Origin of the sequence: Methylocystis sp. ATCC 49242 (assembly GCF_000188155.2) — a bacterium.
GTDB lineage: Bacteria > Pseudomonadota > Alphaproteobacteria > Rhizobiales > Beijerinckiaceae > Methylocystis.
In genome coordinates, this window is record NZ_KE124774.1 from 3,920,156 (window position 1) to 4,150,841 (window position 230,686).

At 60.6% G+C, this 230,686-nt stretch carries 198 protein-coding genes and 2 pseudogenes (1 of these 200 only partly in view); 94 read left to right on the forward strand and 106 right to left on the reverse strand.

Features of this window, described 5'->3' with window-relative positions:
• Positions 1-50: 50 nt before the first annotated feature.
• Together MET49242_RS21250 and MET49242_RS25930 are read right to left on the reverse strand one after the other, a co-directional pair.
• Positions 51-413 carry a hypothetical protein gene (locus MET49242_RS21250; RefSeq protein WP_144259740.1) on the reverse strand — a complete coding sequence of 121 codons (363 nt, stop codon included), beginning with the start codon at positions 411-413 and terminating at the stop codon, positions 51-53.
• 269 nt (positions 414-682) lie between these two features.
• A complete protein-coding gene (locus MET49242_RS25930) occupies positions 683-868 on the reverse strand; it encodes a hypothetical protein (protein WP_036285905.1) in 186 nt (61 codons plus the stop codon).
• Between the two features lie 196 nt (positions 869-1,064).
• On the opposite strand from MET49242_RS25930, the gene MET49242_RS25325 reads away from it, so the two are divergent.
• The 3 genes from MET49242_RS25325 (at position 1,065) to MET49242_RS21270 (ending at position 4,430) form a co-directional block, all read left to right on the forward strand.
• The gene (locus tag MET49242_RS25325) at positions 1,065-1,406 is read left to right on the forward strand and encodes a hypothetical protein (RefSeq protein WP_144259741.1); all 342 of its coding nucleotides are present in this window, start codon (positions 1,065-1,067) and stop codon (positions 1,404-1,406) included.
• 198 nt (positions 1,407-1,604) lie between these two features.
• Complete coding sequence (locus MET49242_RS23635) at positions 1,605-3,182, forward strand: hypothetical protein (protein ID WP_051134382.1); 1,578 nt, start codon at positions 1,605-1,607, stop codon at positions 3,180-3,182.
• Positions 3,183-3,224: 42 nt separating this feature from the next.
• The gene (locus MET49242_RS21270; RefSeq protein ID WP_036285909.1) at positions 3,225-4,430 is read left to right on the forward strand and encodes a sugar-transfer associated ATP-grasp domain-containing protein; all 1,206 of its coding nucleotides are present in this window, start codon (positions 3,225-3,227) and stop codon (positions 4,428-4,430) included.
• On the opposite strand, the gene MET49242_RS21275 is transcribed toward MET49242_RS21270, so the two are convergent.
• The 3 genes from MET49242_RS21275 to MET49242_RS21285 all read right to left on the reverse strand — a co-directional run bounded on the left by MET49242_RS21275 (position 4,405) and on the right by MET49242_RS21285 (position 6,769).
• A complete protein-coding gene (locus tag MET49242_RS21275) occupies positions 4,405-5,826 on the reverse strand; it encodes an amino acid permease (RefSeq protein WP_036285911.1) in 1,422 nt (473 codons plus the stop codon). The genes MET49242_RS21270 and MET49242_RS21275 overlap by 26 nt on opposite strands.
• 120 nt (positions 5,827-5,946) lie before the next feature.
• Positions 5,947-6,285, reverse strand: a complete 339-nt coding sequence (smbP, locus tag MET49242_RS21280; protein WP_036285913.1) for a small metal-binding protein SmbP — start codon at positions 6,283-6,285, stop codon at positions 5,947-5,949.
• An 82-nt stretch (positions 6,286-6,367) separates the two neighbouring features.
• Entirely contained in the window at positions 6,368-6,769 is a 402-nt protein-coding gene (locus tag MET49242_RS21285) for a DUF3775 domain-containing protein (protein ID WP_036285915.1), read from the reverse strand.
• 150 nt (positions 6,770-6,919) lie between these two features.
• Between MET49242_RS21285 and ald the strand changes: the two genes are divergently transcribed.
• Together ald and MET49242_RS21295 are read left to right on the forward strand one after the other, a co-directional pair.
• Positions 6,920-8,038, forward strand: coding sequence for an alanine dehydrogenase (gene ald, locus MET49242_RS21290; RefSeq protein WP_036285916.1), 1,119 nt, complete (start codon positions 6,920-6,922; stop codon positions 8,036-8,038).
• 179 nt (positions 8,039-8,217) lie between these two features.
• Positions 8,218-8,931, forward strand: coding sequence for a response regulator transcription factor (locus MET49242_RS21295; RefSeq protein WP_051134383.1), 714 nt, complete (start codon positions 8,218-8,220; stop codon positions 8,929-8,931).
• A 565-nt stretch (positions 8,932-9,496) separates the two neighbouring features.
• On the opposite strand, the gene MET49242_RS25330 is transcribed toward MET49242_RS21295, so the two are convergent.
• Complete coding sequence (locus MET49242_RS25330; RefSeq protein ID WP_144259742.1) at positions 9,497-9,892, reverse strand: hypothetical protein; 396 nt, start codon at positions 9,890-9,892, stop codon at positions 9,497-9,499.
• 196 nt (positions 9,893-10,088) lie between these two features.
• Here MET49242_RS25330 and MET49242_RS21305 point away from each other — a divergent pair, with 196 nt between their 5' ends.
• Positions 10,089-10,391, forward strand: coding sequence for a hypothetical protein (locus tag MET49242_RS21305; RefSeq protein ID WP_144259743.1), 303 nt, complete (start codon positions 10,089-10,091; stop codon positions 10,389-10,391).
• A 49-nt stretch (positions 10,392-10,440) separates the two neighbouring features.
• On the opposite strand, the gene MET49242_RS21310 is transcribed toward MET49242_RS21305, so the two are convergent.
• The 13 genes from MET49242_RS21310 to MET49242_RS21370 all read right to left on the reverse strand — a co-directional run bounded on the left by MET49242_RS21310 (position 10,441) and on the right by MET49242_RS21370 (position 20,457).
• Positions 10,441-10,890: a hypothetical protein gene (locus MET49242_RS21310; protein WP_036285919.1), complete on the reverse strand. Its 450-nt coding sequence runs from the start codon at positions 10,888-10,890 to the stop codon at positions 10,441-10,443.
• A gap of 15 nt (positions 10,891-10,905) precedes the next feature.
• Positions 10,906-11,325: a hypothetical protein gene (locus MET49242_RS21315; protein WP_051134385.1), complete on the reverse strand. Its 420-nt coding sequence runs from the start codon at positions 11,323-11,325 to the stop codon at positions 10,906-10,908.
• Positions 11,326-11,366: 41 nt separating this feature from the next.
• A complete protein-coding gene (locus MET49242_RS21320) occupies positions 11,367-11,858 on the reverse strand; it encodes a rod-binding protein (RefSeq protein ID WP_051134386.1) in 492 nt (163 codons plus the stop codon).
• 43 nt (positions 11,859-11,901) lie between these two features.
• Positions 11,902-12,207, reverse strand: coding sequence for a hypothetical protein (locus MET49242_RS21325; RefSeq protein ID WP_144259744.1), 306 nt, complete (start codon positions 12,205-12,207; stop codon positions 11,902-11,904).
• A gap of 71 nt (positions 12,208-12,278) precedes the next feature.
• On the reverse strand, positions 12,279-13,031 hold the full coding sequence (locus MET49242_RS21330) for a flagellar biosynthetic protein FliR (protein ID WP_036285921.1): 753 nt from the start codon (positions 13,029-13,031) through the stop codon (positions 12,279-12,281).
• The gene (flhA, locus tag MET49242_RS21335; protein WP_036285923.1) at positions 13,028-15,115 is read right to left on the reverse strand and encodes a flagellar biosynthesis protein FlhA; all 2,088 of its coding nucleotides are present in this window, start codon (positions 15,113-15,115) and stop codon (positions 13,028-13,030) included. The genes MET49242_RS21330 and flhA overlap by 4 nt, the downstream gene beginning before the upstream one ends.
• A 48-nt stretch (positions 15,116-15,163) precedes the next feature.
• Entirely contained in the window at positions 15,164-15,430 is a 267-nt protein-coding gene (locus MET49242_RS21340; protein ID WP_036285925.1) for a flagellar biosynthetic protein FliQ, read from the reverse strand.
• A 2-nt stretch (positions 15,431-15,432) separates the two neighbouring features.
• Entirely contained in the window at positions 15,433-15,843 is a 411-nt protein-coding gene (gene flgD / locus MET49242_RS21345) for a flagellar hook assembly protein FlgD (RefSeq protein WP_036285926.1), read from the reverse strand.
• Positions 15,844-15,856: 13 nt separating this feature from the next.
• Positions 15,857-16,267, reverse strand: a complete 411-nt coding sequence (flbT, locus tag MET49242_RS21350; protein ID WP_036285928.1) for a flagellar biosynthesis repressor FlbT — start codon at positions 16,265-16,267, stop codon at positions 15,857-15,859.
• Position 16,268: 1 nt separating this feature from the next.
• Positions 16,269-16,616, reverse strand: a complete 348-nt coding sequence (gene flaF / locus MET49242_RS21355; protein WP_036285930.1) for a flagellar biosynthesis regulator FlaF — start codon at positions 16,614-16,616, stop codon at positions 16,269-16,271.
• A gap of 25 nt (positions 16,617-16,641) precedes the next feature.
• Positions 16,642-17,688 (reverse strand): flagellar hook-associated family protein, encoded by a 1,047-nt coding sequence (locus tag MET49242_RS21360; RefSeq protein WP_036285932.1) that lies wholly within the window; start codon positions 17,686-17,688, stop codon positions 16,642-16,644.
• Between the two features lie 12 nt (positions 17,689-17,700).
• Positions 17,701-19,173 carry a flagellar hook-associated protein FlgK gene (flgK, locus tag MET49242_RS21365; RefSeq protein WP_036289069.1) on the reverse strand — a complete coding sequence of 491 codons (1,473 nt, stop codon included), beginning with the start codon at positions 19,171-19,173 and terminating at the stop codon, positions 17,701-17,703.
• Positions 19,174-19,203: 30 nt separating this feature from the next.
• Positions 19,204-20,457 (reverse strand): flagellar hook protein FlgE, encoded by a 1,254-nt coding sequence (locus MET49242_RS21370; protein WP_036285934.1) that lies wholly within the window; start codon positions 20,455-20,457, stop codon positions 19,204-19,206.
• 154 nt (positions 20,458-20,611) lie between these two features.
• Between MET49242_RS21370 and MET49242_RS21375 the strand changes: the two genes are divergently transcribed.
• Positions 20,612-21,034, forward strand: a complete 423-nt coding sequence (locus MET49242_RS21375) for a hypothetical protein (RefSeq protein WP_036285936.1) — start codon at positions 20,612-20,614, stop codon at positions 21,032-21,034.
• 24 nt (positions 21,035-21,058) lie between these two features.
• Here the strand turns inward: MET49242_RS21375 and MET49242_RS21380 are convergent, their stop codons facing one another.
• On the reverse strand, positions 21,059-21,397 hold the full coding sequence (locus MET49242_RS21380) for a hypothetical protein (RefSeq protein WP_144259746.1): 339 nt from the start codon (positions 21,395-21,397) through the stop codon (positions 21,059-21,061).
• A gap of 150 nt (positions 21,398-21,547) precedes the next feature.
• Positions 21,548-21,898, reverse strand: coding sequence for a hypothetical protein (locus MET49242_RS21385; RefSeq protein ID WP_036285940.1), 351 nt, complete (start codon positions 21,896-21,898; stop codon positions 21,548-21,550).
• A gap of 322 nt (positions 21,899-22,220) precedes the next feature.
• Between MET49242_RS21385 and MET49242_RS21390 the strand changes: the two genes are divergently transcribed.
• Entirely contained in the window at positions 22,221-24,254 is a 2,034-nt protein-coding gene (locus tag MET49242_RS21390) for an alpha/beta hydrolase (protein WP_036285942.1), read from the forward strand.
• 64 nt (positions 24,255-24,318) lie between these two features.
• Here the strand turns inward: MET49242_RS21390 and MET49242_RS21395 are convergent, their stop codons facing one another.
• Positions 24,319-25,434 carry a HupE/UreJ family protein gene (locus tag MET49242_RS21395; RefSeq protein WP_051134567.1) on the reverse strand — a complete coding sequence of 372 codons (1,116 nt, stop codon included), beginning with the start codon at positions 25,432-25,434 and terminating at the stop codon, positions 24,319-24,321.
• Between the two features lie 148 nt (positions 25,435-25,582).
• Between MET49242_RS21395 and nikR the strand changes: the two genes are divergently transcribed.
• From nikR to rpoD, 3 genes are all read left to right on the forward strand, one after another.
• Positions 25,583-26,050 (forward strand): nickel-responsive transcriptional regulator NikR, encoded by a 468-nt coding sequence (nikR, locus tag MET49242_RS21400; RefSeq protein ID WP_036285944.1) that lies wholly within the window; start codon positions 25,583-25,585, stop codon positions 26,048-26,050.
• 275 nt (positions 26,051-26,325) lie between these two features.
• On the forward strand, positions 26,326-28,251 hold the full coding sequence (gene dnaG, locus MET49242_RS21405; RefSeq protein ID WP_036285945.1) for a DNA primase: 1,926 nt from the start codon (positions 26,326-26,328) through the stop codon (positions 28,249-28,251).
• Positions 28,252-28,462: 211 nt separating this feature from the next.
• Positions 28,463-30,475 (forward strand): RNA polymerase sigma factor RpoD, encoded by a 2,013-nt coding sequence (rpoD, locus tag MET49242_RS21410; protein ID WP_036289071.1) that lies wholly within the window; start codon positions 28,463-28,465, stop codon positions 30,473-30,475.
• Between the two features lie 166 nt (positions 30,476-30,641).
• Here rpoD and MET49242_RS21415 read toward each other — a convergent pair whose 3' ends face one another.
• From MET49242_RS21415 to MET49242_RS21425, 3 genes are read right to left on the reverse strand one after another with little or no spacing between them, the layout of a single operon-like run.
• Entirely contained in the window at positions 30,642-31,967 is a 1,326-nt protein-coding gene (locus MET49242_RS21415) for an MFS transporter (protein WP_244430866.1), read from the reverse strand.
• The gene (locus tag MET49242_RS21420; RefSeq protein WP_036285947.1) at positions 31,960-32,718 is read right to left on the reverse strand and encodes a DUF1345 domain-containing protein; all 759 of its coding nucleotides are present in this window, start codon (positions 32,716-32,718) and stop codon (positions 31,960-31,962) included. The genes MET49242_RS21415 and MET49242_RS21420 overlap by 8 nt, the downstream gene beginning before the upstream one ends.
• A gap of 10 nt (positions 32,719-32,728) precedes the next feature.
• Positions 32,729-33,661 carry a polyprenyl synthetase family protein gene (locus tag MET49242_RS21425; RefSeq protein ID WP_036285949.1) on the reverse strand — a complete coding sequence of 311 codons (933 nt, stop codon included), beginning with the start codon at positions 33,659-33,661 and terminating at the stop codon, positions 32,729-32,731.
• Between the two features lie 407 nt (positions 33,662-34,068).
• Here MET49242_RS21425 and MET49242_RS21430 point away from each other — a divergent pair, with 407 nt between their 5' ends.
• Positions 34,069-34,359 (forward strand): hypothetical protein, encoded by a 291-nt coding sequence (locus tag MET49242_RS21430; protein WP_036289073.1) that lies wholly within the window; start codon positions 34,069-34,071, stop codon positions 34,357-34,359.
• Positions 34,360-34,424: 65 nt separating this feature from the next.
• On the opposite strand, the gene MET49242_RS21435 is transcribed toward MET49242_RS21430, so the two are convergent.
• The 4 genes from MET49242_RS21435 to MET49242_RS21450 all read right to left on the reverse strand — a co-directional run bounded on the left by MET49242_RS21435 (position 34,425) and on the right by MET49242_RS21450 (position 38,092).
• Entirely contained in the window at positions 34,425-34,844 is a 420-nt protein-coding gene (locus MET49242_RS21435) for a hypothetical protein (RefSeq protein ID WP_036285951.1), read from the reverse strand.
• A 158-nt stretch (positions 34,845-35,002) separates the two neighbouring features.
• On the reverse strand, positions 35,003-36,523 hold the full coding sequence (locus tag MET49242_RS21440) for a ribose-phosphate pyrophosphokinase (protein ID WP_084679257.1): 1,521 nt from the start codon (positions 36,521-36,523) through the stop codon (positions 35,003-35,005).
• A gap of 144 nt (positions 36,524-36,667) precedes the next feature.
• Entirely contained in the window at positions 36,668-37,207 is a 540-nt protein-coding gene (locus tag MET49242_RS23640; RefSeq protein ID WP_051134389.1) for a BLUF domain-containing protein, read from the reverse strand.
• A gap of 207 nt (positions 37,208-37,414) precedes the next feature.
• The gene (locus MET49242_RS21450; RefSeq protein WP_036289075.1) at positions 37,415-38,092 is read right to left on the reverse strand and encodes a dienelactone hydrolase family protein; all 678 of its coding nucleotides are present in this window, start codon (positions 38,090-38,092) and stop codon (positions 37,415-37,417) included.
• 144 nt (positions 38,093-38,236) lie between these two features.
• Between MET49242_RS21450 and MET49242_RS21455 the strand changes: the two genes are divergently transcribed.
• The 14 genes from MET49242_RS21455 (at position 38,237) to MET49242_RS21520 (ending at position 53,291) form a co-directional block, all read left to right on the forward strand.
• On the forward strand, positions 38,237-38,797 hold the full coding sequence (locus tag MET49242_RS21455) for an HPF/RaiA family ribosome-associated protein (protein WP_036285953.1): 561 nt from the start codon (positions 38,237-38,239) through the stop codon (positions 38,795-38,797).
• A complete protein-coding gene (locus MET49242_RS21460; protein ID WP_051134390.1) occupies positions 38,797-39,264 on the forward strand; it encodes an archease in 468 nt (155 codons plus the stop codon). The genes MET49242_RS21455 and MET49242_RS21460 overlap by 1 nt, the downstream gene beginning before the upstream one ends.
• A gap of 33 nt (positions 39,265-39,297) precedes the next feature.
• Positions 39,298-40,728, forward strand: coding sequence for an RtcB family protein (locus MET49242_RS21465; protein WP_036285954.1), 1,431 nt, complete (start codon positions 39,298-39,300; stop codon positions 40,726-40,728).
• Positions 40,729-40,791: 63 nt separating this feature from the next.
• Entirely contained in the window at positions 40,792-41,850 is a 1,059-nt protein-coding gene (locus tag MET49242_RS21470; protein WP_036285956.1) for a hypothetical protein, read from the forward strand.
• A gap of 16 nt (positions 41,851-41,866) precedes the next feature.
• Complete coding sequence (locus MET49242_RS24560; protein WP_084679260.1) at positions 41,867-42,553, forward strand: phosphoribosyltransferase; 687 nt, start codon at positions 41,867-41,869, stop codon at positions 42,551-42,553.
• A 16-nt stretch (positions 42,554-42,569) separates the two neighbouring features.
• On the forward strand, positions 42,570-45,425 hold the full coding sequence (locus MET49242_RS21480; protein WP_036285960.1) for an AMP-binding protein: 2,856 nt from the start codon (positions 42,570-42,572) through the stop codon (positions 45,423-45,425).
• An 853-nt stretch (positions 45,426-46,278) separates the two neighbouring features.
• Positions 46,279-47,463: a methyl-accepting chemotaxis protein gene (locus MET49242_RS21485; protein ID WP_244430867.1), complete on the forward strand. Its 1,185-nt coding sequence runs from the start codon at positions 46,279-46,281 to the stop codon at positions 47,461-47,463.
• 3 nt (positions 47,464-47,466) lie between these two features.
• Entirely contained in the window at positions 47,467-47,937 is a 471-nt protein-coding gene (locus MET49242_RS21490) for a chemotaxis protein CheW (protein WP_036285962.1), read from the forward strand.
• 81 nt (positions 47,938-48,018) lie between these two features.
• Complete coding sequence (locus tag MET49242_RS21495; RefSeq protein ID WP_036285964.1) at positions 48,019-48,321, forward strand: STAS domain-containing protein; 303 nt, start codon at positions 48,019-48,021, stop codon at positions 48,319-48,321.
• Positions 48,318-48,683, forward strand: a complete 366-nt coding sequence (locus MET49242_RS21500; protein WP_036285965.1) for a response regulator — start codon at positions 48,318-48,320, stop codon at positions 48,681-48,683. The genes MET49242_RS21495 and MET49242_RS21500 overlap by 4 nt, the downstream gene beginning before the upstream one ends.
• A 15-nt stretch (positions 48,684-48,698) precedes the next feature.
• Positions 48,699-50,870 (forward strand): chemotaxis protein CheA, encoded by a 2,172-nt coding sequence (locus MET49242_RS21505; protein ID WP_036285966.1) that lies wholly within the window; start codon positions 48,699-48,701, stop codon positions 50,868-50,870.
• 113 nt (positions 50,871-50,983) lie between these two features.
• Entirely contained in the window at positions 50,984-51,865 is an 882-nt protein-coding gene (locus tag MET49242_RS21510) for a protein-glutamate O-methyltransferase CheR (RefSeq protein ID WP_036285968.1), read from the forward strand.
• Entirely contained in the window at positions 51,862-52,914 is a 1,053-nt protein-coding gene (locus tag MET49242_RS21515) for a chemotaxis response regulator protein-glutamate methylesterase (protein ID WP_036285969.1), read from the forward strand. The genes MET49242_RS21510 and MET49242_RS21515 overlap by 4 nt, the downstream gene beginning before the upstream one ends.
• Entirely contained in the window at positions 52,905-53,291 is a 387-nt protein-coding gene (locus tag MET49242_RS21520; RefSeq protein ID WP_036285970.1) for a response regulator, read from the forward strand. The genes MET49242_RS21515 and MET49242_RS21520 overlap by 10 nt, the downstream gene beginning before the upstream one ends.
• Positions 53,292-53,302: 11 nt before the next feature.
• Here MET49242_RS21520 and MET49242_RS26425 read toward each other — a convergent pair whose 3' ends face one another.
• On the reverse strand, positions 53,303-53,437 hold the full coding sequence (locus tag MET49242_RS26425) for a hypothetical protein (protein ID WP_256378625.1): 135 nt from the start codon (positions 53,435-53,437) through the stop codon (positions 53,303-53,305).
• On the opposite strand from MET49242_RS26425, the gene MET49242_RS21525 reads away from it, so the two are divergent.
• The 3 genes from MET49242_RS21525 (at position 53,399) to MET49242_RS21540 (ending at position 57,881) form a co-directional block, all read left to right on the forward strand.
• Positions 53,399-53,827 carry a chemotaxis protein CheD gene (locus MET49242_RS21525; protein ID WP_244452955.1) on the forward strand — a complete coding sequence of 143 codons (429 nt, stop codon included), beginning with the start codon at positions 53,399-53,401 and terminating at the stop codon, positions 53,825-53,827. The genes MET49242_RS26425 and MET49242_RS21525 overlap by 39 nt on opposite strands.
• 132 nt (positions 53,828-53,959) lie before the next feature.
• On the forward strand, positions 53,960-54,328 hold the full coding sequence (locus tag MET49242_RS21530; protein WP_144259748.1) for a hypothetical protein: 369 nt from the start codon (positions 53,960-53,962) through the stop codon (positions 54,326-54,328).
• 1,366 nt (positions 54,329-55,694) lie between these two features.
• The gene (locus MET49242_RS21540; protein ID WP_036285975.1) at positions 55,695-57,881 is read left to right on the forward strand and encodes a glycosyltransferase; all 2,187 of its coding nucleotides are present in this window, start codon (positions 55,695-55,697) and stop codon (positions 57,879-57,881) included.
• 6 nt (positions 57,882-57,887) lie between these two features.
• Here the strand turns inward: MET49242_RS21540 and MET49242_RS21545 are convergent, their stop codons facing one another.
• Genes MET49242_RS21545 through MET49242_RS21565 form a run of 5 tightly spaced genes read right to left on the reverse strand, consistent with a single transcriptional unit; the run spans position 57,888 to position 64,900 of the window.
• Positions 57,888-61,412: a hypothetical protein gene (locus MET49242_RS21545; RefSeq protein ID WP_144259749.1), complete on the reverse strand. Its 3,525-nt coding sequence runs from the start codon at positions 61,410-61,412 to the stop codon at positions 57,888-57,890.
• Positions 61,409-62,671, reverse strand: coding sequence for a glycosyltransferase (locus tag MET49242_RS21550; protein ID WP_158497349.1), 1,263 nt, complete (start codon positions 62,669-62,671; stop codon positions 61,409-61,411). Before MET49242_RS21550 ends, MET49242_RS21545 begins: the two co-directional genes overlap by 4 nt.
• A 17-nt stretch (positions 62,672-62,688) precedes the next feature.
• Positions 62,689-63,150: a hypothetical protein gene (locus tag MET49242_RS21555; RefSeq protein WP_036285981.1), complete on the reverse strand. Its 462-nt coding sequence runs from the start codon at positions 63,148-63,150 to the stop codon at positions 62,689-62,691.
• On the reverse strand, positions 63,147-63,971 hold the full coding sequence (locus tag MET49242_RS21560) for a sugar phosphate nucleotidyltransferase (RefSeq protein WP_202804176.1): 825 nt from the start codon (positions 63,969-63,971) through the stop codon (positions 63,147-63,149). The genes MET49242_RS21555 and MET49242_RS21560 overlap by 4 nt, the downstream gene beginning before the upstream one ends.
• Positions 63,923-64,900: an SDR family NAD(P)-dependent oxidoreductase gene (locus MET49242_RS21565; protein ID WP_051134393.1), complete on the reverse strand. Its 978-nt coding sequence runs from the start codon at positions 64,898-64,900 to the stop codon at positions 63,923-63,925. The genes MET49242_RS21560 and MET49242_RS21565 overlap by 49 nt, the downstream gene beginning before the upstream one ends.
• Before the next feature lie 184 nt (positions 64,901-65,084).
• Between MET49242_RS21565 and MET49242_RS23645 the strand changes: the two genes are divergently transcribed.
• From MET49242_RS23645 to MET49242_RS21610, 8 genes are all read left to right on the forward strand, one after another.
• Positions 65,085-68,252 carry an NAD-dependent epimerase/dehydratase family protein gene (locus MET49242_RS23645; protein ID WP_084679262.1) on the forward strand — a complete coding sequence of 1,056 codons (3,168 nt, stop codon included), beginning with the start codon at positions 65,085-65,087 and terminating at the stop codon, positions 68,250-68,252.
• Positions 68,253-68,261: 9 nt separating this feature from the next.
• A complete protein-coding gene (locus tag MET49242_RS21575; RefSeq protein WP_036285983.1) occupies positions 68,262-68,810 on the forward strand; it encodes a hypothetical protein in 549 nt (182 codons plus the stop codon).
• 38 nt (positions 68,811-68,848) lie between these two features.
• Positions 68,849-69,910, forward strand: coding sequence for a polysaccharide biosynthesis protein (locus MET49242_RS21580; RefSeq protein WP_036285985.1), 1,062 nt, complete (start codon positions 68,849-68,851; stop codon positions 69,908-69,910).
• Between the two features lie 23 nt (positions 69,911-69,933).
• Positions 69,934-71,046: a non-hydrolyzing UDP-N-acetylglucosamine 2-epimerase gene (gene wecB, locus MET49242_RS21585; RefSeq protein ID WP_051134395.1), complete on the forward strand. Its 1,113-nt coding sequence runs from the start codon at positions 69,934-69,936 to the stop codon at positions 71,044-71,046.
• A gap of 13 nt (positions 71,047-71,059) precedes the next feature.
• A complete protein-coding gene (locus MET49242_RS21590; RefSeq protein ID WP_036285987.1) occupies positions 71,060-71,926 on the forward strand; it encodes an SDR family oxidoreductase in 867 nt (288 codons plus the stop codon).
• Between the two features lie 95 nt (positions 71,927-72,021).
• Complete coding sequence (locus tag MET49242_RS21595) at positions 72,022-72,687, forward strand: DUF1796 family putative cysteine peptidase (protein WP_036289113.1); 666 nt, start codon at positions 72,022-72,024, stop codon at positions 72,685-72,687.
• 608 nt (positions 72,688-73,295) lie between these two features.
• Positions 73,296-74,482 (forward strand): IS3 family transposase gene (locus MET49242_RS21605; RefSeq protein WP_371212560.1). Its coding sequence is split into 2 segments (ribosomal slippage): positions 73,296-73,548 and positions 73,548-74,482, totalling 1,188 coding nucleotides; the frame shifts between segments, so codons are not numbered across the junction.
• Between the two features lie 194 nt (positions 74,483-74,676).
• Positions 74,677-75,633: an IS110 family transposase gene (locus MET49242_RS21610; RefSeq protein ID WP_051134568.1), complete on the forward strand. Its 957-nt coding sequence runs from the start codon at positions 74,677-74,679 to the stop codon at positions 75,631-75,633.
• 125 nt (positions 75,634-75,758) lie between these two features.
• Here the strand turns inward: MET49242_RS21610 and istB (MET49242_RS21615) are convergent, their stop codons facing one another.
• Together istB (MET49242_RS21615) and istA (MET49242_RS21620) are read right to left on the reverse strand one after the other, a co-directional pair.
• Positions 75,759-76,601 (reverse strand): IS21-like element helper ATPase IstB, encoded by an 843-nt coding sequence (gene istB / locus MET49242_RS21615; protein ID WP_036282401.1) that lies wholly within the window; start codon positions 76,599-76,601, stop codon positions 75,759-75,761.
• Complete coding sequence (gene istA, locus MET49242_RS21620) at positions 76,598-78,136, reverse strand: IS21 family transposase (RefSeq protein WP_051133996.1); 1,539 nt, start codon at positions 78,134-78,136, stop codon at positions 76,598-76,600. The genes istB (MET49242_RS21615) and istA (MET49242_RS21620) overlap by 4 nt, the downstream gene beginning before the upstream one ends.
• Positions 78,137-78,786: 650 nt before the next feature.
• Here istA (MET49242_RS21620) and MET49242_RS21625 point away from each other — a divergent pair.
• Positions 78,787-79,599 carry an IS5 family transposase gene (locus MET49242_RS21625; RefSeq protein ID WP_036279258.1) on the forward strand — a complete coding sequence of 271 codons (813 nt, stop codon included), beginning with the start codon at positions 78,787-78,789 and terminating at the stop codon, positions 79,597-79,599.
• A 231-nt stretch (positions 79,600-79,830) separates the two neighbouring features.
• On the opposite strand, the gene MET49242_RS21630 is transcribed toward MET49242_RS21625, so the two are convergent.
• The 3 genes from MET49242_RS21630 to MET49242_RS21645 all read right to left on the reverse strand — a co-directional run bounded on the left by MET49242_RS21630 (position 79,831) and on the right by MET49242_RS21645 (position 82,423).
• Positions 79,831-80,397, reverse strand: coding sequence for a hypothetical protein (locus MET49242_RS21630; protein WP_144259751.1), 567 nt, complete (start codon positions 80,395-80,397; stop codon positions 79,831-79,833).
• 60 nt (positions 80,398-80,457) lie between these two features.
• Complete coding sequence (locus MET49242_RS21635; RefSeq protein ID WP_036285993.1) at positions 80,458-80,679, reverse strand: hypothetical protein; 222 nt, start codon at positions 80,677-80,679, stop codon at positions 80,458-80,460.
• 1,327 nt (positions 80,680-82,006) lie between these two features.
• A complete protein-coding gene (locus MET49242_RS21645; RefSeq protein ID WP_036285997.1) occupies positions 82,007-82,423 on the reverse strand; it encodes an Lrp/AsnC family transcriptional regulator in 417 nt (138 codons plus the stop codon).
• Between the two features lie 129 nt (positions 82,424-82,552).
• On the opposite strand from MET49242_RS21645, the gene MET49242_RS21650 reads away from it, so the two are divergent.
• Together MET49242_RS21650 and MET49242_RS21655 are read left to right on the forward strand one after the other, a co-directional pair.
• Positions 82,553-83,617 carry an ornithine cyclodeaminase gene (locus MET49242_RS21650; RefSeq protein ID WP_051134397.1) on the forward strand — a complete coding sequence of 355 codons (1,065 nt, stop codon included), beginning with the start codon at positions 82,553-82,555 and terminating at the stop codon, positions 83,615-83,617.
• Between the two features lie 261 nt (positions 83,618-83,878).
• On the forward strand, positions 83,879-84,574 hold the full coding sequence (locus tag MET49242_RS21655; protein WP_256378623.1) for a dimethylarginine dimethylaminohydrolase family protein: 696 nt from the start codon (positions 83,879-83,881) through the stop codon (positions 84,572-84,574).
• Between the two features lie 191 nt (positions 84,575-84,765).
• Here the strand turns inward: MET49242_RS21655 and mmsB are convergent, their stop codons facing one another.
• Positions 84,766-85,653, reverse strand: a complete 888-nt coding sequence (gene mmsB, locus MET49242_RS21660) for a 3-hydroxyisobutyrate dehydrogenase (RefSeq protein WP_036289118.1) — start codon at positions 85,651-85,653, stop codon at positions 84,766-84,768.
• A gap of 43 nt (positions 85,654-85,696) precedes the next feature.
• Positions 85,697-87,193: a CoA-acylating methylmalonate-semialdehyde dehydrogenase gene (locus MET49242_RS21665; RefSeq protein WP_036286001.1), complete on the reverse strand. Its 1,497-nt coding sequence runs from the start codon at positions 87,191-87,193 to the stop codon at positions 85,697-85,699.
• Positions 87,194-87,384: 191 nt separating this feature from the next.
• On the opposite strand from MET49242_RS21665, the gene phhA reads away from it, so the two are divergent.
• Positions 87,385-88,278 carry a phenylalanine 4-monooxygenase gene (gene phhA, locus MET49242_RS21670; RefSeq protein WP_202804177.1) on the forward strand — a complete coding sequence of 298 codons (894 nt, stop codon included), beginning with the start codon at positions 87,385-87,387 and terminating at the stop codon, positions 88,276-88,278.
• Here the strand turns inward: phhA and MET49242_RS21675 are convergent.
• Genes MET49242_RS21675 through hppD form a run of 3 tightly spaced genes read right to left on the reverse strand, consistent with a single transcriptional unit; the run spans position 88,248 to position 91,736 of the window.
• On the reverse strand, positions 88,248-89,300 hold the full coding sequence (locus tag MET49242_RS21675; protein ID WP_051134398.1) for a fumarylacetoacetate hydrolase family protein: 1,053 nt from the start codon (positions 89,298-89,300) through the stop codon (positions 88,248-88,250). The genes phhA and MET49242_RS21675 overlap by 31 nt on opposite strands.
• Before the next feature lie 13 nt (positions 89,301-89,313).
• Positions 89,314-90,612, reverse strand: coding sequence for a homogentisate 1,2-dioxygenase (hmgA, locus tag MET49242_RS21680; protein ID WP_036286003.1), 1,299 nt, complete (start codon positions 90,610-90,612; stop codon positions 89,314-89,316).
• Between the two features lie 5 nt (positions 90,613-90,617).
• Entirely contained in the window at positions 90,618-91,736 is a 1,119-nt protein-coding gene (gene hppD, locus MET49242_RS21685; protein ID WP_036286006.1) for a 4-hydroxyphenylpyruvate dioxygenase, read from the reverse strand.
• Between the two features lie 152 nt (positions 91,737-91,888).
• Here hppD and maiA point away from each other — a divergent pair, with 152 nt between their 5' ends.
• From maiA to MET49242_RS21730, 9 genes are all read left to right on the forward strand, one after another.
• The gene (gene maiA, locus MET49242_RS21690; RefSeq protein ID WP_036289125.1) at positions 91,889-92,527 is read left to right on the forward strand and encodes a maleylacetoacetate isomerase; all 639 of its coding nucleotides are present in this window, start codon (positions 91,889-91,891) and stop codon (positions 92,525-92,527) included.
• Positions 92,528-92,614: 87 nt separating this feature from the next.
• Positions 92,615-93,784 (forward strand): isovaleryl-CoA dehydrogenase, encoded by a 1,170-nt coding sequence (locus tag MET49242_RS21695; RefSeq protein ID WP_036289126.1) that lies wholly within the window; start codon positions 92,615-92,617, stop codon positions 93,782-93,784.
• A 104-nt stretch (positions 93,785-93,888) separates the two neighbouring features.
• Positions 93,889-95,433: a carboxyl transferase domain-containing protein gene (locus MET49242_RS21700; protein WP_305809096.1), complete on the forward strand. Its 1,545-nt coding sequence runs from the start codon at positions 93,889-93,891 to the stop codon at positions 95,431-95,433.
• 6 nt (positions 95,434-95,439) lie between these two features.
• Entirely contained in the window at positions 95,440-96,246 is an 807-nt protein-coding gene (locus tag MET49242_RS21705; protein WP_036286008.1) for an enoyl-CoA hydratase-related protein, read from the forward strand.
• Complete coding sequence (locus tag MET49242_RS21710) at positions 96,236-98,248, forward strand: biotin carboxylase N-terminal domain-containing protein (protein WP_036286010.1); 2,013 nt, start codon at positions 96,236-96,238, stop codon at positions 98,246-98,248. Before MET49242_RS21705 ends, MET49242_RS21710 begins: the two co-directional genes overlap by 11 nt.
• Positions 98,245-99,150, forward strand: coding sequence for a hydroxymethylglutaryl-CoA lyase (locus tag MET49242_RS21715; RefSeq protein WP_036286012.1), 906 nt, complete (start codon positions 98,245-98,247; stop codon positions 99,148-99,150). The genes MET49242_RS21710 and MET49242_RS21715 overlap by 4 nt, the downstream gene beginning before the upstream one ends.
• Before the next feature lie 102 nt (positions 99,151-99,252).
• Positions 99,253-100,407, forward strand: coding sequence for an acyl-CoA dehydrogenase family protein (locus tag MET49242_RS21720; protein ID WP_036289131.1), 1,155 nt, complete (start codon positions 99,253-99,255; stop codon positions 100,405-100,407).
• 7 nt (positions 100,408-100,414) lie between these two features.
• Complete coding sequence (locus MET49242_RS21725) at positions 100,415-101,479, forward strand: enoyl-CoA hydratase/isomerase family protein (protein ID WP_036286014.1); 1,065 nt, start codon at positions 100,415-100,417, stop codon at positions 101,477-101,479.
• A 45-nt stretch (positions 101,480-101,524) separates the two neighbouring features.
• Positions 101,525-102,715, forward strand: a complete 1,191-nt coding sequence (locus MET49242_RS21730) for an acetyl-CoA C-acyltransferase (RefSeq protein ID WP_036286016.1) — start codon at positions 101,525-101,527, stop codon at positions 102,713-102,715.
• A 6-nt stretch (positions 102,716-102,721) separates the two neighbouring features.
• On the opposite strand, the gene MET49242_RS21735 is transcribed toward MET49242_RS21730, so the two are convergent.
• Together MET49242_RS21735 and MET49242_RS21740 are read right to left on the reverse strand one after the other, a co-directional pair.
• Entirely contained in the window at positions 102,722-103,534 is an 813-nt protein-coding gene (locus tag MET49242_RS21735) for an IS5 family transposase (protein WP_036279258.1), read from the reverse strand.
• Between the two features lie 44 nt (positions 103,535-103,578).
• Entirely contained in the window at positions 103,579-104,700 is a 1,122-nt protein-coding gene (locus MET49242_RS21740; RefSeq protein ID WP_036286018.1) for a Glu/Leu/Phe/Val dehydrogenase, read from the reverse strand.
• Between the two features lie 197 nt (positions 104,701-104,897).
• Between MET49242_RS21740 and pdhA (MET49242_RS21745) the strand changes: the two genes are divergently transcribed.
• The 6 genes from pdhA (MET49242_RS21745) (at position 104,898) to MET49242_RS21775 (ending at position 114,009) form a co-directional block, all read left to right on the forward strand.
• Positions 104,898-105,953, forward strand: a complete 1,056-nt coding sequence (pdhA, locus tag MET49242_RS21745) for a pyruvate dehydrogenase (acetyl-transferring) E1 component subunit alpha (RefSeq protein WP_244430868.1) — start codon at positions 104,898-104,900, stop codon at positions 105,951-105,953.
• Positions 105,937-106,938, forward strand: coding sequence for an alpha-ketoacid dehydrogenase subunit beta (locus MET49242_RS21750; protein WP_305809092.1), 1,002 nt, complete (start codon positions 105,937-105,939; stop codon positions 106,936-106,938). Before pdhA (MET49242_RS21745) ends, MET49242_RS21750 begins: the two co-directional genes overlap by 17 nt.
• On the forward strand, positions 106,938-108,044 hold the full coding sequence (locus MET49242_RS21755) for a dihydrolipoamide acetyltransferase family protein (protein WP_036286022.1): 1,107 nt from the start codon (positions 106,938-106,940) through the stop codon (positions 108,042-108,044). Before MET49242_RS21750 ends, MET49242_RS21755 begins: the two co-directional genes overlap by 1 nt.
• Before the next feature lie 130 nt (positions 108,045-108,174).
• Positions 108,175-109,560, forward strand: coding sequence for a cytochrome P450 (locus MET49242_RS21760; protein ID WP_084679265.1), 1,386 nt, complete (start codon positions 108,175-108,177; stop codon positions 109,558-109,560).
• 240 nt (positions 109,561-109,800) lie between these two features.
• Positions 109,801-112,617, forward strand: a complete 2,817-nt coding sequence (locus tag MET49242_RS21765; RefSeq protein WP_036286024.1) for a S8 family serine peptidase — start codon at positions 109,801-109,803, stop codon at positions 112,615-112,617.
• A 411-nt stretch (positions 112,618-113,028) separates the two neighbouring features.
• Positions 113,029-114,009, forward strand: coding sequence for a DNA/RNA non-specific endonuclease (locus MET49242_RS21775; RefSeq protein WP_036286028.1), 981 nt, complete (start codon positions 113,029-113,031; stop codon positions 114,007-114,009).
• A gap of 59 nt (positions 114,010-114,068) precedes the next feature.
• Here MET49242_RS21775 and MET49242_RS21780 read toward each other — a convergent pair whose 3' ends face one another.
• The 4 genes from MET49242_RS21780 to MET49242_RS21795 form a co-directional block, all read right to left on the reverse strand.
• On the reverse strand, positions 114,069-115,910 hold the full coding sequence (locus MET49242_RS21780; RefSeq protein ID WP_036289138.1) for an alpha/beta hydrolase: 1,842 nt from the start codon (positions 115,908-115,910) through the stop codon (positions 114,069-114,071).
• Between the two features lie 453 nt (positions 115,911-116,363).
• A complete protein-coding gene (locus MET49242_RS21785) occupies positions 116,364-117,737 on the reverse strand; it encodes an IS5 family transposase (RefSeq protein WP_036289140.1) in 1,374 nt (457 codons plus the stop codon).
• A 249-nt stretch (positions 117,738-117,986) separates the two neighbouring features.
• Entirely contained in the window at positions 117,987-118,772 is a 786-nt protein-coding gene (locus tag MET49242_RS21790) for a hypothetical protein (RefSeq protein WP_036286030.1), read from the reverse strand.
• Positions 118,773-118,838: 66 nt separating this feature from the next.
• Positions 118,839-119,273, reverse strand: coding sequence for a cupin domain-containing protein (locus MET49242_RS21795; protein ID WP_144259752.1), 435 nt, complete (start codon positions 119,271-119,273; stop codon positions 118,839-118,841).
• Positions 119,274-119,619: 346 nt separating this feature from the next.
• On the opposite strand from MET49242_RS21795, the gene MET49242_RS21800 reads away from it, so the two are divergent.
• On the forward strand, positions 119,620-120,051 hold the full coding sequence (locus tag MET49242_RS21800) for a YbaY family lipoprotein (protein ID WP_051134399.1): 432 nt from the start codon (positions 119,620-119,622) through the stop codon (positions 120,049-120,051).
• Positions 120,052-120,066: 15 nt separating this feature from the next.
• On the opposite strand, the pseudogene MET49242_RS21805 reads toward MET49242_RS21800, so the two are convergent.
• The 6 genes and pseudogenes from MET49242_RS21805 to rph form a co-directional block, all read right to left on the reverse strand.
• Positions 120,067-120,570: pseudogene (locus tag MET49242_RS21805) on the reverse strand (methylated-DNA--[protein]-cysteine S-methyltransferase); the annotation flags it as partial.
• Between the two features lie 203 nt (positions 120,571-120,773).
• Positions 120,774-121,193 carry a large conductance mechanosensitive channel protein MscL gene (gene mscL / locus MET49242_RS21810; protein ID WP_036286032.1) on the reverse strand — a complete coding sequence of 140 codons (420 nt, stop codon included), beginning with the start codon at positions 121,191-121,193 and terminating at the stop codon, positions 120,774-120,776.
• Between the two features lie 146 nt (positions 121,194-121,339).
• On the reverse strand, positions 121,340-121,714 hold the full coding sequence (locus MET49242_RS21815) for a DUF779 domain-containing protein (RefSeq protein ID WP_036286035.1): 375 nt from the start codon (positions 121,712-121,714) through the stop codon (positions 121,340-121,342).
• The gene (gene adh / locus MET49242_RS21820) at positions 121,714-123,231 is read right to left on the reverse strand and encodes an aldehyde dehydrogenase (RefSeq protein WP_036286037.1); all 1,518 of its coding nucleotides are present in this window, start codon (positions 123,229-123,231) and stop codon (positions 121,714-121,716) included. Before adh ends, MET49242_RS21815 begins: the two co-directional genes overlap by 1 nt.
• Positions 123,232-123,349: 118 nt before the next feature.
• A complete protein-coding gene (rdgB, locus tag MET49242_RS21825; protein ID WP_036286039.1) occupies positions 123,350-123,979 on the reverse strand; it encodes an RdgB/HAM1 family non-canonical purine NTP pyrophosphatase in 630 nt (209 codons plus the stop codon).
• The gene (gene rph, locus MET49242_RS21830) at positions 123,976-124,692 is read right to left on the reverse strand and encodes a ribonuclease PH (protein ID WP_036286040.1); all 717 of its coding nucleotides are present in this window, start codon (positions 124,690-124,692) and stop codon (positions 123,976-123,978) included. Before rph ends, rdgB begins: the two co-directional genes overlap by 4 nt.
• Before the next feature lie 155 nt (positions 124,693-124,847).
• Between rph and MET49242_RS21835 the strand changes: the two genes are divergently transcribed.
• Entirely contained in the window at positions 124,848-126,920 is a 2,073-nt protein-coding gene (locus tag MET49242_RS21835; protein WP_036286048.1) for an elongation factor G, read from the forward strand.
• 6 nt (positions 126,921-126,926) lie between these two features.
• Here MET49242_RS21835 and MET49242_RS21840 read toward each other — a convergent pair whose 3' ends face one another.
• Both MET49242_RS21840 and MET49242_RS21845 read right to left on the reverse strand, forming a co-directional pair.
• Complete coding sequence (locus tag MET49242_RS21840) at positions 126,927-128,216, reverse strand: SCP2 sterol-binding domain-containing protein (RefSeq protein ID WP_036286050.1); 1,290 nt, start codon at positions 128,214-128,216, stop codon at positions 126,927-126,929.
• A gap of 52 nt (positions 128,217-128,268) precedes the next feature.
• Positions 128,269-128,721: a MarR family winged helix-turn-helix transcriptional regulator gene (locus MET49242_RS21845; RefSeq protein WP_051134400.1), complete on the reverse strand. Its 453-nt coding sequence runs from the start codon at positions 128,719-128,721 to the stop codon at positions 128,269-128,271.
• 125 nt (positions 128,722-128,846) lie between these two features.
• Between MET49242_RS21845 and MET49242_RS21850 the strand changes: the two genes are divergently transcribed.
• On the forward strand, positions 128,847-129,059 hold the full coding sequence (locus MET49242_RS21850) for a hypothetical protein (RefSeq protein ID WP_144259753.1): 213 nt from the start codon (positions 128,847-128,849) through the stop codon (positions 129,057-129,059).
• 6 nt (positions 129,060-129,065) lie between these two features.
• On the opposite strand, the gene MET49242_RS21855 is transcribed toward MET49242_RS21850, so the two are convergent.
• From MET49242_RS21855 to MET49242_RS21865, 3 genes are all read right to left on the reverse strand, one after another.
• Complete coding sequence (locus tag MET49242_RS21855; protein ID WP_036286054.1) at positions 129,066-129,716, reverse strand: hypothetical protein; 651 nt, start codon at positions 129,714-129,716, stop codon at positions 129,066-129,068.
• 143 nt (positions 129,717-129,859) lie between these two features.
• A complete protein-coding gene (gene phbB, locus MET49242_RS21860) occupies positions 129,860-130,585 on the reverse strand; it encodes an acetoacetyl-CoA reductase (RefSeq protein WP_036286056.1) in 726 nt (241 codons plus the stop codon).
• A gap of 106 nt (positions 130,586-130,691) precedes the next feature.
• The gene (locus MET49242_RS21865; protein WP_036289156.1) at positions 130,692-131,867 is read right to left on the reverse strand and encodes an acetyl-CoA C-acetyltransferase; all 1,176 of its coding nucleotides are present in this window, start codon (positions 131,865-131,867) and stop codon (positions 130,692-130,694) included.
• A 250-nt stretch (positions 131,868-132,117) separates the two neighbouring features.
• Between MET49242_RS21865 and phaR the strand changes: the two genes are divergently transcribed.
• Positions 132,118-132,741, forward strand: a complete 624-nt coding sequence (gene phaR / locus MET49242_RS21870) for a polyhydroxyalkanoate synthesis repressor PhaR (protein WP_036286058.1) — start codon at positions 132,118-132,120, stop codon at positions 132,739-132,741.
• A gap of 179 nt (positions 132,742-132,920) precedes the next feature.
• Positions 132,921-133,952 carry a GGDEF domain-containing protein gene (locus MET49242_RS21875; protein ID WP_036286060.1) on the forward strand — a complete coding sequence of 344 codons (1,032 nt, stop codon included), beginning with the start codon at positions 132,921-132,923 and terminating at the stop codon, positions 133,950-133,952.
• A gap of 12 nt (positions 133,953-133,964) precedes the next feature.
• Here the strand turns inward: MET49242_RS21875 and ychF are convergent, their stop codons facing one another.
• Together ychF and MET49242_RS21885 are read right to left on the reverse strand one after the other, a co-directional pair.
• Positions 133,965-135,062 (reverse strand): redox-regulated ATPase YchF, encoded by a 1,098-nt coding sequence (gene ychF, locus MET49242_RS21880; protein ID WP_036286062.1) that lies wholly within the window; start codon positions 135,060-135,062, stop codon positions 133,965-133,967.
• 137 nt (positions 135,063-135,199) lie between these two features.
• Complete coding sequence (locus MET49242_RS21885; RefSeq protein ID WP_244430869.1) at positions 135,200-137,014, reverse strand: di-heme-cytochrome C peroxidase; 1,815 nt, start codon at positions 137,012-137,014, stop codon at positions 135,200-135,202.
• 253 nt (positions 137,015-137,267) lie between these two features.
• Between MET49242_RS21885 and MET49242_RS21890 the strand changes: the two genes are divergently transcribed.
• The gene (locus tag MET49242_RS21890) at positions 137,268-138,584 is read left to right on the forward strand and encodes a murein L,D-transpeptidase (RefSeq protein ID WP_227965860.1); all 1,317 of its coding nucleotides are present in this window, start codon (positions 137,268-137,270) and stop codon (positions 138,582-138,584) included.
• A 5-nt stretch (positions 138,585-138,589) separates the two neighbouring features.
• On the opposite strand, the gene MET49242_RS21895 is transcribed toward MET49242_RS21890, so the two are convergent.
• The 8 genes from MET49242_RS21895 to MET49242_RS21930 all read right to left on the reverse strand — a co-directional run bounded on the left by MET49242_RS21895 (position 138,590) and on the right by MET49242_RS21930 (position 146,840).
• The gene (locus MET49242_RS21895) at positions 138,590-139,396 is read right to left on the reverse strand and encodes an ABC transporter permease (protein WP_036286064.1); all 807 of its coding nucleotides are present in this window, start codon (positions 139,394-139,396) and stop codon (positions 138,590-138,592) included.
• Positions 139,393-140,157, reverse strand: coding sequence for an ABC transporter ATP-binding protein (locus tag MET49242_RS21900; protein WP_036286066.1), 765 nt, complete (start codon positions 140,155-140,157; stop codon positions 139,393-139,395). Before MET49242_RS21900 ends, MET49242_RS21895 begins: the two co-directional genes overlap by 4 nt.
• Complete coding sequence (locus tag MET49242_RS21905; protein ID WP_036286068.1) at positions 140,154-141,152, reverse strand: ABC transporter substrate-binding protein; 999 nt, start codon at positions 141,150-141,152, stop codon at positions 140,154-140,156. The genes MET49242_RS21900 and MET49242_RS21905 overlap by 4 nt, the downstream gene beginning before the upstream one ends.
• Before the next feature lie 50 nt (positions 141,153-141,202).
• On the reverse strand, positions 141,203-142,537 hold the full coding sequence (locus MET49242_RS21910) for a TldD/PmbA family protein (RefSeq protein ID WP_036286070.1): 1,335 nt from the start codon (positions 142,535-142,537) through the stop codon (positions 141,203-141,205).
• A 3-nt stretch (positions 142,538-142,540) separates the two neighbouring features.
• Positions 142,541-144,085: a TldD/PmbA family protein gene (locus MET49242_RS21915; protein WP_244430870.1), complete on the reverse strand. Its 1,545-nt coding sequence runs from the start codon at positions 144,083-144,085 to the stop codon at positions 142,541-142,543.
• Positions 144,086-144,103: 18 nt separating this feature from the next.
• The gene (locus MET49242_RS21920; RefSeq protein WP_036286074.1) at positions 144,104-144,820 is read right to left on the reverse strand and encodes an RluA family pseudouridine synthase; all 717 of its coding nucleotides are present in this window, start codon (positions 144,818-144,820) and stop codon (positions 144,104-144,106) included.
• A 23-nt stretch (positions 144,821-144,843) separates the two neighbouring features.
• Complete coding sequence (locus MET49242_RS21925; protein WP_244430871.1) at positions 144,844-145,689, reverse strand: SGNH/GDSL hydrolase family protein; 846 nt, start codon at positions 145,687-145,689, stop codon at positions 144,844-144,846.
• 119 nt (positions 145,690-145,808) lie between these two features.
• Positions 145,809-146,840 carry an acyltransferase gene (locus tag MET49242_RS21930; RefSeq protein ID WP_036286076.1) on the reverse strand — a complete coding sequence of 344 codons (1,032 nt, stop codon included), beginning with the start codon at positions 146,838-146,840 and terminating at the stop codon, positions 145,809-145,811.
• A gap of 281 nt (positions 146,841-147,121) precedes the next feature.
• On the opposite strand from MET49242_RS21930, the gene MET49242_RS23650 reads away from it, so the two are divergent.
• Both MET49242_RS23650 and MET49242_RS21940 read left to right on the forward strand, forming a co-directional pair.
• The gene (locus MET49242_RS23650) at positions 147,122-147,466 is read left to right on the forward strand and encodes a hypothetical protein (protein ID WP_084679344.1); all 345 of its coding nucleotides are present in this window, start codon (positions 147,122-147,124) and stop codon (positions 147,464-147,466) included.
• A 68-nt stretch (positions 147,467-147,534) separates the two neighbouring features.
• Positions 147,535-148,335: an enoyl-CoA hydratase gene (locus MET49242_RS21940; RefSeq protein WP_036286078.1), complete on the forward strand. Its 801-nt coding sequence runs from the start codon at positions 147,535-147,537 to the stop codon at positions 148,333-148,335.
• 50 nt (positions 148,336-148,385) lie between these two features.
• Here MET49242_RS21940 and MET49242_RS21945 read toward each other — a convergent pair whose 3' ends face one another.
• The 5 genes from MET49242_RS21945 to MET49242_RS21960 all read right to left on the reverse strand — a co-directional run bounded on the left by MET49242_RS21945 (position 148,386) and on the right by MET49242_RS21960 (position 151,248).
• Complete coding sequence (locus MET49242_RS21945; protein WP_036289171.1) at positions 148,386-149,300, reverse strand: universal stress protein; 915 nt, start codon at positions 149,298-149,300, stop codon at positions 148,386-148,388.
• Positions 149,301-149,443: 143 nt separating this feature from the next.
• Positions 149,444-149,623, reverse strand: a complete 180-nt coding sequence (locus MET49242_RS21950; protein ID WP_036286081.1) for a hypothetical protein — start codon at positions 149,621-149,623, stop codon at positions 149,444-149,446.
• Positions 149,620-149,754, reverse strand: a complete 135-nt coding sequence (locus MET49242_RS26430) for a hypothetical protein (RefSeq protein WP_256378607.1) — start codon at positions 149,752-149,754, stop codon at positions 149,620-149,622. Before MET49242_RS26430 ends, MET49242_RS21950 begins: the two co-directional genes overlap by 4 nt.
• A gap of 40 nt (positions 149,755-149,794) precedes the next feature.
• The gene (gene cysE, locus MET49242_RS21955) at positions 149,795-150,649 is read right to left on the reverse strand and encodes a serine O-acetyltransferase (RefSeq protein ID WP_036286084.1); all 855 of its coding nucleotides are present in this window, start codon (positions 150,647-150,649) and stop codon (positions 149,795-149,797) included.
• A 2-nt stretch (positions 150,650-150,651) separates the two neighbouring features.
• The gene (locus tag MET49242_RS21960; protein WP_036289173.1) at positions 150,652-151,248 is read right to left on the reverse strand and encodes a LemA family protein; all 597 of its coding nucleotides are present in this window, start codon (positions 151,246-151,248) and stop codon (positions 150,652-150,654) included.
• Positions 151,249-151,431: 183 nt separating this feature from the next.
• On the opposite strand from MET49242_RS21960, the gene MET49242_RS21965 reads away from it, so the two are divergent.
• Positions 151,432-151,854: a SufE family protein gene (locus MET49242_RS21965; RefSeq protein ID WP_036286086.1), complete on the forward strand. Its 423-nt coding sequence runs from the start codon at positions 151,432-151,434 to the stop codon at positions 151,852-151,854.
• 53 nt (positions 151,855-151,907) lie between these two features.
• On the opposite strand, the gene MET49242_RS21970 is transcribed toward MET49242_RS21965, so the two are convergent.
• Complete coding sequence (locus MET49242_RS21970) at positions 151,908-152,774, reverse strand: DUF6456 domain-containing protein (protein WP_036286089.1); 867 nt, start codon at positions 152,772-152,774, stop codon at positions 151,908-151,910.
• Positions 152,771-153,136, reverse strand: a complete 366-nt coding sequence (locus MET49242_RS21975) for a helix-turn-helix domain-containing protein (protein ID WP_051134403.1) — start codon at positions 153,134-153,136, stop codon at positions 152,771-152,773. The genes MET49242_RS21970 and MET49242_RS21975 overlap by 4 nt, the downstream gene beginning before the upstream one ends.
• 126 nt (positions 153,137-153,262) lie before the next feature.
• Here MET49242_RS21975 and MET49242_RS21980 point away from each other — a divergent pair, with 126 nt between their 5' ends.
• A complete protein-coding gene (locus MET49242_RS21980; protein WP_244430872.1) occupies positions 153,263-153,688 on the forward strand; it encodes a DUF6477 family protein in 426 nt (141 codons plus the stop codon).
• Positions 153,688-154,503: a hypothetical protein gene (locus MET49242_RS21985; protein ID WP_036289179.1), complete on the forward strand. Its 816-nt coding sequence runs from the start codon at positions 153,688-153,690 to the stop codon at positions 154,501-154,503. The genes MET49242_RS21980 and MET49242_RS21985 overlap by 1 nt, the downstream gene beginning before the upstream one ends.
• A gap of 260 nt (positions 154,504-154,763) precedes the next feature.
• Here MET49242_RS21985 and MET49242_RS21990 read toward each other — a convergent pair whose 3' ends face one another.
• From MET49242_RS21990 to MET49242_RS22005, 4 genes are all read right to left on the reverse strand, one after another.
• Positions 154,764-155,774: a hypothetical protein gene (locus tag MET49242_RS21990; RefSeq protein ID WP_036286091.1), complete on the reverse strand. Its 1,011-nt coding sequence runs from the start codon at positions 155,772-155,774 to the stop codon at positions 154,764-154,766.
• Entirely contained in the window at positions 155,671-157,758 is a 2,088-nt protein-coding gene (locus MET49242_RS21995) for a rhamnan synthesis F family protein (RefSeq protein ID WP_036286093.1), read from the reverse strand. The genes MET49242_RS21990 and MET49242_RS21995 overlap by 104 nt, the downstream gene beginning before the upstream one ends.
• 490 nt (positions 157,759-158,248) lie before the next feature.
• Complete coding sequence (locus tag MET49242_RS22000) at positions 158,249-159,475, reverse strand: DUF1501 domain-containing protein (RefSeq protein ID WP_036286095.1); 1,227 nt, start codon at positions 159,473-159,475, stop codon at positions 158,249-158,251.
• Entirely contained in the window at positions 159,456-161,039 is a 1,584-nt protein-coding gene (locus MET49242_RS22005; protein WP_051134404.1) for a DUF1800 domain-containing protein, read from the reverse strand. The genes MET49242_RS22000 and MET49242_RS22005 overlap by 20 nt, the downstream gene beginning before the upstream one ends.
• 474 nt (positions 161,040-161,513) lie before the next feature.
• Here MET49242_RS22005 and MET49242_RS25340 point away from each other — a divergent pair, with 474 nt between their 5' ends.
• The gene (locus MET49242_RS25340) at positions 161,514-162,521 is read left to right on the forward strand and encodes a hypothetical protein (protein ID WP_144259755.1); all 1,008 of its coding nucleotides are present in this window, start codon (positions 161,514-161,516) and stop codon (positions 162,519-162,521) included.
• A 473-nt stretch (positions 162,522-162,994) separates the two neighbouring features.
• On the opposite strand, the gene MET49242_RS22015 is transcribed toward MET49242_RS25340, so the two are convergent.
• The 3 genes from MET49242_RS22015 to MET49242_RS22025 all read right to left on the reverse strand — a co-directional run bounded on the left by MET49242_RS22015 (position 162,995) and on the right by MET49242_RS22025 (position 165,700).
• On the reverse strand, positions 162,995-163,789 hold the full coding sequence (locus MET49242_RS22015) for a hypothetical protein (RefSeq protein ID WP_036286101.1): 795 nt from the start codon (positions 163,787-163,789) through the stop codon (positions 162,995-162,997).
• Between the two features lie 47 nt (positions 163,790-163,836).
• Complete coding sequence (locus tag MET49242_RS22020) at positions 163,837-164,709, reverse strand: hypothetical protein (RefSeq protein ID WP_144259756.1); 873 nt, start codon at positions 164,707-164,709, stop codon at positions 163,837-163,839.
• Between the two features lie 256 nt (positions 164,710-164,965).
• The gene (locus MET49242_RS22025) at positions 164,966-165,700 is read right to left on the reverse strand and encodes a class I SAM-dependent methyltransferase (RefSeq protein ID WP_036286107.1); all 735 of its coding nucleotides are present in this window, start codon (positions 165,698-165,700) and stop codon (positions 164,966-164,968) included.
• Between the two features lie 274 nt (positions 165,701-165,974).
• Between MET49242_RS22025 and MET49242_RS22030 the strand changes: the two genes are divergently transcribed.
• Positions 165,975-166,919 carry a methyltransferase domain-containing protein gene (locus MET49242_RS22030; RefSeq protein WP_051134405.1) on the forward strand — a complete coding sequence of 315 codons (945 nt, stop codon included), beginning with the start codon at positions 165,975-165,977 and terminating at the stop codon, positions 166,917-166,919.
• 133 nt (positions 166,920-167,052) lie between these two features.
• On the opposite strand, the gene MET49242_RS23655 is transcribed toward MET49242_RS22030, so the two are convergent.
• Both MET49242_RS23655 and MET49242_RS22045 read right to left on the reverse strand, forming a co-directional pair.
• Positions 167,053-170,076: a glycosyltransferase gene (locus tag MET49242_RS23655; protein WP_158497351.1), complete on the reverse strand. Its 3,024-nt coding sequence runs from the start codon at positions 170,074-170,076 to the stop codon at positions 167,053-167,055.
• Between the two features lie 2,136 nt (positions 170,077-172,212).
• Positions 172,213-172,809 (reverse strand): hypothetical protein, encoded by a 597-nt coding sequence (locus MET49242_RS22045; protein WP_036286113.1) that lies wholly within the window; start codon positions 172,807-172,809, stop codon positions 172,213-172,215.
• Between the two features lie 388 nt (positions 172,810-173,197).
• Between MET49242_RS22045 and MET49242_RS23660 the strand changes: the two genes are divergently transcribed.
• Both MET49242_RS23660 and MET49242_RS22055 read left to right on the forward strand, forming a co-directional pair.
• Entirely contained in the window at positions 173,198-173,383 is a 186-nt protein-coding gene (locus MET49242_RS23660; RefSeq protein WP_051134407.1) for a hypothetical protein, read from the forward strand.
• A gap of 686 nt (positions 173,384-174,069) precedes the next feature.
• Positions 174,070-174,480: a hypothetical protein gene (locus tag MET49242_RS22055; RefSeq protein WP_036286116.1), complete on the forward strand. Its 411-nt coding sequence runs from the start codon at positions 174,070-174,072 to the stop codon at positions 174,478-174,480.
• A 401-nt stretch (positions 174,481-174,881) separates the two neighbouring features.
• Here MET49242_RS22055 and MET49242_RS22060 read toward each other — a convergent pair whose 3' ends face one another.
• The 5 genes from MET49242_RS22060 to MET49242_RS22085 form a co-directional block, all read right to left on the reverse strand.
• The gene (locus MET49242_RS22060; protein WP_244430874.1) at positions 174,882-176,180 is read right to left on the reverse strand and encodes a polysaccharide biosynthesis/export family protein; all 1,299 of its coding nucleotides are present in this window, start codon (positions 176,178-176,180) and stop codon (positions 174,882-174,884) included.
• A 558-nt stretch (positions 176,181-176,738) separates the two neighbouring features.
• Positions 176,739-177,056 (reverse strand): hypothetical protein, encoded by a 318-nt coding sequence (locus MET49242_RS22065; protein WP_144259757.1) that lies wholly within the window; start codon positions 177,054-177,056, stop codon positions 176,739-176,741.
• A 41-nt stretch (positions 177,057-177,097) separates the two neighbouring features.
• Positions 177,098-177,976: a quinoprotein dehydrogenase-associated putative ABC transporter substrate-binding protein gene (locus tag MET49242_RS22070; protein ID WP_051134408.1), complete on the reverse strand. Its 879-nt coding sequence runs from the start codon at positions 177,974-177,976 to the stop codon at positions 177,098-177,100.
• A gap of 50 nt (positions 177,977-178,026) precedes the next feature.
• Positions 178,027-180,024, reverse strand: a complete 1,998-nt coding sequence (locus MET49242_RS22075) for a PQQ-dependent dehydrogenase, methanol/ethanol family (protein WP_084679272.1) — start codon at positions 180,022-180,024, stop codon at positions 178,027-178,029.
• 255 nt (positions 180,025-180,279) lie between these two features.
• Positions 180,280-181,515 carry an amidohydrolase family protein gene (locus MET49242_RS22085; protein ID WP_051134410.1) on the reverse strand — a complete coding sequence of 412 codons (1,236 nt, stop codon included), beginning with the start codon at positions 181,513-181,515 and terminating at the stop codon, positions 180,280-180,282.
• A gap of 1,330 nt (positions 181,516-182,845) precedes the next feature.
• On the opposite strand from MET49242_RS22085, the gene MET49242_RS26715 reads away from it, so the two are divergent.
• From MET49242_RS26715 to MET49242_RS22105, 4 genes are all read left to right on the forward strand, one after another.
• The gene (locus tag MET49242_RS26715) at positions 182,846-183,202 is read left to right on the forward strand and encodes a DUF2946 family protein (protein ID WP_371212561.1); all 357 of its coding nucleotides are present in this window, start codon (positions 182,846-182,848) and stop codon (positions 183,200-183,202) included.
• Positions 183,203-183,267: 65 nt separating this feature from the next.
• Complete coding sequence (locus MET49242_RS22095; RefSeq protein ID WP_244430875.1) at positions 183,268-184,071, forward strand: energy transducer TonB; 804 nt, start codon at positions 183,268-183,270, stop codon at positions 184,069-184,071.
• A gap of 43 nt (positions 184,072-184,114) precedes the next feature.
• The gene (locus tag MET49242_RS22100; RefSeq protein WP_051134411.1) at positions 184,115-184,774 is read left to right on the forward strand and encodes a MotA/TolQ/ExbB proton channel family protein; all 660 of its coding nucleotides are present in this window, start codon (positions 184,115-184,117) and stop codon (positions 184,772-184,774) included.
• A gap of 843 nt (positions 184,775-185,617) precedes the next feature.
• Positions 185,618-185,854 (forward strand): hypothetical protein, encoded by a 237-nt coding sequence (locus MET49242_RS22105; protein WP_144259759.1) that lies wholly within the window; start codon positions 185,618-185,620, stop codon positions 185,852-185,854.
• Between the two features lie 182 nt (positions 185,855-186,036).
• Here the strand turns inward: MET49242_RS22105 and MET49242_RS22110 are convergent, their stop codons facing one another.
• Entirely contained in the window at positions 186,037-187,434 is a 1,398-nt protein-coding gene (locus MET49242_RS22110) for a hypothetical protein (protein WP_144259760.1), read from the reverse strand.
• Positions 187,435-188,169: 735 nt separating this feature from the next.
• Here MET49242_RS22110 and MET49242_RS22115 point away from each other — a divergent pair.
• Positions 188,170-189,258, forward strand: a complete 1,089-nt coding sequence (locus tag MET49242_RS22115; RefSeq protein ID WP_036286133.1) for a sulfotransferase family 2 domain-containing protein — start codon at positions 188,170-188,172, stop codon at positions 189,256-189,258.
• Positions 189,259-190,272, forward strand: coding sequence for a methyltransferase domain-containing protein (locus tag MET49242_RS22120; RefSeq protein WP_036286135.1), 1,014 nt, complete (start codon positions 189,259-189,261; stop codon positions 190,270-190,272). It begins immediately after the preceding gene.
• A gap of 108 nt (positions 190,273-190,380) precedes the next feature.
• Here MET49242_RS22120 and yidD read toward each other — a convergent pair whose 3' ends face one another.
• Together yidD and MET49242_RS22130 are read right to left on the reverse strand one after the other, a co-directional pair.
• Positions 190,381-190,698 (reverse strand): membrane protein insertion efficiency factor YidD, encoded by a 318-nt coding sequence (yidD, locus tag MET49242_RS22125; RefSeq protein WP_144259761.1) that lies wholly within the window; start codon positions 190,696-190,698, stop codon positions 190,381-190,383.
• 73 nt (positions 190,699-190,771) lie between these two features.
• A pseudogene (locus MET49242_RS22130) lies at positions 190,772-192,148 on the reverse strand (DNA-directed RNA polymerase subunit beta'); the annotation flags it as partial.
• On the opposite strand from MET49242_RS22130, the gene MET49242_RS22135 reads away from it, so the two are divergent.
• The 3 genes from MET49242_RS22135 (at position 192,114) to MET49242_RS22145 (ending at position 195,239) form a co-directional block, all read left to right on the forward strand.
• Complete coding sequence (locus MET49242_RS22135) at positions 192,114-193,394, forward strand: HAD-IC family P-type ATPase (RefSeq protein ID WP_051134412.1); 1,281 nt, start codon at positions 192,114-192,116, stop codon at positions 193,392-193,394. The pseudogene MET49242_RS22130 and the gene MET49242_RS22135 overlap by 35 nt on opposite strands.
• Positions 193,395-193,412: 18 nt before the next feature.
• The gene (locus MET49242_RS22140) at positions 193,413-194,225 is read left to right on the forward strand and encodes an IS5 family transposase (RefSeq protein ID WP_036279258.1); all 813 of its coding nucleotides are present in this window, start codon (positions 193,413-193,415) and stop codon (positions 194,223-194,225) included.
• A 270-nt stretch (positions 194,226-194,495) separates the two neighbouring features.
• Positions 194,496-195,239, forward strand: coding sequence for an efflux RND transporter periplasmic adaptor subunit (locus MET49242_RS22145; RefSeq protein ID WP_144259763.1), 744 nt, complete (start codon positions 194,496-194,498; stop codon positions 195,237-195,239).
• 128 nt (positions 195,240-195,367) lie between these two features.
• Here MET49242_RS22145 and MET49242_RS22150 read toward each other — a convergent pair whose 3' ends face one another.
• From MET49242_RS22150 to MET49242_RS22165, 4 genes are all read right to left on the reverse strand, one after another.
• Complete coding sequence (locus tag MET49242_RS22150; protein WP_144259764.1) at positions 195,368-195,805, reverse strand: hypothetical protein; 438 nt, start codon at positions 195,803-195,805, stop codon at positions 195,368-195,370.
• 96 nt (positions 195,806-195,901) lie between these two features.
• Positions 195,902-198,190, reverse strand: coding sequence for a trehalose-6-phosphate synthase (locus MET49242_RS22155; RefSeq protein WP_084679275.1), 2,289 nt, complete (start codon positions 198,188-198,190; stop codon positions 195,902-195,904).
• A 186-nt stretch (positions 198,191-198,376) separates the two neighbouring features.
• On the reverse strand, positions 198,377-199,174 hold the full coding sequence (otsB, locus tag MET49242_RS22160) for a trehalose-phosphatase (RefSeq protein ID WP_051134413.1): 798 nt from the start codon (positions 199,172-199,174) through the stop codon (positions 198,377-198,379).
• Positions 199,175-199,250: 76 nt separating this feature from the next.
• Positions 199,251-199,877: a copper chaperone PCu(A)C gene (locus tag MET49242_RS22165; RefSeq protein ID WP_158497353.1), complete on the reverse strand. Its 627-nt coding sequence runs from the start codon at positions 199,875-199,877 to the stop codon at positions 199,251-199,253.
• 462 nt (positions 199,878-200,339) lie between these two features.
• Between MET49242_RS22165 and MET49242_RS22170 the strand changes: the two genes are divergently transcribed.
• The 7 genes from MET49242_RS22170 to MET49242_RS24565 all read left to right on the forward strand — a co-directional run bounded on the left by MET49242_RS22170 (position 200,340) and on the right by MET49242_RS24565 (position 207,293).
• Complete coding sequence (locus MET49242_RS22170; protein WP_244430876.1) at positions 200,340-200,786, forward strand: MarR family winged helix-turn-helix transcriptional regulator; 447 nt, start codon at positions 200,340-200,342, stop codon at positions 200,784-200,786.
• Between the two features lie 631 nt (positions 200,787-201,417).
• Complete coding sequence (gene acsA / locus MET49242_RS22175) at positions 201,418-203,196, forward strand: acetate--CoA ligase (RefSeq protein WP_036286142.1); 1,779 nt, start codon at positions 201,418-201,420, stop codon at positions 203,194-203,196.
• Positions 203,193-204,179 (forward strand): pyruvate dehydrogenase (acetyl-transferring) E1 component subunit alpha, encoded by a 987-nt coding sequence (gene pdhA / locus MET49242_RS25815; protein ID WP_036286144.1) that lies wholly within the window; start codon positions 203,193-203,195, stop codon positions 204,177-204,179. Before acsA ends, pdhA (MET49242_RS25815) begins: the two co-directional genes overlap by 4 nt.
• Positions 204,176-205,171 carry an alpha-ketoacid dehydrogenase subunit beta gene (locus tag MET49242_RS22185; RefSeq protein WP_036286146.1) on the forward strand — a complete coding sequence of 332 codons (996 nt, stop codon included), beginning with the start codon at positions 204,176-204,178 and terminating at the stop codon, positions 205,169-205,171. The genes pdhA (MET49242_RS25815) and MET49242_RS22185 overlap by 4 nt, the downstream gene beginning before the upstream one ends.
• Positions 205,168-206,334 carry a dihydrolipoamide acetyltransferase family protein gene (locus tag MET49242_RS22190; protein WP_036286148.1) on the forward strand — a complete coding sequence of 389 codons (1,167 nt, stop codon included), beginning with the start codon at positions 205,168-205,170 and terminating at the stop codon, positions 206,332-206,334. Before MET49242_RS22185 ends, MET49242_RS22190 begins: the two co-directional genes overlap by 4 nt.
• Positions 206,331-206,597, forward strand: coding sequence for an acyl carrier protein (locus MET49242_RS22195; RefSeq protein ID WP_036286150.1), 267 nt, complete (start codon positions 206,331-206,333; stop codon positions 206,595-206,597). The genes MET49242_RS22190 and MET49242_RS22195 overlap by 4 nt, the downstream gene beginning before the upstream one ends.
• A 288-nt stretch (positions 206,598-206,885) precedes the next feature.
• Entirely contained in the window at positions 206,886-207,293 is a 408-nt protein-coding gene (locus MET49242_RS24565; protein WP_244452958.1) for a hypothetical protein, read from the forward strand.
• Here the strand turns inward: MET49242_RS24565 and MET49242_RS22200 are convergent.
• Genes MET49242_RS22200 through MET49242_RS22210 form a run of 3 tightly spaced genes read right to left on the reverse strand, consistent with a single transcriptional unit; the run spans position 207,232 to position 213,918 of the window.
• Positions 207,232-208,116 (reverse strand): transglutaminase family protein, encoded by an 885-nt coding sequence (locus tag MET49242_RS22200; RefSeq protein ID WP_036286154.1) that lies wholly within the window; start codon positions 208,114-208,116, stop codon positions 207,232-207,234. The two genes, MET49242_RS24565 and MET49242_RS22200, sit on opposite strands and share 62 nt — an antisense overlap.
• Positions 208,113-210,611: a circularly permuted type 2 ATP-grasp protein gene (locus MET49242_RS22205; protein ID WP_036286155.1), complete on the reverse strand. Its 2,499-nt coding sequence runs from the start codon at positions 210,609-210,611 to the stop codon at positions 208,113-208,115. The genes MET49242_RS22200 and MET49242_RS22205 overlap by 4 nt, the downstream gene beginning before the upstream one ends.
• Before the next feature lie 10 nt (positions 210,612-210,621).
• Positions 210,622-213,918 (reverse strand): DUF2126 domain-containing protein, encoded by a 3,297-nt coding sequence (locus MET49242_RS22210; RefSeq protein WP_036289226.1) that lies wholly within the window; start codon positions 213,916-213,918, stop codon positions 210,622-210,624.
• A gap of 241 nt (positions 213,919-214,159) precedes the next feature.
• Between MET49242_RS22210 and MET49242_RS25665 the strand changes: the two genes are divergently transcribed.
• Positions 214,160-214,324, forward strand: a complete 165-nt coding sequence (locus tag MET49242_RS25665; RefSeq protein ID WP_158497354.1) for a hypothetical protein — start codon at positions 214,160-214,162, stop codon at positions 214,322-214,324.
• A gap of 894 nt (positions 214,325-215,218) precedes the next feature.
• The gene (locus tag MET49242_RS22215; protein WP_144259766.1) at positions 215,219-215,452 is read left to right on the forward strand and encodes a hypothetical protein; all 234 of its coding nucleotides are present in this window, start codon (positions 215,219-215,221) and stop codon (positions 215,450-215,452) included.
• Here MET49242_RS22215 and MET49242_RS22220 read toward each other — a convergent pair.
• Complete coding sequence (locus tag MET49242_RS22220; RefSeq protein WP_036279258.1) at positions 215,433-216,245, reverse strand: IS5 family transposase; 813 nt, start codon at positions 216,243-216,245, stop codon at positions 215,433-215,435. The two genes, MET49242_RS22215 and MET49242_RS22220, sit on opposite strands and share 20 nt — an antisense overlap.
• Positions 216,246-216,798: 553 nt before the next feature.
• Here MET49242_RS22220 and MET49242_RS23665 point away from each other — a divergent pair.
• Together MET49242_RS23665 and MET49242_RS22235 are read left to right on the forward strand one after the other, a co-directional pair.
• A complete protein-coding gene (locus MET49242_RS23665) occupies positions 216,799-219,660 on the forward strand; it encodes a glycoside hydrolase family 99-like domain-containing protein (protein WP_144259767.1) in 2,862 nt (953 codons plus the stop codon).
• Between the two features lie 94 nt (positions 219,661-219,754).
• On the forward strand, positions 219,755-220,882 hold the full coding sequence (locus tag MET49242_RS22235) for a glycosyltransferase family 4 protein (protein WP_051134416.1): 1,128 nt from the start codon (positions 219,755-219,757) through the stop codon (positions 220,880-220,882).
• An 852-nt stretch (positions 220,883-221,734) separates the two neighbouring features.
• Here the strand turns inward: MET49242_RS22235 and istB (MET49242_RS22240) are convergent.
• A complete protein-coding gene (gene istB / locus MET49242_RS22240; protein WP_036286161.1) occupies positions 221,735-222,577 on the reverse strand; it encodes an IS21-like element helper ATPase IstB in 843 nt (280 codons plus the stop codon).
• Complete coding sequence (gene istA / locus MET49242_RS22245; RefSeq protein ID WP_051134237.1) at positions 222,574-224,112, reverse strand: IS21 family transposase; 1,539 nt, start codon at positions 224,110-224,112, stop codon at positions 222,574-222,576. Before istA (MET49242_RS22245) ends, istB (MET49242_RS22240) begins: the two co-directional genes overlap by 4 nt.
• A 1,301-nt stretch (positions 224,113-225,413) precedes the next feature.
• Here istA (MET49242_RS22245) and MET49242_RS22250 point away from each other — a divergent pair.
• The 3 genes from MET49242_RS22250 to MET49242_RS22260 all read left to right on the forward strand — a co-directional run.
• Entirely contained in the window at positions 225,414-226,244 is an 831-nt protein-coding gene (locus MET49242_RS22250; RefSeq protein WP_256378624.1) for a nuclear transport factor 2 family protein, read from the forward strand.
• Positions 226,245-227,031: 787 nt separating this feature from the next.
• A complete protein-coding gene (locus MET49242_RS22255) occupies positions 227,032-228,864 on the forward strand; it encodes a cytochrome c (protein WP_144259768.1) in 1,833 nt (610 codons plus the stop codon).
• 191 nt (positions 228,865-229,055) lie between these two features.
• Positions 229,056-230,686 carry the 5' portion of an alpha-keto acid decarboxylase family protein gene (locus MET49242_RS22260; protein ID WP_144259769.1) on the forward strand. It continues 7 nt past the right edge of the window, so 1,631 of the gene's 1,638 nt are visible here — the first part of the coding sequence; the start codon lies at positions 229,056-229,058; its stop codon lies off the right edge, out of view.

Genomic DNA, 230,686 nt, shown 5'->3' on the forward strand with positions numbered 1-230,686 from the left:
GGCGGAGACGGTCGCGATTCCCCGATTATGACTTCTTCAAGCAAATCGCCTTAATCGCCGCATGGCTCAAATCTGCGTCCGTCGACCCGATACTCGACAAATTCATCTTCGACGCATGTGACGATGACGATCGTGAGCGCCTCCAGATAATAGGGACTGGCGGCCGACAGGTCGCTTTGGTCGAAAACGGGCGTGGTCAATACAGCCGTCACGATCGCGGGTTCGCCATAGTTAGGGTAATGCCTGTTCTTGAGGCCGGCTTTCCATTGGACGAATTGGCCCTTCACGAATTCGTGAGGCCGATCCAGCCGATCGGAGAGTTCTCTGAGCTTGTCTTGCAGCTGGCGTGCGCCATGACCCTGCAATTTACTGACCGCTCGAATTGCAGGGGAGCTTCTCTCAACTTCAGCCATGACGCCGTCGCCCTTTCTGTGACTATATCACCCAGCCAGCCCGATTACACACGAAATATAATAATTACACGCGTACATTTCTCTAACTCAACTGGCAAACATGTCCGAATACTGTCTTCAAACCATGGAAATCTCAAGCGTTAATTTGTTCGCAGACGGTCCCGCGCGTTGATTTCAATCCTATTCTCTACGCCGAAGCTTGCGGCAAGGTGACGTCGTCAGCGGCCGTGCTGCCGAAGCGCCCAGGAGGGCTCTTTAAAACCAGATACTTATGCTTCTGCGCCGCTGTAACGGAACGGGTAATGCGCGATCATAAATCGCGGCCGCGCCCGGGCGCCGATGTCGCGAACGGTCTTGCGCTGTTGCGGATAGTTCAATTGCGGCGAGGCAGGCGAATTGAAATAAACAAGTGTAATCCAATCAAGTTCCTGAAGCAGCTTTTCCGAGAATATCATGACGCTTCGCAAATCGAGGTGATCGCTTGCCGTGTAGACACCGGCGTCGGCGCCATATGATTTTCATGCTGTGGTCCCTTGGGACCCCACATACGCCGTCATATTTCGATGAAAACCGGTTTCCGAAACGCTGAGGTGCGTCAGGAAATCCATCGATACATCAATAACCGGGCCGTTCGACGCAGGATGGCCTGGCTTGGCGGAGTTAATGATGCGGAATAATCGTAATACGCTCCTGATCATATCGGCTGTCGCTGCTCTTTCAGGATTTACTGCGCTGGCTGACAGTCCGAATGCGCTGGCGGGCGAGCGCCAGCAGTTAGCGTTTCTTCATGAGCAGCATCATGGACGTTCAGATGAGCACGCCCATCACAGCAAGGGCTGCTTCGTCACGACATCGCCCCAGCATCATGCGAGAGGCATACGCCATTGGCGCAATCCCTGTCCGCATCATGATCCCAAACACCTGAATCCCTATCATCCGGGCCATCGTCGCCATAGCCCGCATTCGCAGCATCATTCGGAACACCATCAGTGATCCGGCCGGCCTTGCGGGCGGCGCGCCCCGCCGCTCGCGCCGACGTGGGTCGAACTCGGCCGCGCGCGCTTCGTCTCCGTCACGACGCCGTTTCGTCGCAAGGCTCGAAGCGTCACCTTCACCGTTAATTATTGCTTAGCTTTCGCCGACAAGAGTGGTCGCGCGCGATGAACGCGCGTGATTCGGCGACGAGCGGTGATGACGGACGCAGCGAAGCGATATTCGGACGATGTTGATGGCGCCGTGGCGCCGACGCCGGATCAAACCACGAACCGTCAGGCCGGGCCGGCGCGGGCGCGTCTCGATCTCATGCTGACCTCCGGCGGCGACGAGCGCATCTGGCCGGATCCGGTGACGCGCCGAAACCGCTATGGCGCGCCGACGCAGCCGGCGACCGACGAAATCTGGTTCTCCTCCTCCACCGCCGCGGCCATCACAGAGCGAGGCTACGCCGCCGCCCGCGACGCCCTGGCGGCGCTGTCGCAGGACGGCGCCGATCTCCCCGGCTGGTTCGATGCGTTACGGGCGCGGATTCGCGCGCAGCTCGGCGCGCCCGGCGTGGAGGTCGTCCTCACGGCCTCCGGCACCGAAGCTGAATTCGCCGCGCTCGCCGTCGCCAGGGCGCTTCTGCGACGGCCCATCGCCAATATCGTCGTCGCGCCGGAGGAAACCGGCAGCGGCGTCGCGCTGGCCGCGACGGGCGCGCATTTCGCCGCGACGGCGGCTTTCGAGCCGCAGGTCGAAAAAGGCGCGCCGCTTGCCGGCTGGGCAAGGGACGACGCCGTCATGCGCGCGATAAACATACGCGACGCAAACGGCCGTCCGCGATCCGCGCAGGAGCTCGACCGCGCCGCCTGTCTCGCCGTCGCCGACGCGCTGCGCGTGGGACGCGGGGCGCTGTTGCACGTGCTCGACTGCTCAAAGACCGGCCGCAGCGGGCCGAGCCGCGCCGTGGCGCGCGAGATGGCGGCGAGCGCGGGCGAGCGCGCGCTGATCCTCGTCGACGCCTGCCAGCTGCGATGCTCCTTCGACGAGATAAGAGCCGATCTCGACGCCGGCTTTCTCGTCATGGTGACGGGCTCGAAATTCGCGGGTGGGCCGCCCTTTTGCGGCGCGCTGCTGATCCCCCCGGACAAGGCCGCGCGGCTTGGCGATCTGCGCCTGCCCGAGGGCTTCGCGGCGTATGCCGCGCGCTTCGACTGGCCGCGGCGTTTCGAGAGCGCTTTCGAGGCGGCGAGTTTTGCGCCGGCCAATCTCGGGATGGGGCTGCGCTGGGAGGCGGCGCTCGCCGAGATCGAGGCTTACGCCGCGATTCCCGCTGCGCTGCGTGAAAATATCATCGCGCTCTTTACGGAATCGGCGCGCCGCTGCGTCGCCGGCAACCCCGATCTTGATTTTCTCGACGCGGAGAATTGGCGTCTCGGCGGCAAGCCGGCGACGATTTTTCCGATCATCACGCATCACGGCGACGTTGCGCAGGCGCGGTTGATCTATGAATCATTACGCGCGCCCGACGGCGATTTCGAAAAGCCGGAGCTTTCGCGCGTGTGTCATGTCGGTCAGCCGGTCCTGCTCGGCGGCCGCGCCGCGCTGCGCCTGTGCTTCGGCATGCCGCAGGCCAATGCGGTTGCGGAGCGCGTCGCGCAGGGCATGGATCCCGAGACCGCCTTCCGCCCGCTGCGCGAGGACATGGAACTGCTGTTCCGCAAATGGGGGGCGCTCGCCAGGCGCATCGGCGCCAATGGCGCTCTCTCACTCGCCGCATCCAGCAATTAACGCCGCGCACAACGCGCTGCGCAACAGGACCGGAGGATTGCCGTGGCGTTTTCCTTTTTGAGTCGCAAACCAAAGACCGAGCAGCCCGCGCCGGCCGCGAGTTTCGACACCGCGCATGAGGGTGGACAGGCGTCCATGGCAGAGAGCATGCAGCGCGCGGCGGCGCAGACCGGGGCGCCGCCAATGCAATTGATGCGGGAATATTCGCGTCTCGCCTTTGGACCCGGCAAGCTCTCCTTCGAGGATTATATAAAATACCGTCTCTTCGACGACGCATGGCTTGCCGGCGCCGATAAGGGCGACTTCGTCGGCGCCCGTCGCAATCGAGATCTCGTGGTCGAGATCAATTATCGCCACGATTGGCATGGTCTGCTGACAAACAAACTCGCCTCGCAGAGCTATTTGGCGACCTATGGCCTGCCAACGATTCCACCGCTGGCGATCTATGCGCCGGGCCTGAGCGTCGCGTCGGACAGGCTGCTGCGCTCACGCGAGGAGCTTCGCGCCTTTCTGATGATTGAAGAAAATTACCCGCTCTTCGGCAAGCCGGTCGAAAGCTTCCAGAGCCTCGGCGCGCTGGCGCTGCTGGGTTGCGACGCGGCGACCGGCGAGCTGATCGCCGTCGGCGGCAAACGTCTCGATGTCGATGCGACGATCGACGACATCGAGAAACATTACGCCGCCGGCTATCTGTTCCAGCGGATGCTGCGGCCGCATCGCGATCTCGTCGCGGCGATCGGCGAGCGGCTCGCGACCGTGCGCATTCTCACCATCGCGACGCCCGATGGTCCGAAAGCGTTTCGCGCAGGATGGAAGCTCCCCGCCGCCGGCAATATCGCCGACAATTTCTGGCGCGCTGGAAACATGCTTGCCGGTCTCGATTTCGCGACCGGCCGTATCCAGCGCGTCACGAGCGGCGTCGGCTTCGAGATGAAGGACGTGACGCATCATCCCGACACCGGCGCCCAACTGATCGGCCTTGCGGTTCCCGACTGGGAAAGGATGAAGGCGGTCGCGGTCGAAGGCGCGAAAGTGCTGCGCCACTTCGGCGTCATTGGCTGGGACATGGCGGCGACAGACGACGGCCCCGTTATCGTCGAAGCCAATGAGACACCGGATTTCGGCCTTGTTCAGATCGCGGATCGTCGAGGCGTGCTGTGCAGGGAGTTCGACGAACTTCTCTCTGCCCAGCAGGCGGCCGGAGCGGCGCATGTGAAGAGAATCAAGGAGTCGGTGGCGCGCCTTTGATCTCTGCGGCGAGACGGCTGTGTCGTCGCCCGTAGAGAAAATAGATCGCGAGGCCGAGCAACATCCAGATGAGAAAGCGCTCCCAGGCGATGGCCGGGAGCCGAGACAGCAGCCATAATGAAAAGGCGACGCCGACAAGCGGAATGAAGGGAACGAGCGGCGTGCGGAATGTCCGCGGCGCGTCCGGCCGCGTGTGGCGCAGCACGATCACCGCAAGGCAGATCACCACGAAAGCGGAGAGCGTGCCGATATTCACGAGCTCCGCCACCTCCTTGATCGGATAGAGGGCCGCGACGACAGCCGTCAGCCCGCCGGCGATAAGCGTCGGGCGATGCGGCGTGCGAAAGCGCGGGTGAACCTGGGCGAACCAGCCCGGAAGCAAACCGTCCCGGCTCATTGCGAACCATATACGCGCGCAGGCGAGGAGAAACGCCAGCATGACGCTGGCGATGCCGGCGACGGCCGCGAGCGAAATAATCAGCGTAACCCAGGGCAGGCCAATGGCGGCGAAGGCGGTGGCGACAGGCGCGGAATTGTTCAGCGTGTCGTAATGCACGACGCCCGTCAGCACGAGGGACATCACGACATAAAGGGTCAGCGACACGGCGAGCGACAGCAGCACCGCGCGCGGCAAGTCACGCTGAGGCTCTCGCGCTTCCTCGGCGGCGGTCGTCAGCGTGTCGTATCCGAAGACCGCGAAAAATACGACCGCTGCGCCTTCGGCTACGCCCGAGAAGCCATAGGGCATGAAGGGCCGCCAGTTCTCGGGTCGTACATAAGGCAGGCCCGCCGCGATGACGAGCAGCACGGCGGCGATCTTGATGATAACCATCGTCACATTGAAACGCGCGCCCCATTCGATGCGCAACGTCAGAAGCCCGGCGACGCCAAGCGCGCCGAGCGCCGCGAAGAGATCGATCACATGGCCCGGGCCAGTTCCTGCGGCGCCAGCCGCCCATGTCGGGACCGGCAAGCCGAGTTGCGTGAGCAGCGCCTGCAGATAGGCCGACCAGCCAATGGAGACGACGGCGACGACCAGCGCATATTCGAGGAGCAAATCCCAGCCGATGATCCAGGCCACAAGTTCGCCAAGGACCGCATAGGCATAGGTATAGGCGCTGCCGGCGACGGGAATGAGCCCGGCGAATTCGGCGTAGGACAGGGCCGCCGCGCCGCTCGCAACGCCGGCGATGAGAAAGGAGAGAGCGACCGCCGGACCGGCCTGCGTCGCCGCGACAACGCCGGTGAGAACGAAAATGCCGACGCCAATGAGCCCGCCGAGTCCGATGCCGGTGAGCTGCCACACGCCCAAAACGCGACGGAACTCGCCACGCCTCCCGGCTTCGGCCTGCAAACGCTCGATCGATTTTGCGCGCGTCAGCTCCCGCAAATTCATGTCTCGCCCCTCTGATCTCGGGCGATGACATAAGCTATTGCTCGCAGCCTGTCATGAGCGGGCCGGCCGCAAAAAGAGAGCGACCCCGAAGGGCCGCCCTCGCCGCAAGAGCGGTCGGCCTTACTTGGTCGCGGCTTCCAGATGCGTCAGCGCCTCTTCGGCGTGCTTCGTCGCAACGTCGGCGTGCTTCTGCTTGCCGTGGTCGATCGCCGCATCCAGATGAGTGATCCCTTCCTTCGTGTGAGGATTGGCTTTCTCCGCCTCGGCGGCCTTGGCGTGCGTCAGCGCCGCTTCGGCATGAGTCACGAGCACATCGGCATGGCCCATCTTTCCATGTTCGATCGCTTCCTTGGTGTGGGAGATGGCTTCGGCGAGATGGTTTTCCGCCAAGGCGAGTCGCGGCGCGAAGAATGTCGCGACGCCGAGGGCGAGAGCGATGGCGAAAATTCTGCGATTCATGTGCGTCTCCTCAAAAGTTAGCCGCCGGCTGTATATGGGGAGGCGGTGGGACAAGTTCGAGTCCTCCCCTTCCCGCCGCCGCCTACTGCCGATCGGCCGCAAAGCCTGTGCAGGTCTCCCCGAATTCGCCAAGGCCGTTTTCTAGGTATGAGGCAAGCAATGGGATGCCGAGAAGATAGGCCGAGGTCGAACCCTCGCGCCGGCTGCGCGCCTCGGCGACCGCCGCCGCCAATTCCTCGGCGGAGAAATCGCCGCGGCCAATCCAGGCCAGCGCAACCAGTTCGGCCTGCTCGTCGATGTCCATGGCGTCGATGAAAGAGGCGATCTCATTGCGCACGGTTTCATAGGCCTCTTCCGTCAGCACACTGGTGAATTTGTCATCCGTTTCATTAGAGGCGTCGGCCTCCATGCCCTCGTCTTCGCTTTCGATTTCCCGCGCCTTGACGATGACGAAACAAACCTTGTCAGTATTGATTGTCAGCATTGATTTCGTCCTTTGCTCTTCCCGACGCTCGTTGCGCCCGGATCTTCAATTCAGCTTCAGCTTTGTCCTTGCCGCGCGGCGTCACCCTTCGCATATATGCAGCGCAGACGCCTTTTTGATCGGCGGCGTCAGCGATTTTTGGAGAGTCAGATGTGGATCGGCGCGCCTCGGGAAATCAAGGACAATGAATATCGCGTTGGCCTGACGCCTTCATCGGTCGCCGAGCTCAAGCAGGCTGGACATGAGGTCCTGGTCGAACGCGGAGCCGGGGACGGAGCGGGCCTGTCAGATGACGATTACGCGGCTGCGGGAGCCCGACTCGTCAACGACGCGAATGAAATCTTCTCGACAGCCGAGCTTATTGTAAAGGTCAAGGAGCCGCAGCCGGGAGAAGTCGCGCAGCTTCATCCCGATCAGGTCCTCTTCACATATTTTCATCTTGCCGCCGATGCGCATCTGACGCGCGAACTCGCCGCGAGCGGCGCGCATTGTATCGCGTATGAAACCGTGACAGCGCCGGCTGGCGGCCTGCCGCTGCTTGCGCCGATGTCGGAAATCGCGGGACGTCTCGCGCCGCAGATCGGCGCGCGCTACCTGGAGAAACCGGCTGGCGGTCGGGGCGTGTTGCTTGCCGGCGCGCCGGGCGTGCCCTCCGCTGAAGTGCTCGTTCTCGGCGCGGGCAGCGTCGGCGTGCAGGCGACGACGATTGCGCTCGGCATGGGCGCCAGCGTGCTGGTGGCCGATCGCAATCCCGATGCGCTCAGACGTCTCGAAATCAGATTCGGATCCGCGGTACGAAGCATTTACTCGACAGGCAAAGCGATAGCGGAATCGGTGAAGCGCGCCGATCTCGTCGTCTGCGCCGCCTTGTCGCCCGGCGCAAGGGCGCCAATTCTTATCACTCGCGACATGCTGAAAACGATGAAACGCGGCGCGGTCATCGTCGACGTCGCCATCGATCAGGGCGGCTGCTGCGAAACCTCGCGGCCGACGAGTCATTCCGATCCGACCTATGTCGTCGATGGCGTCGTGCATTATTGCGTTACGAACATGCCGGGAGTCGTGCCGCGCACTTCGACATTCGCATTGAACAATGCGACGCTGCCATTCGTTCTCGCAATCGCCAACAAAGGTTGGCGCGCCGCGCTGCGGGACGACCCACATCTTCGCGCCGGCCTCGCGATCACGGGCGGAAAAATCGTATCAATGCCCGTTGCGGCTGCGCATAATCTGACCTTTACTCGCTTCGAGGATGTTTATGATGGTTAACGCCTAATTAACTGTTGACAATCGCTCGTATCAATCTCGCCCCAATTAAGTAACGCCTGCTTCACGCAACACGTGTTTACAAATAGTATTTGGTTGACCCAAAGGATTCACAGACTTTACCTTGACCATAAGCCGATTCGCAGCGGCACTTCCCTAATTGCGGAATTTGGAGGCAAAGCATGTTCATCATCGTCGACGAGCGCGATCTCGTAACGAATGGATACGCGTGTCGATTTGGTCAGGAAGGAATCGCCTCGGCGGGCTTTAGGCCTGGACAGTTTCGCGATTGGGTTGACTCGGCCGTCGAGGGCGACGTTCAGGCGATCGAGGCGTTTCTCATCGGCGAATGTCCGGAGCGTGAAGAAATTCCAAGACTGATCCGCCGTCGTTCGCAGGCGCCGGTCATCGCCATGAACGAGGCGCCCTCCTTGGAGCAGACTCTTGGCCTGTTCAGCGCCGGCGTCGACGATGTTGTCCGCAAACCGGTTCATGTTCGCGAAATTCTGGCGCGCGTGCACGCCATTCGCCGGCGTGCGGAAGCCCGCCAGGATTGTGCGGCCGTTGGCGGCATACAGGTGTTCTTCAACGGCAGCGATCCGGTCGTCAACGGCGAGGTTCTCGCCTTGCCGCGTCGTGAACGTCGCATCCTCGAATATCTCGTCGTAAATCGCGGCCGTCGGTTGACGAAGTCACAGATCTTCAACGCCGTCTATGGCTTGTTCGACGATGACGTCGAGGAGAACGTCATCGAAAGCCACATCAGCAAGCTGCGCAAGAAGTTGCGCGCCCGTCTGGGATATGACCCGATCGAGTCCCAGCGTTTCCTCGGCTATCTGCTCGTCGCTTCCCCCACGGACGCCGTTGATCGCGAGTCTTTGCTCGCGGCGGGCTGATGTCCGCCGCCTCATGCTATTCATTTCACGTCATGATTTAATTTACGTGATAATCGGTTCTTAGCTTTCCCTCCCTACACTAATCGCGTTCAATGCGTGCGCGAGTAGTTGTATGCCGGTGTTCGCGGATATTCTTGCCGATGTGGAGTCCGTGCGACGCGTGGACTCTACGAAGGCGGCGCCTTCAATTCATTTCGAGCTTGCTTCAGTTGCGAGGAACGCCGACGTCGGCGCGGACGATGAAAGACTGCGGCGCGTCTTCGCCGTTTACCGGGCGACAATCGATGCCCTTGAGTCGTCAACCTCGATCATTCGAAATCGCGACGCCGAAATTGCGGAAAAGCGCTCTCCGAACGCAGAGTTTGCGGCTCTTCTCTCCCAGCAGATCGCCAAGGCGCGCCATTCACCGGAAAAACTGAAGTCATTGCGTCGGAGGATGGCGTGGATGCTCCATCCCGATCGCACACCGAGCGACGTCGCAGCGGCGTCGCAAGCGATGGCGCATTTCAATGCGTCGATTGACGCCGCGTTAGCCGAATGTTCGAAGCGTTGAATAGTGGCGCGCTCAACGCTCGCATATCAGGCCGCCCTGGGTGACGACGACCCATTTATTGTCACGTCGCCGTATTGAGACCACTTCTCCCACGCCAGGAAGCTTGACGCCAGGAGACACGCGCGCAATTCGCCCTTGCGGCGTGCGGATCGTTGCAGCGGTCGCCGACGCCTTGATCAGCTCGAAGTCGCCCAGAACTGTTTCAGGCAAATTCCTCCGTGTTGAGCCCACTGGCGTATAGTCGATTTCTCCCGAACCAAGGGGCCGATACCGTGAGGGCGCCGATGACGTTGGTCTGGCGTAGATCGCCAGATGTTCCAGCCCGACGAATTGAGGATCGCGATCGGCGTTGCCCAGCATATGGGCAGCAAATGCGACGCTGGCGCCTGCGAGGGCGACGCCCGTCACCCGTAACATCGCCTCCGTTCGATCAATGCCGCCACGCCATTGAAATCTCATGAATAGCCTCCGCCATGAGCATCTCGCCAATGCGCTTGAATTTTAGGACTCGATGCCGATGCGAGGCTTGTCGCGCCGCCAGACGAAAAGGTGAAGAATCCGTTAAGTCCCGCAAGGTTCGAGACAGCTATAGGAAATAACGTAAATGAGCAGTCACCAAGAGGCTTCCCACATGCACCCCATGACGCAACTGGACATCCTTCGCAGACAAATGGTCGAGGAACTGACCCAGATTCCGCAATATCGCGCATTGAAGACGATGGAGCGCTTCATCGCGGAGATGTCCGCTATCTATGAATCGACACCTTCCGCCGAAGAAGAAGAGGAGGAAGAAATCGACAGCGCGCAGCAAAAGATTGCGCAGGCGATCGAGAACCATGTGAGAGGGGATTCGGGGCCGGCGATTGTCAAGAACGCCACCTATGCGCCGGTGCAGCGGGTCGCGTAAGGCATACAAGAATCATGCGCGGCGCTCAATCGGGTGCCGCGCCCAATAATCAACGAGGCATATCCTCGCGCGGGACGAACGTAAAGTTCCTGACCAGCGTTTCCTTTACGACGTTCTTCCCCATCCGCTGGTTCACATTCGCAGTAATCTGAGACGTCAACGTACTGAGATCGGCCTTCTGTATGTCGGAAAAGTCGATTTTCGATTCGGAGTAAATAACGCGAAAGGCCTCATCCAAAAAGAAGCTCTCCGGATCAAGCGTATGCTCGTGTTTGTCGGCCTGCGGACCGACCATTGAGAACTCTGCGGAAACGTATCCTCTCAGAACGCCGTCGGCGATAACCGGAACCGTGATCGGTTTCAATTTTCGCACATCCAGTTTTTCCGCGTGCTCGGCGGCCGGCGCAGTGTTTTGATGCATCCGCCAGTATGCGCCGCCATAGGTTGCTCCCAGTGTCGCAACACAGGCCCAAAGCCCAATGAAAAGAGTGCGAAACATCTTATTCCCGTTGCATTATCGACGCGGCGCGCCCTTCCTCGAATAGGTTCCGTCCGATTCATCGCTGCGGATGCTTTCGACAATAAGGCATGTTATCTCCTGCATCGCATGCAGATGCAACTGCAGCGCTTCAGTATTGGATCCAAGTTTCTCGACGAGACGGTTCAATCGTTGCTGGGCAAGGCTGGAAGCTCGGGGAGGGAGGTTGCGCGCGACGCGCGTGAACTCGAGCAAGGCGTGTGTCTTGCGTAGATTGAGCGCCTCGAAATCAATGCGCGCGCAAGACCTCAACACTTGCGTCTCGGCATCGATCAAATCTTCGAGCCTTTCAACGCATCGTATGAAGGCGATTTCGGCCAACGACGGCGGCGCTTCGTTCCCGGTGAAGCCTTCCACGTCTTCCTGAACTGAACTTGGCGCAAGAAACTCGTTCATCGACTTGCAACCCCCGATATAATCAACTTATTCGCGAACGCTCAGGCGCGAGGCATAGAGGGCGGGGTAAGCGGCCGCAACTCGGTGGGCGAATAATCGCCTTTGTCGATAATCCTCTGAATTCCGATGACTCCCGATTTCGCCAATTGAGTCCCCAGTTGCTCCGCCATCATGGAACGCCATATGTTGCCCGCGCCACCAGATCCGAAAGTTCCGCCTTCAACTTTCGGCAAAAGAAGCTCGAGCCAGCTTTGGAGTATGTAGGCTTCAAATTTCTGCGCGGCGACCGCGGCGGGGGTCTTAGCGGGTTGTGGCCGTGTCGCCAGTCCTGTGGATTTCGCGCTTGGCAGCGTCAGCAGGGAGCGGGCGGGATCTGCGTTCCGCGGGCCGTCGAGGATGGCCGAGAACGCGGTCGCAGGCGCGCCATGCGCGACGCTGATTTCGCTGAGACGTTTCATGGCAGCTTCGCGCTTGTGCGGATCAGCCGCGCGCGCGACGTCCGAGATGATGTCGGTTGAAGGGAAAATCGACATTGCGAGTCCCGGTTCGAGGTCAAATAAAAATAATACAGCTGACTTACGGCGCCCTGACGTAATCGCGCTCGGACAGGCGGCGAAGTTCCTCGGCGGCCTGATCGCGACGCCAAAGATTGTTGACCCGTTCAAAAAGGCGCTCTGTCTGCTTGGCGCGCCGCCCTTGTTCGCGGACACGAGCCAACTGCGCGCAACGGGCGTCCTCGGCCTCAACGCGTCGCTGTGTCAGGATCTGCAGGCGTTTCAAGATTAGAATTGGATCCGCAAAATTCCGTTCGAGGGCCTCGAGCGCCGTCCGTTCCTGATCTCGCAAATCCGCGAGAATGGTTTCAATTTGCGCCAGTCGCATCGTCTGCAGCCGCCAAAGCTTGTTGCTGAGCGAAAGGGCGCGAGCCAGGCGTTCGCGTCGCGCTTTCATGCCTATCCCCGTATGAGCCAGGAGCCAAACTGCCCAGAAAAAGCGGTGAAGAAATCCTGGGCTACGATCGAGAAGCCATAAATCCCGAGGACGATGACGAATGGCCCGGAGATGAAATACACCGGAACCTGGGGCGTAAGTCGCGCAAGGAAGCCAAAGGCGAGATTGACGATGAGCCCGAACAGGAGAAACGGACTACTGATGCGAAGCGCCAGGAGATATGATTGTGTCAATACGCGCGTCAATTCGTTGAGGTACGATTCCGGCGCCGCGGGCGAGAAGACCGGCGTCGTCTGATAGGATAGATAAAGCCCGCGTATCATTTCGAGATGCTGGTCGGTCACGAAGACCAGCATGATCGCGCAAATGACGACGAAAGTGGATAGGGCCGGGGCCGGCTCCGCTTCGATGAGAGCAGAGCCAAAAATATTGCCCAGGCCGATCGTCATTGCGACTGCAGTTGCGAGCGTCTCAAGAGCAAGAAAGTAAAGTCGAGCAAGGAGGCCGATGAACACGCCGATCGTCAGTTCTCCCATGATTATTGCGCCGAGTTTTAGAGGATCAGCGCCCCGTAGGCCCGGTTGAAGGGTATCGATGAGCGCCGGCGCGAGCGCCAGCGTGACTCCGATCGCGATGTACAGTCGAATGCGCACCGGAACGCGCTCGCTCGAGAAGCCCGGGGCAACCATGAGACAACCGCCGATGCGGCAGAAAATAATGAAGGTCGGCGCGATGGCGCTTTCGAGCGGCGTCAAGATATCGTTCCAAGGGATTTGATCTGAACGCCGCCGGCGATTTCGAGATGGGAGAGGACTGCTTGAGACGGAAACAATCGGCCGATGATAAGACGGACATAGGGCCGCGCCTCGGGGGTCGTGAGGAGGATGAAGACCTCGCCGCGATCCATTCGCTCACGAATTGCCGAACCGCCATCTATCGAGAATTTCTCGACCAAAGTGGGATCGGCGTCGAAGCCGATGAGTTCGCCTTTGGCGTCCCGTTTGAGATGCTCGTGAAAAAACAGATCCCAGCGGTTACCAAGTCGCAAAATATTCAGTGCCCCGTCAACAGAGAGATCGCTGCAGATTTGTGAGGCGAGGCGCGTGCGGACATGTTCGACGATCGGTTCTGCGCGGCGCGCGAAGGGCGCAATTTCTGCAATCGATTCGAGAATGAGCTCGAAATTGCGGATTGACACTCGTTCGGCGAGGAGAAGTTTCAGAACACCCTGCAACGTGGAATTGGTGATGAGGTTTGGAATCATATCGTCGACGAGGCGCCGATATTCCGGCTCGAGCCGCTCGATCATGGCGCGCATATCCTTGTAGGTAAGAAGCTGCGCGAGATTATTACGTAGTGTTTCCGAAACGTGGGTTAGGAGAACAGATACCGGGTCGACCGGTGTAAATCCCTGCCGCCTCGCTTCATCGACCATGGCGTCGGGAATCCACATGGCTCGCATTCCGAAAGCGGGATCGACGGTTTCCTCACCAGCGAGGTCTGGCGCAGCGCCACGACCAACGATGACGAGGTGATGACGAAGGCGCAGTTCATGTGCGGCGACAAGGGCGCCCTGGATGCGGATTTGATAATTCTTCGGGCGCACGTCGAGATCGTCGGTAAGCTTGATTTCAGGAAAGACAAAACCATATGTTCGGGCGAAGTTTCTGCGCATCTTGAAGACGCGTTGCCCGAGTTCGGTCTGTGCCGGCAGCAGCCCGGCCCAAAGTTGTTTCCCGAGACAAATCTCGACACTTGTCGTTTTTAGAATCTCCTTCGTCGATTCTTTTGCTTCCTGTTGCGCTTGCCGCTCGAGTGCAAGCTGACTTTCGCTTTCCAGTTGGCGCGCCTTCTCGGCCTGCTTCGGGATGAGGTAGGCGACAAACGCCATGACGCCACCCAGCGCGACGAAGGGCGTCAGCGGCAGACCCGGGATTAAGGCGAGAACGAACATCAAGGAAGCTGCGACAAAAAGCGCCCGCGGATACATACCCAGCTGACGCAAGATGTTTTGCTCGGCGGAGCCGCGCGTGCCGCCTTTCGAAACGAGCAGGCCCGCCGATAGCGAGACGATCAGTGCTGGAATTTGCGATACGAGACCGTCGCCGACGGAGAGCTTTGTATATACGTCTGCGGCCGCGGCGAGCGTCATACCATGGCGCGTGACGCCAATGATTATGCCACCGAAGATATTCACGGCGAGAATGATGAGGCCAGCGATGGCGTCGCCGCGCACAAATTTGGAAGCGCCGTCCATAGAGCCGAAAAACGCGCTTTCTTCCTCAAGCTCACGGCGCCGGACCTGCGCCTGTCGTTCGTCGATCAGGCCGGCGGACAGATCGGCGTCGATCGCCATTTGCTTGCCAGGGATGGCGTCGAGTGTAAAGCGTGCGCCGACTTCCGCGATACGCGTCGCGCCCTTGGTGATAACAAGAAAATTTACAGTTACGATGATAGCGAAGACTGTAAGACCGATGACGAAGTCGCCGCTCATCACGAGTCGCGAAAAGCCGCTGATGATGTACCCGGCCGCAGTCGAGCCTTCCGCCCCATTCGAGAGAATGAGGCGTGTGGTGGCGATATTGAGTGAAAGACGCAGGATGGTGGCGACCAGCAGGACTGTCGGGAAAGAAGAAAAGTCGAGCGGCTTTTGAATCCACAACGCGACCATCAGGATCAGCACGGAAAGCCCGATGGAAAATGCTAGCCCTGCGTCGAGAAGAAATGGCGGAATGGGCAGAAAGAAAATGCAGAGAATGAAGACGATCGACATCGCGAAACCGATGTCTTTCGAACTGCCTTCCGAAGGCCCCGGCCTCATGCCGACGGCGTCAGACATTTATTCGCTCCATTGCGCGGCGGCGCAAGCAGCCGCGGTCGTTTGCTTTCAGAAACCCGTTTCGATACGCGAATACACGAATTGCGCTAGGGCATAGATTTTCGAGCCGATGAATGGCGCCGATAGGCTCAAAACCGCGAGCATGGCGACGATTTTCGGCACGAAAGTCAGGGTCATTTCCTGCACCTGCGTGAGCGCCTGAACAAGCGCTACGATGACGCCGACGACCATCGCGGCGCCGACAAGTGGCCCGGAAACGAGTAGAATCGTGACGATCGTGCGATGCACGATCTCCAGAGCGTCGGCCTCGTTCATTCTCAGCTGATTGTCACGCCGGGGCCGAGCAGCACCTTGCGGCCGTCGGCGAGGACTGCAATCATTCCGCCGTCATCGATCATCACGGATTTGACGACGCCGCTCGTCTTTCCATCCGCAGATGAAACTGTGCGGCCAATGAGAGAGCTGGCCTGCGACAATGCGGAATTTTCATTGAGGGACGCGAGCAGCGAATTTGTCTGGATGGCCTGTTCGACAGACGCGAATGTCGCCAGTTGTGTGACCGTTTGCGTCGGGTCCATCGGCTTCATTGGATCCTGATGCCGGAGTTCGGTTACGAGAAGCTGAAGAAAAGCATTGTAGTTTCCGGCGTCGGCTGCTGCGTTCGCGACGGACGCCGCTCTTGTGCTGTTGCTTGTCGCGAAAGGCGTTATTGGCACTGTGACGGGCATGATGATTTTCTCCTTAGGCGACGTCGCGAGCGTGGACCTCGCTCGCGCGGTTTTTCAATTCTGCTTCGATGGGAAATAGCGCGCGCACAGCCTTGAGCGCCTCGAACATTCGCTTGTTGTCGATCTGGCGAACAGCAACGCCGAGGCCATCGAGTATGCGACGGTCGCATGCGCCCTCGTTCAGCGAGACCAGCAGATTCCGGGCCAGCTCCATCGCCGCGTCGCAATCATTGGGCGAAATCAATATCGTCTGTATGGCGAAATAGAGCTGCTTGAGGGGCGTCGTGGCCTCCTCTGCCTGCATGACGTGATTTTCCAGCAGGAAGGTGACGTCGTTGAGAAGTTCGAGGCAGACCTTTCGATCGACCCGCAGAACAGCTCCGTTGATGAAGATTCGTTCGCCGCGTCTTAGAGAGATATTCATATCAGACAAGTCCGTCTGCGATGAGCTGGTTGACTTCGATAAGGCCGTCGAAATTTACCGAACCGCCGGTGTCGATCAGATCAGCCTCGCGCCGAATCCAGAGGCCAATGGAGATCAGCGAGGCGCGCAGGCTTTCGGGCAGTCCGTTTTCGTCGTTGCTGAGATCTTCCATGAATATCGCCCACAATCGCCTCAGATAATTCGTCGCCTCGAAAGCTTCGGGAGTCAGCGGGCCACGCGTCTTGGCGACGGCGAGTTTCTTGATGGCGATCTCGAGCGCTTCTCGCTCCTTCGCGCGGGCGTTTTTTCCAGATTCGCTGGCGATCTCGGCGTAGCGTTGCTGATACATCGCGCTCCTGCTTCCAATTCGACTGTCAGAGATATTTCGCGAGGCTTAGCTGCGTGATTTTCGCAGTGAGCGTGTATGCGGTTTCGATCTGTGTCATCAGACCGTTTACGCGAGCCGCCGCTTCGGTTAAGTCAACAGTTTCGAGGCTGTTCAGGTTCATTTCAATGGCGTTGGACTGGATCGTCATCGTTTGATTTGCATTTACGACATTGCGCTGCATGACGCCGACCTGAGCCTGGGTCTTGAGAAGCGCGCTGATCGAATCGTCGATCACCTCGGTCGCCGATTTCAACAAGGCTTTGTAGGCCGCGGAATTCATCCCGCTGGCGCCGAGATCGGTCATCATAGTGTATGCCATTGCGAGCTTTTGCAGGGCTGGAGCATTGGCCGTCACCGAAGTGTCGATAGTAACCGACATGGAAATTTGGCTCCGCAACGGCTGGTCCGACGCGTTCGACCAGTCCGTCTTCCACGCTTCAGGGGCGAAGAGAGCGGTCATGGGGCCTGAGAGGAACGCCTCCATTTGGTCGCCGGTGATGTCTGCGACGCGAGGGTCTGTTTGCGCAAATCCGAAGTTCGCGATAAAGGCGGCGTCGAGCGCGACTTTGTTCGGAGAGGGAGGATCGGCGAAGTAATTATTGATCGGCGCAACTTCGCTGTTTACGCCGGCGAACAGGAAGGAGTCGCCATCGCCGCTGTTCAACGTCGATATGAAATTTGAGAGCGATACGCGGGCCTGTGTTTCGATTGCGCCGACATCGCCGCCGTCGTCCAAGGAAGACATGAGCGTTGCGCGCATGGCTTGCGCATTGGAGAGAAGATTTGCGATCGCCGTCTGCGTTGTGTCGAGCCTTGTCGATACGAGGTCATTTGTGGCGAGGATCGACTGCGCAGTGTCATAGGTGTCGCCGAGCGAGTAGCTCAGTCCGGCCCGCATGCCAAGGGCGAGGCCGAGATCGGCGTGACGGCCCGTCGCCAGCTCCTTCTGGCTGCGGTCGAGATCGCGCTGCAATTCCACGAGCGTACGCCGGAGCGAGGTTGTGATGGAATATGTCGATGTAAGGTAGAACATTTCGGGCACTCACTAACGAACCGCAGCGAACAGCGTGTCGAACATTGCGTTTATCGTCTCGAGAAGCTTGGCGGACGCCTGATAGGAGTTTTCAAGCGCGAGCATTTGCGACATCTGATCGTCGAGGTTTACGCCTGTCGCATTGGAAAGAGCCTGCGTCGTTTGCGCCACCATGGCGTCCTGATAGGTGACGTTCTTCTCCGCCTGCGCGCGTTGCGCGCCGAGCCAACCAATCGAACCGGCGGCGATGGCGTTCAACGATCCGCTCGCGCCGAGTCCGGCCCCCGGATCGAAACCTTGCTGCGTGGACGGCGCATTCACGAGTTGCAGGAGGCGTTCTGAATAGGCGGCGCCGCCGCTCTTATTGTAGACGTAATCAGGATTGCCGGAAATGCCGCCGTCGCGCAGGCGGCTGACGACGCCGCCCTTGTCGGGGTCAACATTGGCGTTGATTGTGATCTGGCCGGCAAGCCCGGGAATAAGCATCGATCCGGGCGCACCGGGTGCTCCGGGATAAGTGAAAAGACCGGGCAGGGGCGCGCCGCCACCACCGGTTTGATCCGTTTCAGCAAATGCGGCGACGAGTCCGCGCGCGATTTCGTCGAGCTGCTTTTGAAACTGCGGCGCCGTTACGTCCCGCACCTGAGCGAATCCATTTATTGCGCCGGACTTCAGCGCCAATGGCGAATCCGCCCCGGTGACCTGCACTCCGTCGATATAAACAGCGGCGCCCTCGACGCCGGCGGTCAGCGTGGGGGTCGGCTGGAAAGTGACTGATCTGGGCGTCGTCTCGAAAAGCGTGACGCCGCTGTCGGTGTAAATCACCATGTCGTTGTTCGGCCGCGTGACGGTCGTGACGCCGATCTCGTTCGAGAGTTGCGTCAGTAGCGCGTCGCGCTGATCGAGCTGGTCAGTGATATCTGCGCCGGCGGCGGTTCCCTCGACGATTTCCCGGTTGAGCGCCGAGAATTTCGCGAGGATGTCGTTGACGTCTTTGACCGATGACGCGATGTCTTCATCTGCCTGGCGTCGAATGCCCTGATTGGTTTTTGTCGCATCGTTGAGCGAGGCGACGACGTCCCTCGCAGCGGCGAGCGCGAGTTCCGCCGCCGTTTCATTGTCGGGCGCTGCGCTATAGTTTTGCAATGCGGTCGTGAGCCTCGTGATCATCGAGGCTGGCGATCGACTTTGCGCGGGGTTGGAAAGATTGAGCGCCCGGTCGATCTGGTCCAGCGCATCGGAGATTTGCGCGGCGGAGCCTTGCGCGGCGGTCGCCGACAGCATGCTGCGAAAGAGCGCCACATTCGCCATGCGGCCGACGCCGAGGAATTCCGCGGAGCCATTGGGAGCCGTGGCGATTTGCGAATATTTCGCGTTCACGCCGGGACGACCGGCGTTCGATATGTTGCGCGAGACGACGCTGATCTGGCTCGATATGGTTCCGAGCGACTGCCCGGCAATTATGCTCGCGTTGGTCAGGGTCATGCTCACTGAACTCCGGCTTCTGTCACGCGCTTACTTTAGATTGTTGAGAACCTGCAGAATTTCCGACGCGACTTGGAACGACTGCGTATTCGCGGTGTAGGAGCGCTGCGCGATGATCATTGTTGACAGCTCCGTCGCGAGATCGACGTTCGAGGCTTCGAGAGTCGCTGACGCAATGTCGCCGAAACCGCCCTTCCCGGGCGCGCCGACAGAGATGGGGCCGGAGGCGCCCGTCGCGGTATAGACGTTGCCGGTGTAGCTCGCGAGCTCCGTTGGCGCGGCGACATTGGCGATGCCGATCAGGTAGGCGGGCACCATCTGTCCGTTGTCGAGCTGGTAGCTCAGCGTGCCGTCCGACGAGATCTGCACCTGGCGGATAGCGCCGGCGGCGTTGCCGTTGACGGTGGCGTTGTTCACGACGAATGGCGCGCCAAGTTGCGTCGTATTGCTCATGTCGAGCGTTACCGACGCGCCACCCGGGACGGTGAAGTTTAGCGTGCCGCCGCTGGCGATGGATCCGTTGGCGGGGTTGAAGGTGAGCGTTTGCGTCGCGATCGGCCCCGAGGCATAGGGAAAGCCGCCCGATGTGGCGCCGGAAGCGTCATACATCGTCATTTCCCATGTGTTGTCCGCCGTCTTCGCATAATAGACGTCGAGAACGACAGGCTTGCCGAGATTGTCGTAGACGGTGAGCGACGTCTTCGCGCTGAATTGCGCGCCGGCGGTGTTGGTCGACGGCAGATTCGCTGCGGGAACGACCGTCGCCGACACGGGAAGGTTGGCGGACAGCACGCCCGACGTCGTCGGATTTGCGTAGAGTCGATCGTTGCGGATCTGCACGATGCTCATGCTGGAGAGCGCGTTTGTGGCAGAGGTCGTCGGCGCCGCGGGGCCGGCGGGAAAGCCCATCAGATAATAGCCGGCGGCGTTGACGAGCCGGCCCGAAGAGTCCGGCACGAAGGAGCCCGCGCGCGTGAGAAAGGTTCCGCCCGCGCCATCGGAGACGACGAAGAATCCGTTGCCGCGAATAGCCATGTCTGTCGACGAGCCCGTATGCATGAGGGCGCCCTGGCCCGTGATGTCGTAACGGCTGCGCGTCGACACGCCGCCGCCGAACTGGTTGGAGCCTTGAAAACCCGATAGCACGGTGAGGAAATGCGTCGTGGCGCGCTTGTAGCCGACGGTGCCCGAGTTCGCGATATTTTCTGAAATATTGGCGAGCGCGTCGGACTGCGCGGACATGCCCATAATGGAAGTGTTGAATAAACCAAAAGTACTGCTCATGGCGCGCTCCGGATATGCTGGCCCGTCGTGAGTAAAGTCCCGCGAGCTTGTCCGAAGCTTTCATCGGCGTTGTGTGGCTTATTGCTTGGCAACCCTTCATTCGCTTAACAAAACATTACTCGGTTCCGCGAGAAGCGTTCGGAGAACGTGCTTAATGGAAAAGCCTGTCCTGGATGGCGTGCGTCTCTATCGTGGAATGTCGATGCTCGCGCGCTGGCGCGCGCAGCGCAGCGGCGAGGCGACCTTCATGCGTCTCGAAGATGCGCCGCGCGACAGACGCGGCGAAAAGCGGCGCATTGCGCATTTGAAATGGGGCAAGGCGCTCGATTGCGCAGACCGGTTTCTGTGCGAATGTGTGTTGAGCAATCGCACGCGTGGGGGCGCCTGCTTGAGGCTCGCGCGAAACATCACATTGCCGCAAAAATTTCAGCTCTATGATGATGATAGCGACGAAATTTTTGACGCGCAGGTGATCTGGCGCCGTGGCGGCGAGATCGGCTGTCGTCTGTCACTCACGCCGAGGACGGACAAGGCGCGCGTCGCCCGTCGCATGCGGGAGCGCTACTATGCCCTCTGAGGCGGTAGTGAAGCAGGCGAAGTTTCAAGCCTCGCCTGCGACAAAATATCTCATCCGTCTGGTCTGAGCCCATTGCGCGGCGCTGTCGGCGCTAGCGACGAAGGACGTCGCGTCGAATGGCGCACGCTTGTCCTCGGCCGCGCGGGCGACTAGGCCAGCTGCGATCGACAGCAGCACGGTCGTCGAGGCCTTTACGAAGAGCATTTCGTCCGCGCCGGCGTCCTTGGCCTCGGCGCGCATGCGCGCGATGAGGCTGCGGACTTCATAGTCGAGCACTTCGAGGTCGCGTCGCAGGGGCTGTTCGAGCCGCTGGCATTCTTCAATCGACATGACGGCGATTTCGTCTCCGTCCATAACGCTCATCTTACGCCTCCGGTTTACACAACGCTTCGCGACCTTCGTTCTGACGATGAAAGCCGCGTGTGAATAAAGAATTGTCGTTCGACCATCGAGACCGCGGTTTGACGCTTTTCCCCGCGAGGCGGCAAGCCTCGCGCATAATTTGCAAAGGGCTCAGCCCGGCCAGGCGACACAGCCCGATTGCTGAAGTTGAGTCTTGAGCGCAATGGTCTCGCCCTTGAGTCGTGCGACATCCTCTAGGCGGCCGCCCTCGAAGAATGTTCCCATCAGGGTCGGCACGCCGAAGGCTCGGATATCGTCCTGGGCCGCGATGTGGTCTTGCGCCATCTCGGTATAGACCAGCGTGCGTTGCGCCTTGTCGAGCATGAGTCCGAGCTGCCGGCAGGTGGCGCCGTCATAGTCGGCCGGATCGATTGGCAGGGGCATGATTTCATTATGGCGGGCGGCGCAGGCGGAAAGGCTGATGAGCATCGTCAATAGTCCCGCTCGCGCCAGTCGCCACATCCGTCGTCTCCGCCCGCCGCCGGTCCCAGCGCCGACGCTGACACATTCTTGCAGGGAGAGGCTGGCGCGAAGCCTTCGGCGCTCATTCGGGGGTGCGGCGTCATGGCCGGCTCCGCCGCGTTTTGACCGATATTGGATTGTAATTATTCGGACTTATCTCAGGAAGGCTGTTTGCGGGACAGGACGGGCGGCAAGGCGGGAGCTTTTTTCGCGTCCGCACGAAGGATAGATCAAGACGCGCCGGGGCATTGTAGGCATACTGCCTTGCGGGACTCATTTGTCCCGACCGGCGAGCGCGTCGGCTGAATGGACAGGGAAGAGCATGAGCGTTGATCGCGAGCAGGAGCCGGGGGCCCTGCGGCGGAAGAAATCCGGCCGGGCCAAGCCGGCCCCGGATGTTGAAGGCGGCAAGGTCGAAAGCGGCAAGAAAGCGAGCGCGAAAGCGGCCAGGCCGAAGCCATCGGCGAAGGCCAGGTCTGCTCAATCCGCGGGGGCCGGGAAGGCCGCCGCAAAAGCCGGCCCCAGGCGAGGCGAGAAGCCAGCTCCGGCCGCGCCCGCCCAATCAGTCAGGACCGAGACCCCGCTCGCCGGCGTAGAGTTCGGCCTCATGGCCGAGAACATGGCTCAGCTCGTCGATCAGGGCCGAAAGGCGCTCGCCGCCGCCATCGGCAGCGCGGACGGCGGGGGCGCGCGCAGCGAGCTTGCCGCGAGCGTCGCCGACGCCACGAAGACGCTTGGCGTCGTGGCGGAATACTGGCTGGCGAAGCCCGACCGCGCTGCGGCGGCGCAGGCGGAACTCTACAGCGGCCTGACCGACATCTGGCGCCAGACCCTGCGGCGATACACCGGCGAGGAGGTCGAGCCCGTGGTCGAGCCGGAGCCGGGCGACAAGCGGTTTTCCGCGCCGGAGTGGCGGGAAATCCCGTTCTTCGACTGGTTGCGCCAGTCCTATCTGCTCGCCTCCCGATGGGCCGGCGAGATGGTCGACAAAACCGAGGGGCTCGATCCACAGACCCGCGCCAAGGCCGCCTTTTATACGCGGCTCATCTCCAGCGCGGTTTCGCCGTCGAATTTCGTGCCGACGAATCCGGAATTGCTGCGCGCCACGGTCGAGGCGCGGGGCGAAAATCTCGTGCGCGGGCTGAAAATGCTCGCCGAGGACATTTCCGCCGGCGGCGGCGTGCTGAAAATCCGTCAGAGCGACGACAAGAAATTCGAACTCGGCGTCGATCTTGCGACTACGCCCGGCAAGGTCGTCTGGCGCAACGACGTGATGGAGTTGATCCAATATGCGCCGACGACCAACGAGGTCTATGCGCGGCCGCTGCTGATTACGCCGCCCTGGATCAACAAATTCTACGTGCTCGATCTCAATCCGGAAAAGAGCTTCGTGCGCTGGGCGGTGGAGCAGGGCTTCACGGTCTTCATCATCTCCTGGATCAACCCCGACGAAAGCAAGGCCGAGAAGGGCTTCGAAGCCTATATGCACGAGGGCGTGCTCACCGCGCTCGACGTCATCGAGAAGGCGACCGGCGAACGCAAGGTGGCGGCGGCCGGCTATTGTGTCGGCGGCACGCTGCTCGCGCTCACGCTCGCCTATATGGCGGCGAAGGGCGACGACCGCATCGACAGCGTCACTTTCTTCGCGACGCAGGTCGATTTCTCCGCCGCCGGGGATCTGCAGGTTTTCGTGGACGAGGCGCGGCTTGCGGCGCTCGACGAGAGCATGGCCAAGACCGGCTATCTCGAGGGCGTGAAGATGGCCAACGCCTTCAACATGCTGCGGCCGAACGAACTCATCTGGACCTATGTGGTCAATAATTACATGAAAGGCGTCGAGCCCGCGGCTTTCGACCTGCTTTACTGGAATTCCGACAGCACGCGCATCCCGCGCGCCAACCACTCATTCTATATGCGCAGCTGCTATCTCGAGAACCGCATCACCCGCGGCGAGATGGTCATGGACGGCGTGACGATCAATCTGCGTCTGGTGAAAATCCCTGTCTATGAGATCGCCACAAAGGAAGACCACATCGCGCCGGCGCAGTCGGTCTACCGGGGCGCGAAATTCTTCGGCGGCGACGTGACCTTCGTTCTCGGCGGCTCGGGGCATATCGCCGGCATTATCAATCCGCCGTCCAAGGGCAAATATAATTATCTGACCGGCGGGCCAGTGAAGGGGACGCTGGAGGACTGGGTCGCCAAAGCCAAGGAGACCAAGGGCTCCTGGTGGCCGCACTGGCTCAAATGGGTGACGGCGCAGGCGCCGCGCAAGGTTCCGGCGCGGCAGCCGGGCGGCGGCAAGCTCGAGATCATCTGCGACGCGCCCGGCGAATATGTGCGGGTGAAGGCGTAAGCCACCGGAGGAAGCGACCCGGAGCCTTTATGAGCTCCGGATCGCGTCACCGCATTTTTCGGCGTCACCCCCGCATCGCCTTGACCATCTCCAGCACGGCGGGCAGACGGTCCCAAAGCCAGTAGACGCCCGCGAGGCCGATCAGGAGCGAGACACCATAGACGAGCTTGTCGTGGCGTTTTCCGTCCGTGTGGCGGTCGATGTAGAGCAATATCGGAAGCACGACCATCACGATCGCGATCTGTCCCGCTTCGACGCCGATGTTGAAGGCGGCCAGCGCCGGCACAACGGCGCCTTGGGCCACCCCCATTTCGGTCAGCGCCGAGGCGAAGCCGAAGCCATGGATGAAGCCGAAGAGGAAAGTGTTGCGCCAGCGGCTGTCGACGTCCTTCGACCAGAAATTCTCGGCCGCGACGAAGATGATCGAGGCGGCGATCAGCGCCTCGGTCAGCGCGGAGGGCAGGGTGAAGATGTTGAGCGCCGCGAGCGACAGCGTGATCGAATGCGAGACGGTGAAGGCGGTGACGATCTTCACCACCGGCATGATCCGGTGCGCCCAGAGGATCAGGGCGAAGAGGAAGCAGAGGTGGTCGTATCCGGTGACGATATGTTCGACGCCGGCCTTGAAGAACTTCCACATCAGCTGGCCGGTCGTCTCCATCGGCCTGGAGAGGTCGAGCGCCGGGTCTGTCGGATAGAGCATGGTCTCGCCGGCGTTCTCGGCTCCCGTGAGCGTGACGAGGTGTTTGCCCTTGGGGCCCTGCGCCTGCAGCAGCCGGGTCGCGTCGTAGAAAACCTTGCCCGTCGTGCCCTCGCAGTCGAAACGCATAACGACGAGCGCGCTGTCCTGGTTCGTGGGGTCTTCGCCCGACTTTTCGACCTTGCCGACGCAGGCGCGGCCGGACTCGTCGCGCATGGCGACGCGCTTGGCGACGAATTTGCCGATTTCCGCTTCCAAGACGCCGGGCGGCGAGAGGTCGACATCCGAGCGTTCAGCCATGGTTTCCTGAAACATGCGTTCGAGGTCCGTGGCGAGGAAGCCGACGTCTACGACATAGACCCGGTTGGCCTGCGGCGCGATCTTGCCGGTCGAAATGTCCGGCGTATGCGCGAGCGCGGGCGCGGCGAGGCCGACGCAAAACAAGATTAAGGCGGCCAGTCTCGTCCACATCCCGGTCATTACGCGCTCCCCCTGATTTTTGTTGGCGCGCACCATGCCAAAGGAGCCCGCAGCCGACAAGACCGGGAGCCTGCGTCGTTGCGGCGGCTGCGCGACGCCGTTAAAGAGAGAGGGGATGCGGCCAGCGACGGCCCGGCGGAGAGTTGCGATGCAGCGCGTGACGGTGACGATCGACGACGATCTGATGAGCGCCCTCGACGATTACATGGAAGCGGGCGGTCATCAGAACCGGTCCGAGGCGGTGCGCGACCTCGTGCGCGCCGGTCTGCTGAAGCAGCCCAAGGCCGACGACGCGGCGCGCCACTGCGTCGCGGCGCTCGTCTATGTCTATGACCACGAGACGCGCCAGCTCGCCAAGCGGCTGACGCACGACCACCACAGCCACACCGACATGTCGATCGCCACGCTCCATGTGCACATGGACGCGGCGACCTGCCTCGAGGTGTCTCTGCTCAAGGGCCAGAAGTCGGAAGTGGAGCATTTCGCCGGCCACATCATCGGCGAGCGCGGCGTGCGCTATGGCCAGCTCGTGGTTGTTCCCGCAGAGGCCGAGCGCTCCGACGACGTGGACGCGCAAGCCCATCGGGGTCACGCTCACGCCCATTATTCCGGGTGATCGGTTCTTGAGCTTTTAACGACCGGGGCCGCCCTTCTGCACGGCGCCCGTTCTGGAAATCACGGCGCTTGCGCCTGCCAGGCTGGCGTAATGAGCCGCCTCATCGACCGAGGGGAGCAGACGGCTTTCCGCTTAAACCGGAGCGCCTGATCGTCAGGCTCGCGGTTATGTCGGAGGCTTTATCGATGTTGTCGGAATGACGGGAGGTGGTCGCCCGCCGCTAACATTGCCCCCAAAGGGATGCTAGAACGGCGGTCCAAGACCGCAGGACGACCATGCGCTTCTCTCCCTCCTTCCTCGACGAAATCCGGGCTCGCGTGCCCGTTTCCGAGGTGGTGCGCCGAAAGGTGAAGCTCACCCGGCAGGGCAGGGAGTGGCGCGGGCTCTCACCCTTCAACGCCGAGAAGACGCCCTCTTTCTACGTCAACGACCAGAAGGGCTTCTTCCACGATTTCTCCTCCGGCAAGCATGGCGACGGCTTTACCTTTCTGATGGAGACGGAAGGGCTTTCCTTCCCCGAGGCCGTCGAGCGCCTTGCCGGTCTCGCCGGACTGCCCATGCCGGTTGAAACACCGGAGCAGCGCGAGCAAGACGAGCGCCGCGCCACGCTCGGCGACGCGCTGGAATGGGCGGCCGGGTTTTTCGAGAAGCAGCTCGCCGGCCCCGCCGGACGGGAGGCGCGCGCCTATCTCGACAGACGGCAGATTTCCGCCCGGTCGCGGGCGCAGTTCCGGCTCGGCTTCGCGCCGGCCGAGCGCCATGCGCTGCGCGACCATCTCGCCGCAAGGGGCGCCACCGTCGAAACCATGATCGAGGCGGGGCTCCTCATTCATGGCGAGGACATTGCCGTTCCCTACGACCGTTTCCGCAACCGCGTGATGTTTCCGATCTGTGACCGCTCGGGGCGGGTCATCGCCTTCGGCGGGCGGGCCATGGAGGCTGACGCTCAGGCGAAATATCTCAACTCCCCCGAAACGCCGCTCTTTCACAAGGGCGCGACGCTCTACAATCTCCACAACGCCCGCAAGGCGGCGCATGAGTCTGGAACCGTCGTCGCGGTCGAGGGTTATATCGACGTCATCGCGCTGACGGCCGCGGGCTTCCCCCACGTCGTCGCCCCGCTCGGCACGGCGCTGACCCCCGAGCAATGCGGGCTGCTGTGGCGCATGGCGGAGGAGCCGATTCTCTGCTTCGACGGCGACAAGGCGGGGTTGAAGGCGGCTTTCCGCGCCGTAGACACGGCCCTGCCCCTGGTCGGCCCCGGCCGCACGCTCCGCTTCGTCCTGCTGCCCGACGGACAGGACCCTGACGAGCTTCTGCGGGCCGGCGGGCCGAGCGCGGTGGCGCAGGCTCTCGGCCAGCCCTTGCCGCTCGTCGATCTCCTGTGGATGCGGGAAACCGAGGGCGTCGCGCTCGACACCCCGGAACGGCGCGCAGGGCTCGAGCGGCGCCTGCGCGAGGTCGCCGGCCAGATCACGGATGAGACGCTTCGCCGCCACTACCAGCAGGAGCTGAGCGAGCGGCTGGACCGACTTTTTGGCCGGGGCGCGGCGCGCTTCACGGGACGCCGCCCGGACGCTTCGCCCCGCGATTTTTCCGCCCGTCGTCGCCAATGGGGCGGGCGGGGAGAGCCCGCCGGCGGCTCGGTGCGGATTGGCCAGTCGCTGGCCAATTCGCCGTTGTTTCGCGGCGTCAAGGCGACGATCACGCCCCGTGAAGGCCTGATTTTACTGATACTTATGAACCATCCCGAGGTGCTGGCGGCGCAGGTCGACGACATCGCCGCGCTCGATTTCGCCTCGCCCGAGGCGGCGGCCATGCGGGACGCTCTGGTGCATTGGGCGGAGGCGGGCGGCGGCGACAGGCTCGAGCTTAGGCGGTCGCTGGAGGAGAGCGGCTTCGCCAATCTGGCCGCCCGCATCGCGGGAATGGTCGCCCATGCGACGATCTGGAGCGTCCGTCCCGACGCCGCCCCCGCGGACGCCGCAGAGAGCCTGCGTCAGGCTTTAGTCTTGCATCGTCGCTCCTGCGCGTTAAATAAGGAGTTGCGCGCGGTAGAAGCCCGGCTCGCAGAGAATCCGAACGATCAAGATTCCGCGCGGCTGAGGGATATTCAAACCCAATTGACCGCGCTAGATGGCGCAGAGGCGGCGTTGGAAGGGTTCGGGACCCTTTCCGGACGCAACTCTCGCACGTTATAATCTTTAGTCTTGCCGTGCGATCTCGGTTTGGTTAGCGGGACGTTAAGGTCGCGCGGGGATGTTGGGGCGAATCGGGAGCGGGACGCTACGCGTCGGCCCTGACGCGGATGCACGGGGCCGGAGGCGGCGGTCCCGGTTAGAAAATTCGGAATATGCGAGCCCTGGCCGGCATTCGGAAGCCGGACGGTCAGGGACCCGTGTGGAGCTGTTCATGGCGAAGAAAGACGAAGAAAAGGTCGAAAACGAGGCTGGGGCGGCGGTGGACACCGCCGACGGGCCGCTTCTCGATCTCAACGACGCCGCCGTAAAGCGGATGATCAAGCTCGCGAAAAAACGCGGCTTCGTCACTTATGCGGAACTGAACGCGGTCCTGCCCTCCGAGGAAGTGTCCTCGGATCAGATCGAAGACGTGTACGCCATGCTCTCCGAGATGGGCATCACCGTATCCGAGGGCGACGACCCCGATGACGTGGAGGCCGAGGAGCAGGCCGAGGAGGAAGAGGGGGAGGGCGGCGATCTCGTCGAAAGCCCGCGCTCGACCGCCGTCGCGACGCGCACGTCCGAGCCCGCCGACCGCACCGACGACCCCGTGCGCATGTATCTGCGCGAGATGGGTTCGGTGGAGCTTCTCTCGCGCGAGGGTGAAATCGCCATCGCCAAGCGCATCGAGGCAGGGCGCGAGGCGATGATCGCGGGGCTTTGCGAGAGCCCGCTGACCTTCCAGGCCATCATCATCTGGCGCGAGGAGCTCGAGGCCGGCAAGGTCCTGCTGCGCGACATCATCGATCTCGAGGCGACCTACGCCGGGCCGGACGGCAAGGCCGCCGGCAAGACGTCGGGAGAGACGGAGGGCGAGATGGCGCCCGCCACCGCGCCGCGCACGCCGCCCGCCGGCCTTTCCGAAGAGGCCGCGCCGCCGGAGGAAGCCTTCGAGGAAGAGGAGGACATGGAGAATTCCGTGTCGCTCTCCGCCATGGAGGCCGAGCTGAAGCCGAAGGTTCTCGAAACCTTCGCGCGCGTCGCGGACGCCTACAAGAAACTGCGCCGTCTGCAGGATCAGAACGTCGAGAACAAGCTCAAGAACGAGACGCTGACGCCGGCGCAGGAACGCAAATACAAGACAATCAAGAAAGAGATCGTCACCGATGTGAAGTCGCTGTCGCTGAACCAGAATCGCATCGAGGCGCTGGTCGAGCAGCTTTACGACATCAACAAGCGTCTCATCGGCTATGAAACCAAGCTTCTGCGTCTCGCCGACAGCCATGGCGTCGCGCGCGAGGATTTCATCGACAAGTTCCACGGCTCGGAGCTCGACCCGAAATGGGTGATGCGCGTGGCGCAGCTTCGCTCCAGGGGCTGGAAGGAATTCGTCGCGGAAGAGAAGGACCGCATCAAGGATCTGCGCGCGGAAATTCATGCGCTGGCGACCGAGACGGGACTCGAGATCTCCGAGTTCCGCAAGATCGTGCATATGGTGCAGAAGGGCGAGCGCGAAGCCCGTCAGGCGAAGAAGGAAATGGTCGAGGCGAATCTGCGTCTCGTCATCTCCATCGCCAAGAAATACACCAATCGCGGCCTGCAGTTCCTCGATCTCATTCAGGAAGGCAACATCGGCCTGATGAAGGCGGTCGACAAGTTCGAATACCGCCGCGGCTACAAGTTCTCGACCTATGCGACCTGGTGGATCCGGCAGGCGATCACGCGTTCGATCGCCGATCAGGCGCGCACGATCCGCATTCCGGTGCACATGATCGAGACGATCAACAAGATCGTGCGCACCTCGCGCCAGATGCTGCATGAGATCGGCCGCGAGCCGACGCCGGAGGAGCTGTCGGAAAAGCTCGCCATGCCGCTCGAGAAGGTGCGCAAGGTGCTGAAGATCGCCAAGGAGCCGATCTCGCTCGAAACGCCGATCGGCGACGAGGAGGATTCGCATCTCGGCGATTTCATCGAGGACAAGAACGCCGTGCTGCCGATCGAGGCGGCGATCCAGTCGAATCTGCGCGAGACGACGACGCGCGTGCTGGCCTCGCTCACGCCGCGCGAGGAACGCGTGCTGCGCATGCGCTTCGGTATCGGCATGAACACCGACCACACGCTGGAGGAAGTCGGTCAGCAGTTTTCGGTGACGCGTGAACGCATCCGCCAGATCGAGGCGAAGGCGCTGCGCAAGCTGAAGCATCCGTCACGTAGCCGGAAGCTACGGAGCTTCCTGGATAACTGATAAGGATTGGGCTGACGCCCCTCGTGCATCGAGACGCCTGCTTCGCAGGCTCCTCAGCATGAGGGGCTTCTGAAAGACTTGCACAGGCCTCATCCTGAGGAGCGAGCGAAGCTCGCGTCTCGAAGGATGAGGCCGCCTCAATAGTTTGTGAGGGTCTAAGGGACGTTCACGCCTCCCTTTTTGTTCCGGCGTCCATGCGCGAATTTTCCTTCGTATCGCGCATCGTCGCATAAACAACCAGCGACACGAAGATTGCAGCGCTCGCATACCAGTAAAACCAGCTCTCGCGCCCCTGCGCCTTGAACCACAGCGCCAAATATTCCGCGGAGCCGCCGAAGACCGACACCGTCGCCGCATAGGGCAGGGCGACGCCGGTGACGCGGATGGCGGCGGGGAAAAGCTCCGCCTTCACGACGGCGTTGATCGACGTATAGAGCGCGACGATCAGCCAGGCGCAGCAGATCAGCGCGAAGGCGCTCCATGCGTCGCGCACATTTGATATCGCCGTTAGCAGCGGAACGGTGAAGAGCGTTCCAAGCGCGCCGAACGCGATCAGCATCGGCCGCCGCCCGACGCGGTCCGACATTGCGCCATACACGGGTTGCAGCATCAGCGCGAAGAGAAGCGAGCCGGCGGAAATCCATGTCGTCTCCGTGGCGCCTAGTCCCGCCGAGAGCTTCAGGAATTTCTGCATGTAAGTCGTATAGACATAAAAGGCGATGGTGCCGCCAAGCGTAAGACCCACGACCGTCATGGTCTCGCGCTTGTGCGCAAGCAGGGCGCGTAGCGAGCTGACCGAAGGGTCCCCGCGCGACGCCTCGAAGGCGGGGGTTTCGGCGAGATCGCGACGCATCAGGAGCGCGACGATTGCAAGAAGGGCGCCGATCGCAAAGGGAATGCGCCAGCCCCAGTCGCGCAGCGCCGCATCGTCGAGCGCGAAATTCTGCAGGATCAGCAGCACGAGGAGCGCGAGTAACTGGCCGGCGATCATCGTCACATATTGGAAGCTCGAGTAGAAGCCGCGTCGCTCGGGCGTCGCCGTCTCGGCGAGATAGGTCGCGCTCGATCCATATTCGCCTCCGAGGCTCGCCCCCTGCAGCAGTCTTGCAAAGAGCAACAGCGCCGGAGCCGCGGCCCCTATCGACGCATATGTCGGAACAAGCGCGATGATGAGCGAACCCGCGCACATCAGGAGCACGGAAAGCATCAGCGCCGCGCGCCGGCCCCGATTGTCGCCGATGCGGCCGAATATATACGCGCCGATCGGGCGCATGAAAAAACCGAGCGCGAAGACGCCGGAAGCCGAGAGCATTTGCGCGACCGGATCGTCGCCGGGAAAGAAGGCGTCCGCGAAATAAAGCGAGAAGGCGGAGTAGACATAGAAATCGTACCATTCGACGAGATTGCCGATGGAGCCGACCAGGATCGCGCGCAAACGCGCCGACACGGCTGCGGCGTTCGCGTCCTGCCTGTCGGGTCCGCGCTCAGACAAAACCGCTCGCAATATTGACAGCCAGCGCCAAAATCGTCGTGTTGTAGAAGAAAGCCAGCACGCCATGCAGGAGCGCGATCATGCGCATGGTTGGCGAAGAGGTCGCTACGTCACCCGTCTGGCAGGCGACGCCGATCACATATGAAAAATACAGGAAATCCAGATAGAGCGGCGCATTCTCGCCGGGGAAAATCAGCCCGCCGCGTTCCTTGCGTTTCCTTTCCGGCGAGGCGGCCTGCTCGAAGTAATATTCATGGGCATAGTGGAATGCGAAAATGAGATGCATGAAGAGCCATGAGTTCACGACGGTGACGACGGCCAGCAGGATATGCGGCGCCTTTTCGATGGCCGGGGACGATTTCACCAGACCGAGCTCTTCGATGATCGCGCCGATCGCCACGCAGGCGGCGGCTGTCGCAAGAAAGAGGACGGCGCCGCGTCCTTCGTCGGCGAGCTGCGCGCGATCGCGAATGGCTTCACGCGTCGCGCCGGCGACGATCCGGGCGGCGGCCACGAGATAGAGAATTACGGCGACATTCCAGCCTACGAGGCTTCGCGTCACTGTGCTCAATTCGATCGGAGGATGGCTGAGCCACATCGGCGGCTCGAGGATCATTTCCGGCAACGTCAGGCCAACCACGGCGCCGACTGCGGCGCAAACAATCAGACGGAAATGCGCGCGCGCGCCCTGGAGCGGCGACGGCAGGCGAAACGGGATTCTGACGGTCGCCGGGTCGCGCCCCTCCGACATGTCACTACCCTCAATTGCGTCGCGCGGCGACGAAACGCGCGGCCTCGGCGAGAATTTCCGTCGCGTTGCCAAGCCCCAGCTCGGCAAGCGCGGTGGTCGCCTCGTTGACGAGCTGGTCGCATCGCGTCCGCGCCGCGTCGAGTCCGAGCAGGCTGACCAGCGTCGCCTTGCCGCGTTCAGCGTCCTTGCCCGCGCGCTTGCCGAGCGCGGCGGTGTCGCCTTCCGCGTCGAGAATGTCATCCGCGATCTGGAAGGCGGCGCCGAGCGCCTCTCCGTAACGGCGAAGCGCCTTCTTCTGCGCGGGCGCCGCGCCGCCGAGGATGCCGCCGGCGTCGACGGCGAAGCGCAGCAGCGCGCCGGTCTTCATCGCCTGCATCTGCATGGTTTCAGCCTGCGACAGCGGTGTCGCAGCCGTTTCCGCCGCAAGGTCGAGCGCCTGTCCTCCCACCATGCCGCCGAGACCCGCTGCGCGGGCGAGCGCGAGAACGAGGGAAACGCGCAGCGAGGCGTCAGGATGCGTCGCCGGGTCGGCCACCACGTCGAAGGCGTAGGTCAGAAGGCCGTCGCCGGCGAGAATGGCGGTCGCTTCGTCGAAGGCCTTGTGCGCGGTCGGGCGGCCGCGGCGCAAATCGTCGTCGTCCATCGCGGGCAGGTCGTCGTGCGCCAGCGAATAGCAGTGGATCATTTCCAGCGCGCAGGCCGTGCGAAGCGCGCTCGCGCCCTCGACGCCGAAGAGCCGCGCGCTCTCGATCACCAGAAACGGCCGAAGCCTTTTTCCGCCGCCCAACGAAACGTAGCGCATGGCCTCGAGCAGCCGCGCGGGACGCGTTATTTCATCTGCTAGCGGCGCGGGCGCGAGCAGCGAGTCCAGCGCTGCTTCGGTCGCTTCTGCGGCCTGGTCGAGACGGCGGCGAAATTCCTCGGCGCGGGCGGCGGCGTCCATCGGCGATCATGTCCTTCATATGTGGTCGCGCGTCCATGCTGCGATGGGGAGGCGCTTGCTCTGGCTGCTTTGCTGCTAGCAAATTTGCCGCGAAAGCCCAAGACTCGGAGCTGGGGAAGTTCCCAAGCGTCGCCGTGATGGCGGCCAAGATGCGGCATTTTCGCGGCTTTCATTTCCATGCAAACTTCGACGGTGTTGCATATTTGCGACAGCTATCGCCGTTCGCATTTCCTAATCTTCGCGCGGCGCCTGAATCGATGAACGGCTGGCGGCAGGTTTTCCGTCTGCTGGAGCGTCTTGGCGTTTACATAGGCTGCGCGGCGGATTCCGGGTGTTGCGTCACGAGACGTTGCGGAGTCGCTCTGTGGAACGAGAGTTCGAGCGTCATCCCTAAAAGGAGAATACGCATGAAGAAGATTTTGCTGCTGACGACGGTTCTCGCGACCGCCGCGCCGTTGATGGCGTGCAACTCTCCCGGCGAGCGGGCCGCGGGCGGCGCGGTCATCGGCGGTCTTGGCGGCGCGGGCATTGGCGCGCTGGCGTCCGGCGGACGCGCGGGCGGCACGCTGGCCGGCGCTGCGATTGGCGCCGCCGGCGGCGCCCTGGTCGGCGCGGCGACCGCTCCGCCGCAGCGCTGCGCGCGCTGGGGATGGGACTATTACGGCCAGCGCGTCTGCGTGGCGTATTACAATTACTGAGCGCGACTGACGCATCGAGCATAGACCGCGGACGACTTTCGTCTGCGGTCTTCAAGTGTAGACTGCTAGCCGCGGGGCCACAGAAATCCCGACAGGCCGGGAATCGGGTCGGTCATCACCCGCAGCTTTTCGCGGCCGATGACCAGTTCGGCGCCGCCGAAGATTTCATGCGCGAGCCGTTTCAGCTGGTCGGCCGAAAGCCCGAGACTGGTGAGGCTGGACGTCAGCGCAAGCATGTCGCCCTTTGCGCCGCCCATCATGCCGCTGACCCCCGTGAGCACGCCGCTGAGCAGGCTGCGGCGACGGGGGGCCTTTGCAGCGTCGGCGACGGCTTCCCGCGCGCCGGGAATCTTGTCGATCAACTCGTCCGCCGGCCCATCCGGATTCTGCTTCAGCAGAAAGCCGAAGACATGGCCGATCGCGAGACGCGCAACGGCGGGTTCGATCCCAACGGAAGCGGCGATATGCCCAACCCATTGATCCATCGCACGACCTTTCCTCGTAGGCATTCAAAAGGCGGCAGGCTTGCGACCGGCGCCGATACAATGGCTGCGGGCATAATCAATCCAGCGGAAAGCCGCAACCGCGGCTTGGCCGGCCGAGCTTGCCCTTCGCCGACAGCAAGGCGTATTTCGCGACGAGCTCAGGGGCCTTCTTCGAGCAATTCCGTGATCGAACCATTCGTGTGACGGCGCCGGATCGCCTCGGCGAAGAGTTTCGCCGCGCCGACAATGATCAGGCGATCCTTCAACGCCGCCGCGGTCTTGTCGGTCGCGGCCAACGGAACCGTGTCCGCTATCGCCAGCCTGTCGATCGGCGCGTCACGAAGTATATCCGGCGCCGCGCTTGCAAACACGCCGTGCGTCGCGACCGCCCAGACCTGCGTCGCGCCATGCGCGCGACAGGCCGTCGCCGTGCGCGCCATCGTGCCGCCGCCGGCGATGAGATCATCGAGAATGATGGCGATGCGATTATTGACGTCGCCCGCGAAAATTTCCCCGACGACACGGCCCTCGCTGCGATATTTGTCCATGAAGGCCTTGGCGACGGGCCGCTTCAACATGCGCTCCAACCGCTGGCGAAAAAGCTCCGCGCGCTTCTCACCGCCAAGATCGGGCGAGACCACGGCGACCGGCGCGTCGCCGATCTCCGTGATCAATTGTTGCGCAAAAATCGCCTGCGCGTCGAGGTGGATGGTTTCACAACGAAAGGCGTTCTGGAACGCGGCGATATTGTGGACATCGACGCAAATGACGCAATCCGTCGCCATCGATTCAAAAAGCTGCGCAACGTAACGCGTAGTGACGGGATCGCGCGGCTTGGTGCGGCGATCCTTGCGCGCGAAACAGAGATAGGGCGTCACCGCCGTGACGCGCGTCGCGCCCGCGTCCTTCAGGGCGCTGATGAAGAACAGCATTTTGCAAAGCTTGTCTGCGCTGCTTGCGAAAGCGTCGCCATGCAGGCTCGAAACGACGTAAACATCGCGTCCGCGCACGCTCTCCAGCGGCCGAACTTTATATTCGCGGTCTTCAAAAGCGCGATCTTCGAGTTGCGAAAGCGAAACCCCGAGGGTCCGGGCAATCTCTTCGCCAAAATGCACAGCCGAGTCGAGCGCGAATAGCGCAAGCGCGCTTTCCGCGCGTTCCTGCAGCGGCCAGGCGGGCGCGCTGACGTCCAGCGCTTTGATGGCGACAGCCGCAAGCACAGAGTCGATCGTTTGTCCGTTTTGCGAGAGGGGGGCGGCGAGGACTTCGACGATCGCGCGGTCGCGCCCATATGAAACGGAAGTGAATTGCGCCAGCACCGGTTGGCCTGCGCGCCGCACCTCCTCGAACAAGCGACGCAAACGAACAGCGCCACGCCTGTCTTGAGCCTCGTTCAGACGGTCGCCCTTGCGGCAGGCGCCTAGCAGACGCTGCGCGGCGATCTCTCCATCGATGAGCGCAAGGTCTGCGTCGTCGAAACGATGAACGAATATCGATTGCGCGGCTTCCTGTTCCTGTGAAGAGAAGCGGATGGTCTCGCGGCGTGGCGCAATGACGCCAGCGCGCGCCACTTCCCAGCGTTCCAGCACAACGCCGAGCGCCGCCGTCGGTCGCGGCGCGAAATCCAGACGTTCAAAAAGCCGTTTGACCGGCTGTTCGGTCAGCGCCATGGTTGTCATCGAAAGCCTCTATGCACATCACTCCGAATTACAATCGCCCCATCGACATGCCGTTCGTGACATTTGCTCATCCGAGAGCGAACGCGTGTTTCTACTAGTGATCCCTTGCGCCTGTTGTTTCGCAGTTCCGATTTTCGTCACGCGCTATTCGGGTTCACCTTCGCGCAAATGATATTTCATCATGTCGACGATCGCCGTCCCATGCTCGCTTCTGCTTGCGAGTATTTCGCCGAGGCGCGGGCTCGAAACCAACATTTCTTCCTCGTCCCGCGCGTCAAAATAGGCCATGGCCCATGCCGCGAATTCACGCTCTTCGACCCAGCCTTCCTCTACGACGGCGACTTCGGTGTGGCGAGTGTCATTGGCAATTTTCCGGAAGAGATCAGCGACCGCAGCTCTGCTTCCCTCCAAAATTTGCGCAAAGTGACGGTCATTGAACGTTAGAGCGCCGGTAATTCCAGCGGCGCGGTTGTTTCGGCGCGAGACTGCAAGAATATCGCGGATCGCATCCGTCCAGCACGACTGTCCAGCCACGAAAGCGCTCCGGCTGAAATAGACGATCCGATAAATCTCGAAACTTTTGAGGAGCGGTTTGCTGTCGGGCGCATGGATCGAAGCCGGCGCGGCTTTCGCCGGGATCACAAGGGATTGCGCGCCTTGTTCAGCTTTTGCGCCGTCTGTCATGACTCCGCCCTTGACTATCGAGCCGCGAAATAGGCCTAGGAATGCATTCCAGCGTGCAGATCGCTCGAGCATTCTTAAGTTCAACGCAAATCAACGCCCACAAAACGATAGTTCGATCATTCGCCGCGCACAATGGACAATGCCGGTCTGGTGCATGGGTGCGCCCCTCAAGGACGCGTCCGCAACATCGCATACGCGCTCCCGGGGTCACTCTCTCCCGGCGCCATCGCGACCGAAGGCGGGACCATGGATGTGCTCCAGGAACCAAGCGGCCGCGCGTTCGACAACGTGCTCCAGCGTTCCCGGTTCCTCGAACAAATGAGTGGCGCCGGGTACGATCTCCAATTGCGCGACGCAATTCAGCTTTCCTAACGCCTCCTTGTTGAGCTCGATTACTTCGTGGTCGAGACCGCCGACGATCAACAATGTCGGGGCCTGCACTTGGCCAAGCGCCGTTCCTGCGAGGTCCGGACGTCCGCCACGGGAAACGACAGCCGATATGCGCAGGGCCGCCTGCGCGGCGGCGACCAGCGCTGCGGCGGCGCCGGTGCTCGCGCCGAAAAGCCCCACTGGCGCGCCACTAACAATCGGATTCGCCAAAGCCCAGCTTACGGCCTCCGCGACGCGGGCGCCGAGCAGAGGAATATCGAAGACGTTGCGCCGATCGCGCGCCTCGTCCGAGGTGAGCAGATCGAAAAGCAGGCAAGCGAAGCCGCATTTGACCAGTTGCTTGGCGACGAAAATGTTCCGCGGGCTGAAGCGTGACGATCCGCTTCCATGCGCGAAAATGATAATTCCGACCGGATCAGAGGGCAGATATAGCGACCCCTCCAGCCCATACTGGCCCACTGCGACACTGATTACCTTGAAATCTTTCGTGGTCATGCGAATCTCGAAAGCATCATCGGGTTTTTCCACCAAGGGCGTTTCATCTGGATTACGTGAGAAACATCGCCGCGCCGTTCAAGCTGAGCGGTTGATTTCGCGCTATATTTTTCATGACATCCGGCGAATGAGGGAGCGTTGAGCATGCAAACACAGCCGAAGATCGATTTTCAGGGTTTGGAAGCGTCAGCTGAGCGACGCGAAAAAATCATCCACCAGATCGAACGGCTCGAAGAGCGATATGGTCGCGCAACCTCCTGTCGGGTCGTCGTGAAAGGACCGGGCGGCCATCATCAGACCGGCGGCCTCTACGAAATAAACGTGCAACTATCGCTGCCCGACAATCGGGAAGTCGCGATCGAGCGCACGCCTCATCTCGACGAAAGGTTCCAGGATTTCGACTTCGCGCTCAACGATGCGTTCAAGCGCGCGCGGCGCCAGCTCCAGGACCAGGTAGGCTTGATGCGCGGCAAAGTGAAGCAGCATGAAGCGGCGCCATCCGCCGTCATCAAAAAGATCATGACGGCCGACGGCTATGGATTTCTGGAGAGCGCGGACGGTCGCGAAATCTATTTCCATCGCAACAGCGTGCAGGATGCGGATTTCGATGATCTGAAACCGGGCATGCGCGTCAGCTTCAAGGAGGAAGAGGGCAAGGACGGTCCTCAAGCGAGCCGCCTTTCGCCGATCGGTCGTGAAATCTAATGAGCGAAGCCGCCGGCGCCGACGCCGCGTCGGGGTCATTGCCGCGGTGGGAGCACTTCCCTCATGACGCAGACATCGGCGTGCGCGGCTTTGGCGCTACCGTTAGCGACGCGTGTGAACAGGCCGCGCTGGCGATGATTGCCGCAATCTGCGATCCCGCAGATGTCCGGCTCAAACGCAGCGTCGAGATCCGCGTGCAGGCGCCTAGTCTGGATTTCCTGCTCGTCGACTGGCTCAACGCGATCGTCTACGAAATGGCGGAACGTCGGATGATCTTCGGCGCCTTTGCCGTGGTCATCGATAGAAATGCGCAAGGCTACCACCTGAAAGGACGCGCTTTGGGCGAAACAGTATCCCGGGAGCGCCATTCTCCTGCTGTCGAGGTGAAAGGCGCCACTTTTACTGAACTGGCATTTGTAGAAGATCGACCGCGACTGTGGCGCGCGCAATGCGTGATCGACGTGTAGCGCGAACGGACTGATCGCGAAGGGGAGCGCGCGATGGATCTTTCACGTTTCGAGAAGCTTGGCGACACGGCGTGGAAAGTGTCGCCTTTCGGAGCGATGCGCGTGCCGGCCATTATCTATGCGAGCGAAGAGCTCATCGCGGAAATGGACGATAAAGTCTATGACCAGGTAACGAATGTTGCGAAGCTCCCGGGAATTGTGCGCGCATCCTACGCCATGCCGGACGCCCATTGGGGATATGGGTTCCCAATAGGCGGCGTCGCGGCGTTCGACGCTGACCAGGGCGGCGTGATCTCGGCTGGCGGCGTCGGCTTCGATGTTTCCTGTGGCGTTCGCACGCATCTCACCCATCTGACGCGCGAACAAGTAATTGCCGTTCAGCAGGACCTGGCCGACGCGCTTTTCGAACATGTGCCCGCCGGCGTGGGTTCCGAAGGCGAGATCGGACTCGATGTCGCGGAAATGAACGCAATGCTGCTCGGCGGCGCGCAATGGGCTGTCGCACGAGGGCTGGGGCGGGCTGACGACCTTGATCGCATAGAGGAATCTGGCCGCTCAGCAGGAGCGGCGCCAGATGCCGTATCCGAACACGCCAGGAAGCGACAGCGACACGAAATGGGCACGCTTGGCTCGGGCAATCATTACCTGGAAGTGCAGGAGATTGATCAAATTTTCGATCCGGAAATCGCTGCCGGCTATGGTCTCGTCAAGGGTGAATGCGTCGTGACGATCCATTGCGGTTCGCGTGGCCTGGGGCATCAGATTGGAACCGAGTTCCTGCGCGAAATGGCGCTCGCGGCGGAAAGCCATGGAATTGTGCTTCCCGACCGGGAATTGGCCTGTGCGCCAATCAAATCTGAACTCGGGCAGCGCTATCTTGGAGCGATGCGATCGGCAATCAACTGCGCGCTCGCCAATCGCGAGATCATCGGACATCTTGCGCGCGAGACATTCGCGAGATTCTTTCCACACTCGGAATTGCCGTTGATGTTCGACGTTTCGCACAATACCTGCAAGATCGAAAACCATAACGTCGACGGTGAGACGCGCAAGCTCTTCGTTCATCGAAAAGGCGCAACACGCGCTTTCGGTCCAGGGCATGCCAGTCTTCCGGAAGCATTGAAGCGATTCGGTCAGCCTGTGCTGATCGGCGGCAGCATGGGCGCCGGGTCCTATGTGCTTGCCGGCGTCGCGACGAGCGAAGAGCAGGCATTTTCTTCAGCCTGCCATGGCGCCGGGCGACGGATGAGCCGTCACGCCGCGACGCGCGCTTGGGGTGGCCGCAAGGTTGTCGACGATCTGCGATCCCTGGGCATTATCGTGAAAAGTCCTTCGCTGCGCGGGGTCGCGGAAGAAGCGCCGGGCGCCTACAAGGACGTTCGCGCTGTCGTCGATTCGGCGGAGGTCGCCGGGCTGGCGAAAAAGGTCGCCTTTTTGAAGCCGCTGATCTGCGTGAAGGGATGAACCAGCTAGATTTTGCGATGCGAAATGCGGAGAAGGGATAGAACTGCATATGGGGCGTCGGCGATGATCTTAACAGGTATAGGGGCCGCTGCGGATGCGGAGTCCAGCGCGCCTTCCGTCCAAGATAAGCTTCGCTTTCTCAGCGACGTTTCAGCCTACGCGTATCATCCTGCGAGCGTCAGTGTTGTCGAAACGCACATGTCTTATGTGTTTCTCGCCGGCGGGAGAGTTTATAAACTCAAGAAACCCGTACGGTATCCTTTTCTCGATTTCTCGACGATACGCGCACGTGAGCATAATTGTCGCGAAGAAGCGCGGCTCAACGACAGACTTGCTGCAGGCGTTTATCTCGGCGTGGTTCCGCTGACTTTCGATGAAGCGCAGGGACTCGCCATCGGCGGCGACGCGCCTCCTGTCGACTGGCTCGTGGTTATGCGCAGGCTGCCGCAAGAATACATGATGGACCGCCTGATCCGCGACGGAAGGCTCACCGAGGCGCAGATCGATGCGATAAGCGAGAAATTGTCCAAATTCTATCGTAGCGTCGAGTCTTCGTCGATAACAGCAAAAGACTATTCAGCACGATTCTTTTCAGAGCAGGAAAAAAATCGCGATATATTGATGCGAAGAAATTTCGCGCTAGACCATGGCCGAATTCCCATCCTCCTCGACCTTCTTGACGCGACCCTGACGACAAACCGATCCCTATTGGAAAGGCGTGTTCACGATGGCGCTGTTATCGAGGGTCATGGCGATCTGCGACCCGAACATATCTGCTTGTGCGAACCAGTTGCGATCTTCGATTGTCTCGAGTTCAACAAAGAGCTGCGACAAGTCGATCCCTTCGATGAATTGGCCTTTCTTGGCGTCGAATGCGCGCAGCTCGGCGCGGGAGAGCTTGGACAGATCCTGATCGATAAATGTGGGCGTCTGCTCGGGGAAAAGCCGCCGCGCCAACTGATCGCGCTTTATTCTGCGTCGCGCGCAATGCTTCGTGCGCGCCTCTCGGTCGCGCATCTTCTCGACCCGACGCCGCGACAGCCAGAGAAATGGGAGCCGCTCGCGAACCGCTATATCGACTTAGCGCAGCGTGCGCTGGGCGTCAAACCTTTGAACTTATAGCTAGCGGGAAGATGCGATGCCCTTCCATGACCGCTTAGAAGCAGGACGCCGTCTCGCGACAAAGCTCGCGAAATTCAAGGGAGACGATGTTGTCATCTTCGCCCTGCCGCGCGGGGGCGTTCCCGTGGCAGCCCCCGTCGCGCAGGCGCTCCATGCGCCGCTCGATCTTGCCCTCGTGCGCAAGATCGGCGTTCCATTCCAGCCGGAGCTCGCAATGGGCGCGGTTGCAGATGGCGGCGAGCCAATAATTGTTCGCAACGAGGACGTCATCGCCATGGCGGGGGTAAGCGACGCTCAGTTCGACGAGGTTCGTCAGCGCGAGATTGGCGAGCTCGACCGTCGCCGGCGTCTCTATCTCGGGGCGCGCGTAAGACCGGGGGTAAACGGTCGAGTGGCGATCGTCATTGACGACGGCGTCGCGACCGGCGCAACTACGCGCGCCGCACTGCGCGCCGTTCGAGCGCGGAACCCAAGAAAACTCGTGCTCGCCGTCCCCGTGGCGCCAACTGATACACTCGACGCGTTGCGATCCGATGCGGATGAAATCATCTGCCTCGAGTCCTATCGGAATTTCGGTGCGATCGGATTTTTTTACACTGATTTTCGTCAGATAAGCGACGAGGAGGTTATCGCCGGTCTCGACAGGTTCGATACCGGCAGCAAGAAGTCTGCCGACGCAGGCGCGCCGTCGCAAACCACATGAAGGGCGCATAAAGATCATGAGCGACTCCGAGAATAGCGAAAGCCGGGCGCATCCGTCGCCTCAATCGATTGACGCAATCGGAGAAGTCGTGTTGCAGGTCGTGCGCGACCTCGTCTCTGAATTACATCCGACAATGGTGGATGCCCGCCTGGTGCGCTTGGATAGCGATCTTGATCGCGATCTGGCGCTGGACAGTCTCTCTCGTGCAGAACTGCTTTTACGGATAGACCGAAAATTCAGGGTGCAACTTCCAGAGCAATTGATTGGAGAGGCCGACAGCCCGAACGATCTCGTTCGAGCAATTTTGGCGGCCGGTCCGGCAATGGCGGGAACGCCCCGTATCTCTCGCCTGGATTTGTCGGGCGCCGAAGAAGTCGAAGAGCCAATCGAGGCCGCCACATTGATCGATACTTTGACAACTCATGCACAAAATCACGGCGTGCGTGAACATGTTTTCCTGTGGGGCGGCGCCAGGGGGCCGGAGCGATTGACCTATAGGGATCTGTATCATGAGGCGCTCGCTGCGGCCGGCGGTTTGATCGAGCGTAGGATAAGTCCCGGAGATCGCGTTGCCATCATGTTACCGACCAGTCGCGACTTCTTTGTCGCCTTTTTCGCCGTCCTTTTCGTCGGCGCCATTCCCGTGCCGATCTATCCGCCTTTCCGCCTGTCGCAAATCGAGGATCACCTGCGTCGGCAGGCCGGAATTCTAATCAACGCTGAAAGCGTCGCGCTAATTACAAACGCAGAGATTAGAGTCATCGGGGAGTTGTTGTATGGCTTGGTCCGCCCGCTCCAGCATATCGAGACGATCGCAGATCTTTCCAAGGCGCCGCGCTTACAGGCTCCGTTGCCGGCGAAAGCAGAAACACTCGCGCTCATTCAATATACTTCCGGGAGCACGGGTGATCCGAAGGGCGTCGTGCTTTCTCACGGAAATCTCCTTGCCAATATACGCGCCATGGGTACAGTGCTGAAGGCATCGTCCGCCGACAGAGTCGTGAGCTGGTTGCCGCTCTATCACGACATGGGCCTGATTGGATGCTGGCTAGGCGCGCTTTACTATGGCGCGCCAGTGATGATCATGTCGCCGCTCGCATTTCTCGCAGATCCTGCGAGATGGCTTTGGGCGATTAGTGACCACAAGGCGACAATTTCTGCGGCCCCAAATTTCGCCTTTGAATTCTGTCTCAAATCGATCGAGGAATCGCGGATTGTGGGAATCGATCTCGCCTCGCTGCGCGCGGTCATGAATGGAGCGGAGCCGGTCAGTCCAATCACTATCAATCGTTTCATCGACAAATTCGGCCCCTTTGGTTTTCGTCGGGAGATGATGGCGCCAGTGTACGGTCTGGCGGAGAATTCTGTGGGGCTTGCATTTCCGCCTCTTGGGCGCGGACCGTTGATCGACAGAGTCGATCGACAACTACTCGATCGCGATGGCTTGGCGCGCCCGGCGGCAGTGGATGTCGATGACGTCGCGATGCTCGTCGCCTGCGGACAGCCGCTTCCACATCACGAAATTCGTGTCGTCGACGATGCTGGACGGGAGCTTCCGGAACGGCGCGTGGGGCGGTTGCAATTCAGGGGACCATCAGCAACAAGAGGGTACTTTCAAAATCCGGAAAAGACGCGTGCGCTGTTCGACGGCGACTGGCTGGAGACGGGCGATCGGGGTTACATCGCCGGTGGGGATGTTTTTGTTACAGGAAGAATAAAGGATCTCATTAAACGCGCAGGGCGCAATATCTATCCGCAGGAATTGGAAGAGGCGATCGGCGCGATCGAAGGCGTAAGGCGAGGATGCGTCGCCGTGTTCCCGTCGCTCGATCCCCACGCAGGAACGGAACGATTGATCATTATGGCGGAGACGCGCGTCGCCGATCCGGTCGCGCGCGAGAGTCTACGTAAAACAGTATTCGAGACCTCTCAGACCCTGCTCGACCTCGCGCCCGACGAAATCGTGCTCGCGCCGCCGCATTCCGTGCCAAAGACGTCGAGCGGAAAGCTGAGGCGGTCCGCCGCGCGCGCGATGTTTGAAGCTGGCCTGTGGGAACCAGGGCGTTCCAGCCCACGTTGGCAACTTTTCCGTGTCGCCGCCGCCGGAATTGGCCCCCGTTTACGGCGCGGCGTTTCGAATATTGTCACGATTGCCTACGGAGCTTTTGTCTGGAGCGTGCTGATATTGATAGCCTCCTGGGTGTGGCCTTGTGTTGTATTATCACCCGTGCAGTCGTTCCGACACAGCGCGCTACACACAGGCGCGCGGCTGTTCTTCCGTCTGAGTGGAATTAGATTGAACACAGAATATGATTCCACGCTGCTGCCGAGGAATGCGATTATCGTCGCAAACCATTCGAGTTATTTAGATGCTGCGGTCTTGGCGGCGGTTCTTCCGGGCGAAATTTGCTTTGTAGCGAAAGAGGAACTCGCGCATCAATTTTTCGCCGGCGTCTTTCTCCGTCGTCTCGGTGCGGTATTTGTTCGCCGACTGGACCCCGCTGAGGGCGTGAAGGACGCGAAAGCCGCGCTCGAAGCCGCGCGCGCCGGCGCATGTATCGTATGGTTTCCGGAGGGAACCTTCTCGCGTATGCCGGGTTTGCTGGAATTTCATGTCGGCGCCTTCATCACCGCCTCCGAACTCGGGCTCCCTGTCATTCCGAGCACGATCCGCGGTACGCGCTCAGTCTTGCGATCCGATTCCTGGCTCCCGCGACGTGGGGAAATTATTGTTCATATCGGCAGGAAGATCATGCCATCGGGGACTGATTTCGCAGCGGGCTTACATCTTCGTGACCTCGTTCGCGCGGAAATCCTGAAACATTGTGGCGAGCCTGACCTAGCCCATGAACGCGCATTACCGCCGACCTGATATAATGTTGCTTGATGCATCAATTTGATTCGTTGTGGATCTGCGGCTGACGGTAGGTCCAAGCTACGATGAATTGTGAGGATCATTCAGCAAGAGACATTGATCCATAGTTCCGAGTGGCCAAGTTCGTGATGCGAATCCGGTGTATGCAATTACCGACTTGAATGACAACGCCCCGGGCTTCTGTAGATGATTATAGTCGACAGGGGATCATTCAAACGTTTGCGCCTAGGAACATTCCGCTAAGGACCGCTTAACCTCCTTCGATTACAGTCTTCGAATATCGGATTGATACGCGGGCGAGATAGCGCGTGATCAAGGGCATGAAGCCGATTCCGATACGCCGGTGAGATCCGGCATGTCCCCCGAGGGATCCGTCCTCCAATGTCGATGTATGCAAGAAGCCCGGCTCGAGTCGGGTTAGGAATCTTCGCGTCTCGGGATGTCGGAACTCGGAGACACAATGCGTGTGGCCATCAATCGCACGCCGGCATGACGTAGATATTGGCAGACGAATCGTGACAGGAATTCCTGTGAATCGAGGGACAAAATGCGAATCATGACCAGATTACTCGCGCCGATATCGGGTCTATCCCTTACGCCCTGGTTGCTGATTGGAGCCGGTTCGACGACGAGCGTGCTCCGAGAGCATCCCTGGTTCGCGCTTATCGTTGCATTCACAACTGTGGTTTCCACAATAGTTCTCTTTTACATACTTCATTCGGAATCAACGGCTCCGGCCAATGCGCTTGAGGGGGCAATTGCTCGGTCAAGACAGAATGGGTTCAACATTTCATTGAATGCCGGTGACCGAGACCAGCCGTATTCGTCTGTCTTGAGACTCGCAGACGATATGCGCCAGGCTCTGAAGGCTCGAGAAGAGGATATTCGAGGAGAGTTCGAAAGGCAGAAGACCATTGAAAGCGAGAAGAAAGCCGCGTCGGAGGCCGAGGCGCAGGGATATATTGACGCGCACAACTTCTTTATGAAATCATTTTGTGCGGCTCTTCAGGAATTGGCTGACGGCAATCTCGCGGTCAGACTGAACCAACCATATTCAAAAGACTATGAACAGCTTCGTCATTGTTACAATCAAACGCTTGACCATCTGAACAATGCATTCGGGAAAACGATATCGGGCGTGCACAATCTGACCACATCGACAGAGAAGATTTCCGTAGCGGCCGAATCTCTTTCCAATCGGACATGTCAGCAGGCGGCCAGTCTCGAAGAAACTGCAGCCACATTAAAGCAAGTCACGTCGACCGTAGGTAAGACTGCTGATGGGGCGCAAAATGCACGCGCCTTAGTGTCCGAGGTCCGCGTAGACGCGGAAAGCAGTAGTGACGTCGTGCGGAAGGCAATCGACGCCATGGGCCGTATTGAGAAATCGTCAGAGGAAATTGAGCAGATTATCGGGGTAATCGACGAAATTGCATTTCAAACAAACCTTCTTGCGCTGAATGCCGGCGTCGAGGCGGCGCGGGCCGGTGAGGCAGGAAGGGGTTTCGCCGTCGTCGCTTCCGAAGTCCGCGCGTTGGCGCAGCGTTCTGCGGAAGCAGCTAAAGGCATCAAGGGCCTGATCGCAGCCTCGACTTTGCAGGTGCGCGAAGGCGTGCAGCTTGTTGCTCAAACCGGAAACGCGCTGAATCGCATCGTGTCCCAGGTTTCAGACGCCAATTCAGCCGTTGCGGAGATCGCCGACGGAGCGAAAGAGCAATCGACTGCCTTACTGGAGATAAATACAGCGGTCGCCCAGATGGATCAGTTTACGCAGCAAAATGCGGCAATGGTCGAGGAAACGACAGCGGCGACGCAGCGCCTGCAAGGCGATATTGCGGCTATAGTAAGCGCTGTGTCGGTCTTTACTCTTCAAGACGATGGTAAGGCTGACGCTCAAAAGACGCGCTTGCAAAGCGTATCACAGGGGACGACGCCAGTTCGCCGTAGCTCCGTTTCGTATGCGCGGCAAAATAGCGCCGCTACAGCGGCAAAGATGAAAAGTGAGCCTGATGAGCAGGACTGGGCGGAGTTTTGAGACATGAGAGCTGCTACAGCACAAACGCAAGGAAGCGATCCTCAAGAGTTCATTGCCTTCCATGTTGGCAGTCAGACCTATTGCATAGATATCATGGCTGTGCGTGAGATTCGCGGGTGGACCCCAGCCACGCCTCTTCCGCATGCGCCCGGCTATGTCCGAGGCGTGATCAATTTGCGTGGCGCAGTTTTGCCCGTAATTGATCTGGCTGCCCGGTTGGCGCTTCCTATCAAGGAGCCGACAGCTCGACACGCAGTAATCGTCGTTCAAAACGAAAGCCAGGTTGTCGGATTGCTGGTGGAAGCCGTTTCGAACATAATGATGGTTTCTCCAGACGCGATCCAGCCCACGCCAGAGGTAGCTTCGGAGCTGTCGCGTTCCTTCATCAAAGGAATCGTCGCTGCGGAGAGCGAGGTTATCAGCGTTCTTGTAATCAAGAATCTTCTTCCTGAGACACTTGCGGGGATACAATAGGGGCTTTGGGAAAGTAAGGTGAAAAATAACTCAAGGCAAGCGCTAATCGCGTCACGATAACGAAGTCGGGAAATACATCTCATGGACGGGTCGAATATTTGCTCCGGTGATGCGCTGGTGCTGCCGGAAGCATTAGATCTACGTGAAGCGGCCCCTCTCGCCGCGCGGCTCCTTTCCTGCCGAGGCGAACAGCTAAGGATCGATGCATCGAACGTCAAGAAGATTGGCGTACTGTGCATCCAAGTGATCGTTTCGGCCTATTTGACGTGGGAGAGAGACGGGGTAACTCTTTCATTGGTCGAGCCGTCGAGGGAGTTTCGTGAAGCTTTCGCAACCGTAGGTCTGGACATCTCCAAATTCACTGAAAAGGAAATCACGAAATGAGCAAGACAATATTGACTGTCGATGACTCGCGAACCATGCGCCAAATGCTCGAACTAGCGTTGAGTGATGCGGGTTTCATCGTCGTTCAGGCGGAAGACGGTGTTGATGGTCTTGAGGCTCTGGAGCGAACGAAGCCCGATGCGATCGTTACAGACATCAACATGCCCAGGTTGGATGGATTCGGATTCATTGAGGGTGTCAGGAAGCATGAAACCTGTCGCGTCGTTCCCATCCTAGTGCTTACTACAGAGAGTGATAACGAAAAGAAGGAACGCGCCCGGCGAGCTGGCGCAACTGGTTGGATCGTAAAGCCATTCGATCCTGCGAAGCTCGTAAACGCAATTCGACGCGTGACCGCTTAATGTCGGGAGCATGCAATGGATCATCTAGCGGCAATCAAGCAGACCTTCTTTCAGGAGTGTGAAGAGCAGCTGTCAGAGTTGGAAAGCGGCCTTCTAAAAATTGAAGATGGGAACCACGATTCGGAGACGGTTAACGCTGTCTTTCGCGCCGTTCATTCGATAAAAGGTGGCGCTGCAGCGTTCGGCTTCGATGATCTGGGCGAGTTTGTTCATGTGTTCGAGTCGACGCTCGATTTGCTGCGGTCAGATGCGCTGAAGCCGACGCCAGGCGTTACGAAGGTGCTATTGCACTCATCCGATATTCTTTCGGATCTCGTGAGGGCTGTTCGAGACGACATCTCCTGGGATCGACAAGAAGTCGACACAACGAAGGCTAGCCTCGAACAACTTTGCTGCGACCAATCGAGTGACGGTGAACAAGCGTCTCAACGCCAAGATGCATCGGAATCTGGCTTAGAATTTAGTCCTATTGCAATTTCCCTTGATTCGATTTTTGCTCCCGACGGGGAAGCAACGGTAGATGAGGACGCGCACTTTCGCATCTATTTCAGGCCGAAGCCTTCATTGTACACAAGAGCTAATGAAGCGCTTTTGATCCTTCGAGAGATCAACGCGCTTGGTTCGTGCGTGACCGAGTGTAATTCGGACGAACTTCCATTCCTCGCCGAACTCGACCCGGAAGGAGCCTATTTATCGTGGACAATTGAGCTGAGTGGAAGGGCTTGCGAGAGCGAGGTTCGTCAAATATTCGAGTTTGTCGAGTCTGATTGTGACTTCGACGTAACGGTCATTAATCCGGACAATAAAGCCGAAGGCGCGATGGGGAAGCGTGAAGACGCGGCCGAAGTCGAAAAAGGCACGAACTTTGAAAGCTTTACAGTCGAGGTTGACGAGGCGAGAGCCAAGGAACCGGGGAACTCTTCAATAGATGAAGTTGTCGGTGAAAGTAAGCAAGCGTCTCCCGTGCATGGATCACCACCTACGCAGGCAACCATCCGGGTAGATCTCGACAAGGTTGATCGGCTGATAAATCTGGTTGGCGAGCTAGTAATCAATCAAGCGGTACTATCCCAACGGGTTTCAGAGGCCGGGTTGTCGCGGGCGTCGTCGGTCGCAATTGGGCTCGAAGAGCTGGAGCAGTTGACGCGCGATATACAGGATAGTGTGATGGCTATCCGAGCCCAACCTGTTAAGCCGATTTTTCAGCGTATGTCGCGAACAGTTCGAGAGGCTGCGGCGATCACGAAGAAGTCAGTTCGTTTGATCGTTGACGGCGAGGGCACCGAAGTCGACAAGACGGTCATCGAGCGACTTACCGATCCGCTGACCCATATGGTTCGGAATGCGGTAGATCACGGAATCGAGTCGCCAGAGGCGCGCATTGCCGCTGGAAAACCCGAGGAAGGGACCTTGCGACTCTCGGCTATGCATCGGTCTGGGCGGATTGTAATAGAGGTTTCGGACGATGGCTCCGGCATTAATCGTAAGCGCGTTCGAGAGATCGCGGTCGCAAAGGGTCTCATTCCGGAGAATGCGGCGTTATCGGAGGAGGAAGTCGACGGGCTCATCTTTTTGCCCGGCTTTTCGACGAATACAACGGCTTCGTGTATCTCGGGTCGAGGGGTCGGTATGGACGTCGTTAAGCGAGCCATCCAGGCTCTGGGAGGACGGATCTCAATTTCGTCCCGCGAAGGATATGGTTCGACCTTCTCGATGAGTTTGCCACTTACCTTGGCGGTTCTGGATGGGATGGTCGTAACCGTCGCAAATCAAACATTGATTATTCCACTAACGGCGATGGTTGAGACTCTTCAACCGAAAATCGAGAATGTGCATTCTCTTGGGGCGGGAGTGCGGGTCATTGGGAACCGAAATAGCTTCCTGCCGCTGATCGACGTCGGTTTCGTGCTTCGCTACCGATGCGACGAAATCGATCCGACAACGCAGGTTGCCTTGGTTGTTGAGTCCGAGAGTGGAGAGAAATGTGCATTGCTCGTGGATGCAATTCAGGGCCAACGACAAGTCGTCATCAAGAGTCTCGAAGCGAATTACGGTAGGGTACACGGGATCGCCGCAGCCACCATTCTTGGTGATGGGCGGGTGGCCTTGATCGTTGACGTTGACGCGATCGTAAATCGATTGCGCGCGGATACCGATATCGAGGCCGGCCTTCAGGCTGCTGAATGAGTCGGGCCAGGCGGGGCTCGGATGCCTGGATTTCTGCAATTATCTTCGGGCCGCCGATCGATCGATGAGATCGGGAGTGGAAGATCAGGCCGGATGTTTCGGATCGACGAGTGATGACGCAATTTCTCCAGAAAAATGGCGAGTCGGGGTGGGGACCGTTTCCCTTCACCGACGAGGATTTTCGTAAAATCTCGAAAATCCTGCATGAGGACGCGGGCATATATCTTTCGAGCGCGAAGGCGACGTTGGTTTATTCGCGATTGACAAAACGCTTGCGTGCGCTCGGTCTGGAGAACTTCCGAGATTATTGCTCGCTTATCGCGAGCGACGGAGGGGTAGACGAACGACAAAAGATGATCGCTGCTTTGACGACAAATGTAACGCGGTTTTTTCGTGAGCCCCACCATTTCGAGCACCTGAAGACGCATGTGGTGGCGAGGAAGGCGGAGCATGTTCGCAAGGGCGGCCGTCTGCGGATATGGTCGGCGGCATGTTCGGATGGACAGGAGCCATATTCGATTGCAATGACGATATTGTCGGTGATCCCGGAGGCGGCGACGCTCGATGTTCGCGTGCTGGCGACGGATATCGATCAGAATATGATCGCGCATGGGCGCGCCGGCGTATATGGCCAGGATGCGATGAGCGCGGTGCCGACCGAAATGCGCGAGCGTTGGTTCTCCCCGGTCGGAGGCGCTTCGGTTCGCATGTGGGAGGTGAGCGAGAAACTTGCATCATTGGTTTCCTTCAGAGAACTCAATCTTGTCGGACCTTGGCCGATGAAAGGACGATTTGATGCCATATTTTGTAGGAATGTGGTTATTTATTTCGAGGAAAAGACTCAGCAGGAGATCTGGAGACGGTTTCCGCCGGCTCTGACGCTGGATGGTAGGCTATATATCGGGCATTCCGAGAGAATTGCTGGTCAGGCTGCAGAGAGATTTGTCAGCGACGGCTTTACTACCTATCGGTTGCGAGAAGGCGCCGCGCGATGAAAAAATGCAATGTCTTGATCGTCGACGATTCCCGTACCATGCGTGCGCTTATTGCATCGTCACTTTCGTCGGATCCGGGGATCGAGGTTGTCGGCGAGGCTGGTGATCCATTCGAGGCGCGGGAAGCGATGAAGCAGCTCAATCCTGACGTCGTTACGCTCGATATCGAGATGCCGCGGATGAACGGACTTGATTTCCTCGCCCGGATTATGGCGCTTCGCCCGACGCCGGTGATCATTATCTCCAGCCTGACGGAGAAGGGCGCAGAGGCTACGATTAGGGCGTTGGAGATTGGCGCGGTTGACGTGATCGTCAAGCCGTCTGCACGTAACGCCAACTCGCTAAAGGATCTTGCGTCGCGCGTGAAGGAGGCCGCCGGGGTCAGGGTATCCGCTCGTGCACCGGGGCATCCTGTGACAGCGCACAAAGCGCATGCTGACGAAAACTTCCGTTCGGATGGCCGGATCGTCGCGATCGGGTCTTCTATGGGCGGCGTTGAAGCATTGTGCACGGTGTTGGCGTCGTTTCCGGAGAATTGTCCGCCTACTGTGATTACGCAGCATATGCCGGCACAGTTTACCCAGAGCTTCGCATCGCGGCTCGATCGTATTTGCAGGCCGCAAGTGAGGGAAGCGTTTCATGGCGCCCCTCTCCAGTCGGGGCAGGTATTTGTGGCGCCCGGCGGGTTGGCGCATCTGGAGATCGGCGGGACAAACAGGCTTGAATGCCGCCTTCGCGAGGGCGACCTGGTAAGCGGCCATAGACCTTCGATCGACGCCATGTTCGCTTCGGTTGCGCGTGTGGCGGGAGACCGTGCCGTTGGGGTCATTCTCACCGGCATGGGGCGCGATGGCGCACAGGGACTGTTGACAATGCGTTCGGCCGGGGCGGAAACGCTCGGACAGGACGAAGCGACTTCGCTGGTTTACGGGATGCCGCGAGCCGCGTTCGAAGCGGGCGCGGTCGGAGTGCAACTGCCGCTTGGTGAGATTGGCAGGCACATTCTGAAGGCCACAAATATGCGTAATGCGAGGGAAGTATGTCGATAGCAAACCAACTCAGAGTGCTTGTGGTCGACGACACCAGCACCAGTCGTATGTTGATCCGTGATGGCCTAGAGCAAATCGGTCTGAGGAACATCTTTCTTGCGCATGACGGCGAGAAGGCGTTGGAGTTCATGTTGAGCACGCCTGCACATTTGATCATCTCCGACGTCAATATGCCGAAGCTCGATGGTCTGGGTCTTCTGAAGGCGGTTCGTGAATATACGCCGACGCGGCGTGTTCCTTTCATAATGCTCACCGGGCGAGCGGACACGGCAGTGCTTGAGGCGGCGAAAAAACTGGGCGTCAACAATTACCTGATGAAGCCGTTCACGACTGCAACGCTGAAGACCGCAATCGAAGCAATTGTTGGAAGGTTGTGATGACTGATCAGCTAACGAAAATTCATGTGATCCAGGGTGAATATCGGGTAGTTGATCGTCCTAATGTCGTGCTTGCGACGATTCTTGGATCGTGTGTCGCCGCCTGTCTGCGTGATCCAGAAGCGCACGTAGGGGGAATGAATCATTTTCTTCTTCCTGGAGATCTTGACGGGACGAAAGCGGCTGACGCCGAAAGGTATGGCGTTCACCTGATGGAATTGCTGGTGAACGGCCTGTTGAAACGTGGCGCGCGACGGGAGCGACTCGAGGGGAAGTTATTTGGCGGCGCGCGCATGCTGGATGGTCTCCCGGACATTGGCTCCAAGAACGCGAGTTTTGCGAGGAGGTTCCTCAACAACGAGGGCATAAGGATCGTGGCGGAGGATCTTGGAGGCGCGCGGGGGCGGCGGCTCGAATATTATCCGCTGTCGGGGCGCGCGCGACAGATTTTCCTTTCCGGCTATGTTCACAAGTCGCAGCCGGCGGAAGCGGCTACCGTCAAGCCGATCCTTGAAGGAACGCTTGAATTCTTTTGAGCCTGGCTCCGTGCGGTATTCTTAGAAAATAAAGATTGGGTGAAAGACATTGTTATCGTGCTGGATGAGATAAATACAATCAATGTTTGTAAAAGTGCGTGAAATCAACGATGCGACAAAGGCGTGCTGAAAATGATCAAGGCGCAGGATTCTCAGCCGATCATCGAAATTCTCAAGCGGGTGGCGCGTGAGTTGGACGACGCTGCGGTTTCGGTCAATGATCTGAGTGGAATGGTCGAAACGTCCGTTCGAAACGGGATCGCCCGAAACGAAGTATTCTTGCGCTCAGCCCAGACGGTCGACATTCTGCACCAGAGGCTGGAAGGTCTGTCGCATTTCGTGACGGAGCTTGCTGAACTCATGCCCTCCCATTGGGAGGTTGAAAGTCATGAGGCTGCGCGAAAGCTCAAACTTTCCAGGCTGAAAAATCGTCTCGGACATTCATATGACGGACCCGAGTCAGGAATTCATCATTCTTCTGGAGATTTTGAACTTTTGTAGACAATCGCGTGAAAAAAAGTCATGGCGGGTCAGTTGCTGCGGGCTTTACAATCGTGAGTGATGCTTTGGGGACTCGATCGGTTTCACGCGCGACCGATCGGTCGTTACTGATCGGGGTTTGGCGAGGGTGAAAATCAACGCGCAATGACCTTTCGGTGATCGCGGCATGGCGCGTCTTTTGGGATGGCTTTCCCAAAAAGGAAAAGCCCGGCCATGGAGGCCGGGCTCCCCTCTGGATCCTCCGGCGCCGGCGGTTGACCGTAAAACCCGCCGACGAGGAAGCGACCAGACCGGCGCCGATCTTAATGAGATCACGGCCGGAACGGTTGTAACAAGTCCTATAACATCATAGATGTTTAAGCAACACTAAACGTGAAATTTGTGGATTCAAGGTTGCCCGATTGTAAACTTTCCGCTGCCCGAAATTTCTGCGTGAGGCGAACGGAGTTCGGTTTCAAAAATCTGTTAGTGGTGGGAGCCGTCGAGGAAGGCGCTCGATCGTATTTATTGGGATCGTGGGACGGCCAACCAGCCAGGGAGGTTTGTCGCCGCGGGCTTGGCCGCTATCCTCATTCGAACCACACGGCGGATGGCGCGGGCGCGGACCTCAATTTCTGCTATTGGAGGAATCTCGGATTTCGTGAAGAGGCGTTGCGTTAAGCTTGGTGTGACGCTATTGGGGCTATTTCGTTTTCCAACTGTCGATATGGGGCCGCTGCAATGCTGACGCCGTGAAATTGCAATGGCGGCATAAGTGGTGAATCGGGCATGTCGGTCCAGCGACAACGACCGCAGCACAGGTTTTGCTTGGCTCGGCCGTTATGGAAAGGCAAAGATTCCGCTCGTCGGCGAGGGGCGTCGGTTCTATGGGGGCGACGCGTCAATGCCGGCGGAAATGCCTTACGTTTTGGCGGCCTTCGTCGACCGATGTCGGAGGACATCCGACGGAACCTTCGATCATTTACAATAAGGGCGAGGGGCGAATGTTTATTGCCTCCGGCGCAACCAACGCATAGGTTTTTGTGCGTCGGATTCAGGCAATGATAGCGGCTTGAGCAATTGCCGACAAGCGCGCCGGACGGGGGTCTTTGTGGGTCGTTTCACGTTTTGTAATCTCGCTTCCCCCTGATTCTGAAAGACCGGGTCGGTCGGTCATGTCAATCCGGTAGATGATCGACGAAGTGGTGGCGAGCGGCGGAAGCGCCATCGACGCGCATCTTGCCGACATCAGCGAATTTCAGCCTTGCGGAACACTACGCTGTAGGCTTTCAGAAAGCATGGTGAACTTTGAGACCGCCGCTTCTCGGGATTGCGTCGCGCCGCGCGCCGGGAGGAACAGATTGGGCGTTACACGAGGACAGCCCGAATGAAAGTACTCATCGCCGACTTCGATTTCTTTACGGCCATCGGCGGCGGTCAAGTCTTCTACCGGCGCGTCGTCGAACGAAATCCGTCGATGACCTTCCATTATCCATCGCGCGGTCCCGACGTGCTCATGAAGCGCGCCAATTTGCTGCCGCCGAACGCACAGCCCTTCGCCTTCGATCATGCTTCGGTTGCGATCCAGCCCTTCGCCTTGCCTGCGGAAATGCATTGGTCCTCGCGGCATTTCATCCAGCAATTCGCGAGCGTCGCGGCGGCGGTTCAAGGCGAGAATTTCGACGTTCTCGACATCCCGTCTTTTTTCCCGGTAGGTTCGGTCGCGCGATCCGTCCTGTCGGCCTATGGAGTCCTTGTCGAGCGCGTCGCCATATCGATGCTGGGCTGGGCGAGCGTGAGCTCTCGCGCGGCCTATGCGCACGAAAGTTCGAACGGCGTCGTCGAAGCTCTCGAGATCGTTGAAAAGCTGTCGATGGAGACAGCCGATATCCGGTACGCCATTTCGGATATTCAGCTTCACCAGCAATGGCGCACAGACATGCCGGTCGCCCAGGTCGACATGCACGACACTATAGAACTCATACCTGTTCCCGACCATGCGCCGCCCGGCGATGGTCCGCCGGACCTTTGGTATGTCGGCAGACTCGACGGAGCCAAGGGGCCGGATATTTTCATCGAAGCCGTCAGCCGTTTGCCCCGGAACCTTTATCGCGGCTGTCATCTGACAGGTCCCGACAGTGACTGGGCGTCGGCGGGCGAACGCTGGTCAGACCATTTGCTCGCCCTCGCGAGGGAGCGGGGTGTCGATGCGACATATGTCGGCAAATTGGACGACGCAGAATTGCGGGAGAATGTATTTCGGGGTCGGACGGTCGTCGTCATCCCGTCGCGCACCGATACTTTCAATTACGTTGCGGTTGAGACGACGCTCAATGGCTGCCCGATTCTGCTGTCGCGGCGCGCGGGCGCGAGCGTATTCCTGACCGAGCGGCACCCCCATGTCGCGCCCCCCGTCATCGATCCCGACGACTTTGACGGCCTCGTCGAACTACTGAAGGATCTGCTGGAAAACTATTCTGAGCGCGCGGCCGCGCTACGACAAGCTCTGCGTGAAAAGCCCTTCCCGGCGCCCCGCGAGGGCTTCATGGAAGCCATTTATCGCTTGGCGCCTATCAATCGTCCCGAGGCGCGTGCGAGCGCGGCTAAACTCACAGAAACGATCTGCAGGGAAATACCGCTGGACCGCCCGATGGCGCGGTCCTGGCGGCCGGTGCGACGGCAAACGCGACCGGTGGTCAGCATTGTCATCCCCACCTTCGATCGACCTGAGCTTCTCGCGCCGACGCTTGCCGCCCTCACGCGACAGACTTTCGAGGATTTCGAGGTCGTCGTCGTGGATGACGGATCGAGGCAGGCGACGACCATTCGGCGCGTGGTTGACGGCTTCGCGCCGCTCGTGCGGCTCGTGCGTCACGGCAACAGCGGCGAAGCGGGCGCAGTCAATTTCGGCCTCGAGGAGTCGCGGGGCGAGATTATTGGCGTCCTGTCCGACGACGACTTTTATCATCCCGACATGATCGGCGAGAGCGTTCGCGCCCTCGCCGCCCGGCCAAAGGCGATCGGGACATATTGCGACTGGGACATCGTGGACCCCTCCGGCTATTTCGTCGAGGCGCACCGGCTCCCGGCGTTCGACCGGCGTCTGATGCTTGGCGCGCATTGGTGTCTGCCGGGTGTCGGGGCTTTCCTGCGCCGGCGGATTTTCCACGAGATCGGCGGGCGCGACCAGACCTTCCGTTGGGTCTCCGATTTCGACCTCTGGCTTCGCGCGACCGCCCATGGAGACCTCGTGCACCTGCCGCGCAAGCTCGCCTATTGGCGCCTCCATGGCGCGAACCTCACCACCTCCGACCGGCGCATCCTGATGGCGGACGAACGCATTCACCTGATGGACCGACTGTTCGCGGATCCGGTCGAACCTGCGACGGCGGCCGAAAGGCGCGCGGCCTATGCCGCGGCGCATCTCGCCGCGGCGGCGATCATCGGACGATCTGACGCTCCAGCCGCATTAGGCCATATCGCGCGGGCGAAAAAATTCGACCCCGGCGTGATGAAACGGCTGCCGCCCAATATGGCGGGCTATCCGGCGGTCTGGCCCGAAGGAGCGCTCTGAACCGGATCAGGTGGCCGGTTCGACTTCGCGCGCGCCGATTCTGGTAAGGAACGCCGCATAGGCCTCCTCCGACTCCGCTCCCTCGAAGCGCAGGGCATGGCCATTTTCCGCGCCATCGACCGAAAGCGTTACGACGCCGGCGCCACGGTCGACGCGCAGTATGGCGGCGGAAGGCTCGATGATCATCGTCAAAGCATCGCTTTTGCCGATCGCGTAAGGCGTCGCACGCGGCGGCAGGGACCAGAGCAGAACGGTCCGCCAGAGCTCGGCCTCAGCCGGCCTCATAGTTACAGTGGTGGTTTCGAACACCTTGCGCGCCCCGTGCAGACGACGGATCTCATCACCCCGCTCGCGCACGGGCTTCTCCATCAGATGCGTCTTCACTGCCGGATGCTCGAAAAGCGCGCTCGGCGCGCGTCCACGGCGCCAGCCGGTCGTCACATAGTCCAATAACGCGGCGTCGGGCGCTGCGGATTTGAGGTTGTAGCGGCGCGCGTACCACTCGCGGTCGAAGATTTCGTCGGGCCGCCGGCCGTCCCGCGCGCCGCCGATGACATAGTCCTCGAGTGGGCAGACGCCCGCAGCCGCGACTTCCGGATAATTATCCAGATACCAGATTGTCGAAAACGCCGGAGAAGGATCACGTCCGATTCGCCACCCGGATTCGAGATAGTCCGCCGCGGGCGTCGCGCCACTCGCCTCGACGTCGGGATAATGCGCGTGATACCAATCGGTGTCGACAAATGCCACGAACGGCGAAGCCTCCCCCACGGCGACTTCGGCCGGAGCTGCGAGGGGATGCGTGAGCCGCATCAGCCGAATGATCTGCGCCCGGCGCGCAACCGGACCGAGATCGGCGAGGAAAGCGGCGACGAAGGGGTGGTCGAGTTCAGGAAATATCCAAAAGGCCGGGTCTGACCAGTTCTTCACCAGATGCGCGAGCGCCCTGGCGCTTGCAGGCTCACCAAAATGGATTTGGGCGTAGCGCGCGAGGTCGAGATCTGGATGGGGAGACAGGCCGCGCGCGGCGCCCACTCGGACGAAATGCGACAGTTCGGGAGCCTCGCATAGCGGCTCGATCCCGTTCGCCTTGCGATACCAGGCGGCGGCGAACCAGGGATTGGGATCGCGTCCTTCTCGCCATCCGGTGACCATGTAATGATCAAAAGCATCGACGTCGGCGGCTGCTATGTCCGGATAGGCGGTGCGATACCAGTCCGCAGCGACGAGTCTTCTAAGACTGCGTTCTTCGGTGAGCGTCAGCGGCCGGGGATTGCAGTCGGGCGACAGCTGCGCATCTTCAGTTCGCCAGGAGTCCAGCAAATGCTGATAAGCCGCTATGCTGGGACTGTCCTGCCCAAGATAGCGCGCAGCGTAGAAACAGAGATCAACGGCGGGATGCGGCGGGACGCCGGCCGCGGCGCCCGACCTCACAAAATGGGCGAGCGCAGGCGTGTCGCCAGAAAGGCCTGCCTTTTCGCAATAGAAATCGGGCAGGAACCAGGGATTTGGCGCGCGCCCCTCAAATTGGCCAGCCTCGAGGTAATGCGCAACGGGATCGCACCCCGCCGCAGCCACGTCCGCGTGGGTTTCGAGATACCAGGAACGGTCCACCAGTCGCGCAAGCACTGCCGGGGAGGCCGGATCGATATCGGCTACAGCGCCTGAGGCGCGAGATTGCTCCAGAAGATAGAGGAGGGCCTCCGCTCTCGGCCAACGCTCGTTGAGGTGAGCCAACGAAAAATGAACGAGATTCACGTCCGGATGTGGGGCCAGACCCATCGCCGCGCCGACCTGCACGAAGTGTTCGAGGGGGCAGACGTCCTGCGGAACGCCCGGCAAAGCGCGATACCAACCCGTGCAAAACAGGCGATTGGGATCGCGCTCCTCGCGCCAGCCGCTTCCCCGGTAATGCTCGACCGGATCCGCTCCCGCTGCGGCGACGTCCGGATATTTCCCGAGATAGAATTCCGGATCGATGAGGCGGTCGACGAGGCTCTGGCCGGAATCGGCGTCGCCGAAGCGCCTGCGCAGCGCCTCGGCTCTCGCCTTGTAGGCGCCCACCCGCTGCGCCGCGTCGCGTGCAATATCCGCATCAGGATGCGGGGCCAGTCCGGCAGCGGCCCCGACCCGCACGAAATGTTCCAGTGGGCGCGCGTCCTCTGGAATATTCGAATGGCTCAAATACCATTGCGTGGAAAACCATCCGTTGGGATCGCGCCCTTCACGCCAGCCATTCTCCCGGTAATGCTCGACCGGGTCTACGCCGGCGCCAGCGACGTCAAGATTTTTCGCGAGATAGAACGCCGGATCGACCAGGCGGTCCGCCAGACTTCGCTCCAATTCTCCATAGCAATCGAAAGGCGGCGCCCACCAGGGCGCGCCAGTGTGACGCCCGCTCCGCGGCGAAGCATAGGCCACGGCGCCTATCGTCGAGCGCGCAGCGAAGACGCGCCAGAAGCAAGCATCCGTTGACTCGACGCTAGGCTCCTGCCCGTCGATCAACCGGAACGCTTCCAGAACAGCGGCTTTTCGAAAACGCGTTCCGACGATCGCGCCGGCTCCGGTCGTTTCGGCGAAGAGACCATTGTCGATCGTCGGCAGGCAGGCGTCGAGCCCCTCCACCTCCATCCGGACGCTTTGCGCCGCGACAAGCGCCGGGCTCGGCGAGATGACAGACACGATGACGAAGTCGGTCGCGCCGCCAGAACAGGCGAGGCGAAGCGCATCCAGCGGATTGGCGCCGTCGGCGCCGAGCAGGCGCACGTCGGTCGATTCTCCGGAGGCGCACAGGAGATGGCGCACGAACGCCATTCGGGCGAGCAGCCATGAGCCCGCGGAGAGCGATTCTCCCAACGCGAGAGTGATCGCGGGCGCAAGCGCCCGCGCCTCGCCAATGCGCGCGGCGACGCGGTCGTCCATCTCCAGGCTAGAGGGCGCGTAGCTCCCCGCAATCAGCTCGGGGCTTCGTTCGACTGCGAGCATTTCGCGCAATGCAAGTCGGAGCGCGAGGTCGAACAAGGCGAGATCGCCAGCGCTGGCGTCCACGCCGCCGACCGCTGCAAGCGCGTTCTTCTCGACGATGAGGCTCGTTGTATCCGCATCGCCTGCGATGATGTCGGCGACTGTAACTGAGGCCGCCGAATTCGGACGACCGGCCGGCCAATCCCGTCGCGCAGGCGCAGCGACGCAGAGCGCCGGCGCGGCTAATTCCGCAAGCCGCGCGATATCTCGGTCGAGGCGGCGAAAATCGCGGCGATCCGCTGGTCCGACAAAGGCCAGCACGTCGCCATCGGCCTCTTCCGCTCCCGCCGCGAAAGCTTCAGCCGCAGAGCGGAAGCTTCCCGTCAAAAAAGCGATTCGGCCGGCAAGCGGCTGCGGTATCCGCTCCGCCGCTTCCATTCCGGCGTTCCCCGCCGCCAGCACCCTGAAATTGTCGTCGGTCGACGCTAAAATTGCGACGAGCTTGTCCCGCGCAGAAGCGACATCGTCCACGACGGCGAGAATGACCGTGACTCGAGGTGAACTCACTTTCTGACCACTCCGGCGTTGGTCCTCGCGGAACCGGCGACCAGCCCGCGATATTGCCCGATCATCGCGCGGCCGTTTCGAGTCGCGTCCCAACGCGCTTCGGCTGTTGATCGATTGTAGATAGCGGCCGCATCCACCAGCGCGTCGTCGCTTGCGGCTCTGGCGATGGCGTCGGCGAGGCTGGCGATGTCGTGCGGCGAGACCATGAAGCCGGTTTCGCCATTTTTGACCCATTCGCAGCCGCAAGACGTGTTCGCCTGGATCGGGAAGCTCCCCATCGCCATCGCTTCGAGCAACGTGGTGGATATGCCGTCCGAGACGCCGAGGCCGATCGTGATACGCGCCTCAGAGATGCGCTCGAGCGCGTCGGCGTGGCTATCCAGATACGAGTCACAGACAATGTCTAGACCGGTCGCTGACGTCAGTTCGGCGGCCATCTCGCGAACCGCTGGTCCGGCGAGCGCGATACGGATGCGTCGCCCCTGCAGGACGGGGGCAACGAGTTGAAGTGCGGCGAGGATGTGAAGCGCGCGCCCGGCCCAGTTATGATAGCCCTTCACGAGAATCTCGCTGCGCTGCGATGGCGGCGCGAGATCCTGCAGCCGCGGCGCCTCTTCGAACGCCATGCCGCCGGACGCCGGCGTCGGCGGCAGAACGGCGCCTCTGAATCCCATCTGCCGCACGATCGCGACGTCCCGCCTGCATTCGGCGAGATAGGCGTCGATCGATTGGGCGATCGTTGCGAGACGCGCGCGGTGATCCGGGAGCTTGCGGTAGAGGTAAATGTCGCTTCCCCAGTTCGACAGCAACCATGGCGGAAATTGCGCGGGCGAATGTTGGCGGACGGCGAGACAAAGATAGCCCGCCATCTGGATTTCCATTGAGTGGACGAGGGCAGGGCGCAATAGCCGAATTGCTTCGAGAAGGTGAAGCGGCTGCGCGAAGACGACGCCTGCGCTGAAGAACGGCGGTCGCCACGTCTCGTAGGCCAGGGCGACGTTCATCGATTCGACCGCGTGGTGAGGCACGACGCTCGTGTCGAAGACGCCGATCTCGTCTGCGTCGAGGGCCGCGACATCATCGAGGGTGCGAACGACCCGTGATTTGGCCAACGATGCGCTGAGGGTCTCCTCATACACCGGCAGGAGGACGAAGCGAAGATCCGGCGCGCGAACCATGTTGAGCCAGCGCGCGGTATGAACGCTGTTGGGCATGGCGACGACAAGGATGGTGTGGCGTCCATCTTCCGGCGCGCGCATTTTCCCGCCTCGCCGAATCATCTAGCGAGACCCATAGCCACCGCGGCGAGATGCTGAGCGAAGATTCCCGGGTCGAACGCCGCGCGCGCATGCACTATAGTAGATGGCGTCGTCCAGCGTCGCTCCGGATATTGGATCGCGATCAGGACGGGAACTCTTGCGGCTGCGGCGGCGTCAATCCGCATATGCGCCGCTGACCTGAACGCGACGCCTGCATAGAGGGTCACATCTCGAAAATCCTCGTCCGAAATCGTTTGCAAGGTCTCGACAGGCTCGCCCGTGTCGTAAGTAAACGCGTCCAATGCAATGGCGACGTTCGGATCCGTAACGTTCGCGAACACGATCCGGTAAGCGCTGATCCATTGCACAGTGTGATAAAGCGCGGAAATCACCATCATGGCGCGCCCGTTGGTCGACTCTGCGCCGTCGAACAACAGAGTTCCTTGGCTGACGCCATTCGTGAGCGTGGTTACTGTCATATCGTCTCCGCAGGCCGCAGTTCATAGAGCCGCTGCGCCTCCGCAAGATCATCGGGGCGCCCGATGTCAATCCATTTCCCATCGTGGTCATAAACTGCGACAGTCTCTCCCGCCTCGACGAGCTGCATGATGAGATCGGGCATATCCAGCGGGACATTGGGGCGTATCAATGCGCGCGCGCGAGCTTCAAGCGCGTATATCCCGATGCAGATCCTGTGATGAGCCACCGGCTTTTCCCGGAAACCGACAACTTGCCCCTGGTCGTTGGCGTCGACGACGCCGGAGTCGATCTCGAAACGACGCAGCATTGTCGCGACAGAAAGCGCAGCCCCTTTACGTCGATGCTCAGCCACCATGCGTCGAAAGTCGAGATCGGTAAGAATGTCTCCATTCATCACCAGCAGTGTTCCACTGACTTCTGCAAGCCCGCCTATCGGCCCTGCAGTGCCGAGCGGTCGATCCTCGTAAATGTAATCCAGGTCGAGCGAGACGCGCGTGCAGTCTGTGAAATAGGCGCGGATAAGCGGCGCAAGGTGATTGACTGCCAAAGTCACCCGCTCGACGCCATGTTCGCTCAACCGTTCCAATATGACTTCAAGTATGGTTCTGTCGCCGATTGGCATCAACGGCTTGGGAAAATTCGCCGTGAATGGCCGCAGCCGCCGTCCCTTGCCGCCTGCCAACACGAGTGCGCTCACATTTTGCAAATCTTCCACGGATCCGTGGTTTGAATTTTGCATCGACACGTCGTCAGGCTCCTGCAGTCGTCTTGTCAAATTGCGTAACCGGACCAGCCGAAAGCGCCAGTATTCGCTTTCCACCAGTCGATCGTCTGACGCAGACCATCCTCCAGAGAAGTCTCAGGGCGCCAGCCTAGAATTTCGGCCGCGCGACGATTGTCGGAAAGGAGGCGCCCGACTTCGCTTGCGGCCGGACGTTCGCGCGCGTCTTCTGCGACGATTGGTCGGTCGACTTCAAGTATGCGAAGGATCATTATGGCGAGTTCACCCACGCTGATGTCATGGCCAGTGCCGAGATTGCAGACAGCGCCCTCCGCGCCGGTGGCCTCGGCCGCACGAACGAAGCCGGAGACGGTGTCGGCCACGAAGGTGAAGTCGCGCCGCGGCCACAACGCCCCTAGGCGCACGCAATCACTTGTCAACGCCTGCTGGATGATCGTGGAGATCACGGCGCGCGGCGACTGTCGCGGACCATAAGTATTGAACGGCCGGATAACAATTGCAGGCGCGCCGAAGCTGCATACATAACTCTCGACCAGCTTGTCCGCCGCGATCTTCGATGCGGAGTAAGGGGACTGCCCCTTCAACGGATGCGTCTCATCCATGGGAACGCGCTCTGCGGTTCCAAAGACTTCGCTGGTCGATGTGTGAATGACGCGGCGCACGCCATGGCGCCTTGCGCCCTCCAATATGTTCAGGACGCCCGTAACATTCACATCGAAACAGTCGCGCGGCGCCTCATATGAGTAAGGGATCGAAATCCGCGCGGCGAGGTGGAAGATGGTGTCGACGCCTTCGCAGCACTTCGAAACGAAGTCCCTGTCAATAATGTCTCCACGACGAATCTCTAGCTGGTCTGGCGAACGCGTAAGCACGTCGTCGAGGAAACCGACGCTTCCAGACGAACCATAGCGCAAGAGGCAGCGGACCCGCCACCCGCGCGCGATCAACCGTTCGACGAGATGGCTGCCAATGAACCCTCCGGCTCCTGTAACTAGCGCTAATTGCAAACGAAGCCTCCTGAAGTAATGTGAACAATTGACAACGCGTAGCGTCTAGTTATCTGTAACACAGATTTTTAGAAAATATATCTCGGGAATCGGCTTATCCTATAGTTTTAACGCATTGACCGTAGACAATTAGCTCATCTAGTTTGCGATTGTGCCTCTCGGACGACCGCGGTTCATAATACGGATGACAAGCCCTCAACCCTTCGCTTTAGTTACTGGAGCAACCGGATTTATCGGGCGTCGTCTCGTTGCGCTTCTTACGGACAAGGGCTGGCGGTTGCATTTGTTTACGAGAGTTGGGTCGAATCCATCAGTCTTAGCGCCAGACGCAAGGGTGTTTGTCGGAGATATTTTTTCGTCCGGCGCCATCGCTTCCGTCGCATGTGGCGCTCAGGCTATTTTTCATCTCGCAGGAATTGCTTCGGTTCGGCTCTCGAACGAGAATCCCGTGGCAGCGAGGCGACTCGCGGCGGAAGGAACGCGCGCCGTAGTCGAGGCCGCGCGGAAGGCTGGCGTTCCGCGCGTTGTAATGCTTTCGTCCGCTCACGTTTACGGTGAGCCGCAATATCTTCCGATCGACGAAAAGCATCCGCTTGCGCCACGAACAGAATATGCAAAAGCCAAGCTTGCGGCGGAAGTGGCGGCGCGCGATTTTGGGAGCGCGCAGGGAATTTCCGTTCGCATCTTGCGACTGTTCAATGTGTACGGACCCGGGCAGTCGAGCGAAGTCGTGACAGCGGAAATCATCCAGCAGGCGCTGTCGGACGGAGCTATTCGCCTTCGTGATGCATCAGTGCGCCGGGACTTCGTTTATGTCGACGATGTCGCTGAAGCGCTGCTGGCGGCGAGCTCGGATGGAGTCGCTGACGGAGTTTATAATATCGGCAGCGGAGCAGCAATTTCGATTGGCAACATCGCCGCGCGCGTCGAATGCCTGTTAGGTCGCGAGCCGACACGCTGGAGCGAGGGGGGCGAAGACGAGCTTCGCTGCAATATCAGTAAGGCCGTGACATATTTGGGTTGGGCGCCGAGGACGGATCTGGACGCAGGGCTGAGGCGCACCATCGACGCTGCGCGTTTACCCGATAGTCATGACAGCGCTCGGGCCAATGCGAGTGCATATCGCGATCTGCCAAAGGTTTCCATTGTAATTCCGGTTTATAATGGCGCGAACTATCTCGCTGAGGCGATCGACAGCGCTCTTGCGCAAACCTATGCGAACATCGAAGTTATTGTGGTCAATGACGGCTCCGATGACGGGGGAGCCACGGCAAGAATCGCGCAGGACTACGGTAACCGGGTTCGCTATTTCGAAAAGTCGAATGGAGGCGTCGCCAGCGCGCTGAACCTTGGCATCGCCGCCATGCGTGGCGAATTCTTCAGCTGGCTGAGTCACGATGATCTCTATCATCCTGAAAAAGTCGCCTGTTCCATCGACGCCTTGCGGGCGGCGGGGCGGCCCTCGTTGGTTTTTTGTGATTTTGCCTATTTCGACGAAGGAGGGGACACCATTCACGAGGTTCGTTACGATGGTGGGAAAGAATGTGAACGACCGATCGATGCTCTGCTGGGCGGCAGGTTTAATGGTTGCACCTTTCTGATACCGCGGCGGACCCTTGAGGATCTTGACGGCTTTCGTGAAGGATTGCCGACGACCCAGGATTATGAATTGTGGTTGCGGATTACTGACCGTCTCCCTTTCATCCACGTTCCGCGCCTGCTTGTTCGCCAGAGACTGCATCCGCTGCAGGGGTCGCGGACGAGCAGTCATCTCGATGAAGCCGACAGGCTCATGGTTCATATCGTGGATCGCGCTTCGTTCAACTCGATGCGGCGCCATGAAGGTTCGGTCGAAGCCTTTTTGGTTCGGCAAGCGCGCCGCTTCACATCGCTACCGTATTCGGGCGCGGCGGCCTATCTCGGCTTCCGGTCCAGGCAAGAGTTGCTTCACGTTCCACATTTGATGGCGCTGCTGCCGAGCGCTGCTCCCGAACATAAACAAAGAACCCGGTTCACACACCGTTTTATCGCTGACAATCGAGGCTACGATCTGGCGACGATGATCGAACAGGCTGAAACCGACTTCGTCTTTCTCACATCTCTCCCGCCATCCGATGAAACTGTCCTGAATGCGCTTGAGAGCTTGTACCTGTCGGATATTGCGGCAGCGGCGAAGCTCGAGTGCGCCCAACCCGATTCTCTCGACGGTGTGATGATCCGACGTTCATTGCTACCGGAAGGATTTGAGCCGGGAAGATTTCATGTGTCAGGCTGGACCGATGCGCTAGGGCCGCGACGGGTGGTGACATATCAGAGCGCTGTCGCAAGCGAGGATTCGCCGCCCAATATGGGTTGCGTGTCGACCAGAGCAGTGCTCTCGCTCGGTAGCTTGGCGCGCGTCGTCGATTGCGACTGGTACCGCAAGCGCTACGACATGGCGGGCGCAAGCGATGCGGAAGTGTGGAGCGACGCCTTTGGCGAAGGCGCGCGCGGCGGACGCAATTCGAGCCCGTGGTTCAGCGCAAAATATTATGGGCGACAGGTTCTGGATCTCGTCGATTCCGATCTTCCGCCGCTTCTGCATTTCTTGCAAAAGGGCGCAGCGGCCGGCCTCTCGCCGAGCGCCCGTCTGGTCGCGATTCAAGATCGGCCGGAGACTGTCCGGACCATTGGCGTCGAGATTCCGCTGAACGCCACGTTGCAAGGAGATGGTAAAGGTGCATCGCTGACGCGCGCGCATCGCGCGGAACTGCCCACGGTGCTCTTGATTGGACACAACTGGGGCGGCGGCATGCTCACACATATGAATTCGCTGGCGAATGCATTGCGCGGAAGCGCAAACACGTTGTTTCTCCTAGGGGCGCCTGGTTCAGCGACTCTGGCGGCCGAGCCGGAAGCCATGGACAAACGTCTCCACTTTCAAATTCCTGCTGAAATCGACGGGCTTATCAGTCTCCTGCGACACATCGGCGTCGATCATGTGGACGTTCATCATGTTGTGGGGTTTGAGGCCGAGGCCGATTTAATACTCGATGCGCTCGGCCTTCCTTACGACCTGACGCTTGTCGACTATCATTGTGTGGCCCGCAACTATCATCTGGCGGACCGCAGAGGCCATTTCGTCGGCGAGGCTCGGCTCTCTGCACGGGATCCGGAGATCGTCCGGACTCAGCCGCTACGGGTCTATCGCGAGGCCGGTCGACGGATCGGGATCTCCCGCGATGTGACGGCCCGACACCGTCGTCTGGCGCCCGATTTTCCCATAATCTGTACGATCGTCGACTGGACGCGGCCGAATGCGGATACGCGCGATCTCTATGTGCCGAGGGTCTGGCCAGACGAAAATCTTTGAGTCCTGTTGTTGGGATACCTGCATGAGGGCAAGGGCCGAGATCTCGTCATGGAGGCGGCGACGCTTGCGGCGGAACGCGACCTCCCTATCGAGTTCCACATCCTTGGCGATCTGGACGGCGCTGCTCTTCCGCCTAAGCTCGGAACACTCAAGCTCCATGGTTCTTTCGAGGCTGGAGACCTGTCTCGGCGGATCGGCGGGATCGCGCCGCATGTTGCTTGGTTCCCGAGTCAGACACCGGAGACTTGGTGCTACGCGCTCTCGGACGCGATGCTTGCATCGTTGCCCGTCGTCGCGCCTGCTTTCGGCGCCTTCGTCGAACGCTGCCATTGTCGTGACGCAACATGGCTCCTTCCACCCAGTCTTGGTGTCGAGGGCGTCGTCGACTTCTTCGTCGAGCTTCATGCACGGGAACTCGATGTCGCGCCGCTTTGGGCGCCAATCGACCATTTGCCGCCGGTTCAGCGGTTTTATTTCGATGACTATTTACGACCGGCCCTCGCCGCGCATGCGAAACGCCGAGAACGCGAAGCGGTCGACGCGCTCGAACAGGTCTAGCAGGACTTCCCGAAAACTCTCAAGTCAGGAACGATATCGTGAGTAAGCTCTTTGAAGGTAAGCGGATCCTCATCACCGGCGGCACCGGATCGCTCGGAAAGACTCTTGTCCGTCGCCTTCTGGGCGGCAGCGAAGGGCGTCCGGCGAGAATCGTGGTGCTCTCGCGCGACGAGGCCAAACAGCATCAAATGCGGGTCGATTATCACAATTTGCGTTCTCCCACGGACGAAGTGATCTACGACAACTTCCATCGGTTGCTGCAATTCCAGGTCGGAGATGTGCGTGACTACGCGACAGTCGAAATGGCGCTGCGCGACATCGATATCGTGATAGGCGCCGCGGCGCTGAAGCAAGTCCCGACCTGCGAATATTTTCCCTTCGAGGCCATCCAGACAAATGTGCTGGCGGCGGTTAACATCGTAACCGCCATCGCCCGCCAACAGTTGCCGGTCGAAACTATCGTCGGCGTCTCGACCGACAAAGCCGTGCTCCCGGTAAATGTCATGGGGATGACCAAGGCCCTGCAGGAGCGGACGCTCATCAGCGCGCAAATGAAACTGCCGCACACTCGAGTGGTCGTCGTGCGCTACGGCAATGTGCTCGCGTCAAGGGGCTCGGTGATACCTCTGTTCCAGCAGCAGATCGCGGCCGGCGGCCCGGTCACCATCACCGACGAACGTATGACGCGGTTCCTGCTCGGTCTCCCCGAAGCCGTCGATGCGATCTTCAAGGCGGTGCGCGAAGGTCGTCGCGGTGAAATCTATGTGCCGAAAATCGGCGCCGCAAGGATTGTCGATATTGCGAGCGCAATGATCGGGGATCGCGGAATTCCGATCACGACGACCGGGATTCGCCCAGGCGAGAAACTTCATGAGGTTCTCATTTCCGGCGCGGAAGCTGCGCGAACAGAGGACTGCGGCGCCTACTATGCTGTAAAATCGATTCTCCCTGAGGTAGACTCCGATCCGATTGTTTGTCCTGTGGAGTTCTCCGAATATTCGTCCGATATTTCCCCGATGAGCAAGGAGCAAGTGTCGGAGCTTCTTGAGAGTCGCGGATTGATGGCGTCGCCGCCGTCCCATGGCGAAGTTCTTGCCTGATCCGTCGGCGCCGAGAGGGTCTCATGAAAGTTATGACGGTTCTCGGAACACGGCCCGAGATCATACGACTGTCCCGGATCATAGCCCGTCTCGACGTATTGACAGCCCATGTCCTCGTCAATACGGGACAAAATCATTCGGCGTCGCTGTCTGACAATTTTTTCACGGAGCTCGGCGTGCGGGCGCCGGATCATCACTTCGGAATCAGCGAGCCTGATTTCGCACGGCAGATCGGCCGGATTCTTTCGGCCAGCCATGATGTGATCAAGTCGGAGAGACCCGACCGACTGCTGATACTGGGCGACACAAATTCTGCACTCGCAGCCATCGCGGCGAAGCGATTGGGTGTCCCTGTATTTCATATGGAAGCCGGCAATCGCTGCTATGATCCGCGCGTGCCTGAGGAGGTCAATCGACGGCTAGTCGACCACTCCAGTGATGTGTTGATGCCTTACACTGAACGAAGCCGGCAGAACTTGTTGCGCGAGGGTTTTGCGCCGGATCGCGTGTTTGTGACCGGCAACCCGATCGGCGAAGTGATGATGGCCTATGCTGACCGGATCGACGCTTCGCAGATCTTGAACATTCTCGAACTTGCGCCAAAGCGTTACATGCTTGCAACATTGCATCGTGCGGAGAATGTTGACGAGCCCGACCGCCTCGCCATTTACGCCACCGCATTGAAGCAAATTGCTCGCGTCCATGACGTTCCGATAATCGTCAGTACGCACCCGCGCACGCGCCAGCGATTGGACAACGCCGGCGTTTTAGATGGTGGGGGCGTGCGATGGCTGGAGCCATTTGGTTTTTGTGACTTCGTGGCGCTCGAAAAAAACGCGCTCTGTGTGCTCTCCGACTCCGGCACCGTACAGGAAGAATGCGCCATACTCGGCGTACCCAACGTGACACTCCGCGATGTGACCGAGAGGCCGGAGACGATCGAATGTGGCTCCAACATTTTGGCAGGCGCATCTGTCGAAGCGATTTTGCGCGCTGTTTCGCTGGTTGTGCGGAATGCGCCCCGCTGGATCGCGCCGCTCGAATATCAAACCCCTGACGTCTCGGGCACAGTGCTGCGTTTGGTTACCGGCCACGTGCATGGACTCCCGCAATCCAACGCGCCATCACGACACTGACGGAGATAACGCGATGCGTGTTCTGGTGCTCGGCGCAACCGGGATGCTCGGCCACAAGCTGGTCGAGACTCTCTCGCCCGATTTTGAGGTGATTGCAACACGGCGGCGCGGCGCCGTCGAACCGACGACGGCCAAGGGCGTGCGCATGGTAGAAGGCGTCGATGTTCTCGATCGATCGGCAATCGCCGGCCTCATAGCAGCCCAACGTCCCGACGCAGTATTGAATGCGGTAGGTGTGGTCAAGCAAATCACAGACGCTGTCAATACGAGCGAGATTATCGCTATCAACTCCATGCTGCCAAACCTTCTGGCCGAGGTCTGTAGCGTCGCAGGTTGCAGGCTGATTCACTTCAGCACTGATTGCGTTTTCACGGGCGCGCGCGACAGCATTCGCGGCGCAGACGGCTATCGCGAACAGGATCCCCCCGATGCTCGTGACCTCTATGGGCTGTCGAAGTTGCTGGGCGAGTCCCGAACGCCTGGTTGTCTGACGCTGCGGACTTCGATCATCGGGCCGGAGCTGCGCGGCAGGTACGGCTTGCTCGAATGGTTTCTGGCTCAAGGCGATGCGACGGTCCTCGGTTTTTCTAAGGCGCTTTTCACCGGACTGCCGACAGTGATTCTCGCGGAAATAGTTGCGACAATCTTGACAAAGCACGCTAGTCTCGAAGGGCTATACCATGTTGCCGTGACACCGATCTCCAAATACGAGCTGCTCAATCTTTTCGGTGATGCCTACGACCGTTCAACGAGTATCATCGAAGATTCCAAACTTTATTGCGATCGCCGGCTGGACGGCGCGCAATTAGCAAACGCTATAGGATGGAGCGCGCCGGCTTGGCCCGAACTCGTACGCCGCATGCGCGATGACTCGCCATGACGGAAGCACATGAACGCATGGTCCTCCACTTCGCTCCTCCCGCGGTCCTCAGATGATCGCGACTCTTTTTTTCTTTGATCTGTGGGAAGCCGAGGGTGAAGTTATCTGAAATTCAAAAACCATACGATCTGTTCGTCAGCCTGGGAAGCGCTTGTGATCCAGCTGCGCATTTGCGCAGGCGAGGGTTGAGGAAGTTCAGCATGCCGCTCGACTGGGTTGCCTCACTGTCTTTGCCCGATGTGTGTCGCCTTTTTGAAGATCGTTTTATCGACTATATGAATATCAACAATATGCAGAGAATCGATGGAACTGCGAACTATTACGATGAAGAGGCAGTCGAGTCGTCGATAGAGCCTGCGTCACAGACGACGCAATTCATACCGGATTCAAAATACAATGTTATTTCTGTGCACGATTTCGCGGTTGTCAAGGACGTGTCGTGGCAGGAGCAATATCCTGCCTACCGAGAGAAGCTGGTCTTACGGATAAAGCGTCTGTTGAGTAGTCTGCAGCAGGCGGAATCAGCGCTATTTGTACGCTGGTCGGGTGCGCTTGAAACTGCGATTGAGCTGCACAAAGTACTATCATTGTTAACAATGGGAAGGGCCGATCTCCTTCTATTGCAACCCGTGCAAGGGGTGAGAATCGTAACACCATGTGAATCAGGGACAAGTGGAGTGTGTGTTGTGCAAACACCCAATTTGCCGGCGGACGCTTCGATGTGGGACAATGTTCTTGAGGGCATGACGCTTCGTGCGTAGTGGTGCGATTTCGGAAAAGAAGGTTCTGTGGATTGTCCGATGAGAAATAAATTGAAATTTGCTTGATTCGCCGTTGCATCACAGTTGCTCATAACCATTCCTTCAATTGCAATGATACTGGTCCATGATATTCGATTGTATTCGAATGTATTTTAGTTCGAACGACGCGAAAACGAAAAAGTTTGTTCCTGCTTCAGTCTATCGGACGATCGGGGTCTACATATCTAAGGTCATTAATTTGCTTTCACCCCCATCTAACGATGAAAGGTAAGTTCCTATACCCGGACCCTACCGTCGATGATTGGATGGTCTAAAAATTTCTGCTTGGTTATGTAGGTAAGTCGCCGATGGCGATTTCTCCAAAACACCGCGCCTTGGTGATACAGCAAAATTTAGAGCATGTCCCTGTTTTTCTGAATCGGGAGGGATTCCTATTTTAGCAGGAGTGTGAATCAAGATGCTAGCTGGACGGAGGCCAGCATCCAATGGTTCGACCTCTCTCCAATGATCTTCGAGAGCGCGTGGTTGCGTCGGTTTTGGCTGGCTGACCTGCCCCTGAGAAACTCGACCAGATGCGATTAGAGTCCGGCCATATCGGGACGGACGAGATGAAGAAGAAGCGGTTCACGGAAGAGCAGATCATCGGGATTTTGCGGGAGCACGAGGCGGGCGCGAAGGCGGCGGATCTGGCTCGCAAATATGCTGTGTCGGAGACGACGCTTTACAACTGGAAGGCCAAATATGGCGGCATGGACGTCTCCGAGGCCAAGCGGTTGAAAGCGCTCGAAGAAGAGAATGCGCGGCTGAAGAAGCTTCTGGCCGATCAGATGCTGGAAGCCGCGGCGCTGAAGGAGCTTTTGTCAAAAAAATGGTAGGGCCCGCCGCCAAGCGCGCAGCCGTTGCGCATCTGCGAGCCGCCATGGCTCTGTCGGAGCGTCGGGCCTGCCAGATTGTCGCCGTCGATCGCGCGACCGTCCGCTACATCTCGAAGCGGCCGACCGACAAGCCGTTACGGGAGCGGCTGCGGGAACTCGCCAACGAGCGCCGGCGCTTCGGCTATCGGCGGCTGTTCGTGCTGCTGCGGCAGGAGGGCGAGACGTCGGGCAAGAACCGCATCTACCGGCTCTATCGCGAGGAAGGGCTGACGGTGAGAAAGCGGCGCGCCCGCCGAAGGGCTGTCGGCGCGCGGGCGCCCATTCCTGTCGAGGCGCGGCCGAATGCGCGTTGGTCTTTGGACTTCGTGCATGACCAGTTCGCCTGCGGACGCCGGTTCCGCATCCTGAACATCGTCGACGACGTGACGCGTGAATGCCTCGCGGCGATCCCCGACACATCCATCTCGGGCCAACGCGTGGCGCGGGAACTGTCGGCGCTGATCGCATGGCGCGGCAGGCCCGGCATGATCGTTTCGGACAACGGCACGGAGTTCACCTCGAACGCCGTGCTGTCGTGGTCGAGCGAGAACAGGATCGAGTGGCGCTATATCGCGCCGGGCAAGCCGATGCAGAACGGCTTCTGCGAGAGCTTCAACGGGCGCATGCGCGACGAACTGCTGAACGAGACGCTGTTCTTCGGGCTCGACCATGCCCGGGAGAAGATCAGCGCCTGGGCCCAGGACTACAATCACCGCCGCCCGCATTCGGCCCTCGGCTATGCGACGCCCGCCGCCTTCGCGGCCAATCTCACCGCAACAGGCGATCGGCTGCGCAACCCGGACCAACTCCGCCGATCGCCTGTTGCTCCATTCGCGCCCTCGGGCGTATCAACCGGAAGGACTCAACCCGCCGCTGGATGAAAGTTCAGGGGCAGGTCATGGCGAGAGTTGCCGCGCCGCGGCTTTGCGCTTTGGCGTGGCCGTGTCATCGGTCGTGAAGTGGTCGCAACGCCAGCGCGAGACGGGCTATGAACTGATGGGGTGGATGCCCCCTCCACCCAGCATTGTGTGATGCTGGGTCGGCGCCGGGAGGCGCAGTTATGGAGGACGTGCATATGTCTGAAGTTCATGTTTTGGCGATCGATTTGGCGAAACGCAGTTTTCAGCTTTGCGGGACGGATCGCGGCGGGGCGGTTCTGTTCAATCGGACCGTGTCTCGTTCGAAACTCGAGCAAATCCTCCGGGCGCAGCCGCCCTGCATCGTCGCGATGGAAGCCTGCGCGACGAGCCATTACTGGGGCCGAATGGGAGTTGCTTGTGGACACGAGGTTCGTCTGATCCAGCCGATCTACGTCAAGCCGTTTGTGAAGCGTCAGAAGAATGACGCCGCGGATGCTGCGGCGATCGCCGAGGCCGCTTTGCGGCCGAACATGCATTGCGTGGCGGTCAAGAGCGCCGAACATCAGGCGCGGGCCGTCGCCTTCCGCGCCCATCAATGCTTCGTCGGACAACGCACGCAATTGATCAACGCGCTTCGCGGTCACCTGGCGGAGTTCGGACTGGTCGTCGCGAAAGGCCCCGCGAATTTGAAGTCACTCGTCGACATGATGAAGGATGAAAGCGTCGATGTCCCAGAAGCAGTGCGGGACGTCGTCCAGCTCTTCCTCGATCAGATCGAAGCGATTACTTCCAAGATCGAGGATCTGGCTCTGCGGCTCAAAAAAGCGACGAAGGAAAACGACGAGATGCGGCGTCTTTGCACTGTCCCGGGCGTTGGCCCTGTGACCGCCGGAGCCGTGCTCGCCTTCGCTCCGGACTTGCGGGCTTTTTCGAGCGGCAGAAATTTCGCCGCCTGGCTCGGTCTTGTGCCACGCCAGCATTCGACAGGCGGGAAAACCCGACTGGGGGCGGTCAGCAAGATGGGGCAGAACGATATCCGCCGGTTGCTGATCGTCGGCGCCATGAGCAGGATCCGCTGGATCGTGCGCAAGGGCGTATTGCCCGACAATTGGCTTGGCCGCATTCTCGGCCGCAAGCCGCGGATGTCAATGGCGGGGACAAAATGTGCATGAAGGCGGGGTAAAAGTGTACCGGTCTGGTTTCGAGAAAAGGGCCGCACGGCCCTTGTAGTTTAGTTGACGCGGGCGTTGAGGCGCGCGGAGCGTAGCGCAGCGCGGTTCAACGCGCGCGACGGCGATCAGTTCGTCGTGTCGGCGCCTCCTTTGTCGATTGCGGGCGCGTCGGGGAGATCGCGGTTTCGCCGTTGCGCTTTCTTTGCGGTCGCCAGCCGATAGCTCTCGCCGTTCATTTCCAGAATGTGGACATGATGGGTGAGCCGGTCGAGCAATGCGCCGGTGAGACGCTCGGAGCCAAACACCGACGTCCATTCATCAAAGGGCAGATTGCTGGTCACCAGCGTCGCACCGCGTTCATAGCGCTGGCTGAAGACCTCGAAGAGCAGCTCTGAGCCGACCGCCGTGAACGGCACATAGCCCAGTTCGTCGACGATCAGCAGTTTGACGGTGTTGAGATGCTTTTGCAGCGCGCGCAGGCGGCGCTCGTCGCGCGCCTCCATCAGTTCGTGCACAAGAGCCGCGGCGGTCGTGAACGCGACGCTGAACCCCTTCTGGCAGGCGGCGAGCCCCAGGGCGAGCGCGACGTGGGTCTTCCCCGTTCCGCTTGGCCCAAGGGCGATGCAGTTCTGTCGCTTCTCGATCCATTCGCACCGCGCCAGCTCCAGCACGAGCGGCTTGTTGAGTGAAGGCTGGGCGGTAAAGTCAAATGTGTCGAGGCTTTTGACCTGCGTAAAGCGCGCCAGCCGGATGCGGCGCTCGACATTGCGCCGCTCGCGATCAATGCGCTCCAGTTCGCACAGGCGTAGCAGATAGCGCGGGTAATCGGCGCGGTCCTGCGCCGACTCCAGCGCCACCTTCTCATATTCGCGCGCGAAGGTGGGAAGCTTCAGCGCCTTGAGATGATTACCCAGCAGCACCTGCGGCGCGACGATCGTCTGCGAACCTGGCTCATGCGAGATGGTCATGCCGGACCTCCCGCGGTCGTCTCCATGACGCCCGCGATGACGCTCGCGCCGGCGACGAGCCCGAGATAGGCGCGCGGATCCGTCGCGCCGACCGTAGCCGCCGGCAGGTAGGGGTAGAATGTCAGATCGAGCCGCGCGGGCCGGTTCTCCAGCCTGGCCAGCAGCAGCATCTTCACTGCGTCAAAGCTGATCGCGCCAAGACGCAGCGCCTCCGCGACCGCCTGTTCGACCTGATGCTGATGAAAGTCCTCCATCAGCCGCAGCACCTGGATGAACTCGCGGCGCCCGCCATTCCCCATGCGCGCCTCCATCAGCCGCCGCAGACGATGCACGCAGTCGGCAAGCCGCCAGTCGTCGAGCGGCGCGGCCTGATCGAGCGCGCGGCTCTTGTGTTCGAGCAGGGCGAGATAATGCAGCGGGTTGTAGATGAACTCGGCCTTGCCGTAGCTGCGCGCATGCACGGCGATGGTCTCCCCGCCGCAGACAATCTCGACCCGATCGACATAGCCCTTGGCCAGCGCCTCCCGATGGCCGAAGCGCGTCGGGACCGAGTAATCGTTGTTGCGGTAGCGCACCAGCGCCATCGACGACACGCGCGTCGCGACCTTGTGACAGGCGTCATAGGGAGCCGGCGGCGCCGGCAGGAATGCCGCCATATCCGCCTGCATGCGTTCGCCGATCGGCGTCGACTGGCCGCGCAGGATCGCCCGCCGTCGTTTCGTGCAGGCGTCCAGGAACCTCGCGTTCAGCGCCTCGAAACTCTCCGCCACGGGCAGTGGCGTCATGAAGTTGCGCCGGACATAGCCGACAAGCCCCTCGACCTTGCCCTTGTCATTCCCCTTGCCGGGCCGGCCAAAGCGATCAGCAAAAAGGTAATGGCTCTGGAGTTCCGCAAACATTTGCGAACGCAGACGCTCTCCACCCTTCACGATCCTGGCGACCGCGAGACGCGTATTGTCGTAAAGAATGGACTGGGGGACGCCGCCAAAGAAGGCGAAGGCCGCGACATGGCCGTCGCAGAAGGCTTCCGCCGTCTCCGCCGGATAGGCCTTGACGAAGCAGCCGTCCGAATGCGGCAGGTCCATGCAAAAATAATGAAAGCGGACCTTCCTGCCGGCGATATAGGCGTCCGCCTCGCCAAAATCCGCCTGCGCATTCCCCGGTCGATGGCTGAGTGGAATAAACATCTCGCGCGACCGCAACTGCGCCTGCGCGACATATTCCCGGACGATCGTGTAACCGCCGGAAAACCCTTCTTCGTCCCGCAGCCGTTCGAATATCCGCTGTGCCGTATGACGCTGCTTGGCGTGAACAAGCCGATCATCCGCCAGGACCTTGTCGATCCAGGCCATATACGGCCCCAGCTTCTTCGAGATCGGCCGCTCCCGACGCCGATACCCCGGCGGAACCGAATATTGAAGCATCTTCGTGATCGTATTGCGGTGCACGCCGAAGCGCCTGGCCGCTTCCCGCCGGCTCAGCCCTTCCGCCATCACCGCGCGTCTCACCCGGGCATAGAGTTCCACTGTGAACATCCTTTCGGCCTCTCCATGCCAGTCGATGACATCGAGTTCGGCCTATCAGGACCGGTACACTTTTGCGCCGCCGTCAAAGCAGCCCCCAAAGCCGGTTCAGTGGTACACTTTGCCGCCGCTGTTCATAAAAACGAACGCGGCACGATTCAATTTGATCAACGCTAGCGATCGTCCAAGCGCCCCGCCAAATTCTCGCCCGTCAAGCACCTTCACGGCGCTACGGCGCGCAATCGTCGCCCGTTCTGAAAGCGCCCCGTCTGCGCCTGACAGAGATTAATGAATCGGAAGCAAGGAACGCGAATGGCGCGCGCTTTGATATCGCGCCGATTATAATCGTTGGATGTGACTCGAAATCCACAATCGCCGAGCCGGGTTATTCGTCAGACTTCGACTTCGACAGACTAACCGTCGTCTACCATCGTTTTGTTTATCCTCGAATGTCGATAACCGAGTGTCAATTTTGCACATGGTGGCACAATCATGGCACATCGCAACTAAAGAAAATCGAAACATCGTACAGCGTCCCCGCCGCGCCGTACCCTCAATGACCGTCTACCTTACGGCAAATAACTGCTCCAAATCTATGGCTAACAATCTTTCCTCTAGAGGGTGTTATGTACTTTGGTGATTGATTGTCTTAGTAGAATCGGATGTCTCCGATTCGCAAACCTTATCCGTCTGACGTCAGCGACGAAGAATGGTCGCTGGTTGCGCCTTATCTGACGCTCATGGACGAAGGCGCGCCGCAGCGTCAACATTCGCTGCGCGAGCTGTTCAACGGCCTGCGTTACGTGCTGCGCTACGGCATCGCCTGGCGCGCCATGCCCAACGATCTGCCGCCATGGTTCGCCGTGTATCAGCAATCGCAGCGCTGGCTGTCGGCGGGCGTGTTCGAGGCGCTTGCGCAGGATCTGCGCGCCCAGTTGCGCGTCGCTTCCGGGCGGGCGGCGGAGCCGACGGCGGCGATCATCGACAGCCGCACCTTGCGCTCGACCCCTGAGAGCGGCCCACGAGCGGGCTATGACGGCGCGAAGCGAAAGCGCGGCTCGAAGCTGCACATGGCAGTCGACACATTGGGCCATTTGCTGGCGTTGCATGTCACGCCGGCGAATGTCGATGACCGCGCCGAGGTCGGCAAGCTCATCGCAGCCGTGCAGGATGTGACAGGCGAAAGCGTCGAACTCGTTTATGTCGATCAGGGCTACACCGGCGAAAAGGCGTCCGAGGCCGCAAAGGCGCAGGGCGCCGAGCTTTGCGTCGTCAAACTCGCCGAGGCCAAAAAAGGCTTCGTGTTGCTGCCCAAGCGCTGGGTGGTCGAGCGTTCATTCGCCTGGGCGACGCGATGCAGGCGGCTCGTCAAAGACTACGAGCGCTATGCTCAGACCCTCGCAGGACTCCACGTCGTCGCCTTCGCATGTCTCATGCTCAAGCGCGCAGCAGATTTCATGATCCAAGGTGCATAACACCCTCTAGATTATCATCTCGCTCCATTCACCCCGGAACTCCAACCGAAGGAGCTGCGTCGACCGACTGGTCGGAAGCGCGCCTAGCCTCGAATCCGCAGATATGCGTGGTGTTGACAGTCATCAGTTGCAGCGGATTGTTATGAAAATTTTCCGCGCGCTTCGGCGAAGCAGCCCACCACGCTCAAAAAAGCCAAGTATTCAAACGTAATTTTCCGTCACGCCCGGTTGTTACGAGTCCGCAGTCCCGCCTAGAAACAGATTTCCTTCCGCCTCTGCAGCTTCCAAAACCAGAGCGAACAAATCATACCCGACCCACTCAGCGACCTCCTCATCACTGGGGTCGCGGCCGCGATCCTCATCTCGATCTAGCCACCATTCAACATAAGTGTCGCAAAACAGGGCTAATATCTGCAGGTCGAACGTCGGCAGTTTCCTAGCTGCGGTCATACAAATGCTCTCGACATATTCTTCATAAATTTCAAAAAGATCATTCTGCTCGACAGCAACCTGCGCAGCAAACTCGTCCCACAAACTCATAAGACCTTTCTCCATGCCCAATCGGGTCGCGCGCTCGCTCGAAAGCTCGTCTACAATACTCCTGACGACAGAAAAGAGTCGTTTTTCGCTCATCAAGCGGATTCTATCGATCCGTTCACATTCGAAATGTCTGCTCATCGCATTTCCGTCTTTCTCACACATGTGCAGGTCAGGACAATTTTTTCGCGGTTGCTTTCGCGAGCAGCTTTTGCGCCGCGCCACAAACCAGGCCTCCTGTCGCGAAATCAATGCCTTCATCCGCGTAAATCGGGACTCGGCGCGCAAATCCATTGGCTCAAACTAAGACACGGGAGCCACCTATTGCACTGAATCAGGCGGGAGAGTCTCCAATTGCTCGATGATCTCGCCGTCGCTCAAGCCTTCACCCACCTCGGAAACGTCCGCCTTGAGCAAAATCCGGGCCTTTATCAGCGTTTTCGCCCGATGGCTGCCTTTGCGCAACATGGCTTCCAGATGTGCACGCTCGTCGCCGGTCAAGCGCACAACATACCGCTCCACCTCAATCGCTTCCCGCGCCATCTTCACCTCCCGAGGGTCGAATCAATGGCGGTAGCGAATCAGGGATATCCAGCTGGGGGAAGCGCCCATTCAGATTCGATGAAGCGACCCACTAGGTTTCGGTGATGGTTGGTTTGCGGCTATTCCTGCCAGAAAGGCAGGCAAGCGATCAAGAGCGCATGGTGCGGCTGCGTGTGGCGGAAGATCGGCGGACCGCTCTGACAAAAACCGGAGAACGCGATTGGGGAGATCAACCGCGTCCATCGCCGCTGGCGCAGGCTTCCGCTGCGTCCATGCCGACTCAGGCTACGGCTACAGCGGGCGCTTCCGTCAGGCTCTGATTACGTGTGGTCTGCTGTAAGCGATGGCGGTTCGCGGCGCGAGATGGTCTACCCGGCCGAAGTCGGTCTGGCTTTCCCTGTCGCAAAAGCAGCGAAGCACCGCATGGGGAGTGCGCTTGGCGGTGAGGTCTGACGCGTCGGCGAGAGCCGGTCGACACGAGAGCGAATATATCATGAGTCGAACCTGCCAATCGACGTCACGATCAAGAGGCTCGCCTCTATGAGCATGGTCCGTCGGGTCGGCGTATAGGCGCATCAACAGCTCAGGGAATAGCTTGGACTCGATCACTTTGAAGGTCGCTACTGGACCGGGTTGCATCGACATACATTGATAGCACTAATCGGCTGCCCTTTTCTTGAGTCCCACCGGTTCAATGAAGCGGGCGGAAAATAGAGAGTCGATGGAGCAGCGCCGCAGCCGAGCCCGCCGGCCATCGGCCAAATCGTCCTCGTTCTGCTAGCGCGTTCTACCCCCAAAGCCATGCCCTCGTTGTGAGAAACTTTTCGCCGACACCGTCGAAACAATCCTGCCGAAGTGTTTCTGTGACGACTGTCCCTCCCGAAAAGTTGTCTCTTCTGTCGGCTCCGGCGAGTTATATAAACAATGTTGTTTGCGGCGTTGTGGCTCTTCTCCCGGGTACGGTCGAATACCCGGTTTCATCGCGCGTGCCTGGCCGTATTCGTCCGATCCGGAAAACGAAGACCTAGCCCGGCTGGATGGTCGGCGTCTGGCGGCTATTATGGTTCTAAAGCGCGGGCCCCGGCTGGCTTGCCCCCGTCGTATGTCGGAAGCGGTCGCATCAGCGAAACCCAGGACCCCTGCGATGCGAAGAACGCGCATGTTCGGATTTCCGATGCAGGAAGGAGTAGGTTCGTCGCTTTTAACAAGCGCATCCATGGCGAAGGCGCCTCGGTGCGAATCGCTCCGCTTTATTGAATGTGCGAATGCGTCGATTATCACGCTCTCGCCTCCGATATAGATCTGGCGGCGACAGAATATGAAGAGGTCAGGCTGGCGCAAGCAACAGGCTGGTCTCGGTTCGCGCGACGCCGTCGATCACCCTGACGGATGAAAGGACGCGATCGAACTCTGAGAGATCTTCGACCGCGATCTCTGCAACAAGGTCGAAGGCGCCATTGGTGCTGTGGAGCGCGTGAATTTGCGGCAGTCCCCGGAGCGATTGCGCGACCCGCTTTGTATTCTTTCCTGATACTTCGATCATCATTATCGCGCGGATCCGACTTTTTGTCGCCGCGTCCTTGACACGCACGGTGAAGCCCAGGATGACTTCTGCAGCGATCATTCGGTCGAGTCTGTTTTGGACAGTCCCGCGCGAGACGCCAAGCAACTTTGCAAGGGCTGACAGCGATGCCCGTCCTTCGATGCGCAAGGCCGCAATCAGGCGGCGATCGAGATCGTCCATCAAGGCCTCTGGCGAATTGATCGATCATGATGACAGATATGACAATTTCCCCACATTTCCAGTATATTTCCGCCATATCAATTAGATGGTTCCGACGCTACCTTCCCCGTAATTTCTCGGGGACGGCAAATGGTTATGTTTCTGGGTGCGCGGAACGTCGCGCGGATCATCCAAAGCATAGGATTGCGGAGCTTTACGCTTCAGCTGATCGAATATCTGCGTCAGGACTTCGGACGCTGGGAGACTTTCGAGCGGGGGCCGCGGTACGCCAGTCACTCCCCAAATGGCGTCATCGAACTGATGCCGACAGCCAATTCCGGAACCTTCAGCTTCAAATTCGTCAATGGACATCCGGCGAACACGTTGCGGGGCTTGCAGACTGTCGTGGCGTTTGGTGTTCTCGCGGATGTCGAAACCGGTTATCCGCGGCTGCTCGCCGACATGACGCTAGCCACGGCGTTTCGAACCGCGGCGACTTCCGCGCTTGCTGCGCGTCATCTCGCGCGTTCGAACTGCGAGACGATGGCGCTGATCGGGCTCGGGGCCCAAGCCGAGTTTCAGGCGCACGCTTTCGAAGCTGCGCTCGGGATAAAAAGGCTCCGGGTCTTCGACATCGACCCGAGGGCAGGTGAAAAATTCGCGCGCAACATGAGCGGCGCAGGCGTTTCAATCATGCGCTGCGATAGTGCGCGCGAGGCCGTCGCCAGCGCCGACATCATCACCACGATCACCGCCGACAAGAAGATGTCGACGATTCTGTCGAACGACATGGTCGGCTCCGGCGTCCATATAAATGCGATCGGCGGTGATTGTCCGGGGAAGGTCGAACTGGCGCGCGATCTCTTGTTGCGAGCAAATATCTTTGTCGAGTACGCGCCGCAAACACGTCTGGAAGGAGAGATCCAGCAATTGGACGCCGAACATCCTGTGACCGAATTGTGGGAGCTCATTGCGGGCCACAAATCCGGGCGCATGTCGGATTGGGAGATTACGTTGTTTGACAGCGTCGGCTTCGCGATCGAGGACTTCTCCGTTCTGCGGCTGCTTCACGATCTCGCAACGCAAGTAGGCATTGGCGAAGAGATCGATCTCATCGCATCGCCAGAAGATCCGAAAGACCTCTTTGCACTGCTGCAACAATCGGAAGTCGAAGAGACCGCACGCAATTGCCGACCTGCGCAGAACGCGATGTAACCAGAAGCGGTAAGGAGCAGGGGCCCGTCGATGATCAGCACCCCGAGGGGTCTGCAGACGCCCGAGAATTCCATGCGTGGGGAATATTCGCTCGCTAACAGTCAGCGAGCGACGAAGTTGTCGATGGAATGCGACCGCGCGGCGAGACGTGATCGCATATTGATGTGTGCCCCCGACAATTTCGGCGTCGAATATGTCATCAATCCCTGGATGGAAAATCAGATCGGTGAAGCCCGGCGTTCGCTCGCGTGGGAGCAATGGATGAATCTTCGGCGTCTGCTGTCTTTGACGGCGGATCTCACTTTCATTACGCCGGTACCCGGTCTCCCCGACATGGTTTTCACCGCGAACGCCGGGCTGGTGATAGAGGACACAGTTGTGGTCAGTCGTTTCCGCGCCGAAGAGAGGCGGTCGGAGGAAGAAATTTTTCGCGACTGGTTCGATCGGCAGGGGTTCACAATAGCGCCCTGGCCCGCAGATGTCGCCTTCGAAGGGGCGGGAGACGCCTTGGTCGATTGCGAGCGCCGCTTGATCTGGTGTGGTCATGGGTGGCGATCCAGTGCGCGCGCGGCAGAGCTTCTTGAAATGATTTTCGCGCGAGAAGCAATCAGACTGCGTCTCGTGGACCCGCGCTTCTATCATCTGGACACATGCTTCTGCCCGCTTGCCGGCGGGTGGCTCATGTATTACCCGCCCGCTTTTGATGCGGATTCGCGGGAAGTGATCGCCGCCATGACGCCGGAAAGAAAGCGCATCGAGGTCAGCGAAACGGACGCAATGTCTTTTGCCTGCAATTCTGTCGACGTCGACGGACACCTTTATATGAACGATGCGTCTGACGAACTGCAATCGCAATTGCGCGACGCGGGGTTCGCGCCGGTGCTGACGCCGCTTTCAGAATTTTTGAAGGCCGGTGGATCGGCGAAGTGCCTGACGTTGAAGTTGACCGACAAATAGCTGCAAGGCCCATGCTTGCTGCCCCACGATTTGCGAAACCGGTAAGCATGGGCCGCCTTGCCGTCGCGCGTTCTTCATGTTCGACGCCATGACAGTTGGATTGAGGAGACAGAGGAACGATGAAAGGCGTCGCTTCTCCTATCGTCCGAATTGTTTCTTTGAGTCCGACGTTTTCGCGGGCTGAGCCGTGATCAGGACTGTCGTTCTCCGCGGATCATATTTATCACCCCGGAAAAATCCATGCCGCCGCCCCCTTGGGCGTTGTAAAGCGCATAAATTTGCGTTGCGAGCGCGCCGAGCGGTATTGCTACGCCGAGTCGGGAAGCTGTATCCTGCGCGAGCTTCAGATCTTTCAGCATGAGCGCGGCCAAAAATCCGGGTTTGTAATCGTTGTTGGCGGGCGATGAAGATACAAGACCGGGCGCGGGGCAATAGCTCGTAAGCGACCAGGATTGTCCGGACGAAACTGAAGCCACGTCGAACAAAGCCTGATGCGAGAGGCCGATTTTTTCCGCGAGCACAAAGGCTTCCGCAGTAGCGATCATGGTGACACCTAACATTACATTATTGCATATTTTCGCGGCTTGTCCGAGGCCTGGTCCGCCGCAATGGATAATCCGCTTGCCCATCGCTTCAAGGATGGGCTTTGCCGCTCGGAAAGCCAATTCTTCTGCTCCGCACATGAAGGTGAGTGCGCCGGCTTCGGCCCCTGCTACACCGCCTGACACCGGGGCGTCCACCGACAAGGCTTCGCTGGCTTTCGCGATCTGATGGACGACGCGCGCGCTTTCGATGTCGATGGTCGAGCAATCGATGAGAAGGATGTCCTTTGCGAAATCGGTCGACAATTCACCCCAAACGGAGATCACCTGTTCGCCAGCGGGCAGCATGGTAATGAGGGCTTCAGACCCCGCGAGCGCTTCCGCCGCCGTGCCGGAGATGATAATTCCCTTCTCGGCGGCCCTGTCGCACAGAGGTCTCGAAAGATCGAAGCCATGCACTTCGTAACCCGCGCGCGCGAGATTGGCGGCCATCGGGCCGCCCATGGCGCCAAGTCCGATAAATCCGATGCGCCTCATGGTCCTGCTTCCGTCCGGGCTATAAGTCATGCGTCACACGCTATTAGGACATGGTCGGAATGACAAAGCTTGCTCCATCCTTGATCCCACTCGGCCAGCGAGACGTCACTGTCTTGGTCTTTGTGTAGAAGCGTATCGAATCCGGACCGTGCTGGTTGAGATCTCCGAACATAGAGCGTTTCCATCCGCCAAATGTGTGATAGGCGAGCGGCGTCGGGATCGGCGTATTGACGCCGACCATGCCGACTTGAACCCTGGAAACGAACTCGCGCGCCGCATCGCCGTCCCGTGTGAAGATGGCGACGCCATTGCCGTATTCATGTTCGTTGACGAGCGTCAGCGCCTGCGCATAGTTTTCCACGCGCACGACAGAAAGCACCGGCCCAAATATCTCTTCCCGGTAGATGTGCATGCGCGGCGTCACTTCGTCGAAGAGACAGCCTCCGATGAAGAAGCCGTTCTCGTAACCCTGCATCTTGAAGTTCCGTCCGTCGACGAGAAGCTTCGCGCCTTCCGCAACGCCGAGCGAGACGTAGTTCTCGACTTTTTCCAGATGCGTCTTCGTCACCAGCGGCCCGAAATCGGCGGCCTCGTCCGTCGAGAGGCCAATTTTCAGGCTTTCCACGCGTGGAATGAGCCGCTTCACAAGTTCGTTTGCGGTCGCTTCGCCAACCGGCACGGCGACCGAGACCGCCATGCAGCGTTCTCCTGCCGAACCGTAGGCGGCGCCGATGAGCGCGTCGACGGCTTGGTTCATGTCCGCGTCGGGCATGATAACGAGATGGTTCTTGGCGCCGCCGAAGCATTGGGCGCGCTTTCCTGTCGCGGCGGCGCGGGCATAGACATATTGGGCGACCGGCGTCGAGCCGACAAAGCCGATCGCTTTAATGTCGGGATCATCAAGAAGCGCATCAACCGCTTCCTTGTCGCCATTGACGACGTTGAGAACACCTGGAGGAAGACCGGCGTCGATCATAAGTTCGGCGAGTCGGAGTGGAACGCTCGGGTCACGCTCGGAGGGTTTCAGGATAAAGGCGTTTCCGCAGGCGAGGGCGGGACCAAATTTCCACATCGGAATCATGGCCGGAAAGTTGAACGGCGTGACGCCCGCGACGACGCCGAGTGGCTGCCGCATGGAATACATGTCGACGCCTGATCCGGCGGAATCGGTATATTCGCCTTTCATGAGATGGGGGACGCCTAGTGCAAATTCGATCACTTCGACGCCGCGCTGAATGTCGCCCTTCGCGTCGGCGATGGTCTTTCCATGTTCGCGAGCGAGAAGCGTCGCAAGCGAGTCCGTCTCGCGTGAGACAAGTTCGAGGAATTTCATCAGGACGCGCCCTCGGCGTTGCGGATTGACGGCGGCCCATCCGGGCTGAGCTGCAATCGCGTTCTCGACCGCTGCGCGGACCTCCGCTTTCGACGCGAGCGGCGCCAGCGCCGCCACCGAACCGGTCATCGGCTCGTAAACTTCTGCAAAGCGTCCGGACTCGCCCTTTAAAAATTTCCCGCCAATGAAATGACCAAGTTCTTTCATGCCGACATTCCTCCCGCGCTTTATTTAGGCCCTCAAATCCGCGCGTCGCGGCATTTCTGATCGGATAGGGTGATTTTTCTCCGCTCCCGACCTGGCGCGCTCTCGCCACGAGGCCGGGCGGTTCCTATATCAATTGGTGCGAACAGCCTTTCGAGGCGCTCCGGCGCGTATGAAAGCCCGAGAGAAAGCCCATGGCCGAAGCTTCCGCCAGCAAAATGTCCGAAAGCCCCAAAAATCGTTATGCGGATGCGCCGCGTAATGCGGACTGGACGATCGACCAGAAGTGGGAGTCATACACGGCTCAGGAGCACGATCGCTGGAACCGGCTTTTCGCACGGCAGTCGAAACTGTTGCCGGGCCGTGCCTGCAATGCCTTTCTCGAAGCGCAAGTGACGCTGGAGCTGTCGCGCGACGGCATTCCGGATTTCGCGGATCTGAGCGAACGTCTTTCGAAACTGACGGGCTGGCGCGTTGTCGCCGTTGCGGGCCTCATTCCAGACGACGCCTTTTTCGATCATCTCGCCAATCGCCGCTTTCCCGCCGGCGCTTTCATTCGACCGGAATCGGAGCTCGAATATCTTCAGGAGCCGGACGTTTTCCACGACGTCTTCGGCCATGTGCCCTTGCTCGCCGATCCGGTTTATGCGCAATTTCTGGAGGCTTATGGCAAGGGCGGCCAGCGCGCGCTCGAGAGGGGCCAATTGCATAATCTCGCGCGGCTCTACTGGTATACGGTAGAGTTCGGGCTGATGATGACGCCGAAGGGTCTTCGCATTTTTGGGGCTGGCATACTGTCGTCGCCCGCGGAGACTGTCTTTTCGCTGGAGGACTCGTCCCCCAATCGCGTGGCCTTCGATCTCGAACGCATCATGCGCACGAAATACATCATCAGCGATTTCCAGCAGACCTATTTCGTCATCGACAGTTTCGAGCAATTGCTGAACGAGTGCTATCAGGATTTTGGCGCGCTTTACGAGCGCCTGCGCCTGCTGCCGGATTTTGAGGCGCATGAGCTTGCGGCGGAGGATCGCGTCCTGACCAAGGGCGATTTTCACTATTTCAACGCCAGGGGCAGGGCGGCGTAAGCGCCGCCTGATAGCGTAGGTAATGAAACCATCTGCTCGATCGCGCCGAATATCGAATGTCCGTCGCAATCGCGCATTTCTATGCGAACGACGTCGCCGGCCTGCAGGAAGGGGGTGCTCGGCGTTCCTTCGAGCAAAGTCTCCACGACGCGTTGCTCGGCGAGGCAGGAATAGCCCACGCCACCCAGCGCCACGGGCCTTCCCGGACCGCCATCGGCGGCGCGGTTTGAAACGGTGCCCGAGCCGATGATGGCGCCGGCCCCGAGGGGGCGCGTTCTTGCCGCATGCGCGATGAGTTGGCCGAAATCGAAAGTCATGTCCACGGCGGCGTCCGGGCGTCCAAGCGGCGCGCGATTCACGAAGGAGAGAAGCGGCAGGGCGAGCTTGCCGCCGTCCCAGGACTCGCCCAATTCATCCGGCGTTACGGCGACGGGCGAAAAGGCTGACGAGGGCTTCGACTGAAAGAAGCCGAAGCCTTTGGCAAGCTCTTCGGCGACAAGACCGCGCAACGTCACATCGTTTACGAGCATCACGAGCTTGATATGGCCGCGCGCGACGGCGCTCTCGACGCCCATCGGCACGTCGTCCGTGACGACGGCGATCTCGGCTTCGAGATCGAGGCCATGCTTTTCATCCAGCAGCGGGATCGGATCGCGCGGCGCAAGAAAAGCGTCGGATCCGCCCTGATACATGAGCGGTTCGGTCCAGAACGACGGCGGCATCTCCGCGCCGCGCGCCTTTCTGACGAGCGCGACATGATTGACATAGGCGGAGCCGTCCGCCCATTGAAAAGCGCGCGGCAGGGGAGAGGCGCAGTCGCTTTCGTTGAAGGGAAAGCTCGCGATCGTCCCCGATTCGAGTTGTTCTGCGAGCTCCGCGAGCTTTGGCGCGGCCGCCGCCCAATTGTCGAGCGCAGCCTGCATTGTCGGGGCGATTGCTTGCGCCGTCGTAGCGCGCGAGAGATCTCGCGTGACGACGACAAGCTTGCCGTCGCGTCCGTCCTTCAGTGACGCCAGCTTCATAATTGGGCAATCCTCATGGCGTTCCATCGAAGTTTTTTCGCAAAGCGGACCAGCAATCGGCATAGTCATGCTGCAATACCGGCAGCGTTGCGGCGTAGCGGGTCGGATGCTGCGGTAACCGGCTCTCGAACATGAAGGCAAGCGAGCCGGCGAGCTTCTCGGGCTTCAGCCCGGCTTTCGACGCCTGCGCAAAGGCCGCCGCGTCAGGCCCATGCGGCAGCATGCAATTGTGCAATGATGCTCCCCCGGGGAGAAAGCCCTCGGGCTTCGCATCGTAACGGCCATGAATCAGGCCCATGAATTCGCTCATGACGTTGATGTGATACCAGGGCGGGCGGAAGGTATGTTCGGCGACCTGCCAGCGTTCGGGAAAGATCACGAAATCGACGTTGCCGACGCCGGCTTCCCCCGAAGGCGAGGTGAGAACGCAAAAAATAGAAGGGTCCGGATGGTCGAAGGCGAGCGCGCCGACCGGCGAAAAGCGTCTCAGGTCGTATTTGTAGGGAGCGTAATTCCCATGCCACGCAACGACGTCGAGCGGCGAATGGCCGATCTCGCATTCGTAGAAGCCCCCACCCCATTTCACAATCATGCGTGACGTCTGCTCCCTGTCCTCGAAGGAGGCGACAGGCGTTTCGAAGTCGCGCGCGTTGGCGAGGCCATTGGCGCCGATCACGCCACGATTGGGCAAGGTGAAAGGCGCGCCGTAATTCTCGCAGACATAGCCGCGAGCCGAACCATCCAGCATTCTCGTCGTGAACTTGACGCCACGCGGGACGACGCAGATTTCGCCCGGTTCGATGTCGATCAACCCGAATTCAGTAAAAAAAGACAGACGGCCCTCCTGCGGTATGACGAGGAGTTCGCCGTCGGCATTGTAGAAATATTCATCCTCCATTGATCGAGTGACGAAATAGACGCCGGCGGACATCCCCACGCGCAGGTCGGCGTCGCCGGCGGTCGTCATGGTTTTTACGCCCGAGATGAATGTCATGCTTTCATCGGGCGCCGGCGGCGGCCCCCATCTCATCTGGCCGACGGGGAGGCTGCTCATATCCCGCGCGGGCGCTGTTTCCCAATCTGGCAACGCGGTCGCCGTGAAGCGCCGGGCATGCAGGACCGAGGGGCGAATGCGATAGAGCCAGGAACGAAGATTGGCGCCGCGCGGCGCGGTGAAGGCAGAGCCGGAAAGCTGTTCAGCATAAAGTCCATACGGACATTTCTGCGGAGAGTTTTGTCCCTTGGGCAAGGCGCCCGGCAAGGCTTCCGTCTCGAACTCATTGCCGAAGCCCGACATGTAGAACGCCGCCATCGGCCTCACTCCGCGGCCGGTTTCAGCACGCCACGCTGGAGCTGGTCCGCTTCGATGGATTCGAAAAGCGCGCGGAAATTGCCTTCGCCAAAGCCATCGTCTCCCTTGCGCTGGATGAACTCGAAAAAGATCGGTCCGATAACCGTTTTCGAGAAAATCTGGAGCAGGAGCCGGGGAGGCGCGCCATCGAGGCTTCCGGCGCCGTCGATGAGGATGCCGAGCTCTCTCAGCCTGTCGAGCGGCTCGCCATGCCCGGGCAGGCGCGCATCGACGGCCCCATAGTATGAGTCGGGCGGGGAGGGCATGAACTCGACGCCGCTCCGGCGAAGCGCCGTCACCGTCTCGTAGATGTCGCGGCAGCTGCAGGCGATGTGTTGAACGCCTTCGCCGTTATAGGCGGAAAGAAATTCCTCGATCTGGCTGGAATCGTCGGCGCTTTCGTTGATCGGAATGCGGATTTTGCCGCAGGGGCTCGTCATGGCGCGGGAATGCAGGCCGGTCAGCTTTCCTTCAATATCGAAATAGCGAATTTGATGAAAATTGAAGATGCGTTCATACCATTCGGCAAGAGAGTCCATGTGGCCGCGCCGAACATTGTGCGTCAGGTGGTCGACTGAAAGCAGGCCTGCGCCTTCGGGATGCGGATCGCGCGCGCCCGTCCATCGAAAATCGATGTCCCAGATCGATCCCTCCTCGCCATATCGGTCGACAAGATAGATAAGCGAGCCGCCCACACCTTCGATGGCGGGGATATTCAGCTCCATCGGCCCGATCTGCGCCACAGCCATTTTCGCCCCCATGGCCACCGAGCGTCGCAGGGCGAAGGCGGCGTCGGCCACGCGGAAACCCATTGCGCAAACGGAAGGACCGTGACGCCTGGCGAAATCGGCGGCGAAACTGTCCGGTTCGGCGTTGAGCACATAGTTCACATCTCCCTGGCGGAAGAGAGTGACATCTTTGGACCTATGCCGGGCGACGGCGGTAAATCCCATGGCCACGAAAAGCGTCGCCAGCTTTTCCGGCTCGGGATGGGAAAACTCGACGAACTCAAAACCGTCCGTGCCCATCGGATTCTCCGCCGAGACATTCGCCTCGGGCGCGGCGGATGCGCGAAGCCCAATCATTTTCCCACCTTTCTGGACGTAGGTCGGACACTAGCTTTAACTATTGTCGATAGCGCGCGGTTGAAGCCCTGCGGGGACGGATGGCGTCAAAATTCCTTCCCGTCGGGGGCGAGGGGCCTTCTCCCACGGACTTTGTCGGAGGAAACGCGGAAATGATCCTTTACGACTATTTCCGCTCCTCCGCGGCCTATCGTGTGCGCATCGCGATCGAACTGAAGGGGCTCGCGGTCGAGCGTCGGCCGGTGCATCTGCTGCGCGACGGCGGCGAACAGAAGCGGCCGGAATATTTGGCGAAAAATCCGCAGGGTCTCGTCCCCGCCCTCGAACTCGATGACGGGACCGTGTTGACTCAATCGCTTGCGATCATCGAATATCTCGAAGCGCTGGCGCCAAATCCGCCGCTTATCCCGGCGAACCCGATTCGAGCGGCGAAGGCCAGGGCTGTCGCGCTGATGGTCGCCTGCGACATCCACCCGCTCACCAATTTGCGCGTGTTGAATTATCTCCAGCAGGAGCTCGACCAGAGCCGGGCCGCGATCGAATTCTGGCGGCGGCGCTGGATTTTGAAGGGTGGTCTCGAGGCGATCGAGCAGGCGATCGAACCCGCGCCATTCTGTTTCGGCGCGGAGCCCACCATCGCCGACGTTTGTCTTGTCCCGCAGGTCTTCAATGCGCGCCGCTTTGCGGCGCCGCTGGACCGGCTGGAGAAAATTCGCGCGGTCGAATCCGCCTGTCTCACATTGCCTGCGTTCCGGGCCACGCATCCTTCCGCGCAGGCTGACGCCGAGTAGACGCATTCCTTTCCCGGACGTCTTGAAACCGGCGCAGATCGCTAAATGTACGTTTTCTCCGCCATTGGAATGAGGAAGGCGGGCGACATGCGTCACTGGACCCCAACAATGGACTTTGACCTCGGCGACGCCGCGGATTTGCTTCGTCAGGAGGTGGAGAAATTCGCTGCGCGAGAGATCGCGCCGCGCGCCGCGCGGATCGACGCCGAAAATTCCTTTCCCAATGACCTATGGCCAAAGATGGGAGCGTTGGGGCTCCTTGGTGTGACCGTTAACGAGGACTACGGTGGCGCGAATCTGGGCTATCTCGAGCATGTCGTCGTCATGGAGGAAATCAGTCGCGCCTCGGCCTCGGTCGGACTCTCTTACGGCGCTCACTCCAATCTTTGCGTCAATCAAATTCATCGCAATGGTTCGGATGAGCAAAAACGCGGTTATCTGCCGCGTCTGGTCTCCGGCGAACACATCGGCGCGTTGGCGATGTCGGAGCCGGGGGCAGGTTCGGATGTAACCAATATGCGCCTCCGCGCGCGGAGGAGCGGCGACGAATATATCCTCGACGGAAGCAAGATGTGGGTCACGAACGGCCCCGACGCCGACATTATAATTGTATATGGAAAGACGGATCCATCAGCCGGCGCGCATGGCATCACGGCCTTTATCGTCGAAAGAGCCTTCAAAGGCGTCTCCGCCTCCCCAAAGTTCGACAAGCTGGGAATGCGCGGATCGAACACCTGTGAACTGATTTTCGACGAGTGCGTCGTTCCGGCCGAGAATGTTCTTGGACGGCCGGAGCGCGGCGTAAACGTACTGATGAGCGGGCTCGATTACGAGAGAGCCATTCTCGCGGGCGGACCGCTCGGCATCATGCGGGCCTGCTTGGATATTGTCCTGCCATATGTGCACGAACGCAAGCAGTTCGGGCAACCGATCGGCGAGTTCGAAATCATGCAGGGAAAACTCGCAGACATGTATACGGCGTTGAGCGCCTCGAGAGCCTATATCTATGCAGTCGCGAAGGCCTGCGATCGTGGGAGAACGACACGCAAAGACGCCGCCGCGGCAATCCTTTTCGCCGCCGAGAAGGCGACATGGATGGCGCTGGAGGCAATTCAGTGCCTCGGTGGAAATGGCTACACGAACGAATATCCGACCGGTCGACTCCTGAGAGACGCGAAGCTCTATGAGATCGGCGCAGGGACAAGCGAAATTCGTCGAATGTTGATAGGCCGAGAACTCTTTCAGGAAACTGCGTGAGGCTCTGATCTGCGGTTAGGCGCATTGACGAGAGAGGAATGATGCCCGTCATTGACAGTTCGATCGATACGCGTTCGCCGGAACATGTGAAAAATCGGGAAGCCATGGCCGAACTCGTCGCAAGGTTGCGTGCTACGTCGGCAATGATTTGCCGGGGCGGCGGCGATGAGGCGAGGGCGCGGCATCTGGCGCGCGGCAAAATGCTTGCGCGCGAGCGCATCGACGCACTCGTCGATCCGCTGTCGCCCTTTCTTGAAATTGGACAATTCGCTGCGCACGATATGTATGACGGCCGGGTTGCGTCGGCCGGCGTCGTCGCCGGAATTGGTCGGGTGGCCGGCCGGGAGTGCATGATCGTCGCCAATGACGCGACGGTCAAAGGCGGCGCCTATTTCCCGATGACCGTTAAGAAACATCTGCGCGCGCAGGAAATCGCCGCGCAGAATGAATTACCGTGTATTTACCTCGTCGACTCGGGCGGCGCGAATCTGCCGACACAGGACGAGGTCTTTCCCGATCGCGATCATTTCGGCCGCATCTTTTACAATCAGGCCGTGATGTCTGCGAAGGGCATTGCCCAAATCGCCGTGGTTATGGGTTCCTGTACGGCGGGCGGCGCCTATATCCCGGCGATGTGCGACGAGTCGGTAATTGTTCGCAACCAGGGCACGATCTTCCTCGCGGGTCCTCCGCTGGTCGAAGCCGCTACCGGAGAGGTTGTCACGGCCGAGGAATTGGGCGGCGCCGACGTTCATTGCCGGCGTTCCGGAGTTGCGGACTATTATGCTGAAGACGACGCTCACGCGCTTGGACTGACGCGCGCCATCGTCGCAAACCTTGCGCGCCCGACACGCCATGCGCTTGCATTGCGAGAGCCTTCGCCCCCGAGATACGATCTCGCCGAGATCTATGGCGTCGTTCCGGCGGATCGTCGCAAGCAATTCGATATTCACGAAATTATAGCCCGCATCGTCGACGGCAGTGAATTCGACGAGTTCAAAGCGCTTTACGGAACAACCCTCGTTACGGGCTTCGCCCATATCTGGGGCTATCCGGTTGGTATCGTCGCAAACAACGGAATTCTCTTTGGCGAGAGCGCGCTGAAGGGCGCGCATTTCATCGAATTATGCGCGAAACGCCAGAACCCCCTGATTTTTCTGCAAAACACCACAGGCTTCATGGTCGGAGAGAAATATGAGGCCGGCGGGATCGCCAAGGAAGGCGCCAAGATGGTTGCGGCGGTCGCTACGGCCGCCGTTCCCAAATTCACAGTGATCGTTGGCGGAAGTTTCGGCGCGGGAAATTACGCCATGGGCGGACGCGCCTATTCACCGCGATTTCTTTGGACATGGCCAAACGCCCGCATCAGCGTGATGGGCGCTGATCAAGCGGTCAGTGTCCTGTCGCGCGTGCGACGCAGGTCGCTCGAGTCGCGCGGCGAAAGCTGGTCGCCAGAAGCAGAGGACGCGTTCGCGGCGCCGATACGCGAACAATATGAACGGCAGGGTGATCCGCTCTTTTCAAGTGCGCGACTCTGGGATGACGGCATTATCGACCCGATGGATACGCGTCGCGTGTTGGCGCTCGCATTGTCGGCGTCCTTGAATGCGCCGATCGAGAAAACCAATTTTTCCTTGTTCCGCATGTGAGGGGAAATGAGCGACCTGCTGGAAAGGACTGACGCGCGCGGCGTGACGACGCTGACATTGAATCGCCCTGGACGCCGAAATGCGCTCGACGATATGCTCGTCGTACATCTGACCGAGGCGTTGCGACGGCTCGAAGCGGCGCCGGACGTCCGAATTGTCGTTTTGATGGGCGCCGGCGAGAGCTTCTGCTCAGGCGGAGACATCGAATGGATGAAAAGACTGGCGAATGGCGCGCCGGAACACAATGAGGCGGACGCGCTCGCTCTCGCCGAGCTCATGAAAACGCTGGACCAGTTGTCGAAGCCGACGATCGCGGTAGCGCATGGCGCCGTCTACGGCGGCGGCGTCGGGCTGGTCGCCTGCTGCGACGTCGGCGTTGCATCGGAAGGCGCAAGTTTTTGTCTGAGCGAAGTGAGGCTCGGTCTTATTCCTGCAGTAGTCGGTCCTTACGTGACGAGGTCGATCGGGATACGCCAAGCGCGCCGCTACTTCGTCACGGCCGAGGTAATCGGCGCCAGGCGCGCAGCGGACATCGGACTCATCCACGATCTTGCGCAAGAAGCGGAGTTGCCGAAGCTGCTCGATCGGATCATCGAGGCAATTTTGCTTGGCGCGCCTTGCGCGCAGGCAGACGCGAAGGCTCTGATGCGCCTGTGCGAAGGGAGGTCCATCGACGAGCAGTTGGTGATGGAGACGGCGCAAAGGTTGGCGGCGCGCCGCGTATCGTCCGAGGGGCGCGAAGGATTGAGCGCTTTCCTCGAAAAGCGCGCGCCATGGTGGCGCGCAGGGCCGGGCGGCGCGAATGTTTCATAAATTGCTGATCGCCAATCGAGGGGAAATCGCCTGTCGTATTGCAAGAACAGCGCGACGGATGGGTATTGCAACAGTCGCAGTCTATTCAGAAGCCGATAAGGCGGCGCTCCATGTCGAGGTCGCCGATGAGGCCTGGCCGATTGGCCCTGCGCCAGCTCGGGAAAGTTACCTTTCAATTGACAAGATATTGGACATTGCGCGGCGCTCGGGCGCGCAGGCGATACACCCCGGATATGGGTTCCTCGCAGAGAATGCGGACTTCGCGGAACGCTGCTCGCAGGCTGGCGTGATTTTTGTTGGGCCGCCGCCAAACGCGATGCGATTAATGGGCTCCAAGGGGTCGGCGAAATCGTTGATGGAACGGGTGGGGGTGCCGATATTGCCGGGCTATCACGGAGCCGCGACGGACGAGGCGACCATGTCGGCCGCCGCCGAAAATATTGGCTTTCCGCTTCTCGTCAAAGCTTCGGCCGGCGGCGGCGGGCGAGGTATGCGTGTCGTTCGGAGAATGAGTGAACTAGCCGCCGCTCTCGAAAGCGCGGCGCGCGAAGCTGTGGGGTCCTTCGGCGACGGGCGATTGTTGCTCGAGAAATATCTGTTGCGGCCGCGGCATATCGAAATCCAGATTTTCGCCGACGCATATGGTGAAGTGGATACTTTTATTGAAAGAGATTGCTCGATACAGCGGCGTCATCAGAAAATATTGGAAGAGACGCCCGCGTGCGGGCTCTCCGAAAATATGCGCCGCGAGATGCGCGCCGCAGCCGCGAATGCGGCGCGCGCGGCGGGCTACGTCGGCGCGGGAACGATCGAATTCCTCTGCCAGGACGACGCGTTTTATTTTCTCGAGATGAATACGCGGTTGCAAGTGGAGCACCCAGTGACGGAAATGGTCACAGGTCTGGATTTGGTGGAATGGCAGTTTCGTGTTGCCTGCGGGGAGCCCTTGCCGGTGAAGCAGGATGCGCTCGTCATGCGGGGTTGCGCGATCGAAGCGCGTATCTGCGCCGAAGATCCAGCGCGCGATTTTCTTCCTTCCATCGGAGTGATCGAGCATTTCCGAAAGCCCGGCGAGAGCGTGACGGTTCGTGTGGACACCGGGGTCCGGCGCGGCGATCGCGTGACCCAGCATTATGACTCGCTGATCGCAAAACTTGTTGTTTACGACGGGACGCGTGGCGACGCCATACAAAGACTGCAAGAAGCACTCGATTCAACCGAGCTGGTCGGCGTAGCGACCAATCTCGATTTTTTAAGAGCGCTTGCGCGCGATCCACGCTTTCTCGACGGCTCGTACGATACCGGTTTCATCGAGGCCGCTGGAGATGAACTGACGGTCACACACACAAGCCCGCAAGACGATATGATATTTATCCTGGCGGCGGGGACGGCGATGTGGATAGCCGACCTGCATGAGCGTGATAATTGCGCCGCGAGGGAGATCGGCGACCCGTGGTCGCCATGGTCGCAATGCGATGCATGGCGCGTTCATGGAAGAGGCTATTTCGGCTTGCGCTTCAGTCTGGACGGCGAGATACATTGCGCGCGCGTGCTTCCACATTCCGACGGCGACTTTCAACTCGACGCATTTTCGCAATCTGTCATCGTGGTGGCTATACGTGACGGTGACAGGACAAATGTGCGCGTCGATGGCGTCAAGCGTGAGCTCGGGATTGTACGGCGAGACGATGGCTGTGTCGTCATTCTGGCAGGGCGCAACCATCATCTCCATCTCATCGATCCCTTGTCGCCCGCTCCAAATGAAACCGCCGCCGAGCGAAGCCTGAGCACGCCATTTCCGGCGAGAGTGACGCGGGTCCTCGTCGACGCGGGCGAGAGCGTGAGGAAAGGCGCCCCTCTCGTCGTTCTCGAAGCAATGAAGATGGAGGTGACGCTGACGGCGCCGCGCGACGGCATGGTTGCAAGCGTCCATTGTGTCGAAGGAGAAACCGCTAGGGAGGGCGCCGAATTGATAGAGCTTGTCGACGAGGCGCCGACATGACATTGCCCGAGAAGGTGCGCATCGTCGAAGTCGGTCCCCGCGACGGTCTCCAGAACGAAGCCGCGATCCTCTCGATCGACGCCAGGGCGCAATTGATAAGGCTTCTGGCGAAGGCCGGATTGACTCGCATCGAGGCGGGAAGTTTCGTTTCATCGAAATCGGTTCCCCAGATGGCGGCGAGCGGCGAAGTCCTCGCGCGTTTGGCCTCAGGCACGGGTGCAAGATTGTCCGTTCTGGCGGCGAATTTGGTGGGTCTGGAGGCGGCGCTCGCCGCTGGCGCAAAGGAGATCGCGGTGTTTGCCTCCGCGACGGAGACCTTCTCGCGCAGTAATCTCAACTGCTCGATTGATGAGAGTCTGGATCGTTTTGCGCATGTCGCCGGGGCGGCGAGAAGGCGTGGGGTCGTGGTTCGCGGCTATGTCTCCTGCGTTCTCGGCTGCCCCTATGAAGGCAAGGTGTCGCCCGCGCGCGTAGCGGAGATCGCCGGAAGGCTTCGCGAGATGGGATGCTATGAAATCTCTCTTGGCGACACGATTGGCGTCGGCACGCCCCTGGTGGCGCGGAACCTTGTTGAAGTAGTGTCGCGCGAGACGCCGATCGAAAGCCTCGCGGTTCATTTTCATGACACATATGGGCAGGCGCTGGCGAATATATTCTCCTGCCTTGAGGCGGGGGTGTCCGTTGTCGACAGTTCGGTCGCAGGGCTTGGCGGGTGCCCCCATGCGCCCGGAGCCGCCGGCAATGTCGCAACTGAGGACCTCGTATACATGCTGGATGGCATGGGGATCGAAACGGGCGTCGATCTCGACGCTTTACTGGAAGCCGGCGCATTCATCTGCGGGGAGTTGGGTCGCAAGCCAGCGGGTCGCGTCGCGCAAGCTTTTGCCGCCCGGAGGAACTGAGCGAGTCGCGAGCCGATGGAAGCCTTGCCGGAACCGGTTGTCCGCGACAGATTCAAAAAAGCGCAAAAGCGTTGTTGCATTTTGCTGACGAGATGCGAAGCGATGCAGTACTTGTTCGGATTGAGCGACGAACAATTGGCCATACGCGAGATGGCGATGAACTTCGCGCGCGAAAGGATCGCTCCTTACGCGGTCGAATGGGACAGGGAGAAGTTCTTCCCAGTCGACACGCTCCGGGAAGCGGCAGCCTTGGGAATGGCTGCGATTACGGTCGGCGAGGAACACGGTGGCGCAGCCCTCAGCCGCTTCGACGCGGCATTGATATTCGAAGCGTTGGCGAACGGCTGCCCCACGATCGCCGCCTATCTCTCGATTCACAATATGTGCGCCGGAATGATCGACGTTTTCGGTTCGCCGCGTCAGCGCCGGGAATGGTTGCCGCGTCTTGTTTCCATGGAGACGCTGTCGAGCTACTGCCTCACCGAACCCGGCTGCGGCTCCGACGCGGCGGCGCTGCGCACGCGAGCAGAACGCGACGGAGACGTTTACGTTGTTAATGGAGAAAAGCAGTTTATCTCGGGCGCGTCCGCCGGCGGCGATCGGCATCTTTATATTGTGATGGCTCGCACTGGGCAGGATGGTCCCGGCGGCGTGTCGACCTTTGTCATCGAAGGCACATCGCATGGCATGCGCTTCGGGAGCAATGAGCGAAAGATGGGCTGGAATGCGCAGCCGACGCGGGCGATATTTTTCGAAAATTGCCGTGTCCCAGCGGAAAATATGTTGGGAGAGGAGGGCGCGGGATTCAAGATCGCCATGGCGGGCCTGGATGGCGGCCGACTGAACATCGGGGCCTGTTCGCTCGGCGGAGCTCAATCCACCCTGATGAAAACTCTTGATTATATGCGTGAGCGAAAGGCTTTCGGAAAACCGCTCGATGATTTTCAGGCCCTGCAATTCCGTCTCGCAGACATGGCGACCGGATTGGAGACGGCGCGGGCCTTGCTGTGGCGTGCCGCTGCGGCGCTCGACGCAAAGGCGAAGGATGCGTCAATTCTCTGCGCCATGGCCAAGCGCGTCGCGACCGATGTGGGTTTCGACGTCGCCAACAACGCTTTGCAATTGCATGGGGGCTACGGCTATCTCTGCGACTATGGCGTCGAAAAGATCGTTCGTGATCTGCGGGTCCATCAAATCCTGGAGGGAACGAATGAAATCATGCGATTGATCGTGGCTCGCAATCTGTTACGAAGCTGAGGATTGCATGACAAGCAACGAACTTCTCGTTTCACGCGTCGGTCGCCTCGGGCGTATAATTCTCAATCGGCCAAAAGCGCTGAATAGTCTGACCCTCGGTATGGTGCGATCCTTTTCTGCGGCGCTCGACGAGTTCGGAGCCGATCCCGAAATCCTGGCCGTTTTGGTTAGTGGAGAAGGCGAACGCGGGCTTTGCGCCGGCGGCGACATTCGTACGCTCTACGATCTTCGCGATAAGAACAAGGACTATTACAAGATCTTCTGGCGGGAGGAATATCAGCTCAACGCGCGTATCGCGTCATTTCCCAAGGTCTTTATCGTTATCATGGATGGCCTCGTCATGGGCGGCGGCGTGGGGATTTCAGCGCATGGCAATCGCCGGCTCGTTACGGAGCGCACACGGATCGCCATGCCGGAAACCGGTATCGGCTTCATCCCCGACGTAGGCGGCACATGGCTTCTTACTCGCAATGGCGGCGCTGGCGTCTATATGGCTTTGTCGGGAGCGGCGGTCACGGCGACGGACGCAATTCATGTTGGGCTGGCCGACATGGCGATCAGATCGCATGACGCCGCCGAACTGGAGAGGCGCTTGTCGACGATCGTGGAAGCGAAGGACGTCGACGCGATCCTTCGGACTTTCGAGGAGGAAGCCGCCGTGGGAATTTTCGAGCGGAACAAAACTTTGCTGGACACGGCGATGGCGCACAGCAGCGTCGAGGAGATCATCGCAGCGCTTTATTCTGCCAATACAGAATTCGCCGTCGCCGCCGCAAACCAAATTTCGCAAAAGTCGCCGACGAGCCTGAAGGTGACGCACGCCTTACTGAGTCGCGCCGCCGCCGCGGACCACCTGGAGACATGCCTCACGAACGAGTTTCGCGCCGCTTGCAGTCTGTTGCATTCGCACGATCTTTATGAGGGTATTCGCGCCGCTGTCGTTGACAAGGACCGAAATCCGAAATGGTCGCCGGCGACGCTCGCAGAGGTCGACGAACGAACGGTTGCCGAGATTCTGAGGGGCGACGGCGATCAGGAACCTGTTTTTCGAGCCTGGGCGGAGTTGGCCTGAAAATCGAGCAGGCTTCGCATTTACTTGGACAGGAAGGGCGTTCCGATGAAACCTTCGAGCCCCATGGTCATCGTCGGAGCCGCTCGAACGCCGATCGGCGGATTTCTCGGCGATCTAAAAAATGCGCCGGCGCCCCGGCTCGGCGCGCGGGCCATCGAGGCGGCTGTTTTGCGGGCCGGTCTGTCGTTTGAAGAAATTGACGAGGTGGCTATGGGCTGCGTCCTGACGGCCGGGCAGGGACAGGCGCCGGCGAGACAGGCGGCCCTGGGCGCTGGCCTGACGGAAGCCGCGGGTTGCGTCACGATTAACAAGATGTGCGGCTCGGGTATGAAGGCGATCATGCTGGCGCATGATCAGCTGGCGGCGGGAAGCGTTCGGATCATGGTTGCGGGCGGCATGGAGAGTATGAGCAACGCGCCCTATCTCCTCGATCGCGCTCGGCAAGGCTATCGAATGGGGCATCGCAAGGTTCTCGACCATATGTTTCTGGACGGTCTCGAAGACGCCTATGAACAGGGCAGATTGATGGGATCCTTCGCTGAGGATTGCGCGACGGCCTACCAGTTCACACGTGACATGCAGGACGAATACGCAACGGAGTCGCTGCTGCGGGCGCAACGCGCCGCCTCACTCGATTTCTTCGAGCAGGAAATCGCTTCGCTGACGGTGCGGGATGGGAAGAGCGAGCGCACGATTTCGCAGGATGAACTTCCGGCAAAGGCGCGGCCTGATGAAATAGGCAAACTCAAGCCGGCCTTCCGGGAGGGAGGCACGATCACGGCCGCCAACTCCAGTTCGATATCCGATGGCGCCGCCGCGGTCACGCTCACGAGTCTCGCTCATGTCGAACGGCGGGGCTTGACCCCGCGAGCGCAGATTGTCGCACACGCCACACATGCCGGCGCCCCTGGCGACTTTCCGACGGCGCCCATCGAGGCCATCCGCAAGCTGCTCGATAAGACAGGGTGGCGGCTCCAGGACATAGACCTTTACGAAATCAACGAGGCTTTTGCGGTCGTTGTCATGGCCGCGATGCGCGACCTCGGACTTCCGCGAGACAAGGTGAATATTCACGGCGGCGCCTGCGCGCTCGGGCATCCCATCGGCGCATCGGGCGCGAGGATTGTCGTTACGCTGCTGGCGGCGTTGGAGCTAAATGACCTTCGCAGGGGCGTCGCGGCGCTCTGCATCGGCGGGGGTGAGGCGACCGCCATTGCAATAGAGCGTAGCTTCTAGAGGGTGTTATGCACCTTGGATCATGAAATCTGCTGCGCGCTTGAGCATGAGACATGCGAAGGCGACGACGTGGAGTCCTGCGAGGGTCTGAGCATAGCGCTCGTAGTCTTTGACGAGCCGCCTGCATCGCGTCGCCCAGGCGAATGAACGCTCGACCACCCAGCGCTTGGGCAGCAACACGAAGCCTTTTTTGGCCTCGGCGAGTTTGACGACGCAAAGCTCGGCGCCCTGCGCCTTTGCGGCCTCGGACGCCTTTTCGCCGGTGTAGCCCTGATCGACATAAACGAGTTCGACGCTTTCGCCTGTCACATCCTGCACGGCTGCGATGAGCTTGCCGACCTCGGCGCGGTCATCGACATTCGCCGGCGTGACATGCAACGCCAGCAAATGGCCCAATGTGTCGACTGCCATGTGCAGCTTCGAGCCGCGCTTTCGCTTCGCGCCGTCATAGCCCGCTCGTGGGCCGCTCTCAGGGGTCGAGCGCAAGGTGCGGCTGTCGATGATCGCCGCCGTCGGCTCCGCCGCCCGCCCGGAAGCGACGCGCAACTGGGCGCGCAGATCCTGCGCAAGCGCCTCGAACACGCCCGCCGACAGCCAGCGCTGCGATTGTTGATACACGGCGAACCATGGCGGCAGATCGTTGGGCATGGCGCGCCAGGCGATGCCGTAGCGCAGCACGTAACGCAGGCCGTTGAACAGCTCGCGCAGCGAATGTTGACGCTGCGGCGCGCCTTCGTCCATGAGCGTCAGATAAGGCGCAACCAGCGACCATTCTTCGTCGCTGACGTCAGACGGATAAGGTTTGCGAATCGGAGACATCCGATTCTACTAAGACAATCAATCACCAAAGTACATAACACCCTCTAGCGCCATCGACGCAGTTGCATCATCGCGCGCAAGCGCTCGACGGCAAGGGTCGTAGCCGCCTCTATCGGCGGCGCGCCGACTACATGGGCGCGCTCGAGCGTAATCTTCGTGTTCCGGCCGATTTTCTCTTTTATCGCGGCGAAAGCGGTCGCCTCGCCGCCGCCGGCGTATTCGGTCGCGGCGCATATGACTCCGCCTGCATTGGCGATAAAGTCCGGCACGCTGACGATGCCGCGTTCGAACATGCGCCGCTCCGCTTCAGCGGTCGCGGGCACATTCGCGCCCTGCACGACCAGCTTGCAATCGAGAAGATCGACATTGTCGGCGCGTAAGACGTCGGGCCGCGCGGCGGGGATCCAGATTTCACAGGGGAGCGCCGTGAGGGCGGCGCCATCCATCACTTCGCCGTGCTGATGCTCGACAACGCTCTTGCCGGCTTCTTTCAGCTTTACCAGCGCCTCGATGTCCAGCCCTGCCGTATCGGTGATCGCTCCGCCGGTGTCCGAAGCGGCGACAAGTCGCGCGCCCTTCTTCGCGAGGAAGCGGGCCGCGTGCTGACCCACGGCGCCGAAGCCTTGCACAACGACGCGCGCCCCATCCAGCGAAATCTTGGCGAAGGGAGCTGCGACTTCAGCGGCGATGGCGACGCCGAAGCCGGTCGCGCCGATCTCGTCGAGCGGAATGCCGCCAATCTCCGCGGGTAGTCCGACCGAGCGCCCGATCTCGTCGTGGACCCAGGCCATGGCTATTTCGTCCGTGCCCATGTCCGGACCGGGGATGTAGTCTTCCAGTTGCCGGATGGCCGTTGCGAAGGCGCGGATCAACTGCTCCTTCTCGCGAAGCGGCATCTTCGGGTCGCCGAAGATCACCGATTTCGCGCCGCCGTGCCGCAAGCCGCAGGCGGCGTTTTTCAGCGTCATGGCGCGCGCGAGCCGAAAACATTCCATTGTGCTCACGTCCGGGGCCATGCGCGTGCCGCCAATTGCGGGCCCGGCGCTCACATTATCGATGACGACAATGGCGCGAAGACCCACTGACGGCGTGTGGATATGGACGATCTTGGCTGGACCGAATTCGTCGCAGAACGAAAAGGGGTCATGACGAACATTTGTTGACATGCGTTTTACGTTGTGCGCCGAACCGAGCTGTCAAGCGCCTTGGGTTCCAACCGGGTCTCACCGAACGGTATTCTTTATATCCGGAGGGGGCGAGCCGAAAAAATCTCGGGCGGGCCGCATGAAAAAGAGGAACCGTGCTCTAAACTAAAATTGGGTGAATCGCTCGAAAACCAATGGTTCGTCATATGGAATCTGACGTGAGACCTGACGCTCCGCAGTCCCTTCCGCCCGATGGTCGCGAAGCATCGCCGCCCGGCGAGCTTTCCCCGAGGGACGAACTCCTCCTGCGCTTCTATCGCGCAATGACCAAATCGCGGGTCTTCGACGGTAAGGCGATTGCGCTGCAGCGCACGGGGAAACTTGGAACCTTCGCTTCCTCGCTCGGCCAGGAGGCCGTGGGCGTCGGCGTCGCATCCGCAATGGAGGCGCGAGACGTGCTTGTGCCTTCCTATCGCGATCATGCCGCGCAATTTCTACGCGGCATGACGATGGTTGAATGCCTTCTCTATTGGGGCGGCGACGAACGCGGCAGCGATTTCTCGGCGTCGCGTTCGGATTTCCCCAATTGCGTGCCGGTCGCCACTCAGGTCGCGCATGCGGTCGGCGCCGCTTATGCTTTCAAGAGAAAAGGAGAGAATCGTGTCGCCGTTTGTTTCATCGGCGACGGCGGAACGGCCAATGGCGGTTTCTACGAGCCGCTCAACATGGCCGGCGTATGGAAAACGCCGGTCGTCATCGTCATCAACAACAACGGTTGGGCGATTTCCACGCCGCGGACATTGGAGAGCGCAGCGGAAACGCTCGCGCAGAAGGGTGTCGCTGCGGGCGTCGAGGGCTTGCAAGTCGACGGCAATGACGTTCTCGCCGTTTATGACGCGGCGCGCCGCGCAATCGAGAAGGCGCGCAGCGGCGGCGGGCCGACGGTGATCGAGGCGCTCACCTACCGGTTGGGGGATCACACGACTGCCGATGACGCGACGCGCTATCGTGATCCGGAGATCGTGCAGCGCGAATGGGGGCGGGAGCCCGTCGCCCGGTTGCGTAATCTTCTCGTGGACACGGGTCTGTGGACGCCGGAGAAGGAAACAGCGCTCCTGAAGGAATGCGCGGAAGAAGTTGAAAAAGCCGTCGAAAAATATCTGGCGACCCCGCCGCAACAGATCGACGCGATGTTCGATCATCTTCATGCGGTACTGCCCGATGCGTTGAAGAGCCAGCGAGAGGAGGCGCGTCGCTATGCTGGAGGGCAATGAGGCGCGGGCGATGGAAGCGACGCTCGTGGAGGCGGTCAATCTCGCGCTGGCGCATGAAATGGAGCGCGACGAGAGCGTATTGCTTCTCGGCGAGGACATAGGCGTGAATGGGGGCGTGTTTCGCGCGACGAACGGACTTCAGAAGCGTTTCGGCGCCGAGCGCGTGATCGACACGCCACTCGCGGAGAGCGCCATCGCGGGGGTCGCCGTCGGTATGGCGGCGATGGGGCTCAAGCCGGTCGCGGAGATTCAATTCACCGGTTTTATCTATCCTACAATGGATCAGATGATCAATCACGCGTCGCGAATGCGTCATCGCACGCGCGGGCGCCTGACGTGCCCTATGGTGCTGCGCTCACCTTTCGGCGCGGGAATCCATGCGCCGGAACATCACTCCGAAAGTCCGGAGGCGCTTTTCGCCCATATGCCGGGACTGCGTGTCGTTATCCCGTCTTCGCCGTCCCGCGCTTACGGTCTGCTGCTCGCTGCAATGCGCGATCCTGATCCTGTCGTCTTTCTCGAACCGACGCGGTTGTATCGACTCTTTCGGGAGGAAGTCGTCGATGATGGTCAGGCGCTTCCTCTCGACACATGCTTCCTGCTTCGTGAAGGGAAGGACGTGACACTCGTCACATGGGGCGCGATGACGCAGCAGGTTCTGGCGGCGGCCGACAATCTTGCGCAAGAGGGAACCGCGGCGGAGGTGATCGACGTCGCGACGATCAAGCCGCTCGATATGGAAACCATTCTGCGATCGGTTGAAAAAACGGGCCGATGCGTCATCGTGCATGAAGCGCCCCGGACGGCCGGCTTCGGGGCCGAAATCGCCGCCGAAATCGCCGAGCGGGCGCTCTATTCGCTGCTTGCGCCGCCGAGGCGCGTAACGGGATACGACGTTGTGGTGCCGCTCGCGCGGCTTGAAAACCAATATATCCCCAGCATCGAACGCATCATTGACGCTGTGCGCAAGGTCATGGAGGCGTGATGAAGACTTTTCGACTCCCTGATCTCGGCGAGGGTTTGCAGGAGGCCGAGCTTGTCGAATGGCGCGTGAAGCCTGGCGACACGGTCGCCATCGATCAGCCATTGGTTGCGGTGGAAACGGCGAAGGCGGTGGTGGAAATTCCTTCGCCGCGCGCGGGGCGTGTCGAGCGGTTGTTCGCGCAGGCGGGAGACATCGTCCGGGTCGGCGCGCCTCTGATCGCATTCGAGGGTGCGAGCGAGGAGGAAGAAGACGCCGGGACCGTCGTCGGCTCGGTTGAAACCAGCGCGCGCGTCGTGCAGGAGGCGCCTGTCTCGGTCGGGCGCGCGGGAGCCGCCATCCGCGCCATTCCCGCGGTGAGGGCTCTGGCGCACAAGCTCAATGTCGATCTCTCGATCGTGACGCCTTCTGGAGCCGATGGCGTCATCACGGCGGCGGACGTCCAGCGGGTTGCTCGAATCCTGAGCGAGGCGGAGCCGGCCGAACCGCTTCGCGGTTTCCGTCGCGCCATGGCGCAAAACATGGCCGTAGCTCAAGCTGAAGTCGCCGCCGCGACGATAATGGACGACGCCGACATCGACGCCTGGCCAGAGGGGGCCGATGTGACGATAAGATTGATCCGCGCTCTTGTGAAAGGATGTCGGGCGGAGCCCGCGCTGAACGCATGGTTTGAAAGCCAGTCGCTCGCGCGGCGCGTTCTGCGCAGGATCGACCTTGGGATCGCGGTGGACTTGCCCGAAGGGCTTTTCGTGCCGGTGCTGCGCGATGTGGCGGATCGTGACCCGGCGGATTTGCGCCAGGGACTCGACCGGATGCGCGCCGATGTGGCCGCCCGTCGCATTCCGCCGGAGGAGTTGCGCGGCGCGACGATCACGCTCTCGAACTTCGGCATGATCGCCGGGCGCTACGCCGCTCCTGTCGTGTTGCCGCCGACCGTCGCGATCGTCGGCGCCGGTCGCATAAGGCGAGACGTCGTCGCCGTGGACGGCGGCGTAGCCGTGCATCGCGTCATTCCCTTGAGTCTTACTTTCGACCACAGGGTCGTTTCGGGCGGCGAGGGCGGACGGTTCCTTGCGGCGATGATCGCCGATCTGGGGCTGCCACAGTAACGCTCCGACGCGTCACTCTGGTAACGTGTGCGCCCCGCGGCCGAGTTTGAGATTTCTGTTTTTTACTTGTCCCGCCCCCGTTGCGAGGTAAGTTAATTTTCGGCGCTATAATTGTTTTTGGCGGATTTCCATGAGCTCGATCATTTTCGACGCCAAGGCCGCGGTTGCGTCCGCCATTCCGGAGCCGCCGCTAAGCACGCTCGCGCATATTCCCGGCACGGATGGCTGGCCGTTCGTCGGCAACACATTGCAGTATGTCGTCGATCCCAAAGGCGTAGTGGAGCGCTTCGCTGCGAAATACGGTAATGTGTATCGCAGCCGCGTCTTCGGCGGGCGCTCGATCTCGCTGCTCGGCCCCGAGGCCAATGAGTTTGTTTTGATGGATCTGGCCAGGCTCTTTTCGTCGACTCATGGCTGGGGGCGCATCCTTGAATTGCTCTTCCCGCGCGGGCTGCTGCTGCTCGATTTCGACGAGCATCGCCTGCATCGCAAGGCGTTATCTGTCGCTTTCAAATCCGGCCCGATGAAATCCTATCTCGAAAATCTCAACCGCGGGATCGCATCGGGAATCGATGGATGGCTTAAAACATCGCCGGATCTGCGCTTCTACCCGGCGATCAAACAGATGACGCTCGACCTCGCCGCTGTTTCCTTCCTCGGCGAGGAAATTGGACCGGATGTCCAGGCGGTCAAAAGCGCCTTGACTGAAATGGTCGCGGCAATCGTCGCGGTCGTGCGTCGTCCCCTTCCGGGCACACAGATGTATCGCGGCGTCAAGGGAAGGAAGTTCATCGTCGACTATTTCGGCCGACAGATTTCCAGCCGCCGCGCGGGCGACGGCGATGACATTTTTACTCAGCTCTGCAAGGCGACAACGGACGACGGCGCATTGCTGACGCCACAGGAAGTGATCGACCATATGAGCTTCCTGATGATGGCCGCGCATGACACGCTTGCCTCGTCGCTTTCCTCCTTCGTCTATTTCCTCATGGTCAATCCTGACTGGCAGGAAAATTTGCGGGAAGAGCACGAGGCTCTCGGCCTCGCGGCGGGCGAACCCTTGCCCTATGATTTGCTGGACAAACTGTCTTTGACGGAAATGGCTTTCGAGGAGTCGCTGAGGCTCATCCCGCCTGCGCCCTCGATCCTGCGTTGCGCCGTGCGAGAGACGGAATTCGCAGGTTTTCGTATTCCGGCCGGCGCGCGGGTGAATATCGATCTGCTCTATACGCACCGCATGCCGGATGTCTGGCCGCAGCCGGAAAAGTTTGATCCGCTGCGCTTCACTGATCAAGCGAAACGCGCGCGTCACAAATACGCCTTCGCGCCATTCGGCGGAGGCGCGCACATGTGTCTTGGAACGCATTTCGCACATATGCAGGCGAAATGCTTCATCCATCATTTGTTGACGAGGGCGAAAATTTTGCCCGCTCCCGAATACAGGCCGGAGTGGAAATACTGGCCTATTCCGCAGCCGCGCGACGGACTACAGGTCAGGCTGAGGTCGATGTCATGATGAAATTGGCGCGCTGGACTGATCCATCAGATAACTACGACTTCGGCGAACATGCGCCTGCGCCTGGCCCGTCATTCGCTTGACAATCATTCGTTCTCGGTTACCGTTTCGTATTAGTAATTTGATCGAACTTCCTGGCGTCCCTTTTTCAGCGACTGTTTCAGCGATCGTCATGGCCGTGGAAACCAGCCCGAACATTGGGTTTCAATGAGACGCCAGCATTGCGAGCGAGGCTCGAACATGACTGGCGACGAACTCCTGAAAAGACTGGCCGAAGCGGCGGGCGGCGCGATGGCGCCGGACAGCATGCCGGCAGGGGCCGTGCGGTTCACGCTGGAATATCACGTACCGCCCGACCTCGCGGCCGAACGCGCGCGGGTCGCTGAGCTGCTCGGCTCGCAGGCGTTTCTACTCGAGCCGCTGGACGAGGACAGGAGCGTTCGGCTCGGGCGTTTCCTCGTGCTGCAATTCCCCGGCGTGGCGAGACACTTTTCGGATCGTGCGCTCTATGAAATGGGCAACGCTCTCGCAGGGCGACTTGACCTGCTCTCCTGCGAGCCGGACGTGGGCGCGCGCATATATGGCGAGCCGGATGCGCGCGGACTCGATCTGTCGCGTCCCGAGGGCGTGGTCGTCGATTTGTGGTGCAAGTCGAACGCGCCGGCGCCGGCGGAAATACGCTGGGCGCTCTCGGCGATCCGCGCGCCGCAGGCGTGGGAGGTTTCCCCGGCGAAAGGCTCGGGAATATTGGTCGGGCAACCCGACACGGGCGTGGCCGCGCACCCGGAGCTGGAGAGCGACGCGATCGCCTGGGACAAGGCCCGGAACATTCTCGAGGGCGGAACCGATCCGCGCGATCCGCTCAGCTCGTCCATGGCCAATCCCGGACATGGCACGGCCACTGCGAGCGTCGTCGTGAGTCGTGATGACAAGGGCGTGCTCGCGGGCTCGGCGCCCGGCGCGCGGCTTGCGCCGATCCGCTGCGTCAATGACGTAAAAATCTTCGATGGCGCGCCCGTCGCGGCGGCGATCAATCACGCGCGCAAGGTTGGATGCGACGTCGTGACGATGAGTCTTGGCGGATTTCCTTTCTCGGCGATCGGAGCGGCCGTCGCCGACGCGGTGGACGCCGGTCTGATCGTTCTCGCGGCCGCCGGCAACTGTGTGAAGATCGTGGTCTATCCGGCTTTCGATGATCGCGTGATCGCGGTCGCCGGCGTGGATGCGCAGGATCGGCCATGGAAGGGCACGAGCAAAGGCGCACAGGTAGATATTTCGGCGCCTGCGGAAAACGTATTCGTTGCGCGGCGGGCGCCGAATGACGGGGGCGCGCCTCATATCGAAGGTGGGCAGGGCACGTCCTATGCGGTCGCGCTGACGGCGGGCGTCGCAGCGACATGGCTGGCGGATCACGGCCGCGCCGCCGTGCGCGCGGAGGCGGCGCGGCGCGGCGTCAGCGTGCAGGCGCTGTTTCTCGTCGCGCTGCGCCAGACTGCGCGCCGGCCGGCGGGATGGGATCGAGCCGCCATGGGCGCAGGAGTCGTCGACGCCGAGGCGCTGCTGAAGTTGCGGCTGCGGGACATCACCGGCGCTTTTGCGCCGATGGCTGCGCGGGCGGAAGCCGGCGATGTCGAACTGATCTGGCGGCTGGCGCTGGCGCGCGCCAACGTCGACGGTTTCGATTGGGCGCGGCATGGCGCGGAGGCGGCGTCGCTCGCCGCCAAGGCGCATCTCGTGTCGCGCCGCTCCGCCGCCGGCATGGAGACGCTCGGCTTCGGCGGCTTGCGCGCCTCGACGGAAGTGGCGGCGACGGCGCCCGCGATCCTGCGGAAGCTTCTGGCGCAGGCGCCGGACCTCTCGCCTTCCGCGGATGTCGCCGCCTCTGCCGGCGAGGTCGAGCAATTGCTCAGGATCGTGGGCAAATCCTCGGGCGGAGGCGTGGAGAGTGCCGCCGCCGTGACCGTCGAGGCGGCCCGGCGGAGATTGCGTGGAGGCCACGCCGACAAGATCCTCGACAAGCTCGCCGCGGCGCTCGGCGCGCTGCCTTCGGAGACCGAGGCGCTCGCCGATGAACGCAAGCGCGTCGTGACCGACGCGCAGTCGGGTTTGCGCAAGCTCGCCGAAGATGGTCTCGCCGCGCGGCTCACGGCGACGGAGCGGGTCGGCATCGAGGCGTTGGTCAATATCCACGACCGCCCGGCGCTGCGCGTGCGCAATGGCGACGTCGACCCGAATGATCCGCTGCTGGGCGATTGGCAGGCGACGCTCCTCCTTGCCGCCGACAAGCCTCCCGTGGCGCTCGCCTCCGTCGGACGTATCGATCTCGACGGCGAGCATGTCGGCACGGGATTCGTCGTCGCGCCGGGCTGCATCATGACCAATCGGCACGTGCTGGAGGCGATCGCGGAGGAATTCCGGAAGTTGGACGGCTCCACAGGCTTCGCCTTCACGGGCGAGCCGTCGATCAATTTCGCCGACGACGGGCTGGGCGACGCCAGGCGCTTCCGGATCACCCGCGTCATCGCGGCGGGGCCTGATCGTATCGACGACACCGTGGATTTTGCTCACCTCGACATGGCGCTGTTGCAGGTTGAAACCCGCAATAGCGCCAACATGGAGTTGCCGGCGGCGCTGCCCATGATCGAGGATCCGCAAATAGCGGCAGGCAAGGGCGAGATTTTTGTGGCCGGCTATCCGGCGCGTCCGCCGGCGGCGGCGCTTCTCGATCCCGAGACCAACGTCGTTCGTCCCGACGTCGTGGCGCGGTTGAGAGAGATCTTCGGCCTCGCCTATTCGGTAAAATATCTCAGCCCCGGTGAAATCGACAATCCGGCCGGCTCGCTGACAGGCGACGCGCGCGGCTGGGTCTTCGCCCATGATGCGACCACTCTCGGCGGAAATTCAGGGTCGTGGGTCATTCGCATCGGAGAACCCTTCGGCGTCATCGGCCTGCATTTCGGCGGCGGAACGTTGCGCGCGAATTTCGCGCATGGGATAGCGGCCGTGCGAAAAACCGGATTGATCGGCCAGCTCGGCGACGATCTGACGTGGATATGATCGAGGCCGTCACGACCTGGCCGGCAATGCGGAAGCGGATGTTCTTGCGATGGAGCTGGCGCCGCTCGTCCACGCGGCGCGAGCTGCGCGCCATCAAAGCCATTCTCGATACTTTCGAAGAAATTACTGTACGCGGCGAAAAAGCCGTATCGAGCTGCAGGGCCTCGACGAGCCGGACGGCGCGCGATTGCTGCGCGGCCGCAAGCATTCTCGGCAATATTCGACGGCAAGCGCGGAAGCGTCGCCGCCTCGCGGACCGCTGCGGCCTGCTTGGCCGCCTGATGGATGTTGCCGCGGAGCTGAGGCCGGACGATCAGCCTGTCGCGCAGGTTCCTAAATTGGTCATGCGCGTCGAAGAGTTTTTTCACCATCCGCCGCCGGCGGTTCGTGTTGCTTCATAGGAGGTTTGTCATGACGAACAGCATCGATTTTTCATATCGTCCGCGATTGCAGGAGCTGCGCCGGCTCGGCGGCGATGAGGGCGCCGATTCAGCGATCGCCGAATTCAATCTCGAATCCGCCTTTGGTCTCGAACGTGCGGGCGCCCCCAAAGTGTCGCCGCCCGAGCGTTTTGCCGGGATGACGGGCTATCGTGCGGATTTCATCGAGGGTTTCGAGGTCGCGCCTCCGGCGCCGAAAGGCCAGCGCGCCAGCGACGTTCTGCCGATCGATCACGCGCAGGACGGTCGGCTCGATTATCTGCATTTCTCCGTCGTGATGTCGAAGTCGCGGCGCATGGCGATGTTCGTCGGCGTCAATATCGACGGCGCCGCCGCCAAAAGCATCGAACGCGGCAGGGATAAATGGTTTCTCGACGGGCGCATTCCGCTCGATGCGCAAATCGGCGAAGAACTCTACCTCGACAATCTGCTGGATCGCGGTCATCTCGTGCGTCGCGAGGATCCGAACTGGGGCTCCACACAGGAGGCGGAAGCAGCAAATGACATGACCTTCCATTTCACCAACTGCTCGCCGCAGATGGGCGCCTTCAACCAGCGCACATGGCTGGGGCTGGAAGATTATGTTCTGAAGAACGCGCGCGCCTGGAAGGAACGCATCAGCGTTTTCACCGGCCCCGTCTTCCATGCCGATGATCTCGACTATCGCGGCGTAATGATTCCGCGCGCCTACTGGAAGGTGATCGCCTTCCTTAGCGACGATCTCAAGCCGTCGGCAACGGCCTATATGGTCAGTCAGGAAAGGGAGCTGAGCGACCTCGAAGCCGCCTTTGGCGCCTACAAGACCTATCAGCGCTCCGTGCGCCAAATCGAAAAGATCACGGGGCTCTCGTTTGGTGAACTCACGAATTTCGACGGCTTCTCGAATGAGGAGGAAATGACCCGGACCGAAATATCGTCATTACTGCGCGCGCCGGGCGACATGCGCGTATAGCCGACGCGCGCCGGGCCGCGCCGCCAAGCCGCCTCGCCTTCTTTCGCGGTCGAACAGGATCATTCCTGAAAGACATAGAGTCCGGGCGCGTCGCCGAGCGCAGGATAGCCTGCCTCGGGGGAGCCGATCGGGGGCGGAGCGGCAGCCTCTCCCGATCGCGCGGCCAGCCATGCGACCCATTCGGGCCACCACGAGCCCTCGTTTCTTTTTGCGGCCGCAATCCACGCATCCGGGTCCAGATAGGCGTGATCGTGAGGCGTGGCCAGGACCTGATAACTTCTTCGCGGCCGACCCGGCTCTGAAACGATGCCAGCGTTATGACCGCCGCCCGTCAGCAGAAAGGTGATTTCAGTATCCGTAAGGAGATGGATCTTGAAGACCGATCGCCACGGCGCGACATGATCATGCGTGGCGCCTACGCAGAAGAGCGGGACGCGAATATCGGTCAGGGCGATCGGCTTTCCGTCAACTTCATAGCGCCCCTCAGCTAATGAATTTTCGAGAAACAGGCGCCGCAGATATTCGGAATGCATACGGTAGGGCATGCGCGTGGCGTCGGCGTTCCACGCCATCAGATCGATCATCGGCTGCCGTTCGCCCATCAGATAATCGTGGAGGGCCCGCGACCAGATGAGATCCTGCGAGCGTAGCAACTGGAAAGCGCCGGCCATCTGCTTGGAGTCGAGAAAACCCTGCTCCCACATCATATCGTCGAGGAAGGCGAGCTGACTTTCATTGATGAAGAGCGTGAGTTCGCCCGCTTCGGTGAAGTCGGTCTGCGCCGCGAGAAGCGTCATGGAGCCGATACGTTCGTCGCCGTCGCGCGCCATGGCGGCTGCGGCGATCGAGAGGAGCGTGCCGCCGAGGCAATAACCGACCGCATGGACGCGCGCGCCGCGCGTGATTGTCGTAATCGCCTCCAGCGCGGCCATTAAGCCGAGTTTGCGATAGTCATCCATGCCGAGATCACGATCTTCCGGGTCCGGATTTTTCCAGGAAATCATGAAGACCGTGAAACCTTGCGTTGTCAGATGTCTGACCAGCGAATTATGCTGGGAGAGATCGAGAATGTAGAATTTCATGATCCAGGCGGGGACAATGAGAATTGGCTCGGGATGCGTCCGGTCAGTCGCAGGCGCATATTGGATGAGCTCGATCAGACGATTGCGGTAGACTACTTTTCCCGGCGTGACGGCAAGATTATTACCGACTTCGAATTGCTCGGCCCCCACTGGCTTCTTGCCGTTGACGAGGCGTTCCCAATCCTCGAGGAAATTCTGCATCCCGCGCAATAAGTTCATCCCACCCTGCCGCATGGTTTGTTGCAGCACTTCCGGGTTGGTAAGCAGAAAGTTTGACGGCGACGCCATGTCGAGAATCTGGCGCGACACGAATTCAACGACTTTCTCATGCTGTCCGGTGACCCCGCGCACGCTCGTCGTCGCATTGTGCCACCATTGCTGATGAAGCAGGAAGCTTTGATAATAGAAATTATATGGCCAGCGGCGCCATGTCTCGTCGATGAAGCGGCGGTCTTGTGGCAGCGGCTCGATACAAGGTTCGATCATTCCGCCCTGAAGGACGCACTGGCTCGCGTGATGCGCCAAACGAACCGACTTGCGGACCGCTTTTGCGGCGAGCTGCGCCTGCTTCCCGGGACTTGCTGCGAGATGGGTCGCCCAGTCGAGATAAGCGTTGCCCAGAGCGGCCGGTGAAAGGCCGAAAGTGAAGCGCGCCCAAGTGGCGTGGAGCGATCGATCGATGACATCGCTCAAGGCCGTGGCGGCGTAGGAATCCTGTTCGAGATCCCGACGTCTTCTGGGGTTGCCGGCAATCGGCTGCCCGGTCTGTGGAATAGTGGCTGGAAGTTGCCGCTGCGCGGCGTCGTTCATCGTCTTCATTGTCGCGTCCCGCGCATTTGGCGTCGAAGGCTTGTCAAACATGGATAAATCCGGCTGTGCGCCGACATCGGACCGCAAACGCTGTCAACTGCCTTGAGCAACCTGACGGCCTGGTCGCTATAAGCAACGTATGTCATGCGTGTTAAAAAAGGTATCAGCTCTTCTCCAAATATGGAAAACATCTGCATCGCTTCAACGCTTCGGGGCGGCCCCGACGTTGGGCCAGCGCCATATGCTCGTTGAGCTGGAAATGACGCTTTCAATTTCTGTCTGAAAAATCATATTGAAAATCGACGGTTCCTGCGCTGGCGGCGGAGGCGGGGACCCATTTTGTGGAGTTGCAATATGTAACGCAATTCAAGGATATTGTGTGTCATTGCGATAATGAAATAATAAGGCGCATCGAAACACGCCGGCGCCACGCCGCAGCCGGCCGCGCTGCGCCCGTCGTTGTCATAAGTCTCCCGTGAAGAATGCGCTTGAAGCTGCGGACAGGGCTTCGCCATAGGCTGAGAAGAGCGCGTCGATGAAGGCGCGCAAAAACTTCAGCCAGGCCAGCAGGCGTCTGAAGTTGTAGCCGGCGGCGGCCAGCACCGCGTTGGCGGCGTCGCCTATGGCGTGGGCGAGGAAGTTTCGGCCCATGCGGTGGTCGGTCTTGGCGTGGCCGATCACCGGCTCGACAGCGGAGCGGCGCTTCATCTCGCGCTTGATCGCCTTGGTCATGCGCCGTTTCTGGCCGGCGATGAACACTCGGAACTTGCGCTCTGGCGGGGCATTGTGGCCGCGGTAGCCGCGGTCGGCGAGAATGCGCTGCATCGGCGCGCCGATCATTTGCTCCATCTCGGGGATGACCGTCGCCAGCGTGTGGCCGTCGTAAGGCGCGCCCGGCAGCGCCTTGGCGTGAACGATGAACTGCCCGCCCTTCGAGCGATGCAGCGTCGTCGCCACCGACACCTTCACGCCAAACTCATAGGGCTTGTGGGCCTTGCCCTTGCCGATGCATTCCACCTCCGGCGCATGCAGGCTGTAGACCTTCTTGCCCCTCTGGTTCTGGCGCTGCTCGCGCACGCGCTCGGCCAGCCACAATGGGCGGCGAAAGACATCGATGAGCGCCTCGTTTCCCTTTGCCTTGCGGGCGATGTCGCGCATGACGCGGCCAAGGAATGTTTTGATCTTGCGCAGCGCCTTGTTCGCCCGCTTGTGCTGTTTGGCGTGCTTGTAGCGCTGATGGTCGATGAGCGCGTATTTGCCGATTCGCTCATAGGACTGGCGCAGCGCGACGCCATGCTTTTTGGCGAGCCGCACAAGCCTCTCTCGCGCGCGGTGCATGAGCTTCGCGTCGGTGGGGAAGGCGACGGCCTTCTCCTGCACCGTCGTGTCGACGATCACCTTGGTGAAGTCGGCGGGCTTCGCTGCGCCGGTGCGAGTCGCGACGGACAGGCTCTCCTGCAATAGCGCCGCGAGCTTCTCCTCGCCCATGCGTTGGCGCCAGCGGGTGATCGACGAGCGGTCGAACGGCAGCCGATGGGCGAAAAACTCCTCGCCGCAGAACAGCTGATAATAGGGGTTTTCCAGCCAGCGGTCGCACAAAACCTCGTCGGAGAGGTCGTGCATGTGCTTCAAAATCGCGAGGCCGGCCATGAGCCGCGTCGGCAGCGGCGGCTGGCCGGGACCGTCGGAATAAACCGCGCCGAAGCGCTGCTCGAGAAAGCCCCAGTCGATCGCCGCGGCGAGCTTTACGAGCGGATGCGCCCTGTCGACGATCTGATCGAGCCGCGCCCGGAAAAGATCGCTCTGCCCGCTGTCGCGTCGCTCCTTCGGCCGCATCGAAAGCGTCTCCCTTTTCGATCCCGAAAAGGAGAGAATCACGCCATGCCGCCCAGATCAAATCGCCGGAAAACAGACCGAAAGCACCCGCTTTCTTGCAAAAAACGATACTTTTCCAATACGGAAAACAGTGTCTCAACAGCGCCTTATGGATAGTTCACGGGTGACTCATAATGGCCGCAAGCGAGCGACGGTTCTCCGGAATTTGTTCGCTTCTGGAGCAGAAACGCCGTGCTTCGCTTTCATCCGTCAAATATCGAGGTGGCGGTAGACCGAAATCTCTCTCTCTCTCGCGACCCGCGCGTCCTCTCCGGCCCGGATTCCCCGCCACAAGTCGAACATCATGACCAGCGTCGAATAAAGGCCGGAAACTTTTCCAAGAATAAATCCTAGCGGGAAGATGAGCTTCCCCGGGGGAATAATGAATTCGGAGCCAAGGAAAATCAGAAGCGCGTTCATGAAATAGGCGGGCCTGTAGAGAGATTTCTCTTTCCACGCGTTTTTGGCGTAGGGACGCGAACTCTTCTTTACCGCCCTGTTGTAGGCGGGATTCGAGAGCAGCCCTCCAAGCCGGCGCTTCGAAGGCAATGCATTCGGCCCCGACAGCAAGGCGGTATAGTTCTGCCGCATTTCGAGATGCGCGATCGAGGACAAAACCAGATTTGCGACGACAAGCCCAAGCTTGAGCTGCGGGAACCAGAATGACATTTGGGCGGCGAGGTCTACGAAGCCAAGCTGTGTGAACGCATTCAGCGCAAAGGCGGAGCGATGGAACGCCGCGCGATTGATTCCCTCGACCTTTTCATCGAAGAACGCTGCGCCTGTTTTTGTCGTGACAAGCTCGGCGAGGAACCGTTGCTGCGCCTCGTCGAGTTTTCGTCTCCTCGCGATTTCGGCGATGGTCTCGGCGCGCGTGCCTCTTTTCACATTGAAGGTTGCGCGGCTGATATAAGTCGATGTCTGCGCCAGAATGTCTTTTGCTCTGGCGTAGAGTGATGTTGCAGAATGGATGACTTTTGCGGGCTCTGTTTCCATAATTTCTCTTCGACCCAATCTGTTATTGTCGTCCGTCCTGAATGGCGCAGCGTCGCAAGTGAGGGCTCAATCTGCTCGTGCGGCCAATATGGCTCCATCTCCGCATGGCTCCGCCTTTCGGCGAGATTCGTGTTCCTTCTCGTTCGCCCCGCGAGCGGGCAGGAATATGGCCAGCCAGACGGTGGGGGGCTCAGCCTGCGTCCACTCGACGCGGTGGCGGCAATGCGCCGGAATCTCGACCCATACACCCGGCAGCAGGTCGAGGGAATCCTTGCGCCCTTCGATCCGCAGGGTCGCCGCGCCGGCCATGAGCACAACGAACTCGTCCTCGTCTTGATCGTACCAGAAGTCCGGCGGGCTCGCCTGACCACTGGAAACGATCCGCTCGACTCGGACGTCGCCACGAATCACGACGGCCTCGCAGAACTCTTCCGGGAGACCTTTCGGCAAAGTCTCGAAAAGATTTCCTGTCCGCACCGCTCCAGCCGCCGAGTTCGACATCGAGGCTCGAAAATACCATGGGTTGGCCAACGTTCAAACCGTGATGTTGTCTTTTTGTTCTTTATGCCGGGACGATTTGGCATGAGGCGATTCACTGGAAAATTGCCCGAATATTGCGACAACGCCGGGAAAATCCGGCGCGTTCAGCTTTGACCGGTCTGGTGGCGGTCGAAGAGCGGCGCGGCCTGGATGAGCGCCGCGGGAGCCGGCGTTGTCGCAGCCATCCGAAAGGGGCTGTCAAATATGAATTGCGGCACTTGCGAAAGGAAATTGCCCAGACGTAGACTTCAAGCCGATGAGGCGTTCTCCACGCCAATCGCGCACGCATTTGAACATGAGGCAATTTATGAACATTGCCAGCTTTTTATCCGCCGGAGTCCGGTCGCTTCTGTTTGTTCACTGTCTCGCTGGCGCCTTGCTCGCGCCGGTCTTCGCGCAATCCGCGCCGCTGCGCATTTCCGGAACCGTCTCCTACCGGGAACGGATCGCCATGCCGCCAGGCTATGTGGTGAAGGTGCAACTGCTTGACATAGCCCGACAGGACGCCGCCGCGGAGACGCTTGCGGAGGTCGAAATCACGCCGAAACATCAGCCGCCGGTCCCCTTTTTGCTCACGCTCGACGAGAGCCGGCTCGACCCGCGCGCCCGCTATTCGGTCCGCGCACAAATTTATGTCGGCGATCGAATGCTGTTCACCAGCACGCGAATAAATCCCGTCACGCCCGACGCCGCGCCGCACAAGATGAACATCATGGTCCAGCGGGTCGCTGCGCCTTGAGAAGGCGGATCGACGTCACGCCGCGCCTTCGCGCGCAAGCAGCATGCGCTTGCGCTCGACGCCCCATCGATAGCCGGAGAGCGCGCCGTCCGATCTGACGACCCGATGGCAGGGGATGGCGATGGCGACCGGATTCGCCGCGCAGGCGCCTGCGACCGCGCGCATGGCTTTCGGCGAGCCGATGCGGCGCGCGATCTCGGCGTAACTCGCGGTCGCGCCCGGCGGGATCGCGCGCAACGCCCGCCACACGCGGCGCTGAAACGCCGTGCCGCGCGCGTCGAGCGGAAAGTCGGCGGATGTGTCGGGCCTCTCGATGAGGGCGAGAACGGCCGCCGAGAGGCGTTCATAATCAGCGTCGCCGCCGATCGCCGTCGCTTTCGGGAAACGCGCTTGGAAATCCTGAAGCAACGCCCCTGGCTCGTCGCCGAGCAGGATGGCGCAGACGCCAATGCCGCTCGCAGCGATCAGCGCCCATCCGAGCGTCGAGCGACGCACCTCGCAGCGGATGAAATCGGCGCCGCGAGATGGGGCGGTCGCGATGGCTGTTTCGAGTTGAGCCATGGCCCGCAAGGACTCCAGTCCGGCGCCGACAGAGGGCAGCCGTCGGTTGGGTGGCAACGTCTCAATTATCGCTTGCCGCTCGAGCGGCGTAAAGCGTCCGCGGGACAAAAAACGAGCCATGCAGTTCATGACCGCATGGCCTTTTCAGCGGGAGTCGCAATTCAGCCTTGACGGCCGCGAATGGCGTCACGGATTTCCTGCAGCAGAACCTCGGTCTTGGTCGGCTCTGGCGGCGCAGCGGGAGCAGGCGCCTTCTTCATGCGCTCGAATGTCTGGATGACGATGAAAAGCACGGCGGCGATGACGACGAAGTTCACGGCGACGGTGATGAACTGGCCGTAGCCGATGGCGGCGCCGATCTTCTTCGCTTCGTCGTAGGTCATCTCGCTGTGAACGGCTTTCGACAGAGAAATATAATAATTCGAGAAATCGAGGCCGCCGGTGATGGCGCCTATGATCGGCATGATGATATCGGTCACCATAGAATCGATGATCCTGCCGAAGGCCGCGCCGATGATCACGCCGACGGCGAGATCGACAACATTGCCGCGCAATGCGAAATTCTTGAAGTCCTGTAGCATGATTTCCTCCAGATCGAGCGCGCCGCCTTACCAGCCCGCCGGCGGGCGAACGGCCATCGCCATCGCCGGGGAGAAGCGTCAAGCTTGCGCCAGGCTGACGTTACGACTTTTGTGCGACGCGTCAATCCGTCTGGAAATGCTTATTTTTATTGCGATGTTATCAGCGCCAACATTGTGAGTTCGTCGTCCGAGAAAAGGCGCGAGCGGGTGAGAAATCTTTGACCCGTGCCATTTTCGAGAGAGAACATGCCGCCTTGTCCCGGCACGACGTCGATGATGAGTTGCGTATGTTTCCAGTAATCGAATTGCGCGGCGCCGATATAGAAGGGCGCGCCGCCGATTTCGCCGAGCCGCACGTCATTGTCTCCGACGAGAAACTCGCCTTGCGGATAACACATCGGCGCCGAGCCGTCGCAGCAGCCGCCCGATTGATGGAAAAGAATGTCGCCGTGCTCGCGCCGCAGGCGCTCGATCAGATCGAGCGCCGCGGGCGTGGCGACGACGCGAAGCGGCGCCTCCATCAAAAGAATCCGAGCTTCTTCGGGCTGTAGCTGACGAGCATGTTCTTCGTCTGCTGGTAGTGGTCGAGCATCATCTTGTGATTCTCGCGCCCGATGCCTGACTGCTTGTAGCCGCCGAACGCCGCGTGGGCGGGATAGGCGTGATAGCAATTGGTCCACACTCGTCCCGCCTGAATCGCGCGACCAAAACGGTAGCAGCGGTTGATGTCGCGGCTCCACACGCCGGCGCCGAGCCCGTAGAGCGTGTCATTGGCGATGTGCAGGGCTTCGTCGTCGTCCTTGAAGGTCGTCACCGACACGACGGGTCCGAAGATTTCCTCCTGGAACACGCGCATCCTGTTGTGGCCATGCAAAACCGTCGGCTTCACATAATAGCCGCCGGCGAGATCGCCTTCGAGCGTATTGCGCTCGCCGCCGGCGAGCACTTTTGCGCCTTCCTGCTTGCCGATGTCGATGTAGCTGAGAATTTTCTCGAGCTGTTCGGAAGAAGCCTGCGCGCCGATCATCGTTTCGGGATCGAGCGGATTGCCCTGCTTGATGTCGCCGACGCGCTTCAGTGCGCGCTCCATGAATCGATCGTAGATTTTCTCGTGGACGAGCGCGCGGCTCGGGCAGGTGCAGACCTCGCCCTGATTGAGCGCGAACATAACGAAGCCTTCGACGGCCTTGTCGAGATAGTCGTCGTCCTCGCGCGCGACGTCCTCGAAGAAGATGTTGGGCGATTTGCCGCCGAGTTCGAGCGTGACGGGAATCAGCGTCTGGCTGGCGTATTGCATGATCAGCCGGCCTGTCGTCGTCTCGCCGGTGAAGGCGATCTTGGCGATCCGATTCGAGGACGCGAGCGGCTTGCCGGCTTCGAGGCCGAACCCATTGACGATGTTGAGCACGCCCTTCGGCAGCAGGTCGCCAACGATCTCCGCCCAGACCAGAATGCTCGCGGGCGTCTGCTCCGCGGGCTTGATGACGACGCAGTTGCCGGCCGCGAGAGCCGGCGCCAGTTTCCACGCCGCCATCAGCAGCGGGAAGTTCCAGGGAATGATCTGGCCGACGACGCCGAGGGGCTCGTGGAAATGATAAGCGACAGTGTCGTGATCGATTTCCGAAATGCCGCCTTCCTGCGCGCGCACGGCGCCGGCGAAATAGCGGAAATGATCGATCGCGAGCGGAATGTCCGCGGCCATTGTCTCGCGGATCGGCTTGCCGTTGTCCCATGTCTCGGCGGTGGCGAGAACGGCGAGGTTCTCCTCCATGCGATCGGCGATCCTGTTGAGGATGCGCGCGCGCTCGGTCGTGCTGGCCTTGCCCCAAGCGTCCCTGGCGGCGTGGGCGGCGTCGAGCGCGGCCTCGATGTCGTCCTTGTCGGAGCGCGCGATCTCGCAGACCTTCTGGCCGGTGATCGGAGAGATGTTGTCGAAGACGCGGCCGGATTTCGCGTCGCGCCACTCGCCATTGATGAAATTGCCGTAGCGCGCCTTGAACGGCGGTTTCAGCGCGGCGAAGGTTTCGTGCTTGGTCATCGGGTGTTTCCTCTTGGCGGCATCCGGGCGCCTGTCTTGTTGTCATCCAAGATAGTAACGCACGGGCCTGCGCCAAGAGAAAGTAATTCCCAAGGTAAGGCTTAATTGCGACGCGAACCTAGTCGAGACACGCCTTCGCCAGCGCCTGGAAAGCCCGGGCGCGGTGCGACAGCGCGCGGGAGCCGTCACCGGGCAAGGCGTGCTTTTCGGCCGACATCATCTCGCCGAAGGTCTTGTCGAGTTCGTCGGGCTTGAAGATCGGATCATAGCCGAAGCCCTTGTCGCCCTTTGGCGGAAAGACCAGCACGCCGTCGACGCGGCCTTCGAATTCCTCGATGTGGCCGTCCGGCCAGACGATCGCCAGCGCGCAGGTGAAATTGGCGCGATAGGGCGGCTTTGCGCCCCGCTTTTCGAGTTCTTGCCGCACGAGCTCGCACGCCGCCTTGAAGTCGCGATTCGGGCCCGCCCAGCGCGCGGAATAGATGCCGGGCGCCCCGTCGAGAGCCTCGACGCAGAGGCCCGAATCGTCGGCGAAGGCCGGCAGGCCGGAGGCCATAGCGGCCGCCCGCGCCTTCAGCGCCGCATTGCCGCGAAAGGTCGGCTCGGTCTCCTCCGGCTCCGGCAGGGCCATGTCGCCGGCGGAAACCGCGTCGACGCCATGGGGCGCGAGCAATTGCTGCAGTTCCCAGAGCTTGCCGGGATTGTGGGTGGCGACGACGAGTTTGCCGGAGATCTTGCGGTGGGTCATGACGCCAGCGCCGCCTTTTGCAGCGCGACAAGATCTGCGACGCCCCCCTGCGCCAGCGTCAGGAGCGAAGTGAGTTCATCGGGTGAGAACACGGCGACTTCGGCCGTGGCCTGAATTTCGACCAGTCCGCCGGAGCCGGTGATGACGAAATTGGCGTCGGTCTCGGCGGTCGAGTCCTCGGCGTAGTCGAGGTCGATCACGGGCGTTCCGTTGAAGATGCCGCAGGACACCGCCGCGACATGATCGCGCAGAGGATTATCCTTGATGATCGAGCGCGACCGCATCCATTCGAAGCAATCACGAAGAGCCAGCCAGGCGCCGGTGATCGACGCTGTGCGCGTGCCGCCGTCCGCCTGGATCACGTCGCAGTCGATGACGATTTGCCGCTCGCCCATCGCCGGCAGATTGGTGACCGCGCGCAGGCTGCGGCCAATGAGCCGCTGGATTTCCTGCGTGCGACCGGTGAGCTTGCCGGCGGAGGATTCGCGGCGGGTGCGGGTATGGGTGGCGCGGGGCAGCATGGAATATTCCGCCGTCACCCAGCCGCGCCCCTGGCCGCGCAGCCACGGCGGCGGCTTGTCCTCGAGCGAGGCGGCGCAGAGCACATGCGTATTGCCGAATTTCACGAGGCAGGAACCCTCCGCGTAGCGGGCGACGCCGCGCTCGAAACTGACCGGGCGCATCTCATCGGGCGCGCGCTTGCTGGGACGCATGAAAACTCCTTTTGCTGATTTAGAGGCTTTCTAACGCGCTTTGGCTTTCGGTGGAAGCGCGTCGACTTTCGACCCTTGCGCTTAGGGGCGCATGGTGGGAGCATGACGCAACGGGGCCGGATCAATCAGGCGCCGACAGATAAGGGAGGGTAGCTATGGGCGACGTGTCTTCCCACGAGGCGAGAGCGCGGGGTCCGCGGCTGATCGCGCTGGCGGGCCCCTTCCAATGCGGCAAGACGACGCTCATGGAGGCGATACTCGCCCACGCCGGGGCCATTCCCCGCCAGGGCTCCGTCGTCGAGGGTGCGAGCGTCGGCGACGCCAGCGCCGAAGCCCGCGCTCACAAGATGAGCGTCGAGGCGAATGTCGCCACCGTCGACTACATGGGCGACAGTTACACTTTCATCGACCTTCCCGGCTCCGTGGAGTTCGCGCAGGACGCGCGCAACGTGCTGCCGGCGGCTGACGCCGCGATTGTCGTCTGCGAGGCCGACGAGCGCAAGATCCCCGCGCTCCAGCTCGTGCTGCGCCAGCTCGAGGAGCTGGGCGTCCCGCATTTCCTGTTTCTCAACAAGATCGACGCCGCGACCATAGATGTGCGCGATGCGCTCGCCATGCTGCAGCCGGCCTCGCGCACGCCGCTGCTGCTGCGCCAGATTCCGATCTGGAACAATGGAGTCGCCGTCGGCTTCATCGATCTCGCGCTGGAGCGCGCTTATGTCTATCGCGAACATGCGCCTTCCGAAGTGATGGAAATTCCCAAAGGTGAAACGGCGACGGAAAAGGAAGCGCGCTACTCGATGCTGGAGCGCCTCGCCGACTATGACGACGCGCTGATGGAGGAATTGATCTCCGACATAGAGCCGCCGCGCGATCAGGTTTTCGACGACCTCACGAAGGAGCTGCGCGCCGGTCTCGTCGCGCCTCTGTTCATCGGCGCGGCCGAACGGGGCGCCGGCGTCACGCGACTGCTGAAGGCGCTGCGTCACGAGGCGCCGGGCGTCGACGCCACGCGGAGGCGGCTGGGCGTCGAGGACAGCGGTCCGCCGCTGGCGCGCATTCTCCGTACGGTCCACACCTCCCACGGCGGCAAGCTCTCCATCGCGCGCGTGCTGCGAGGCGCGTTCGCGGATGGACAGCCCGTCGTCTCGCCGCATGGAGAGGATCGCGTGTCCGGACTGTCGCGCCTTTTCGGCGCGGCGACCAGCAAGGCGGCGGCGGCGAAGGAGGGCGACGTCGTCGCCTTCGGCCGTCTGGAGCACGCGGCGACCGGCGACAGCATTGTCGGCGACGGCAAGGCCGACGCGGCGGCGTTGAAGAAGACGCGCGCGCAAATTCCCGATCCGGTGCACGCTCTCGCGCTGTCCGCGAAGGACCGCAAGGACGAGATGCGCCTCGCGGCGGCGATGAGCAAGCTCGTCGAGGAAGACCCCTCGCTCGTCTATGTGCATGACCAGGAGCTCTCGCAGATCAAGCTCTTCGGGCAGGGCGAGATGCATCTGCGCGTCGCGCTGGAGCGGCTGGCGTCGCGCTTCGGCGTCGCTGTCGAAGTCGCAAAGCCGACTGTCGCCTATCGCGAGACCATCCGCCACAAGGTGACGGTGCGCGGGCGCCACAAGAAACAGTCGGGCGGCCACGGCCAGTTCGGCGATGTCGTGCTCGAAGTCGCGCCGCGCGGCCGCGGGGAGGGATTCGCCTTCGCCGAGCGCGTTCATGGCGGCGCCGTGCCGAAGCAATATTTCTCGTCGGTCGAGGCCGGGTGCCAGGACGCCCTGGCGCATGGCCCGCTCGGCTTTCCCGTCGTCGACGTGGAGGCCGTGCTGACCGACGGCTCCTATCACTCGGTCGATTCTTCCGACATGGCGTTCCGCACGGCGGCGCGCATCGGAATGAGCGAGGCTCTGGAGAAGGCCGAGCCGATTCTGCTGGAGCCGGTGCTGGCGGTCGACATCTTCGTGCCGAGCGACGCCATGTCGCGAGCTACCGGCATCGTCTCCGCGCGGCGCGGCCAGATCATGGGCTTCGGCCCGCGTGACGGTTGGGACGGCTGGGACAAGCTCGAAACATTGATCCCCGAAGCCGAGATGGACAATCTCATCGTCGAACTTCGTTCGGCGACGGCAGGCGCGGGTTTCTATCAGGCGCGCTTCGATCATCTTGCGGAAGTCGTCGGCAAGCAGGCGCGCGACATCGTCGCGGCGCATGCGGCGAAGGCGAACGGCGGGTAGGGCGCGTCAGCCCGGGAAACAACGTCCGAAAGCCGGAAGCAGCCGTGGGTCGCCCTTGAGCCTGATCTTTCGGGTCAGCAGCGCCCATGGCAGCCGGGCCTCCTTTCTCAGGAAGCGAATCCATGTTTCGGCGTCGGCGGTCACCGTGAGTTGCGGCGCGCCGATGAGGCCGTCCTCGACGCGGATTTTTCTGTCGGCGATGGTGACGGTCGCCTGGCGCCGGCGCGCGCCTGTGAAGACGAAATGATAGACTGCGTTCAATCCGGTTGATTTGTTGCGCTGGAATATGAGCCGCAGGCTGGCGAGAAAATTATCGACAGTTGTCGGACGCAGAACCTGTCCGACATGTTTTGCGCGCTTGTGCGGAAACCGGCGCAGGACATAGGTCTCCGCGTCCGAGCCCGCCGTCACATAGATGGTTTCGAGTTTCTTCTGCAGCGGATCGACGATCTTGCGCAGAAAATCCTTCTTGCCCGACCGATAGGCGCCGATCACGTCCTCGCCCGCGGGGCAAACGGCCATGCAATAAGCCGCTTTGTAATTTGGGCCGAAGGCGAGACTCTGCCACATCGAGACGGTTTCGGCGTCGGTGAAACTTTCACGATAGGCGCGCGCGTTCTTCGCCTCCGCGATCGTTTCGACAAAATCGCCGAAGCCGCCCATGAATTCGCGATAATTATGCGTGTAGCATGCCGCGAAATCGAAATGACCGTCGGGCGCAATGGCGCCGGTGGGGCAGGCCGCGACGCAGAGCTTGCATTCCAGGCAAGGATTGAAGTCGAGCGGCGCGCAGTCATGCGCCACTGCAAGATCGACGGCGACGGTTCCCAGCAGGATGAAATTGCCGAATTTCGGATGGATCACATTGCGGTGAACGCCCATGCGGCCGAGTCCGGCGGCGACGGCGACCGGCTTGTGGGAGATGACCCAGATTTTGTCCGGCCAGTTCGCCGCTTCCATCGGAAAGCCCATCGAGGGATAGCCGGCGCGTACGCCTTGCGCCTCCAGAGTTTTCACGATGGCGCGCGCCACATCGTCGCATTCGTCCCCCGTATGATGAAATTCGAGATTTGCGACGGAGCGGGCCGGACTGCGGATGTTCTCGCGGTTCATCTTCACGACGAAGGAGATGAGCGTCCTCGCGAAGGGAAAGGCGGCAAGAATGTCGGCGCGCTGATCGTCGAGCGCCGGATCGTCGATCGAGACGAAGCCGACGTCGTCGGCGCCGGCGGAGAGGGCGATGTCGCGCAACATCGCCGCATCGAAGGTCGTGGGGAGAAGAAGAGCCCGGGTCATGATATTTGCATATGCCCCTTTTTTGGCGCGGCTGCGCCGCGCATCGGCCTCGTCAGCTTTTCGTCGTGACTTCCATCAGCGCGCGCAATTCGGTGAGAAGCTTTCGCAGGCGCTCGGCGCCGAACCGGGTTTCGACCATGTCTTGCGCCTCGCGCCAATGCGGCATGGCGTTGGCGAGCGTCGCTTCGCCGAACGGCGTCAGCGCGACTTTGCGCGTGCGGCGGTCCTCGCCCGGCTTTACTTTCAGCAGGCCGCGTTTTTCGAGGATCGCGAGATTGCGGGCGAGCGCGCTGCGGTCCATCACGAAAAAGTCGGCGAGCTTGCTCACCGTCGCGACGCCCGTTAGCGAACAGGCGACGAGCAGGGAATATTGCGTGGGCTCGAGGCCGGTCTCGGCCATGAACTGTCCATAGAGCTTCGTGACCGCGCGGCTCGCCCGGCGCACGTTGGCGGCGGCGCAGGACTGCGCGCAGGTTTTCACGTCGGCGGGGTTCGGCCTTGTCATAATAGATGTATATGCCCGTAAATTGGCTGCGTCAATAGCCTCGGCGCGCGTGCGCTCCCGCACAGCGCTTTCGTGAGGCTCCCTCGATAATCGCAGCGTTCAATTTCGATTACGGGAGCGTAAAAATGAGAATGATCGTCCTTCTCGTCGCCGCAATCTTCGCAACGTCCCTGAGCTTCTACGCCAGCGCCCATGGTTCGAAGGGTTTGTCGTTCAAGGCGCCCATGGCGCAGAACGAACATCTCGAGGTCGGTTCGAACTGCGTCCGCAAAATCACCACCGCCTCGGGCGAGGTGATCGGCTGCCATCTCCAGCGGCGCAAGGGTCGCGCGGCCTGACTCGGATCATCTCGCGCCCGCGCCGCGCCAGCGGTCCATGGCGACATGGACCGGCGCGAACATGGCGATCGGCAGGCCGACCATCAGCGTCGTGAGCCACGCCCATTGAGGCATCCATGTCTGAGGCGCGCTGTCGCTCGGACCGAAAACGTAATCGACGTTAACCGGCGTGAGACCGGCGTCAGGCGTGGGGCCGGGCAAAAAGAAATAGGAAATCAGCATCAACGTCCACGCGACTCCGGTCCAGGCGAAGAGCGCGCGCCGGTCGTAGCCAAGCCTCCAGACGAGATAGACGAGCAGGAACGGCAGCCAGCCGTGAAACAGGGAAAGCCCGCGCAGAAGCAGCGGCGATTGCGCGTTGAACATGTAGTCGGTCATGCCGGTGAGACGCAGGCCGCCGAGATTGAGTCCGAAATCCGCGACCCAGAGAATTTGCGGCGCGAGAATGCCGACCGTCGGCATCGAGATGAAAAGGGGGCTCTCCAGCCACAGGCCGATGAGCGTGACGATCAGCGCCATGTCGCAGAAATAGAGAAAATTCGTCGGTCCGTAATTCGCCCAATAGACCGGGATCAGCACGGCCATGAAGGCGGTGTAGGCGAGTTTCAGCCGTAGCGGCAGGCGGCGGGAGAGAATCGAATCGGCGGCGAAGCGCATGGGCGGACTCCTTTTGAACAGCGTTCAATGAACGCAGTTCATATCCCTGTGCAAGGTCGCCGTCAAGGCGCCCCGGCCAACGAAAAGAAAACGCCGGCGACCTTGCGGGCGCCGGCGCGAAGCGATCTTCCGATCAACCGATGCTAGGTCAGATACTGGCCGCCGTTGATGGTCAGCGTCGAGCCGGTGATGAAGCCGGCGTCGTCCGAGGCCAGGAACACCACGGCGCGGGCGATCTCCTCCGGCTCGCCGAGGCGGCCAACGGCGATGTAGGGGATGATGTGCTTGTCGAGCACGTCCTGCGGAACGGCCTTCACCATCTCGGTGGCGATATAGCCGGGCGCGATGGCGTTGACGGTGATGCCCTTGGACGCGCTCTCCTGCGCCAGCGCCTTCACGAAGCCGATGTCGCCGGCCTTGGAGGCGGAGTAGTTGGTCTGGCCGGCCTGGCCCTTCTGGCCGTTGATCGACGAGATCACGATGATGCGGCCGAAGCCGCGGTCGCGCATGCCGTTGATGACCGGGCGGGTGACGTTGAACAGCGAGTTCAGGTTGGTGTTGATCACCGCCTGCCACTGCGCGAGCTCCATCTTGTGGAACAGGCGATCCTTGGTGATGCCGGCGTTGTTGACGAGAATTTCGACCGGGCCGAGATCCTTCTCGATGGCCGCGATGCCGGCGGCGCAGGCGTCGTAATCGGAAACGTCGAATTTATAAACCGGAATGCCCGTCTCCGCCTTGAACTTGTTGGCGGCTTCGTCGTTGCCGGCGTAGGTCGCGGCGACATTGTAGCCGGCGGCCTTGAGAGCCTTGGAAATCGCCTCGCCGATGCCGCGCGTGCCGCCCGTCACAACTGCTGTTCTAGCCACGATATGTCTCCTTTCCTTCTCATTGAAACGAATGCGCGCCGCGCGTGGTTTTCGCGCGGCGCCGGATTTTGTCGAACGACCGGTTTGTGCCGTGAGGCTGGACGCCTCAGCGCTCCACCGTCAGCGCGATGCCCATGCCGCCGCCGATGCAGAGCGTGGCGAGGCCCTTCTTGGAGCCGCGGCGAGCCATTTCGTGCAGCAGCGTCGTCAGCACGCGCGCGCCGGAGGCGCCGATCGGATGGCCGATGGCGATGGCGCCGCCATTGACGTTCACGATCGCCGGATCCCAGCCCATGTCCTTGTTGACCGCGAGGGCCTGCGCCGCGAAGGCCTCATTGGCCTCGACGAGGTCGAGGTCGGCGACCTTCCAGCCCGCCTTCTCGAGCGCCTTGCGCGAGGCCGGGATCGGGCCCGAGCCCATCACCGTCGGATCGACGCCGGCCGTCGCCCAGGAGGCGATGCGGGCGAGCGGCGTGAGGCCGCGCTTGGCCGCTTCCGCCGCGCTCATCACGACGAGGGCCGCGCCGCCGTCATTGATGCCCGAGGCGTTCGCCGCCGTCACCGTGCCGTCCTTGGCGAAGGCCGGACGGAGCTTGGAGACGCCCTCCATCGTCACGCCGTGCTTGATGTATTCGTCGGCGTCGACGGTCACGTCGCCCTTCTTGGTCGAGATGACATAGGGAACGATCTCGTCCTTGAACTTGCCGGCCTTCTGGGCGGCTTCGGCCTTGTTCTGCGAGGCGACGGCGAAGGCGTCCTGCTGCTCGCGGGTGATCTGCCACTGCCTGGCGACGTTCTCGGCCGTGACGCCCATGTGGTAGTTGTTGAAGGCGTCGGTGAGGCCGTCGACGATCATGGTGTCGACGAACTTAACGTCGCCCATCTTGGTGCCGGTGCGCAGCTGCGCGGCGTGGTTGGAGAGCGACATCGACTCCTGGCCGCCGGCGACGATGATCGTGGCGTCGCCCGACTGGATCTGCTGGGCGGCGAGTGCAACGGCGCGCAGGCCCGAGCCGCAGACCTGATTGACGCCGAAAGCGGTCTTGCTGTCCGGGATGCCGGCCTTGATGGCGGCCTGGCGGGCAGGGTTCTGGCCCTGGGCGGCGGTCAGCACCTGGCCGAGGATGACCTCGTCGACCGAACCCGGCTCGACCTTCGCGCGCTCGAGAGCGGCCTTGATAGCGACAGCGCCGAGTTCGTGGGCCGGAACCCCGCCAAAGGCTCCGTTGAACGATCCGACGGCGGTGCGCGCCGCGGAAACGATCACGATATCGGTCGTCATGTCGATCTCCCTCAATGAAATAGTCGAGCCCTCCGGCCGGCGCTGCGCCCGTCCGGGGCTGGAGGTGTTGAGCATTTCGCGCTTGCGTTCGTCAAGCCGCGGCCCGTTTTGCACGGAATTGGCGGCGAGCGAAAGGCATTGGATACGAAAATATTGCCGCAGGCGCCAATTTGCGCTTATCGTCGACCTCAAGCGGGCTTGGCGCTTTTTTGAGCGGCGGGCGACGCGGTGAGGGGAGCGTGTCAGGCGTATGGCGACCGAAAAGAAACCGACTGTTATCAAGAAATACGCCAACCGTCGTCTCTATGACACGGGAACAAGCACTTACGTCACCCTCGAAGATCTCGCCGCCATGGTTAAGCGTGGCGAGGATTTTGTGGTCTGCGACGCCAAGAGCGGCGAGGACATCACCCGGCCGGTCCTGACGCAGATCATTTTCGAGCAGGAGGGCAAGGAGGGCCAGAGCCTGCTGCCGATCGCCTTCCTGCGCCAGCTGATCCGCTTCTACGGCGACTCCATGCAGATGCTGGTGCCGAGCTATCTCGAATTCTCGATCGACAAGCTGACCAAGGAACAGCAGAAATTCCGCGATCAGTTCACCTCGGCGCTCGGCGCCGGGCCTTTCGCCGAGCCGACGCGCGCCGCCTTCCAGTCGCTCGAGGAGCAGGCGCGCAAGAATATGGCGGTGTTTCGCCAGGCGTTGACCATGTTCAATCCCTTCGGCGTGCCGACGGAAAATGTCGGGACCACCGCCCCTTCGCTGGATGAGCACGAAGGGAAGCCGGCGGGCGCCGGGCAGGGCGACGTCGAGGAGCTGAAGCGCCAGCTGGACGAACTCAACAAGCGCATCGACAATCTCTCGAAGCAGGGCTGATTTCGCCCGGTTTCATCCGGCCGCCGACGCCCGTTGGCGTCGATTCTTCGCAGCGGCTTAACCCAACGGCAACGGTTTAGCCATTAATACCCTTTTTGAGAGAAATCATCGTTTTATACTCGCAAAGCGCGAAAAGCTCCGCTGGAGCTTTCGCGCCTTGCGAGACCTCGAAAGACGTTATGGGCCATCTGATCGACTCGGTCGCCGAACTGACGGACCTGCGCGACAGGGACGCGCTCGAGGCGACATTGGCTGCTGTGACGCTCGGGCTGATTCAGGCGTCGCGGCTGACACTGTGGAAAGTCATCTACCGCGCCGGAGTGGTGCGGTTGCGACAGCGCGTCAATCTCGTCGCGCGCGGCGCTCCGGAAGTCGATGAGGCGCCGATCGATCCAAACATGCTGCTGCCGCTGGTGTTCCGGCCGGACCTCTATGATTGCTTTCACGCCGGAACGCCGCTCTGCCGAACGGCGACGGCCGAGGGCGACGTCCGCTACGTATTTCCGGTGATGGACGGCCGCAATGTCATCCGTCTGCTCGAAATACTCCGTTCATCGCCTTTGCGCGAGGATCAGGAGCGTCTGATCGTCGGCATGCTGCGAATTTACAGCAATCACCTCGGCGTTCTCGACTATGGCGATTGCGACGAACTCACCGGCCTTTTCAACCGGCGCACATTCCACGACTACTTCAGTCAGATCGCGTCATATTCCGACGCCGTCCCCCCGCGCGTCGACGAGCGCGTCCCGACCCGCGAGCGCTTTCCGCACCTCGCCGTGATCGACATCGACTTCTTCAAGCGCATCAACGACGATTTCGGTCATCCTTTCGGGGACGAGGTGCTCGTGCTTTTCGCACGGCTGATGCGCGAATGTTTCAACGATCTCGACAGGCTGTTCCGTTTCGGCGGCGAGGAGTTCCTCGTCATCCTCAACAATGCGACAAAGCTCGAGGCGCAGGCCGCGCTCGAAAATTTCCGCGCGACAGTCGAAGGTTTCCGCTTCCCGCAGGTCGGGCCGGTCACGGCGAGCATCGGCTATACGACCGTGCTGCCGGGCGACACGGGCTCCAGCGCCTTCGGCCGGGCGGACGCCGCGCTCTACGTCGCCAAGCAGCGCGGCCGCAACCAGGTGCGCTCGCACGAGATGCTGATCGCCGACGGCGTCATCGAGAAGCGGAAAGCCGTGGGTCAGGACGTCGAGCTGTTCTGAGCGCGCTCCGTCTCAGGTGTTGAACCTGAAATGCATCACGTCGCCGTCGGCGACCGTGTAGTCCCTGCCTTCCAGCCGCAGCCTGCCGGCGTCGCGCGCGCCCGCCTCGCCCTTGTAGGCGACATAATCGTCGAAGGCGATGGTTTCGGCGCGGATGAAGCCCTTTTCGAAATCCGTATGGATGACCCCCGCCGCCTGCGGCGCGCGCGTGCCTTTTTCGATCGTCCAGGCGCGCGCTTCCTTCGGGCCGACGGTGAAATAGGTGATGAGATGCAGCAGGTCGTAGCCGGCGCGGATGACGCGGTTGAGGCCGGGTTCGGTCAGGCCGACGGCCTCGAGATAATCCTTCTGCTCCTCGGCGGGCAGCACCGCGATCTCGCTCTCGATCTTGGCCGAGACCACGACGGAAGCCGCGCCTTCCTCGGCCGCGCGCGCGGCGACCTTGGCGGAATTGGAATTGCCCTCGGCGGCCGACGCCTCCTCGACGTTGCAGACGTAAAGCACCGGCTTGGACGACAGCAGGCCGAGTCCGTTGAAGGCCGCGCGCTCCTCTTCAGAAACCCTGGCCAGACGCGCGGGTTTGCCGTCGCGCAGCAGCACGAGGCAGCGGTTCATCAGATCGACGAGCTCCTTCGACTCCTTGTCGCCGCCCCTGGCCTTCTTTTCCAGGGCCACGACGCGCTTTTCGAGGCTTTCGAGATCGGCGAGCATCAGCTCGGTCTCGATCGTCTCGATGTCGCGCTCGGGATCGACGCCCCCTTCGACATGGGTCACGTCGCCGTCCTCGAAGCAGCGCACGACATGGGCGATGGCGTCGCATTCGCGAATATTGGCCAGGAACTGATTGCCGAGGCCCTCGCCCTTGGAGGCGCCGCGCACGAGGCCGGCGATGTCGACGAAGGTGAGACGGGTCGGGATGATCTGCTTGGAGCCGGCGATGCGCGCCAGATCATCGAGGCGCGGATCGGGCACGGCCACTTCGCCGACGTTGGGCTCGATGGTGCAGAAGGGATAGTTCGCGGCCTGCGCCGCCGCCGTCTGCGTGAGCGCGTTGAAGAGGGTCGATTTGCCGACGTTCGGCAGACCGACGATGCCGCATTTGAATCCCATATCCGTCCCGCTGAGGTGAGAGTCTTCGTTGCGGCGCGGTATGCGGGGCCGCGCGCCAAAAGGCAAGGGGGACAGCGCGTCGCCATCCCCCTCTCCCCTCTCGCGATGGCCGGCTCAGCCGGCCGCCCCGCCCCGGCTCAGAGGCTCTTCAGATATTCCAGAAGCGCCTTGACTTCTTTCGCCTTGAGATTCGTCCCGAAGTCGTGGCCGCAGCGGCTGTTGCCGGAAGCGTCGCGTTTGCTTCCGCCGCACTCCGCCGTGGTCTCGTAGACGAAGCTAAGCTTCGGCTGACCTTTGGCGAGACCCACATTCTCCATGTCATAGGCGGTCCCGACCTTGAAGCTCGCGGGCCGCTGCGCGGGCGGTTTCAGGAGATCGGCAAGAGTCGGCACGGAGCCATTGTGAAGGTAGGGCGCCGCCGCCCAGATCCCCTTCATGACACGAGACTCATAGGCCGGCGGGGGCGGCGGCGTCTTGGGTTCCCGATAAAGCGCCTGCAGACTTTCCTTCATGACCTGCAGGATGTTCTCCCGCAGCGCGTCGATCGTCACCGACGGGTCGGCGGACCTGTTTTTCAGGCATTCCTGCACGATCGGATCGAACAGGAACGGATCCTTGAAATGCAGCGGCGCCCGAAGGATCGATTGAACGACGGCCGTGCTGAGGATGTTGATGATCGGCTCATTATCCGCCTTCAACGTCCTGGTGAAGGGCGGCAAGGGAATCAGCTGGCCTTCGAGCACGCCGGTTTTCGCCGTGCGTCCGAGAACCTGATATTCCGCGGCGTCCGTCTTGACGTCCTGAACCGGGGTCTTCCAGGTATCGGTGGGATTGCACAGCCGCGGCGGCTTCACCTTCGTGTCGATCTCGTGACAATTCGCGCCGCACGCCTTTTGGTAAATTTTTTCGCCTTCTTCGACGAGCGTCGGATCAAGTTTCCCGGGCCATTTCGGAGGCTCGAGTTTCTTGATCAGCGTCTCGAGCCGCATGAGGCCCGGAAAATTGAGAGAGGATCCTTTCAGATATCTCACGTCGTCGACGAGCGGTATCTTCTCGGGCTGGAACATGCCGAAGACGCCATAAACCTCTCCGACATTGCGGGCGAGGCCGAGAATATCGTCGCCGTTTTTGGCGAAGCCCGGCCATTGCGTCATGTACTGCTTGGCGGCGTTCCAGACGAAGGGGTAACGCACCGGCGCGTCGGCGGGCTTGATGTTCTCGGGAATCATGTGATTCGGGGCAGTCCCGATGTCCAGACCCGCGACCCGGTTGAAGATCATCGACACCGCATCGGCGCGACCGAGGCCCCAGGCGAGACCGAGCGGCCGGGCCTCTTCGTCGGGGCGGGGGTGCAGCGCGCGCTGGAAAATCGTGTGATACGGCTCGAACCACTTCTCGACGCGCTGCTTCAATTCCTTGCGCGCCGCCTCGGAGCTGGAGGCGCCGAGCGCCGCGTCGGCGAAGGCGGCGAAATCAGCGTCGTCATGGAGAACCTTGTCGAACGCCATGTCGAGGTCGTCGAACAGGGATTGAAAATCCACGAGGGCGGGGCCGCCGTCGATGCGCGTCGCCACGCCGTCGATCTCGATCTGCCGGGTGTGGCAGGCAGAGCAGGTCATGCTCAGCCAATTCTCTTTCTCGTAGGGAGCGGAGAGAAAGCCGACCGGCAGGCCGGCCGTCGGACTGGCGGGATTTGGCAAATAACCGTAGCGGCTGAAGCCGTCGGCGAGGAAGCTCGTCCCGTCGTCGGCATGTTTCAGCGCCTTGACCCAGTCGAACGGAACGATTCTCGCGCCCTGATCGAGCGAGTAGAATTCGTTTCGTTCAGTCGGCGTCCATCCCTGATTGAGGTAGGCGACCTGCGCTGAAAGATTCGTCGTGAGCGCAAAGATCATGAGCGCCGCGGCGCCGAGAGTGATGGTCAAAGAGGTCGGAATCGACGTGCGCGCCAATGTGCATCCTCCCAAAGAATAAAAAATTGCTTGCTTACAAATGAGCACAAAACCGACACATTCGCAATTCGTCAAAATTTGTGCAATGCGCTTGCGTCTTGCGGCCAAGCCCGAATTGAGTTGACCGGCGGCGCGGCGCGGTCGAAAAGCGGCGTTGTGGACGGCGAATGTGCGACCGCGAGTCGGGACGCAACCACGATATGACGATGGCGAAGAGATGACGGGAAATTCTCACACAAGGCGCTCCTGTTTCGTGAGCGCGGCCTTGGTCGGACTCGGCGCGTCGGCTTTCATTTGCGCGACGCCGCTTCTCGCGCAGGACGCCGCGCCAGCGCCCGCCGCAGCTCCCGCGCCTGCCCAGCCGGCGCCGCCGCCGGCCGCTGCGCCTGCGGCTCCGGCCGCCGAGCCGGGAGCCGCCCCCGCCCCGGGGCCCGTCGCCGCGCCAAAGCCGAAGCCCAGGCCGAAGCCGCCGGCGCCGCCGCGGGAGACGGCGCTCTCCGACGATCCGGCGCCGGTGCTGCAGCCGGAAACCTTCTTCACGACCTCGAAAGCCTCGGAGCGTTATGCGCAGATCGTCGATCTCGGCGGCTGGCCGAAGGTCGGCGTGTCGCTGCGTCCCGGCTCAAAGGGGCCGGCTGTCTCGACGCTTCGCCGTCGCCTTGCGGCCGAGGACGACGCGGTCACGGATACGAACAAGCAGAGCTGGGATCCGGCGCTGACGGAGGCGGTGAAACGCTTCCAGTTTCGCATGGGGCTGAAGCAGACCGGCGTGGTCGCCGGCGCCACGCTGCGCGCGCTCGATGTTCCCGCCACCGTCCGCTTCCGCCAGCTCGCCTCCAGCGCGCAGCGCCTCGCGGGCGTCGATTTCCCTTTCGGTCCGCGCTACATCGTCGTGAATATTCCCTCGACCGCCGTGGACGCGGTGGACAATGACCGCGTCGTGCGCCGTTACGCCGCGATCGTCGGCGATCCCGAGCATCATTCGCCGGAAGTGCAGGCCAAGGTCGTCGCGGTGAACATCAATCCGACATGGACCGTGCCGACGTCGATCATAAAAAACGAGATCGCGCCGAAGATGCTGAAGGATCCGTCCTATCTCACGCGCTCGCGCATCCGCGTGCTCAACGGGCGAGGCGAAGAGGTCGATCCGCGTTCGATCAACTGGGCGAGCGAGCGCGCGGTGAACTACACGCTGCGGCAGGACTCGGGCGCGCATAATTCGCTGGGCTCGATCCGCATCTCCATGCCGAATCCGCATTCGGTCTATATGCACGACACGCCGTCGCGCAATCTCTTCGCCAGCGACTATCGCTTCCTGTCGCATGGATGCGTGCGCGTGCAGGGCGTCGTCGATCTCGCCGCCTGGCTGCTCGACGGCTCCAACGGCCCGCAGCTGAGCAAGGAGCAGATCAACGCGAAGATCGCCTCCGGCGAACGCGAGGAAGTGCGGCTCTCGCATCCGGTGCCTGTGGTGTGGGTCTATATGACCGGCTGGGCGTCGGCGGACGGCATCGTGCATTTCCGCGACGATGTTTATCATCTGGACGAGGTGGGCGGGGCGGCGGAGTAGGGCGTCTAATCCCCGCGCTCCCGCGCGCTCTCGTGCCAGCCGCGCAGCAGGTAATATGACAGCGCCGCGAGCGCGCCATATATCGCAAGCCCGGTGACCGAAATCAGCGCCAGCGCGGCGAACATGCGCGGAATGTCGAGACGGAAACCCGCCTCGACAATCCGAAAGGCGAGGCCTGTTCCCTGACCCGCTGCGCCCGCCGCCAGCTCCGCGACGATGGCGCCGATGAGCGACAGTCCGCCGCCGATGCGCAGCCCCGTGAGAAATTGCGGCAGCGCCGCCGGCAGGCGCAGATAGACGAGCTTCTGCCAGGGCGAGGCGCGATACAGATCGAAGAGATCGCGCAAGCCGTGATCGACCGAGGCGAGGCCGAGCGACGTGTTCGACAGTATCGGAAAGAAGGCGACGAGAAAGGCGCAGACCAGCACCGCGGTCCTTGGCTGGAGATAGACGAGCAGCAGCGGCGCGATGGCGATGATCGGCGTCACCTGAAGCACGATCGCGAAGGGAAGCAAGGCGCGCTCCAGCCATTTCGACTGCGCCAGCAACAGGGCGAGCGCCACGCCGCAGACGGTGGCGATCACGAGCGCCTTCAGCGTCTCGCCGAGCGTCACCCACAGCGATGAGAAGAGGAGTTCGCGGTCCTCGATCAGCTTTGCGAAAATCGCGCTCGGCGCCGGCAGGATATAGGGCGGGATGCTCTCATGGACGACGATCCACTCCCATGCGCCGAGCGCGGCGGCGAAGACGGCGAGTGGAACGACGATGTCGCGTAACGACGTCGGGCGTGTCAGCGAGCGTTGCTGGCTCATCGAGAGTTCTCTCCCATCGCGTCGCGCAGCGCGCGCGACGCGCGCCGGCAAATGTCGGAGAAGCGTTCGCTCATGCGGAACTCCGGGTCGCGCGTCAGCGCCGGATCAATCTCGATTTCTTCCATGATCGCGCCGCGCGGCTTCGACATCACGATGATGCGCGTCGAGAGATAGGCGCTCTCGAACACCGAATGGGTCACGAAGACGATTGTCGCGCCGAGATCGCGCTTGAGCGCCAGCAGGTCGTCGTTGAGCTTGAAACGCGTCACTTCATCGAGCGCCGCGAAAGGCTCGTCCATCAATATCAGCGCGGGCCTCGTGACGAGCGCGCGCGCGATGGCGCAGCGCATCTTCATGCCGCCCGAGAGTTCGCGCGGCAAGGCGTGCGCGAAGTCGCTGAGGCCGACATGCTCCAGCACCCTGTCGATGCGCGGCTGCGCGCCGGCTCGCGTCTCGCCCGCGACGCGCAGCGGCAAATAGACATTGTCCGCGACATTTGCCCAGGGCAGGAGCGTGGGCTCCTGAAAAACGAATCCGATGTTCTTCCTCGCCTCTGGATCGGCCCATGAAATGGCGCCTGCGCTCGGCGGCGAGAGGCCTGCGATAAGCCGCAGCACCGTGGATTTTCCGCAGCCGGAGGGGCCGAGCAGCGTCAGCGTCTCGCCTTCGCGCACATCGAGGTCGAGGCCCGCGAGCGCCGTGACGCCATTTGGAAAGGTCTTGGCGACGCCATGGAGGGAGACGAGGGGCGCGGTTGTCATTGCTTCGGCCGCAAATCCATGCCGACTTTCTTGCCGATGAACTGCAGCGTGTAGCCGCGCTTGTAATCGAGGTTGTCGGGAACGACGCCGGCCTTCGCCATCTTGTCGAAGAAGCTTTTCATGCGCGCATCCGTCATCACGCCGACGCCGAGGGTCAATGCGTCGCCGGAGTCGACAATGCCGCGCTCTTTGATCTTCTCCAGCGAATAGGCGATCTGTCCGTCGGTCATCTCGGGGTTGTCGCGCTTGATGACGGCGTTCGCGGCGGCGTTGTCGCCGTAAATATAATTATACCAGCCGATGATCGAGGCGTCGACGAAGCGCTGCACGAGATCGGGGTTCCTTGCGATCGTGTCGGCGCGCGCTTCGATCGTCGTGGAATAGCTGTCGTAGCCGTAATCCGGAAGCAGGAACACATTCGGCTTGAAGCCGCCCTGCCGCTCGATCGCATAAGGCTCGGAAGTAAGAAAGCCCTGCTGGATGGATTTCCTGTCCGCAATGAATGGCGCCGAATTGAATCCGTACGGCTTCACCTTGTCGTCGCGAAATCCATACGCCTGCTTCAACCATATCCAGACCGACACGAGCATGTCATTGGCGACGAAGGCGGTCGCCTTCGGCAGATCCTCGAAGCGATCGAGGCCCTCGCCGGGATGCGACATGAAGATGACGGGATCGATCTGGAACATGCTGGCGACGGTGACGACCGGTACCTTCTGCTGCACGGCCTCGAACATCTGGATCGTATTCGCGCCCATGGCGAAATCGACGCGGCCCGCCGCGAGCAGCAGTCGCGCATTTATTTGCGGACCGCCCTGCTGAATGTTTACGTCAAGTCCGTAGCTTTTGTAGGTTCCATCGACGACGGCCTGATAGAAGCCGCCGTGCTCCGCCTGCGCGCGCCAGTTGGTGGCGAAGCTCACCTTGTCGAGCGCGGATGCGGGCGCCGCAATGACAACCGTGAAGAAAATTGATGCGAGGCGGACAAGACGCATTCTGCAGCGCTCCAGTTGACCGCCGCATCATACACGAATTTGCGCGCGCTTCAGATGCCGCTCGATTTCGATGAGAAATTGAAGGCTTCGACCAGCATCGGCGGCGCGGCCGCCGCCCCGCCGCCGCCCGCCGCCCGCCACGTGCGCTCGGTTTTTCCGAGCGCCGCGATGCGCGCGAAGAGCTCGCCCAGCCGCTGGTTGAATCGCATGTTGCGCACGGGCGCGACGATGCGGCCGTTCTCGATGAGGAAATTGCCGTCGCGCGTGAGGCCGGTCACGAGCAGGCTCCTCGGATCGACGATATTGTCGTACCAGATGCGAGTCACCAGCACGCCGCGCTTCACGGAGCGGATCATGTCGTCGATCGAGGCGTCGCCGCCCTCGATGATGAAGTTGCGTCCGAAAGGAATGGCTTCGGCGTCTGTTTTCTGCGCCCATGCGCGCGAACGATAGAGCGTCTTCAGCACGCCCTTGTCGACAAAGGCGCGGGCGCGATGCGGCACGCCCTCCCAGCCGACGCCGCATTCGGGCGCGAGCGGATCGGCGGGGTCGATGCGGATCGTAAGCTTTTCGTCGAAGAGCCTTTCGCCGACGAGCGTGCCGCCGCCGGGACGCGAATAGAAACTGCGACCTTCATCGGCTGCGCGCGCGTCCATCGCGCTCATCACCCAGAAGGCGAGTTCGGCGGCGGCGACGGGCTCGAGGATGACGGTGTAGGCGCCGGGCTCGAGATCGACGGGCTCGATGTCTTGCGCGGCCTTGTCGCAGGCGCGGCGCGCGATTTCTTCGGCGTCGAGATTTTGTGCGAAGAATTCATGCGCGCCCGCCCAGCCGGACCAGCTGTCGGCGCGGTTGCGGGCGGTTGCGGAAAGATCGATCTCGCTCCTGCGCTCATAGGCGAATAGTCCGGCGCTCGTCGCCAGCGCCTCGAAGCGCCTCGCGCTCGACGCGCAGCCGAATGTGTCGACGCCTGCGCGCGCGCCTTCCTCGATCACGCGCGCCGCCTGCGCCGCCAGCGCGTCGAGACGCATCGCCCCCGCCGCGTCGTCGTAGCGGGCGGACGCCTCATATTCCTGCGGGCCGAGCGGCGCTACATAGTCGGGATCGACCGGCAGCATGCGCGCGATTTCCTCCGAACGCGCGCGCGCAGATTCGAGCGCGTCGTCGTCGAGGCTCGCCGTCGTCACCGAGCCGATGCGCCCGCCGACATGCGAGGAAATTCGCACGCTCGCTTCAGAGGTTGTGATGTTGGTCGTGGCGCCGCCGCGCGCGAAGCGCAGGCTATGGTCCTCGCCGCCGTCGATCTTCACGACGCAGGCGTCGGCGCCCGAGCGCGAGATAATCTTTTCGGCGATGGCTTTGGCGTCGTCGGCGGAGAGGAACATGCGTCAGGCGTCGCTGCTCGTATTCAGCACGCGCACATTGCGGAAACGCGCGAGCGGGGTGCCGTGCGAGACGGGCGCGACCTGCACCGGCTCCGCCTTGCCGCAGGTGAATGTGCCGTCGAGATGATAGGTGCTCGCGTCGCCCAGACCGTCGAGCGAATTCCAGAATTGCGTCGTCCGCCCCTGATAGGCGGCGTCGCGCAGCATCTCGCCGAGTTTGCCGTTTTTGATCTCGTAAAAAAGCTGGCCGCCGAACTGGAAATTGTCGCGCTGCTGGTCGATGCTCCAGCTGCCGGCGCCGACGACGTAAATTCCGTTCTCGATCCCGCTCACGAGATCGTCGAGCGAGCATTTATCGGGATTGGGCTTCAGTGAGATATTCGGCATGCGCTGGATCGGGAAAGCCGTGGGGCTGTCGGCATAGGCGCAGCCATTGGAGGCCGAAAGACCGATGAGATGCGCCTGTCCCAGCGCCATCTGGAAATTGCGGAATACGCCCTTTTCGACGATCGCGAATTCCGAGAGTTCCGCCGGCGCGCCGTCGTCGTCATAGCCTATGGTCGAGAGAGCGCCGTGCTGCGAGCGGTCGGCGACAATGGTCATCAGCTCCGAGCCGAAGCGCAGATTGTTCAGCATCGCGGGTTTCACGAAAGTCGTGCCCGCGAAATTCGCCTCCCAGCCGAGGGCGCGGTCGAGCTCGGTCGAATGGCCGACGGTCTCGTGGATCGTCAGCCAGAGATTGGTCGGGTCGATGATGATGTCGCAATCGCCCGCCGTCACGGGTTTGGCGGTGAGCTTCGCGCGCGCTTCCTCGCCCGCGCGGGCGGCTTCCGCGACGAGGCCGGCGCCGAGCACATATTCCCAGCCGGCGCCGCGCGCGGGCGTCAGGCTGTCGCGCGTCGCCATGCGGCCGAGACCGCGGTCGATGGCGGTGGCCGTAAAGGTCGGATGCACGCGGGTGCGCGTCTGAAGAATGCGGGCGCCATGGCTGTTGGCGAACATGCGCTCCTCGCGCGCCGCCGACAGCGAGGCCGAGCAGAAATCGGCGCCGTTGTCGCGCGCCGCGGCGCAGATCGCGAGCAGCAGATCGGACTTCTCGCGCGACGAGACGGCGAAAGGATCGGCGCCCATTGGCATGATCCACTCCGCCTCATGCGCCGGAAGCTGTTCGAGCGCGACCGGCTGCGCCTGTATCGGGCGCACGGCGCGGGCGTTGTCGAGCGCCCGTTGAACCCCCTCACGCACGCTCGCCGCGTCGAGCCGCCGCGCGCCATAGAAGCCCCAGCTCCCGTCGAGCAGCACGCGAACGCCGAAGCCGCGCGAGGCACGCTCGTCATATTGCTCCAGCCGGTCGTCCTTGGCGTAGGCGTATTCGCGTTTCGTCTCGCCGAGGCGAATGTCGGCATAGCTCGCCCCACCGCGCTTCGCCGCCTCCAGAGCAAGGTCGGCAAGATCGTCGAGCATCGCGCGGTCGAGCGCGAAGCGGCTCTCGCCGACGGCGGTCTGGCGCTCCGGCGCGTCGCGCATGGGCGCAAATATCGACGCCACGGTCGTTTCTCCTGCGATTCAAACCGTCATGTTGATCGTTTTGGTTGTAGTTGGCAAATCGGGCGCCAATCCGCACAATGCAAGGGCCTCGCTCATATGATCCGGCGGCGGCGCCTCTGCTCGCACCGGCTCCTTGCTGTCCTGCATGGGAATGGTGATCGCCCGTGCATGGAGATGCAGCGGCGGCGCGCCTTCGCGCCTGCCGTGGCCATAAATGGGATCGCCGAGGATCGGCCAGCCCATCGCCTGCGCATGGACGCGAATCTGGTGCGTGCGGCCGGTGTGCGGCGTGAACTCGACGAAGGCCAGACTGGCGTCGGGGCTCCGCCCCAGCACCCGCCAGCTCGTGCGCGACGGGAGGCCCAGCGGGTCGGGCCGCATCCACCAGCCGCGGGCGGCGTCGAGCCGGCCCAGCGCGAGGTCGATCTCGCCTTCCTCCGCCTCCGGCGCGCCTTCGACGACGGCCCAATAGGTCTTGGAGATGCGCCCGGATTTGAACAGTTTACCGAGGCGGTCCAGCGCCTTGCGATGGCGGCCGAGCACCAGGCAGCCGGATGTGTCCTTGTCGAGCCGGTGGGCGAGGGCCGGGGCGCGGGGCAGGCCGAAGCGCAGCTCGTCGAAGGCGTCCTCGAGACTCGGGCCGCCCTTGGGGCCGCGATGCACGGGAACGCCCGCGGGCTTGTCGATGATAAGCATCAGCCCGTCGCGATGCAGAAGGCGGGAGAGCAGGTTCATGGCGCGCTTATAGCAGGCGGCGCCTATTTGCGGTGAGTTTCATCCGCGCTGAGCGACATGGCGCGGCCGATGAAAGCGCCGTATTTGTGATAGTATTCGTCGGTCAGATGCACGCCGTCCAGCGTGTAATATTCTTCGTGACCCTCGAATTTGTCGATGAAATTGTCGAATTCGATCACGTGTAGCTCGGGGTGGTCCCGCCACAGGGCCACTCTGTACAAGTCGTTGATCTGATAATCGCAGCCGTCGTAGAAGCAGCGCAATATCGTTCGCTTGATCAGACTGTAGAGGTTCGGCGGTTTGAAATAGCGCTCGTTGACGCGAGGGATCGAAATGACTTCGACGTCGCCCGCGTCCGAAAAATACTCGACGAGCTTCTTGGTGTATTCCACATAGGTCGATGCGCCGACGTGCTGGATTTCATCGTTCACGCCATTCATGATGATGACCTTGTCCAGCTTTTTCCCGTTAGCGATGCTTTCAATTTTCTCCTTCGGAAATTTCTCGCGCAGCTCCGTATACAGAAGCCTAGAGTTACGGCCATTGAAGCCGATGCTGCAGGTCTGCACGCCTCTTCCCCCGAGGCGTTCCGACACGGCTTTCGGAAGTTCCGGCAAAAGCTTGCCTCCCGACGCCCATGACTCGCCCACCACGAGGATTCTGTAATCTGGAGCGTGACCGTCGACGATGGCGCAACCGATGGACGGTTCGTCGGTGCGTTTCAGCGTCAGAAGCGTCAGGCCGCCCGTCACCATCAGGATGAAAGCGGCCCGATGAACGCCGGGAAGGAGCACCGCCAGCCCTTGCCTGATTGCCAACGCTGCGTAGCCGATCATCCCGCCGACCCGCGCGCCTGAGCGCGGCCTCATTGCTTGCGACGGGCGTTGGCTTATCAGCTTTGCAACGCCGCGGCTATGGCCGGGCGTGTCGCTTCCTGTCTGCGGCGAACCGGGCGCAACATGCGCCCGGCGATCAACGCAAAGTCCGTTCAGGCGACGAGCGGCTGCAGCGCCCCCGCCGGCTCGGCGACGATCCGCCGGCTGGCGACCCAGGCGGCTCGAAGCCTGTTGATCGGACGGTCGAACAGCAGCCAGATCACGAAGGACGCCGCGAGGATCACCGCCAGCGCCTCGGAGCAAAGGAGGAGACGATTCGCATAGGAGCCTGCGCCCGTCCCCAGCGCGCCGATGACGGACCAGTGCAGCAGGTAGAAGATGTAGGACAATTCACCGAACATCCGGTCCGTCGCGCCGCTTTTCTGCCGCGTCGTGTAGAGCGCCCAGGGCGTCATCATCAGCGCGATGAGCATGTTGGTCTTGGGGCCGAAAGCGAGCAGGGCCTCGCCATTCGACCCGCCGAGCACGATGTTCTTGACGAGGATCACGCTGCACACGAGCAGCAGCGCCAGCGTCCCGAAAAGCGACCCATAGGCCAAACGGGAGCTCGGATTCAGATCGTGGCTGGCCGAAGCGACGCCAATGCCGAAGAAATAGAGAAACGGGGCCACCGTGGCGGCGCCGCCGAGCCAGGGCGAGAAGAATGAAACCAGCACGCAGGCAAACAGCAGAAAGATATTCTTCGAGACCAGAAAGACGACCAGCGGAGCGATCAGATAGAACTGCATCTCCATGTCCAGCGACCAGCCCGGCAAATTGGCCTGGTAGGGAAGGGAATTATAGCCCAGGATCATGATGTTGGAAAAAAACTGATGCAGCAGGCCGCCCACGTCCTCCGGCGCGCCGCCGCGCCAGAAAAGGAGCGCCCAGGTGATCGCCGAGCACAAGGCGAAGACCGGCGCGACGCGCCAGACGCGCGACACGAGATAGGTGAAATAGGCGGCCGTCGTTTTCGAATAGGTCCGCGTCCACATCGTGGCGACCCAATAGCCGCTGAGGACGAAGAAGATCAGCACCGCGGACATGCCGAGGTTGAAACTCGACGTGTGATGAAGGAAAACCGCGAAGGCCAGCGCCATCCTCAGCGCGCCCGGCGAAGCCAATTTGTCCGATCCGACCGACATGGTCACTCCACTGCTGCGCCGGAAAAGCCTCTGGCGGGCGGAATCGACCTTACGCCCTCGCGAGCGGGGAACGCTGTGGCAAGAGGTCGCGAACGGGGCGGAAGCCTGCGGCGCGTGGTCGCGGGCGCCGCGTCATCGAATGTCCAGATCGAGGTGAAAAACGAGGGTTGCCGACGCTTCTTTCGTCGCTTGACCCGACAAGGATGCTCAAATCCAATCAAGCATGGGGCGCGATCGCGACTCGATTCGACGTCGGGGAGCGCCGAAGTAAGGAGGCCTATATGTCCGTTCGATATCCGGGGATCGTCAATTGGCGGAGCTGCGTCGCCATAGCCGCTTGCTTCGTTTCGCTTTTCACGTTCCAGGGCGCGTCTCGGGCGCAGGAGCCATACGCGAGCGGCGAGGGATATCGCGCGGTGCGACAGTCATTGCTCGCGAAAGGCTGGACGCCCGTTTCGAGCTATGGATTGAAGACCGCCTCCGGCAAATCGCTTTATCGCTATCCCGAAGTCGTTTGCGGGCCCACGCTCTGCAACGCCAAATGGCGGGATGGCGGCGGCGAGGAAAGGCTGATTTCGCTGGTGCGCGGGCAAGGCGATGAAGACCATCGCGTCGCGCCGCAGTAGCGTTTCCCCTCGGACCTGCGTCGCCATGCGGCCATCCGGTCGAAGCTGACTCTTTATAAAGGAAACGCATGTCGATCACGTCTCCCACTCCCAAGCTGCGCGTGGAAACCGCCTTCGGCGTCGCGCGCCTTTTCATCGACAACGCCGCCAAGCGCAACGCTTTCGATTTCGACATGTGGCGCGCCCTGCCGCCGCTGATGAAAGCGATCGAGGACGAGCCGGAAGCGCGCGTGCTCGTTATCAGCGGCGCGCCGGGCCTCTCTTTCTGCTCTGGCGCCGATATTTCGGAATTCTCGACCATGCGGGCGACGAGCGACGGGGGACGCGCCTATGAAGCCGCCAATGTCGAGGCTTTCGACGCGATCTCCAATCTCTCCAAGCCGACCATCGCCGCCATATCGGGCTTCTGCATGGGGGGCGGCATGGGGCTCGCTGCGGCCTGCGATCTGCGCGTAGCGCAGGAAGGCGCGGTCTTCTCCATCCCCGCGGCGAAACTCGGCGTCGGCTATCCGCCGTCGGCGATGAGATATGTGGTGGCGGCGGTCGGGCCGCAGCTCGCCTTCGATCTTTTCTTCACGGCGCGGCGTCTCTCTGCGCGGGAGGCGCGCGACGCGGGATTCCTTGTCCGGCTCATGGAGCAGGAGAGTTTTATCGGCGCCGTGCATGAACTCGCCGAGTCGATCGCCGACAATGCGCCCCTGACGCTGAAGGCCGCCAAGGCCGCTATTCGCGCCGCGGCCGCGCTTCCGGGCGCGCTGTCGCCCGAGGGCTGCGAGGCGCTCGCCGCCGCCTGTTTCGACAGTGCGGATTATGATGAAGGCCGCGCCGCCTTTCTCGACAAGCGCTCGCCGAAATTCAGGGGAAGCTGAGACTTCGGCCAGCCGGGCGCCGTGCGCGCATCCTGTCAGGCCGGGAAGCGTCAGATCCCTTCCGGCGCGGCCGGCCCGCGCGGGTCGACGACAACGAGCAGATCGCGCCTCGACATCGCGAGGAGATGATTGGTCTTGCTGCCGAGGAGCAGCTCCTCGCTGAGGTGTGTTCCGTGCTTGCCCACAATGATAAGGTCGCATCCGAGGTTCTCCTCATATCTGAGGAGCTGCCGCGTCGGATCTCCCTGAATGACCACGGTGGAGCATTGAGCCGGCGTGAGCCCCTGTCCCCTCATCAAGCTCTCGAGTTTCTGTCCGGCCTGGCGTTTCGCCTCCATTTCATAGGAGGCGATCTTCCAGTCGTCGACTCCGGCGAGCCGCAACATTCCCTCGAACGGAGCGTCGAAGATATGAATGAGTGTCAGCGACGCCTCCGGCGCGATGTCGCGAGCGAGAGCGACGGCGGATTCTGACGCGGGCGAAAAATCGACCGCCACGAGGACGCGGCGGTAGGGCTCGCGCGGCTTGTTCCTGACAATGAGCACCGGTCCCCGGCTTTCGCGCAACAGGGCGGACGCCGTCGATCCCGGTACGAGACGATCGAAAAATCCGCCTCCATGCGCGCCGATCACGAGCAGATCGCCGCCCGCAGACGACAAAAAGTCGGGTATCGCGACGGAGGCGGGGCCGCTCTCGACTCGCAGTTCAGCATGAACGCCCTCCGGATGCGGCAGGGCGCAGATGAACTCGCGCAGCCGGTTGCGTTCCACAGCTGCGAGTTTTTCGCCAAGATCGGGATTTTCGGCAAAGAGCGCCTGAAACAGGGATAAGGCGTCGAGTTCTACCGCATGCAGAATCGTGTAGCGCGCGGACCACTGGCTCGCGATCATGAAGCCTCTCTCGACCGCCTCGGCGGAATGCTGCGAGAAATCCGTCGCCGCGACAATGTGCTTTTTCTGCGACATGCGTCTCCTCAAAAAAACGGGCGCGGTTGTCTGAATTTTTCCGAAGCCCTCCGTTTTCGAAAAAGGATCGGCCTGCGATCTATCGACTCCTTCTGCATATGGCGACCGGATCCGGGCGGGGCCAGCGGTGAACGGCGCTCGCATCAGATTCGAAGATGCGCCAGCGCGGGCAGAGAGGCGACATGGAGCGCGGCGAAGAAGAAGCTTGCGGTTCGCGATTCGCGCCTGTCGATAGGCAAGACCGGTCCGTCGGGCGCGGCGATCGCGCTTCTCCCTTCCACTGCCGCCGTCACGCCAATGGCAAGTTCAGGAAAGCTCGTCACAGTGGCGACGCTTCTGGCGCCGACGACGATCGGTTGATTTTCAGGATCCCGGCGCCGCGAAGCGCCATTTCGGCGCCGGGGAGGATGACCAGCAGACCACCAATGAAACAGACGGCCGGATCAAACACCATTCGACCGCGCCGGTTGCGCGCGCCCCCGCGACGCCTGCGGTCAAATAACGTAATCGAAGGAATCATAGGCCAGCCCGCGCAGGATCTGGTCCATGTCGCGCGCCGGCTGCGCCGAGGGCTCGACGCCGACGACTTTCGCCGGCACGCCGGCGACGATGGAGTTCGGCGGGATCGCCGCCAGCACGACCGAACCGGCCGCGATGCGCGAACAGGCGCCTATTTCGATATTGCCGAGAATTTTCGAGCCCGCGCCGATCATCACGCCGCGCCGCACCTTGGGGTGGCGGTCGCCCGCCGCCTTGCCCGTGCCGCCGAGCGTCACGCTGTGCAGGATCGAGACGTCGTCCTCCACCACCGCCGTCTCCCCGACGACGAAGCCCGTGGCGTGATCGAGGAAAATACCCTTTCCGAAACGCGCCGCCGGGTGAATGTCGGCGGCGAGCGCGTCGGAGGTTCGGCTCTGGATGTAGAAGGCGAAGTCGCGCTTTCCCGCGCCCCAGAGCGCGTGGGCCAGCCGGGAGGCCTGGATTGCGTGGAACCCCTTGTAATAGAGCAGGGGCTCGATCAGCCGCCGGCAGGCCGGGTCGCGCTCCACATAGGCCGCGGCGTCGGCGCGGAAGGCCTCGCCGATCGACGGGTCGCTTTCCAGCGCCTCGAGAAAAGCGTCGGCGATCGCCGCCACGTCGAGAGCCGAGGCGCCGAGCCGCCCGCTCACGCGATGAATGACCGCTTCCTCGAAACAGTGACGGCTCAGCAATTCGCCCATGAAGAGCGGCGTCAGCGCGGGGTCGAGGCGGAGCGCTTCCTCCGCCTCTGCGCGCATATGCGCCCACATCGCATCCTCGCCCTTCGCGCAGAGGGCGCTCAGATCCTCGGGACGCGGGGCGGAATCCATCGCTAGAACTTCACTTGCGGCGCTGTCTGCGCGGCTTCATTGGCGGTGAACTCCGCCATGGGTTTCGTGCCGGAGAAGAAGGTTTTGGCCCACAGAAGCGTCGGGAAGGTGCGCAGCGACGTGTTGAACTCCCGCACCGCCTCAATGTAATCGCGCCGCGCGACATTTATGCGGTTCTCGGTGCCCTCGAGTTGCGATTGCAGCGCGAGGAAGTTCTGGTTCGACTTGAGGTCGGGATAGGCTTCGCTGATCACCATCAGCCGCCCGAGCGCGCCGGTGAGCTGCGCCTGAGCCTCCTGAAACTGTTTCATTTTCTCGGGGTCGGTCAGCGTCGAGGCGTCGACCTTCACCGAGGTCGCCTTGGCGCGCGCCTCGACGACGGAGGTGAGCACGTCCTTTTCCTGCTTGGCGTATCCCTGCACGGTGGCGACGAGATTGGGAATGAGATCAGCGCGGCGCTGATATTGCGACTGCACGTCCGACCATTTCGCCTTGGCGTTCTCTTCCAGCGTGGGAATGGTGTTGTAGCCGCAGCCCGAGAGCGAAAGTCCGGCAACGATCGCGACGGCGAGTGCGCGCCAGCGGGTCATGAGGCTCATATGCATCTCCATATATAGGCCTGCGCGAAGGGCGCGCCGGGCAAAGGTCCAACGAGCGCAAACTTAAGGCCTCCACAACCCCAAGGAAAGGGCGCGCACTGGCCGGTCTGTCGCTTCGCGCGGATATATCGCAACGCGGCACGCGTTTGGATTAGAATGGGGCGACGCAAGGGAAGCGAAGCTATGGCCATCGACGAAATCATCGGCAATTTCGAGCTGCTCGAAGAGTGGGAGGACCGCTACCGCTATCTGATCGAACTGGGCCGCACGCTGGAGCCGCTGCCCAAGGACGCCTACACCGACGAAAACAAGGTGCGCGGCTGCGCAAGCCAGGTGTGGCTGGAGACGACGCGCGGGCAGGACGCCGCCGGCGCGCCGATCCTGACCTTTCGCGGCGACAGCGACGCCCATATCGTGCGCGGGCTCGTGGCGCTCGTGCTGGCGCTTTATTCCGGGCGCGGGGCGCAAGAGATTGTCGACACCGACGCCATGCCGCTCTTCAGGGAGCTCGGCCTCGCCGAGCATCTGACGCCGCAGCGCGCCAACGGCCTGCGCTCCATGGTAGAGCGGATCAAGAAGGAGGCGCGCGACGCGCTGGCGGCTTGACTGCCCGCCTGTCCCTCCCCCGCCGACGCGGGAGAGGGGAAGGGCGGGGCGATTCACAGAGCCGGCCGGTAATCCTCCGCTCCCCAATGCAGGACACCGCGCGCCCGCGCCGGCCCTGTCGCCTCGCTGGCGATCCCATAGTGCCGGGCGAGCCGGTCCAGCGCGATGCGCAGCACCAACTTGCCCGAGCGCGCCGGCCAGCCGCGTTCGCTCTCCACCAGCTCGAGCCCCTTCAGATAGCCGCAGACGTCGGTGAGCAGTCCGGCGAGCTCCGGCCCCACGGCGTCACAGGCGCTGGAGAGACGCTTTCGGGCGTCCATGGCGATCTCCGTCACAGCTACGCCGGCGTCGGAGCCGCGGCGGGATGAGGCGATCGAGGCCTCCCAATTGGCGGTGACGCGCTGAAGGATCTGCGCCTGCTCCACATCGCGACGGAAGCGCTCGCCGGCCTCGACCTGCGCGGGTTGGAGAAACGGCCGACCATCGCGGCCCTTGCGCCGCGCGAGCCAGGCGAGTGGGCTCTCGGCCTCGTTGACAAGCGTCGGCCGCGCGCCTTTCTCCAATGGTCGCGCGACATAGAGGCTGTGCTGGGCGCGGAAAGGGTCCGTCGTCGAGTCGGCTGGCGCCTCCAGACGGCGCAAATGGGCGCGTCCTGCCCCGGTGATGCGCAGGCGACGCGTCGCCCCCTCGCGCTCCCATTCCACGAGTCCCTCCGCGATGGCGGCGGCGCCGGTCGAGGCCGGCAGCCTGGCGCGCACGACCGTCACGCCATTCCTTGCCGCGAGCACGACAATCGTGTCGTCCTGCAGATCGCTTGCCGCCGCGCGGGCGCCCGCCTCGCTCAGCGCTTCCAGAAGACGGCGCAGGGCGCGAGCCGCGGCGTCGTCGACTTTTGATTTCTTGCGTGAATTCTTCGTCATTGCGCGGCTCCTTCGGCGATGAGCGCCAAAATCATGTCCCGTTGGGCCGCGATGGCGGCCTGCAGTCGCGCGGCGCAATGATCGAAGCGCGGATCGTCGCGCATGGTCTCGATGCGCGCCAGGGCGTTGCGCACGGTGGCGCGGTCGCGCGCAAAGAGGCGGGCGCAGGCCGAGACGCTCGCGCCCAGCGCGAAATGATGAAGATAGACGGCGAGCTGGCGCGCCCGCGCCACCGTCGGGCGGCTTCGGGTGGGAGCGGCGAGCATTGCGGCCGGCACGCCGACGGCGGCCGCCGCCGTGCCGGCGCTCAAGCCGGCTATGGCGCCGGGACAGGGGACGGAAACTGAAATTGCGGAAGCCATCGGGAAAAACTCCAGCCAAGATCGATGCGCCGAGCTTATGGCGGAAAAAAATCCTATTCAAGAGGTAATAAAACTTATCACCAGTCAGAAAAAGGAGTTCATTCTTGGCGCGCTGGAGGAGAAACCATGTCCGACACCCTGCATCGCACCACCGCCCGCGCCAAGATCCGCGCCTTCGAGCGCCTGAAAGCCGCCGCCGGCGGCGCGGTCGATTCCGCACTGACCGCCAGTCTCGCGGGATATGACCGAAGAGAGGCGCTTGCGCGCTTTCATCGTCTGCCGATCGAAACCATTCTGAGTGAGACGCCGGAGGCCGCTCGCGAGGTGCTCCGCGAGATCGAGCGCGCCATGCGCGTCGAGCGGGCCCGCAAGGGGCATTGGAGCTACGACCTCAATCGGCACATCGCGCTGCTCGTCGCGCATCGCGCCGAAACCCGGCGGCTGGCGCGACTTCTCGGCGAAACAGGCGCCCGGCGCAACGGGGACGCTTTTCACGACGCCCGGCATTGCTTAAATTCCGGAGTCTCTTCAGCCGACGCCAAAGGCAAATGATGCTGCTCGAAAGAATATTGGCTCTCCTGACCGCCGCAATCGTGGCGGTCTGTCTCGGCGTCGGTCTCATGATGATGGCTTTCGGCCCCTCGAAGCCGAACGGCGCGGGAGTGCTGTCGTCGATCATGAGTCCGCCGGCGCTCGACAAGGGCGCCGCGCGGCAGGCGATCGAGACCCTGATTGCGGCTGCGCCGGACTATGCCCGCTATTTCGCGCGTATGCGCGAGACCTTCACAAGCGACTACGAGGCTGCGCTCAATGAATTTTCGACGCGGTTGTCGGAGACGAAGCAGGAGCAAAGCGTCGACTATTACCTCTCCGAGGCGGTTCGGCGCCTGCGTCAGTCGCGCGGCGTTCTGGCCGCCAAGGCCGAGCCGGAGCAGATGTCCAATGTCTTTGCGCGGCAGCTCGAAGTGCTGCAGGCGGTGGCGCAGGAAGACAAGAAAATGTGCGTCGCATTTCTTTACGGCGCGACCAATCTCGACTTCCAGCATTTCGCGTCCACGCGCCGCGCGCTCGTCACCGATATGGCGCTCGCCGGTCTGGAGGCGATGGTCAATGGCCAGGCGAAGAAAATCGACCGCGAGCAGCCGACGGAAGCCGACTTCAAACTGCTGGAGACGGCGCTCGCCGACCGCGGTCTGGACAAGGTCGAGATCGACGCGCTGCTCGACGGCAAGATGCCGAATCCGCCGCTCGAGGACGCGAAAATGTGTGGCGCGGGGCAGACATATCTGGAGGTTCTGCGCACCCTTCCTGAACCCGCACGTATGCGCATTTACGGCCTTGCGCTGGAACTGATGGCGCGGTCGTAATGCAAGCGGAGTCCCGGGTCGGCGGCGAAAGAAACGCATAAGGCGAAGCACTGTTTTATTGCGCGTCTCATTGTTCCGCGGCCCGCCGACCCGCCGCTGACGGCGCAGCGGGCTAAAGCCAATGCGGCGAGATCGATACCGCGCGCGGCGCCCGCTCGCGCCGCCAACATTGGCGTCTTTCGAGACCACTCTCGTTCGTCGACGAGATTTCCAATCCGGCTCAGAACAATTTCATAACGTTCCCAGACGTCGCTTTTGGCTTAAAGCCAAAAGCGACGTCTGGTCCCTCTCGATCCAGTCGTCCGATGAATGGAGGTTCCGACCAGTTCTTTCAGCAATTCGGCGACCTTTGAACTTGCATAGTATTTTATGGGCGCGTCGAGGCGCAGGCTTTTCGGCTTTCTCCGACCCGTCCTCTTGCCGACCAGCCCTTCGGCCTTGGCGACAGCCTGTTTAATGGCCTCGGCGAGAGTCCTGGCGTCGACCCGATCGAGGGAAATAATGTCATCGAATCGTTGCAAAAGATCTTTCGTCCCGTATCTGTTCGTGATCGTCACCAAGCCTGCTTCCGCCATTTCGAGCGGCGGATAGCTGGGGTGAGGCGACAGCATCAAGGAAATTCCCACGACGCCCCTATTCAGGTAATCGGCGTAGGTTTCGAGACTGACCTTCCCCTTTACTGAGATATTTTGCACGGGCTCGGTCAGAGCCCTGTCGAATTCCTCGCCAAGACAGATGATTTCCCAAGCTCGCGCAGATACCGGGTCATGCTGCTGCCACTGCTTGAGCGCCTCGCAAATCAATTCGAAGGCGTTTCTGAGGGCGTGGGGCCGCGCATAGACGAGAATGAGTCGTTCCCGAGGCTCGGGCGCGAGGCATTTCGATATTGTACCGTTTATTGCATAGGGATAACAAAAACTATGCAGGAAATCATATTTACCGATGATTTCAAGATACAACTCCTCGGAATTTATAATGGCTATCGTATCCGGTCCGTGGCGATAAGTAGATTCAGCGAGCGCCCACTTCGTGCTCCAACCGTAAAAGTAGGGCTCGTCGTCCTGGAGAAGATATATGAAGGGAAGCTTTTTTTGAAAAAACAGTTTTTGATCGCGCAAGAGATCAATAGCATGACATGCTGTCCACCATGCGGTCGCCACGAATATGTCATTGGCGCGCAGGTTGAGACGCCCGTTCCGCCGCGTGCCAGCGCCGACGATTTCGGCGACGCCGTCGTCCTCCGACTGAAAGAAAATACATTGTCTGCGCATAATCGCTGAATCTGCTCAGTGCTTCGCTGGAAATATGGCTGTCCGTAACGATGATTCGACGATCGAAGGCCCCCGCCAGGTTCGATGATATTTCTTCGAAAATCCTGATCGCCGTCGATAATCCACCGTAAGCGTCCCCGGGGTTGATGGAAGGGATCAACAAATTTATCCGCGGCCTGTTGTTTCGCGACGGATAGGACAGGATCGAACGCGTCTCCGGCATGCCGAAACGCTCATAGCATTGCGCCGCATCTGCGCGGGCGAGACAGGGCTGAAATACGCGAAGTCGATGTCTCAATAGGTCAGCAGGCTCCGTTACCTTCAGAACTGTGTCCGGCAAGGGATAGAGATCTCGCCTGGCGACCTTGAACCATTCATATCCCTTGGACTCTGCGACCATCAGCAACGTCCGCTCGATTGCATGGGCGAGAGTGCCATCGATCTGGCCCGCCTCTTCAGGAAAATCGGAAAACTGGAGATCCAGGTCGAGCAAGGGACGAATGGCGTCCGTCCGGCCCCAGAACATGGAGCCTGACGGAAATTCCAGCACAAGATCCTTGTTGAGCTGGACGCCGACGCGCGCGAGAAGGTTCCTTGCCAAGTCATAGTCAAAACCCCAGTTCAGCATGCGCCGCACCTCGAAAAAGTGCTGGGGAAACACGACGCCAATTTTTGGATCGTTGAACAGCGAGAGGACTGACCGGGCAATGTCCCCGGTTCCAAATAGTGTATTCAGTAAGTAGTCCCTCCAATGATACAGCAGATCGCCCGCGTGCGGGGACCGCTTCGTATGAACATGTAAAAATATGTCGTGTTTTGCAAATACATCGCGAAACCCGACAATCATGGGAGCAATGTCCCGGCCCCTGTTTTCCATAATTCGGACGTCAGTCGAGCCCTTGGACCAATTTCTTACTACCTTGCCTATTATTTCCGCCTTTTCAGCCGAGTCCGTGGAAATGTACAAATCGACAGCGCATGGAATATTTTCCAGATATCCGAGAATGTGCTCGAGTAGGTCGGGGTAAAACGCATGAACGATTGCCGCAACGGGCTTGTCCATGTTTATGTCGGGAGCATAGTGAAATGGAACTTCCAGCGCGAAATCGTGATCATTGATCGGTCGACGCGCCGGAACGACGTCCGGAATCGGGCCGGGGTCGCTCAGCGCATAAGTATAGGTGTAGTCAGGCGTCGGCGGCGTCGCGTCTCGTCCTTCCGCTCTGCCGAATTTTACATAGTGTACGAGAGGCTCATATCCTTCGTCGAGCACATCTTCATATCGCCTGCAATACCATTCAGCGTCGAATCCGGGACCGGGGCTTCGAAACTCGGCGCTGCCCGATGAAATGAAATGGCCCCGTGGATCCATGCCGGCGCTTCTGACGTCGGGATATCTATTCAAATACCATTCGGCGTCGAACAGACCGCTTTCATCGAGTAGAGTCGCCGAAATCTGTTTCTCGAAGAGAGTCGCGTAGAGTGGGGCGCCCTGATGCACGCGTGTGCCAGCATGTAATTTCCAGGTTTCCGATTCAGGCAAAGGCTCGATCCTGCGCCCTTCGCGCCTGCCTGATTTCAGATAATGAATAAGGGGATTTTGTCCTGACGCTCTCACGTCTTCATACGACTGCAGATATTTCCGCATGTCGAAGTTTGGGCTGGGATGATAACCTAGACGCCAGCCATTTCGGATGAAATGTTCCAGAGGATCGCCTTGCGCATCTGGGTAGCATGTCGTGTAAAACGTCTCGTCGAACAGCACCGATTTTTTTATCATGTCATAACATGCGATGAATTCGCGCGCGGAGGCAGGCAGAAATTCATTTTCGGCGGCTTTAGTCATCCACGAGCTCTCGTCGACCGGGGGCGAACTCAATCGTCCGCTGGCCTGACCGCCGTTCACATAATCAACGAGCGGATTTTGATTCTGGCGCGCGACGTCCTGGTAGGCGTGCAGGTACCAGATCGTATTGAAATTCAAATTGGGGTTCCTGCCCTCTCGCCATCCTGCCGTCAAATAATGCTGCAAAGGATCTATCTTTGCCTCTCCGACGTCGGGGTATGCATGTGTGTAATAGTCTGTATCAAAGCATCTCTTTAAGCTTTTGGAGCGCTTCCCAAAATCAGGCAACAGTTTCAGAATCTTGGGCTTTAACATATTTTATGGCCTCGGTTTGGTATAGTTTATTTTTATCAGAATGTAGACAATGGCGCTAGTGCAATGAGGAGTTGGCGCAATTTGAACCCGATGATTCAACTACCATGGATCAGGGTTTGTGCGCGGAGCCACAGGTCTGGCGGTGGCTTGATGCGATACTCAGGCGACCTACGATGACCAAAACAAGCTGAGCCGGAATTCGTGAACGCCGCAATTTTAGCGGGCGGAAATGGTAAGGAAGTACTTGTTGAGGCCACGCTCGTCGACTGAGGCGCATCGAGCGGCCTCGTCGATCATCGGACGATGCCGAAGCTTACAGCAAGTTTAGATCTGCGGGGCGTGTCGCTGGAAAAATCTTCTCGAGAGAAGCGCGATCGAAGCCATACATGCGCGCCAGCAGCCCGCCCAACAAGGCCCGATAATCCGTCAGCACCGGATAGTCACGATTCTGGAACAGATGGGCTTCGTCGACTGGCGTCTGCTCCCCAGCAATGCGGCCGCCCTTGATCCCTCCACCAAGCACCCAGTAAACGCTGCCGTGGCCATGATCTGTGCCGCGATTTCCATTTTCGCGGAACGTACGGCCGAATTCGGAGATGACGACGACAACGGTGTCGCTCCAGCCCGGCCCAATCTCCTCCATGAATCCAGTGAGCCCTCGGCCCAGCTCTGCTATTCGATCGGCGAGATAACCTGTTGCGCCGCCCTGGTTGATATGCGTGTCCCAGCCGCCCACGTCAACGAAGGCGAGGTTGAACTGCTCGCGCATCAGGCGTCCGATACGGCGCGCGGAAAGTTCGAATCCCTTCGGTGAGACAGCCCCGCGGCTAGCGTCCATCATGTGATCCGAGAGCGCATTATAGACCCCGTCGCGCACGCGAAAGCCTTCGCGCACAGAGGTCGCAACGGGCAGACCGTCATACATTGATGTGATCAGCTGCGCCTGCCGTTCGTCTATCGCCAACTTGCCCACCATGTTGATGGCGATGTTGGGGATGGCTTCGCCTCCCCGGAAGATCAGCGGCGCCTGATCGGTGAAGGCGATCGGCCGGACGCCTGTCAGCGCGGCGGCGAGACGCGCCATGAATCCGGAGCGAAAATTTCTTTCTCCGTCGATATTCTGTCCCAGTTCGATCGTGTCCTGCGTCTCGAAATGGCTGCGCGTCACATCGTCCGTTCCCGCGAAAGGCACGAATGCGACCTGCGCCTTGGCGTAAAGCGGGAAAATCGTCTCGCGCAAGGCGGGATGAAGTCCCCAGTCGCTGTCGAGGGGGAGGGCGGAATTGAGCGTGGCGGGCGCTGTCGCCGGCGAGTTTGTCCCAAATGCGGAATCCGGCCTGGGAATCGCCAGTGTCGGCCGCGCGGCGTAATAAAAACTGCTGCTGACCGGAATCACGATATTGGCGGCGTCATAAGCGCCCCGCAGAAACACGATCAGCAAGCGGCCGTCGGCTTTGGGAGCCGCCCACACCCTGCCAGTCGCCGTTGCGGGGCCGAACGCCGCCAGCCCTTTGATGACGTCACGGCGATGAAGGCGCATGGGATCCTCCTTCCGCGAGAGGCCTCAGATTCATGAATTCCGGGGAGGACAGGAACAGCGTGTTCCATTCCTGCGCGGACATCGCCAAATCGAGCGCCGTCGCCGTGGGCGGGCGCAACATCCGGCCCAGCGCGCTGAAGTAGAGCGCATTCTGCAAAAGAGGAAAAGCCGGCGTCGCGACGGCGTCAGCCTCCGGCGGCTTGAAAAGGCCAGCGGCGCCCGAACCGATCTGCCGTGCAATCTCGAAGCGAGCCATCATTTGCCCGGGACCGTTCCAGGCAGAAGACGACAGGGGATAGCCGTCGGGCGTCTGGTGGCCATAAAGGCCTTCGCCGAGCCGGTTCAGCCAATTCTGGATGGGTCCGGTATTGAGAATAACCTTGCCGTCATAGGCGAGACGGACCGCCGAAACCACATAGCGCATCGGATCCTTGAATCGCGTTCCGAGCGATGCGGCGAACTCCGGGGAGCGGAACATCGTCTCCAGCACGCCGGCGATGTCGCCCTGTGTCTTCGTGAATCGATCGGCCATCCGCTCTACGAGCGCTGTGGGCGGATCGTCCGCCACGAAATAGGTCGCGATCCGCCGCGAGACATGGCGGGCCGTGGCCGGCTGTGCGGCGAGCATGTCCAGCGCCTGTTCGACTTCGGCAAAGCCGCGGCCTTTGATGACGCGCCCCAGGAAAACCTTGTCGCCATAGTCGTGGCGCGCAGGATTGAACTCGAAAAGCCCGTCGCGAACGAGCTGGAGCTGAAGGTCTGGCCGGAGCTTCGGATCGACCGGCCGCGGATCAACGCCGACCCCGGTCAGTATGCGGGCAAGTTCCTCTACGTCCTTCTGGGTATATCCGGAGCCCACGCCCATCGTGTGCAGCTCCATGATCTCGCGGGCGTAGTTCTCATTGATTCGACCGGCCGCGTTGTCGGCGTTGTCGAGATAGCGAAGCATCGCCGGATGGCGAAGCGTGGCTTCGAGCAGATCGCGAAAGCGTCCCAGCGCATTGGCCCGGATCGCCCGGTCCTCGTAGTCTGCGACGAGCACGCGCACATTCGCCTTGTTTTGATGAACATTGAAGTGGTTGAACCAGAACCACGTCATGCGCTCGCGCAACTGGTCGGGCGAATAAAGCGCCCGAAGGATCGTGCGGGTCGCCGCCTGCCGCGCGATATCGTTCATTTCCCGCTGGACGGCGAGCTGCGCGGCGGCTCTCTGGGCCGGGTCCGCGATCTCCTTCGCGACGCTCAGTAGATTGGCGATTTCCGTCGCCATGTCGAAGGGCGACTCATGCGTCACGCGCAATGCGTCGATCTGCTTCTGCGCCGCGACTGGAAGATTCAACTCCCCAGATGGGCGCAATTGCGCCTGCAGCCAGCGTTGCGGCCCCAACGCCATGTAAGAGTCGATGCTCGAGCCGTTCACGCCCCAGGTTACGGCGTCGACCATGGCGACGTCCCGTGCGGAAGGTTGCGCGGGCGTCTGCGCGGCAACGATTGCCGGCGCCAAACAAGCGAGCGCCGCGAGAAACAGTCGGGTAATCGTCTTGAATAGATTCGATCGCCGCATGACCGCGCCAGTCAAGCCTTGCCCCCCATGTCGCGAAACACATTAGCGCATGGCGACACGTCCGAACACCCCCAGGATGAGGGATCGTGCTGCAAAACCGTCATTTCCGACTCGCGCCGGGCTCGCCGACGCACGAATATTGCGGACGGTGACATTCTTGTGGGCACGATTGCCGCATTGTTCATAGGTTGACGCTCTTACGTAATGCAACGCTCTGCATTGATGTAAAATGCATTCGTGACCCAGTGATGTAGCGCCCTCTCGCGGGTCGTCGCAATCGACAAACACGTTCGGGAAATCAATGGCCGTCTGCTGCAATCGCTGTGAGCCGGTTCGTTGATGTTTTTTGAAACAGTTTCGTTCCACGCATCGCTAACCTGATGGCAGCTACGATATGATGCCGCGCTCCAGATTGCAAAACTAAAGATTCAATGGTTATTCAAGGGTTCGTCGACGACAGAGAGGTCGGTCCGAATGCGCAAATTGATTCTTCACATTGGTATGCCGAAGACAGGGACCACGTCCCTACAGAATTTTTTTGCAGAAAATCGCGACTTCCTAGAGAGGGACTATTTTTCCTATCCCGATTTCAATGTGCCGAGTGAAGATTTCCCAACACCGCTGCATATTTCCACCGGTAACGGGAATGCTCTCGTCTATTCCATATTCGACAAGGTAGGGCGCATGAATTGTCCACCATCTCTGAAGTATGAAAAGATTATCGAAGACCTCTCAAATTTCATAGAAAGCGCACCATCCAACCGCTGTGTTATTAGCCATGAAGACCTTATTTGGATACCGCCGACAAATTGGTTAAATGAGCTTGTTCCCGTCCTAGCCGATAGAAAAATTGAGGTCGTAGTCATCGTTTATATCCGTGAGCAATCAGCTTGGCTCGCGTCCAATTTCCAGCAGCACGTCAAACAACTATATGCGAAATTGCCGCCAGCGCAACATATTGCAAGATATTTACACACATGCGAGTATCTTCGAATAGCACGCACGTATTCGAAAGTCGTTGGTAAAAATAATATTGTCGTTCGGCTGTTGGATGGACGAGTAATCACGCATAATTTAGTAGCCGACTTCATGGATGCATTCGGTCTTGATTCTTACCCGTTTCAGGATATCCGGATACCGACAGCAAATGAAAGTATGTCTCATATTGCGACTGAAATATTATGGCGAGCGAATAATTTTGCGATTTCGGATAAAAATAAGATAAATATGTTGAGAGAAATTAGCAGTATCACATCAACGCTCAATAAAACGCCCCGCTACGTTTTACCGAATCCGCTAATCGACTTTGTTCGTGCGTATTTTCGAAAAAACAACGAAGATCTCGCGGCCGAGTTTCTCGCCCCGGAAGCAGGAGCGGCGCTACTTAACCCAGTTGAAACCGACGGCGCGGCGATCAATGTCGAAGACATATACGATGTAGCGGCGAGTCTACTTGTCCGCCTGCAAACTATCAAGGATTAGTGTATGTTATGGCGCAAATTTCACATGCGTAATCTAGGTAAGTCAGGAACCACAATGAGGTCAATGCCGCTAACGAAATGACCGTCCGCGCCGACCATTGTGGTTCGACAGCCACACTTTCCGATTTCTGTTCCATCCCGCAAAAGAGCTCCGTCCAGCGCATAGTTCTTGGGAGCGATGCCGATCGCGCAGCAAAGAGGTCAAAACACACTAAAGGCCGATTAAAATAGCAAGCCGGTCCATATCTATATTTATGCCGACATATTATGGGGCGGAGAAAGGCGACCGGATCGCCCGGTGGTGCTTGATATAATGTGTTGCCAGAAGTCCGTTAACCTCTAATAGATAGAGGCGACCGAGCGCGATGAAGTTCCCGGACAGGATTTCGACGACCCATTAGCGATGTGTTCAAAGTCAAACGGAATCGCTTTCTAGCTCCCTGCCACCCCGTGCGCACCCAGCTTACACATGCCTCAGTCTGCAAGACCCTTTCCTTGTTTGCCTTTTTGGGCACCGGTGACATGACGCCAGAGCCAGCTATCGACGGTTACTCGCTTGGAAAGGATCGACCGGATGAGAGGGTTACTCGTGTCGATTCGCCTCGGCGATTTCGCCTCGTTGATACGTTCCGACCGTGGCGTAACATTGGTTCCTAGGATTCCGTTCATCATTGCAATTCCAGTGTCGAGGTCATTCTGCGGGAGAATAAGGTCGAAATTCCTAATCGCGGCGAGGATGGCCGAGCAGTGCCTTAGTGTGATCGGTTCGTGGTCGGCGATGATGCTGCCGGGTCCGCATAGAAAATAGCGCGACTGGCAATTGTCCAGAAGTTTGACAGCCGCCGGTGGCAGATGGGTGACGAAATGATCCAGGTCCCCCGGGTTTCTTAGATCAATCTGGCCTATTAGGTCGACGATACGGCGCGGCCGTTCACTCAGCCGCTCATATTCCGCCTTCTTCTCGGGCAGGTTATAGTGGTCCAACCACAATATGTGTGAAGCAATATGATCGATCGGATCGCGCAGCACAGTGATCATCTTGAATTGATCGGTCATACCTTTGGCCAACTCGAGCCAAAGGCGATGATAAATATGGCCAGAAAAAAACTCTACGCCGCTTTCTACCAGTCGGCAAAAATTCTCCCTGTTCCTGATTTTCACTTCCCCATGAACAATAACCTTGTCTGGCCCGAGGGAATTCTCGAATAAATGATTGATGTATGAGCCCGCTGTCTTCGCAATGTGCATAAAGAAGATTTTGTGGGGCATCCGTCTATCCACCGTAAGCGCCGCTGATCAGAATGACACAACCCCCTCTAGCGAGCGGCCCGACGGGCGACCACAGTGAACATCGGCGGCGCAGAGGGCATGTTTTTTGGGACGTGATTCGTGACGGTCGCATTCGGGAATCCGAGTCTCTCCAGCATATGACAAATGGCCTCCGGCGAAAGACCCCACCAGTGAACGATGCCGCTCGGGAGCGCGCTCGGCGCAAAAATCATATGCGCTTTGCGAAGGCTGTTGGCGCCCGCGCCTGTTTCGGGCGAAAAGGCGTTCCATACATCCGTCACGATCACAGTGTCATTCGTAATCGCGCTCAACGCCTGCAGGGCGCGGAAAGGATTCGACAGGTGGAGCAGGATCGCGCCAAACACCGAAATGTCGAAGCGTCCGATATCCTTCGGTGGATCGTAAATATCGCCATAAATTGCGCAGGCTTGGAACCCGAGTTTCCGTTTCGTATACCACCAGCTGTTGCGCAACCGCTTCATCGATTGCCTTCCGCTCGCCGCCAATTCCCCCATGTTCGCCTCGGCGAACGGAACCAGTTCGGGACCGCCGCCGAAAGGCAGATCGAATACGACCAGATCAGCGCCCTTCGAGGCCATGTAGGCCGAGAGAAAACCACTCGCTGGACCGGCCTCGATCACACGTTTTACAGTGACGTCACAGCATCCGAGATAAACCTCCTCATGGCCACGTAGATCCCACGCCCCAGTGCGGAGGCGGCCATCTCCGAGATCTATCGTATGATAGAAATCGCAATCTTCCTCCGTGATCCCGGCGTGATAATCTTCAAGCGCCTTTTGGAACGTCGGCGACAGTTGACCCTCGTACCGTTTTGGCCTCGCCATCTGTTCCTGGAAATAGGCGTCGAGGTCGAGCTTGCTTTCAACACAGGTCAGCATCATGTTCGCCTGTAAATTGCGGTGCCGTTGTCATTCGATATGTTTACCAGATCGTTCTGTCAATTTTTTTCGAGATGGCAGCAAACAGGTTCGATAACGATATGTGATGCGTCATCGGCTCGGCAAAAATTTGCGCATGCAAATGGGATCAATCGCGTAAGAGGAAGTTTCTGAGCCTATAACTTCTCCGAGGGAGCCAAATAAATAGCCCGCCGACCGGCGTCGTCGCGAACTATTATCAATGCTTGAACGAACATTACCGGCGCTGTAGCACTAGAGTGTCCTGAAGATTCAATGCAAATTTCGGAAACCAGGCAAGAATTGAAAAATACTTCGACCAATTCTTTTTGATATAGCTGATGTCGTGGAAGGTCGCTCCGTAATAGTCCGGCAACGGCGTCTCCGCAGCCGTGCGTCCCTTAATATAAAGGAATCCAGAACTTCCCATGACGTTGGAAAGAGTATTTCGTAATTCGTTCTGGCCGCCGCGGACCAGGTCGCCCTCAAATACCGAGAATGCGTGGTCGCCGTGAATTGTCGTTATGGCGATAGCCCCCGGCTTCAGAATGCGATGCAATTCCTCGAGCCAAGCATATTGCACATCTTCCGGTAGATGTGTGAACACGCTATGCGAGACAACGAGATCTGCGCTGCCCGCAGCGAGCGGCGATGGCGGCATAGCGTTCAGCGTATAGCCCCTGATGTTGGAAAAATTACTGTTCAGCCATTCGATGGCCTCAGCGTCGGGGTCTAGGCCGATGAGCGTCTGCGAAGTGGATTTGATTCTTGCCTGGAGGTGCCGCAGCGCCCTGCCGCAACCGCAACCAAAGTCGACGATTGTTTCGAAGTCGCCAAACTCCCTTCCGATGCTGTCGAGGGCCCTTGTCCACTCGTCGAGAGTGGCCGAGCCTGATTCCTGAAAACTCTGTGCGTCTTTGGCGCCAGCAACGCGTTCACGCAGCTGCTCAGGCGGTAACGGCATGCCATGCATAGATCTGATCTCCACCCGTTTCCTATAGCGTTACAATCCATATTATCAATTTCGAAAGTGACGCATTCGCCAACTCGTGTCCCTATCGAATTATCGACATTCCTGGACGAAGGTTGTATCATAAGTCAACCGATAGAAATAGCTTAATGCCGTGTCAACTATCAAATTCAGGAGAGTCCATGACCGTTATTCAATCGGGATCGAGAACTCACGCTCTCATCGGCAATCTCTATAACTTCCGGTCGACGTCCGATCTTGCCCGACGGAGGGCTGAATGATCATTACCGAGCCTTCGACGTTCGATAATTTTTTCGAAAAGGGTTACATCCTCGCAAATCCGGATCTTGCCGGCCATCTGGCGCGTGGCGGCAACGCGACCGCTCACTTTCGTGAATGGGGCCACAAGGAGGGCAGACGCCAGGTCACGCGTTTCTTCCTCGAAAACCGCAGCCGCCTGAACCGCGAAAAGTATAGTCGCTTCTCGAATGTGATCGATGAGAGCCGTGAATACAGCTTTATCGACGAGCAGTCCGCATTCCCGATCTGTTTTGGTAACAAGCACTTTAGCCTCAGCGAATACGCTTCTGAATCAGCGCATCCTGTATACGGTCCCTTTGCGGCGGAGATTACGTCAAACCCGACCGGTCTCTATGCTGACATCGGAGCGGGCTTTCGAGACGAGGTTTTCGACAACTGTCTTTACATAGAGGTTTATCCGTCGATGACCGCCGACATGCTCGTCGAAGCGGACTGTCTTTATCCAATCAAATCCGGATCGCTCGACGGAATAGGTTGCTTTGCGGTGCTGGAGCACGTGACCAGTCCCTGGAAGGTTGTCGAGGAAATGCGTCGGATGCTGAAGCCTGGGGGCAAGGTCTTCATCGATTGGCCGTTTCTGCAGCCAGTTCATGGATATCCATCGCACTATTTCAATGCGACGCGGCAGGGGCTTGAGTTGATGTTTTCCGATGGGTTCGAGGTTGAATACTGCAGAACTGAAGGGAATCAGACGCCAGCCTTCACCATGCAATGGGTCGTAGGTAAGTTCCTGCATGACTTGCCTGCAGAAAAGAGCTCGACCCTGCGATCCATGACGCTTGAGCAATTTGCGTCCCAATCGCCCACGAGTCCGTTCTGGCAATCACTTCTGACCGGACTACCAGACGCGATGATTTCCGAATTCTCTTGCGGAAACACACTCGTTGCAACGAAAAGGTGAAACGCCAGCTCTCTGTGAGGCGCAAGGGGTTCCGATAGAGCCTAAGACCCTATCGGAATGCCCGCCTGGGCCGGTCCCTGGCGCATTTCCTCATTGCGCCAGAAAGCCTGTTTTCCCACTACCGAAGGCGACGTCAACCGTCGGTCCGAAGCGCATAATCGATCCGTTTCTTCGAGAGGTCGATATTATAATAAGGATCGTTATCAATGTATTTCCGCCATCTGCTTGCAAACAGTTCCACCTCGGCAGGATTTTGCGATTCACGCGTCGCCGATACGCTTTCGAAATGGTATAGCAAAGCATAAGGCGTATAGGCGATGCGGTAGCCGCATTCCAGAATCCGCAGGCACAGGTCCGTATCGTTGAAATCTACCGCCAGTTTCTCGTCGAAGCCGCCCGCCAACGCGATGACGCTCTTGCGGGTCGCGAAACAGGCGCCAGTGACAGCCGAATAGTTTCGTATGAGATGGGTGAATCCATTGTAGCCGACGAAATCGCCCGGGAAGCCGTGATAGGGGTGCGCCGCTCCGCTGTTCACGCCGAGAACCATGCCGACATGCTGGATGGTTCCATCGGCATGCAACAGTTTTGCGCCAACGCCGCCGATATTTTCATCCTCTGCAAGCTCCATCAAAGCCGTCAGCCATCCGTCGTCCTTCACCTCCATGTCATCGTTCAGTATGACAATGTGCTCGGTTCTTGCGCATCGAACGGAAAAATTCGCCTTGGCGGAATAGTTGAACGGAACGACCGGTCCGGTGAAATTTTCGACGCGGACGCCGAGACTCTCAAACCGCTCACGCTGCTCTATCGAAAGGCGGGAGTTGTCGACCACTACGATCTCGTATTCGGGGTAGGACGTATGCGCGAGGATCGAATCCACGAAGTTATCTATTAGCCGAATACGTCCCCGTCCTGGCAGATCGACTTCGCCATTGTTGGTAAGAATAAGCAGCGTTACGGCCACGTCCGGCCGCAAAGGGCGACGCAGGCGGAAAGTGCCCGGCAAGAGACCCTTTTCGACACGGGCGCGTGTTCCGTATTTGATCCGGGCGTGTTCGGTCAGCGCTCTGAGTCCCGACTCCAGCGCATAAGGTTTGGCGTCGACAACCGCGGCTGCAGAGCCCGGTATCGCACGCCATTGATAAACTACCTTCTGAATGTGATGGATTCGTTCCGTCTCGCGGGAAATCCTCAACATCAGGTCATAGTCCTGGGCGCCGTCATAGTCCGAACGGAAGCCCCCGAGTTCGAAGAAGAGGCGCTTGCGAACCACGAGCATGTGGAGCACATACATGACGGACTCCAGATGTTCCGGAGACCAGTCGGGCTTAAGGAAGTGGTCGATTAGATTACCATTTTCATCAATCTTCTCTTCGTCCGTGTAGATGCAATCGAGAAATGGGTCTTTGTTCAACGCCCGCGCGACCTCCATCAGCGCGTCTGGCAGGATGACGTCGTCGTTGTCGAGCAAAATAAGAAACTGGCCTGTCGCGATTTCAGCAGCCGCGTTGGAGGCGTCGGAGATGCCCTTGTTAACGGCGAGCCGTCGAATTCTTATCCGGGGGTCGCTGCCGCGGAAGGACTCTAGCGCCTCAATCGTTTCGGGGATCGTGGAACCGTCGTCGCAAAGGCACAGTTCCCAGAATGGGTAATTTTGCGAGCGGACCGAGTCGATGCACTGACGAAGATATGACGGCGGCACATTGTAGACCGGCACGACGACCGAGAGTCGCGGGCGATATTTCAGCTTCGCAAGTTCATCGCGTGTTTCATACGATATTCGTCGGCAGACCGCCGGCGCCCCCACGTCGCGAGAGGCGCCGAGATAGCGCGCAAATTTCGGTGGTATGCCATCGCCATCGCCATCGGCGTCGAGCTCGAGCTCCACAAGGCGCGCCCGGATGAGCTGACCGATCGCCTGCGGCGAAAACTCCATGGCGCGCACCACCCCCGTCTCGCAGCGCGTCGATCGACCATGTTCTGCGAAAGCGAGCTTCATCTGTTCGACGAGCGAATCGAAATTCGGTTCCGCCCATACATATCCCGGCAGGTAAGGACCGGCCTGTTTCTCGATTTCTGCGAGGCTATAGTCCACCGCATAGCCAGTAGATTCGGAGAAGAACTCCGTGTTGCCGGAATAGTTCGTCGCCACCACCGCTTTGCCGAGCGCCATGAATTCTGCGATGTTAAGACCGTAGCCCTCGCTCCTGTGGGCCGAAACGAGGCAGTCAGACGCCGCGCGGAGCATTTCCATTTCCTGTTCGGATAGGCGTGCAGCGATTAGCGCCGCATTGGGGATGTCCGACAATTCCTTGCGTAGGGCGCGTAGGAGATCGCGCTCGACATAACCCGGCGAGTGAAGCTTGACCACGAGAAAAGCCTCCTCGACCTGCGAAAAGGCCGCGCGAAAGGCGTTGATCACGGATCGGGGGTTCTTACGCGCCGATGTGCTGCCGACATCGAAAACCGTGAGAAAAACGAATTTGTCGCGCGGGATCGCAAACCGCCTTCGTGCGTCATCGCGCGAAGTCGCTGAAATCGGCGGCATTAAGATCGGAATCGGGACCTTGACGACTGGAACGGGCGCGATGGCCGAGATCGACTCGACGATGAAGGAGCTATATGCCCACACTTCATCCACTGCGCCGAAGCAGGCGTACCAATCTGGTCGAAAGGCGGCCAGCTCCCATGCCCATTGCGTGATGTTGTAATAGTTATCGAAATATCTCGGTGGATACATCCGAACCAGATTCTCGATCTGATCTGCGTTGGCCAGAATGAGATTGATCCGGTATTTTCCATATCTCTCCCTCTCGGAGCGAGTAATGCGAGGAACGCCCCGAGATACATCGAAAGCATGCAGGTCGTAGGGAACGCCGCTTTTTCGGATAGCGGCGAGCAGGTTTCGCGCGGCGGCTCCCAAACCGCTGATCGCGGCGAAGGGGCCGTAAATATTCATGCCGAAGGGCTTTTGCAGAACTTTTTCTATGGACGCCTCGCGCTCCGCGAACAGGCGTACGCCGGGACCGTACCGGCCTTCGTGACGCCCGGCAGCGATCCAATGTTGCCGGCATCTTTCCTGATCGAAACCCAATGCCCTGGCGATGTCGTCGTAGATCAAGGAATATTCGACGGCGTCGAAATTTCGAGTCACGACATCGTAATCAGGATTGCTGCGAACGGGTGTAATGCCGTAGAGATTATCCTTGCATATTGTCGGGTTCTCATCCCGCCCCTCAGACTTTCCACTGGAAAGCCAGTGCGCCCAACCGCTTTGAACGGCGCCCCGTTCGATTGCTTGCGCAACGTCCGGATTGCACAACAGATACAATTCCTCGTCAAAGGAACCATCGCATTCTACCGGGCTTTGGTGATCCGGCGTTTCCGTTTGCGTATTCGGCGCGGCGACCTGATTTTCTTGCGGCGCGAGCACGTCGGGGCGTGGGACGTGCGATTGGAGGGCCTCCGATTTGCAGGGGTTCGATCCTGATTCGGTATGGGTAATTGGCACGGCGGCGTCGTCTCCGTCAGGTGATCCGATATTGTCGAATTCAGATTCAAGTAACTGAATCCGATCGAATTCAAGTTGCGTCAATCCGAATTCGCCGTTCCATGATCCGCGGAGCCTTCGCTGAACGCGGTTTGTCAGGAAATGAGCGAGTGGTTCAACATCGGCATTCCGCTGTTCTTCACAATGTTCGACATAATCACCCGGATCGAAGGATGGAATCGCCTTTAGGTCTTGTCGCCAGCCGTTGGCGACGTAATGAGTCAGCGGATCGAGTCCGTCGAGCGCCGGAAGTTGCGGCAAATAGAACTCGTCGTCGAAGAGGGGATACGGATTGAAACCGTCCGTCCAGCCTCGGGTGACGAAATGGACGAGCGGGTCCCTAATGGTCCCCTGCAAAGCAGCGTGGATGCGCAGGTAATACGCTGTCGAGAAAAGGGGATGCTGCGATCTCAGCTGCCGGCGCCCTTCCCGGATGTAATGCAAAATAGTCGCATCGTCCGGCGCGACGTCCGAATTTGCCATTCGATACCAAACCGCATCGAATAGGAGATGAACGGTTTCGGCGATGTCAGACATAGGCGCCAGAGCTGGCCTGCTTTCAGTTGTTTCCATGTCAAGGCAAAGCCTATTCAGCTGCATGTGGGACGCCTGCAAATATGATTGCGACGCGGATAATTCCGACGTCATGTCTGCCCGACGCAGTCGCTCAAGCGTATCTCGAAAGCCTCGGGTTTTGGCGCGCATGTCTTACATTATCGGTTACCTGTGTGGCGTCGGACGACTCATGGAGCCGAGCAAGAAGATGAGTCTGCGATCGCAGCATAGCTTTCGTCGCCTCCAGTCCTTTCAGCCCCCGCGCCACGAGAGCGGACGCCGTGTCGATTAATACAAATGTCCGAGGCATTTGGTGGGTTTCAGGCTCGACTCCTACGACATTGCCTAACCAACTCAGAGCGCACTGTTGGATCGTCAGACCGTGTCTAGTCTGAAATGACTGCGCCAACTCAGAGCCCGGAGAGAATTTGATGATTGTGGTCGCCGCGAGGCCCATGACCAGAAATGCTACATGCCAGGAGTCTGACAGTCGACATAGTCGCGGTTGCTTGAATGCGACCGGCGCTACATCCGCGTATTTACTCACAAGGCGTCGCTTCGCGCTCGATAGAAGCGGATCCGGGGGCGAGTCGAGGATTGGCGCTTCAATTGTTCGCCAATCGTACCCACTACTGTCAGACAACGATAGCTGATGATCGTTGAACTTCATGAAAGGAGGTGATTCGAAGTAGCCTTCTTTGTTTCCTTCGTCCGACTGCGTGAGCGTAGCCGACCATTTGGCTCCCAGACTCGCAAAGATACCGGGCACTGCACAGGCGCCGGTTTTTCGGATTCCCAATATGAGCATTGCGTGTGGCATTCTTTAGGTCATTATCTGACCTAATTAAAAAATACAAACTATGAGACGAAAATCGATGTGTTGTTTGTCGCCTGGTGGAAATCGACATATCGCCGGATATGATCCTGACGACGCGACGCATGCTCGGCGTGCGCAGACGACGGCAATTGGCCGTCGTGATGAATGGGGTGAGCGAGTATAGGTAATTATATAGCGGCGCCGCTTATGGTGAGAGGTTTCGGCATGGTTGCTGGCGGGACGAAAAGGGCCCGGCGCAAGGCCGGGCCAGTCCTGCGGAACGCAGTTGCTTGGTCAATTTGTAATTGGGTGCGCCACTCGCAACATACCGACCAGCGCCGGGCCGCGCGAGGACATACGCGTCCGCTTTACTGGACCGCCCTCGAGAGGCAAGATTGCGGCCCGGTAAGGTGCACCGTGTCGACTGTAACTTCACCCTTGCCAATTGACACGCGCTGACCTGCAATGCTCGTCGCGAATTTGAGGTCAATCGTGAAGGTTCCGGGAAGCAGCTTCTGAATAGGCATGCACCATTGGTAACTAAAGACGTTATTGTGACAATCGCCGCCGCCGCCGCCGCTATTGTTGCAATTGGTGGTTCCCGCTGCGGCAGGCACATGCAACATGGTGACCCAGGCACCCGGCGAACCGTCGCTTGCGGCGAGCGTTCCCTTCAAAGATGGCCGGCAAGCCGCGCCATCGATTCGGCAGCTCAGCCACAGGCTCGCTCCGCCGACGGCGCTTCCATTGCCATAGACGGTGACGAACATCGCGTTGCCCTGGCCAATGCCAACGGTGACGTTCTTGCGATAGAAGAGCGCTCCATCCGACCCCGCTATACCCGCGGTCAGGGCTGTGTTGAATTGGGTCCCATTAGTTTTGAAGAAGTCGGCGGACTGACGGAACAACGCGCTGCCCGCTTGCGCTTCGGAAACGGCGATTCCAGCTCCGACAGAAACCAGCAATAGTGCTCTTGCGACATTCCTCAATCTAGCCATTCGATCCATTGCACCCTCCAGCTGTCAAGCTAATAAGAATGTAAACTAAAGCCTCTGGCGCTTGTGCGCCATAAGTAGAAACCGATAGTTGCATTCGGGGCCTTCATGGGCAGGAGTGAGAGATTGTCACGCTCTTTTGAGCCGGTTTACGCGCAGGCGTGACCGCGGCGTTCGGGCGGGTGTCATCGGGGCGTAGTGCTATATGCGCTTGTAAATTGCATTTAAGTCGGCATCGGCGTCGGCGCCATAAATTGTGGTTCGAGCTTTCCCCTAATAGATATCGCCAAATACTGATTGAAGACCGCGGGTTTCGTGGACGCCGAGGAGCGGTGCTTTGTGAGGCCGGAGATTGGTCTTGGCGAGACTGATATTCAACCGGGGATTAACGATCGCGGCGGTTTGGCTGTTAATGGAGCAAGGCTTCGCGGACACGCCGAATGTGCTCGACTATCAATTTACCGCGGAGGCGCCGAACCTGAAGTGGATGGCCGATTTCACAGAGATATGGAAAGGAGGAAGGCCGGCTGTACGTGGTCGCTAGCATCGCCTGATCTCGCGACGAATGGCCGGTTGGTCGATGAAAGCCGATATGACCGTGCGGCTCGTCAGCGATGCGTTGATATTGGCGATCTGACGTGGCGCCAAGCCGGAGACGTTGCTGCATCAATCCGAGCGGGACGGCCAAATGTGAACGAGCAGTTCCAGCGGCTGATGGCCTATAAGGGATTCCTTTGTTCAATGAACTGATTCGGCAATGTTTGGGACAGTTTGGGGATCGAAAGCCTTCGCCCCGCTGGAAGACCGGCTAGGGAAGCAAGTCTACTGGACGCGCGGCGACGCTCGCGCTGATGTAATCGATTACGTCGAGCGTTTCTACAACCTCGTCCGCGGGCCTTCGATTACCGGCCATGTCGGCCTGGTTTAATTTGAAAAGAAGGTGGTAGTAACCTAACTCGGTGTTCATGAGGCCAGCGGCAGGTCATTTGGGCGCTTCTGTGCCTCTGGTTGTGGTCGAGATTGCCGCAACGCGTTTTCTCATCTAACCGTGCCGGGCCCCAGAATCACGATTAAGGGAAATGGACGGGGCTAAAGAGCAGTGCCCCGTAATCTTCTCTATAACTTGAGAATTAGCTTTTCAGTCAACACAGGCGACATCGGCCGCGTGGTAACGTATCTCCCTCTGCCCATCTCTGTGCTCGTGAACATCTATTTCCGGGGGGGGAGCAAATGCAAAGAATACCCTTCGTCCTGAGCTCACTTCTTTTCTGGAGTTCGGCTCAAGCTGCTTGTGTCGCGCCTTTAGGAACGTTCATCGGCGCGGTTGCGGGGCCCACTATTAATCGAGCGACAAAAGCTACCGTGGATCAAGATACGTCGTCTGTCAGCCTCACAATCAAACTGAACGGCGCCGGAACCATGACTCGGATCGGAAAGAGCGTTGCGGCAGGCAATTACGTGTTCTCTTGCAGCTTTACGACGGTGTCGTTCAATCCAGCTACCTGCATGGCAACGATAAAAACGAATGCGGGAGAAGTCTTCGAATTCACCGCGCCGGCGTCAGCCACTATCCTAACGGGCATTGATATCACACGGGGTCCGATCGTGCGCGTGGGCTTTGTCCGACTCGACAAGATTTAGATCTTTTGGCGCCTTAGGTCGCCGCCATTTGCGGGTAAGGCGCTATGTGCGAGGAGCTTCACAGCTCTTCGCTTGTTTCTGGGTCTCGCGCCTTCTCTCACGCGCAATCGACGGTCATCTGTTGGTCTCTCAGTTGACCAATAGTATAACAGCGGTTCAGCATAAGCTTCATGCCATTGTGAAGCTTGTGCAATCGGGTTGTCCCTGATGCCCGTGGCCCGCCGCCGCCTGACGATCGCGCTGAAAACGCCCTGCGCCCACTGCAAATTCATTCCGACGTGAATGCGCGTACGGGGAGGCGCAAATTATCGGGCAGTTAGGGAAGGGCAAGGGCAGTAGCTGATCGGCGTTGATTCAAGGCACCACATTGGCGTTTCCGCGGCGTTCTCGTCAACTCGAACTCACTGGCGTCCGCCGCCGCCTGCGCCTTGGCCGCCGCCCGCTCCTTGACTGTTGGCGATCGCACGCACTACGCGGGCGTTGGCGGCCGCCTGTGCTGCGCCGTTGTCGCCCGTGGGCTGAAGATATCGACCCGCAACCAAGCCTTGCTGTACGGGCTGTGAGGCCATTGATACGAGTTGCATTACTTTCGCTATCTCCGCGATCGGCGCATTTGAAACGTACAGGATATCCTTGTCGCGCATCTGGAATTTGCGCGCCGCGAGAAGCGCCGAGGGATCTCGCATATTCAAATGGTAGGCGACGGGGGCCTCGGATTTCTTGAGCAAATTTGGCTCTACATTGGGGAATTCGCTCACGAGGCTGACTGGCTCGTAACGCAGCACGAATACTCCGTCCGGGTCGGCGCGACTGTCTTCCAGCCCGCCCGCCTTGCCTATCGCCTCCTCGAGCGTGAGCCCGCGCGCGTCGAAAGTCAGAACCGAATTGGAGCCGGTCGCGCCAGCCACCGTGAAACTTGGCGGCGTTCGTTCGACCGTGAGAATGTCGCCAGGCCGCACGTAAACGTCTTCGCTGGGATTCGACAGGAGCGCATGGATAGGCGCCCGCGCCGTTCGGTCGCCGCGCGTCAGGCTGACATAGGTCTCATGGACGGGCGAACTATAGCCGCCCGCCGCAGCGATGACGTCCATTATCCGCTCGCCTCGCTGTGAAATCGGCACGCGCGCGCCGTTGGCGACCTCGCCGGTCACCGTTACGGTGTTGCTTAAGTTGTTGGCGACGGTGACGATGGCCTGTGGTTCGATCGCCTTGCCGCGGAGCCGTTCGATGATTGCGGCCTCCGCCTGGCGCGAGGTCATGCCCGCGATTCGAATCGAACCGGCATAGGGAACATTCACGGAGCCATCGCGGCGCACCACCTGGTCTGGAATGTTGGCGGCGCGCGCGCCGGAATTCATCGAACCGGCGTCCGCGGCCGAGAAAAGGCCACCCCCGGCGGCCTCCCAAACCGTGATCTTTACTTTGTCGCCAGCGCCGATGACCGGCGAGGCAGGCGGTCGATAGTCGCCGAAAAGCCCGCGCAGTGTCGGCGGCGCCCGGCGCGCGAGTATGGCGAGGGACAGTCCGTTGATTTCAACGAATGCGAAAGGCGGCCGGCCTTCCTCTACGGGCGAATAAACGCTCTTTACGAAGGCGTCGCGCGTTGGGCCGCTCGCCGGCGTCAAGCCGCAACCGGCAAGAATCGACGCTAAGGTGAAAACGGCGAGACCGTTAAGCCGAGATAGACCTGCGTCGACCAAATTCGCTCCAATAATAACGCCGAACTCACAACGGCCAGCCAGTATAATAGGCCCAGTCTCTTTTTCATACTGTCGCACGCCTCCGCCCCTGGCGCAGAAACGTATCATTTTCAGACTGTTGCAGAAGCGCCACGATCGGCCTTGATCACCGAGGCGCCGATATACGGCGGCTCGCCAGATTCTGCGCCTCCCGCCTCAATTTCAGGCGCATATTGGCGCTGCGCGTCGAATACGGGAGCTTGCGACCTTTACAGGGATGTTTCGCGCTCGCCTCGCGGCGCTGGGGCAATTGGTGACTTGCTACGGCGCCGCGGGCCGAAGGCGAAGCGGAAAAATTCGGGAAGGGCGTCCTCCGGCCTTGGCGCGGCGGTGTTGGCGCTTCTCGATCATGAGACGGTCCAAAGTCTGTCCGGACAGAGAGCGCTGAAGCGTCGCGCCCCAACGATTGAATTGCGGCACCTGGGTCGGCGCGCGTCAACGACGGCGGACTTGTCCTCGCGCGCATGGAAGTAGCCGCGCCGGAGTAGATTCGGCGAATTTGTATTTACCGAATTTGCTCTAATGTGGTCTCCACCAATCGAACCATTTTGGCTCCCTGAGAGTGCCGATAGTCGCCAGATAGGCGGCGATATTGGCGGCCACTGTGGAGTTCGCCAGGGTGGAGAACGACCGCATCCCGCTGCTTACACTGCTCCCGTTTATTCCCGCCAATACGCTGTAGTAATCTGCGCGCTGGACATTTGGCCCCATTCCTCCGCGCGCGTTATTGCCGTGGCAACCATAGCAGTTGAGTTTCAGCCAGGCTCTGCGGCCCTCGGTAATCTGATCGGCGTCGGCGACCGTCATCAGGCAGATGGAAGCGACGGAAAATGCCATGACATGTCTCCATAGGCGCATCTTTTGGCTCCCTTTTTTCGTCATTGAAGAGATGGTTTGATCTCTGGGCCGGAACTCCCCGGAACGGAACTCTGATCAATCGTCGGGATTCCGGCGTCGTTCAGTATGACGGCTATCTTTTCCTGATTTCGGTCGAGCGCGCTTTGTAATTTGTCACGAAGAACTGCATCATCCTTGCGCACGCCGATCGCCATCGGATACGCGAACATCAGGTCCGGCGACTGCGAATCCTGCAAGATTGGTTTGATCGCGAGACGATCTCCGAATTTTTTCCCGAAATAGCCCGCAAATGGCCCCCATACAAAGGCGATATCGATGCGACTATCGGCGACCGCTTCTATTATTTGCCCCTGAGGATTCGCGCTGTTGTCCTCGGCCCACATCGGAAACGGCGTGATATGCTCATTGAATCCCCTTCGCGAGATTGCTACCGCCGGGGGCGTCGTCACGCCCTCGTTGCCAACCAATTGCAGACCAATCCGCGCGTCCTTGAGCCATGCGTCGTCAAATGACGAGAAGCCTCGACTGTCATCGGCGCGCATGACTGCAACATAAGTCGAGGTGAAATAGGGTCGCGTTGTGGCGACCATCGTCAGCGCGGAGGGCACGCTGATCACGACGTCGCACAGGCCGGCCGAAAGGGTGCGGCGTAAAAAATTCTTGTGTTCCGCAAACCAGAAATACTGCAAATTCTTGCCGAGATCGGCAGCCAGCAGCTGGGCTATTTTGTTTTCAAAACCCTCGCCTGCCTGATTTGAATAAGGGAGATTCCCCGGGTCCGCGCAAACAACGAAATTCGGCGCTTCGCCATCCTGCGCCGACGCCTTCTCCATCGACCCGACCGTCAGGGCGAGGATTGCGAAGACCAACCAGCGTCGCACATGGATTTTCTCACGCATCCTCGCCCCCGTCCTGACCAAACCTCATTGGATCGAGTAATCCGCTCGCCTCAAGGCAGTTTGAAAACGTGCACATAACCGCTCGTGGCGGCGACGCGCTCGGATTGCGGTTCATTTGCTCCAAGATCAACGGAAGCGCCCGCCAATGCCGGACCTGCGGTCGAGAATGTGGTTCCTGCAGGGCATGGTCCGCCGACAAATCCGCCATTGAGGAAGCCTATTCCCGTCGTTATGGCCACGCGCTGTTTCCCGTCCGGGCCCTTGAAAGTGATGGGTGCGGAGGCGATCCCGCATTCGAGCTGCTTTGAAAGCAGAAGCCTTCCGGTTCTGGCGTCTATGGCCTTGAATTTTTTGTCGAGGGTTCCGTAGAAGACAACGCCGCCAGCGGTGGCAAGCGCGCCCCCGAAGACGGCGTAAGGCTCCCGGATCGCCCAGGCTCGAACGCCTCTGACGGGATCGAAGGCGACGAATTCGCCCATGTTTCCGCCGGGCCCCGGCGAAATAGCCAGATTTGCTCCAATCATCGGTGTGCCGGCAATATAGGTAACCTTGAAAGCCTCGTAACTCATGCACATGTTGTGCGCGCCAAAATAGAACAGTTTGGTGAGAGGAGAAAAAGCGGAATATTCCCAGTCTTTGGCGCCGATCGCGGACGGGCAAATGTTGTTGGTGACGACGCCTTCATGGGTAAGTTTGTTCGCAGCCACCCTTGGGAGGCCGGTGGTCAGATCAATACCGCTCGCCCAATTGACGAAGCTGAATGATTTGGCGCTGATCAGCGCGCCAGTGGCGCGATCGAGCGTGTAAGCAAAACCATTCTTGTCGAAATGAACGATGACTTTGCGAACGACGCCGTTGACGGTCAGGTCGACCACTGTATTTTCGTTGACGGCGTCATAGTCCCAGCTGTCGTGCGGCACCAACTGATACGCCCAGGCTGCTTTGCCCGTATCGGGATTACGCGCAAATATGGTTGCGCCCCACTTGTTGTCTCCCGGCCGCATGTCCGGATTGAATGTGCCGGGCTGCGAGGTTCCGTAGAAAATAAGATTCAACGCCGGATCGTATGTGATCCACGCCCAGGAGGTCGCTCCGCCGTGACGCCACATATTCGTGGGCCATGTCGAGACGCCCAGGTTTGCGCCCCGATCCTTTGCGAAATACGGGCGGAATGTCGAGTCGATCAAAACGTCGGTGTCCGGCCCCGTCGCGTACGCCCGCCAAACCAGTCGTCCCGTATTTATATTGAGCGCACGCACGGACCCCCGGACCCCCATCTCCGATCCGGAGCTACCAAAGATTACCTTGTCCCGGACAACGATCGGAGCGGTGTTGAGGGTCTCGCCAAGCCATGGATCGGCTACCTTGGTGCGCCAGACTTGTGCTCCGGTTCTTGCATTGACAGCAACGACATTGCCGTCGAGAAGCGTATAGATAACGAGCCCGTTGGCATAAACCGGCCCGCGATTGACGATATCGCAGCAGGTGAGTCCCTGGGAGAACCCTGCCGGGTTCGGATTGAAAGTCCACAACGCCGTTCCTGGCCTCGACAGGCTCACAGCGATGAGCTTGTTGGGGAAGGGCGTCACTATATACATCTTATTGCCGACCACGAGCGGACTGCCCTGGTGACTGCCCTTGGTTCCGGTCGGGTATGAAAATTCTTCGACGAGCTTTCCGGCGTTGAGCGGCGTAATATCGGTCAAGCCGCTGAATCTGGTGCCCTGCGGTGTGCCGCCCGCCGTCGTCCACCCCGCGCCCGTTTGAGGGAACGCCCGTTCGGCAGAGGCGCTCTCGACAGCCATGGTCTCGTCGCCGAGCTCGATCACATCCATGTCTTCGGCGCGGACCGGCGCTGCGAGAAGCGCCATGGCGATTGGAGCGAACAGGAACGATCGCAGGAAGCGAGCCTCGTTCAATGGCTTCGGAGCGCTTGAAAGTCCGATCTTTCTGGCAGCTTTGTTATTCATCGAATCAGCCTCCAAATTCACGAAATTTGCCTGGCGGCTCGACGGCGCGTCCGAAGGCGTCGGCGTCGGATGGCGCATTCAGGAGCGCGAAGTCTTTCGGCGATGAAATGCGCCCGGGCTGCATCCCGGTTTATTTCGACAAGGCGGAAGCGGCGCCGCGCACGCTACAGCCTATATGATCGAGGTCGCAGGCGATCTTCCGCAGGACCGATGTCTGTACGCCGGCCTCTTCCCGGGCTCGCGCCGGGAAGAGGCCGGCTCAGTTACATTTGCCGGTTCAGAGCACGGCTGACCGCCGTGTCCGAACTTCAGGCCGCCGCGTGACGCCGGAGATCATTCTCCCATTGCGCGCTCGACGACCACCTTTCCTCCGGAAACGACGAGTCGCGGAAACTCGAGGTCCTTGAAGTTCTGTCGCGGGTCGCTGCCAATCACGACGATGTCGGCGGGAGCTCCAACGACCAGCTGACCGAGCTTCGGTTCAGTGGTTTCCTTGCCGAGATACAAATATTTTCCCGGCTCACTGGTGGCCGAGGCCAGCGCAAGAGTCATCGCCTGATCCCAAGTCCTGCCGGCGTGCGTCCATGCATGGACGATGTGGTGAATTTCTTGTGCGTCGATGCCGTGTGGGATATCGGGGTGCCCAAGATCCGTGCCGTAGAAGAGCCTGGCTCCCATTTCGACGGCGTGTCCCGCGTTATGGGCTGACCCGTTGCAGGACACCAGCGTGTCCAGCGTGCCGTCGATTGGCAGACGCCGATCGGCAGCGCGGTGCCATTGACCGTGGTCGAGAAAGTCGCACGGCATATGCGCCCATTCGTCCACACCGGCGTCGAGCGCTCGTCTCGCGCCCTCGGTCGTGCCGAGATAGGCCACGACGCGCTTCTTGAGTCTGTGCGCTTCCGTAACGACGGCTCTGAGTTCGGCGTCGCTCAACGTCGGCCACGGGGGCGGCGTGGTCGCGTTGTGCGACGTCCATGGCGCCCCGATTTCACCTCCCGGCTCGAGTGAAACCGCGATGACGCTCGCGCCCCTGCCGACAAGCTCGCGCACCTTGTTCACGGCCGCGGCGGCGCCGCTCACTTGTACGCCGGAACCGGGGAACACCGGCATCGGATAGCCGCCCCTCGCGGTAATGATCGGCCCCGAGAGAATTTGGCGGAGCTGGTAAGGCTTGTCGAGCATGACCGGCGTCACCGGGCCGCCAAGGTCTCGCGCCGTTGTCACGCCATGTTCCAGCAGCCGCAGCGCAGGCGCCTTGTTCACGAGGTGATGGGTGTGCATGTCGATGAAGCCGGGCAGAATTGTTCCGCCGGGAACATTCACGACGCGGGTTCCGAAAGGCACGGCCATGCCGGCGGAGCCGATCGCAGCAATTCTGCCATTCTCGACGAGAACAGCCTTTCCTGTTCCGGGCGCGAAATTCGCGCCGTCGAACAGTTTGTCTGCGGTAATAAGCAAGGATTGCTTGTGTTGGGCTGCGGCCGGCTGAGCCGCGAGACCAATTGCGAAGCCGACCATCATCGTCGTGGTCGAAATTACTGTCTTAATGTCGAATTTTTTGGGCATGAGTCTCCCCTCTAGACAAGCCGCTCCAGCCGCCGGCGCCGACTGGGACTGGCGTTGCGCGAATTTCAAGTCGTTCGTTTTCTTGAGATTTATGTTTGCGTGTCGCCAGGAGGCTCATCCCGAGGACGACCGCGATGCTCCTGGCTCGTTCTTACGCAAATGGAGGGGATTGCGCTGACCAGCTACTCCCCCATCCCGCATGGCGAGAGGGGAATGGCCCGGCTCTCACATCGTCAAGGAATGTGGAGCTGGCTTCTGGAAAATGAAAATCAATAACGACCGCGAGGAAGATGGCCGTCAGAAAGCTATCGTCCGAGGCGGCGCCTGAACATAAAGCGCAGCACTCCGAGGGATCATGATCCGCGGGTAAAGGCGCGTTTTCGCCGGCGTCTCCGGCGCATTTCATGAAAGAGCCGTGAACGAGCGCAGGACGTTGCGACGCGTCGCCATAGGCGCCAAGCGCCATTGGGACTTTCAGAAGCCCCAGGCTGTGAATGACGAAGAGACAGGCAAGAATCGCCCGCGTAGCCCTCGTCAAAGACCTCACGTCCATTGCGCCGATATTCCCGATGATTACCGCGTAACAATCCAGTCTGGCAGGCTTCGTTGTCACTAAGGTGGAGAGCATCTCTCCACATTTTTGTCGAAATAACATACAAAGAAAAAAGCCTCCACGCAATAAAGATGGGCTGCTTCAGGCTCGAACGCGCGACGCAAATTGGTCCGTAAAATTCGCCGCCGACTGGCGGGCGCGGCCCATCATCCTGATATCGCGCATGATTTTTCCACCTCAATAAAACCGTGACCCATCAGCGCGTCCGCACCCTCGGTCGCCTAGCCTGCGGGTCCGCCCGGATCGTCACGGCCGAGTGGAAACAAGACGTCGCCTGTTTCGATCGCGGTCGTCAATCTTCTGACAGCGTTTCATTGTTGCGCAAGACTGGACGACGCCCTCGACGCGTCGGATGGCTTGCCGCCTGAATCCGGGGTCATTCTCCGCGATCAGATCTCCCGCATGCTCGTCGAGCCCAGTCTTTCCAATTGGGACCGCATGCGCGCCGGGGCTGGCCTTTGTTGGAAATGAGCGCATGAGGCCGAAAAATAATCGCGCCGGACATTGATGACGGCTCCGAGGTGATAGACTTTATACTTGTGGGTTCGCTAAAATACATGAGCCGTCACGACTTTCGCGGGGTTCTGGCCCATTCCGATCGTGGCGGCGGCGTGCGCTGGCTTGACCACTTTTTCAAGAGCCCCTAGCGTTCGGTAGTTTCGAGGGAAGGTAGCCGTGACTCTAAACGGGCGAGGGGCGGGGCCTTTGGCGAGCAGCGTGCGAGCGCTCGTAGCGTATCTCGTTATCTTGCAAATTGTCCTCGCGCCTTTTGCGGTCGCCTCGGCCTATGAGCAATTGTCAGATTCAGCCAGCGTGATCTGTGCTGGACAGACCAAGTCGGGCAAACACGGTCAGTCGCCGCCCGCGCCGGTGAACGGATCGCATCGCGATCGATGTTGCGTCTCTCTTTGCAACGCTTTTTTCGGGCTGGAGGCTCAAGGCGCGTTGCTCGTCCGATTGAGTTTACGGGCTGACGACGACAATCTTCAGACAATCTCCTTTTCTTCTGATCGGCGCAGGAATCCAGCAAGCGTGCCCCAGGCCCCAAGAGCGCCCCCGGCTTTCACGGCTTGATTCACGCCCGTTAACGCTGATGGTCCCGCGCGGACCTCGGTAACGGCTGAACGCGCAAAATACCCATGATCATTTATCAATGTAGCCTTTGCAGCAAAGGCGCACGACGACCAAAGAGTGGTTCGATGACCGTTTCTGCAATCGACACCGAGATGAGACATCGACAAAACGAACTGGCGGGAAATCCAGTTCTCAGACCGAACTGGCTTCACCCGCTCTCCGCGACTGCGGTCATCGCGGCACATATCGCCTTCTTTGTTTCATTCATGTTTTGGGCGAGGCCGCAGGTCGCAGCGATTGGCCCGATCGACGCGCAGCTTGTGCGCGAAGGCGATTTCTTCGACGCGCAGGCGGTATCGGAAGCCGACGTCCATGCCGATGACCCGTCGTTATCGGAAATTGTAGAGGAACCGGAACTTGCCTTGCCGCCGCCTTTGATCATGACGCCGGACGCCGAGTCGTTGCCCGCCAGGACAGAGTCATCCGAGCAAGCCAGGAAAAATGAAAAGGATGAAAAGAAGCGCGCGGAGCGGCGTGACGTCGAGTCCGCCAACGAACGTCGGGAGGCTCAGGCTCGCCGACGCGCGGGGGCGCCCGGGGGACGCGGGCAGGGTTCCGGGGGGGCAGCTGCGACATGCCTTGCCCATGTCGCCGCCTCGCTTCGTCGAAATATGCCCGCTTCGACGAGCCTGGGCCCGGGAACCGCCTATGTGACGTTTCACGTCAATGCTGGAGGCGGCATATCCGGCGTTTCAGTTTCGGCGTCGACGCCTGCTCACGCAGCTCTCGCGCGCCGCATTGTGGCCGCCTCGCGTGGGCCAACCAGTTGCGGCGCCACCTTTGTGAGCCAGCATATTACATTCCAGTAATCCCGATTTCTGTTACTGCAACCATCGGGAAGGAGAGCAATCGATGGACATTTCCTCAATGTCGCCAGTCGGCATGTTCATGAATGCAGGAGTCGTGAGTAAGGTTGTCATGGCTCTTCTGCTTGTTGCGTCCGTATGGACATGGGTTCTTATTATCGACGGCGTATTTGTCGTATTTCGCATTTCTAGGGCGATTGACTCGGCTCGCAGCGGCGGTCCGGAGGGCGTGCTTTGGCCTATAACCAGCGCCGGAATGAAAGCCCTGGATGTCAGGGTTCCGGACGAAACTGCGTTGGAAAAACGAGAGCGGGTTTTTCAACATATGAATCGCGCGGCGCGCGAGTTCATGACGATAGCGAAGGGAGGGCTTCCGAATTTGGCTATCGTTTCGTCGGTGGGACCTTTCGTTGGCCTGTTTGGCACTGTCTGGGGTATTATTTCGAGTTTCTCCGGAATAGCCCAAACGCAGGATACGAGTCTCGCTGTCGTCGCTCCGGGAATCGCGGAGGCGCTTGCCGCCACCGCCTATGGACTCGCCGCGGCAATTCCTGCCGCAATTGGCTATAATCGCATCGGAGCGGCTTTCTCCCGGCTTAATGAGGAAATCGGGCAATATATAAAAGCCGAGGCGAACATTTTAGGCTCGGGATCCAACAATTTTGATGGAGGCGCGATTCAAACTCCCGAGCGAGGGACGCTCTGATTTGTGATCCTTTCTCGCGGAGCAATAGTCGGATGTCCCGGATTGCGGGGTGCTTCCCACTGCACAGGTCGTCTGGCGCATCGACGATCGTTGTGGCGTTCGCGGGAACCAGCCGGATGTCTTCAAAGGTCGAGCGCACGATGGTCGTCAGCCGCCATGCCTCGGCCGCGCTGCGCCGCCAGGGCCTTCAGCAACGGATGTATCCCGGCGCGCTTTTCAACACTCCTTCAGGAACGCCAATTCCAGCGTCTGCTGGTCCACGAGACGCTCGAACGCTTCGATCCGCGACCCGTGTGTGTTCGGATCGCCTGTGGCTGACGCCGTGGGGCTTCGTCAGACCATGAGGTCTCTCGCCGGCCAGATATTCCGGGGGTGGCCTCGCGCTTGAATTCGACGCTGTGGGCGCGGCGCCTCGTCATGGAGGATCTTCCCTCGAAGACCTGGTTTGTTAAAAAAATGGCGAGCTCGCCTCTGCATGGCGTCAGTTGCATAGTTCAAAAATGCACTCTGTAGTGTTTTTACGGCCCGCCACATGGGATCCTCGTGCAGGGTCGATGTCTGACCCGCAAAAGCAGGAACGTCGAACGCTCATCCCAAAGTGGTTCTTTTGGCGGATTTGAGGAACTTAATCAGCCAGGCGTGACCCATAGATGCACTCGATGTGTTGCGTTTACACGGAAAATGGTGTATAAATCACTGCGTGGCAGTCGCCGGGCTGGCGGCCGTTAGCTGAAATGTCTGCTTCGTTAGACTGGGCGAGGAAATCACGAACCCATCAGGGGAATGTGTCACGCGCGTCTGGAATGATTAGAGCAAATGAACTCCGGAAGTCGGCATATCGACATGGAAACGATGGACAGCAGGCATATAAGCGCGTTGATGGCTGGCAATACAGCCTTGTTGTCGCAGCTTTGCGAATTTCTGATCGAAAAAGGAATAATTGACAGAACCGAGCTTCGGGACAGATTATATAATTTGCTTACCGAAGCAAATATGCATGGCGCGGCGGCCGGCGCGGCGACGAAACATTTGATTGCAATTATAGAATCCGGGGACGAGAACGTCCGATTGGAACAGTGAAGGCCCTGATCGGAGACCGCGTCCATTTTCTGATCGCGCAGGCATATTTGCTCGCTATGTCCCATGACTGATCGATGACGCGACCTCGGAAACCGCGTTTCCTCCACACAGCTTCGGGCGGTCGCCTATCGCGGGCGGAAACTCTCTCTGGTGATGCGAGAACAAACTGTCCGGTGCGCGCGTCATTCGCGCGGGGCGGACGCATCCGAACGGACGCTCCAGCTGCCGCGGTATACCGCGCCGCCATAGACCGGGCAGAATGGGTGGGGATGGGCGAGACAATTCGAAGGCGTCATGTCCGTCCAGTAGAATTCCACGCTCTGCCCAGCGTTCGGGGCGTCCAGATTCCCCCATCGATCGGTTAACCAATAAGGCTGCGCATAGGACCTCGCTGATCCATTGTCGCTCAGGCCAAGCGCGAATTCGGACGTCAGGCGGAGGTCGCTGACGCCGCCAGGACCCATGACATTCAGATTTTGGGTGTATTGAGCGCAGATGTCCTGACGTTTTCTTACGTAACAGCCATACATTGCCACCCATCTGTCAAGGTTCTTCGCCTTCGCCAGCCGAACCATCCGCAAGCCGATTGCCGGAATGACGATCTTTTGTGGCGACCAACCGTCCTTGCTCACGTCCACGCTGGTGCGAAGATAGAGATTGACGCTTTCTCCTTCCGGTCCGTAATCGAAATAGAAGAAATGATAGAGGCCGTTCACGAAGGAGATCGAGCCTATCAGGCCCTGAGTGTGACCGAGGCGACGCGCCGAATTGCTGCGAATGACGGCGCCGGACGAGTCCCGCAGCGGCGCGGGGCGCACATCGGTGGAAAAGGGCGTCCATCCGCTATCTGTCTTGAGATCGAAGGAAACGAAATCCGTTGTCCGCGCCTCGAGTAGATAGTGCCGCCAGTGTCCGCTCGCGTGATCCCGAAGCTGTTCGTCATCGTTGACGCCCAAAAAGAATACATAGAAATAAGGGTCATTGCGCAGGCCTGAAATCGCGATCGGATTCGCTGCGCCGCCCACGCCGTTCGACGCTATCAGCGATCCCGGATCCTTGTCGGTTCCCCATAGGCGGAACTCGTGCGGCGGCATTATCAAAGCATATTTCCCCCGGTGAACGCCCGCCTTTACGGCGTCGCCCGTCCTGTATTTCGTCATGGGCTCGGAGTGATAGATCGTATAGTAATTATCTTCGTCGCGAATCGTTTGAACGCTGTAGGCGACTTCGTTTTCGGGCGTGTCATAGAAAACGGATTCATCATTATTATAACAGACATGGACTCCGTTGCTCTCGAAGCAGCGGGCCGCCGCTGATGCCGCGGGGTTTACCAGGAGCATTATGACAAGGATCCACAGATCTTGGGGATTGCGTCTGCGAGACATGTTCAAGCGCGTCCGAACGAGGCTGGCCGTCAAAGTAAAATGCGTAACGCAATTCAATGGGCAATAAAACCTATATGGGTGGCGGAAGTTTGAGCGTTCGCTTTTATGTCGAAGGCTTTGCTGTCCGGCGGCATGAGGCGGCTTACATCGGTATATGGTCGCCGCACTGTGCGTTCTTCCCGCAAGGCGCATCATGATAATTTTAGCGGGCCTCGACCATAAAGTATCGTCAGAAACATGTCGCGACTGCGTAGGTGCCGGAGCTTTGCAATTGTCCGCATGAGGATCATATGCCTGTAGCATATTATATTACATCCTGAATATCATATTTCGATTGCGCGACGAAGTCGCTCCTGACCTTGCAGTGATTGCCAAGGTTGACTTGCATAGAGATGTACACAAGAAAGTAAGCGCCAGTGAACGGAAGGGGTAATTCGCCACGAACTCCCAATATGGCTGTTTTGAACCACAAGCCTGGCGGCCGAACGCGCGAGCGTCGCACAGATAAACAAGGAGCCGGTAGCTTTGAAGCAAGGCGGTTTCCGGATAATGGAGAACTGCGATTTGCGGCGCCATCCCGCGACCCGACGGCGCGCCCGCTGCACGCGGAGGTCACATGCCGCGCTTCGACGCGGATGATTATCTTGAGAAATGCCCATACGCCCGGGACAAGCGTGTCGATCCTTATGCACAGTATCTTCGCTTTGGCTTGGGCGAAGGGCGGGATCCTCATCCGCTGTCTTTATCAAGTTGACACGAGGGGTGACGATCAAAATTGGAACTGCAAGTCCTCGGCTTTCTCCAACATTATCTGGAGTCGGCGAAACGCGAAAAAATAGGCTTAGTGATCTTTATCGAATTCTTTAATGCATTCGACGGCCTACGGCTGTGCTTGCCGGATTTCGTTGACGCATGATGCGAGGAGAATTGATGTCGAGTGTCAATCAAACGGAAGGGGCCGTGGATTATGTCTCGGCGAAAGAGATTGTCGGCTGGATTATAAGTCCCGACCGGGACGACGCCCTTGAAACGGTCTTCGTCGAAACTGACCGGATGCAGAGACTCGAGTTCAAGGCGATCATCTTTCGGCGCGATATTGCAGATTTGTTCGGAAGAACAGGAAAATTCGGCTTTGCCATCCCTTTAGCTACGCTGAGCTATGACGCCGAGATTCGCGTTGCCGATCGCAGCGGCAAGACGCTGCAAGACGGCGTAATACGAATGGCCGCGCCGTCAGGACCGCAACCCCGGCGCGGGGGCGGTTGCCGGGTCTTTCTCCACATACAGAAGACGGCGGGAACCGCGCTCTCCGTCGCGATCCAGAAGCAACTGTCCCTGAGTGAGACTTGTCTTTTCTATCAAGGCCATTTCGCAGGTCTCAACTGGGAGCAAGCGAATTCCCTCCCTGAATATCAATGTCTCGCGTTCAGACAACTCATTGGGCACAGCTTTTTTGGGCTCGACGGATTTCTCAGACAGCCGACGCGATACTTCACCTTCGTTCGGGAGCCCATCGCACGGGTAAGATCACATTACTGGCATTATCGAACCAACGGAGTCCATGCGCTCACAATCGACGGCAGGTCCGTTCCCCTGCATGAAATCGTCAATGAAGGCCTTTGCGACGAGTTTGAAAATTTGCAGACACGGATGATCGCGGGCGTGGGAACAAATATGGTCCCGCTCGGGTCCATGTCAGATTATGTGCTCGAGCTTGCCTTGAGCAATATCGACCGCTCCTTCGACTTTGTCGGCATGACCGAAAATATTGATGTGCATGCCAGGATCATGTTCGAGAAGATGGGGCTCGAGCCGGTTGCGATCGGACGCGAAAATGTAACCGACGGTCGACGTGTCGATTTGAGCGACCAGGACTATCGCCGCATCGACTGGGAGAAGGTGCGCGAGGTCAACAGATATGATCTTGAACTCTATCGTCGCGTCGCCGCACGTTATCAGGATACCGAAAGTGGCGCGCGTTCGGCCCCGGGACACACTGGTTTCGAAAAGGGGGAATAGATGCATCAGCATGGTTTCCTGGACGTCTGCCTGCAGTCTCACGTCGCAGGGTGGGCGACGGAAAACGGCGGGCCGGCCACGCTGGAAATCTTCGTCAACGACGAGATGATCGCCACGATCAAATGCGCATTGCGACGCCCTGAGCTGGTGCAATTCAACATTCCAGCAGATGCTGGATTCATTTTCCACTTTCCATCGCCGCTCCACTCGAACGATGAGGTTTCAGTTCGGTTCGGCAATGGAAAGCATCTCGAAAACTCTCCGACGCGTCAGCATCGGCGACATCTCGAGCAAATGTTATACGGTATCGCCGGCAGGGCCGGACTCGAGTTCGGCGCGCTCGATCGCCCCACCGTCTCGCGCGACCACCATGACGTCTCATTTGTCGATCATGCGGATCACGACCAACTCGTCGCGAAATATAGCCATGCGAATGATCCTGGTCTCGTTGACCCCTCGCATATCGTTCATGTCGATTATGTCTGGGCGTCCGGGGCTTTGGACAAGGTTGTCGGGGGGAGACGTTTCGCTTGGGCGCTCGCTTCGGGAGTGATCGAACATGTGGCTGACCCGATTGGCTGGCTGGCGGAGATCGCGAGCGTCATCGAGCCCGGCGGCCGCATAAATCTCGCGATTCCGGAACAATCCCTTACGTTCGATCATGGACGCCGTGCGACGACGCTCGCGGAACTGCTCGAGGATCATCGCCGGCGTTTGCAGAAGCCCAGCTTCCGACAGATCTTCGATCATATTGTCGGCGTATCCCCCGTCGGCGCGCCGATCGAAAGTCTGTCCTCGCGACCTGATGGGATAAAGCAAGCCTATGCGGTGGCGGAAGCCGCCGAACGTGACGGGCTTTATGTCGATGTCCACGCTCATGTGTGGACCCATGATTCTTGGCGGGAGACATGGGGCGCAATTGAATCGCTTGAACTCGCTCCGCTGCGGCTGGATCGCATGTTTGAGCCGCTTCCCGAAACCGCGATGTTTGTCGTTTCGCTGGTTCGGCGGTGAGGACAGCTTCATCTTCAACCGCGTCACGATCAGTCTTCGCGTATTTTCCCGCAAATCAGTTTGACAGTTTCGGTGGTCATAGGCTTCGCCGCTTCACAATGATCCCTGTCAGCCCTTGTCGGTTTCAACTTCCTCGCAGCGGAAGGGTCCGCGCCAGTGGGCATAGCGCCAGGGCGTGAGCGCGCTCGCGTCCGCGCGCAACTCCTCCGGCACCGGATCGAAACCCTCGCCCGCGCCCGGCCTGCAACGGCAGATGCGGGCGAAGCCCATCCAGCCGCCCGCCCACAAGCCATGTCTTGCGATGGCTTCATCCGTGTATTCCGAGCAGGTCGGCGCATAGCGGCAGGTTCGCCCCGCGAAGGCCGAGAAGGTGACGCGGTAGACGAGGATCAGCGCGCGCGCGGCGCGAGCGGGGAGGTCTTTCATCTCAGGCTTCATACCGTGAAAAAAGGCCGCCCCGATAAGGGCGGCCCTTTCGATTCTCGCGATGCGCGGCGGATTATTCCGCCGGGGGCAGGGCAGGAGCCGGCTCGGCGGCCTCGGCGCGCTGCTCGATGATGAGATCGTCGCGACCCGTGGCGATGCCGCGAAACTTGGCCATCGCCGCGCCCGTGCCAGCCGGGATGAGGCGGCCGACGATGACGTTCTCCTTGAGGCCGACCAGCGGATCGATCTTGCCGTTGACCGCAGCCTCGGTGAGGACGCGGGTGGTCTCCTGGAAGGAGGCGGCGGAGAAGAACGAACGCGTCTGCAGCGACGCCTTGGTGATGCCGAGCAGCACCGGCGTGCCGGAGGCGGGCTTGCCGCCGTTCTCGATCGCCTTGGCGTTCGCTTCGTCGAGTTCGACGTGATCCACCTGCTCGCCCTCGAGGAAGCCGGTGTCGCCCGGATCGACGATATCGACCTTCTGCAACATCTGACGCACGATCACTTCGATGTGCTTGTCGTTGATGTTGACGCCCTGCAGTCGGTAGACCTCCTGGATCTCGTTGACGAGGTAGGCCGCAAGCTCCTCCACGCCCTTGATCGCCAGAATGTCGTGCGGCGCCGGGTTGCCGTCGACGATATAGTCGCCCTTTTCGACGACGTCGCCGTCCTGAAGGTGAATGTGCTTGCCCTTCGGGATCAGATATTCGACGGGCTCGGCGCCTTCCTCGGCAGGAACGATGGTGATGCGCTGCTTGTTCTTGTAGTCGCGCCCGAACTGCACCGTGCCGGAGATCTCCGCGATGATCGCGTGATCCTTCGGACGGCGCGCCTCGAACAGTTCCGCGACGCGCGGCAGACCGCCGGTGATGTCGCGGGTCTTGGCGCTCTCCACCGAAATACGCGCGACGATGTCGCCCGCCTTCACGGTTCCGCCGGGCTCGACCGCGATGATCGAGTCGACGGGCAGCAGGTAACGCGCGTCGCCGCCGCGGGCGAGTTTCCCGACCTTGCCGTCCGGCCCCTTGATGACGATCGAGGGCTTTAGGCTCGCCGAGCGCAGGTTGAGGCGGTAGTCCATGACCATGCGCTTGGCGATGCCGGTCGACTCGTCAACCGTCTCCGACATCGACTGGCCCTCGACCAGATCCTCGAAGCCGATGACGCCGTCGATCTCGCTGATGATGGGACGCGTATAGGGGTCCCACTCGGCGATGCGCTGGCCGCGCTTGACCTTGTCGCCTTCATCGACCTTCAGGCGGGCGCCGTACTGGATACGGTTGACCGCGCGCTCGGCTCCGTCAGGGCCGAGGATCACGATGGCGACGTTGCGCGCCATGACGATCAGGTCGCCATCCGAGTTGCGGGCGACATGGCGGTTGCGCACATGCACCGTGCCCTCGAAGTTGGACTCGATGAACGACTGGTCCGCAAGCTGCGCGGCGGCGCCGAAAAACGGCGGTAAATTCCCGCTGCTTCAAACTCGCAAATTCATCCCGTTCGACCCCGCGACCAAGGTCGCCGAAGCCACCGTCACAGACGCAGCAGGAATAGAACGGCGGATCGTCAAAGGCGCGCCCCTCGCAGTCGCCCGGCTTTCATCGTTCGACGGCCGCGCGGAGCGCCAAATCGAGGCCTCGGCCCGTTCCGCCGGCCGCGTCATCGCCGTGGCCTTCGGTCCTTTAGGGGCCGAGAAACTCGTCGGGCTGATCGCGTTGAGCGACCCGCCGCGTCCCGAATCGAAGCCGCTGATCGCCGAGCTATGGGCGGAGGGGGTAAAAACCGTGATGGTTACCGGCGACGCAGTGGCGACCGCTGCGTCGGTTGGCCGGGCCGTTGGCCTCGTGGGGCCCGTCTGTCCTGCCGCGAATTTTTCTCAAGAATTGAATCCCGAGGATTACGCCATTTACGCGGGCGTCTTCCCGGAAGACAAATTCAAGCTGGTGCAGGCGTTCCAGCGTCGGGGACGCATCGTCGGCATGTGCGGCGACGGGGTCAACGACGCGCCGGCCCTCCGCCAGGCGCAAATGGGCGTGGCTGTCTCCACCGCCACAGATGTGGCAAAATCGGCCGCAAGCGTCGTCCTCACCGAGCCAGGCATCAAGGGAGTGGTCGACGCGATTGAAGAAGGACGCGCCGCCTTCCAGCGCATTTTGACCTACATTCTCAATGCGCTCGTCAAAAAGTTCCAGCTCGTCCCCTTTCTTGGCGTCGGCCTGCTGGCGACAGGCCACGCGATTGTGACGCCGATGCAAATGGCGTTGCTGCTGATCACCGGGGACTTTTTGACGATGGCGATCGCCACGGACAGGGCGACGCCTTCCTCGCAACCAGACGCCTGGCGCCTTGGCGCCATCACCGGCGCCGCAGCCTCGCTTGGCGTTGCGGGATTACTGTTTGTTTCGACGATTGTTCTCGTAGGCGAACGATGGCTGAGCTTGAACATCGGCCAACTGCGGACCGTCGCCTTTGTCTCGCTCGTGTTTCTCGGTCAGGCGACGGTCTATGTTCTGCGTGATCGGCGACGCCTGTGGAGCTCGCCTCCCTCCGCATGGCTAGTGCTTTCCTCGCTATTAAACCTCGCGATAGCGGTCTTTTTCGCGCTCGGGGGATACCTGATGGATCCGCTGCCAGCTTGGGTCATCTTGGAACTGTTTCTCGCGACCCTAGAGGGTGTTATGTACTTTGGTGATTGATTGTCTTAGTAGAATCGGATGTCTCCGATTCGCAAACCTTATCCGTCTGACGTCAGCGACGAAGAATGGTCGCTGGTTGCGCCTTATCTGACGCTCATGGACGAAGGCGCGCCGCAGCGTCAACATTCGCTGCGCGAGCTGTTCAACGGCCTGCGTTACGTGCTGCGCTACGGCATCGCCTGGCGCGCCATGCCCAACGATCTGCCGCCATGGTTCGCCGTGTATCAGCAATCGCAGCGCTGGCTGTCGGCGGGCGTGTTCGAGGCGCTTGCGCAGGATCTGCGCGCCCAGTTGCGCGTCGCTTCCGGGCGGGCGGCGGAGCCGACGGCGGCGATCATCGACAGCCGCACCTTGCGCTCGACCCCTGAGAGCGGCCCACGAGCGGGCTATGACGGCGCGAAGCGAAAGCGCGGCTCGAAGCTGCACATGGCAGTCGACACATTGGGCCATTTGCTGGCGTTGCATGTCACGCCGGCGAATGTCGATGACCGCGCCGAGGTCGGCAAGCTCATCGCAGCCGTGCAGGATGTGACAGGCGAAAGCGTCGAACTCGTTTATGTCGATCAGGGCTACACCGGCGAAAAGGCGTCCGAGGCCGCAAAGGCGCAGGGCGCCGAGCTTTGCGTCGTCAAACTCGCCGAGGCCAAAAAAGGCTTCGTGTTGCTGCCCAAGCGCTGGGTGGTCGAGCGTTCATTCGCCTGGGCGACGCGATGCAGGCGGCTCGTCAAAGACTACGAGCGCTATGCTCAGACCCTCGCAGGACTCCACGTCGTCGCCTTCGCATGTCTCATGCTCAAGCGCGCAGCAGATTTCATGATCCAAGGTGCATAACACCCTCTAGCTTTCGCTCTCATCCTTGATCTTTTCAAGCTTCTTGTTTTTAGGCGCTTTGGCCTCGCAGCCGGGCCCGAGGCTCTTGTTGTAGGCGAGGCGACGCGCAGGCCTTCGCCATGGGTTCTTTCGGCCGGCGCCGCCGCATTGGCTGCAATCGTGGCGACGTTGATTGGCCTCTGGCCGTCTACTATCCGGTCGCCGAGAAACGCCCCGGAAAGCGCGTTGCAGGCTCCGGCCACGAAGTTCGCGATCTTCCAAGGGACCGTCATGGCGGCGCAGCAGCGGCTTGCCGTCGCGGCGATCGGCGGAACTGTAGGCGTCGTGAATTGCCAAGCAGGAGAAACCATTGAGGCCGGGCGCTTATGCGCGACGATCTATGGGGAACCCCATCAGCGAGCGCTCGGAAGGCTCGAAGCGGCAAAAGGCAGTCTCGCCCAATATGAGCGCCTCCTGTCCTCGCGGACGCCCAGGCGCGGCGGCCGGCATTCACGATTAGCTCAGCTCCGCCGCAGGACGCTGGCCAGAGCGCGAGTAGAGCGTAACGAAATAGACCGGCTGCGCGCCATGCTCGCGGAGGAGGAGAAGAACGAAAAGCAGATCGAGATACGTGCGCCTTTCGACTCGGTTGTCGCCGCACGCTATGCGTCGGTCGGGCAAAAAGTGGCCGCTTCCGCGCCGCTTTTTCTCTTCACGAGGGAATCTCGCAACCTGGCGGCGGAGTTCGGCGCGCCGCAAGAGGCGTTGAAGCCTCTGCGCATCGGCGCCTTGGCGGAAATCCAGTCCGACTCTGATCCTGGGCGCGTTCTGAGCGGCAGAATCACGGAGATTTCTGGCCCCCCAACAGGCGGCGGCTCGGTCATTGGCCGCCTGGTTATCGAAGCGACAAAAAGCGACGGCGGCTTTGCAGCTGGGTCGAATGTCACGGCCAGAATCGAGATAAGGTCTGAGGGGCGTCCGGCGGAGGCGGGGGGCCATCCTGGTCCCGCTCCGAATTCCGAGGGGTCAGAATGACCAAGGAAAACAACGCCTAGGCCAGTGGCATGATTCAAAGCTTCGTTGAGACTTTACGCCGCGGCTCGCCCAAGCGCTGGGGAACAATTACTCGTTCGCCGATCTGAAGGCGGATGCGTCCGCCGGATTCACCGTTGCGGTGGTGAGCCTCCCCTCGCGATGACCCTCGCTATCGCTTCGGGCGTTTCGTCCGCTCGAGGATTGGTGTGGGAACAATGCGCCTTGCAGCCTGAACCGCGCGAGGTACGGGCGCGTTCTTGCGCCACTTCTGGCCTGCCGCCGCGAGGCCGCGACTTCCATCGCCACAACAAACCAAAGCCAGCGCGATGCGAATGAATAACCGTCTCGGGCGTTACGATCGCCAAGGCGTCGATAATCCGCGACGCAATCTGATAGGGCCCAGCAAGAATCAGACGATCTATAGTGCTGAACGCCAGTCGCCTCGCCGATTTCCTGCGCAAGAGGTTTAGTTGCTGATGCTGCGCGACGATCTCCACCTCCAGTGACGCTCTGGATCGCAACAGGTCGATGATCGTCCACGAGGCCAGCTTGACCACGTCGGCCATGAGACGAAGCATGCCCCAAATTTCAGAAGCATTCCAGTCAGATTGAATTTGCGGTAGGGACGACAGGGAGCAGGGAAGTCACGTCACGCGCCGCCCTTACTGCCCGATCAATCTATGCAGGCGCTCGCTCTTGCGAAGGCGCGCGGCGTGCAGAAGCATTTGCGCCGCCCAGCTGTAGACATTGTCCCGACGAATGAGCTCGCGCATCAGACGCATTCTTTCGCGCTGTTCGCCGGACGGCATTTTCAGCGCTTCCTGAATCGCTTCAGCCATTCCATGCGCGTCATAGGGATTGACGATCAGCGCCTCAGACAGCTCGCGCGACGCGCCGGCGAAGCTGGACAGGATCAGAACGCCCTGTTCATCCTCGCGCGCAGCGACAAATTCCTTCGCGACGAGATTCATGCCGTCGTGAAGGCTCGACACGATGCAGACGTCCGCGGCCCGAAACAGCGCGTAAACCTCGCCCTGTTCGTGGTGGCGAATTTCCAGCAGGATCGGCTTCCAGCCGTTCCGGCCGTGCCGCCCGTTGATCTCGTCGACCAGCCGCCGCGCCTCGGCCTGCAGGCTGCTGTAGACGGGCAGCTTGCTGCGGGTCGGCGCCGCGGCCTGGATGAAGACGAATTTTTCGAGCCATTCGGGATGAAGCGAAAGAAATGCGTCGACGGCCCTGATGCGGTCGAGAACGCCCTTGGTGTAATCGAAGCGTTCGATGCCGATCGCAATGCGCATGTCGTCGCCGAGATGAAGTCGCCGGCGAAGCTCCTTGCGGCATTCCTCAACCGGCAATTGGTTGGCGAGCGCGCTCGGCGGCCATTCGATCGATATCGGATAGGGGCGCACCATGGTTTCGTGGCCGCGCAACGTGATGGAGCCGGTCTCCCGGTCGATCCGGCTTTCCATGAAGCGGTCCACGGCGTCGATGAAATTGTTGCAGTGGAACTGCGTATGGAAGCCGAGAATCGTGCTGCCGAGAAGGCCGTCGATGATCTGTTCGCGCCAGGGACAGATGCCGAAGGTCTCGGAATTTGGCCAGGGTATGTGCCAGAAGGCGATGATCGTGGCGTTCGGCAGCCGGTCGCGGATCATGCGCGGCAGCAGCGCGAAGTGATAATCCTGCACCAGCACGATCGGGTCGTCGCATTCGGCTTCCTCGATCACCACTTCGGCGAACTTGCGGTTCACCGCGACGTAATGCGACCAGTCCTGCTCCCGAAAGTTCGGGCGCACGAAGGCGATGTGACACAAGGGCCAGAGGCCCTCATTGGCGAGGCCGTAGTAATAGCCGTCCTGCTCCTCGTCGCTCAGCCAGACGCGCCGCAGCGAGTAGGCGGGATCATTCGGGGGAACGGCGATGCGGTCGTATTCGTCCACCGTCTCCCGATCCGCCGCGCCGCTGCCATGCGCGACCCACACGCCGCCGCAGGCTCGCATGACCGGCTCCAGCGCGGCGACAAGACCGCTCGCCGGTATTTGCAGCGTCGGCTTTCCGTCCGCGTAATTGTGAATATAGGGCTCGCGGTTCGACACGATCACGACGCGCGCCTGCGGCAATTCCTCGGCGAGCAATTGTCCGAGCGTCGCCGGCGACCACTCGACGTAAATCCCTTCGGTGAATTTGCGCTCGACCCGTAGCGCCTGCAGCAGCGCGCGGAAATCGCGGCCGCCCGGCAATTCCGCCTGCAACGGCTTCAGCGCCTCCTCCGCGCGCGGGGCCAGAATGGCGCTTCGCACGGAGCGGGCCCAGCCGCGCGTCGCCATCAGCACGACGCTCGTCGCGAGCAGGCCGAGCGCCATGGTTACGCCGGTCAGGGCCAGGATCGTGTAATAACTCGCCTTGCGCGACCGCTCGTCGATGAAGGACAGGTCATGAACGACGACCAGCCGGCCGGCCGTCGGGCCGGCTCCGACAGAGACCGCGTTCACATGCGCGCGCGGGTCCGGGCGTGAATCGACGTCGAATGCGTTGGTTTTTCCCGCGCCGAAATCCCGGCAGGAAATCGATTTGGGCATCGACGCGGTCGCATGGAGCATGACGCCCGCGTCGGAGCAATAGCCGAGCGCAAGGAGACGCTCGTCCTCGACCATCTGTTCGAGATAGCGGCCGAGGTCGAGGGAGGATTCCGGCCCGCTCGCGAGCAGATGGTTGCGCACGGAGCGCGCGATGAGACGGGAGCGGATTTCGATATCCTGACGCAGCCAGCCCTCGATGACGAAGGAAGCGAGAGGAGCAAGAGAAACGATGAGAACGAAAGCGGCCGCGGTGACGAAAGCCGCCACTTTCGCCGCGGGGTTAACCGCGAGACGGCGGGCAAGCGCAGCCCTGCGCCGCGCGCCGGGAAAGACGAAACGGGTTTCGCTGACGCTGAAAGATTTGTCGCTCATCGGATGTTCTTCCCTTCGCTCGTTTCACGGCGACCCGGTCGCGCAGCAGCGATCCGCGTTCTCTGCGGAGCGCCGGACGGCGGCCGCGGCAACCACGCCTCGGCGTCCGTGAACGCAATCAGTCGGGAGATCACGAGGCGTGCGGCCGATCCGTGCGGGTCACCGGCGTGGAGCGCCGATCCGGGATCATGCGCCGAGATTCGCCGCCAGAACGTCAAGCCAGGACCTGAGCTGGGCGGGGTCGTCGAAATCCGCGTCCTCCGGCGGAAAATGCTCGCCCGCCACCTTCAACGCCACGCCGCCGAGCCTGACGGCCGCGGCGAACGCCGATTCGTCGGTGACGTCGTCGCCGATGACGAGCGGCCGGCAGCCGCGAAACGCCGGGAGCTCCGTCAGCGTTTCGATCGCGGCGCCCTTGGAGACGCGGCGGGGCAGGATCTCGTGAACCATTCGGCCCGAGCAGATCACCAGATCCCCCGGATTTTCGTTCACGATTTGCTGCAATCCGGTCTTCAGCGGCGGACCAGCCTCCGGATTGGCGCGATAATGGACCGCGACGGTCCCCGGCTTGAATTCGAGCGACACGCCCTGGAAGCGTCTGCACAGGGCGCGAACGCCCGAGACCAGTTTTCTCTGCTTGGGTCCCGCCGCGACCTCGACGCGACGGCCGCCCGGCGCGCGTATCTCGGCGCCGTGCACGCCGGCGACCGTCGGCCGGAACGGCGCGAGAAAGCGGTCGATGTCCGAAACGGGCCGTCCGGTCACGATCGCGAATGCGCCGTCCAGCGCCGCGTTCAGCCGCGCGAGCAAAAGAGGCAGATGCGTCGGAACCACGATCGCGCTCGGCGATTCCCCGATTTCAACGAGCGTGCCGTCGAAATCCAGAAACAGCGCCCAGCGCGATCTCTGGCGGGCGACGGCCTGCGCCTTTGCGGCCAGGCGCCCGGACTCGATCCCTGCGCCCGAATCGATCGTCGATGTCATCCGCGTCGCGCTCCCATGAACGGGCGCCCGGACGCGCCGACGGTTTTCGCGACGTTGCGCCAGATCATGGCGGCGCCTAGTTCCCGTCGGCGGCCGGCGCCGCCGTCGGCGTTGCGCTGGCGGGCTCGGTCTTGCCCGCGTCCGTCGCCCCCCGACGCCCCTCCTGCGCCGGGGTCGCGGGCGCGCCGCCGCCATGGGCCTTCTCCCACCGCGCGGTCGCCTCCGCGTCATGCGCATGTCTGGCGTCGGGCGCCTCGACGGACGCGTCGACGGCGACTTCTCCAGCTTTCTCGAAAACCAGCCTGACTGCGAAGCTCCCGCCGACCGGGTTCATCTTTTCCACGCCCTCGAGAGAAACATAGGGCCGGTCCGGCTCGAGCAGCACGGTCGCATGCGGCGGGATCACGATGCCATGCGGAACGACGATGCGCTTGACGTCGGCGTGCAGCACGGCGGCGCCGATCTTGTCCGATTTGACGCCGACAAGCTTGTCCTGCGCGTCGCCCGTATTGTGAACGACCATGTAGAGCGTCGCGACGTTCTCGCCCTCCCCAGGCGCGCGCAGCCAGGGATGTTCGACCTTGAGCCCGCCAACCTCATATTCCTGGGCGTGGCTCCCGGTCAGCATGACCGTGAGGAGATAGGCGCCTCCCGCGACCAGCCCCGCATGGGCCAGCATGCTTGCGCGTCGAGTCAGTGACATGGCTACGTTCCTTTTGATTTCGAGAAATGTCCGCGTTTGGCCCGCGCGGGATTTTCCTTCGCCGAAGGATTGACGCGGAGTCTTCACGGTTTTGGCGTCGGGGTCGTCCGGCGGCGTCTGCGGCCAGATTTTCATGACGCAATAGTCCTCATTCAGACTGACGCCGCCCGAGTCGCCATGACAAAAAGCACGGGATCATCTCGCTCCTCCCCGTTTCTCTTACCCGGCGGCGCCGCTGACGGCCTGTCGTCGCGCCAGATTCCTCAAATGCGGCGGCCGGACATGCGGCGACCGCGGAAACATGGCAGCTAGATCGTGACACGATATAAACTATATCGCCTCACGATGTAATGCAAGCGGAACGCAGGCGGCTCCTGAGAGGCGGGGAATTGACCGGGGCCGACGGCGACCGCATGATGCCGACGACGAGAACGGCCGCCGGGCGAAAAATTTGGAGGTTGGGTGACCATTTTGGCAATTGGGCGCGAACCGGATGCGGACGACGCCTCATCGGCCCCGAGCAGGGAGGAGCTGGAGGCGCTGGCCAATTTTCGTCGCGCCCTGAGAAGGTTTCTGGCGTTCAGCGAGGCCGCCGCCGCCGATCTCGGCCTGACGATGCAGTGGTATCAGGCGCTGCTGGTGATCAAGACATACGAGGGCGGGAATCACATCAGCGTCGGCGAACTCGCGGATCAGTTGATGATACGCGATCACAGCGCCGCCGAACTCGTCTCGCGGCTGGTTCAGGCGAAGCTCGTGCGGCGAAAGACCGACGCTCTCGACCGGCGGCGCTCGTTGATCGTGATGACGGCGGCGGGAAACCGCCGCCTCGATCATCTGGCGGCGGTTCACCTGCAAAAACTGCGGGAAAACAAGGAAGCCTTCCTCAAGCTGTTCGAAGGCGAATGATCGCGCCGGCGCGTTGATCCCGGACGGCAGGTTCGGGAGGTTCGGCGAACTTCCCGAAGATGGCCTTCGCCGGCTTGTCCAGACTCGGAGAGCCGCCGGTTCCCGAACCTCAGGTAAAAATCTATTCGTCGTGCTCCACTTCGTTTCCATGACGGCCAAACCCAAAGCAGCCGGTCAGCGGAGACGAGCCGAGGCTGACCAGGCCGTTGCCGGCGCAGGACGGTCACCTGATACCGCAACGCGATGAGCTCAAGCTCCAATGAGGTGCGGCTGCGAACACGGAACAAGAGCAGGGAAAGGAGGGCGGAAAGAATTGTGATCATGCCCGCGACGCTACGGCGGCGGCAGGAAATTCTCCCGTCTCGCCTTGCGGCCTGTAGCGGACTTGCGGTCGTCACGCTTCGCCCTCCCGGCATTTTTGCGAGAGTGAGGAACAGCCAGGACGACGCGTCGGATAACGCGACTTTCGGGCAAAGGCTTCCGCCGGGAAAAGCTCAAGCTCATGGCCGCCCGAATTCGCTTGATCGTCAAGCCGGCAGATCACACAATAGTGATAAGAGGAAGCGTTTTTGACGCGTCTGCGAGTGGAAAGTGCGCCGACGCGTGACCGCCCCGAGAACGAGAGGCACGAATGGGGCTGAATGACTCCGTGCGCTACGCGATGATCCATAAAGATCCTGCGTCGTTCGCGGTCCGACCCAATCTCGCCGATTACGACGCAGCGCGCGCGCAATTTGGCTGGGCGACGGCGCGCGCAAAATTGACGGGCCTTCCCAATGCTGGCGGGTTGAACATCGCCTTCGAAGCCGTCGATCGCCATGCAGGCGGCGACAGGAAAGACAAAATAGCAATAAGATGGATTGGCAAGACAGGCGAACGTCGAAACTATTCATACGCCGATCTTGCGCAATCGACGAACAGCTTCGCCAACGCCCTGCGGTCGCTGGGCGCCAGACCGGGAGACGCGGTCTTCGTTCTGCTCGGGCGCATTCCTGAACTCTACATCGCCATTCTCGGCGCGCTGAAGGCCAAATGCGTCGTTTCGCCGTTGTTCTCGGCCTTCGGGCCGGAGCCGATCGCCACGCGCATGGAGATCGGCGACGCGCGCGTCCTCGTCACCACGCAGGCGCTCTACCGGCGCAAGATCGAAGCCTTGCGCCCGCGCTTGCCGAAGCTTGAACACGTCATTCTCGTCGACGCCGAGACGGGTGGCGAGGGCGCGCTCTCCTGGCGCGACCTGATGAGCGAGGCGTCGACCGTTTTCGATATACCCCCCACCGATCCCGAAGACGTTGCGCTCCTGCATTTCACCAGCGGGACGACCGGGCGGCCGAAAGGCGTCCTGCATGTTCATGACGCCGTGGTGACGCATTACGCGACCGGGTTTTTCGCGCTCGATCTGCACGAGGACGATCGCTTCTGGTGTACGGCGGACCCGGGATGGGTGACGGGCATGAGTTATGGCGTCATTGCGCCGCTCGTGCACGGCGTAACGAATATCGTCGTCGAGGCCGAATTCGACGCGCAAGGCTGGTATGGCGTCCTTGCCGAAGAAAAGGTCACCGTCTGGTATACGGCTCCGACCGCCATCCGCATGATGATGAAAGCGGGCGAGGAGGCGCTTCGAGGATTCGACCTCTCGGCTTTGCGCTTCGCGGCCAGCGTCGGCGAGCCGCTCAATCCGGAAGCCGTGGTCTGGGGCGTGCAGGCCCTGGGGCTGCCCTTTCATGACAATTGGTGGCAGACGGAAACGGGCGGCATCATGATCGGAAATTTCGCAGCCATGGACATCAAGCCCGGCTCCATGGGGCGTGCGCTGCCGGGCGTCGAGGCGCGCATCGCTTTACGAAAAGCGGGGGGGAGCGTTGAGATTGTCGATACACCCGAGTGGGAGGGCGAGCTCGCGCTCAGGCGCGGCTGGCCCTCGATGATGCGCGGCTATCTGCACGAGGACGAACGCTACCGCAAATGTTTCGTGGGCGAATGGTATCTGACTGGCGATCTCGCCCGCATCGACGCGGACGGCTATTTCTGGTTCGTCGGCCGCGCCGACGACGTGATCAAATCGTCGGGCCATTTGATCGGGCCATTCGAAGTCGAAAGCGTCCTGATGGAGCATGCAGCCGTGGCCGAAGCCGCCGTCATCGGCAAGCCGGACGCGGTCGCGGGCGAGATCGTCAAGGCTTTCGTCGCTTTGAAGCAGGGCTTCATGGAGGACGAAGCCTTGCGCAAGGAGTTGCTGGGACATGCGCGCAAGCGCCTGGGCGCGGCGGTAGCGCCAAAGGAGATCGAGTTTCGCGTCAATCTGCCGAAGACGCGCAGCGGCAAGATCATGCGACGCCTTCTGAAAGCGCGCGAACTGGGCCTGCCGGAGGGCGACCTGTCGACCCTGGAAAGCGACGAGCGATGACGCAGAAGGTTCATCTCGACCATGCGCATCTCTTGCGTCTGCTGACGGGGATGATCCGCATCCGCCGTTTCGAGGCGAAATGCGTGGAGCTCTATCAGGCGCAGAAGATCCTGGGGTTCCTGCATCTCTACGACGGCGAGGAGGCGGTGTCGGTCGGCGTCATGGAGGCGCTGACCGCGGACGATTCCGTTATCGCGACCTATCGCGAACATGGTCAGGCGCTCGCCCGCGGCGTCGACGCCGGCTGCCTGATCGCGGAGATGATGGGCAAGCTCAACGGATGCTGCCGCGGACGCGGCGGCTCGATGCATTTTTTCGACCGGGCGCATCGCTTCTACGGCGGCAACGCCATCGTTGGCGGCGGATTGCCGCTGGCGCTGGGCGTCGCGCTCTCCGATAAATTGTCGAAGCGGACGGCGATCACGGCCTGCTTCTTCGGTGAAGGCGCCGTGGACGAGGGAGAATTCCACGAGACGCTCAATCTGGCGAAGCTCTGGCGGCTGCCCATCCTGTTCATTTGCGAGAATAATCTTTATTCGATGGGCACGGCGGTCGAGCGCGCGGAGGCGGACACGGACTTCGTGCACAAGGCCAGCGGCTACAGGATCGAGGGCGAAAGGGTCGACGGCATGGACGTCGTCGCCGTCGAAAGCGCGGCGCGGCGGGCCGTGGAAAGAGTCCGCGCCGGGAGCGATCCCTATTTTCTGGAATGCAGAACTTACCGCTTTCGGGCGCATTCGATGTTCGACGCGCAACTCTATCGCTCGAAGGAAGAAGTGGAGGCCTGGCGAAAGAAAGGCCCGATCGTTCGCTTTCAGGAGTGGCTCGAAAGCAATCATTTGATCAGGCCGGAAGAGGTCCATGCGATCGAGACGAAAGTCGAGGCCGAGATCTCCGCCGCGGTCGCCTTCGCCGAAGCGGGCGCGCTCGAGTCCGTCGCGGAGGTGGAGCGTTTCGTGACAATAACGGAGATTCCTTCTTGACCGAGTCTCCTCCCCTCGCGATCACTTATCGCGAAGCCTGCAAACAAGCGCTGCGGCAGGCGCTTCTGGAAGATCCCCGCGTCTTTCTCATGGGCGAGGACATCGGCCGTTACGGCGGCTGCTATGCGGTGACGAAAGGGCTTCTCGAAGAATTTGGCGACGAGCGGATCAGGGATGCGCCGCTTTCGGAAAGCGCCTTCGTCGGCGCCGGGATCGGCGCGGCGATGACCGGGATGCGGCCGATCGTCGAGATCATGACGGTCAATTTCAGCCTTCTGGCGCTGGATCAGATTGTCAACAACGCCGTCACGATCCCCTATATGTCCGGCGGGCAATTCGCCATTCCGCTCGTGATCCGCATGGCGACGGGCGGCGGGCGGCGGGTCGCCGCGCAGCATTCGCACAGTTTGGAGGGATGGTATGCGCATATTCCCGGATTGCGCGTGCTGACCCCGGCGACGATTGATGATGCGCGCTACATGCTCCTCGCCGCGCTCGCAGAGCCCAATCCGACGCTCATTTTCGAGCACGTCATGCTTTACAATATGGAAGGCGTTTTGACGCCCGGCGTGACGTCCGTCGACATCGACCATGCCGCAATCCGCCGCCCGGGCCGGGACGTCACTCTCATCACTTACGGCGGCGGCCTGTTCAAGACGCTCGACGCCGCCGAGACGCTGGCGAAGGAGGGCATCGAAGCCGAAGTGCTCGATCTCCGCACGCTGCGCCCGCTCGATACAGACGCGATTTTGGCGTCGGTCGGCAAGACGAGGCGCTGCGTCATTATCGACGAAGCCTGGCGTAGCGGCTCTATTTCTGCGGAAATCGGCATGCGCATCGTCGAAGGGGCCTTCTTCGAACTGGATGCGCCGCTCAGGCGTGTGTGCGGGCGCGAAGTTCCCATGCCCTACGCCGCGCATCTCGAAGACGCCTGCCTGCCGCAGAGAGACGCCATCGCCGCCGCTGCGCGCGACCTCGTGCGGCCGACATGAGCGACTTCAAAATGCCCGCCCTCGGCGCCGACATGGAGGCCGGCACGCTCGTCGAATGGCATGTGAAGCAGGGCGATCGCGTGAAGTCGGGCGACGTGATCGCCGTCGTCGAGACGCAAAAGGGCGCGATCGAAGTCGAAGTCTTCGTGGAGGGCGTTGTTTCGAACATACTGGTTCCCGTCGGCGCGCGCGTTCCGGTCGGAACGATCCTCGCCCGGATCGACGGACCGGCGGGTGAGGCCGCGCAGCCCGCCGCCGCAGCCGCGCGACCGCCGGCGTTGCAAGTCGCGGCGGCGCCGATTCCTGTCGCGACACCAGTGATCGCGCCGGACGCGCGTCTGAAGATCACGCCTGTCGCCCGCCGTCGCGCGGCCGCGCTGAACATCGACATGGCGGAGCTTCGCGGCACGGGGGTCGATGGGGCGATCCAGCTTGCGGATGTGGAGGCGGCGGCGCGCGCCGCTCCAGCCGGAGCGCCGTCGATCAGGCGCGGCGTCGATCTGTCGGAAATGCGCAAGGCCATCGCCGCCGCGATGAGCCGCTCGAAGCGCGAAATCCCGCACTATTATCTTAGCGAAACGGTCGATCTTCACGCCGCTTTGTCCTGGCTCGAGGATTTCAATCGCGACCGGGAGCCGCTCGCGCGCATCTTGCCGGCCGTGCTTTTCTTGAAGGCCGCCGCCCTCGCGCTGCACGCGCAGCCGAAACTGAACGGGTTTTTTGAGAACGGCGCCTTCGTCCCCGCCAGCGAGATTCACATCGGCTGGGCAGTGGCGCTCCGCGGCGGCGGACTGGTGGCGCCGGCGATGAGGGACACGGACAAAAAATCGCTCGCCGAACTCATGTCGTCGATGCGCGATCTGGTCGAACGCGTAAGGCGCGGTGGACTGCGGGCGTCGGAGCTTGCGTCTCCCACAATGACCGTGACGAGCGTCGGCGATCGCGGCGCGGAGACGGTGACAGGTATTATCTACCCGCCCCAGGTGGCGATCGTCGGCTTTGGGCGCGTCGTCACGCGCCCCTTCGTCGTCGATGGGAGGATCGCGCCTCGTCCCCTCGTGATGGTGAGCCTCGCAGCCGATCATCGCGTGACAGACGGCCATCTTGGCGGACTCTATCTCGCCGAGGTCGCGCGCCTTTTGCAGGAGCCCGAAAAATTGTGACCAATGACGAAATAAGATCGCTCCTTCTCCAGCTGATCTGCGACATCGCGCCGGAAGCGGATCCGTCATCGGTCGCCAACGACGCGGACATTCGCGAGGCCTTCGACCTCGACTCCATGGATTTCGCCAATCTGGTGGCTGCGATACACAAGCGAACAGGGGTGAATATTCCGGAGCTCGACTACCGGAAGCTTTTCACGCTCAGCGGCGCCGTCGCCTATCTCGAGCAGGCGCTCGGCCGGTCCGCTGGAGAAGACGGGTAAGTCCGGTTCGCGGAGGGCAGGGCCATATCCGTGACGATCGAGATTGACGGAACCACGACGCGCATCGGTCGCGCAGACGCGTTCGCCTCGGTCGATGTTTTTCACACGTCGCATGCGTATCGGGAGGGGCTCGGCGCGCTGGTCGACGCAATGAGAAGGGGTGCGGGCGGAAGGCCGCGCGGCGTCGCAGAGGGAGCGCCGGGCGTTCTCTCGCGAGACAAGCGCCGGATCGTCAATACGCCCAATCCCCCCGACTGTAACGGCGCCGCCTGGCTGGGATACGGGCGGATGGTCGCGGCGGGAGCGGGACAGGAGACGCTGTCGGCTACCCAACATTATACCTGCGCGCTAACGACCGCCGGCGGCGTCAAATGCTGGGGCCTCAACGATTCCGGCCAGCTCGGCGACGGCACGACGACGACCCGGCTCACCCCCGTGAATGTGTCGGGACTGATCAGCGTCGTCGTCGCCGTGTCGTCGGGCGGGAGGCACACTTGTGCCCTGACGAGCACCGGTGGCTTCAAATGTTGGGGCGGTAACCGGCAAGGCCTTGAGTCAGAAAAAGACCCCCGGCGCCCCCAAGAGTCGGCCATAAAGGCCTTTGGTATTGGATTTCGTGACAGGGAGGTGGTTTTTACGGGTCGCCCAGCGTCCTTATGTCGACGCTCACCTCGAGGTTCTGCCCGCCGGCGCTGATGATGACGCCGTCGATCGGCGAGACGTCAGCGTAATCACGGCCGATGGCGACGACGATGTGATCGTCGCCGACAGCCATCGCGTTCGTTGGGTCGAGATGTATCCAGCCGAACGCCTCGCCGCACCAGATGGCGACCCAGGCATGCGACGCGTCTGCGCCTTGGAGGCGCGGCTGTCCCGGGGCGGGGATGGTCCGGATATAGCCACTGACATAGGCCGCCGGCAGGCCGATTCCGCGCAGCCCTGCAATCATGATATGCGCGAAATCCTGGCAAACGCCGCCGCGATTTTCGAACGCTCGCGCAAGCGGCGTCGCGACATGGGTCGCGTCGGGATCATAGGCGAAATCCTGTTTTATGCGACGCATCAGTTCTTGCGCGCCTTCGAGAACAGGACGATCCGCCGGGAAGCTTTCGCGCGCATAATCCGTGACCGGCGCATGGAGCGGCGCGAGGCGGCTCGGATACAGCCAGTGCACGGGAGACGCGGGATCCAATGATTGATTGGAGCATGCGGCGCGCCGCGTCGCCTCCCATGACGGAGTCAGCGCTGGCGCGGGGCTCTCGGGGCGCATCACCTCGACACGAGCGGTGAGCGCGACGCGCAATCTTGCATGCGGTTGCTGGATCGACGCTTCGATGGTGGGATTGCCGAAGAAATCGACGCGCTCGCGCCTGTCCTGGGGTTTCGGAGAGAGGCTGATGTCGCATTGTATCAGCTTTTGGCCGATGCTGGCGCGCGGCGTCAGCCTGATCGCGCAACGCGTCGAGGCGACGCTCGTTTCGTAAGTGTAAGTGGTAATGTGGATGATGTCGTAGATCACGCGAACCTTGATCTTTTGTCTGCGGGCGCGTTGTCGCCGCCGCGCGAGAAATAGCGATCTGCAATGACGTCGGCGAGCGCCATTACGCGCTGTTCGATGACCAGAATACGCGCGGCGTCGAGCCTCCTTGCATCCTCGGCTTCGAGTTCCGCGCGCAGCGCGATGGCGAGCCGGCGCTGCGGCTCCATCATGCCGTCGTCTAGCAAGGCGGGCAGGGCCGCGAGATGCTCATCGATGCGACGCGCCTGAAAACCGACGGAGTGTGGGTTGAACGGATCGAGCATCGCCATGTCGAGCGTGGGAGCGAGCGCGGCGCCGGCGAGGTAGCGCGAGCGATACGAGATCTGCGAGTCGATCAGTTCGAGCAGCGCGTCGAGCGTGTCCATGGTCGGATCGGCGTCGGCGAAATGGCGGGCAAAGCGGCTGGTGTTGATCGCGCGTTCGATCCGCTTTCCGAGATCGAGAAAGGCCCAGCCGGCGACGCGATTGAAATTCTCGACCATCAAGCCGGAGAGGGCCGCGAGCGTATGCAAGGAGCGTTCGGCGCTTTCCAGAATTTCCGCCTCCAACGGAGTCTTGGACGCAAGACGTTGCAGGCGCAATTCCAGCCGGCCGATCAATTGCCAGACGTCCTGCGACAGTCGCTCCCGAATTATCGAGGCGGCGCGCTTCGCCTGCAGGACGACGGCGAGCGCGGAGCCATGGGAGCCAGCGTCGCTCGAAGCGGCGAACGCAATCGCTGCGCCGGGATGTCGCAAGCCGGTCGGAGCTGCGACGCCGCAAGCAATGAGCAGGCGTTCGCAGCGTTCGATCGGTTGGCGTCCCTCTATCGCGGTCGACTGTGGATCAGTGAGGCGGTTGCACAGACAGCGCACGACGCGCAGCGTCGCCTCGGCGCGCTCGAGATAGCGTCCCATCCAGAAAAGATTGTCCGCGGCTCGGCTCGGCAGATTTCCCGGGATGCGCACGACGCGCGTTTCGCCTCGTGCGGGCAGCAGAGTAGCGCTCTCCGCGGGCTTCTCGCCGATCACCCACACATCGGCCGATTGCGCGCCAGCGCCCATGGAGACGGCGCGGGCGTCCCGCCGATCCGAGACGCGGCAGAAACCGCCGGGCATGACCGTCCAGCCGTCCGGAGTCGCGGCGGCGAAGACGCGCAACGCGAAGGGGCGCGGCGTTAGGCCGCCGGCGCAGTATGCAGGCGTCGTCGAAAGTTGGACGATCTCCTGCCCGACATAATCTATGCCTCGTTCATTGATCGCGCGGATCAGGGCGGCGCGTCGGGCGGGTTCGAGTTCCGCGCCTAATGCGACGCGCGCGCCTCCAAGGCCGTCCATTGTATCGCTGAACGCGGCCGCGATGGCGCGATCGTCGATGGCGCGCAGGATTTCCGCGCGCTCCGCTTCCTGACCGCACCACCACGTTGCGATGTTGGATAGCCGCAGGTCTTCTCCAAGCAGCCGCCTCGAAAGCCCGGGCAGGAAGCTCATCAGCGCCCGCGACTCGACGAGGCCGGCGCCCGGCATGTTGGCCAACGCGACGGCGCCCTGCCGTAACGTGTCGAACAGGCCGGGCACGCCCAATCGGGAAGCGGCGTTGGCTTCGAGCGGATCGCACCAATCGGCGTCGACGCGTCGCCAAACCGCATCGGCCCGCTTCAGGCCGGCGACGGTGCGCACATGCAGCTTGCCCTCGGTCGTGACGAGATCCTCACCCTCGACAAGCAGGAATCCGAGATAACGCGCGAGATAGACTTGCTCCGAGTAGGTCTCGCTCCATGAACCCGGCGTCATGAGGCAGATGCGTGGATCGGGCCGCGCGGCGGCGGCGACGAGTCCGGCGCGGAAGTCGCGGAAAAAGCCGGCGAGGCGCCGCACATTCATCTCGCGATAGAGGCTCGGGAAGGCGCGTGCGAGGACCAGACGGTTTTCCAGCGCGTAGCCTGCGCCCGACGGCGCCTGGGCGCGATCGCCGAGCACCCACCACTTGCCGTCCGGCCCGCGGCCGATTTCGGCGGCGTAAAAGCGCAGCCAGCGGCCGCCGAGAGGTTCGACCCCGCGCATGGGGCGGACGAACTCCAGAGAGCCCGCCACGGCGGCGGCGGGCAGGGCGCCTTCGGTCACGAGGCGTCCGGGGCCGTAGATGTCGCGCAGGATCAAGTCGAGCAATTCAGCGCGCTGCGCGATCCCCGCTTCAATCTCGCGCCATTCCGCCTCGGTCAGCAGCAGCGGCATACGGCCCAGGGGCCAGAGCCGCTCGCGCGCCTCGCCATGGACGCGATAGGTGACGCCCATGTCGTTGATGCGCCGCGCGGCGGCCGCAAAGCGTTGGTCGACGCCATCGTCGCCAAGCTGCGCCAGCGTGTCGAGCAGGGTCGACCAATGCGGACGCGGTCGACCATCCGGCCCGATCATCTCGTCGGGGACGCCGGGGATCGGCCGATAATCATCGATCCACGCGCCGAGCCGCCGCGCTTCGTCGCATGCCTTTGTCATGGCCTCCGGTTCAGCGGGCAAGACTCCTCCGCAAATCCAGCGTCAGCGGGAATTCGCCCGCCGGCTCCTCGCGCGGCGGCTCCACGCGGCCGGGAGTATGGCCGTGATCCTGGAAGCGCGCCAGCCGCCGGGACTCGGCTTCGTGAAAATTGACCGGGAACGTATCGTAACTGCGTCCGCCCGGATGGGCGCTGTGATAGACGCAGCCGCCGAGCGAGCGATTGCTCCAACTGTCCACGACGTCGAAGATCAGAGGCGTATGCACCGGGATGGTCGGGTGCATCCCCGAGGAGGGCTGCCAGGCCTTGAAGCGAACGCCCGCCACCGCCTCGCCGCTGACGCCCGTACTTGTCAACGGGACGCGACGCCCTTTGCAGGCGACGACATGGCGGTTGGCGACATAACCCTTCGCCTTCACCTCCAGCCGCTCGACAGAAGAGTCGACATAGCGCACGGTCCCGCCGGCGGATCCCTCTTCTCCCAGCACATGCCAGGGCTCCAGCGCGTGGCGGATTTCGAGCCGCACGCCGCCATGTTCGACGGCGCCGGCGAGCGGAAAACGGAACTCCCACTGCGCCTGAAACCATTCGGCCTCGAACGGGTATCCCGCGCGTTTGAGATCCTCGAGCACGCCGAGGAAATCCGCCCAGACGAAATGCGGCAGCATGAACTTGTCGTGCAGCGCGGTGCCCCAGCGCACGCAGGCGCCTTCTTGTGGCTCGCGCCAGAACCACGCGACGAGCGCGCGCAATAATAGCTGCTGCGCGAGACTCATGCGCGCGTCCGGCGGCATTTCGAAGGCGCGCAACTCGACGAGGCCGAGGCGTCCCGTCGGACCGTCCGGCGAATAGAGCTTGTCGATGCAGATTTCCGAGCGATGCGTATTGCCCGAAACGTCGACCAGCAGATTGCGGTAGAGGCGATCGACGAGCCAAAGCGGAAAATCCGTCGCGTCGGGCGCGGGCGTGTTGGCGAGCGCGATTTCGAGTTCATAGAGCGCGTCGTGACGCGCTTCGTCGATGCGAGGCGATTGGCTTGTCGGCCCGATGAACAGGCCCGAGAAGAGATAGGAAAGGGACGGGCGACGCTGCCAGTACAGGATGAGGCTCTTGAGCAGATCGGGGCGACGCAGGAATGGCGAGTCGGCGGGCGTCACCCCCCCGAGCACGACGTGATTGCCGCCGCCGGAGCCGACGCAACGGCCGTCCGTCATGAATTTGCTCGTGGTGAGACGCGCCAGTCGCGCTTCCTCGTAAAGCGTTGTCGTCGTCTCCAACGCTTCGCGCCAGGAGGCGGCGGGATGGATGTTGACCTCGATCACACCGGGGTCAGGCGTCACCTTGATGACGTCGATGCGTGGATCGGGGGGCGGGGGATAACCCTCGATGTTGAGCTTCAGCCCCAGATCTTTTGCGGTAGCCTCCACAGCGGCGAGAAGCTCCAGATAATCCTCGAGCTTCTCCACTGGCGGCATGAATACGCAGATGGCGCCCTCGCGGGGTTCGATCGCGAGCGCTGTCCGCACGGCGCCCGCCACCGCAACCTGCTCGCTGACGTCCTGCCCGCCCGAGGCGATCTCGGAGCTGTAGACATGCTGAAGATGCGATGGGTCGGGCAGCGTCTCGCGCGGCGCGAATGTGTCTTGCGGGAAGAAGAAGGGAAGATCCTTCGCTGGCGCCCAAGGCAGGGATTTCAACGGCAGGCGCAGGCCGATAGGGGAATCTCCGGGCGCCAGAAACAGCTTTCCGCGCCGCAACGGCCAGCGCTCGGACCTCCAGCGGCGGCCCATCGCGGCGGCGTTCCAGCGCTGAACCGGCAACACGAAGCCCGAGGGCGTCGAGAGCCCGCGCTCGAAGGCGCGGATCATGCGCGCGCGCTCTTCAGGATCGTCGATCTTGGGATCGGCCGGATCGACATTGATGGGAAGCGCGGCTTCCGCGCCTATCCAATGGACCGGGTCTTCAAAGGCCGGGATCACATAGGAGGAGTCCACACCCAACCGGGCCGCGAGCGACGCGGCGAAGTTTTCCGCCGCATGCGGCGTCGCTTCGCCCGCCGCCTTCATGCCGGCGATGAGCGCATTGTCGCCCCATATCGGCTTGCCGTCCTTGCGCCAATAAAGCGCGAAGGCCCAGCGCGGCAGGCTCTCGCCCGGATACCATTTACCCTGTCCGTAATGCAGGAAGCCGCCGGGTCCGAAACGTTCGCGCAGCCGGCGAATGAGATCGTCGGCGCGTGCGCGCTTTGTCGGTCCCACGGCGGCTGTGTTCCATTCGGCGGACTCGAAGTCGTCGATGGAGACGAAGGTCGGCTCGCCGCCCATGGTGAGGCGCACGTCCTGCGCGGCAAGATCATTGTCCACCGCCTCGCCGAGGCGATCGAGCCGCGCCCATGCCTCGTCCGCGAACGGCGCCGTGAAGCGTGGCGCCTCGCGGATGCGCTCGACGCGCATCTCGAAATTGAAATCGCATTCCGCCGGTTCTACCTGGCCTGAGACCGGCGCGCAGGAGCGATAATGCGGCGCACCGCACAAAGGCAAGTGGCCTTCGCCGCAGAAGAGGCCTGACGTCGCGTCGAGACCGACCCAGCCGGCACCGGGAATATAGACCTCGGTCCATGCGTGAAGATCGGTGAAGTCGTGATCCGTCCCCTTCGGTCCTTCGATCGGATCCACGTCGGCCTTGAGCTGGATGAGATAGCCGGAGACGAAGCGCGCGGCGAGGCCCAGCCGGCGCAGGATTTGCACGAACAGCCACGCAGAGTCGCGGCAGGAGCCGGAACGCAGCGTCAGCGTTTCGTCTGGCGCCTGCACACCCGCCTCCATGCGGATGACGTAACGAATCTCCTGCTGCAGACGCGCATTGAGATCGACGAGGAAATCAATCGTTCGTCGCTTGTCGAGCGAAATTGTGCGCAGGTAATCTTCAAGGGGCGCGCCTGCGGGTTCGATTTCGAGATAGGCCGAAAGTTCGAGGGCGAGATCCGGCTTGTAAGCGAAGGGGAATTCCTCCGCATAGGGCTCGACGAAGAAATCGAAAGGATTGTAGACGGCCATCTCCGCGAGAAGATCGACCTCGACGCGAAATTCGCGCGCCTTTTCCGGGAACACCAGCCGCGCCAGCCAATTGCCGTGAGGATCCTGTTGCCAGTTGATGAAATGCTCGGCGGGCGCGATCGTCAGTGAGTAGCTCGGAATGCGGGTTCGACAATGCGGCGCAGGCCGCAGTCTGATGATCTGCGGGCCAAGTGAAACCGGCCGGTCATATTTGTAATGCGTGACATGATGAAGCGCGACTTGAATTGACACCGTAGGAACCGCCTTCTTCGCTCGGCGACGCATTGCGCCACGATGCGGAATTTAGCGGCGTCCTAAGCCATCGAGTCAATCGTATTGGCAATAACGCCGTGGTTTTGCTGGTAATTGCTTCAATCTGATCGCGGTGTGGGCAGGTTTTGCACAAGATTGTCGCAGACCTCCGTGACCGCTGCTCTCGATCACGATGGCTCGATGATCCGGGCGTCCCGACCTCACCCATATCGGCGGGCGCATGTCCTTCCCTGTGGCGACGCTCGCCAATGACGCGGATTCGCTCGCGCGATCGATCAGGGACCACCAGCCGATCAAGCTCGACGATCTTATGCGGCCCCATCGCATTTTTGATGATGAGGAACTTGATTTCCTGCCCGGCCCAACGGAACCGCTCGCCGCTTGAACCCAAGCGTGTTTTGTCCCCCAGTCAATCCTTTCCCGTTAAACCACTGCAAAAGCCTATCGCGCACAATAGATTTTGAGAGACGTCTCTCGCCGGCAAGCTCATTCCGAGCGCGGCCTTGAAGAATCATGACGAAAATTGATCGGCCATAACGTGCCCGCAGCCTTTAATGCGATCGGGTTTCGTGGCGAACATTCTGAATTGAAGTTGAGCCGACGCGGTGGAGGCCTATGCCAATTATGATTTTTCGAACTTTATCGCGCAGCGGCTCGTCCAAACGCAGATTCCATTTTCGTCGTCTCGCGCGGAAAGTCGCTACACCCGCAATCGTACCCGGCTACAAGCGAGATCGATAATCGATATTGTATCGGCGCGCCATCAACGTTCGCGGTCTTTAATGCAAATCATTATGAAGCCGCCCGGCGTATCACAGTTGGACAGGGAACCGATCCCGTTGGGCTAACGCAACAGAAAAATGTGCGACCCCAATGTGAGCATGAAGAGATGCTCAATTGTTTACAATTGAAAGTTAGACCCTAGCTCCATTATCATCAGAGATTTCCAGGAATGCAAAACATATACAGTGGTTCCTGAACTCCCGCCTCCCCTGATAGATTTTGCATAACGGTAGAACAAAACAGAAAAAACGACCCGTTGGGGATGGCCACCTGACCCTTTCGCTCCGCCAATCAACAACACGATATGTGTGTCAGTTGCCTTGGGGCCATTAGCCGCAAGGCTCGCGCAGATTTCTTTTGCAATCCAGCGCAGACATAGTTACTTCTAAAATGAAGTGATAACTAAGTCAAAAGCTTTAGCCGATTGTACATACGATCGCTCGAAAAATCGCGGAATCTGCGCGCGTTCCGACGTGCTCAAGACCAGGACAAGCTAATGAAGCAATATTTTCCCCCGATGTCGCTGCTTTGCGAAGCAATGGGAACAACCCCGGCGAAGGTGATGGAAGATGGCGTTGTTGGCGTTCCGACTGTTCTGCTGCGCTATTTGATCAAATGCGCGCTCTCCGACCTTGAATTCGATGTGGAAGTTTATCGTTCTCAGAACAATGACATGAACAGTGAAAGACGCGATCGCGCCTTAGAGGGTGTTATGCACCTTGGATCATGAAATCTGCTGCGCGCTTGAGCATGAGACATGCGAAGGCGACGACGTGGAGTCCTGCGAGGGTCTGAGCATAGCGCTCGTAGTCTTTGACGAGCCGCCTGCATCGCGTCGCCCAGGCGAATGAACGCTCGACCACCCAGCGCTTGGGCAGCAACACGAAGCCCTTCTTCGCTTCGGCAAGTTTGACGACGCACAGTTCGGCGCCTTGCGCCTTCGCCGCCTCGGACGCCTTTTCGCCGGTGTAGCCCTGATCGACATAAACGAGTTCGACGCTTTCGCCTGTCACATCCTGCACGGCTGCGATGAGCTTGCCGACCTCGGCGCGGTCATCGACATTCGCCGGCGTGACATGCAACGCCAGCAAATGGCCCAATGTGTCGACTGCCATGTGCAGCTTCGAGCCGCGCTTTCGCTTCGCGCCGTCATAGCCCGCTCGTGGGCCGCTCTCAGGGGTCGAGCGCAAGGTGCGGCTGTCGATGATCGCCGCCGTCGGCTCCGCCGCCCGCCCGGAAGCGACGCGCAACTGGGCGCGCAGATCCTGCGCAAGCGCCTCGAACACGCCCGCCGATAGCCAGCGCTGCGATTGCTGATACACGGCGAACCATGGCGGCAGATCGTTGGGCATGGCGCGCCAGGCGATGCCGTAGCGCAGCACGTAACGCAGGCCGTTGAACAGCTCGCGCAGCGAATGTTGACGCTGCGGCGCGCCTTCGTCCATGAGCGTCAGATAAGGCGCAACCAGCGACCATTCTTCGTCGCTGACGTCAGACGGATAAGGTTTGCGAATCGGAGACATCCGATTCTACTAAGACAATCAATCACCAAAGTACATAACACCCTCTAGAATCGCATTTCAAGAAAACTGGCTATTTCGAGGGGCGGCTTTTGCCGGCGAGGTTTGACGCGGATTATTATCCAAGGCGTTACAAGGACGTTTTCGAGGCGATCAAGACAAAGGAGATTCGAAGCGCGTTGAAGCATTATTATGATCAGGGCATAAAGGAGTGCCGAGCGCCCAGTAGGGATCTTGAAAAGCCAATAGCCGAGTGGATCGAGGTTTCGACCGCTGCGCAAAAGACGCTGTCGCGTCATGGGAGCCATCGGCAAAACTAGATCATCGGCGTTTGAGCGTGTTTGCAAATACCGGCATTGCGTCCTCGAAAGAGAATCTGTTAGTGCAGTAGGCGACGCGATGCTCGTAACGTTAGGCTCCGGCCGACGACTGAGGGAGACGGGCAATTCCTTTTCTTTCAAAATTGAGAGATGGCCGGTTTTGGCTTAGCAAGACCGAACGTCACCGCTTCGATTCTCTGTTTGACTCGGAGCACTATATCCGCACGTATCCTGACGTGCGGGAAGCAAATATTACAGCTGTAGAACATTATCAAAACTTTGGCTGGATTGAAGGCAGAAATCCAAGTGACGCTTTCAATACGATCTGGTACTTGAGCGCCTATGAGGACGCGGCGCGTAGCGGGTTGAATCCGCTCATACATTACGCGCGCTTTGGGTATCGTGACAGTCGCCCAATCGCCCCTGGCGAGACTGTGGCGGGATCGTGGCTCGCCGACGCCGCGAATAATGAGTTACTGCCGAATGAGATGCGCGCTTTTGCCCGCTCTTATGTAGTCATTCAAAACTCGTCGCTGTTCGATCCGGATTTTTATCGTCAGCAATATGATGTTAAGGCCAGAGACCTGATTGAAAACTACATCCGACAAGGGCGTCGAGAGCGGCGCGATCCGGGACCTTCTTTCGACGCCTCCTGGTATCTCGAAAATTACGATGACGTCCGCGATAATGGCGTCGATCCGTTCATTCACTTCTTGGAATACGGCGCCGCCGAGGGTCGGATCACGGGGCCTAAGGCGGTCGCCGCCCATTCAACTATTCCGGAGCAGTCGCACGCCGCTCTCGCTCCGAACGAACTCGAGCGCCTGTTGGAGGGATTCGACGCGGGATTCTACCGGCGAAAGAACAAGGATGTCGATTTCTCTAAAATCAGTCCGCTGGAGCATTTCGCGACAATCGGTTGGCGGGAAGGACGCGACCCGTCGGCTGACTTCTCGGTTAAGGGCTATCTACATTACAATCCGGACGTTGGGCTTGCCGGCATAAATCCATTTCTTCACTTCCTCATCAGAGGAATTGAGGAAAAGCGCATCTGGCGGCCTCTCGATCGTACGCCTCAGCCGGCGGACGGGGTCTCCGAATGGCGCGGCTACGGCGAGGTTTGGGCGAGGAGCGGCGAAGATCTCGAAGGGCGGGAGCCTGACGTCCACGCGCTCAATTTCGTTTCCGTGCTGCGGGGATTAGCGCTCGACAAGATCGTTGCTAGCCTGGATTTCGGCGCGCCTAAGCGGGATGACATTCGGGTGTCGATCATCATTCCGTGCCTCAATGAGGAACTCGTAACGGTCGAATGTCTGCAATCGATCGAGCGGGCGCTGCCGGCAAGCTTTTCAATAGAGGTTATCGTCGCCGACAATGGCTCGATCGATAACGCCTTCGTAGCGATCGCGGAGAATCCATCGATACGTTCGATGCGCTTCGGGCGAAACCTCGGCTTTGGTCCCGCGTGCAACGCTGCGGCTGCGGAAGCGAAGGGGAGGTATCTTTTCTTCCTCAACAATGACGCGCAGATTTCACCTGGATGTCTTGAGGCGCTCGTCTCTACTGCGGAGTCGTCAGCTGATATCGGCGTCGTGGGGCCGAAGCTACTATCGTTTGACGGATCCTTGCAGGAGGCCGGTTGCCTTCTCAACAGTGACGGCTCGGGTAGACTGATCGGATACGGGCGCGACCCGCGCACTCCACGCTATAATTATGCACGGCGCGTCGAGCATGTTTCCGGCGCGGCCATGCTGATCGCACGCGACCTGTTCCTGGGGCTGGGCGGATTCGATGACATATACGCGCCAGCTTATTGTGAGGACGCGGATCTTAGCCTGAAGGTTCGGCAGAAGGGGCTTTCGATCGTATATGAGCCAAAGGCTGTAGTTCCACATCATCTCAGTAAGACGTCTGACGCGGCGTCCCCGGCTGGCCAGTCGAAACGCCAACGCATCTCCCGTAATCGCCAAGCGCTCGTCTCCAGATGGGCCGAGCAACTTGCGGTCAAAGAGTTGCGCACGATCGCTTTCTATCTACCTCAGTATCACCCGATCCCGGAAAACAATTTGTGGTGGGGGAAGGGCTTCACGGAATGGACCAACATCACGAAGGCTGAACCCAATTATGTCGGTCACAACCAGCCTCGTTTTCCGGCAGATCTGGGTTATTATGATCTGCGCGTGCCGGAGGTGATGGCGCAACAGGCGGAATTGGCGCGGCGCTATGGCCTGACGGGGTTCTGCTATTATTACTATTGGTTTGACGGTAAGAGGCTGCTCGAACACCCGCTTGAGCGAATGCTTGCCACGGGCAGGCCAGACTTTCCCTTCTGCCTCTGTTGGGCCAATGAGAACTGGACGCGCCGCTGGGACGGCAGGGAACAAGATATCCTCCTGGGGCAGTCCTATTCGGACGAATCCACACTCGAAATAATTAGGGAGTTTGAACGCTATTTCCGAAGCGACGCGTATATTCGGGTAAATGGCAAGCCGCTTATCCTGATTTATCGAATCAAGGAATTGCCGAGCCCCGCAAGAGCCATGAGGATCTGGCGTAATCACTGTCGCGAAAATGGGATCGGGGAAATCTGCATCGCGATGGTCGAGTCGTTCGACCTGTCGGCTCGGCCGGAAGATCCGGTGTCATATGGCTGCGATCTCACTGTAGAGTTTCCTGCTCACGGAATGGTGCATGACGAGAAGAAGGAAGTCGAAAAGATGAACTTCGATTGGAGCGGCGAGGTGCATGACTATCGCGAGCTCGCTCTCGCGTTCATGCGTCGAGTTGAACCAGGCTTCCCGCGTATCCGCTCCGTCCTCGTCGGTTGGGACAACACACCACGTCATCCAGATAATAGCTTGATCCTCGAACAGTCGACGCCTGGCGCTTTCCAGGCCTGGCTGGAGTGGACCTACCGGCGCACGATAGAACAAAACTACGGTGACGCGCGCATAGTCTTCATAAACGCTTGGAATGAATGGTGCGAAGGCAGCTATCTCGAGCCGGATCGCCATTTCGGTCATGCCTATCTTCAAGCCTTGCGCAACGCGCAGGAATCGATCGCTTCCGGGAGTGACTCGTTTGTCGAAAAACCTTGATTATTCTCGGCAACGTGACGTCCGCGTAAGCGTCGTCGGTCATCCTCACGCGCCGATCGGGATGGGGGAGCATCTCAGGTCTGTCTGGCGCTCAATGGACGAAGTCGGCCTGGGCGCCAGAATTGTCGACATCTATGGTCCGCACTGCGCGCCCGACCCCGAAATCGTCGCTCAATTCGACGCCGCAATAACGCCGCTGCTTGGCGATGGCGTGAATGTTTACTGCATCAACGGCGATGAAATTGAACAGGTGCTGAGTGTGCTGCCCAATCCCATGACGGAGGGCAGCAAGAATGTGATTTACCCGGCATGGGAACTCGAACGTTACCCTGAAGAATGGGCGAAAGAGCTCGGCCGGTTCGACGAAGTCTGGGCAATGTCCGCATTCATTCAGGAGTCGATCGCGAAGTCAGTCAAAATTCCAGTAATTCATATGCCACTTGCCTGTGAGCGTAAGCGGCAGGCGCTACGGTCTCGCCGGCATTTCGGTATCCGCGACAGCGCCTATACGTTCTTCTTCTCATTCGACTTTCTTTCGTTCGTCGAGCGCAAAAATCCCTTTGCGGTCATCGAGGCTTTTACCGCGCTCAGCAAGGAGCGGCCGTATGATGACATTTCCCTGATCATCAAGACCAACAACTCCGATCAACGTCCGGAGATGAAGGCGCGCTTCGATGCAGCGATAGCTCCGTTGCGGGATCGAATTGTCGTAATCAACCAAACATTATCCGCCCTCGAGATGCAGAGCCTCGTTTGGGTTACTGATTGCTTTGTATCTCTACATCGTTCAGAGGGCTTCGGATTTGGAATCGCGGAAGCTATGGCGCATGGCAAACCCGTCATTGCGACGGCTTACTCCGGGAACATGGATTTTTGTTCCGAAGACACCACGTTCCTGATACCTTATCGACTCATTCCACTTCGCAATGGCGATTATCCGCACTGGCAGGGGCAGAGGTGGGCGGACCCTGACGTTGAAGCTGCGACCCGCGCCATGCGCGAACTTGTCGATAACCCGCAGAAAGGACGCCACATGGGCGCGAGGGCCCGTCTGAGGATGACGATCAATTCGAGCTTTCTAGCAGCAGGCCTGCGCTATCAAAGCAGAATCGGTGAACTGATGCAGATGCCCATAGAGGCTAAGGGTCCGCCGGTCCATACTGTTCCTCATGTGCATCGAAGCAAGAAATTTGAAAGTCGCCGCAGCACAGCGAGCCTTTGATCGCACGGTTGCCCGATACGGCGCGGGTTGAAGGGACGCTGCTTCGAAGAGACGGCGTTTATTCACGAGTCTCGCTCGCGTGACGTATACGTCGTAACCGGCAACTTCAGCAGATCGACATTGTGTCGGAGTCTCCCAGCGAGGCGCAGAGCGTGATATCCGTATGGGGTGGTATCGTCTGCGCATTCGCCGGATGGATGAAGTTATCGACCCAGGGCTTAATGCACGGATCCGGCAAGCGGTAGTTCGCTAGGCTATTTCGTGTGGCTTTACCTTGAATTTGGATTAGGCTTTGTCGTCCTCGGTCAAATGGGGCGACTGGATCGCAGATGGCGTAGCTCTGCGCCGGCGTCCCGATCAACTCTTCCCGCCACAATCTCTTGCTGGCGCGTAGATTGACCATAACGGCGACGTCGCCTCTCGAGCGGAAGGGGCAAGGCGGGTTTTCAACGATTTCGAAAGAAAGGACTCGTTCCACGGGCGATCGACGAGACCGCGCGCCGTAAGCCTGGGAAGCTATAAATGCGCGATTATTGTGAGCCTCCTGCGGCGCAGCGGCGCATATGCGTCGCTCACTTCGTCGGCTTCAGGAAATTAGGGCCAGATTGGTCGAAGCCCGCTCGCGTCTCTTTCCGACCCGCATTTCGTGCCTTCTGTTTGGCTCCGGAATATGTTCATGGAACAAATGTAATCTGAGATGTCAATGGCGGGGACAAAATGTGCATGAAGGCGGGGTAAAAGTGTACCGGTCTGGTTTCGAGAAAAGGGCCGCACGGCCCTTGTAGTTTAGTTGTCGCGGGCGTTGAGGCGCGCGGAGCGTAGCGCAGCGCGGTTCAACGCGCGCGACGGCGATCAGTTCGTCGTGTCGGCGCCTCCTTTGTCGATTGCGGGCGCGTCGGGGAGATCGCGGTTTCGCCGTTGCGCTTTCTTTGCGGTCGCCAGCCGATAGCTCTCGCCGTTCATTTCCAGAATGTGGACATGATGGGTGAGCCGGTCGAGCAATGCGCCGGTGAGACGCTCGGAGCCAAACACCGACGTCCATTCATCAAAGGGCAGATTGCTGGTCACCAGCGTCGCACCGCGTTCATAGCGCTGGCTGAAGACCTCGAAGAGCAGCTCTGAGCCGACCGTCGTGAACGGCGCATAGCCCAGCTCGTCGACGATCAGCAGTTTGACGGTGTTGAGATGCTTTTGCAGCGCGCGCAGGCGGCGCTCGTCGCGCGCCTCCATCAGTTCGTGCACAAGAGCCGCGGCGGTCGTGAACGCGACGCTGAACCCCTTCTGGCAGGCGGCGAGCCCCAGGGCGAGCGCGACGTGGGTCTTCCCCGTTCCGCTTGGCCCAAGGGCGATGCAGTTCTGTCGCTTCTCGATCCATTCGCACCGCGCCAGCTCCAGCACGAGCGGCTTGTTGAGTGAAGGCTGGGCGGTAAAGTCAAATGTGTCGAGGCTTTTGACCTGCGTAAAGCGCGCCAGCCGGATGCGGCGCTCGACATTGCGCCGCTCGCGATCAATGCGCTCCAGTTCGCACAGGCGTAGCAGATAGCGCGGGTAATCGGCGCGGTCCTGCGCCGACTCCAGCGCCACCTTCTCATATTCGCGCGCGAAGGTGGGAAGCTTCAGCGCCTTGAGATGATTACCCAGCAGCACCTGCGGCGCGACGATCGTCTGCGAACCTGGCTCATGCGAGATGGTCATGCCGGCCCCCCCGCGTTCGAGTCCATGACGCCCGCGATGACGCTCGCGCCGGCGACGAGCCCGAGATAGGCGCGCGGATCCGTCGCGCCGACCGTAGCCGCCGGCAGGTAGGGGTAGAATGTCAGATCGAGCCGCGCGGGCCGGTTCTCCAGCCTGGCCAGCAGCAGCATCTTCACTGCGTCAAAGCTGATCGCGCCAAGACGCAGCGCCTCCGCGACCGCCTGTTCGACCTGATGCTGATGAAAGTCCTCCATCAGCCGCAGCACCTGGATGAACTCGCGGCGCCCGCTATTCCCCATGCGCGCCTCCATCAGCCGCCGCAGACGATGCACGCAGTCGGCAAGCCGCCAGTCGTCGAGCGGCGCGGCCTGATCGAGCGCGCGGCTCTTGTGTTCGAGCAGGGCGAGATAATGCAGCGGGTTGTAGATGAACTCGGCCTTGCCGTAGCTGCGCGCATGCACGGCGATGGTCTCCCCGCCGCAGACAATCTCGACCCGATCGACATAGCCCTTGGCCAGCGCCTCCCGATGGCCGAAGCGCGTCGGGACCGAGTAATCGTTGTTGCGGTAGCGCACCAGCGCCATCGACGACACGCGCGTCGCGACCTTGTGACAGGCGTCATAGGGAGCCGGCGGCGCCGGCAGGAATGCCGCCATATCCGCCTGCATGCGTTCGCCGATCGGCGTCGACTGGCCGCGCAGGATCGCCCGCCGTCGTTTCGTGCAGGCGTCCAGGAACCTCGCGTTCAGCGCCTCGAAACTCTCCGCCACGGGCAGTGGCGTCATGAAGTTGCGCCGGACATAGCCGACAAGCCCCTCGACCTTGCCCTTGTCATTCCCCTTGCCGGGCCGGCCAAAGCGATCAGCAAAAAGGTAATGGCTCTGGAGTTCCGCAAACATTTGCGAACGCAGACGCTCTCCACCCTTCACGATCCTGGCGACCGCGAGACGCGTATTGTCGTAAAGAATGGACTGGGGGACGCCGCCAAAGAAGGCGAAGGCCGCGACATGGCCGTCGCAGAAGGCTTCCGCCGTCTCCGCCGGATAGGCCTTGACGAAGCAGCCGTCCGAATGCGGCAGGTCCATGCAAAAATAATGAAAGCGGACCTTCCTGCCGGCGATATAGGCGTCCGCCTCGCCAAAATCCGCCTGCGCATTCCCCGGTCGATGGCTGAGTGGAATAAACATCTCGCGCGACCGCAACTGCGCCTGCGCGACATATTCCCGGACGATCGTGTAACCGCCGGAAAACCCTTCTTCGTCCCGCAGCCGTTCGAATATCCGCTGTGCCGTATGACGCTGCTTGGCGTGAACAAGCCGATCATCCGCCAGGACCTTGTCGATCCAGGCCATATACGGCCCCAGCTTCTTCGAGATCGGCCGCTCCCGACGCCGATACCCCGGCGGAACCGAATATTGAAGCATCTTCGTGATCGTATTGCGGTGCACGCCGAAGCGCCTGGCCGCTTCCCGCCGGCTCAGCCCTTCCGCCATCACCGCGCGTCTCACCCGGGCATAGAGTTCCACTGTGAACATCCTTTCGGCCTCTCCATGCCAGTCGATGACATCGAGTTCGGCCTATCAGGACCGGTACACTTTTGCGCCGCCGTCAAAGCAGCCCCCAAAGCCGGTTCAGTGGTACACTTTGCCGCCGCTGTTCATATGAGATATTCATATTGGCTCAGGTTCTCTTGCGGGCCGGAAGCTCCATTCGATCCGAGAATAAAGAAAATTGTGCGATAGCAGGAGTGAAGCGAGATATCTAAGAGGATTGAAATCATCGATTTGATGCTGTTGGGTTGAAATATGACGCGCCTTGTCGATTCAGATATCTGGGCGGAGTCGCCGGCGCGGCATGGATGACGCTTTTCGAGTCTTTGTCGCGACGACGTCCTGAACCACAGGCGCTGATGAGCGCCGCCGCGCGGCGATTTGTGACTCTCAGCTCCATTTGTCGGATGCCGAACTGTGCGTTTACGTGCGGAATGGTCTCCGCCGCCAATTCTTGGCGCGGCGCCCCATCAGGCGCGTCGCGCCGATTGTAGGAGACGCGGCGACCAGGGACAGCACGCTGGCAATAGCTTCATCTTGCATTGCGGTCGGTCCAGACATCGGCGGAAGGCCGGACCGTGCGGGGCGCCTTGTCGCGGCGACCGATCGGGCGCTTGCGCGAATCGGAGTTCCATCACTGATGGCAGTCGAGGCATCCGAGTCAACGTTAATCGGGATGCGGCCATACGCGAGGAACGGCATAATGTTACGCAATTATGACAACTAAAGGCGACTCTCGGTTGGTTGGGATAAGCTGATCGACGTAGCATAAAGATAATATGCCGTCTTGCAACGATCGATAGCGATCGGCTTTCTATGTCGTTGTTATCCATCCGCGAAATTTAATTTTTAGTTTATGGGCTAAATACGATCAGCAATCGCCGATTTGTCATCAAAATGCGGCAAGACGCCTGTCCGAATACAGTTTTTTCCATGCGCGAGCGTGCAACCGGAGCGAGTAATTGTGGGTGGCGCAGATACGCTGACGTGCATCCGGTCAAGGACCGCGCCCGTAAAGGCAGGAGTGGCCTGAGCGTAAGATTACGGACTTCATGTTGCCGAACTATCCGAAATGAGCGAAAATTCGGAACATAAAGTAGGTATCTGTGGCGCGGTCGGCGGTCGTCAACCCCTTGGGGCGAAGCGGCGCATAGTCGACCTTCGGCCGGCGGAATCTGGTAAGGGCGAAGGGAGCGCTTTTCACCACGATGGGGGATGAACGCCGCAGCTCAAGGTGCGTGGGGACAGCTATGGCAGAGGCCGAGATCAGGCGGCGCGTCAGCGAGATGCTTCATTGCCGTATGTCCGGTCGAATTGATCAGATGCTTCGCCATTTCGCGCCCCGCGCGATCGTGCACTACACGAAATCGCGGGAGGGGATGTTTCGCCCCGCGATCTGGGAAGGCGTGGAGGCGCTGGGCTCGATCACCCGATTCACCGACGAAAATTATACGCCGCTCGATCATGAGATCCTCGACCTGCTGGTCGACGGGCCGAAAGCTGTCGTGCGGTGGCGGGGCTCCTGGCGCCGCGTCGCGACGGGGAAAATCTACATGGTCGACGCAGCCCATTTCCTTCGTTGGGAAGACGATCTGGTCGTGGAGATGCATGAATTCTTCGAGCGCATGTCGCGCCCTTCGCCGAGTTGCCAGCGCCTGTCGAGCTTCGAGGAACTGGTGAGTTGCAAGACTGCCGGCCTTGATCGTGAGGAACTGGAGAGACGTGCGCGTAAGATCGTGACGTTTCCCGCGAGGGGGCCGGACATCGAGGTTATTCGCGAATTTTGCTCGCCCGAAATCGTGTGCGAATTTGTTGGGGACCGCGCGCGGCTTCCCTACGCGGGTCGTCACGCCGGCATAGACGCGCTGATAAACATCATACGCATGATCGCCGTGGACTTCGAACAATCGAATTGCGAAATTTCCGAAATCCTGATCGAGGACGGCCGTCTCGCCGGACGTCGCAGGGTTGAATGGCGGCACCGGGGCACAGGACGCAGCGGCGTGGTAGATCTGGCAGATTTCGTGCGCTTTCAGGACGGGCTTATCGTCGAACTCATCGAGTTTCGCGATAGTCTCACGCTTCTGGAAATGCAAGGCGAGAGAGATGCTGTTTGACAGTGATTGCTTAAGCAGAAGCGCTGATCCAGAACGTACCAGTCGAGGCAAGTGGGCGGTCGTTGCGCATGGGAAATGATTGATTTGGCGTCCCGAGCTGCGTCGTCGTCCAGCTGAGATCGCGGGCGATCTCAGCTGGACGATCATGAGCGAAAGCCGGTTTTACATCTGAACTTGAGCGCGAGATTCAGGGAATGTGGCGGAAAGCGCGCCTCCCGGCGCGCGCCGTCGATCCCGCAATACTCGCATTTTATTTGTCCATTGGTGGAACCCGCCGCGCATTATGGCGTTATGCGTCAATTGGCTATGACTGGAGGAAACGCAGTCCGGCCGGCGGGATGCGCAAACCACCATTGAATTATTGAGGCAATGTCTTTTCGATGAGCTCGGCTGGGATATCGCTCGCAGGGCGGGGGAGGGTCGATGATTTTTCGGACCGAAATATCGTCGGGCTTAGTCGCCGGCGGGGTTCATAATTCATCGACCTTGCGACGTTGCGCTGAAATGGGTGCTCAACCAGCGTTCAAGCAGGCGACCATGCGAACTTTGCCGTTTCGATTGCCGCGCCGCTCCACATGGTCTTGGCGCGCCGGATTATCCGCTAGGCTTTTTGGCGATGCGCTGTGGATTGCCAAATGCGAGGACATGGCCTTCATGCCACGGCACAGGCTGACCGATAATTATCCAACAGTTGAATAAATCCTTCGCGCGCCGGCGTTTCCGCTGCGCTTTTTCGGAACGACTTGCAACCAAAAGAACCGACGGGATTTGCCGAATGTTAATTTCAATGAAAGACAAACGCCGGGCGGTGTTCGGGCTCATCTCGAGCGTCACTCTGCTTGGAATCGCTTCGAGCGCTCAGGCGCAAGCTGTTTATCCGAACGAGAAGACCTATAGCGATCGGGCGACGTCGACGCCACAATGGAAGGCGGATCAGCGCAGGCGGGCCGAAGCGATTGAAAAACATCTTTCCGACAAGCAGATTGCCTATCGCTGGTTTGCCGATTTTCCCTTTGGTGAAAAGAGCGGCGCGCCTTTCCTGATCCTTAAATTGCTTCCGAAACTCGCGCCGGAAGAATGGGGAAGCGAAGAAAATTTCCTCGATGTTGTCGGCCTATTTATCGACGAACGAGAGCCGGGGCTTCCAATTGCCCGTGGTTTCGGCTGGACGGGTCTTGCGCGCAAGGATCCTTTTGGCGCCGTCGACTTTGCGTCCATCACCTGCGGCGCTTGCCATATTGGTCGAGTCAGACTGGATGATGGCAAATTTCAATATCTCGACGGCGGCGTGAATACACAATTCAATCTCGTGCAGTATCGTCGCAGAGTCGTCAACACGATAAGGAAAATCACTGCTGGCGCAACAACGCCCGAAGAGAAGATCGCGCGCGCCGCCGCCGCAATTCTTGCGGCGATGGACAAGGCGCATGCTGCGGAGAAAAATTTCTTCTATCGAAATTATGCCCTCGGCGCGCGAAACTTCGATGCCGAATATGAGGAAAAGCAGATTGCGCTTTTCAGGAAGGACGCCGCCAGAATCGTGGGCGATTTCTTGCAGCGTGCGGAACTGGAGGTCAGTTCGCTCGTCGATCTCATCGGCAAGAACTACAAGGGTTTCGAAGAGCCGATGGCGCAGGGGTTCGGCGGCATGGCGGACGCGACCGGCGTGAGCGCCTCGATCGTTTTCGCGTTCCAGAAAGCCGCAGGCAAGCCGGTGGATGCCGAAACCATGCTGCCGCCGACTGCCGGAATCACCGACTTCATGGCTGTGTGGGAGCAGGGCAAGCGGCGCGCGCATTGGTCGACCGATGGCGCCAGTCTGATTGATGGCGGCGGGCAGTGGAACGGCAACATCCCCATTCCCATTTTCCGCAACCTCGCCGCTGAACTAACAGTTGGTCTCTTCGAGGATACCGATTTGCGCGTCGGCGTCTTTGGCGTCGATCTGCTCGCCGATCTGCCGGCGCCTGCCTATCCCTTCGATGTCGACGTCGCGCTCGCGAGGAAAGGCGAGGCGTTATTCAATGAAAATTGCGCGGCGTGTCATAAGCCGCAAAATGGCAATGTCTACGATATGGGAACAGACCTCGGTCGTGCGCGCGTGGTAAGTCAGACGATCGCCGCAAGTGCGCGCGCAAGCTTTACCAAGATCTGTCCGCCCTCCAGGGCCGTGGAAATGCCGCCGGATGGCGACATGGTCAGGCCTTGCGCAGAGTTCGATCATGTTTCGCTGGAGAACCGGCCGGAGCTGTCGATGGCCGATCCCAAGGACCATCTCGGATATAATGCTCTGCCGCTCGGCGGCGTGTGGGCGCAGGCGCCCTATTTGCACAATGGATCTGTGCCCACGCTTTATCACCTGCTGGTTCCCGGCGAACGGCCCCGCGTTTTCATGAAAGGCCGTCTCGACTATGACAGGAGCCTGGGTGGATTTTCCTGGAATGTCGGAGCCGCGCCGCGACGCGAGGAAGGGTATTCCCTCGATACGGGCGCATTTCCCGCGCTCTCCAACCATGGACATGACAAAGACGTGGAAGTGGACGGCAGGAAGATGAAACTCGATTGGTCGAGCGACAAGGCGGGCGCGACGGCCATCGTCGAATATCTGAAAACGCGCTGAAGAAGTGGGGCGTCGATATTGCGGCCGCCATAGGTTCTGCGCTTCTTGCCGATCGGCTCCATCGTTGTGCGGACATATCTTCTGTCGCTTCAACCACCGCCGAGGGCGCTGGACACGTAAACTACAGCGCAGTAAGGCGTGATAGGCAATGATTGATTGCCGGGTCCGTCGCTCGATGGAACGGAGTGGACATGGCGGAAAGCATCGGCGCCTATCTCGTCAGGCGTCTGGAGGAAGAAGGCGTCGACCATGTCTTCGGCGTCCCCGGCGACTATTGCCTGACGTTCTTCTCGCTGCTCGAGAAAAGTCCGATCACGGTTGTCAACACATGCGACGAGCAAGGCGCCGGATTTGCCGCGGACGCTTACGCCCGCATGAAAGGACTCGGAGCATGCGCCATCACTTATTGCGTCGGCGGACTCAAGGTCGCGAACGCGATCGCGCAAGCCTATGCCGAGCGTTCGCCGGTGATTGTCATCAGCGGAGCGCCGGGTCTGCACGAACAGCAACGCAATCCGCTTCTGCACCATCGGGTCCGCGATTTCGACACGCAGCTGCGCGTTTTTCGTGAACTCACGGTTGGCGCGACGTTGCTCGACGATCCTCTGACGGCTGCAAGCGAAATCGAGCGCATGTTTGCATTGGCCAGGCGCTACAGCCGTCCGGTCTATATCGAGTTGCCGCGTGACATGGCGATCGCGGAAATCGGCCCTTTGACCACGCGGCCGCTGCCGCCGGAGACGAGCGACGCGGAGGCGCTCGCAGTCGCCGTCGCAGAGGCCGTGGAGCAGATCTCCATATCGAGACGCCCCGTCATTCTGGCGGGCGAGGAACTGCATCGTTTCCATTTGCAGGAGGCGCTCACCCAGCTCGTGGAGCGCACGGGAATCCCTGTTGCGGCCACGATCATGGGCAAGTCGGTCTTTCCTGAATCGCACCCGGCCTATATCGGCGTCTATGAAGGCGCAATGGGGCAGGAAGCGGTGCGCGACTATGTCGAGAAAAGCGATTGCCTTATTTTGCTCGGCGCGATGATGACCGATATCAACCTCGGTCTCTATACCGCCAACATCAAGCGTCGCTATGCCATTTATGCGGCCAAGGACCGCGTGGCCGTCGGCGTGCACGCCTATGACGACGTGCGCATCGAGGACTTTGTCCACGCGCTCGCCGCGCATCCGTGGGAGAGGCGCGTGGTCGAACCCTATCGGCATCCCGAGCGCCCGGGTCCCTTCACTGCGACGGACAACAAGGTGACGATCGAGGCGGTGATGCGCCAGATCAGCGCCTTCATCGAGGATGACATGATCGTGATCGCCGACCCGGGCGACGCGCTGTTCGGCGCCTCCGACCTTTACATCAGCGACGGCGCGCATTTTCTTTCGCCGGCATATTATTGTTCGCTGGGTTTCGCCGTGCCGGCGTCCATCGGCGTGAAGGCGGCCGCGCCGAAGCTGAGGCCGCTCGTGCTCGTCGGCGACGGCGCGTTTCAGATGACAGGCATGGAGCTCTCGACTGCCGCCCGTTTTGGCATGAACCCGATCGTCATCGTTCTGGACAACGACGGCTATGGCACCGAGCGGCCCATGCTCGACGGCCGCTTCAATGATGTGCTTCGCTGGCGATATTCGGAAATCGTCCGCGTCATCGGCGGAGGATCCGGCTTCAGGGTCACCAGCGAAAAAGAGATGGAGGCGGCGCTTGCTCAGGCGCGAGCCAATGACTCCGGCTGGTCGCTGATCCACGTCGTTCTCGATCGTGACGATCATTCATCGGCGCTGAAGCGTCTCACCGCCAAACTCGGCGAGCGCGTTCGCGGAAA

Coding starts and splice junctions, on each gene's coding strand:
- MET49242_RS21250 (WP_144259740.1), bottom strand. CDS start 413: ATGGCTGAAGTTGAGAGAAGCTCCCCTGCAATTCGAGCGGTCAGTAAA.
- MET49242_RS25930 (WP_036285905.1), bottom strand. CDS start 868: ATGATATTCTCGGAAAAGCTGCTTCAGGAACTTGATTGGATTACACTT.
- MET49242_RS23635 (WP_051134382.1), top strand. CDS start 1,605: ATGACGGACGCAGCGAAGCGATATTCGGACGATGTTGATGGCGCCGTG.
- MET49242_RS21275 (WP_036285911.1), bottom strand. CDS start 5,826: ATGAATTTGCGGGAGCTGACGCGCGCAAAATCGATCGAGCGTTTGCAG.
- smbP (WP_036285913.1), bottom strand. CDS start 6,285: ATGAATCGCAGAATTTTCGCCATCGCTCTCGCCCTCGGCGTCGCGACA.
- MET49242_RS21285 (WP_036285915.1), bottom strand. CDS start 6,769: ATGCTGACAATCAATACTGACAAGGTTTGTTTCGTCATCGTCAAGGCG.
- ald (WP_036285916.1), top strand. CDS start 6,920: ATGTGGATCGGCGCGCCTCGGGAAATCAAGGACAATGAATATCGCGTT.
- MET49242_RS21295 (WP_051134383.1), top strand. CDS start 8,218: ATGTTCATCATCGTCGACGAGCGCGATCTCGTAACGAATGGATACGCG.
- MET49242_RS21305 (WP_144259743.1), top strand. CDS start 10,089: ATGAGCAGTCACCAAGAGGCTTCCCACATGCACCCCATGACGCAACTG.
- MET49242_RS21310 (WP_036285919.1), bottom strand. CDS start 10,890: ATGTTTCGCACTCTTTTCATTGGGCTTTGGGCCTGTGTTGCGACACTG.
- MET49242_RS21315 (WP_051134385.1), bottom strand. CDS start 11,325: ATGAACGAGTTTCTTGCGCCAAGTTCAGTTCAGGAAGACGTGGAAGGC.
- MET49242_RS21320 (WP_051134386.1), bottom strand. CDS start 11,858: ATGTCGATTTTCCCTTCAACCGACATCATCTCGGACGTCGCGCGCGCG.
- MET49242_RS21325 (WP_144259744.1), bottom strand. CDS start 12,207: ATGCGACTGGCGCAAATTGAAACCATTCTCGCGGATTTGCGAGATCAG.
- flhA (WP_036285923.1), bottom strand. CDS start 15,115: ATGTCTGACGCCGTCGGCATGAGGCCGGGGCCTTCGGAAGGCAGTTCG.
- MET49242_RS21340 (WP_036285925.1), bottom strand. CDS start 15,430: ATGAACGAGGCCGACGCTCTGGAGATCGTGCATCGCACGATCGTCACG.
- flgD (WP_036285926.1), bottom strand. CDS start 15,843: ATGCCCGTCACAGTGCCAATAACGCCTTTCGCGACAAGCAACAGCACA.
- flbT (WP_036285928.1), bottom strand. CDS start 16,267: ATGAATATCTCTCTAAGACGCGGCGAACGAATCTTCATCAACGGAGCT.
- flaF (WP_036285930.1), bottom strand. CDS start 16,616: ATGTATCAGCAACGCTACGCCGAGATCGCCAGCGAATCTGGAAAAAAC.
- MET49242_RS21360 (WP_036285932.1), bottom strand. CDS start 17,688: ATGTTCTACCTTACATCGACATATTCCATCACAACCTCGCTCCGGCGT.
- flgK (WP_036289069.1), bottom strand. CDS start 19,173: ATGACCCTGACCAACGCGAGCATAATTGCCGGGCAGTCGCTCGGAACC.
- MET49242_RS21370 (WP_036285934.1), bottom strand. CDS start 20,457: ATGAGCAGTACTTTTGGTTTATTCAACACTTCCATTATGGGCATGTCC.
- MET49242_RS21375 (WP_036285936.1), top strand. CDS start 20,612: ATGGAAAAGCCTGTCCTGGATGGCGTGCGTCTCTATCGTGGAATGTCG.
- MET49242_RS21380 (WP_144259746.1), bottom strand. CDS start 21,397: ATGAGCGTTATGGACGGAGACGAAATCGCCGTCATGTCGATTGAAGAA.
- MET49242_RS21385 (WP_036285940.1), bottom strand. CDS start 21,898: ATGTGGCGACTGGCGCGAGCGGGACTATTGACGATGCTCATCAGCCTT.
- MET49242_RS21390 (WP_036285942.1), top strand. CDS start 22,221: ATGAGCGTTGATCGCGAGCAGGAGCCGGGGGCCCTGCGGCGGAAGAAA.
- MET49242_RS21395 (WP_051134567.1), bottom strand. CDS start 25,434: ATGACCGGGATGTGGACGAGACTGGCCGCCTTAATCTTGTTTTGCGTC.
- nikR (WP_036285944.1), top strand. CDS start 25,583: ATGCAGCGCGTGACGGTGACGATCGACGACGATCTGATGAGCGCCCTC.
- dnaG (WP_036285945.1), top strand. CDS start 26,326: ATGCGCTTCTCTCCCTCCTTCCTCGACGAAATCCGGGCTCGCGTGCCC.
- rpoD (WP_036289071.1), top strand. CDS start 28,463: ATGGCGAAGAAAGACGAAGAAAAGGTCGAAAACGAGGCTGGGGCGGCG.
- MET49242_RS21420 (WP_036285947.1), bottom strand. CDS start 32,718: ATGTCGGAGGGGCGCGACCCGGCGACCGTCAGAATCCCGTTTCGCCTG.
- MET49242_RS21425 (WP_036285949.1), bottom strand. CDS start 33,661: ATGGACGCCGCCGCCCGCGCCGAGGAATTTCGCCGCCGTCTCGACCAG.
- MET49242_RS21430 (WP_036289073.1), top strand. CDS start 34,069: ATGAAGAAGATTTTGCTGCTGACGACGGTTCTCGCGACCGCCGCGCCG.
- MET49242_RS21435 (WP_036285951.1), bottom strand. CDS start 34,844: ATGGATCAATGGGTTGGGCATATCGCCGCTTCCGTTGGGATCGAACCC.
- MET49242_RS21440 (WP_084679257.1), bottom strand. CDS start 36,523: ATGACAACCATGGCGCTGACCGAACAGCCGGTCAAACGGCTTTTTGAA.
- MET49242_RS23640 (WP_051134389.1), bottom strand. CDS start 37,207: ATGACAGACGGCGCAAAAGCTGAACAAGGCGCGCAATCCCTTGTGATC.
- MET49242_RS21450 (WP_036289075.1), bottom strand. CDS start 38,092: ATGACCACGAAAGATTTCAAGGTAATCAGTGTCGCAGTGGGCCAGTAT.
- MET49242_RS21455 (WP_036285953.1), top strand. CDS start 38,237: ATGCAAACACAGCCGAAGATCGATTTTCAGGGTTTGGAAGCGTCAGCT.
- MET49242_RS21460 (WP_051134390.1), top strand. CDS start 38,797: ATGAGCGAAGCCGCCGGCGCCGACGCCGCGTCGGGGTCATTGCCGCGG.
- MET49242_RS21465 (WP_036285954.1), top strand. CDS start 39,298: ATGGATCTTTCACGTTTCGAGAAGCTTGGCGACACGGCGTGGAAAGTG.
- MET49242_RS21470 (WP_036285956.1), top strand. CDS start 40,792: ATGATCTTAACAGGTATAGGGGCCGCTGCGGATGCGGAGTCCAGCGCG.
- MET49242_RS24560 (WP_084679260.1), top strand. CDS start 41,867: ATGCCCTTCCATGACCGCTTAGAAGCAGGACGCCGTCTCGCGACAAAG.
- MET49242_RS21480 (WP_036285960.1), top strand. CDS start 42,570: ATGAGCGACTCCGAGAATAGCGAAAGCCGGGCGCATCCGTCGCCTCAA.
- MET49242_RS21485 (WP_244430867.1), top strand. CDS start 46,279: ATGCGCCAGGCTCTGAAGGCTCGAGAAGAGGATATTCGAGGAGAGTTC.
- MET49242_RS21490 (WP_036285962.1), top strand. CDS start 47,467: ATGAGAGCTGCTACAGCACAAACGCAAGGAAGCGATCCTCAAGAGTTC.
- MET49242_RS21495 (WP_036285964.1), top strand. CDS start 48,019: ATGGACGGGTCGAATATTTGCTCCGGTGATGCGCTGGTGCTGCCGGAA.
- MET49242_RS21500 (WP_036285965.1), top strand. CDS start 48,318: ATGAGCAAGACAATATTGACTGTCGATGACTCGCGAACCATGCGCCAA.
- MET49242_RS21505 (WP_036285966.1), top strand. CDS start 48,699: ATGGATCATCTAGCGGCAATCAAGCAGACCTTCTTTCAGGAGTGTGAA.
- MET49242_RS21510 (WP_036285968.1), top strand. CDS start 50,984: ATGACGCAATTTCTCCAGAAAAATGGCGAGTCGGGGTGGGGACCGTTT.
- MET49242_RS21515 (WP_036285969.1), top strand. CDS start 51,862: ATGAAAAAATGCAATGTCTTGATCGTCGACGATTCCCGTACCATGCGT.
- MET49242_RS21520 (WP_036285970.1), top strand. CDS start 52,905: ATGTCGATAGCAAACCAACTCAGAGTGCTTGTGGTCGACGACACCAGC.
- MET49242_RS26425 (WP_256378625.1), bottom strand. CDS start 53,437: ATGATTCATTCCCCCTACGTGCGCTTCTGGATCACGCAGACAGGCGGC.
- MET49242_RS21530 (WP_144259748.1), top strand. CDS start 53,960: ATGATCAAGGCGCAGGATTCTCAGCCGATCATCGAAATTCTCAAGCGG.
- MET49242_RS21540 (WP_036285975.1), top strand. CDS start 55,695: ATGAAAGTACTCATCGCCGACTTCGATTTCTTTACGGCCATCGGCGGC.
- MET49242_RS21550 (WP_158497349.1), bottom strand. CDS start 62,671: ATGCGCGCGCCGGAAGATGGACGCCACACCATCCTTGTCGTCGCCATG.
- MET49242_RS21555 (WP_036285981.1), bottom strand. CDS start 63,150: ATGACAGTAACCACGCTCACGAATGGCGTCAGCCAAGGAACTCTGTTG.
- MET49242_RS23645 (WP_084679262.1), top strand. CDS start 65,085: ATGACAAGCCCTCAACCCTTCGCTTTAGTTACTGGAGCAACCGGATTT.
- wecB (WP_051134395.1), top strand. CDS start 69,934: ATGAAAGTTATGACGGTTCTCGGAACACGGCCCGAGATCATACGACTG.
- MET49242_RS21590 (WP_036285987.1), top strand. CDS start 71,060: ATGCGTGTTCTGGTGCTCGGCGCAACCGGGATGCTCGGCCACAAGCTG.
- MET49242_RS21610 (WP_051134568.1), top strand. CDS start 74,677: ATGTCTGAAGTTCATGTTTTGGCGATCGATTTGGCGAAACGCAGTTTT.
- istB (WP_036282401.1), bottom strand. CDS start 76,601: ATGACCATCTCGCATGAGCCAGGTTCGCAGACGATCGTCGCGCCGCAG.
- istA (WP_051133996.1), bottom strand. CDS start 78,136: ATGTTCACAGTGGAACTCTATGCCCGGGTGAGACGCGCGGTGATGGCG.
- MET49242_RS21625 (WP_036279258.1), top strand. CDS start 78,787: ATGTCTCCGATTCGCAAACCTTATCCGTCTGACGTCAGCGACGAAGAA.
- MET49242_RS21630 (WP_144259751.1), bottom strand. CDS start 80,397: ATGAAGGCATTGATTTCGCGACAGGAGGCCTGGTTTGTGGCGCGGCGC.
- MET49242_RS21635 (WP_036285993.1), bottom strand. CDS start 80,679: ATGGCGCGGGAAGCGATTGAGGTGGAGCGGTATGTTGTGCGCTTGACC.
- MET49242_RS21645 (WP_036285997.1), bottom strand. CDS start 82,423: ATGGACGATCTCGATCGCCGCCTGATTGCGGCCTTGCGCATCGAAGGA.
- MET49242_RS21650 (WP_051134397.1), top strand. CDS start 82,553: ATGGTTATGTTTCTGGGTGCGCGGAACGTCGCGCGGATCATCCAAAGC.
- MET49242_RS21655 (WP_256378623.1), top strand. CDS start 83,879: ATGAATCTTCGGCGTCTGCTGTCTTTGACGGCGGATCTCACTTTCATT.
- mmsB (WP_036289118.1), bottom strand. CDS start 85,653: ATGAGGCGCATCGGATTTATCGGACTTGGCGCCATGGGCGGCCCGATG.
- MET49242_RS21665 (WP_036286001.1), bottom strand. CDS start 87,193: ATGAAAGAACTTGGTCATTTCATTGGCGGGAAATTTTTAAAGGGCGAG.
- phhA (WP_202804177.1), top strand. CDS start 87,385: ATGGCCGAAGCTTCCGCCAGCAAAATGTCCGAAAGCCCCAAAAATCGT.
- MET49242_RS21675 (WP_051134398.1), bottom strand. CDS start 89,300: ATGAAGCTGGCGTCACTGAAGGACGGACGCGACGGCAAGCTTGTCGTC.
- hmgA (WP_036286003.1), bottom strand. CDS start 90,612: ATGGCGGCGTTCTACATGTCGGGCTTCGGCAATGAGTTCGAGACGGAA.
- hppD (WP_036286006.1), bottom strand. CDS start 91,736: ATGATTGGGCTTCGCGCATCCGCCGCGCCCGAGGCGAATGTCTCGGCG.
- maiA (WP_036289125.1), top strand. CDS start 91,889: ATGATCCTTTACGACTATTTCCGCTCCTCCGCGGCCTATCGTGTGCGC.
- MET49242_RS21695 (WP_036289126.1), top strand. CDS start 92,615: ATGCGTCACTGGACCCCAACAATGGACTTTGACCTCGGCGACGCCGCG.
- MET49242_RS21700 (WP_305809096.1), top strand. CDS start 93,889: ATGGCCGAACTCGTCGCAAGGTTGCGTGCTACGTCGGCAATGATTTGC.
- MET49242_RS21705 (WP_036286008.1), top strand. CDS start 95,440: ATGAGCGACCTGCTGGAAAGGACTGACGCGCGCGGCGTGACGACGCTG.
- MET49242_RS21710 (WP_036286010.1), top strand. CDS start 96,236: ATGTTTCATAAATTGCTGATCGCCAATCGAGGGGAAATCGCCTGTCGT.
- MET49242_RS21715 (WP_036286012.1), top strand. CDS start 98,245: ATGACATTGCCCGAGAAGGTGCGCATCGTCGAAGTCGGTCCCCGCGAC.
- MET49242_RS21720 (WP_036289131.1), top strand. CDS start 99,253: ATGCAGTACTTGTTCGGATTGAGCGACGAACAATTGGCCATACGCGAG.
- MET49242_RS21725 (WP_036286014.1), top strand. CDS start 100,415: ATGACAAGCAACGAACTTCTCGTTTCACGCGTCGGTCGCCTCGGGCGT.
- MET49242_RS21730 (WP_036286016.1), top strand. CDS start 101,525: ATGAAACCTTCGAGCCCCATGGTCATCGTCGGAGCCGCTCGAACGCCG.
- MET49242_RS21735 (WP_036279258.1), bottom strand. CDS start 103,534: ATGTCTCCGATTCGCAAACCTTATCCGTCTGACGTCAGCGACGAAGAA.
- MET49242_RS21740 (WP_036286018.1), bottom strand. CDS start 104,700: ATGTCAACAAATGTTCGTCATGACCCCTTTTCGTTCTGCGACGAATTC.
- MET49242_RS21750 (WP_305809092.1), top strand. CDS start 105,937: ATGCTGGAGGGCAATGAGGCGCGGGCGATGGAAGCGACGCTCGTGGAG.
- MET49242_RS21755 (WP_036286022.1), top strand. CDS start 106,938: ATGAAGACTTTTCGACTCCCTGATCTCGGCGAGGGTTTGCAGGAGGCC.
- MET49242_RS21760 (WP_084679265.1), top strand. CDS start 108,175: ATGAGCTCGATCATTTTCGACGCCAAGGCCGCGGTTGCGTCCGCCATT.
- MET49242_RS21765 (WP_036286024.1), top strand. CDS start 109,801: ATGACTGGCGACGAACTCCTGAAAAGACTGGCCGAAGCGGCGGGCGGC.
- MET49242_RS21775 (WP_036286028.1), top strand. CDS start 113,029: ATGACGAACAGCATCGATTTTTCATATCGTCCGCGATTGCAGGAGCTG.
- MET49242_RS21780 (WP_036289138.1), bottom strand. CDS start 115,910: ATGAAGACGATGAACGACGCCGCGCAGCGGCAACTTCCAGCCACTATT.
- MET49242_RS21785 (WP_036289140.1), bottom strand. CDS start 117,737: ATGCGGCCGAAGGAGCGACGCGACAGCGGGCAGAGCGATCTTTTCCGG.
- MET49242_RS21790 (WP_036286030.1), bottom strand. CDS start 118,772: ATGGAAACAGAGCCCGCAAAAGTCATCCATTCTGCAACATCACTCTAC.
- MET49242_RS21795 (WP_144259752.1), bottom strand. CDS start 119,273: ATGTCGAACTCGGCGGCTGGAGCGGTGCGGACAGGAAATCTTTTCGAG.
- MET49242_RS21800 (WP_051134399.1), top strand. CDS start 119,620: ATGAACATTGCCAGCTTTTTATCCGCCGGAGTCCGGTCGCTTCTGTTT.
- mscL (WP_036286032.1), bottom strand. CDS start 121,193: ATGCTACAGGACTTCAAGAATTTCGCATTGCGCGGCAATGTTGTCGAT.
- MET49242_RS21815 (WP_036286035.1), bottom strand. CDS start 121,714: ATGGAGGCGCCGCTTCGCGTCGTCGCCACGCCCGCGGCGCTCGATCTG.
- adh (WP_036286037.1), bottom strand. CDS start 123,231: ATGACCAAGCACGAAACCTTCGCCGCGCTGAAACCGCCGTTCAAGGCG.
- rdgB (WP_036286039.1), bottom strand. CDS start 123,979: ATGACCCACCGCAAGATCTCCGGCAAACTCGTCGTCGCCACCCACAAT.
- rph (WP_036286040.1), bottom strand. CDS start 124,692: ATGCGTCCCAGCAAGCGCGCGCCCGATGAGATGCGCCCGGTCAGTTTC.
- MET49242_RS21835 (WP_036286048.1), top strand. CDS start 124,848: ATGGGCGACGTGTCTTCCCACGAGGCGAGAGCGCGGGGTCCGCGGCTG.
- MET49242_RS21840 (WP_036286050.1), bottom strand. CDS start 128,216: ATGACCCGGGCTCTTCTTCTCCCCACGACCTTCGATGCGGCGATGTTG.
- MET49242_RS21845 (WP_051134400.1), bottom strand. CDS start 128,721: ATGACAAGGCCGAACCCCGCCGACGTGAAAACCTGCGCGCAGTCCTGC.
- MET49242_RS21850 (WP_144259753.1), top strand. CDS start 128,847: ATGAGAATGATCGTCCTTCTCGTCGCCGCAATCTTCGCAACGTCCCTG.
- MET49242_RS21855 (WP_036286054.1), bottom strand. CDS start 129,716: ATGCGCTTCGCCGCCGATTCGATTCTCTCCCGCCGCCTGCCGCTACGG.
- MET49242_RS21865 (WP_036289156.1), bottom strand. CDS start 131,867: ATGACGACCGATATCGTGATCGTTTCCGCGGCGCGCACCGCCGTCGGA.
- phaR (WP_036286058.1), top strand. CDS start 132,118: ATGGCGACCGAAAAGAAACCGACTGTTATCAAGAAATACGCCAACCGT.
- MET49242_RS21875 (WP_036286060.1), top strand. CDS start 132,921: ATGGGCCATCTGATCGACTCGGTCGCCGAACTGACGGACCTGCGCGAC.
- ychF (WP_036286062.1), bottom strand. CDS start 135,062: ATGGGATTCAAATGCGGCATCGTCGGTCTGCCGAACGTCGGCAAATCG.
- MET49242_RS21895 (WP_036286064.1), bottom strand. CDS start 139,396: ATGAGCCAGCAACGCTCGCTGACACGCCCGACGTCGTTACGCGACATC.
- MET49242_RS21900 (WP_036286066.1), bottom strand. CDS start 140,157: ATGACAACCGCGCCCCTCGTCTCCCTCCATGGCGTCGCCAAGACCTTT.
- MET49242_RS21905 (WP_036286068.1), bottom strand. CDS start 141,152: ATGCGTCTTGTCCGCCTCGCATCAATTTTCTTCACGGTTGTCATTGCG.
- MET49242_RS21910 (WP_036286070.1), bottom strand. CDS start 142,537: ATGTTCCTCTCCGCCGACGACGCCAAAGCCATCGCCGAAAAGATTATC.
- MET49242_RS21920 (WP_036286074.1), bottom strand. CDS start 144,820: ATGAACCTGCTCTCCCGCCTTCTGCATCGCGACGGGCTGATGCTTATC.
- MET49242_RS21925 (WP_244430871.1), bottom strand. CDS start 145,689: ATGAGGCCGCGCTCAGGCGCGCGGGTCGGCGGGATGATCGGCTACGCA.
- MET49242_RS21930 (WP_036286076.1), bottom strand. CDS start 146,840: ATGTCGGTCGGATCGGACAAATTGGCTTCGCCGGGCGCGCTGAGGATG.
- MET49242_RS23650 (WP_084679344.1), top strand. CDS start 147,122: ATGTCCGTTCGATATCCGGGGATCGTCAATTGGCGGAGCTGCGTCGCC.
- MET49242_RS21940 (WP_036286078.1), top strand. CDS start 147,535: ATGTCGATCACGTCTCCCACTCCCAAGCTGCGCGTGGAAACCGCCTTC.
- MET49242_RS21945 (WP_036289171.1), bottom strand. CDS start 149,300: ATGTCGCAGAAAAAGCACATTGTCGCGGCGACGGATTTCTCGCAGCAT.
- MET49242_RS26430 (WP_256378607.1), bottom strand. CDS start 149,754: ATGGTGTTTGATCCGGCCGTCTGTTTCATTGGTGGTCTGCTGGTCATC.
- cysE (WP_036286084.1), bottom strand. CDS start 150,649: ATGGATTCCGCCCCGCGTCCCGAGGATCTGAGCGCCCTCTGCGCGAAG.
- MET49242_RS21960 (WP_036289173.1), bottom strand. CDS start 151,248: ATGAGCCTCATGACCCGCTGGCGCGCACTCGCCGTCGCGATCGTTGCC.
- MET49242_RS21965 (WP_036286086.1), top strand. CDS start 151,432: ATGGCCATCGACGAAATCATCGGCAATTTCGAGCTGCTCGAAGAGTGG.
- MET49242_RS21970 (WP_036286089.1), bottom strand. CDS start 152,774: ATGACGAAGAATTCACGCAAGAAATCAAAAGTCGACGACGCCGCGGCT.
- MET49242_RS21975 (WP_051134403.1), bottom strand. CDS start 153,136: ATGGCTTCCGCAATTTCAGTTTCCGTCCCCTGTCCCGGCGCCATAGCC.
- MET49242_RS21980 (WP_244430872.1), top strand. CDS start 153,263: ATGTCCGACACCCTGCATCGCACCACCGCCCGCGCCAAGATCCGCGCC.
- MET49242_RS21985 (WP_036289179.1), top strand. CDS start 153,688: ATGCTGCTCGAAAGAATATTGGCTCTCCTGACCGCCGCAATCGTGGCG.
- MET49242_RS21990 (WP_036286091.1), bottom strand. CDS start 155,774: ATGCGCAGACAATGTATTTTCTTTCAGTCGGAGGACGACGGCGTCGCC.
- MET49242_RS22000 (WP_036286095.1), bottom strand. CDS start 159,475: ATGCGCCTTCATCGCCGTGACGTCATCAAAGGGCTGGCGGCGTTCGGC.
- MET49242_RS22005 (WP_051134404.1), bottom strand. CDS start 161,039: ATGCGGCGATCGAATCTATTCAAGACGATTACCCGACTGTTTCTCGCG.
- MET49242_RS25340 (WP_144259755.1), top strand. CDS start 161,514: ATGCGCAAATTGATTCTTCACATTGGTATGCCGAAGACAGGGACCACG.
- MET49242_RS22015 (WP_036286101.1), bottom strand. CDS start 163,789: ATGCCCCACAAAATCTTCTTTATGCACATTGCGAAGACAGCGGGCTCA.
- MET49242_RS22020 (WP_144259756.1), bottom strand. CDS start 164,709: ATGCTGACCTGTGTTGAAAGCAAGCTCGACCTCGACGCCTATTTCCAG.
- MET49242_RS22025 (WP_036286107.1), bottom strand. CDS start 165,700: ATGCATGGCATGCCGTTACCGCCTGAGCAGCTGCGTGAACGCGTTGCT.
- MET49242_RS22030 (WP_051134405.1), top strand. CDS start 165,975: ATGATCATTACCGAGCCTTCGACGTTCGATAATTTTTTCGAAAAGGGT.
- MET49242_RS22055 (WP_036286116.1), top strand. CDS start 174,070: ATGCAAAGAATACCCTTCGTCCTGAGCTCACTTCTTTTCTGGAGTTCG.
- MET49242_RS22065 (WP_144259757.1), bottom strand. CDS start 177,056: ATGGCATTTTCCGTCGCTTCCATCTGCCTGATGACGGTCGCCGACGCC.
- MET49242_RS22070 (WP_051134408.1), bottom strand. CDS start 177,976: ATGCGTGAGAAAATCCATGTGCGACGCTGGTTGGTCTTCGCAATCCTC.
- MET49242_RS22075 (WP_084679272.1), bottom strand. CDS start 180,024: ATGCGCCATCCGACGCCGACGCCTTCGGACGCGCCGTCGAGCCGCCAG.
- MET49242_RS22085 (WP_051134410.1), bottom strand. CDS start 181,515: ATGCCCAAAAAATTCGACATTAAGACAGTAATTTCGACCACGACGATG.
- MET49242_RS22095 (WP_244430875.1), top strand. CDS start 183,268: ATGATCATTTATCAATGTAGCCTTTGCAGCAAAGGCGCACGACGACCA.
- MET49242_RS22100 (WP_051134411.1), top strand. CDS start 184,115: ATGGACATTTCCTCAATGTCGCCAGTCGGCATGTTCATGAATGCAGGA.
- MET49242_RS22105 (WP_144259759.1), top strand. CDS start 185,618: ATGGAAACGATGGACAGCAGGCATATAAGCGCGTTGATGGCTGGCAAT.
- MET49242_RS22110 (WP_144259760.1), bottom strand. CDS start 187,434: ATGATGCGCCTTGCGGGAAGAACGCACAGTGCGGCGACCATATACCGA.
- MET49242_RS22115 (WP_036286133.1), top strand. CDS start 188,170: ATGTCGAGTGTCAATCAAACGGAAGGGGCCGTGGATTATGTCTCGGCG.
- MET49242_RS22120 (WP_036286135.1), top strand. CDS start 189,259: ATGCATCAGCATGGTTTCCTGGACGTCTGCCTGCAGTCTCACGTCGCA.
- yidD (WP_144259761.1), bottom strand. CDS start 190,698: ATGAAAGACCTCCCCGCTCGCGCCGCGCGCGCGCTGATCCTCGTCTAC.
- MET49242_RS22135 (WP_051134412.1), top strand. CDS start 192,114: ATGAACGACTGGTCCGCAAGCTGCGCGGCGGCGCCGAAAAACGGCGGT.
- MET49242_RS22140 (WP_036279258.1), top strand. CDS start 193,413: ATGTCTCCGATTCGCAAACCTTATCCGTCTGACGTCAGCGACGAAGAA.
- MET49242_RS22145 (WP_144259763.1), top strand. CDS start 194,496: ATGGCGGCGCAGCAGCGGCTTGCCGTCGCGGCGATCGGCGGAACTGTA.
- MET49242_RS22150 (WP_144259764.1), bottom strand. CDS start 195,805: ATGGCCGACGTGGTCAAGCTGGCCTCGTGGACGATCATCGACCTGTTG.
- MET49242_RS22155 (WP_084679275.1), bottom strand. CDS start 198,190: ATGAGCGACAAATCTTTCAGCGTCAGCGAAACCCGTTTCGTCTTTCCC.
- otsB (WP_051134413.1), bottom strand. CDS start 199,174: ATGACATCGACGATCGATTCGGGCGCAGGGATCGAGTCCGGGCGCCTG.
- MET49242_RS22165 (WP_158497353.1), bottom strand. CDS start 199,877: ATGTCACTGACTCGACGCGCAAGCATGCTGGCCCATGCGGGGCTGGTC.
- acsA (WP_036286142.1), top strand. CDS start 201,418: ATGGGGCTGAATGACTCCGTGCGCTACGCGATGATCCATAAAGATCCT.
- pdhA (WP_036286144.1), top strand. CDS start 203,193: ATGACGCAGAAGGTTCATCTCGACCATGCGCATCTCTTGCGTCTGCTG.
- MET49242_RS22190 (WP_036286148.1), top strand. CDS start 205,168: ATGAGCGACTTCAAAATGCCCGCCCTCGGCGCCGACATGGAGGCCGGC.
- MET49242_RS24565 (WP_244452958.1), top strand. CDS start 206,886: ATGGTCGCGGCGGGAGCGGGACAGGAGACGCTGTCGGCTACCCAACAT.
- MET49242_RS22205 (WP_036286155.1), bottom strand. CDS start 210,611: ATGACAAAGGCATGCGACGAAGCGCGGCGGCTCGGCGCGTGGATCGAT.
- MET49242_RS25665 (WP_158497354.1), top strand. CDS start 214,160: ATGTCCTTCCCTGTGGCGACGCTCGCCAATGACGCGGATTCGCTCGCG.
- MET49242_RS22215 (WP_144259766.1), top strand. CDS start 215,219: ATGAAGCAATATTTTCCCCCGATGTCGCTGCTTTGCGAAGCAATGGGA.
- MET49242_RS22220 (WP_036279258.1), bottom strand. CDS start 216,245: ATGTCTCCGATTCGCAAACCTTATCCGTCTGACGTCAGCGACGAAGAA.
- MET49242_RS22235 (WP_051134416.1), top strand. CDS start 219,755: ATGGACGAAGTCGGCCTGGGCGCCAGAATTGTCGACATCTATGGTCCG.
- istB (WP_036286161.1), bottom strand. CDS start 222,577: ATGACCATCTCGCATGAGCCAGGTTCGCAGACGATCGTCGCGCCGCAG.
- istA (WP_051134237.1), bottom strand. CDS start 224,112: ATGTTCACAGTGGAACTCTATGCCCGGGTGAGACGCGCGGTGATGGCG.
- MET49242_RS22250 (WP_256378624.1), top strand. CDS start 225,414: ATGCTTCATTGCCGTATGTCCGGTCGAATTGATCAGATGCTTCGCCAT.
- MET49242_RS22255 (WP_144259768.1), top strand. CDS start 227,032: ATGAAAGACAAACGCCGGGCGGTGTTCGGGCTCATCTCGAGCGTCACT.